Source organism: Massilia sp. 9I (assembly GCF_902506415.1).
Classification (GTDB): Bacteria; Pseudomonadota; Gammaproteobacteria; order Burkholderiales; family Burkholderiaceae_D; genus Telluria.
Genome location: NZ_LR733275.1, coordinates 452,954 through 682,485, shown reverse-complemented (window position 1 = coordinate 682,485; position 229,532 = coordinate 452,954). Strand labels below are relative to the sequence as shown.

At 65.8% G+C, this 229,532-nt stretch carries 204 protein-coding genes, 1 tRNA gene and 1 riboswitch (1 of these 206 cut by a window edge); of the genes, 134 read left to right on the top strand and 71 right to left on the bottom strand.

Annotated features, from left to right (window positions below; all coding sequences use genetic code 11):
- The 7 genes from rpsA to GV068_RS25385 all read left to right on the top strand — a co-directional run.
- Positions 1-1,563, top strand: the 3' portion of a protein-coding gene (gene rpsA / locus GV068_RS03075) for a 30S ribosomal protein S1 (protein ID WP_159695947.1). The gene continues 114 nt to the left of window position 1, outside the view; 1,563 of the gene's 1,677 nt are visible here — the last part of the coding sequence; the start codon falls outside the window, past its left edge; its stop codon occupies positions 1,561-1,563.
- Positions 1,564-1,581: 18 nt separating this feature from the next.
- Positions 1,582-1,887 carry an integration host factor subunit beta gene (locus GV068_RS03070; protein WP_027864826.1) on the top strand — a complete coding sequence of 102 codons (306 nt, stop codon included), beginning with the start codon at positions 1,582-1,584 and terminating at the stop codon, positions 1,885-1,887.
- 311 nt (positions 1,888-2,198) lie between these two features.
- Positions 2,199-2,516 carry a lipopolysaccharide assembly LapA domain-containing protein gene (locus tag GV068_RS03065; RefSeq protein ID WP_159695946.1) on the top strand — a complete coding sequence of 106 codons (318 nt, stop codon included), beginning with the start codon at positions 2,199-2,201 and terminating at the stop codon, positions 2,514-2,516.
- A 30-nt stretch (positions 2,517-2,546) separates the two neighbouring features.
- Positions 2,547-3,722 (top strand): lipopolysaccharide assembly protein LapB, encoded by a 1,176-nt coding sequence (gene lapB / locus GV068_RS03060; protein WP_159695945.1) that lies wholly within the window; start codon positions 2,547-2,549, stop codon positions 3,720-3,722.
- A gap of 9 nt (positions 3,723-3,731) precedes the next feature.
- Entirely contained in the window at positions 3,732-4,709 is a 978-nt protein-coding gene (gene rfaE1 / locus GV068_RS03055; RefSeq protein WP_159695944.1) for a D-glycero-beta-D-manno-heptose-7-phosphate kinase, read from the top strand.
- Between the two features lie 103 nt (positions 4,710-4,812).
- The gene (locus tag GV068_RS03050) at positions 4,813-5,181 is read left to right on the top strand and encodes a helix-hairpin-helix domain-containing protein (protein WP_159695943.1); all 369 of its coding nucleotides are present in this window, start codon (positions 4,813-4,815) and stop codon (positions 5,179-5,181) included.
- 210 nt (positions 5,182-5,391) lie between these two features.
- Positions 5,392-7,020, top strand: a complete 1,629-nt coding sequence (locus tag GV068_RS25385; RefSeq protein WP_159695942.1) for a methyl-accepting chemotaxis protein — start codon at positions 5,392-5,394, stop codon at positions 7,018-7,020.
- A 51-nt stretch (positions 7,021-7,071) separates the two neighbouring features.
- On the opposite strand, the gene GV068_RS03040 is transcribed toward GV068_RS25385, so the two are convergent.
- Entirely contained in the window at positions 7,072-8,442 is a 1,371-nt protein-coding gene (locus GV068_RS03040; RefSeq protein WP_159695941.1) for a serine hydrolase, read from the bottom strand.
- Positions 8,443-8,545: 103 nt separating this feature from the next.
- Complete coding sequence (locus tag GV068_RS03035; RefSeq protein WP_159695940.1) at positions 8,546-8,896, bottom strand: DUF2200 domain-containing protein; 351 nt, start codon at positions 8,894-8,896, stop codon at positions 8,546-8,548.
- A gap of 120 nt (positions 8,897-9,016) precedes the next feature.
- Between GV068_RS03035 and GV068_RS03030 the strand changes: the two genes are divergently transcribed.
- Together GV068_RS03030 and cysM are read left to right on the top strand one after the other, a co-directional pair.
- Entirely contained in the window at positions 9,017-10,399 is a 1,383-nt protein-coding gene (locus tag GV068_RS03030) for a M28 family peptidase (protein WP_159695939.1), read from the top strand.
- Positions 10,400-10,493: 94 nt separating this feature from the next.
- Positions 10,494-11,396 (top strand): cysteine synthase CysM, encoded by a 903-nt coding sequence (cysM, locus tag GV068_RS03025; RefSeq protein WP_159695938.1) that lies wholly within the window; start codon positions 10,494-10,496, stop codon positions 11,394-11,396.
- 150 nt (positions 11,397-11,546) lie between these two features.
- Here cysM and GV068_RS03020 read toward each other — a convergent pair whose 3' ends face one another.
- The 5 genes from GV068_RS03020 to GV068_RS03000 form a co-directional block, all read right to left on the bottom strand.
- Entirely contained in the window at positions 11,547-11,882 is a 336-nt protein-coding gene (locus GV068_RS03020) for a hypothetical protein (RefSeq protein ID WP_159695937.1), read from the bottom strand.
- A gap of 449 nt (positions 11,883-12,331) precedes the next feature.
- The gene (gene mltB, locus GV068_RS03015; RefSeq protein WP_159695936.1) at positions 12,332-13,513 is read right to left on the bottom strand and encodes a lytic murein transglycosylase B; all 1,182 of its coding nucleotides are present in this window, start codon (positions 13,511-13,513) and stop codon (positions 12,332-12,334) included.
- Entirely contained in the window at positions 13,510-15,516 is a 2,007-nt protein-coding gene (locus GV068_RS03010) for a DUF3488 and transglutaminase-like domain-containing protein (RefSeq protein ID WP_159695935.1), read from the bottom strand. The genes mltB and GV068_RS03010 overlap by 4 nt, the downstream gene beginning before the upstream one ends.
- Positions 15,513-16,499, bottom strand: coding sequence for a DUF58 domain-containing protein (locus GV068_RS03005; RefSeq protein ID WP_159695934.1), 987 nt, complete (start codon positions 16,497-16,499; stop codon positions 15,513-15,515). Before GV068_RS03005 ends, GV068_RS03010 begins: the two co-directional genes overlap by 4 nt.
- On the bottom strand, positions 16,500-17,420 hold the full coding sequence (locus GV068_RS03000; protein ID WP_159695933.1) for a MoxR family ATPase: 921 nt from the start codon (positions 17,418-17,420) through the stop codon (positions 16,500-16,502).
- A 167-nt stretch (positions 17,421-17,587) separates the two neighbouring features.
- Here GV068_RS03000 and GV068_RS02995 point away from each other — a divergent pair, with 167 nt between their 5' ends.
- The 5 genes from GV068_RS02995 to GV068_RS02975 all read left to right on the top strand — a co-directional run bounded on the left by GV068_RS02995 (position 17,588) and on the right by GV068_RS02975 (position 22,956).
- The gene (locus tag GV068_RS02995; RefSeq protein WP_159695932.1) at positions 17,588-18,517 is read left to right on the top strand and encodes a histone deacetylase family protein; all 930 of its coding nucleotides are present in this window, start codon (positions 17,588-17,590) and stop codon (positions 18,515-18,517) included.
- Between the two features lie 82 nt (positions 18,518-18,599).
- Positions 18,600-19,484 (top strand): hypothetical protein, encoded by an 885-nt coding sequence (locus GV068_RS02990; protein WP_229463633.1) that lies wholly within the window; start codon positions 18,600-18,602, stop codon positions 19,482-19,484.
- Between the two features lie 129 nt (positions 19,485-19,613).
- Complete coding sequence (locus tag GV068_RS02985; protein ID WP_373888400.1) at positions 19,614-20,489, top strand: hypothetical protein; 876 nt, start codon at positions 19,614-19,616, stop codon at positions 20,487-20,489.
- Entirely contained in the window at positions 20,479-21,702 is a 1,224-nt protein-coding gene (locus GV068_RS02980) for a hypothetical protein (protein ID WP_201303235.1), read from the top strand. Before GV068_RS02985 ends, GV068_RS02980 begins: the two co-directional genes overlap by 11 nt.
- Positions 21,703-21,723: 21 nt before the next feature.
- Positions 21,724-22,956, top strand: a complete 1,233-nt coding sequence (locus GV068_RS02975; protein WP_159695930.1) for a LanC-like protein — start codon at positions 21,724-21,726, stop codon at positions 22,954-22,956.
- Between the two features lie 18 nt (positions 22,957-22,974).
- On the opposite strand, the gene GV068_RS02970 is transcribed toward GV068_RS02975, so the two are convergent.
- A complete protein-coding gene (locus tag GV068_RS02970; RefSeq protein ID WP_159695929.1) occupies positions 22,975-25,071 on the bottom strand; it encodes an MASE4 domain-containing protein in 2,097 nt (698 codons plus the stop codon).
- A 389-nt stretch (positions 25,072-25,460) separates the two neighbouring features.
- Between GV068_RS02970 and ylqF the strand changes: the two genes are divergently transcribed.
- Positions 25,461-26,408 carry a ribosome biogenesis GTPase YlqF gene (gene ylqF / locus GV068_RS02965; RefSeq protein ID WP_159695928.1) on the top strand — a complete coding sequence of 316 codons (948 nt, stop codon included), beginning with the start codon at positions 25,461-25,463 and terminating at the stop codon, positions 26,406-26,408.
- Between the two features lie 56 nt (positions 26,409-26,464).
- On the opposite strand, the gene GV068_RS02960 is transcribed toward ylqF, so the two are convergent.
- From GV068_RS02960 to GV068_RS02950, 3 genes are read right to left on the bottom strand one after another with little or no spacing between them, the layout of a single operon-like run.
- On the bottom strand, positions 26,465-27,265 hold the full coding sequence (locus GV068_RS02960; RefSeq protein ID WP_159695927.1) for a class III extradiol ring-cleavage dioxygenase: 801 nt from the start codon (positions 27,263-27,265) through the stop codon (positions 26,465-26,467).
- Positions 27,266-27,315: 50 nt separating this feature from the next.
- On the bottom strand, positions 27,316-28,230 hold the full coding sequence (locus tag GV068_RS02955) for a hypothetical protein (protein ID WP_159695926.1): 915 nt from the start codon (positions 28,228-28,230) through the stop codon (positions 27,316-27,318).
- Complete coding sequence (locus GV068_RS02950) at positions 28,227-30,443, bottom strand: M1 family metallopeptidase (protein ID WP_159695925.1); 2,217 nt, start codon at positions 30,441-30,443, stop codon at positions 28,227-28,229. The genes GV068_RS02955 and GV068_RS02950 overlap by 4 nt, the downstream gene beginning before the upstream one ends.
- 124 nt (positions 30,444-30,567) lie before the next feature.
- Positions 30,568-30,899, top strand: a riboswitch (cobalamin riboswitch).
- A gap of 63 nt (positions 30,900-30,962) precedes the next feature.
- Here GV068_RS02950 and GV068_RS02945 point away from each other — a divergent pair.
- The 4 genes from GV068_RS02945 to GV068_RS02930 all read left to right on the top strand — a co-directional run bounded on the left by GV068_RS02945 (position 30,963) and on the right by GV068_RS02930 (position 34,982).
- Positions 30,963-32,945 (top strand): TonB-dependent receptor, encoded by a 1,983-nt coding sequence (locus tag GV068_RS02945; RefSeq protein ID WP_159695924.1) that lies wholly within the window; start codon positions 30,963-30,965, stop codon positions 32,943-32,945.
- Entirely contained in the window at positions 32,945-33,832 is an 888-nt protein-coding gene (locus GV068_RS02940; protein WP_159695923.1) for a cobalamin-binding protein, read from the top strand. The genes GV068_RS02945 and GV068_RS02940 overlap by 1 nt, the downstream gene beginning before the upstream one ends.
- Before the next feature lie 134 nt (positions 33,833-33,966).
- On the top strand, positions 33,967-34,629 hold the full coding sequence (locus GV068_RS02935) for a thiol:disulfide interchange protein DsbA/DsbL (RefSeq protein ID WP_159695922.1): 663 nt from the start codon (positions 33,967-33,969) through the stop codon (positions 34,627-34,629).
- On the top strand, positions 34,626-34,982 hold the full coding sequence (locus GV068_RS02930) for a hypothetical protein (protein WP_159695921.1): 357 nt from the start codon (positions 34,626-34,628) through the stop codon (positions 34,980-34,982). The genes GV068_RS02935 and GV068_RS02930 overlap by 4 nt, the downstream gene beginning before the upstream one ends.
- A 3-nt stretch (positions 34,983-34,985) precedes the next feature.
- On the opposite strand, the gene GV068_RS02925 is transcribed toward GV068_RS02930, so the two are convergent.
- From GV068_RS02925 to GV068_RS02910, 4 genes are read right to left on the bottom strand one after another with little or no spacing between them, the layout of a single operon-like run.
- Positions 34,986-35,570, bottom strand: coding sequence for a DUF6151 family protein (locus GV068_RS02925; protein WP_159695920.1), 585 nt, complete (start codon positions 35,568-35,570; stop codon positions 34,986-34,988).
- Positions 35,567-35,872: an antibiotic biosynthesis monooxygenase gene (locus tag GV068_RS02920; protein ID WP_159695919.1), complete on the bottom strand. Its 306-nt coding sequence runs from the start codon at positions 35,870-35,872 to the stop codon at positions 35,567-35,569. The genes GV068_RS02925 and GV068_RS02920 overlap by 4 nt, the downstream gene beginning before the upstream one ends.
- On the bottom strand, positions 35,869-36,438 hold the full coding sequence (locus GV068_RS02915) for an LptA/OstA family protein (protein ID WP_159695918.1): 570 nt from the start codon (positions 36,436-36,438) through the stop codon (positions 35,869-35,871). Before GV068_RS02915 ends, GV068_RS02920 begins: the two co-directional genes overlap by 4 nt.
- A gap of 19 nt (positions 36,439-36,457) precedes the next feature.
- The gene (locus GV068_RS02910; RefSeq protein ID WP_159695917.1) at positions 36,458-37,759 is read right to left on the bottom strand and encodes an ATP-binding protein; all 1,302 of its coding nucleotides are present in this window, start codon (positions 37,757-37,759) and stop codon (positions 36,458-36,460) included.
- Between the two features lie 313 nt (positions 37,760-38,072).
- Here GV068_RS02910 and GV068_RS02905 point away from each other — a divergent pair, with 313 nt between their 5' ends.
- The 3 genes from GV068_RS02905 to GV068_RS02895 all read left to right on the top strand — a co-directional run bounded on the left by GV068_RS02905 (position 38,073) and on the right by GV068_RS02895 (position 40,915).
- On the top strand, positions 38,073-39,293 hold the full coding sequence (locus GV068_RS02905; RefSeq protein ID WP_159695916.1) for a hypothetical protein: 1,221 nt from the start codon (positions 38,073-38,075) through the stop codon (positions 39,291-39,293).
- Between the two features lie 72 nt (positions 39,294-39,365).
- Positions 39,366-40,217 carry a MipA/OmpV family protein gene (locus GV068_RS02900; protein WP_159695915.1) on the top strand — a complete coding sequence of 284 codons (852 nt, stop codon included), beginning with the start codon at positions 39,366-39,368 and terminating at the stop codon, positions 40,215-40,217.
- Positions 40,217-40,915 (top strand): hypothetical protein, encoded by a 699-nt coding sequence (locus GV068_RS02895; protein WP_159695914.1) that lies wholly within the window; start codon positions 40,217-40,219, stop codon positions 40,913-40,915. The genes GV068_RS02900 and GV068_RS02895 overlap by 1 nt, the downstream gene beginning before the upstream one ends.
- A gap of 40 nt (positions 40,916-40,955) precedes the next feature.
- Here GV068_RS02895 and GV068_RS02890 read toward each other — a convergent pair whose 3' ends face one another.
- Positions 40,956-41,645, bottom strand: a complete 690-nt coding sequence (locus GV068_RS02890) for a response regulator transcription factor (protein ID WP_159695913.1) — start codon at positions 41,643-41,645, stop codon at positions 40,956-40,958.
- 296 nt (positions 41,646-41,941) lie between these two features.
- Here GV068_RS02890 and GV068_RS02885 point away from each other — a divergent pair, with 296 nt between their 5' ends.
- Positions 41,942-43,927 (top strand): S9 family peptidase, encoded by a 1,986-nt coding sequence (locus GV068_RS02885; protein WP_159695912.1) that lies wholly within the window; start codon positions 41,942-41,944, stop codon positions 43,925-43,927.
- Between the two features lie 33 nt (positions 43,928-43,960).
- Here GV068_RS02885 and GV068_RS02880 read toward each other — a convergent pair whose 3' ends face one another.
- Positions 43,961-45,031 (bottom strand): tartrate dehydrogenase, encoded by a 1,071-nt coding sequence (locus GV068_RS02880; RefSeq protein ID WP_159695911.1) that lies wholly within the window; start codon positions 45,029-45,031, stop codon positions 43,961-43,963.
- 98 nt (positions 45,032-45,129) lie between these two features.
- On the opposite strand from GV068_RS02880, the gene GV068_RS02875 reads away from it, so the two are divergent.
- Positions 45,130-46,026: a LysR substrate-binding domain-containing protein gene (locus GV068_RS02875; protein ID WP_159695910.1), complete on the top strand. Its 897-nt coding sequence runs from the start codon at positions 45,130-45,132 to the stop codon at positions 46,024-46,026.
- A gap of 23 nt (positions 46,027-46,049) precedes the next feature.
- On the opposite strand, the gene GV068_RS02870 is transcribed toward GV068_RS02875, so the two are convergent.
- From GV068_RS02870 to GV068_RS02860, 3 genes are all read right to left on the bottom strand, one after another.
- Positions 46,050-46,805, bottom strand: coding sequence for a GDSL-type esterase/lipase family protein (locus GV068_RS02870; protein WP_159695909.1), 756 nt, complete (start codon positions 46,803-46,805; stop codon positions 46,050-46,052).
- A gap of 25 nt (positions 46,806-46,830) precedes the next feature.
- The gene (locus GV068_RS02865; RefSeq protein ID WP_159695908.1) at positions 46,831-49,239 is read right to left on the bottom strand and encodes a TonB-dependent receptor; all 2,409 of its coding nucleotides are present in this window, start codon (positions 49,237-49,239) and stop codon (positions 46,831-46,833) included.
- A gap of 238 nt (positions 49,240-49,477) precedes the next feature.
- Positions 49,478-50,938 carry a PLP-dependent aminotransferase family protein gene (locus tag GV068_RS02860; protein ID WP_159695907.1) on the bottom strand — a complete coding sequence of 487 codons (1,461 nt, stop codon included), beginning with the start codon at positions 50,936-50,938 and terminating at the stop codon, positions 49,478-49,480.
- 84 nt (positions 50,939-51,022) lie between these two features.
- Between GV068_RS02860 and GV068_RS02855 the strand changes: the two genes are divergently transcribed.
- From GV068_RS02855 to GV068_RS02830, 6 genes are all read left to right on the top strand, one after another.
- On the top strand, positions 51,023-51,832 hold the full coding sequence (locus GV068_RS02855; protein ID WP_159695906.1) for an NIPSNAP family protein: 810 nt from the start codon (positions 51,023-51,025) through the stop codon (positions 51,830-51,832).
- 20 nt (positions 51,833-51,852) lie between these two features.
- Positions 51,853-52,647: an alpha/beta hydrolase gene (locus GV068_RS02850; RefSeq protein ID WP_229463631.1), complete on the top strand. Its 795-nt coding sequence runs from the start codon at positions 51,853-51,855 to the stop codon at positions 52,645-52,647.
- A 13-nt stretch (positions 52,648-52,660) separates the two neighbouring features.
- Positions 52,661-54,049 carry an amino acid permease gene (locus GV068_RS02845; protein ID WP_159695904.1) on the top strand — a complete coding sequence of 463 codons (1,389 nt, stop codon included), beginning with the start codon at positions 52,661-52,663 and terminating at the stop codon, positions 54,047-54,049.
- Positions 54,050-54,062: 13 nt separating this feature from the next.
- Positions 54,063-54,449: a VOC family protein gene (locus GV068_RS02840; protein WP_159695903.1), complete on the top strand. Its 387-nt coding sequence runs from the start codon at positions 54,063-54,065 to the stop codon at positions 54,447-54,449.
- Entirely contained in the window at positions 54,449-55,096 is a 648-nt protein-coding gene (locus GV068_RS02835) for a dihydrofolate reductase family protein (RefSeq protein WP_159695902.1), read from the top strand. Before GV068_RS02840 ends, GV068_RS02835 begins: the two co-directional genes overlap by 1 nt.
- 68 nt (positions 55,097-55,164) lie before the next feature.
- The gene (locus GV068_RS02830; protein ID WP_159695901.1) at positions 55,165-56,562 is read left to right on the top strand and encodes a S9 family peptidase; all 1,398 of its coding nucleotides are present in this window, start codon (positions 55,165-55,167) and stop codon (positions 56,560-56,562) included.
- Positions 56,563-56,716: 154 nt separating this feature from the next.
- On the opposite strand, the gene GV068_RS02825 is transcribed toward GV068_RS02830, so the two are convergent.
- Entirely contained in the window at positions 56,717-57,295 is a 579-nt protein-coding gene (locus tag GV068_RS02825; protein WP_159695900.1) for a superoxide dismutase, read from the bottom strand.
- Between the two features lie 88 nt (positions 57,296-57,383).
- Positions 57,384-58,745 (bottom strand): exodeoxyribonuclease VII large subunit, encoded by a 1,362-nt coding sequence (xseA, locus tag GV068_RS02820; protein WP_159695899.1) that lies wholly within the window; start codon positions 58,743-58,745, stop codon positions 57,384-57,386.
- A 1,252-nt stretch (positions 58,746-59,997) separates the two neighbouring features.
- Here xseA and GV068_RS02815 point away from each other — a divergent pair.
- From GV068_RS02815 to GV068_RS02785, 7 genes are all read left to right on the top strand, one after another.
- On the top strand, positions 59,998-60,606 hold the full coding sequence (locus GV068_RS02815; protein WP_159695898.1) for a MotA/TolQ/ExbB proton channel family protein: 609 nt from the start codon (positions 59,998-60,000) through the stop codon (positions 60,604-60,606).
- Positions 60,606-61,049, top strand: coding sequence for a biopolymer transporter ExbD (locus tag GV068_RS02810; protein WP_159704496.1), 444 nt, complete (start codon positions 60,606-60,608; stop codon positions 61,047-61,049). Before GV068_RS02815 ends, GV068_RS02810 begins: the two co-directional genes overlap by 1 nt.
- A gap of 31 nt (positions 61,050-61,080) precedes the next feature.
- Positions 61,081-62,103 carry a tetraacyldisaccharide 4'-kinase gene (gene lpxK, locus GV068_RS02805; RefSeq protein ID WP_159695897.1) on the top strand — a complete coding sequence of 341 codons (1,023 nt, stop codon included), beginning with the start codon at positions 61,081-61,083 and terminating at the stop codon, positions 62,101-62,103.
- A complete protein-coding gene (locus GV068_RS02800) occupies positions 62,084-62,254 on the top strand; it encodes a Trm112 family protein (protein WP_081897729.1) in 171 nt (56 codons plus the stop codon). Before lpxK ends, GV068_RS02800 begins: the two co-directional genes overlap by 20 nt.
- Before the next feature lie 4 nt (positions 62,255-62,258).
- Positions 62,259-63,011 (top strand): 3-deoxy-manno-octulosonate cytidylyltransferase, encoded by a 753-nt coding sequence (gene kdsB, locus GV068_RS02795; RefSeq protein ID WP_159695896.1) that lies wholly within the window; start codon positions 62,259-62,261, stop codon positions 63,009-63,011.
- Positions 63,012-63,193: 182 nt separating this feature from the next.
- Entirely contained in the window at positions 63,194-63,850 is a 657-nt protein-coding gene (gene adk / locus GV068_RS02790) for an adenylate kinase (protein WP_159695895.1), read from the top strand.
- Between the two features lie 129 nt (positions 63,851-63,979).
- Positions 63,980-64,942, top strand: a complete 963-nt coding sequence (locus GV068_RS02785; protein ID WP_159695894.1) for an IS1595 family transposase — start codon at positions 63,980-63,982, stop codon at positions 64,940-64,942.
- A 12-nt stretch (positions 64,943-64,954) separates the two neighbouring features.
- Here the strand turns inward: GV068_RS02785 and GV068_RS02780 are convergent, their stop codons facing one another.
- Positions 64,955-65,467, bottom strand: a complete 513-nt coding sequence (locus GV068_RS02780; RefSeq protein ID WP_159695893.1) for a thioredoxin domain-containing protein — start codon at positions 65,465-65,467, stop codon at positions 64,955-64,957.
- A gap of 161 nt (positions 65,468-65,628) precedes the next feature.
- Between GV068_RS02780 and GV068_RS02775 the strand changes: the two genes are divergently transcribed.
- The 12 genes from GV068_RS02775 to GV068_RS02720 all read left to right on the top strand — a co-directional run bounded on the left by GV068_RS02775 (position 65,629) and on the right by GV068_RS02720 (position 80,077).
- Positions 65,629-66,288 (top strand): hypothetical protein, encoded by a 660-nt coding sequence (locus GV068_RS02775; RefSeq protein ID WP_159695892.1) that lies wholly within the window; start codon positions 65,629-65,631, stop codon positions 66,286-66,288.
- Positions 66,289-66,397: 109 nt separating this feature from the next.
- A complete protein-coding gene (locus tag GV068_RS02770) occupies positions 66,398-67,156 on the top strand; it encodes a 3-hydroxyacyl-CoA dehydrogenase (RefSeq protein ID WP_159695891.1) in 759 nt (252 codons plus the stop codon).
- Positions 67,157-67,262: 106 nt separating this feature from the next.
- Positions 67,263-69,047 carry a gamma-glutamyltransferase gene (gene ggt / locus GV068_RS02765; RefSeq protein ID WP_159695890.1) on the top strand — a complete coding sequence of 595 codons (1,785 nt, stop codon included), beginning with the start codon at positions 67,263-67,265 and terminating at the stop codon, positions 69,045-69,047.
- 132 nt (positions 69,048-69,179) lie between these two features.
- The gene (locus GV068_RS24880) at positions 69,180-70,598 is read left to right on the top strand and encodes a hypothetical protein (RefSeq protein WP_201303234.1); all 1,419 of its coding nucleotides are present in this window, start codon (positions 69,180-69,182) and stop codon (positions 70,596-70,598) included.
- Positions 70,599-70,609: 11 nt separating this feature from the next.
- Entirely contained in the window at positions 70,610-70,978 is a 369-nt protein-coding gene (locus GV068_RS02755; protein ID WP_159695889.1) for a hypothetical protein, read from the top strand.
- Between the two features lie 53 nt (positions 70,979-71,031).
- Positions 71,032-71,490 carry a cytochrome c oxidase subunit 3 gene (locus tag GV068_RS02750; protein ID WP_159695888.1) on the top strand — a complete coding sequence of 153 codons (459 nt, stop codon included), beginning with the start codon at positions 71,032-71,034 and terminating at the stop codon, positions 71,488-71,490.
- A 73-nt stretch (positions 71,491-71,563) separates the two neighbouring features.
- Positions 71,564-72,709 carry a patatin-like phospholipase family protein gene (locus GV068_RS02745; protein WP_159704493.1) on the top strand — a complete coding sequence of 382 codons (1,146 nt, stop codon included), beginning with the start codon at positions 71,564-71,566 and terminating at the stop codon, positions 72,707-72,709.
- The gene (locus GV068_RS02740; protein WP_159695887.1) at positions 72,706-76,935 is read left to right on the top strand and encodes a two-component regulator propeller domain-containing protein; all 4,230 of its coding nucleotides are present in this window, start codon (positions 72,706-72,708) and stop codon (positions 76,933-76,935) included. The genes GV068_RS02745 and GV068_RS02740 overlap by 4 nt, the downstream gene beginning before the upstream one ends.
- A gap of 52 nt (positions 76,936-76,987) precedes the next feature.
- Positions 76,988-77,659 carry a response regulator gene (locus tag GV068_RS02735; protein ID WP_159695886.1) on the top strand — a complete coding sequence of 224 codons (672 nt, stop codon included), beginning with the start codon at positions 76,988-76,990 and terminating at the stop codon, positions 77,657-77,659.
- Positions 77,660-77,742: 83 nt separating this feature from the next.
- On the top strand, positions 77,743-79,374 hold the full coding sequence (locus GV068_RS02730) for an AMP-binding protein (RefSeq protein WP_159695885.1): 1,632 nt from the start codon (positions 77,743-77,745) through the stop codon (positions 79,372-79,374).
- 7 nt (positions 79,375-79,381) lie between these two features.
- On the top strand, positions 79,382-79,900 hold the full coding sequence (locus GV068_RS02725) for a MarR family winged helix-turn-helix transcriptional regulator (protein WP_159695884.1): 519 nt from the start codon (positions 79,382-79,384) through the stop codon (positions 79,898-79,900).
- Positions 79,901-80,002: 102 nt separating this feature from the next.
- Positions 80,003-80,077 (top strand) — tRNA-Arg (locus GV068_RS02720).
- A 31-nt stretch (positions 80,078-80,108) separates the two neighbouring features.
- On the opposite strand, the gene GV068_RS02715 is transcribed toward GV068_RS02720, so the two are convergent.
- Positions 80,109-80,720 (bottom strand): nucleotidyltransferase family protein, encoded by a 612-nt coding sequence (locus GV068_RS02715; protein ID WP_229463627.1) that lies wholly within the window; start codon positions 80,718-80,720, stop codon positions 80,109-80,111.
- A 61-nt stretch (positions 80,721-80,781) separates the two neighbouring features.
- Here GV068_RS02715 and GV068_RS02710 point away from each other — a divergent pair, with 61 nt between their 5' ends.
- Positions 80,782-81,267 (top strand): type II secretion system protein, encoded by a 486-nt coding sequence (locus tag GV068_RS02710; RefSeq protein ID WP_229463625.1) that lies wholly within the window; start codon positions 80,782-80,784, stop codon positions 81,265-81,267.
- Here GV068_RS02710 and GV068_RS02705 read toward each other — a convergent pair.
- Both GV068_RS02705 and GV068_RS02700 read right to left on the bottom strand, forming a co-directional pair.
- The gene (locus tag GV068_RS02705) at positions 81,264-81,782 is read right to left on the bottom strand and encodes a GNAT family N-acetyltransferase (RefSeq protein WP_159695882.1); all 519 of its coding nucleotides are present in this window, start codon (positions 81,780-81,782) and stop codon (positions 81,264-81,266) included. The genes GV068_RS02710 and GV068_RS02705 overlap by 4 nt on opposite strands.
- 17 nt (positions 81,783-81,799) lie before the next feature.
- Entirely contained in the window at positions 81,800-82,408 is a 609-nt protein-coding gene (locus GV068_RS02700) for a PH domain-containing protein (RefSeq protein ID WP_159695881.1), read from the bottom strand.
- A gap of 185 nt (positions 82,409-82,593) precedes the next feature.
- Here GV068_RS02700 and GV068_RS02695 point away from each other — a divergent pair, with 185 nt between their 5' ends.
- The 33 genes from GV068_RS02695 (at position 82,594) to GV068_RS02535 (ending at position 123,409) form a co-directional block, all read left to right on the top strand.
- Positions 82,594-84,555, top strand: a complete 1,962-nt coding sequence (locus GV068_RS02695; protein ID WP_159695880.1) for an ATP-binding cassette domain-containing protein — start codon at positions 82,594-82,596, stop codon at positions 84,553-84,555.
- Positions 84,556-84,596: 41 nt separating this feature from the next.
- A complete protein-coding gene (locus tag GV068_RS02690) occupies positions 84,597-85,325 on the top strand; it encodes a CAAX prenyl protease-related protein (RefSeq protein WP_159695879.1) in 729 nt (242 codons plus the stop codon).
- Positions 85,326-85,376: 51 nt separating this feature from the next.
- Positions 85,377-86,603, top strand: a complete 1,227-nt coding sequence (gene epsL, locus GV068_RS02685; protein WP_229463623.1) for an XrtB/PEP-CTERM-associated polysaccharide biosynthesis outer membrane protein EpsL — start codon at positions 85,377-85,379, stop codon at positions 86,601-86,603.
- Positions 86,604-86,625: 22 nt separating this feature from the next.
- Positions 86,626-88,008 carry an undecaprenyl-phosphate glucose phosphotransferase gene (locus GV068_RS02680; RefSeq protein WP_159695878.1) on the top strand — a complete coding sequence of 461 codons (1,383 nt, stop codon included), beginning with the start codon at positions 86,626-86,628 and terminating at the stop codon, positions 88,006-88,008.
- A 287-nt stretch (positions 88,009-88,295) separates the two neighbouring features.
- Positions 88,296-89,411 (top strand): GDP-mannose 4,6-dehydratase, encoded by a 1,116-nt coding sequence (gene gmd / locus GV068_RS02675; RefSeq protein ID WP_159695877.1) that lies wholly within the window; start codon positions 88,296-88,298, stop codon positions 89,409-89,411.
- Positions 89,412-89,416: 5 nt separating this feature from the next.
- Positions 89,417-90,454: a GDP-L-fucose synthase gene (locus GV068_RS02670; RefSeq protein WP_229463620.1), complete on the top strand. Its 1,038-nt coding sequence runs from the start codon at positions 89,417-89,419 to the stop codon at positions 90,452-90,454.
- A gap of 163 nt (positions 90,455-90,617) precedes the next feature.
- On the top strand, positions 90,618-91,685 hold the full coding sequence (locus GV068_RS02665; RefSeq protein WP_159695876.1) for an EpsD family peptidyl-prolyl cis-trans isomerase: 1,068 nt from the start codon (positions 90,618-90,620) through the stop codon (positions 91,683-91,685).
- Between the two features lie 44 nt (positions 91,686-91,729).
- Positions 91,730-92,518 (top strand): polysaccharide export protein EpsE, encoded by a 789-nt coding sequence (gene epsE / locus GV068_RS02660; protein WP_159695875.1) that lies wholly within the window; start codon positions 91,730-91,732, stop codon positions 92,516-92,518.
- Positions 92,519-92,738: 220 nt separating this feature from the next.
- A complete protein-coding gene (epsF, locus tag GV068_RS02655) occupies positions 92,739-94,145 on the top strand; it encodes a chain length determinant protein EpsF (protein WP_159695874.1) in 1,407 nt (468 codons plus the stop codon).
- Positions 94,146-94,196: 51 nt separating this feature from the next.
- Positions 94,197-95,066, top strand: coding sequence for a chain length determinant protein tyrosine kinase EpsG (gene epsG / locus GV068_RS02650; protein ID WP_159695873.1), 870 nt, complete (start codon positions 94,197-94,199; stop codon positions 95,064-95,066).
- Between the two features lies 1 nt (position 95,067).
- A complete protein-coding gene (gene xrtB, locus GV068_RS02645) occupies positions 95,068-96,024 on the top strand; it encodes an exosortase B (protein WP_373888399.1) in 957 nt (318 codons plus the stop codon).
- Positions 96,021-96,776: an exosortase-associated protein EpsI, B-type gene (gene epsI / locus GV068_RS02640; RefSeq protein ID WP_159695872.1), complete on the top strand. Its 756-nt coding sequence runs from the start codon at positions 96,021-96,023 to the stop codon at positions 96,774-96,776. Before xrtB ends, epsI begins: the two co-directional genes overlap by 4 nt.
- A gap of 26 nt (positions 96,777-96,802) precedes the next feature.
- Positions 96,803-98,269: an O-antigen ligase gene (locus GV068_RS02635; RefSeq protein WP_229463618.1), complete on the top strand. Its 1,467-nt coding sequence runs from the start codon at positions 96,803-96,805 to the stop codon at positions 98,267-98,269.
- Complete coding sequence (locus GV068_RS02630; protein WP_159695871.1) at positions 98,269-99,789, top strand: oligosaccharide flippase family protein; 1,521 nt, start codon at positions 98,269-98,271, stop codon at positions 99,787-99,789. Before GV068_RS02635 ends, GV068_RS02630 begins: the two co-directional genes overlap by 1 nt.
- 106 nt (positions 99,790-99,895) lie before the next feature.
- Positions 99,896-101,161, top strand: a complete 1,266-nt coding sequence (locus tag GV068_RS02625; RefSeq protein WP_159695870.1) for a glycosyltransferase family 4 protein — start codon at positions 99,896-99,898, stop codon at positions 101,159-101,161.
- Positions 101,097-101,894, top strand: a complete 798-nt coding sequence (locus GV068_RS02620; RefSeq protein WP_159695869.1) for a glycosyltransferase family 2 protein — start codon at positions 101,097-101,099, stop codon at positions 101,892-101,894. The genes GV068_RS02625 and GV068_RS02620 overlap by 65 nt, the downstream gene beginning before the upstream one ends.
- Before the next feature lie 293 nt (positions 101,895-102,187).
- Positions 102,188-104,422, top strand: coding sequence for a DUF4962 domain-containing protein (locus tag GV068_RS02615; protein WP_159695868.1), 2,235 nt, complete (start codon positions 102,188-102,190; stop codon positions 104,420-104,422).
- 96 nt (positions 104,423-104,518) lie between these two features.
- Positions 104,519-105,379 (top strand): beta-1,6-N-acetylglucosaminyltransferase, encoded by an 861-nt coding sequence (locus GV068_RS02610; RefSeq protein WP_159695867.1) that lies wholly within the window; start codon positions 104,519-104,521, stop codon positions 105,377-105,379.
- 3 nt (positions 105,380-105,382) lie between these two features.
- Entirely contained in the window at positions 105,383-106,321 is a 939-nt protein-coding gene (locus GV068_RS02605; RefSeq protein ID WP_159695866.1) for a cation diffusion facilitator family transporter, read from the top strand.
- A gap of 96 nt (positions 106,322-106,417) precedes the next feature.
- The gene (locus tag GV068_RS02600; RefSeq protein WP_159695865.1) at positions 106,418-106,816 is read left to right on the top strand and encodes a hypothetical protein; all 399 of its coding nucleotides are present in this window, start codon (positions 106,418-106,420) and stop codon (positions 106,814-106,816) included.
- Positions 106,817-106,819: 3 nt separating this feature from the next.
- The gene (locus GV068_RS02595) at positions 106,820-107,245 is read left to right on the top strand and encodes a hypothetical protein (protein ID WP_159695864.1); all 426 of its coding nucleotides are present in this window, start codon (positions 106,820-106,822) and stop codon (positions 107,243-107,245) included.
- Between the two features lie 112 nt (positions 107,246-107,357).
- A complete protein-coding gene (locus tag GV068_RS02590; RefSeq protein WP_159695863.1) occupies positions 107,358-108,575 on the top strand; it encodes a glycosyltransferase in 1,218 nt (405 codons plus the stop codon).
- Positions 108,576-108,701: 126 nt separating this feature from the next.
- Positions 108,702-109,832 (top strand): glycosyltransferase family 4 protein, encoded by a 1,131-nt coding sequence (locus tag GV068_RS02585; RefSeq protein ID WP_159695862.1) that lies wholly within the window; start codon positions 108,702-108,704, stop codon positions 109,830-109,832.
- A 26-nt stretch (positions 109,833-109,858) separates the two neighbouring features.
- Positions 109,859-111,793: an alginate lyase family protein gene (locus GV068_RS02580; RefSeq protein ID WP_229463615.1), complete on the top strand. Its 1,935-nt coding sequence runs from the start codon at positions 109,859-109,861 to the stop codon at positions 111,791-111,793.
- Positions 111,794-111,850: 57 nt separating this feature from the next.
- Positions 111,851-112,987 carry a non-hydrolyzing UDP-N-acetylglucosamine 2-epimerase gene (gene wecB / locus GV068_RS02575; protein WP_159695860.1) on the top strand — a complete coding sequence of 379 codons (1,137 nt, stop codon included), beginning with the start codon at positions 111,851-111,853 and terminating at the stop codon, positions 112,985-112,987.
- Between the two features lie 65 nt (positions 112,988-113,052).
- Positions 113,053-113,763, top strand: coding sequence for a WecB/TagA/CpsF family glycosyltransferase (locus GV068_RS02570; RefSeq protein ID WP_308636844.1), 711 nt, complete (start codon positions 113,053-113,055; stop codon positions 113,761-113,763).
- Between the two features lie 202 nt (positions 113,764-113,965).
- Entirely contained in the window at positions 113,966-114,964 is a 999-nt protein-coding gene (gene galE, locus GV068_RS02565) for a UDP-glucose 4-epimerase GalE (RefSeq protein WP_159695859.1), read from the top strand.
- Positions 114,965-114,985: 21 nt separating this feature from the next.
- The gene (locus GV068_RS02560) at positions 114,986-116,164 is read left to right on the top strand and encodes a sugar phosphate nucleotidyltransferase (RefSeq protein ID WP_159695858.1); all 1,179 of its coding nucleotides are present in this window, start codon (positions 114,986-114,988) and stop codon (positions 116,162-116,164) included.
- Entirely contained in the window at positions 116,161-117,579 is a 1,419-nt protein-coding gene (locus GV068_RS02555; RefSeq protein ID WP_159695857.1) for a mannose-1-phosphate guanylyltransferase/mannose-6-phosphate isomerase, read from the top strand. Before GV068_RS02560 ends, GV068_RS02555 begins: the two co-directional genes overlap by 4 nt.
- 119 nt (positions 117,580-117,698) lie before the next feature.
- On the top strand, positions 117,699-118,427 hold the full coding sequence (locus GV068_RS02550) for a PEP_CTERM-anchored TLD domain-containing protein (RefSeq protein ID WP_159695856.1): 729 nt from the start codon (positions 117,699-117,701) through the stop codon (positions 118,425-118,427).
- A 99-nt stretch (positions 118,428-118,526) separates the two neighbouring features.
- Positions 118,527-119,567, top strand: a complete 1,041-nt coding sequence (locus GV068_RS02545) for a TIGR03790 family protein (protein WP_159695855.1) — start codon at positions 118,527-118,529, stop codon at positions 119,565-119,567.
- Between the two features lie 200 nt (positions 119,568-119,767).
- On the top strand, positions 119,768-122,788 hold the full coding sequence (locus tag GV068_RS02540; RefSeq protein WP_159695854.1) for an ExeM/NucH family extracellular endonuclease: 3,021 nt from the start codon (positions 119,768-119,770) through the stop codon (positions 122,786-122,788).
- A gap of 12 nt (positions 122,789-122,800) precedes the next feature.
- Positions 122,801-123,409: an NF038129 family PEP-CTERM protein gene (locus GV068_RS02535; protein WP_159695853.1), complete on the top strand. Its 609-nt coding sequence runs from the start codon at positions 122,801-122,803 to the stop codon at positions 123,407-123,409.
- A 97-nt stretch (positions 123,410-123,506) separates the two neighbouring features.
- Here GV068_RS02535 and GV068_RS02530 read toward each other — a convergent pair whose 3' ends face one another.
- Entirely contained in the window at positions 123,507-123,827 is a 321-nt protein-coding gene (locus GV068_RS02530; protein WP_159695852.1) for a hypothetical protein, read from the bottom strand.
- Positions 123,828-124,137: 310 nt separating this feature from the next.
- Between GV068_RS02530 and GV068_RS02525 the strand changes: the two genes are divergently transcribed.
- The 12 genes from GV068_RS02525 to GV068_RS02470 all read left to right on the top strand — a co-directional run bounded on the left by GV068_RS02525 (position 124,138) and on the right by GV068_RS02470 (position 134,201).
- Positions 124,138-124,563 carry a hypothetical protein gene (locus GV068_RS02525; RefSeq protein WP_229463613.1) on the top strand — a complete coding sequence of 142 codons (426 nt, stop codon included), beginning with the start codon at positions 124,138-124,140 and terminating at the stop codon, positions 124,561-124,563.
- Positions 124,564-124,721: 158 nt separating this feature from the next.
- Positions 124,722-125,165 carry a type II secretion system major pseudopilin GspG gene (gene gspG, locus GV068_RS02520; protein ID WP_159695850.1) on the top strand — a complete coding sequence of 148 codons (444 nt, stop codon included), beginning with the start codon at positions 124,722-124,724 and terminating at the stop codon, positions 125,163-125,165.
- A 46-nt stretch (positions 125,166-125,211) separates the two neighbouring features.
- Positions 125,212-126,408, top strand: a complete 1,197-nt coding sequence (locus tag GV068_RS02515) for a type II secretion system F family protein (protein WP_159695849.1) — start codon at positions 125,212-125,214, stop codon at positions 126,406-126,408.
- The gene (locus tag GV068_RS02510; protein WP_159695848.1) at positions 126,405-128,102 is read left to right on the top strand and encodes a GspE/PulE family protein; all 1,698 of its coding nucleotides are present in this window, start codon (positions 126,405-126,407) and stop codon (positions 128,100-128,102) included. The genes GV068_RS02515 and GV068_RS02510 overlap by 4 nt, the downstream gene beginning before the upstream one ends.
- Complete coding sequence (locus GV068_RS02505; RefSeq protein WP_159695847.1) at positions 128,095-128,901, top strand: hypothetical protein; 807 nt, start codon at positions 128,095-128,097, stop codon at positions 128,899-128,901. Before GV068_RS02510 ends, GV068_RS02505 begins: the two co-directional genes overlap by 8 nt.
- Positions 128,898-129,446, top strand: coding sequence for a PilN domain-containing protein (locus GV068_RS02500; RefSeq protein WP_159695846.1), 549 nt, complete (start codon positions 128,898-128,900; stop codon positions 129,444-129,446). The genes GV068_RS02505 and GV068_RS02500 overlap by 4 nt, the downstream gene beginning before the upstream one ends.
- The gene (locus GV068_RS02495; RefSeq protein ID WP_229463611.1) at positions 129,443-130,018 is read left to right on the top strand and encodes a hypothetical protein; all 576 of its coding nucleotides are present in this window, start codon (positions 129,443-129,445) and stop codon (positions 130,016-130,018) included. The genes GV068_RS02500 and GV068_RS02495 overlap by 4 nt, the downstream gene beginning before the upstream one ends.
- Positions 130,015-130,566 (top strand): hypothetical protein, encoded by a 552-nt coding sequence (locus GV068_RS02490; RefSeq protein WP_159695845.1) that lies wholly within the window; start codon positions 130,015-130,017, stop codon positions 130,564-130,566. Before GV068_RS02495 ends, GV068_RS02490 begins: the two co-directional genes overlap by 4 nt.
- Positions 130,566-132,611: a secretin N-terminal domain-containing protein gene (locus tag GV068_RS02485; RefSeq protein ID WP_159695844.1), complete on the top strand. Its 2,046-nt coding sequence runs from the start codon at positions 130,566-130,568 to the stop codon at positions 132,609-132,611. Before GV068_RS02490 ends, GV068_RS02485 begins: the two co-directional genes overlap by 1 nt.
- Positions 132,611-133,081: a type II secretion system protein gene (locus GV068_RS02480; RefSeq protein WP_159695843.1), complete on the top strand. Its 471-nt coding sequence runs from the start codon at positions 132,611-132,613 to the stop codon at positions 133,079-133,081. The genes GV068_RS02485 and GV068_RS02480 overlap by 1 nt, the downstream gene beginning before the upstream one ends.
- A 5-nt stretch (positions 133,082-133,086) precedes the next feature.
- Positions 133,087-133,470, top strand: a complete 384-nt coding sequence (locus GV068_RS02475; RefSeq protein WP_159695842.1) for a type II secretion system protein — start codon at positions 133,087-133,089, stop codon at positions 133,468-133,470.
- A gap of 2 nt (positions 133,471-133,472) precedes the next feature.
- Complete coding sequence (locus tag GV068_RS02470) at positions 133,473-134,201, top strand: type II secretion system protein (RefSeq protein WP_159695841.1); 729 nt, start codon at positions 133,473-133,475, stop codon at positions 134,199-134,201.
- Positions 134,202-134,218: 17 nt separating this feature from the next.
- On the opposite strand, the gene murJ is transcribed toward GV068_RS02470, so the two are convergent.
- Entirely contained in the window at positions 134,219-135,769 is a 1,551-nt protein-coding gene (gene murJ, locus GV068_RS02465; protein ID WP_159695840.1) for a murein biosynthesis integral membrane protein MurJ, read from the bottom strand.
- 210 nt (positions 135,770-135,979) lie between these two features.
- Between murJ and rpsT the strand changes: the two genes are divergently transcribed.
- Together rpsT and GV068_RS02455 are read left to right on the top strand one after the other, a co-directional pair.
- Entirely contained in the window at positions 135,980-136,246 is a 267-nt protein-coding gene (gene rpsT / locus GV068_RS02460) for a 30S ribosomal protein S20 (protein ID WP_036216299.1), read from the top strand.
- A gap of 291 nt (positions 136,247-136,537) precedes the next feature.
- Positions 136,538-138,772: an NADP-dependent isocitrate dehydrogenase gene (locus tag GV068_RS02455; RefSeq protein ID WP_159695839.1), complete on the top strand. Its 2,235-nt coding sequence runs from the start codon at positions 136,538-136,540 to the stop codon at positions 138,770-138,772.
- Positions 138,773-138,982: 210 nt separating this feature from the next.
- Here the strand turns inward: GV068_RS02455 and GV068_RS02450 are convergent, their stop codons facing one another.
- Positions 138,983-139,540, bottom strand: a complete 558-nt coding sequence (locus GV068_RS02450) for a pseudouridine synthase (RefSeq protein WP_159695838.1) — start codon at positions 139,538-139,540, stop codon at positions 138,983-138,985.
- A 165-nt stretch (positions 139,541-139,705) separates the two neighbouring features.
- Here GV068_RS02450 and icd point away from each other — a divergent pair, with 165 nt between their 5' ends.
- Positions 139,706-140,959: an NADP-dependent isocitrate dehydrogenase gene (gene icd, locus GV068_RS02445; RefSeq protein ID WP_159695837.1), complete on the top strand. Its 1,254-nt coding sequence runs from the start codon at positions 139,706-139,708 to the stop codon at positions 140,957-140,959.
- Between the two features lie 87 nt (positions 140,960-141,046).
- Positions 141,047-141,337 carry a hypothetical protein gene (locus GV068_RS02440; protein WP_159695836.1) on the top strand — a complete coding sequence of 97 codons (291 nt, stop codon included), beginning with the start codon at positions 141,047-141,049 and terminating at the stop codon, positions 141,335-141,337.
- Positions 141,338-141,399: 62 nt separating this feature from the next.
- Here GV068_RS02440 and GV068_RS02435 read toward each other — a convergent pair whose 3' ends face one another.
- On the bottom strand, positions 141,400-141,603 hold the full coding sequence (locus GV068_RS02435) for a cold-shock protein (RefSeq protein ID WP_020653506.1): 204 nt from the start codon (positions 141,601-141,603) through the stop codon (positions 141,400-141,402).
- Positions 141,604-141,922: 319 nt separating this feature from the next.
- On the opposite strand from GV068_RS02435, the gene clpS reads away from it, so the two are divergent.
- The 3 genes from clpS (at position 141,923) to GV068_RS02420 (ending at position 148,047) form a co-directional block, all read left to right on the top strand.
- Complete coding sequence (clpS, locus tag GV068_RS02430) at positions 141,923-142,225, top strand: ATP-dependent Clp protease adapter ClpS (protein WP_027864722.1); 303 nt, start codon at positions 141,923-141,925, stop codon at positions 142,223-142,225.
- Complete coding sequence (clpA, locus tag GV068_RS02425) at positions 142,222-144,522, top strand: ATP-dependent Clp protease ATP-binding subunit ClpA (RefSeq protein WP_159695835.1); 2,301 nt, start codon at positions 142,222-142,224, stop codon at positions 144,520-144,522. Before clpS ends, clpA begins: the two co-directional genes overlap by 4 nt.
- Before the next feature lie 117 nt (positions 144,523-144,639).
- Positions 144,640-148,047 carry a S41 family peptidase gene (locus GV068_RS02420; protein WP_159695834.1) on the top strand — a complete coding sequence of 1,136 codons (3,408 nt, stop codon included), beginning with the start codon at positions 144,640-144,642 and terminating at the stop codon, positions 148,045-148,047.
- 84 nt (positions 148,048-148,131) lie between these two features.
- On the opposite strand, the gene GV068_RS02415 is transcribed toward GV068_RS02420, so the two are convergent.
- Positions 148,132-148,881 (bottom strand): type 1 glutamine amidotransferase domain-containing protein, encoded by a 750-nt coding sequence (locus GV068_RS02415; RefSeq protein ID WP_229463609.1) that lies wholly within the window; start codon positions 148,879-148,881, stop codon positions 148,132-148,134.
- A 197-nt stretch (positions 148,882-149,078) separates the two neighbouring features.
- Between GV068_RS02415 and GV068_RS02410 the strand changes: the two genes are divergently transcribed.
- The 3 genes from GV068_RS02410 to GV068_RS02400 are packed head-to-tail and all read left to right on the top strand — an operon-like array spanning position 149,079 to position 151,837.
- Positions 149,079-150,656 (top strand): methyl-accepting chemotaxis protein, encoded by a 1,578-nt coding sequence (locus GV068_RS02410; protein WP_159695833.1) that lies wholly within the window; start codon positions 149,079-149,081, stop codon positions 150,654-150,656.
- A 60-nt stretch (positions 150,657-150,716) separates the two neighbouring features.
- Positions 150,717-151,346 carry an SAM-dependent methyltransferase gene (locus GV068_RS02405; protein ID WP_159695832.1) on the top strand — a complete coding sequence of 210 codons (630 nt, stop codon included), beginning with the start codon at positions 150,717-150,719 and terminating at the stop codon, positions 151,344-151,346.
- A 32-nt stretch (positions 151,347-151,378) separates the two neighbouring features.
- Complete coding sequence (locus GV068_RS02400; RefSeq protein WP_159695831.1) at positions 151,379-151,837, top strand: DUF2127 domain-containing protein; 459 nt, start codon at positions 151,379-151,381, stop codon at positions 151,835-151,837.
- Positions 151,838-151,841: 4 nt separating this feature from the next.
- On the opposite strand, the gene GV068_RS25380 is transcribed toward GV068_RS02400, so the two are convergent.
- Positions 151,842-153,494 (bottom strand): methyl-accepting chemotaxis protein, encoded by a 1,653-nt coding sequence (locus GV068_RS25380; protein WP_159695830.1) that lies wholly within the window; start codon positions 153,492-153,494, stop codon positions 151,842-151,844.
- Positions 153,495-153,707: 213 nt separating this feature from the next.
- Between GV068_RS25380 and GV068_RS02390 the strand changes: the two genes are divergently transcribed.
- Positions 153,708-155,015 (top strand): family 1 glycosylhydrolase, encoded by a 1,308-nt coding sequence (locus GV068_RS02390; RefSeq protein ID WP_159695829.1) that lies wholly within the window; start codon positions 153,708-153,710, stop codon positions 155,013-155,015.
- 3 nt (positions 155,016-155,018) lie between these two features.
- On the top strand, positions 155,019-155,744 hold the full coding sequence (locus GV068_RS02385) for an SDR family NAD(P)-dependent oxidoreductase (protein ID WP_159695828.1): 726 nt from the start codon (positions 155,019-155,021) through the stop codon (positions 155,742-155,744).
- A 2-nt stretch (positions 155,745-155,746) separates the two neighbouring features.
- On the opposite strand, the gene GV068_RS02380 is transcribed toward GV068_RS02385, so the two are convergent.
- The 5 genes from GV068_RS02380 to prpR form a co-directional block, all read right to left on the bottom strand.
- Positions 155,747-156,220, bottom strand: a complete 474-nt coding sequence (locus GV068_RS02380) for a helix-turn-helix domain-containing protein (protein ID WP_159695827.1) — start codon at positions 156,218-156,220, stop codon at positions 155,747-155,749.
- 98 nt (positions 156,221-156,318) lie between these two features.
- The gene (locus GV068_RS02375; RefSeq protein WP_159695826.1) at positions 156,319-157,068 is read right to left on the bottom strand and encodes a DUF4184 family protein; all 750 of its coding nucleotides are present in this window, start codon (positions 157,066-157,068) and stop codon (positions 156,319-156,321) included.
- Between the two features lie 160 nt (positions 157,069-157,228).
- Positions 157,229-158,401 carry a PLP-dependent aspartate aminotransferase family protein gene (locus GV068_RS02370; protein WP_159695825.1) on the bottom strand — a complete coding sequence of 391 codons (1,173 nt, stop codon included), beginning with the start codon at positions 158,399-158,401 and terminating at the stop codon, positions 157,229-157,231.
- On the bottom strand, positions 158,398-159,777 hold the full coding sequence (locus tag GV068_RS02365) for a pyridoxal-phosphate dependent enzyme (RefSeq protein WP_159695824.1): 1,380 nt from the start codon (positions 159,775-159,777) through the stop codon (positions 158,398-158,400). Before GV068_RS02365 ends, GV068_RS02370 begins: the two co-directional genes overlap by 4 nt.
- A 135-nt stretch (positions 159,778-159,912) precedes the next feature.
- Entirely contained in the window at positions 159,913-161,541 is a 1,629-nt protein-coding gene (gene prpR / locus GV068_RS02360) for a propionate catabolism operon regulatory protein PrpR (protein WP_159695823.1), read from the bottom strand.
- A gap of 149 nt (positions 161,542-161,690) precedes the next feature.
- Between prpR and GV068_RS02355 the strand changes: the two genes are divergently transcribed.
- The 7 genes from GV068_RS02355 to GV068_RS02325 all read left to right on the top strand — a co-directional run bounded on the left by GV068_RS02355 (position 161,691) and on the right by GV068_RS02325 (position 172,654).
- Positions 161,691-162,017, top strand: coding sequence for a DUF485 domain-containing protein (locus GV068_RS02355; RefSeq protein WP_159695822.1), 327 nt, complete (start codon positions 161,691-161,693; stop codon positions 162,015-162,017).
- Entirely contained in the window at positions 162,014-163,669 is a 1,656-nt protein-coding gene (locus tag GV068_RS02350; protein ID WP_159695821.1) for a cation acetate symporter, read from the top strand. The genes GV068_RS02355 and GV068_RS02350 overlap by 4 nt, the downstream gene beginning before the upstream one ends.
- A 203-nt stretch (positions 163,670-163,872) precedes the next feature.
- Positions 163,873-164,763, top strand: coding sequence for a methylisocitrate lyase (gene prpB, locus GV068_RS02345; RefSeq protein ID WP_159695820.1), 891 nt, complete (start codon positions 163,873-163,875; stop codon positions 164,761-164,763).
- Between the two features lie 12 nt (positions 164,764-164,775).
- On the top strand, positions 164,776-165,936 hold the full coding sequence (gene prpC, locus GV068_RS02340; RefSeq protein WP_159695819.1) for a 2-methylcitrate synthase: 1,161 nt from the start codon (positions 164,776-164,778) through the stop codon (positions 165,934-165,936).
- Positions 165,937-166,091: 155 nt separating this feature from the next.
- A complete protein-coding gene (acnD, locus tag GV068_RS02335; protein WP_201303359.1) occupies positions 166,092-168,698 on the top strand; it encodes a Fe/S-dependent 2-methylisocitrate dehydratase AcnD in 2,607 nt (868 codons plus the stop codon).
- 50 nt (positions 168,699-168,748) lie between these two features.
- A complete protein-coding gene (gene prpF / locus GV068_RS02330) occupies positions 168,749-169,939 on the top strand; it encodes a 2-methylaconitate cis-trans isomerase PrpF (protein WP_159695817.1) in 1,191 nt (396 codons plus the stop codon).
- A 123-nt stretch (positions 169,940-170,062) separates the two neighbouring features.
- The gene (locus tag GV068_RS02325) at positions 170,063-172,654 is read left to right on the top strand and encodes an EAL domain-containing protein (RefSeq protein WP_159695816.1); all 2,592 of its coding nucleotides are present in this window, start codon (positions 170,063-170,065) and stop codon (positions 172,652-172,654) included.
- A gap of 30 nt (positions 172,655-172,684) precedes the next feature.
- On the opposite strand, the gene xth is transcribed toward GV068_RS02325, so the two are convergent.
- Positions 172,685-173,452, bottom strand: coding sequence for an exodeoxyribonuclease III (gene xth, locus GV068_RS02320; RefSeq protein WP_159695815.1), 768 nt, complete (start codon positions 173,450-173,452; stop codon positions 172,685-172,687).
- A 201-nt stretch (positions 173,453-173,653) separates the two neighbouring features.
- On the opposite strand from xth, the gene GV068_RS02315 reads away from it, so the two are divergent.
- From GV068_RS02315 to GV068_RS02300, 4 genes are all read left to right on the top strand, one after another.
- Positions 173,654-174,052, top strand: coding sequence for a hypothetical protein (locus tag GV068_RS02315; protein ID WP_159695814.1), 399 nt, complete (start codon positions 173,654-173,656; stop codon positions 174,050-174,052).
- Between the two features lie 440 nt (positions 174,053-174,492).
- Entirely contained in the window at positions 174,493-174,840 is a 348-nt protein-coding gene (locus tag GV068_RS02310) for a hypothetical protein (protein WP_159695813.1), read from the top strand.
- Positions 174,840-175,040, top strand: a complete 201-nt coding sequence (locus GV068_RS02305) for a DUF1653 domain-containing protein (protein WP_159695812.1) — start codon at positions 174,840-174,842, stop codon at positions 175,038-175,040. The genes GV068_RS02310 and GV068_RS02305 overlap by 1 nt, the downstream gene beginning before the upstream one ends.
- A 43-nt stretch (positions 175,041-175,083) precedes the next feature.
- Positions 175,084-175,530, top strand: coding sequence for a hypothetical protein (locus GV068_RS02300; protein WP_159695811.1), 447 nt, complete (start codon positions 175,084-175,086; stop codon positions 175,528-175,530).
- A gap of 100 nt (positions 175,531-175,630) precedes the next feature.
- Here GV068_RS02300 and GV068_RS02295 read toward each other — a convergent pair whose 3' ends face one another.
- Positions 175,631-177,133, bottom strand: coding sequence for a leucyl aminopeptidase (locus tag GV068_RS02295; protein WP_159695810.1), 1,503 nt, complete (start codon positions 177,131-177,133; stop codon positions 175,631-175,633).
- 79 nt (positions 177,134-177,212) lie between these two features.
- Here GV068_RS02295 and lptF point away from each other — a divergent pair, with 79 nt between their 5' ends.
- The 5 genes from lptF to GV068_RS02270 all read left to right on the top strand — a co-directional run bounded on the left by lptF (position 177,213) and on the right by GV068_RS02270 (position 184,741).
- The gene (lptF, locus tag GV068_RS02290) at positions 177,213-178,370 is read left to right on the top strand and encodes an LPS export ABC transporter permease LptF (RefSeq protein ID WP_159695809.1); all 1,158 of its coding nucleotides are present in this window, start codon (positions 177,213-177,215) and stop codon (positions 178,368-178,370) included.
- Positions 178,367-179,551: an LPS export ABC transporter permease LptG gene (gene lptG, locus GV068_RS02285; RefSeq protein WP_159695808.1), complete on the top strand. Its 1,185-nt coding sequence runs from the start codon at positions 178,367-178,369 to the stop codon at positions 179,549-179,551. Before lptF ends, lptG begins: the two co-directional genes overlap by 4 nt.
- The gene (locus GV068_RS02280; protein ID WP_159695807.1) at positions 179,551-179,919 is read left to right on the top strand and encodes a sirohydrochlorin chelatase; all 369 of its coding nucleotides are present in this window, start codon (positions 179,551-179,553) and stop codon (positions 179,917-179,919) included. Before lptG ends, GV068_RS02280 begins: the two co-directional genes overlap by 1 nt.
- Before the next feature lie 174 nt (positions 179,920-180,093).
- Complete coding sequence (locus GV068_RS02275) at positions 180,094-182,451, top strand: DUF4214 domain-containing protein (RefSeq protein ID WP_159695806.1); 2,358 nt, start codon at positions 180,094-180,096, stop codon at positions 182,449-182,451.
- A 184-nt stretch (positions 182,452-182,635) separates the two neighbouring features.
- Positions 182,636-184,741 (top strand): DUF4214 domain-containing protein, encoded by a 2,106-nt coding sequence (locus GV068_RS02270; protein ID WP_159695805.1) that lies wholly within the window; start codon positions 182,636-182,638, stop codon positions 184,739-184,741.
- Positions 184,742-184,763: 22 nt separating this feature from the next.
- Here the strand turns inward: GV068_RS02270 and cobA are convergent, their stop codons facing one another.
- The 6 genes from cobA to GV068_RS02240 are packed head-to-tail and all read right to left on the bottom strand — an operon-like array spanning position 184,764 to position 190,743.
- Positions 184,764-185,486, bottom strand: coding sequence for a uroporphyrinogen-III C-methyltransferase (gene cobA / locus GV068_RS02265; RefSeq protein WP_159695804.1), 723 nt, complete (start codon positions 185,484-185,486; stop codon positions 184,764-184,766).
- 13 nt (positions 185,487-185,499) lie between these two features.
- Complete coding sequence (locus tag GV068_RS02260; RefSeq protein WP_159695803.1) at positions 185,500-186,807, bottom strand: sulfate adenylyltransferase subunit 1; 1,308 nt, start codon at positions 186,805-186,807, stop codon at positions 185,500-185,502.
- Complete coding sequence (gene cysD / locus GV068_RS02255; protein ID WP_159695802.1) at positions 186,807-187,745, bottom strand: sulfate adenylyltransferase subunit CysD; 939 nt, start codon at positions 187,743-187,745, stop codon at positions 186,807-186,809. The genes GV068_RS02260 and cysD overlap by 1 nt, the downstream gene beginning before the upstream one ends.
- 26 nt (positions 187,746-187,771) lie before the next feature.
- The gene (locus tag GV068_RS02250; RefSeq protein ID WP_159695801.1) at positions 187,772-188,488 is read right to left on the bottom strand and encodes a phosphoadenylyl-sulfate reductase; all 717 of its coding nucleotides are present in this window, start codon (positions 188,486-188,488) and stop codon (positions 187,772-187,774) included.
- A gap of 10 nt (positions 188,489-188,498) precedes the next feature.
- On the bottom strand, positions 188,499-189,062 hold the full coding sequence (locus GV068_RS02245; protein WP_159695800.1) for a DUF934 domain-containing protein: 564 nt from the start codon (positions 189,060-189,062) through the stop codon (positions 188,499-188,501).
- A complete protein-coding gene (locus GV068_RS02240; protein ID WP_159695799.1) occupies positions 189,055-190,743 on the bottom strand; it encodes a nitrite/sulfite reductase in 1,689 nt (562 codons plus the stop codon). Before GV068_RS02240 ends, GV068_RS02245 begins: the two co-directional genes overlap by 8 nt.
- Positions 190,744-190,923: 180 nt before the next feature.
- Between GV068_RS02240 and GV068_RS02235 the strand changes: the two genes are divergently transcribed.
- The gene (locus GV068_RS02235) at positions 190,924-191,862 is read left to right on the top strand and encodes a CysB family HTH-type transcriptional regulator (RefSeq protein WP_159695798.1); all 939 of its coding nucleotides are present in this window, start codon (positions 190,924-190,926) and stop codon (positions 191,860-191,862) included.
- A gap of 17 nt (positions 191,863-191,879) precedes the next feature.
- Positions 191,880-192,539, top strand: a complete 660-nt coding sequence (locus GV068_RS02230) for a class I SAM-dependent methyltransferase (protein WP_159695797.1) — start codon at positions 191,880-191,882, stop codon at positions 192,537-192,539.
- 70 nt (positions 192,540-192,609) lie between these two features.
- On the opposite strand, the gene GV068_RS02225 is transcribed toward GV068_RS02230, so the two are convergent.
- Entirely contained in the window at positions 192,610-193,176 is a 567-nt protein-coding gene (locus GV068_RS02225; RefSeq protein WP_159695796.1) for a hypothetical protein, read from the bottom strand.
- A 196-nt stretch (positions 193,177-193,372) separates the two neighbouring features.
- Between GV068_RS02225 and GV068_RS02220 the strand changes: the two genes are divergently transcribed.
- Both GV068_RS02220 and GV068_RS02215 read left to right on the top strand, forming a co-directional pair.
- Positions 193,373-194,587, top strand: coding sequence for a hypothetical protein (locus GV068_RS02220; protein WP_159695795.1), 1,215 nt, complete (start codon positions 193,373-193,375; stop codon positions 194,585-194,587).
- A 21-nt stretch (positions 194,588-194,608) separates the two neighbouring features.
- The gene (locus GV068_RS02215; protein WP_159695794.1) at positions 194,609-195,094 is read left to right on the top strand and encodes a DUF2199 domain-containing protein; all 486 of its coding nucleotides are present in this window, start codon (positions 194,609-194,611) and stop codon (positions 195,092-195,094) included.
- On the opposite strand, the gene nhaA is transcribed toward GV068_RS02215, so the two are convergent.
- From nhaA to GV068_RS02200, 3 genes are all read right to left on the bottom strand, one after another.
- Positions 195,091-196,302, bottom strand: coding sequence for a Na+/H+ antiporter NhaA (gene nhaA / locus GV068_RS02210; RefSeq protein ID WP_159695793.1), 1,212 nt, complete (start codon positions 196,300-196,302; stop codon positions 195,091-195,093). The genes GV068_RS02215 and nhaA overlap by 4 nt on opposite strands.
- 118 nt (positions 196,303-196,420) lie before the next feature.
- Positions 196,421-197,905 carry a sodium:alanine symporter family protein gene (locus GV068_RS02205; protein ID WP_159695792.1) on the bottom strand — a complete coding sequence of 495 codons (1,485 nt, stop codon included), beginning with the start codon at positions 197,903-197,905 and terminating at the stop codon, positions 196,421-196,423.
- Positions 197,906-198,069: 164 nt separating this feature from the next.
- Positions 198,070-198,486 (bottom strand): DUF2141 domain-containing protein, encoded by a 417-nt coding sequence (locus GV068_RS02200; protein WP_159695791.1) that lies wholly within the window; start codon positions 198,484-198,486, stop codon positions 198,070-198,072.
- Positions 198,487-198,608: 122 nt separating this feature from the next.
- On the opposite strand from GV068_RS02200, the gene GV068_RS02195 reads away from it, so the two are divergent.
- Positions 198,609-199,142: a sterol desaturase family protein gene (locus tag GV068_RS02195; RefSeq protein ID WP_159695790.1), complete on the top strand. Its 534-nt coding sequence runs from the start codon at positions 198,609-198,611 to the stop codon at positions 199,140-199,142.
- Here GV068_RS02195 and crtB read toward each other — a convergent pair.
- From crtB to GV068_RS02170, 5 genes are read right to left on the bottom strand one after another with little or no spacing between them, the layout of a single operon-like run.
- Entirely contained in the window at positions 199,039-200,007 is a 969-nt protein-coding gene (crtB, locus tag GV068_RS02190; protein ID WP_159695789.1) for a 15-cis-phytoene synthase CrtB, read from the bottom strand. The genes GV068_RS02195 and crtB overlap by 104 nt on opposite strands.
- The gene (locus GV068_RS02185) at positions 200,004-201,500 is read right to left on the bottom strand and encodes a phytoene desaturase (RefSeq protein ID WP_159695788.1); all 1,497 of its coding nucleotides are present in this window, start codon (positions 201,498-201,500) and stop codon (positions 200,004-200,006) included. The genes crtB and GV068_RS02185 overlap by 4 nt, the downstream gene beginning before the upstream one ends.
- Complete coding sequence (gene crtY, locus GV068_RS02180; protein WP_159695787.1) at positions 201,497-202,678, bottom strand: lycopene beta-cyclase CrtY; 1,182 nt, start codon at positions 202,676-202,678, stop codon at positions 201,497-201,499. The genes GV068_RS02185 and crtY overlap by 4 nt, the downstream gene beginning before the upstream one ends.
- On the bottom strand, positions 202,671-203,972 hold the full coding sequence (locus GV068_RS02175) for a glycosyltransferase (protein WP_159695786.1): 1,302 nt from the start codon (positions 203,970-203,972) through the stop codon (positions 202,671-202,673). Before GV068_RS02175 ends, crtY begins: the two co-directional genes overlap by 8 nt.
- Before the next feature lie 13 nt (positions 203,973-203,985).
- Positions 203,986-204,969, bottom strand: a complete 984-nt coding sequence (locus GV068_RS02170; RefSeq protein ID WP_159695785.1) for a polyprenyl synthetase family protein — start codon at positions 204,967-204,969, stop codon at positions 203,986-203,988.
- Between the two features lie 364 nt (positions 204,970-205,333).
- Here GV068_RS02170 and GV068_RS02165 point away from each other — a divergent pair, with 364 nt between their 5' ends.
- Positions 205,334-206,374, top strand: coding sequence for a hypothetical protein (locus GV068_RS02165; protein ID WP_159695784.1), 1,041 nt, complete (start codon positions 205,334-205,336; stop codon positions 206,372-206,374).
- 72 nt (positions 206,375-206,446) lie between these two features.
- Here the strand turns inward: GV068_RS02165 and GV068_RS02160 are convergent, their stop codons facing one another.
- From GV068_RS02160 to GV068_RS02145, 4 genes are all read right to left on the bottom strand, one after another.
- On the bottom strand, positions 206,447-207,460 hold the full coding sequence (locus tag GV068_RS02160; protein ID WP_159695783.1) for a porin: 1,014 nt from the start codon (positions 207,458-207,460) through the stop codon (positions 206,447-206,449).
- Positions 207,461-207,585: 125 nt separating this feature from the next.
- The gene (locus GV068_RS02155; protein WP_308636831.1) at positions 207,586-208,734 is read right to left on the bottom strand and encodes a histidine kinase; all 1,149 of its coding nucleotides are present in this window, start codon (positions 208,732-208,734) and stop codon (positions 207,586-207,588) included.
- 166 nt (positions 208,735-208,900) lie between these two features.
- Positions 208,901-209,668, bottom strand: coding sequence for a LytTR family DNA-binding domain-containing protein (locus GV068_RS02150; protein WP_159695781.1), 768 nt, complete (start codon positions 209,666-209,668; stop codon positions 208,901-208,903).
- A gap of 76 nt (positions 209,669-209,744) precedes the next feature.
- Positions 209,745-211,013, bottom strand: a complete 1,269-nt coding sequence (locus GV068_RS02145; protein ID WP_159695780.1) for a sensor histidine kinase — start codon at positions 211,011-211,013, stop codon at positions 209,745-209,747.
- A 297-nt stretch (positions 211,014-211,310) separates the two neighbouring features.
- Between GV068_RS02145 and GV068_RS02140 the strand changes: the two genes are divergently transcribed.
- Positions 211,311-212,246 (top strand): exopolyphosphatase, encoded by a 936-nt coding sequence (locus tag GV068_RS02140; RefSeq protein WP_159695779.1) that lies wholly within the window; start codon positions 211,311-211,313, stop codon positions 212,244-212,246.
- Positions 212,247-212,267: 21 nt separating this feature from the next.
- On the opposite strand, the gene GV068_RS02135 is transcribed toward GV068_RS02140, so the two are convergent.
- The 3 genes from GV068_RS02135 to GV068_RS02125 form a co-directional block, all read right to left on the bottom strand.
- Positions 212,268-214,634, bottom strand: a complete 2,367-nt coding sequence (locus tag GV068_RS02135) for a bifunctional diguanylate cyclase/phosphodiesterase (RefSeq protein WP_159695778.1) — start codon at positions 214,632-214,634, stop codon at positions 212,268-212,270.
- A 128-nt stretch (positions 214,635-214,762) separates the two neighbouring features.
- Positions 214,763-216,031 carry a nitronate monooxygenase gene (locus GV068_RS02130; RefSeq protein WP_159695777.1) on the bottom strand — a complete coding sequence of 423 codons (1,269 nt, stop codon included), beginning with the start codon at positions 216,029-216,031 and terminating at the stop codon, positions 214,763-214,765.
- Positions 216,032-216,150: 119 nt separating this feature from the next.
- The gene (locus tag GV068_RS02125) at positions 216,151-216,636 is read right to left on the bottom strand and encodes a YajQ family cyclic di-GMP-binding protein (protein ID WP_159695776.1); all 486 of its coding nucleotides are present in this window, start codon (positions 216,634-216,636) and stop codon (positions 216,151-216,153) included.
- A gap of 146 nt (positions 216,637-216,782) precedes the next feature.
- Between GV068_RS02125 and murB the strand changes: the two genes are divergently transcribed.
- Positions 216,783-217,811 (top strand): UDP-N-acetylmuramate dehydrogenase, encoded by a 1,029-nt coding sequence (gene murB / locus GV068_RS02120; protein ID WP_159695775.1) that lies wholly within the window; start codon positions 216,783-216,785, stop codon positions 217,809-217,811.
- A gap of 11 nt (positions 217,812-217,822) precedes the next feature.
- Entirely contained in the window at positions 217,823-218,542 is a 720-nt protein-coding gene (locus GV068_RS02115; protein ID WP_159695774.1) for an SDR family oxidoreductase, read from the top strand.
- Here GV068_RS02115 and GV068_RS02110 read toward each other — a convergent pair.
- The 7 genes from GV068_RS02110 to GV068_RS02080 all read right to left on the bottom strand — a co-directional run bounded on the left by GV068_RS02110 (position 218,539) and on the right by GV068_RS02080 (position 224,297).
- Positions 218,539-218,829, bottom strand: a complete 291-nt coding sequence (locus tag GV068_RS02110; protein ID WP_159695773.1) for a GIY-YIG nuclease family protein — start codon at positions 218,827-218,829, stop codon at positions 218,539-218,541. The two genes, GV068_RS02115 and GV068_RS02110, sit on opposite strands and share 4 nt — an antisense overlap.
- 230 nt (positions 218,830-219,059) lie before the next feature.
- Positions 219,060-220,292 (bottom strand): argininosuccinate synthase, encoded by a 1,233-nt coding sequence (locus tag GV068_RS02105; protein ID WP_159695772.1) that lies wholly within the window; start codon positions 220,290-220,292, stop codon positions 219,060-219,062.
- A 127-nt stretch (positions 220,293-220,419) separates the two neighbouring features.
- Positions 220,420-220,818: a VOC family protein gene (locus GV068_RS02100; protein ID WP_159695771.1), complete on the bottom strand. Its 399-nt coding sequence runs from the start codon at positions 220,816-220,818 to the stop codon at positions 220,420-220,422.
- Positions 220,818-221,744, bottom strand: a complete 927-nt coding sequence (gene argF / locus GV068_RS02095) for an ornithine carbamoyltransferase (RefSeq protein WP_159695770.1) — start codon at positions 221,742-221,744, stop codon at positions 220,818-220,820. Before argF ends, GV068_RS02100 begins: the two co-directional genes overlap by 1 nt.
- Before the next feature lie 74 nt (positions 221,745-221,818).
- Entirely contained in the window at positions 221,819-222,709 is an 891-nt protein-coding gene (rsgA, locus tag GV068_RS02090) for a ribosome small subunit-dependent GTPase A (RefSeq protein ID WP_159695769.1), read from the bottom strand.
- A complete protein-coding gene (locus tag GV068_RS02085; protein WP_159695768.1) occupies positions 222,706-223,038 on the bottom strand; it encodes a 4a-hydroxytetrahydrobiopterin dehydratase in 333 nt (110 codons plus the stop codon). The genes rsgA and GV068_RS02085 overlap by 4 nt, the downstream gene beginning before the upstream one ends.
- On the bottom strand, positions 223,035-224,297 hold the full coding sequence (locus GV068_RS02080) for a M48 family metallopeptidase (RefSeq protein WP_159695767.1): 1,263 nt from the start codon (positions 224,295-224,297) through the stop codon (positions 223,035-223,037). The genes GV068_RS02085 and GV068_RS02080 overlap by 4 nt, the downstream gene beginning before the upstream one ends.
- A gap of 69 nt (positions 224,298-224,366) precedes the next feature.
- Between GV068_RS02080 and orn the strand changes: the two genes are divergently transcribed.
- Both orn and GV068_RS02070 read left to right on the top strand, forming a co-directional pair.
- A complete protein-coding gene (orn, locus tag GV068_RS02075; RefSeq protein WP_159695766.1) occupies positions 224,367-224,951 on the top strand; it encodes an oligoribonuclease in 585 nt (194 codons plus the stop codon).
- A 72-nt stretch (positions 224,952-225,023) separates the two neighbouring features.
- On the top strand, positions 225,024-227,504 hold the full coding sequence (locus tag GV068_RS02070) for an ATP-binding protein (RefSeq protein ID WP_229463606.1): 2,481 nt from the start codon (positions 225,024-225,026) through the stop codon (positions 227,502-227,504).
- On the opposite strand, the gene GV068_RS25070 is transcribed toward GV068_RS02070, so the two are convergent.
- From GV068_RS25070 to GV068_RS02055, 3 genes are all read right to left on the bottom strand, one after another.
- On the bottom strand, positions 227,501-227,869 hold the full coding sequence (locus GV068_RS25070) for an excalibur calcium-binding domain-containing protein (protein WP_159695765.1): 369 nt from the start codon (positions 227,867-227,869) through the stop codon (positions 227,501-227,503). The two genes, GV068_RS02070 and GV068_RS25070, sit on opposite strands and share 4 nt — an antisense overlap.
- Positions 227,870-228,040: 171 nt before the next feature.
- Positions 228,041-228,433: a VOC family protein gene (locus GV068_RS02060; RefSeq protein WP_159695764.1), complete on the bottom strand. Its 393-nt coding sequence runs from the start codon at positions 228,431-228,433 to the stop codon at positions 228,041-228,043.
- Positions 228,434-228,445: 12 nt separating this feature from the next.
- Positions 228,446-229,396 carry an MBL fold metallo-hydrolase gene (locus GV068_RS02055; RefSeq protein ID WP_159695763.1) on the bottom strand — a complete coding sequence of 317 codons (951 nt, stop codon included), beginning with the start codon at positions 229,394-229,396 and terminating at the stop codon, positions 228,446-228,448.
- Positions 229,397-229,532 lie beyond the last annotated feature (136 nt).

Genomic DNA, 229,532 nt, shown 5'->3' with positions numbered 1-229,532 from the left:
GCCGGCCTGAAGTCGGAAGCTTTCATTCCTGTCGAAGAATTCAAGAATGACCAGGGCGAACTGGAAGTCCAGATCGGTGACTTCGTTTCCGTGGCCATCGAATCGCTGGAAAACGGTTTCGGCGATACCATCCTGTCGCGCGACAAGGCCAAGCGCCTGGCATCGTGGCTGGCTCTGGAAAAAGCAATGGAGTCGGGCGAGATCGTCACCGGCACCGTGAACGGCAAAGTCAAGGGCGGCCTGACCGTCCTGACCAACGGCATCCGCGCATTCCTGCCGGGTTCGCTGGTCGACACCCGTCCGGTCAAGGACACCACCCCGTTCGAAGGCAAGACCCTGGAATTCAAGGTCATCAAGCTGGACCGCAAGCGTAACAACGTCGTCCTGTCGCGTCGCGCCGTCATCGAAGCATCGATGGGCGAAGAGCGCGCCAAGCTGATGGAAACCCTGAAAGAAGGCACCGTGGTTACCGGCGTCGTCAAGAACATCACCGACTACGGTGCGTTCGTTGACCTGGGCGGCATCGACGGCCTGCTGCACATCACCGACCTGGCATGGCGTCGTGTGCGTCACCCGTCGGAAGTCCTGTCGGTTGGCCAAGAGATCACCGCTAAGGTCCTCAAGTACGATCAGGAAAAGAACCGCGTCTCGCTGGGCGTCAAGCAGCTGGGCGACGATCCTTGGACCGGTCTGTCGCGTCGCTACCCGCAAGGCACCCGTCTGTTCGGCAAGGTCACCAACCTGACCGACTACGGCGCGTTCGTGGAAGTCGAGCAGGGCATCGAAGGCCTGGTCCACGTGTCGGAAATGGACTGGACCAACAAGAACGTGGCTCCGAACAAGGTTGTCCAGCTGGGCGACGAAGTCGAAGTCATGGTCCTGGAAATCGACGAAGAGCGTCGCCGTATCTCGCTGGGCATGAAGCAGTGCAAGGCGAACCCATGGGACGACTTCGGCATGACCCACAAGAAGGGCGACAAGGTCAAGGGTTCGATCAAGTCGATCACCGACTTCGGCGTGTTCATCGGCCTGCCGGGCAACATCGACGGCCTGGTGCACCTGTCGGACCTGTCCTGGACCGAAGCCGGCGAAGAAGCCGTGCGTCGCTTCAAGAAGGGCGACGAGCTGGAAGCCGTGGTTCTGGCAATCGACGTCGAGCGCGAGCGTGTCTCGCTGGGCGTCAAGCAGCTGGAAGGCGACCCGTTCAACAACTTCGCTTCGCTGAACGACAAGGGCACCCTGGTCACCGGCACCGTGAAGTCGGTTGAGCCGAAAGGCGCCGTCATCGCGCTGAACGAAGAAGTCGAAGGCTACCTGCGCGCTTCGGAAATCTCGCGTGACCGCGTGGAAGACGCCGGCACCCACCTGAAAGTGGGCGACAAGGTCGAAGCACTGGTCATCAACATCGATCGCAAGGCTCGCAGCATCCAGCTGTCGATCAAGGCGAAAGACAATGTCGACACTCAGGAAGCAATGAGCAAACTGGCTTCGGACAACAGCGCAGCTTCGGGCACCACCAGCCTGGGCGCACTGCTGAAAGCCAAGTTCGACAACAAGGGCTAAGACCTCTGAGGCGACCAGATGACCAAGTCCGAGCTGATCAACCGCCTGGCTGAGCGTTATTCCCAGCTGGTGGCGAAAGATGCCGAGTTCGCTGTCAAGACCATCCTGGATGCGATGACGAATGCCCTGGCAACGGGGCAACGCATCGAGATCCGCGGTTTCGGCAGCTTCGCGCTGAACAGCCGGCCACCTCGCATCGGCCGCAACCCGAAGTCCGGTGACAAGGTGATGGTGCCCGAAAAACGGGTGCCTCACTTCAAACCGGGCAAGCAGTTGCGCGAGCGGGTGGACGCCATGGTCGGGCAACCGATCATTGAAGACTGAAGTCGTCTGCCGCGAGCAGACAAAAACGGCGTCCTTCGGGATGCCGTTTTTTTTCGTGCATTCGTGGTGCGCATGCAAAATTAGGTTCCGGCCTTCGCCGGAACGACGTTGTTTGAGTTCACCTATAACTCGGAGACCGTCATACGCGCCACTGGCGCCCATGACTCCCGGCGAAGGCGGGAATAGTGCCACTGGCACTATTCCCTCCAATTCCCCAATGCAGCGTTAGCTCCACCTTGCACCGTCTTTTGAAATATCATGTTGGATATGCGACACTGCGCCTTTGTGCACTCAACCCCCGGGCACTGCTGATGAAATTTGTCTCGACCATCGTCGGAATCATCCTGTTCGTCCTGTTCTTCGGCTTCGCCCTGAAGAACACGCAGGAAGTCGACCTGCATTTCTTCCTTAACTACGAACTGCGCGGCCCCCTCGTGCTGATGCTGCTGGCCTTCTTCATCGCCGGCGCCGCACTCGGCATCCTGGCCTTGACGCCGACCGTGTTCCGCCAGCGGCGCCAGACCTCGCAGCACAAGAACACCATCCAGGCCCTGCAGAGCGCCGCCGGTACCGGCAACGCCCAGCCTGTGCCCGATGCCGTGAATCCGGCGCCGAAACTGGCCCAATAAGCTTACGTAAGCCTCAAACAACAAGAACACATGGAATTCGAAATCTGGATGCTGCTTGGCATCCCATTCTTCTTCGGCCTGGGCTGGATCGCCGCCCGTGTCGACATCAGTGAACTGGTCTCCGAATCGCGCAGCCTGCCGCGCGGCTATTTCAAGGGCCTGAACTACCTGCTCAACGACCAGCCGGACAAGGCGATCGACTCCTTCATCGAGATCGTCAAGCTTGACCCGGAATCGGCCGACATGCACTTCGCCCTTGGCAACCTGTTCCGCCGCCGCGGCGAGACCGAGCGCGCCATCCGCGTCCACCAGAACCTGCTGGCGCGCCCGGACCTGCCCAGCGAACAGAAGGCCCACGCCCAGTACGAACTCGGCATGGACTACCTGAAGGCCGGCCTGCTCGACCGCGCCGAAGAGACCTTCAACCTGCTGGTCGACACGCCTTTTGAGGTGCAGGCACGGCGCGCGCTGCTCGAGATCTACCAGCGCGAAAAGGAATGGCGCCGCGCGATCGACGTCGCCGTGGGCCTGCAGGAATCCGGCGCCGGCGCGCGCCAGAAGGAAATCGCGCAGTTCTACTGCGAGCTGGCGCAGGACGCCCTGGTGCACCTGCAGCCGAGCGACGCCATGCAGCTGCTGGACAAGGCCCTGCAGGCCGACCGCTCCAGCGTGCGCGCCACCATCCTGTCCGGCGACGCCCAGCTGGCCCAGGGCGATACCGAAGCGGCCATCATGACCTGGCGCCGCGTCGAGCACCAAAGCGTGCCGCACGTGGCCCTGGTGGCCCAGCGCCTGATGGACGGCTACCGCAAGGTCGGCCGCCCCCAGGAAGGCGTCAACCTGCTGCGCTCCTACCTGGCCGAAGCCTCCTCGATTGATCTGATCGAGGTGGTGTTCAAGGCCGTGATCGAACTCGACGGCGTGGAAGCGGCCAAACAGCTGGTGATCGAGGAACTGCGCCGTAACCCGACCCTGCTGGGCCTGGACAAATTGCTCGAAGCGCGCCTGATGGACGCCCCGGCCCACGTCTGGGAAGAGCTGTCGATGGTGAAGAACCTGGTGCAGCGCTACACCCAGAAGCTGGCGCGCTACCAGTGCAGCCATTGCGGCTTCAAGGCGCGCCAGTTCTACTGGCAGTGCCCGGGCTGCAGCCGCTGGGAGACCTACCCGCCGCGCCGTACCGAAGAACTGAACGTGATGAACTGACGCAGCGACATGACCATTCTTACCCCAAGCCGCCTGCTGGCGGCAGACAGCTTCCGCCGCGAGGCGGCCCCCGAACTTTCGCGCGTGCGCCTGCTCGTGGTGGGCGACGTCATGCTCGACCGCTACTGGTTCGGCGACGTCTCGCGCATCTCGCCGGAAGCCCCGGTGCCGGTGGTGCGCATCCAGCGCCGTGAAGAGCGCCTGGGCGGCGCCGCCAACGTGGCGCGCAATGCCGCCGCCCTGGGCGCACACACGGGCCTGCTGGGCGTGACGGGCAAGGACGAAGCCGGCGAGGAAGTCGAGAAGCTGCTGGTTGACGCGCGCATCCACAGCTACCTGAAACGCGACGACGCCATCTCGACCATCATCAAGCTGCGCGTCATCGGCCGCCAGCAGCAGATGGTGCGCATCGACTTCGAGGATGCGCCGACCGAGACTGTCTTGCGCGACAAGCTGGATCAGTTCCGGGCGCTGCTGCCGGATTACGACGTGGTGATCCTGTCCGACTACAACAAGGGCGCGCTGGTCAACGTGGCCGAGATGGTGAAGGAAGCGCGCGCGGCCGGCAAGATCGTGCTGGTCGACCCCAAGGGCGACGATTTCACCCCTTACCGCGGCGCCAGCATCCTGACCCCGAACCGCTCGGAACTGCAGCGCGTGGTGGGCGCCTGGAAGACCGAGGACCAGCTCACCGAGAAGGCGCAGCGCCTGCGCGCCGAACTGGGCCTCACGGCCCTGCTGGTGACGCGTTCGGAAGAGGGCATGAGCCTGTACAGCGAGAACGAGGTGCTGCACGTGCACGCCGACGCGCGCGAAGTGTTCGACGTCTCGGGCGCAGGCGATACCGTGATCGCCACCCTGGCCGCGATGCTGGGCGCGGGTGCGCCGCTGGACGAAGCCCTGGCCACCGCCAACCGCGCCGGTGGCATCGTGGTCGGCAAGCTGGGTACGGCGACCGTTACCCGGGAAGAATTGTTCCCGTCTTGATCTGGATCAAACCGAGCTCGTCAACGACAGCCGGGCTACTCCGTTAGGGCAGAGGTGGATGGCGCCGCCGTCCACCGTCCTATCATTACGGAGAACAAGCACAATGTTTAAGAAACTGAGCAAGAATCTGGTATTCGCCGTTGCCGCCCTGGTCGCTTCGACCGGTATCGCCTTTGCCCAGGTCGACGTCAACAAGGCCGACGCGGCCGCGCTGGACGGCGTCAAGGGTGTGGGCCCGAGCATGTCGAAGATGATCCTCGACGAACGCGCCAAGGGCGAGTTCAAGGACTGGGCCGACTTCCAGGGCCGCATCAAGGGCGTCAAGGGCAAGAAGGCGATGAAGCTGTCCGAGGCGGGGCTTACCGTCAACGGCAAGCCGATGGAAGGCGCGATGGCCAAGTCGGCCAAGGAAAAGACCGCCTCCAAAGCGGACAAGAAGGCCGCGCCGGCCGAGCAGAAGGCGGCGATGTAAGCTGTCAGAGAAACCCGCGGCAACGCGGGTTTTTTCATTCCGGATCGGTACGCGTGGAGTTACCGGGCATTGCCAAAATCGTCATTTACACAAATTTAATGACGGATTTGAGCAAAAAAGAAACGGCTGTGCTATAGTCTGTTTATTGCCATCAGGAAAAACATTTTGTTTCCTTGATATGGTTATTTACCGTTTTTTAGGCCACTGACTATGACAAAGAAGCCCCTCACCATCGGTACCCGCCTGGCCGCCGGCTACGGCGCCGTATTCTTCCTGATGATCGTGCTGACAGCCCTGGCGATCAGTCGCGTCGGCGATATCGATCGCGTCCTCAACCATATCAACGACGTCAACAACGTCAAGCAGCGCTACGCGATCAATTTCCGTGGCAGCGTCCACGACCGTGCGATCGCCCTGCGCGATGTCGTGCTGGCGTCCGATCCGAGCGGCGCGCAAGCACCGGTCAGCCTGATCCGGAAGCTGGACGAGAACTACGCGCGTTCGGCCGAACCCATGGACAAGCTGTTCCAGGAACTGAAAGACATTCCGCCGGCCGAACGCGAAGCGCTGGCCGCGATCAAGGAGCAGGAGCGCCGCGCCAAGCCGCTGATCGAGCGCGTGATCGCGCTGCAGGCGGCCGGACAGGCGCAGGAAGCTGCCGCGCTGCTCTCTACGCAGGCGGCGCCGGCCTTCGTCGGCTGGCTGGCGAGCATCAACGGCTTCATCGACCTGCAGGAGAAACAGAATAACGAACAGGCGGCCGGCGCGCGCAGCATGGCCTCGGGCTTCTTCGGCTGGATGACCTTGCTCTGCCTGGGCGCGATCGCCGTGGGCGCAGCCGGCGCCTGGTATATCGCACGCGGCCTGCTGCGCCAGCTCGGCGGCCAGCCGGAGTATGCGGCATCGATCGTCGGCGCCATTGCCGCGGGTGACCTCGGTGTCAGGATCGAGACCGCCCCGGGCGACCGCAGCAGCCTGCTGTTCGCCATGAAGGGAATGCGCGACAGCCTGGTCGCGATCGTCGAACAGGTGCGCAACGGCACCCTGAGCATCGCCAGCGTGTCGACCGAGATCGCCAGCGGCAACCGCGACCTGTCCGGCCGCACCGAGCGCCAGGCCGGCACGCTGGAAGCGACCGCGTCCTCGGTCGAGCAGCTCACCGCCACCGTGCGCCAGAATGCCGACAACGCCCACCAGGCCAATGCGCTGGCGGAATCGGCGTCGGAAGTCGCGCTGCGCGGTGGCGCGGTCGTGTCCCAGGTGGTGGAGACAATGGCCTCGATTAACGAATCGTCGAAGAAGATCGTCGACATCATCGGCGTGATCGACAGTATCGCCTTCCAGACCAATATCCTGGCATTGAACGCCGCAGTCGAGGCGGCGCGCGCGGGCGAGCAGGGCCGCGGCTTTGCGGTCGTGGCGACCGAAGTGCGTAGCCTGGCGCAGCGCTCCGCGGCGGCGGCCAAGGAGATCAAGGGCCTGATCGGCAGCTCGGTCGAGCGCGTCGATGCCGGCGCGCGCCTGGTGGACGAAGCGGGCTCGACGATGAAGGACATCGTGAGCTCGGTCGGCCGCGTCACCGACATCATGGCCGAGATCAGCCGCGCCAGCGCCGAGCAGAGCGCCGGCATCGGCCAGGTCAACCAGGCCATCGGCCAGATGGACGAGGCCACCCGCCAGAATGCGGCCCTGGTGCAGCAGGCGACCTCGGCGGCCGCGTCGCTGGAAGAGGAGGCGGAACGCCTGGCCGGCGTCGTCAGCGTATTCCGGCTCGGCGCCGCGAACGACGCCGCAGCGCCGGCGCGGCTGGGCGTCGCCCGTGTCGCAAGCATCCGCTAGAGCCTGAAACGAAAGACCCGCCAAGGCGGGTCTTTTCTCATTCGCAGGCACTCATTCGGGCCCGAGGTCGAACCTGCTGAAGTTGCCCTTGCCATCTAGCGCTACCGACACACGCAGGGTGTCGTTATCGTAGCTGAACCGGTAGCGCATCCGGGCACCGCCATCGCCTTCCTCGCGCGACAGCAGCGCGACCGAGCGCAGCTTGCCGGCCTCTCCCAGGGCGTTCTTCATGAAGGCGAGCATGCCCGGTTCGAACCTGGCCGCGAGTTCCGTGTTCAGCCCCTCCGGCTGCTTGCCTTCGGCCAGGCTGGCCATGGCAGCGCGCACCCGCTCTGTGGTGGCCGGATCTCGATCGGCAATCGGCTTGGGCGGCGCATCGAACAGCGCGGGCACGTAGTGGGCCGCCGCCAGGCTGGCAATCTTGAATGGATTTGCCGCATCGGAGTTGGCGAGCACGACTACGGTGAGCTTGTCGTCGACGTAGCGGCACAGCTGCGAGCGGAAGCCCTGCCATGCGCCGCCATGCTGGATGTGGCGCCGTCCCTTGGTCGTTTCGACGAACCAGCCGTAGCCGTAGCGCGCCTTGCTGCCGTCGTTCAGGGTGGCCTGGGTGAAGCTGGCCTCGCGCTGGCGTGCGTCCAGGATCTTGTCTCCATACAGGGCCTGGTCCCAGCGCAGCAGGTCGCGTGCCGTCAGGTAGAGGCTACCGTCGGCGGTCGTGTTGAGGCGTGGCGCCACCCAGGACTGGTTCTTCAGCACGCCGCCTTTCCATTCGTAACCCGCAGCCCGGTTCGGCACAATGTCGGCCTCGTTGATGATGCGCGTGCCCATGCCCAAGGGCTCGAAGATGCGTTCGCGCAGCTGCTCGCCATAGAATTTGCCGCCGACGCGGTTGGCAATGAAGCCGAGCAGGTGGTAGCCGGTATTGCTATAAGCCCATTTCTCCCCGGGCGCAAAGCGCTGTGTCACCTTGCTTTCCAGCGCAATCAATTCCTCGTCCGAATAGTCCTTGCGGAAGTCGATCATGTTGTAAGGATCACCCAGTCCCGAGGTATGGGTGAGCAGGTGCCGGATGGTGATCTTGTCCCAGGAAGAGGGAATGTTCGGCAGATGGCGCGAGATCGGATCGTCCAGGCTCAGCTTGCCGTCGCGCTCGAGCAGGAGGATCAACGCGGCCGTGAAACTCTTGCCGATCGAGCCGGACTGGAATACGGTCTCCGGCTTGACCGGCACCTTGTGCTCGAGGTTGGCGTAGCCATAGCCTTTTTCCCTGAGCACCTTGCCGTCTTTCATGACCAGCAAGCTCACGCCCGGTATGTGGCGGTGCTTCATCTCCTTGAGGATGGCGTCGTCGAGGCTGTCGGCATGGGCTGCGCCGGACAGCAGGGCGGTGGACAACAGGGCAAGGCAGGCAAAACGCATCGTGGCTCCAGGCAAGGGAATGACCGGCATCTTAGTTGATAGTCGTTTGCCAAGATACCCTTGGCTGACCGCGCAGCGCATTTCATGCGCCAGACATGGCGCCTCAGCTTCGGAGGATCTTGTCCATCGCTTTGCCCTTGGCCAGCTCGTCGATCAGCTTGTCCAGGTAGCGCAGTTTCTGCATCAATGGATCCTCGATATTCTCGACGCGGATGCCGCACACGACGCCCTTGATCAGCGCGGCATTCGGGTGGAAGGCCGGGGCCTGGTCGAAGAAGTCCCTGAAGGTGGTTTGCAGCTCCACCTGTCGCTGCAAACTGGCATCGTCGTAACCCGTCAGCCAGCAGATGATCCGGTCCAGCTCTTCCTTGGTCCGGCCCTTCGCTTCGGCCTTTTTGATGTACATCGGATAGACCTTGGCGAACGGCGTTCCGTAGATGCGGTGTTCGGACATGGATGCACTTTCATCAACAGGATGGGTGGCGCTACCTTACACCATGTATTGACTGACACCAAACAATCCGCGTGAGAAGATGTGCATGTCATTTCGCACATTACGACTAGAAAGGTACGCATGCCTCACGCCCGGATTTCTTCCTCCCTGCTGGCCGCGCTGCTGGCAAGCGCCATCGGTTCCGCCGCCGCAGCGCCGGCCACCCAGGCCGCGCCCGACCTGAAGCGCCAGCAAGCCCAGATCAGCAAGATCGTCGCCGAAGTCTCGCCCAAGCGCATCGAAGCTTATGTCGCCAAGCTGGTGAGCTTCGGCACCCGCCACACCATGTCGGAGACCGAATCCGAGACGCGCGGCATCGGCGCCGCCCGCCGCTGGATCAAGAGCGAACTGGAACGCTGCGGCGCGGGTACCCCGCTGCAAGTGGCCTTCGACAGCCACGTCGCCCCGGTATCAGCGCGCATCTCGCGTCCGACCGAGATCGTCAACGTGGTGGCGACCCTGCCGGGCACCCAGGACGCCTCGAAGGAGCGCCTGTACGTCGTCAGCGGCCACTACGATTCGCGCGTCAGCGACGTGATGAACTACACGGCCGACGCCCCGGGCGCCAATGACGACGCTTCCGGCACGGCCGCCGTGATGGAACTGGCCTGCGTGATGGCCAAGTACAAGTTCGACGCCACGCTCGTGTTCATGACCGTCGCCGCCGAAGAGCAGGGCCTGCTGGGCGCCCGCCACTGGGCCGAGCAGGCGCGCAAGAACAACCTGAACGTCGCCGGCATGTTCACCAACGACATCATCGGCAGCTCGCGCGCCGACAATGGCAAAGTGGACAACAAGCAGGTGCGGCTGTTCTCGCAGAGCATCCCGGCCACCAAGGAAATGAGCGAAGCCGTGCGCCAGCTGGTGGCGACCGGCGGCGACAGCGACTCGCTGTCGCGCCAGCTGGCCCGCCACACCAAGGAGCAGGGCGAGCGCTACGTGAAGGGCTTCAAGGTCTCGGTGATCCACCGCGCCGACCGCTACCTGCGCGGCGGCGACCACATGCCTTTCCTAGAGCAGGGCTACGCCGCGCTGCGCTTTACCGAGCCGGCCGAGGACTTCGCGCACCAGCACCAGGACCTGCGCACCGAAAATGGCAAGGTGTACGGCGACCTGGTGGATTTTAATGACTATGACTACATCGCCAAGGTGGCGCGCGTGAACGGCGCGGCGCTGGCCTCGCTGGCGCTGGCGCCCGCCGCGCCGCAAGGGGTCAAGCTGCGCACCGACAAGCTGACCAACGACTCGACCCTGGTGTGGCAGGCGAATCCGGAACCGGACGTGGCCGGCTACCGCATCGTCTGGCGCGAGACCACCGCGTCCGACTGGCAGGGCTCGAAGTGGGTCGGCAATGTCACCGAGGCGACGGTCGACCTGTCGAAGGACAATGTGTTCTTCGGTGTGCAGGCGGTCGACAAGGACGGCAACGTCGGTGTCGCCACCTACCCGATGCCGCAACGCTGATCCGGAGCATGGGGTAGTCGTTCTGGCTGCCCCAATACGCCACCTTGCTGTCCGGATTAAAATAGCGGTTTAGGAAATCGCGAGAGAGCAAGGAATGGCTTACAAGACCATCGAAGATACGATCGGCAACACCCCGCTGGTGCAGCTCGTGCGCCTTCCCGGCGCGGATGCGGCCGCGCGCAACAACATCATTCTCGGCAAGCTCGAAGGCAACAACCCGGCCGGTTCGGTGAAGGACCGCGCCGCCATGTCGATGCTGCGTGGCGCCGAGCAGCGCGGCCAGATCAAGCCGGGCGACACCCTGATCGAAGCTACCAGCGGCAACACCGGCATCGCGCTGGCGATGGCCGCCGCCATCCGCGGCTACAAGATGGTGCTCCTGATGCCCGACAACCTGTCGATCGAGCGCCGCCAGAGCATGGCCGCCTACGGCGCCCAGATCATCCTGACGCCGAAATCGGGCGGCATGGAATACGCGCGCGACATGGCCGAACAGATGCAGAAGAACGGCGAAGGCATCATCCTCGACCAGTTTGCCAACGGCGACAACCCGCGCGCCCACTACGAGACCACCGGTCCGGAAATCTGGCGCGACACCGAAGGCCGCGTTACCCACTTCGTCAGCGCCATGGGCACCACCGGCACCATCATGGGCGTGTCGCGCTACCTGAAGGAACAGAACGAGGCGATCCGCATCATCGGCGCCCAGCCCGAAGAAGGCTCCTCGATCCCGGGCATCCGCAAGTGGCCGGAAGCCTACCTGCCGAAGATCTACGAGAAGGCGCGCGTGGACCAGGTCGAGCCGGTCGGCCAGGCCGCGGCCGAGCAGATGGCGCGCCGCCTGGCGGCCGAAGAGGGCATCTTCTGCGGCATCTCGGCAGCCGGCGCCTGCGAAGTGGCGCTGCGCATCTCGCAGACCGTGGAGAACGCGACCATCGTGTTCGTCGTGTGCGACCGCGGCGACCGCTACCTGTCGACGGGCGTGTTCCCTGCTTGACCGGCTTCTGAACGCCCAGTAAAAAAAAGCCATCCTGACGGATGGCTTTTTACTTTCTGCAACGAACAAGACGCAGCCCGGAAGCGCGCCACGAAGGCGCGGGTCGAGGTGCCGTCCAGCGTCACGCAGGGGCGCGCGGCCCCGGCATGATTACGCCTCTTTGGAGGCGGCGCCTTCCTTCGGCTTGAACTGCTTGTCGCTGATGCGGAACTTGGCGCGGCGATCGCCCATGAGGTAGCGCAGGTCGCGGATCGACAGGTCGCTCACTTCGTGCATGCGGATCAGCAGCGATGCGCCGACCGGCAGGCGGTGGTGGCGGATCTTCGAGATCACCGGCGGTGCAACTTCCAGCGCGCGCGACAGGGCTGCGTCGTTCTTCAGGCGCAGGTTCTCGATCAGGGTGTCGAGCAGGCGATTCGGGTTGTACTGCAGGAGTTCATCGGACTCCGAATCGCTGTTCATATCAATGCCGACTTGGTTGGTCATGATTCAATATCCTATTTTGGGTTGGACGGAGCCCCATGCGGCGCTCGGCTCCAGGCTTCGGTATTTCGTAATTTTCTATTCAATTGTACAACTAATTTCTAATCTGATACTCAATAGCAATAAAAATCAGACTATCTTCATCAGTACTGTTGTCTCATCGCAACAATAGCCGCAATGCAATTCTCTCACAAACTCACTGAAATAATAATTGTTTTTTGATTAATCAGCAGTGTAAGGCCAAGCAGCTTTTGATGCCGCACGGTATGAAAAACGCTGACAGAGTTACAAGAAAAGCGGGGGTATGGCAGAAGGAACGATGTTTCTGCAGAGAATCTGCACGAAAGCGGAGGATACCCCCGGGGAGTATAGGGGTAGTGAAAGCGTTTAGAAGGAGTAGAACAGCGGGAAACTCGTTACAAATCGATACAAAGTTTCCCGCCCGGCAATGCTCAACCGCCGCGCGAAGCACGCACCGCGCGGCCCAGCTCGATCACCGACATGGCATAGAAATAACTGCGGTTGTACTTGGTGATGGCAAAGAAGTTATCGTTTGCGACCCAGTACTCGGTTGCCTCGGCGCCGTTCTGCAGGTCGACCAGCCCGTACAGGCGCTCGGCGGGCAGGGCATCGGCGCTGGTCACGCCCGCGGCGCGCAGCTCTTCCGGACGCAAGGTGGCCGCAAGACCACGCTCGAGCAGCGGTTCCCAGGCGCGGTTCGGCGAGACGTCGACCGGGGTCGCAGGGTTGCCGCGGTACTCCGGCTTCCAGCCGTGCTGGACCAGGAAGTTGGCGACGCTGCCGATCGCATCCTCGGGCGAGTTGCGCAGGTCGATCTGGCCGTCGTTATTGAAGTCCACGCCGTACTTCAGGATACTGCCCGGCATGAACTGCGGCATGCCGACGGCGCCGGCGAAGGAACCCAGCAGCGAGAACGGCTCCACCTTGTGCTCGCGCGCGAACAGCAGGGTGTTGGCCAGTTCGCTGCGGAAGAAGGCCATGCGGCTGTCGCGATTCGGCGTTTCCGGGTAGGCGAAAGCAAGCGTCGCCAGCGTGTCGAAGACGCGGAACTTGCCGGTGTCGCGGCCATAGATGGTCTCGACGCCGATGATGCCGACGATGATCTCGGCCGGCACGCCATAGGCCGCCTCGGCGCGCGCCAGGGCCTCGGCGTTCTCGTTCCAGAAGCGCACGCCGGCGGCGATGCGGATCGGTTCGATGAAGCGATCGCGGTAGGCCTGCCAGTTCTTTGGCTTGCCCGGCGGGGCCGGCTTGACCAGCTGCACCGCCGAATCGATGAAGCGGGTCTGGCCGAACAGCGACTCGAGGTAGGCGCGCTCGAAGCCGTGCTGGGTGGCCATCTCGTCGATGAAGCCGCGCACCGCCTGCCATTCGAGGAAGTTGTGGTGCTCGCCATCGTAGTCGATGACAGCGGCGCTCGGTGCGGCCTTGAGCACGCGGGTCGACTTGATCGAGACGCGCTTGCCGGATTTGGCGGCGGCCTTGGCCTTCTTGGCCTTGGCCTTGGCGCTGGCTGCGCTGCGGGCGTGCGGATCCTTCGCGCTAGCTGCGGCATGCCCGATCGGGGCGAGGGCCAGGGCCAGCGCGGCAAACAATGGAACGATAGCTTTCATCTAACTTGCGACAATAATCTCTTCAAGGTAGCGGCCAGCTGGCGGGCAGTAGATCCCGGCGCGGACTGGGGCGGCGCATAGCGCCAGGCGCTGTAGCGGCGCAAGAACTCGGCGGCGGCTTCACGTGATGGCGGCGCCAATTGCTGCGTGGCCGCGATCCGGGCCGCGTAGGCGGTGGGCCCTTCGTCCGCTGCACGTGCCAAGCCTAGTAGGGCGAGGCGCTTGCATAGGGAGGAGTATACCGCCTCGACTGGATCTATTGCCCTGCGGAGATACAAAATTCTAGCCAGTAGCAACACTCCGGCGCCAAGCATGATCAAGGCGGCAACGCGCCAGCCGGCCAGGCCCGATTGCAGGGTCTTCATGAAGCCGCGCTGGCGCTCCGGCGTGTAGTTCAGCACCCACTGGTTCCAGCCGTTGTTGACGGCGCCGATGGCATTGCGCAGGCGGCCCAGCAGCGAGTCGGCGTCGCTGGTGAACACGGACAGGCCGCGCAGCGCATCGATGCCGAAGGGCGCCGGCGCTTCGACCGCGGCCGCCAGGTTGCGGCGTACCCGTTCCGGCGCCACCGCGGCGGTCGGGTCGACCCGTACCCAGCCGCGTCCGCGCAACCAGACTTCGGCCCAGGCGTGGGCGTCGGACTGGCGCACCGTCACGTAGCCGTCGATCGGATTGAGTTCGCCGCCCTGGTAGCCGGCCACCACGCGCGCCGGAATCCCAGCCGCGCGCATCAGGAAGACAAAGGCGCCGGAGTAGTGCTCGCAGAAGCCGGCGCGGGTCCGGTACAGGAATTCGTCGATCGAGTGCCGGCCCAGCAGCGGCGGCTCCAGCGTGTAGCTGTAGGGCTGCTCGCGGAACTGGCGCAGCACCTGTTCGATGCGGCGCACGGGCGACGCTTCCTTGCGCAACGCCAGGCCGGCGGCCAGCGCCTTCGGGTTGTAGCCGTAGGGGAGCAGCAGCCACTGGCTGGGATCGTCGAGCGCCTCGCGTCCGTCCAGCGCGTAGTCCGGATAGGAGATCATCGTGTAGCGCACCCGCGCGGACATCGGCCGCTCGGTGCTCACTTCGAGCTGGTGCGAGGCGCGCGTGCGGTAGCCCGGCACATCCGGGATATGGCCCGGCATCTCGAGCGTGAACAGCCAGCGCTTGTCGGATGGTTCCAGCGTCACTTCGTAGCGCTGGGCCTGGCCGCGCACGCTCAGCGAAGTGCCGGATTTGGTGGCGATCGAGCCGCCGCGGGTCCAGGCGGTGCCGTCGAAAGCATCCAGCACCAGGCCGCGCCAGTAGAGCTGCTCCCTGGGCGGCACCGGGCCCTCGAAGCGCACCCGGAAGGCCGGCTCGTCGGACATGGCCAGGTTCGACATCTGGCCCGGCGCCATGCGCTCGGACAGGCCGGACTTGCCGCCGCTGTCGCCGCCGCCCGGCATGCCCCACAGCGGGCTGCCCAGGCGCGGGAACACGAAGAACAGCAGCACCGCGAGCGGCGTTGCGAACAGCAGGATCCGGGCCGCCATGCCGACGCGGGCGCTCAGCCTGGGAACCGCACCGGTGAACTGGAAGGACAGCTGGGTAGTGAGCAGGGCCAGGATCGCCACCACCATCAGGAGCGCGGTGCCGATGCCCTGGGCGTAGAAGAAGTTGGTCAGCACCAGGAAGAAGCACAGGAAGATCACGACATACAAGTCGCGCCGCGCGTGCATTTCCAGCATCTTGAAGGCGACCAGCAGCACCAGCATGGCCACGCCGGCGTCGCGCCCCAGCAGGGTCTGGTAGCTGAACTGGATGCCCGCCATCGCCGCGGCGGCAATCGGCAGCAGCACCAGGGTCGGGGGCATGCGCTTGCCGCGCAGCGTGATCGCGCCGCGCCAGACCAGGGTGGCGGCGCACAGCAGCGACACCCACAGCGGCAGGTGGGCCACGTGCGGCGCCAGCACCAGCAGCGCGCTGCCCAGCAGGAGCAGGGTGTCGGCTTTGTCGCGCGGCAGGGAACGGAGCAACTTCATGCCGCCGTCTCCATGCCGTACAGCGCCAGTGCGCGCAGGCAGGCCGCCTGGTGGGCGGCGCCATTGCCGGCTTCGTAGTGGACCGCGCCGAGGCGGAAGGCGTAGGGCAGGGCGCGCTGCTCCGCGTCCAGCACCCAGCGCGTCATGCGCGACAGGCGCAGCTCGAGGTCGAGCTGGGGCGCCAGCTGCGCGAAATCGAGCACCAGCTCGTCGCCCGCGCCGCCTTCGAAATGCTTGGTCACGAGCTGGCCGCCGAGCGCCGGATCGAGCCGCGCGATCTGGCGCCAGGCCAGCTGGCGCGGCGAATCGCCGGCCTGGTAGCTGCGCACGCCCGCGAAATCGTCGTTGCCGGTGGCGCGCCCGCTGCCCACCGCATTGCCGGACACCGGCAGCGGCGGCGCGCCTTCTTCCGGACGCGGATAGACCAGGGCGCGGGTGGCGGGACGCCAGTAGCTCCAGGCGCGGAACAGGCCGAGCGGGAAACGGGTGGACAGGATCACGCGCGCCGGCTGCAGCCAGCCGCGCGCCGTGGTCGGCACGCCCAGCAGCACGGCGGCGCTGCCGTGGGCGGCGATGTCGCTGACGTGGCGTGCGTCAGGGGTGTCGGAAAAATCGATCCACACGCCGTAGCGCGCCAGCCCCGTGCGGTTGGCGATGTGCAGCTCGAACTGCGCTTCCTGGCCGGCGAACACGCTTGGCACCCGGCCCTGCTGCAAGGCCAGGTGGGCCAGGTTACGGTAGGTGAAGACCATGTCGACCAGGGCGCAGGACAGGGCCAGGAAGGTCAGCGCGAAGCCCAGGCCCAGACCATAGTTGATGGCGCCGATGAGCAGCACCAGCAGCAGCACCGCGAAGCCGATGCCGGCGCGCGTGGGCAGGATGAACACGCGGCGCTGGCTCAGCACCACTTCGCCGGCATCCAGCGTGCCGCGGCGCGGCAGCCAGTTGCCGGTAGTACGTCTCAGCCAGCCGCGCAAGCCCATCTAGACGGGCACCGATTTCTGCAGTTGCAGCACGAGGTCGCGGCTCGCCAGTCCCATGCCGTGCGCCGATTTCAGGGGGCGCAGGCGGTGCGCGCAGACCGGCACCAGCACGGCCTGGATGTCCTCGGGGATCACGTGGTCGCGTCCTTCCAGCGCCGCCCAGGCGCGACCGGCCTGCAGCAGCGCGATCGCGGCGCGTGGCGACAGGCCTTCGGCGAACAGGCCGTTCTGGCGCGAAGCCTGGGCCAGCGCCTGCACGTAGGTGACCAGGGCCGGCGAGGCGTGGATCTCCTTGAGTGCGCGCTGGGCCTGGGCCAGCTGCTCCGGCTGCATCGCCGGCTGCAGATTGCGCAGCATCGCGCGCCGATCCTCGCCCATCAGCAGCGCGCGTTCGGCGGCGGCGTCCGGGTAGCCCAGCGACAGGCACATCAGGAAGCGGTCGAGCTGCGACTCGGGCAGCGGGAAGGTGCCGACCTGGTTGGCCGGGTTCTGGGTCGCGATCACGAAGAAGGGCTCGGGCAGGGCGCGGGTGACGCCGTCGGCGCTGACCTGGCGTTCTTCCATGGCTTCCAGCAGGCCCGACTGGGTCTTGGGCGTGGCGCGGTTGATCTCGTCGGCCAGCAGCACCTGGGTGAAGATCGGGCCCGGGTGGAACACGAAGTCGTTCTTCTCGCGTTCGTAGACCGAGATGCCGGCCACGTCGGCCGGCAGCAGGTCGCTGGTGAACTGCACGCGGTTGAACTTCAGGCCGAGCGAGATCGCCAGCGCGTGCGCCAGCGTGGTCTTGCCCACGCCGGGCAGGTCTTCCAGCAGCAGGTGGCCGCCCGCCAGCAGGCAGGTCAGGGCCAGGCGGACCTGCTGGTCCTTGCCGACCACGACCTGGCCGACCTGGCGTGCGGCAGCATGTAATTGATTGAACATCGTTGGGTTCCGGTGAACTGTTCGGAGCGGTGCATCAGGCTCCCATGGTAGATTAGCGCCATTGGCAACCTTCATACTCCGTCGGCAACAAGCCTTGGGGTCGATTCTATGCGAGAACGGCCGCCAGGGTGTGCCATGGATGAGCAGGCACGGAGAACCAGCAAAGAATGAGCACAGCAATCTACAGCCACCCGGACTGCCTGCGGCACGAGATGGGCGACTGGCATCCCGAGTCGCCCGAGCGGCTACGGGCAATCGACGACCAACTGATCCTGGCGCGCCTCGACGGCCTGATCGAGCAGCGCAGCGCGCCGCTGGCCGACCTGGCCGACGTCCTGCGCAACCACACCCCGGGCGCGGTGGCGCTGGTGCGCGACAACGTACCGGCCGCCGGCGACTACTACCCGCTCGATGGCGACACCATCCTGTGCCACCACAGCTACCAGGCGGCGCTGCGCGCGGCCGGCGCGGCGGTGGCGGCGACCGACGCCGTGATCGCGGGCGAGGTCGACAACGCCTTCTGCTCGGTGCGCCCGCCGGGTCACCACGCGACGCCGACCGAGCCGATGGGTTTTTGCTTTTTCAATAATGTCGCGATCGCGGCGCGCCACGCGCTCGACGTGCACGGGCTGGAACGGGTGGCCATCGTCGACTTCGACGTCCACCACGGGAACGGCACCGCCGACGCCTTCCGCGACGACCCGCGGGTGCTGATGGTGAGCCTGTTCCAGCATCCCTTCTATCCATACTCCGACCCGGAGCCGATCACCGCCACCAGCGTCAACATCCCGGTGCCGGCCCTGACCGACGGCGAGGCGGTGCGCAAGCTGGTGCAGGAATACTGGCTGCCGGCGCTGCACGCCCACCAGCCGCAGATGATCTTCGTTTCGGCCGGCTTCGACGGCCACCGCGAGGACGACATGGGCGGCATCGGCCTGGTGGAAGCCGACTACGCCTGGATCACGCGCCAGGTGATGGCCGTCGCGCGCCAGTATGCGCGCGGGCGCATCGTCAGCTGCCTCGAAGGCGGCTATGCGCTGTCGGCGCTGGGGCGCAGCGTGGTGGCGCACCTGAAGGTGTTGGCCGAGCTGGAATAAAAAAACCGGCAGCCTCGGCACGGAACGCGGCGCGGCCCCGCGCATCTAAAGTCTCATTACTCATCCTTGACAGGAGACGACCGTGAGACCGATCCGCACCTTCATTGCGCTGTGCCTGCTCCTTGCTTCCGGCATGGCGGCCGCCGCCAACTACACGCTCTGGATCCACGGCCGCGCCGGCAGCGGCCCCGAGGGCGCGCCCGGCAACTACAAGGACTTCAGCTACTGGGGGCCGTCCCAGGTGCTTGCCGGGGTCAACAAGAAGGCCGTCAACTGGGATGGCCGCAGCAGCATCGCCTCGCAGAGCGGCCGCGTGCGCGACGCGCTGGACTGCTTCTGCACCGGCGACAACTGGTGCTACGTCGTCACCTACAGCGCCGGCGACCCGCTGCTGGGCTATACCCTGGCCAACTACGGCGGCAGTATCCGCTACAAGAAAACCGCGAGTCCGAACACCTCCGGCGCCTGCGGCAACAGCGGCGCCGGCACCCAGGCCGGCTGGAACATCAAGTGGGTGCGCGCCGCGGCCGGTGCGGCCGGCGGCACCGAGCTGTCGGACATCGGCGCCTGGACCACGTCCGAGCCGCTGGTGCAGGATCTCAAAACCTCCACCATGCGCGCCATGTACAACCACAACGTCACCCGCAACATCTGGTTCTACATGTATGCGGGCGCCCGCGGCACGCTGTATTCCTTTGCGCTGCCGGGCCAGGACGACGAAGTGGTGGCCTACCACAGCTCCGGCGGGGTGGCCGGCAGTTCCGGACGCTCGCTGTGCAATCCGGGCGACTGGTTCTGCGACGACCTGCGGCTCCGCACCGAGGCCAACCAGGGCGGCAGCGTCAAATGGAGCTACCACTCGGTGGCCTTCCGCGACGACGGCGAGGACTACGATCACTACGCGCGCGGCAACTGGGCCGGCATCGTCAGTGTGGTCCGCAGCGCGGTAGTCAGCACCGCGCACTAGGCGTGAGTACAGGGCGGAGCATGCTCACCACACTCCTGCGTGTGCGGTTTGACACGCCTGAATGTCAGGCGTAGTGTCGAACTCAGCCGTACATACGTGCGGCGCACAATAACCATCAAGGAGATGACAGTGAGAAGAATCCGCATTCTGTGTGCGCTGTGCCTGCTGCTGGTGACGGGCTGGGCGTCCGCCGCGAACTACACCCTCTGGATCAACGGCCGGACCGGCGGCGGGGCGATCGGCAACTACAACGACTTTACTTACTGGGGGCCGTCGTCGACGGCTGCCGGCGTCAACAAGAAGGCCGTCAACTGGGACGGCCGCAGCAGCATCGCCTCGCAGAGCGGCAAGGTGCGCGATGCCCTCGACTGCTTCTGCACCGGCAGCAACTGGTGCTACGTCGTGACCCACAGCGCGGGCGACCTGATGATGGGCTACACGCTGGCCAACTACGGCGGCTCGGCGCGCGTCAAGAAGAACGCCAGCCCGAATACCTCCGGCGTGTGCGGCAACAGCGACGGCAGCTCGCAGACCGGCTGGAACATCAAGTGGGTGAGGGCGGCCTCAGGCGCGGGCGGCGGCTCGGAACTGTCGGATGCCGGTTCCTGGACCACCTCCGAACCGCTGGTGCAGGATTTGAAAACCTCCACCGCGCGCGCCATGTACAACCACAACACCACGCGCAACCTGTGGTTCTACATGTACGCGGCCGCCAAGGGCACCGCCTATTCCGGCATCCTGCCGGGCCAGGACGACGAGGCCGTGGCCTACCACAGCACCGGCGGCGTGGCCGGCAGTGCCGGTGGTTCCTACTGTAACCCGAGCGACTGGTTCTGCAACGACCTGACGCTCGGCACCGCGGCCAACGAGGGCGGCAGCGTCAAGTGGGGCTACCACTCGGTGGTCTTCCGTGACGACAGCGAAGCCTACAACCACTACGCCAACGGTAACTGGGGCGGGATCGTGGGCGTGGTGCGCAGCGCGGTGGTGGGCAGTGCCCTCTAGGGCGCACAAGGCGCTGCTGGGGGCAGGCGTGGCGCTGTGCGTCGCGCTCGGCCTCTGGCTCGGGCGCGGCGAGCGTGAAACCGCGAGCGCCGCTCCCACACCAACACCGACCTCCGGCCCGCAGTTCTTCGGCCAGGTTGCCGCCGGCGGCGGCCCGGCCGTGCCCAGCGAGCGCGCCGAACGGCGCCGCCAGCTGCTCGAGAACGTCCAGCTGACCGACCACACCTATTGCAGTTACCGCGAAGGCAGCAAGTACCCGATGGAGTCGCGTCCGGCGGCGCAGAACCCGGACCAGATGCAGCCGAACCAGACCGTGGCCGAGATGAACCCGATGCGGGTCGAAGGCGGCGGCACCAATACCAACGTATTCCTGCAGACCTCGCAGTCGCGCGTCTACCTGGCCGCGGGCGAAAACGTGGCCTTCTCGCTGCGCGCGGTAAGCAGCCAGGGCGAGACCGTGCCGCTGGTGATCACGCGCGCGGTCGCGCAGGGCATGACTTATGGCGGCAGCCGCCCGACCCCGCAGGTAGCGCTGCCCTTCGCCGACGACGGCGGCGGCGCCGATCCGGTGGCCGGTGACAACGCCTTCGCCGGCGTTCTGGCGCCGAACCAGACCGGCCTGGCGGGTTTTCACGGCACCATCCGGACCGAGGTGCACTACACCGCGGGCGGGCGCAACGGCTTCGTCCTGTTCGATGTGATCTACACCCCGGTGCTGCCGGCCAGCTGGACCGGCCAGGTGCGCGAAGGGCTGGAGAACGGCTCGCTTAACTTCTACCTCGGCCTCGACGTGCGCCAGCCGGGCCGCTACGTGATCACGGGCCGCGTCGACGACGCGCGCGGCAAGCCCTTCGCCATCGCTACCTTCAACGACGTGCTCGGCGTGGGTGCGCGCGACGTGAAGCTAACGGTGTTCGGCAAGCTGCTGACCGACGAGTCGCCCGCGCTGCCCCTGCGCCTGCGCGACGTCGACGGCTACCTGCTGCGCGAGAACGTCGACCCGGACCGGCTGCTGGTGCCGCGCCTGGAAGGAAGGGTGTTTACCAGCCGCACCCAGAACCTGAAGGGCGTGTCGGACGCCGAATGGGAGAGCGAAGAGCGCCAGCGCTACCTGGCCGAATACGCCAAGGACCGCGATGCTGCGCGCGAGCAGCTGGCCGCGTTCGACCCGGCTGAACCCCTGCCGCCGAGCGCTTGCGTCCCCGCGCGCTGAGAGTGTGCGACACTCGCGCACATGTCAGCCACCTTGTACGATCCCCAGCGCCACGAGGCCCTGCAGGCGCACCCCTGGAACGAAGCGCAGGCGCGCGCTGCGATCCGCGCCATCGTGGCGCAGGCGGAAAGCCACTGGCGCGGTGCGCGCTACTGGCCGGTCCATCCGCTCGACCGTGAGGGCGACGACCCGGACCCGGTCGAAACGCCGCTTTACCACGGCGCCGCCGGCGTGATTTGGGCGCTGCACTACCTGCAGGACTGCGGCGCTGCCACCCTGACGCGCGACTACCTGGGAGGATGGCGCGAACTGCTCGCCGCCAACCGGACCTGGCTCGCCGCGAATGCGCCGGGCGAGCAGAGCTCGTGGCTGATGGGCGACACGCCGATCCTGATGATGGCGCCGGAACGCAGTCCCGAGCTGGCGGACGCGCTGGAGCGGCTGATCGCCGGCAATCGTAATCATCCCGCGCGGGAACTGATGTGGGGCGCACCGGGCACCCTGCTTGCCGCGCTGTTCCTCCACCAGCAAACCGGCGAGGAGCGTTGGGCCGCGCTGTTCAGGACCAGTGCGCAGGCGCTGTGGCAGCAGCTTGAACGGTCGGAACTGCACGGCTGCGCCTACTGGACCCAGGACCTGTACGGCCGCAGCAGCACCTACCTCGATGCGGTCCACGGCTTCGTGGCGACGGCGGGGCCCTTGATCAAGGGCCGGCGCCTGCTCGATCCAGCGGCCTGGCGCGGGTGGCGGGACTGCATCGCCAACACAGTGCGCCGCACGGTCCAGCGCGTGGGAGAGCAGGTGAACTGGCACCCGCAGCTGGACGGAACGGAACGGGAAAACGCCAAGAAGCTGCTGCAGTTCTGTCATGGTGCGCCGGGTTTCGTCATCAGCCTGGCCGATTTCCCCGGTGACGAACTCGACGAGCTGCTGCGTGCGGCGGGAGAGACGACCTGGGCGGCAGGTCCCTTGAACAAGGGCTCGAACCTATGCCATGGCACCGCGGGTAACGGCTACGCCTTCCTGGTGCTGTACCGGCGCACGGGCGACGTGGTCTGGCTCGAACGCGCCCGCGCCTTTGCCATGCATGCGTTGGCGCAGTCCGATGACGCTGCCCGCGCGCATGGGCAGGGGCGCTATTCGCTGTGGACCGGCGACCTTGGGCTGGGGATCTACCTGTGGGATTGCATCCACGCCCAGGCGCGCTTTCCGACCCTGGATGTCTTCTTTTCTGGGGCGCCGCGGGCGCCTTGAGCATCCGGCCCGCGCGGCTCAGGCCTGGACCAGGCTGCCTGTCGGTGCTCCGCTCGCGGCGAGGACCGCGCGCACGGCATGGGCGAGTTCGTCGCGGCCATAAGGCTTGCTCAGCAGGCTGACGCCTTCGTCCAGCTTGCCGTCGTGGATGACTGCGTCTTCGCTGTAGCCCGAAGTGAACAGCACCCGGATCGCCGGGTGTGCGACGCGCGCCAGTCCGGCCAGCTGCGTGCTGCTGGTTGCGCCCGGCATGATCACGTCGGTGAACAGCAAGTCGATCCGCGCGTGCTGTCCGAGGACGGCACGCGCCTCGTCGGCGCTGGCGGCCTTCAGGATGCAGTAGCCGAGACCGGACAGCATCGCAGCGACGTTCTCGCGGATCTCGTGTTCGTCTTCCACCACGAGTACGGTTTCACTCCCGCCGCGCACCGCACCGTCGTGCGCCGGTTTCTTGTCGACGGCGGATTCGGGCGTGCGCGGCAACAGGATGACGATGGTCGCTCCCCGACCGGGTTCGCTCTCGATCTCGATCTGGCCGCCACTCTGCTTGACGAAGCCGTACACCATGCTCAGGCCGAGTCCCGTGCCCTTGCCGACCTCCTTGGTCGAGAAGAAGGGCTCGAAGGCGCGCTGCCTGACCTCGGGACTCATGCCGCAGCCGGTGTCGGCGAAGGCGAGGCGCACCGCCTCGCCCTCTGGCAGGGAATGGTTGCTGACCTCGATCGCAAGGCGGCCCGCGCCCGGCATGGCATCGCTGGCGTTGAGCGTCAGGTTGAGGATGGCGTTTTCCAGCTGTTGCGGGTCGACGATCACGTTCCAGGCGTCGGCGGCGATCCGCAGGTCGATCTCGATGCGCTCACCGACGGCGCGCTTGAGCAGCACGTCCATATTGGACAGCACCTGCGCCAGGCTGGTCGGCGCGGGCTGCAGCGGCAACTTGCGCGCGAAGGACAGCAGTTGCGAGGACAGACGGGCGCCGCGCCGCACGGCGTCCTGGGCCGATGCGCAGCGAGGCAGTATCTTGTCGTTCCCCGCCGCGACCAGTTTGATCAAGTCGAGGTTGCCGTTGATGATGTGCAGGACGTTGTTGAAGTCGTGCGCCACGCCGCCGGTGAGCTTGCCGATCGCTTCCAGCTTCTGGGCGTGCAGCAGTGCATCGCGCGCTTCTTCGAGCGAACGCGTGCGTTCGGCCACCACCGCTTCCAGGTGCAGCTGGTGGCGTTCGAGTTCGAGCTTGGCATTTGCCAGTTGGCCGGCGTTCAGGGCGGCGTTCAGGTAAACCCGGTTCACCTCCTTCATGTACAGCGCCAGCATCACCAGCGCCGCCACCAGGGCATTGATGCGGCCCACGTACCAGCCGACCGACAGGCGCGAGCCGCCCGCCATCGTAATCGCATTGTCGAAGGCGAGGGCGACCATGGCTACGCCGAGCCATGCGCTGATCGGCGTCGCGAAGCGGGTCGCACGCCACAGCAGGAAGAGGGCAAGCATGATGATCGCCTGGATCAGTGGCGCATAGCCGGTGCTTGTGATACGGCTGAAGTCGCCCGCGCTGTCCATCGGCGGCAGCGCGTCATGGAACAGGGTCACCGCGGCCAGCGTGATGCCCAGCGCGGCGCAGGTGAGCGCAGCGCAGCGCAGGAATCCGGCGCCGGCATCCGCCACTACCGCGCCCGGTGCGCGCAGCTCGGCGAGCGCGTACGCGAACAGCATCCCGGTGGCCCCGATGTGCCAGAAGAACCAGAGCCAGATCGTCGTCTGGGCGCCGCCGAGCAGGCGGGTATCGGCGACGAAGGCGTTGGGAAGCGACAGGAACTGGGCGCTCAGGACCCCGGCCGTGTAGATGCAGCCTCCCCACAACCACAGCATCGAGCGGATCCGGGTCTGCCTGAAATACCCGTAAATCAGGTAAGCGGCGACGAGGTAGGCGCCGATCAGGGCAGTCTGGTAGCTGGGCACGAAGGCCGGCACGTTCGGCCATTTGTCGGCCGCGAAAGGCATCAGGCAGGCCGTGAGGATCCCGATCACTGCAGCGGCGAAGATGGCCTGGCGCTGGAAAGGGGCGAGGGCGGGCTGTGCGTGGTTCGCCCGGAGACCGTCGAAACTGGTTTGCAAAGTGTGTCCCCGGGGCAGGTTTGAGCGATCCACGAGGATACCATGATTTTACAATATTTCATTAGCGCAACTATCGGACGCTGAACGGTTCGTGCAGTTCAGATCGGCAGCAGCGGGAAGCGGCCGACAAGGCAGGCGACAGCGATCAGCCCGCAGAGCGTGCCGACCGCGATCCAGCGTGGCAGCGAGGTCTTGGGAAGGTGGTGCATGAGGTTCTCCGAATGGCGGCTCGCGAGGGCGAAAACCTCATTGTTGTTCCCCTGCCGCATCGATGCGTTGCAGCGGGTCAATAGACTTGCTTGGGAAAGTGTTGTTTCCTCGCCCGTTTCTTGCCAAGCCAGGTGGCAGCGTAAAATAGCGCCCTGATCGAAGATTAAGAGAGCATAAGCATGTCCATTCAATGGTTCCCGGGGCACATGAACGCGGCCAAGAAGGAAGCCGCCGAGCAGATGGAGAACACCGACCTGGTGATCGAAGTCCTCGACGCCCGCCTGCCCGAGGCCAGCTGCAACCCGCTGGTGGAGGAGCTGCGCAAGTTCCGCCAGCGTCCCTGCCTGAAAATCCTGAACAAGATCGACTTGGCCGACCCGGTAGCCACCGCGGCCTGGAAGGCCTTCTACGATGCGCAGGAAGGCGTGACCGCCTACCCGATGACGACCAAGAAGCCGGCCGACGTGGCGCGCATCCCGGACATCTGCCAGTCGCTGGCGCCGCACCGCGGCGTGCCGACCAAGCCGCTGCGCATCATGATCATGGGGATTCCAAACGTCGGCAAATCGACCCTGATGAACGCGCTGCTGAAAAAACGCGTGGCCAAGGTGGGCGACGAGCCGGCCGTGACCAAGACCCAGCAGAAGCTCTACCTCGGCAAGCACATCGTGCTGGTCGACACCCCGGGCATGCTGTGGCCGAAGATCGCCATGGCGAGCGATGGCCTGATGCTGGCCGCCAGCCACGCGGTGGGTTCGAACGCGCTGATCGAAGAAGAAGTGGCGGAGTTCCTAGCGACTCTGCTGCTGGAGCGTTATCCGCAGCTGCTCACGGCGCGCTACGGCTTCAAGACCGAAGGCCTGGACGGCATCGCCGTGATCGAGAACGTGGCCCAGCGCCGCGGTTTCCGCGTGCGCGGCGGCGAATTCGACTACGAGAAGGCGGCGCACGTGCTGCTGCACGACTACCGCACCGGCGCGCTGGGACGTATCAGCCTCGAGACGCCGGAGACCCGCGCCGCGGCGCTGGCGCGTCACGCGGCCGAAGTGGCGGAGAAGGCGCGCATCGCCGAAGAGAAGGCGGCGCTGAAGGCGGAAGAAGCCATGCGCGGCAAGCGCGGGACCTAAACCCGGAACCTTGTCGCGGTTGTAGCGTGGGCGGATTTCCCGCCCACGCGTTCAAATTACGCAGCCCCAAATCGGAAGCTGGATACCGTCAGCGACCCGAAGAAATCGTCCTCGTGATACACGCACGCCGCCGGCTCCTGTTCGGCGGCGCCGTGCACCACCATCAGCGGCAGCAGGTGCTCTTCGCGCGGATGCGCCGCCCGCGCCGCCGGCGCCGTCTCCCAGCGTAGCAAGGCCGCCGTGCGCTCGCGCGACTCGAGCGCCATCGTCTCCTGCAGCCAGCCGTCGAAGGCCTTCGAGGCCGCAGCGCCGGCCGGGCCGAACTGGCGCAGGTTGTGGAAGGACAGCCCGCTGCCCAGGATCAGCACGCCCTCATCGCGCAGCGGCGCCAGCGCGCGCCCGGCCTCAATGTGGGCTAGCGGGTCGAGGTCGCGCCGCAGCGACAGCTGCACCACCGGCATGTTCGCCTCCGGATAGACCGGATACAGCATCGAAAACGTCCCGTGGTCGAAGCCGCGCGCCGGATCGAGTCCGGCCGGGTGGCCGCCGGCGCCAAGCAGGGCGGCGACGCGTTCGGCCAGCGCCGGGTTGCCCGGCGCCGGGTACTGGATCCGGTAGGTATGGGGCGGGAAGCCGCCGTAGTCGTAGATCATGCCAGGCGCGGTCCCGGACGAGACCATGAAGCCGGGCGTCTCCCAGTGGCTGCTCACGACCAGCACCGAACGTACCGCATCGCCGTGCGCCTGGCGGATGGCGGCCAGCGAGGCTTCGAGCTTGGCATAAGCAGAACCGACCTGGTCCTTCATCCACGGCCACGGACCGCCGCCGTGCGAAACGAAATAGGTGGGAAGGCGCATGGGTACTCCGTCGGTGCAGGTGAAGCACCCATGGTAGCCGATTGATGGAATCAGCGTGCGCGGGCGCCCCGCGCCACTTCCATCAGCGCGAACAGGCGTGCGCAGCGCATCCAGGCAAGCGCCAGCACCGCCAGCTGGGTCAGCAGCAGGCCGCCGAAGAAGCTGCCCGCGCCCAGCGCCGGGACGTTCAGGCGCGCCACCGCCAGCAGGGCCGCCAGCGCCAGTCCGGCCAGCGTGATGCCGAAATACACCCCGAAAGCCGCCAGCGGCCGGCGCGTCAGGACCCGCAGGCCGTCGGCCCAGGCCAGCACCGCCGACTTGCGGCGACGGTCGAGCGCCAGTACGGCGCGGCCGGCGTCGAGTGTGGCATGGGCCAGCAGCAGGAACAGACCGGCCACCAGGGTGGCGCCGAGGGCGGCATTGTCGGCCGAGGACGCGAGCGCCGTGGTGGCGGCATGGTTGTCTGCCGCCCCGGCGGCGAAACTGCCGACCAGGCCCGCCAGGCCGAGCGGCACGATGGCCCACAGCAGCATGCGCAGCAGACGCCCGTATTCGTGCGCGCCGCCGGCTGCCAGCGCTGCGAAGCCGAGCGGCGCCGGGGCGCGCGCCGCGCTGATGGCGGCGCCGGTCAGGAGCGGCGACAACAGCAGGGTCATCACCAGGGCCACCAGGCCGCCGCCGGCCAGCGCCGAGGCGTGCTGGCCATGCAGGCTGATGAGGTCGGCGATGGCCACCAGGTCGAGGCGCTGGGCCAGGCTTGGGGCCTGCACCGTGCGGTCGAATGCGGCGCCCAGCATGGTCCATACCGGCAGCGCGGCGACCAGGGTGGGCAGCAGCAGGGCCACCAGCCACAGCAGCATCAAGCGCCATTGCAGGGCAGGGCGCAGCGCAGGCAGGAGTCCCGGGCGGCTTGCGGGGCCGGAGGCGTGCACCGTTTGCGGTGCGAGGGTAGCAGTGGTCGTCATACGGTGGCGATGAAGGACAGGAGATATTGGATGAGGGCCGCGGCGTCGCTGCCCCAGCGGGTCGAAGCGCTGCGATTTGGTTCGATGGTGCGGCTGTCGTCGAGCTTGTTGAGGTCGAGGTAGTGCTTGCGCTGCGGGTCCAGCTCGGCCGATACGGCGCGCGCCGGCTTGACCCAGCTGAAGCTGCGCCATTTTTCGTCCGCCGAAGCGGCGTTCCACGCCACGGTCTCGCTGCTGCCGTCGGCGAAGCGCACCACCAGGGTCTGCGGCACCCTGGCGCCGTCGCGGCGCACGGTCACCTCGGTGCGCCAGGGGAAGGGGCCTGCGCCTTTCTTGGCGTTCGGGTTGGCCTTCTTCCAGTCCGCGCGCTGCTTGGCGATGCGCTCGTCGACCTCCGACTGGGTTGCTTCGATCCGCTCGCCTTTTACGTCGCGCGTGCCGGCCAGCGGCAGTTCTTCCTCGCTCGTCAGGCGGAACAGCTTGTCGTCGACCTTGGCCACGGCATACACCTGCTGGGCGAACACCTCCTCGACGGCGGCGCGTTCGCCGCTGCCGTCGGCCAGGGCCTCGCGCAGGTCGGCGATGCTCGGGTGGCGGAACTTCCAGCGGCGGTAGTATTCCTTGAAGCCGCGCTCCATGGCTTCGCTGCCGATGCGCTGTTCCAGGTCGCGCATCACGGTGGCGGTACGCACGTAGACCGGGCCGATGCCCTGCAGGCGCTGCCAGGCGTTCTGGCCGGGCGCATCGGCCGGGCGCTCGCGCGGCGCCGCCAGGCGGCTGAAGTCGAAGGCGTTGAATCCGGGGTCGATGCCGATCCGCTTCAGGAAGCCTGGCGCCGGATACACCGCTTGGGCGCGCCCCTGCATCATGCGGGCTTCCCAGAAGGCGGTCAGGCCTTCGTCGAGCATCGGCTCTTCGAACTCGTTGCTGGCCAGGATGCCGTAGAAGTAGCCATGCCCGAACTCGTGGATCGTCACTGCGTCGAGCTCGAATTCCGGCAGCGATTTCGGCGGCACCTCGGCATAGCCGGAGGCGGTGACGAAGGTCGGGTATTCCATGCCGCCCGCTTCCTGCGCGTTGTAGGGCGGGATCACCACCGTGAGCGTGCGGTAGGGGTAGGGGCCGAGATTGCGCGAGAAGTAGGCCAGCGAATCCTTGGCCGCCTTCATCGCGGGCCGCGCGCTCGCTTCGAACTCGGGCGGGTAGAGTACCTGCACTGTCACGTTCGGGCTGCCCGGACCGGTCCAGGTCTCGACCAGCGGCCGGGCGCTGCGCTTGTCGGCGGTCCAGGCGAAATCGTGCACGTCGTGCTGCACGTAGCGGTGCGTGAGCATGCCGTTCTTCTCGACCGGCTTGCCCTGCAGTTCGCCGGTGGCGCCGACGGTATAGGCCTTCGGCACCGTGAGGCTCACGTCATAGCTGCCGAAGTCGGCGTAGAACTCGGACTCCATGTGGAATTCGTGCGCGTTCCAGCGCGGCGCGGTCGCGCCACGTTCGCCCGGCAGTTCCAGCACTGCGATCTTCGGGAACCATTGGGCCACCAGGTGGAAGCTGTCGTAGTAGCCGGTGCGCGCGATCACGCGCGGCAGCTGGGCGGTGAAGGCCATGTCGAGCGTCGTGCTGGCTCCCGGCGCCACCGCTGCGGGCAGGTCGAGGCGCGCCACCGTGTGGTCGGTGGCCGGTCCCCCGTCGGGCTGGACGAAGCGCCACGGCACCGCGGCGCCACCCTGCTTGACGCTGCGCAGGGCGATGTGGCCCCATTCGCCGTCGCCGGTGCCGACCCCGCTCCGGAATCCCTCGCCGCGCCGGCGCTGCTCGGTGAAGAAGGTGCTGCCTTCGCCTTCGAAGGCGTTCATGTAGAGGTGCACGTAGACGCTGCGTACCGGGACCGCGCTGCGGTTGCGCCAGGTGAGCTGTTGCTGCCCGCTCAGCGCGTGCTTGACCGGATCGAGGGTGGCTTCGATGCGATAGCTCACCACGCGGTCGGACAGCGTCGGCTGGTCGCCGCCGCGGATGCCGCCCCATGCCTCGGCACTGCTGGGCAGCGTCACGGCGGCGGCGTCGGGCGCCGCCAGGGCGATGCCGTCCAGCGAAGGGGTGGCGGCGGGCGGCGGCGCATCCGCCTGGGCGAACCAGGCCGCGCCGGCGCCGGCCGCAAGCAATGCCGCAACGAGCAGCGCGCGCAGGCGCTGCCGGCTTCCGTGAATCCTCATGCAAGACTCCCTGTCGATGTTGTTCTGGTATGAACCCGACTATATCGAGAAGCTTTACAAATTTCCAAGCTTTTGGGATAGAAGCACGGATTTGGCGACTGAATCCCCAAAAAGCTTGTCAGGTTATAATCTCGCCCGTTCTGGTGCCCGCGCATGGCTTCTGCTCATGCGCAGTTAAACGGGAAACACGAGGCCAAGGCGCTACGCGCCCGCGCCAAGATGTGCTGCCCCCGCAACGGTCAACAAGCGCCGCCCGCGCCTGACAGGACCCCCATGGCTGCGTTGCATTCGTCTCGCCGTACTTACGTACTGTCTTCGACGATGCGCCTTGCCCTGGGGGTCCTGTCAGGCGCGGATGTGGCAGGCTGCTCCGATAACCACTGTGCGATCACGCGCAGGAAGGTGGGGCGGTCAGTCTTGCGAGCCCGGATACCGGCCAGACAGGTGGAAGCGCCCGCGCTTCCGTTGAACTCCGGCGTGCGGGGACGCAGGCCGGTGCCATTACCGAGAACATCCAACATGAAATCTGCTGTCGTTCCACGCAGCGCGCCGGCCATCAAGCCGCTCGCGCTGGCCTGCGCTCTGTCGCTGTCCGTCCTCGCCGCCAACGCTGTCGCGCAAGAATCCGTGCCGTCGATCGTCGTCACCGGCGCCCGCTTCCCAGCCCAGAGCGCTGCCGCACCGATCGGCGCCACCGTCATCACCGCCGAGGATATCCGCCGCTCCGGCGCCACCGACGTCAATGCGGCGATCCGCAAGGTCGGCGGCGTCTACGGACGCCAGAGCCTGGACGCCTCGCCCGACTTCGCACTCGACCTGCGCGGCTTCGGCTCGAACAGCGCCCAGAACCTGGTGATCCTGGTCGACGGCGTGCGCCTGAACGAGAATGAGCTGACCAATGCAGTCCTGTCGAGCATCCCGGTCGATACCGTCGAGCGCATCGAGATCCAGCGCGGCGCCAGCAGCGTTCTGTACGGCGAAGGCGCGACAGGCGGCGTGATCAACATCATCACGCGCCGCGGCGTCCAAGGCGGCACCCACGGTTCGCTGTTTGCCGAAGCCGGCCGCTTCGATGCGCACGACCTGCGCGCTTCGCTCAGCCACGGCGCCGGCCCGCTGTCGTTTGACCTTGCGCTGGCCGACCGCGGCACCGACAACTATCGCAAGAACAGCGAATTCAAGCAGAAGACCGCCAGCGGCGGCGTGCAATACAACTATGGCGCCGGCCGCGCCGGCCTGCGCTTCGAGCGCTCGGAACAGGACGCGCGCTTCCCCGGCTCGCTGAGCGAAGCCCAGTTCCGCGCAGACCCGCGCCAGACCCTGACCCCGGACGATTTCGGCACCCTCGATACCGACCGCGTCAGCGCCTACGTCGAGCACCGCATCGGCGGCCTCGAGCTGGCTGCCGAGCTGTCGCGCCGCGAGCGCGACGTGACGGCCAATTACTTCTACATGAGCGGCGCCACCAAGGTCGCTTCGCGCTCGGCCTATGCTGCCCGCCAGACCCAGTTCTCGCCACGCGTGCGCCACACCGCCAGCTTCGGCGACAAGCGCAACGAACTGGTCGCGGGCGTGGACTTCATGCGCTGGGAGCGCCAGACGACTTCCGATTTCTCGCTGGGCGACGCCGAGCAGGATTCGAAGGCCTTCTACCTGCGCAACGAGATCCTGTGGAACGCACCGCACAACGCGCGCCTGGCCATTGGCGGACGCCACGAGCGCTTCACCAAGGACTACTCGGACCCGCTGGCCTTCCCGCCGGTGCTGAATGAACACCGCAAGCAGTCGATCAATGCCTGGTCGCTGGAAGGCAGCATCGACGTGCTGCCGCAGGTGAGCGTCTTTGCCAAGGCCGGGCGCAGCTATCGCATCGCCAACGTCGACGAGAACAGCCTGCGCTCCGGTCCGGAAGTGCTGGCACCGCAAACCTCGCGCGACCTCGAACTGGGCGTCACCGCCGGCGGCATGGACCGCCAGATCACCGCGCGCCTGTTCCGCCACCGCCTGCAAAACGAAATCTTCTACGACCCGACCATCGGCTGGGGCGCCAACACCAACCTCGACCCGACCCGCCGCCAGGGCGTCGAGCTGGAAGGCAAATACGCCTTGACCCAGGACCTGCGCTTGACCGGCCAGTGGCAGCGCGTGGACGCCGAGTTCACCGCCGGTCCCAACGCCGGCCGCGAGATGGTGCTGGTGCCGAAGAACGTCGCTACCTTGCGCCTGGCCTGGACCCAGGGCAGCCACAATGCCGACATCGGCGCCCAGTGGGTCGACAGCCAGCGCTACGGCAGCGACTTCACCAACAGCTGCGGCGCCCGCATCCCGTCGTACACGACCCTGGACGCGCGCTACGCCTACCGGATGAATGGCTGGGAAGCGGCCATCACCGCACTCAACCTGGCCGACCGCCAGTACTACAGCAACGCCTTCGGCTGCCGTTCGGGCATCTACCCGAGCGACGGCCGCCAGCTGAAGCTGTCGCTGCGCTACGACTTCTGATGCGCGCCGCGGCAGCCTTGCTCTCGCTACTACTGGCCCTTGCGGCAGGAAGTAGCACGGCCGCGGTCAGCGTGGTGGACGATGCCGGCCGCCGCGTCACCGTGCAGCAGCCGGCGCGGCGCGTGATCTCCATGGCGCCGCATGCCACCGAGCTGCTGTTCGCGGCCGGCGGCGGCGAACGTGTGGTCGGCGTCATGAATTACAGCGACTACCCGGAAGCGGCCAGGAAGATCCCGCTGGTCGGCAGCAACAGCGTGATCGACATGGAGCGGGTGCTGGCCCTGAAGCCCGACCTGATCGTGGTCTGGCATACGGGGAACACGGCGCGCCAGATCGCCCAGATCGAGTCGCTCGGGGTGCCGGTCTTCCACAGCGAGCCGCGCCGGCTGGGGCAGGTGGCCGACGACATCGAGCGCCTCGGCCAGCTGCTGGGCGCGCAGCCGGTGGCCAGCCGCGCCGCCGGCGCGCTGCGCACCCGGCTGGCGGAGCTGGAAAGCCGCTACGCCAAACGCCCGCCGGTCACGGTGTTCTACCAGATCTGGGACCAGCCGCTGTACACGCTCAACGACGCCCAGATCGCCAGCGACGCGATCCGCGCCTGCGGCGGGCGCAACGTGTTCGGGGCGCTGAAGGTGGTGGCACCGGAGGTCAGCCTGGAAGCGGTACTGGCGGCCGATCCGGAAGCGATCATGGCCGGCAAGCGCCACGATCCGGCGAATCCTGGCCTGAAGCTGTGGGAGCCGTATCGGACCATGACGGCGGTAAAGCGGGGGAATCTGTTGACCGTGAATGGCGAGCTGCTCACGCGGCCGGGCCCACGCGCGATCGACGGGGCCGCGCAGTTGTGCGAGATGCTGGAAGGGGTGCGGCAGCGGCGCGGGCCGTAGCGATAAGGGCAACACTCCCGTATCGCCCACGTTAAACCCGTAAGCAAATGCAAAATTCCGGCTTTCCCCCGGAAGGAGACCCAAAAAAGTGGTAATCTCCCGGCGTTTGCTCAATCAATTGTGGAAGGAAACCTATGCGTTCTCTGCGTTTTTCCCTCATCGCCGCCACCATGGTCGCCAGCACCGCGTTCGCGTCGCCTGCCGACCCGAAGAACGGTGTCGATTTCCAGACCCTGAGCGCGCCGCAGCCGGTGCAGGCGACGAGCAAGAAGGTCGAGGTCATCGAATTCTTCGCTTACCACTGCCCGGCATGTAACGCGCTGGAACCGACCCTGAACGGGTGGGTCAAGAAGCAGGGCGACAATATCGTCATGCGCCGCATCCACCTGCCGTTCCAGGGCCCGGCCGATCCGGAAGCGCACCTGTTCCTGACGCTCGAAGCGATGGGCAAGCTGGAGGAATACCACGGCCGCGTGTTCCAGGCCGTGCACGTCCAGCGCCAGCGCCTGATGAAGGATGACGCGATCATCGAGTGGGCTGCGAAGAATGGCCTGGACCGCGCCAAGTTCATGGAAACCTGGAACTCGTTCGGCGTGACCACCAAGCTGCGCCGCCTGGGCCAGATCTCGAACAACTACAAGGTGACCGGCACCCCGACCATCATCATCGACGGCAAGTACGTGGTGTCGCCGAGCCAGGTGTCGGAAGCCAACAAGATCCAGGGCATGGAAGCCACGATGCAGGCGACCACCCAGGTCATGGACGCACTGGTCAAGAAAGCAGCCGCCACGAAATGAGCAAGGATGTCGAGCGCGAAGTCCTCAAGATGTACGATGGGTCCCGGCCCAACGAGGAGGACCTGTTTGAGACCAGCTACGTGAATCACATCGCGTGGTCGCTGGCGGTCTTCTTCGCGGGCCTGGCCATCTGGCTCGCGATCGCCCTCGTCAATGCCGAGAACCAGCGCTACGCCCTGATGACCAACAAGTGCCCCGACCCGCTCTTCGAGGGCGGCGTCGATAAGGCCTGCCTGGCCACCGTGCGCTCGCGCGATCACTGGTGGGAACACCTGTGGGTCGGGATCACGCACGTGCGCGGACAGTACGAGCACGTCTCGCGTTATCCCTCCCGGCGCCAGACCGAACGCTGACCTCTACCGGGTCAGCGCCTTGCGCTGTTCCAGCGACAGTACCTGCACCTCCTTCACCGGTTCGGCCGTTCCGGACCGGAAGAAGGGATTCTCCCGATAGCCGCCGCCCAGGCGCGCCTTCACCAGCATCCATCCGATCTTGCATACCGCCCGCACGGTATTCAGGCCGCTCGACTGCACGGGCGCCGTGGCGGACTGCGTCTCGACGCGGCAGCGCAGCGGGCCGAGCTCTTGATCGAGCTGCGCGTCAGAGGCGTCCAGGCAGGCCCGCACCAGTCCCACGTAAGAGGTACGCGGATCGCGCGGCGTGTTCCCGATCGGGGTGCGGCAGCAGCCGGCATACCAGCGATACAGGCCCTTGGGGCCCAGCGACATGCAGGCCAGGTGCTCCAGGCCGGCCTCGAAACGCACGGCGGCGGGCAGGGTGGCCGCCACCTCGGTGCCGCCGGCGGGGTCGAGCACGCCCGTGCCGAGGAAGTGGCCATAGGCCTGGCAATCCTTGCAGTAGCAGACCGCGCGCGCCGCCACGCGCCGGCTGTCGACCTGGCCGCGCAGCTGGCCGCAGCGGCAACGTAGCGCAATGCTCATATCGGGCCTCCATCGAGGATCATCGTGTAATGCTCGACCGTCGGGAACGGATCGTAGAAATGGTGCAGCAGCGCCTTCCACTCCTGGTAGCCGGACGAACCGCGAAAGCCCACCGTGTGGTCTTCCAGCGTCTGCCAGTTCACCAATAGCACGTAGCGGCTGCTGCGTTCCAGGCAGCGCTGCAGCTGGTGCGACACGTAGCCGGGCACGCCGGCAATGATGCTTGACGCCTGGCGGAAGGCGGCTTCGAAAGCTTCTTCCTGGCCGGGGCGGACGTCGAGGGTGGCGACTTCGAGGATCATGGGGTCTCCGTGGTGGCGATGGCCGGCGCCGGCGGCGGGCGGCGCTTCGATTGCAGGACGATGGTGCCGCGCCCGCCCCCCGGGCGGTCTTCGCAGCTGCTGGTATTGCGGACGGTGAACTGCTCCAGGCGGCTGTCGTAGATGATGCATTCGCCATCCGCCACCTCGGTCTGCTGGCCGTCGAGTGTGCGCCGCACCTTCGCCTGCGTCGACAGTTTCACCAGGGCCGAGCGGTCGTCGTACTCGACGCGGTCGGCTTCGCCTTCGATCCAGCGTTCGCCCGGCCCGTCGGCCTTCTGGCGGAAGCGCACCTTGTTGCCGGGCTCCGCCTGCAGCACCAGACGCTGGAAGCCGTCCTTCGATTCTTCGACGTGGCCGCTGTCGGCATCGATCCTGAGCGTGCCGCGGGTGACTTCCACGCCGCCGGCGACCTTGTAGGCGCCGGTCAGGCTATTGGCGTCGCAGGCCCGGCACTTGATACTGGTCGGCTTGTAGGCATCGGCCTTTTCGGCCGCCGCCGGCAGGGCAAGGAGGAACAGCAGGGCAGGGATGGTGAATCGCTTCATGGCTGGCTCGTGGTAGGAATCAAGCGGGAAGATGGATGACGAAGCGCGCCCCGCCCAGCGGCGAGCCTTCTACGCGCAGGCTGCCGCCATGCAGCGCCACCGCCTTGCGCGCAATCGACAGGCCGAGGCCGAAGCCGCCGGTGGCGCGGTCGCGGCTGCGGTCGAGGCGGTAGAAGGGGTCGAAGATCTTTTCGCGTTCGTCCTCGGGAATGCCGGGGCCGTCGTCGTCGACCGTGATCTCGACGCCCTTGTGGTCGCGCGTGGCGGCCAGCAGGATGCGGCTGCCCGCATATTTCTGCGCATTGCGCAGCAGGTTGCAGACGGCCCGCGCCAGCAGGCGCCGGTCCAGTTCCAGCTCGCCCAGCTCATCGTCCAGCGCGCAATCGAGCGCGAGCTGAGACGGCGGCAGCATCTCGGTGCACTCGCGCAGCACCTCGCCCAGCACCACCGGCTCGGCTTGCAGGTTGCGGGCGCTGTCGAGTTTGCTCATGTCGAGCAGTTCATTGACCAGGGCGTTCAGCTCGCGCAGGTCGCCTTCCATGGCGGCGATGCGCTTGCTCAGGTCCGGATCCTTGGCGCGCGCATCGAGCAGTTCGAGGCCGAATTCCAGCCGCGCGATCGGCGTGCGCAGCTCGTGCGACACCGAATGCAGCAGGCTTTTCTGCGCTTCCAGCAGGTCTTCGATGCGGTCGGCCATGTGGTTGATGCGTTCGGCCAGCGGATAGATATTGGCCGAGGGCTTCATCTGCGAACGCGCGGTCAGCTTGCCGCTGCCGAATTCGTCGGCCAGGCGCGATAGCGACTGCAGCCCCTGCCAGTGCGAACGCGACCACAGGGCGATCGGCACCAGCAAGGCAATCGCGACGATCACGTAGCGCAGCGCTTCCATCTTGAGGGCCTGGTTGATGTCGATCGGCAGGTTCTGGGCGTGCAGCACTTCCTCGTGGCTGCCGATGTAGCGGTTGCCTTCCAGGTCGACCCGGCGATAGAAACTGCGGCTGGCGGGATCCAGCACGATCTCGCCGCGGTCCAGCTGGGCGCGGCGGGCGGCGGGCAGGGCATTACGCGCATCCGCCAGCGGGATCAGGTCGTAGCGCACTTTGGAGACTACGCGCACGTTGTTGAGGCGGGTGAGCCAGTCGTCGGGCGGCGCTTCGTCGACGTATTGCTCCAGCAGGAAAATCTGCGCGGCTGCCTGGCGGCGTGCGATGTCCTCGAGCGGATCCCCGAACAGCCGGCTGAAGGCAAAGTAAATCACGAAGGTGGCCGCCGTGATCGACAACATGACCAGCACGAAGAAGCGGAAGAATATCCGGTTCACGTACCCATCCTGTATAACTGGCGGTTAAGGATTGCTGCGCAATACATAGTTTCTCCCTGACCGCATTGTATAGGAGCAATGACAAATGATATACCTCTTCGATACCAATTCATGCCTTACAAATTAGTGACAATTCCTCGACAGATCGAGGGGGAATGAAACGCGGGGAATTCTTACTATGCTCATACATCAGGTTTAGGTTTATCTGGTTTTCCGTTTGCCCGCCTGATATGCGAGTGTCGGCGGGTTTTTTTATTCCAAAGGAAACGATCGGTGGCTACCCAAGGCGCCGGCTAGTGTGGAGAAGAATAAGATGAGTATGGTTGGACGCACTCTTGTCACCGCCGCAGTTGTCGGCGTGACCCTGGCAGCCTGCGGCGGTGGCAGCGACGGCAGCACCGTCATGAAGAACCAGCAGGCAGGGCAAGGTATCGCCGTCGGCGAGCCGAATGGTGGCGTTCCGGTCGTTTCCGAGTTCATCAAGATGGCGCAGGAGGCTTCTTGCGCATCGACCCGCAACAATCTGTTTGTCGTCGACGGCAAGTACGTCGTATCCGACCGCGCCGACTATGGCTGCTACGACGCTGCCTACAGCGTGAGCCTGATGGGGCCGACGCCGCAGGCCGTGCTGTGCTCATCGAACCAGACCATCGCCGGTCCGCAGACCAGCTGCACCGACGCGAGCCTGCGTCCGCTGTTCGACACGATCCTGAAGAACCTCGACAAGGCCAATCTCGGCCTGGGCGCCGGCCACAAGGTCGAGCCGGTCAGTTTCCTGCCGAAGTCGGGCACGCCGGTGGCCTTCAAGACCGTGGTGAGCGACACCTTCTCGAACATCGAGACGCCGCGCGAAGTCGTGATCAAGGATGCGGCCGCCTGGAGCGCCCTGTGGGCGGAACACAGCAAGACCCGTGTCGCGGCCCCGGAATTCGATTTCACCAACAACATGCTGGTGGCCGTGTTTGCCGGTAGCGGCAATGCCGGCTGCGGCAATTTCGACGTCGTGTACGTCGGCGCCAAGGACGGCAAGCTGCTGGTCGAATATGAATACCGCGACATGTCGCCAGTAGCGACCTGCCTGGCAGTCGTGACCCAGCCGATGCGCGTGGTGGCGGTGCCGAAGGTCGATGCCCCGGTCGAGTTCCGCAAGATCGTGTCGCCGTACTTTAACTTCACGACCATCGGCGCGGAAGTGCGCACCAACATCCATACGCAGCGCAATGTCGTGATCCGCGACGAATCCGCCTGGGCTACCCTGTGGGCCGAGCATGCCGGCCCGGGCGTCCCAGTGCCCAAGGTCGATTTCAGCAAGCAGATGGTGATCGGCGCGTTCCGCGGCGGGATGCCGAGCACCTGCCACAACAGCGGCATCCGCGACGTGTCCTTCCGTGACGGCAAGCTCAAGGTCGGCATCGTCGATACCGGGCCCGCGCCGGACGTCGCCTGCGGCATGATGATCGTCTACCCGGCACACCTGGTCGTGGTCAACCGCACCGAGGCGCCAGTCGAATTCGTGACGGAAAAACGTACCTAGTGGTAACAATGCGTGAGAGTTTGGCTTGCCCGACGTAAAATATCAGGTCGCCGAACTCTCTCGATCGAAGACATGAAAAAGCTTTTCGCCCTGGTCCTGGCTGTCTCGGGCAGCGCCGCAAGCGCACAGACGCCGACCACCAACCCGATGCCCGACGGCAGCCGCGATATGTATGCGGGGCTGGGCGTCGCGTCGGCGCCACGCTACGAAGGGGCGGACAGCAGGAAAACCAGGGTGCTGCCGGTGCTCCAGGTCCAGTGGAGCAACGGCGTGTTCATTTCGGGCATGAGCGCCGGGATGCACCTGTCATCCAGCCCGACGGTCGAATACGGCCCGCTGCTGTCAATCCACCCGCGCCGCACCGAATCGGGCCTGGGCGGACGCGTCGGCGGCGTCGAGGCCGGCACCAGCAGCCTGCTGCCCACCTCGGTACGCGAGATGGCGGCCCGCGACAATCCGCTGGCCGGCATGGAAGAGATCAAGCTGCGCCCGGAAGCCGGCGCCTTCCTCAATATTTACCTGGCCCCCGAGTGGCGCCTGACCGGCAGCGTGCTGGCCGGCGCCGGCAACGACCGCGACGGCATCCGTGGCGAAATCGGCATCCAGCGCCTGGCGCTGCAGCTGGCCCCGCACCACACGGTGGCGGTGACGGCGGCCGTCAGCTTCGCCAACCGCGACTACAACCAGAGTTACTTCGGCGTCGACGCCGCCCAGGCTTTCAGGAGCGGCAACCGCGAATACCACCCGGACGGCGGCGTGAAGGACCTGCGCATCGGCGCACGCTGGAACTGGGCGCTGTCGCCTTCCTGGATGCTGACTTCGAGCCTGCAGGCGACCCGCCTGGCGGGCGATGCACGCCGCAGCCCGCTCGTCGAGCGGCCCAATAACGTGACGGTTTCGACCGCCTTCGCCTACCGGTTCTGATGATGCGACTCGCACACGCCACCGCATGCGCACTGCTCCTGTCCACGGCCAGCCTGGCCGTGGCGCAGGCGCTCGCGCCCGCGTCGGAGTGGGCGAGTTACCGCGACGCCTACCGCGCCATGGTCGTGTTCGAGAAGTACGGCGGCGCCAAGAACCTGCTGCAGAACGGCTTGCAGCTGGTGCCGCGGGAGAAGGGCGCGCTGGGAGAAGGGGTGCAGCTGGTCCTGACGGGAAAGACCGTGCAGACCAGCCTCGCGCTGGACGCACTGGGCCGGGGCGTGCTGCCGCTGGTGAAGGCGGCCTACGATGAAAATGCGGTGCTGGCGCCGAGCCGCCGCATCGGCCCGTTCAGCCTGCGCGCCCGGGTGACGATCGCGCCCCAGGCCGACAATACCTACGACACGGCCGACCTGCGCGCCGGCTGCGAACAGGCGCTGACCTATGCCCGCTTCACGGACGCCGGCGCGCGTTCGCGCCAGTGCGTCGGGGTGCGCATGGTGTTCCCGCGCAAGGGCGTCGAAACCTCGGTCAAGCTGCGCCGGGCGGAAGGGGAGCAAACCCTGCCGGTCAGCACGGGCCCGGCTTTTGCCGGCGACGTCGACGCCGACCTGCCATCGGTAAGCTACCGCTTCGGCGCCGAGCAGGCGCAGGTGATCACCTACAGCGCGCCGCTGGCGATCGTGCCGCTGTTCGAATAAAGCCTGGCGCCCGGGGCCGGCCGCGCCACCCCGGTGAATCTCAATTCCATGCCGACGGCGAGAACAGGTAGCCTTCGCCCCACACCGTCTTGATCTTTTCCGAGTCCGCATCTTCGAACTTGCGGCGCAGCTTCGAGATGCAGTTGTCGATGCTGCGGTCCAGGCCGTCGAACTCGATGCCGCGCATCTTCTTGAGCAGGGCGTCGCGCGACAGCACGCGGCCGGCGGCTTCCGCCAACACCAGCAGCAGCTTGTATTCCGTATTCGACAGCACGCAGGGCTCGCCGCGCCACACGACGCTGCGGTCGGTGGTCACGATGCGCAGCGCGCCGAACTGCAGCACGCGTGCGTCGGCGCCGCCCTTGGTCTGGGCGGTGCGGCGCATCAGGGCGCGCAGGCGCGCCAGCAGCACGCGCGGCTGGACCGGCTTGTTGACGAAATCGTCGGCGCCCTGTTCCAGGCCCGAGACTTCGTCGTAGGAATCCTCGCGCGCGGTCAGGATCAGGATCGGCACCTCGGACATCTCGCGGATCTGGCGGCACACCACCATGCCGTCCAGGCCCGGCAGCATCAGGTCGAGCACGACCACGTCGGGCGACAGCGTCTTGAATCGTTCCAGCGCCTGGTCGCCGCGGGTGACGAGGTCCACCGCGAACTCGTAGCCAGACAGGTATTCGGTGACGAGCTCCGCCAAACGCGCGTCGTCTTCCACCAACATCACTCGGTACATGCTTGTTTCTCCTTGGTCCGAGATTGTAAAGGACTGGTTGCTCTAAAGCACAGCCCCTACAAAGGGGGGACATTCGCATACAGTTCGATGACAATGATGCGGAACGGGTAGCGACGGTCGACTATCTTACGCGTCTACAGCCCTGGCTGCTGAGGCCGGGCAAAATTATGAGCGCTGGGTGAGACGCAAGGCAGACCCGGCCGGCCGGATGGTCACGGCATGCACGACATCGTGTAAAGTTGAAGCGCAGTATTTCCGTAGCGACGCCAACCACTGAATCTATCGGAGACCACCGGATGAGACCTGTACGCCGCCCGCTCGGGCTGACCCTGATCGCCTCGTTCTTCATCGCCGCCGGCGCGGCCACGGCCCAGGAGGCCACCGTCGCGCCACCCAGCGCGATGGTGCTGGAAAACGTGCCGCCGGTGAGCGCCAGCCTGGCCAAGCGCGTGGAGAAGTACAATGAATTCAAGCCCACTTCCTACGCCGCCTGGCACCCGACAAAACTCGAGATGATCGTCTCGCGCCGCCACAACAACACGCCCCAGCTGTTCCGCGTGGCCAAGCCGGGCGCGCCGCTGGAACTCCTGACCGACTACGCCGAACCGGTGCGCAGCGCGCAGTACGAACCGCGCCACGGCAAGTTCTACGTGTTCGGCCGCGACAGCGGCGGCAACGAGGTGTTCCGGGCCTACCGGCGCGACGTCGGCGCCAAGGCCGCCAGCGCGGACGCGGTGCCGGTCACGCCCGATAACCGCCGGGTGCAGGACACCGCCTGGGCCAAGAAGAGCGGCAAGCTGCTGTACGTGACGGTGCCGGTCGGGCGCCAGGGTTCGAACGACCAGATCAGCTCGACCATCAGCATCGTCGACCCAATGCAGCCGGAGCAGGCGCGCGTGCTGGCCGAGCTGCCGGGCGGCGGCTGGGGCTCGTTCGCGTTCTCGCACGACGACAAGCAGCTGGTCTACCTCGAGTACGTGTCGGCCAACGAAACCTACCTGTGGCTGATGGACGCCGCCACCGGCAAGAGCCGCCGCCTGACGGAGAAGGGCAGCGACAAGGTAGCCTACGGCGACCCGGTCTTCGCGCGCGACGGCAAGGGCATCTACACGACCAGCGACCGCGGCTCGGAATTCCGGCGCCTGGTCTACATCGACCTGGCGAGCAGCAAGGAGACCGTGCTCACGCCGCAGATCGAATGGGACATCGACGAGATCGACCTGTCGGATGATGGCAAGCTGCTGGCCTTCGTCGCCAACGAGGACGGCAGCAGCGTGCTGCGCATGATGCGGACGGGCGACCGCAAGCTGGTCGCCCAGCCCAAGCTGCCGCTGGGCGTGATCGGCAGCGTCGAGTGGCACAACAACAGCCGCAACCTGGCGCTGTCGCTGTCCTCGGCGCGCAGCCCGTCGGAGGTGTACAGCGTGGACGCCAAGACCGGCGCCGTCACGCGCTGGACCCAGCACGAGAAGATGGAAGTCGACATGAACCGCTTCGTCGAGCCTTCGCTGGTGCGCTGGAAGTCCTTCGACGGCCGCAGCATCTCGGGCTTCGTTTACCGTCCGGATGCAAGTAAATTCCCGGGCAAGCGCCCGGTGGTGATCAACATCCACGGCGGGCCGGAAGGGCAATCGACGCCGGGCTTCCTGGGCCGCGGCAACTATTACACGGACGAGATGGGCCTCATCGTCATCTATCCGAACGTGCGCGGCTCGACCGGCTACGGCAAGAGCTTCCTGAAGCTGGACAATGGCAAGCTGCGCGAAGATTCGGTCAAGGACATCGGCGCGCTGATGGACTGGATCGCGACCCAGCCGGACATGGATGCCTCACGCGTGGCCGTGTTCGGTGGCTCCTACGGCGGCTACATGACCCTGGCCGTATCGACCATGTACCCGGAGCGCATCGCGGCGGCGGTCGACATCGTCGGCATCTCGAACTTCGTCACCTTCCTCGAGCGCACCGAAAGCTACCGGCGCGACCTGCGCCGCGTGGAGTACGGCGATGAGCGTGATCCGGACATGCGCAAGTGGATGGAGGCGACGGCGCCGGCCAACAATGCGGCCAAGATCAAGAAGCCGCTGTTCGTCGTGCAGGGCAAGAACGATCCGCGCGTGCCCTGGCAGGAGGCGGACCAGATGGTGGCGACGGTGAAGAAGAACGGCACGCCGGTGTGGTACATGACGGCCAACGACGAAGGGCACGGTTTCGGCAAGAAGGCAAATGCCGATTACCTGTTCTATTCGACGATCGACTTCTTCAACACTTATCTGCTCAAATAAGCTGTAGGGTGGGCGGGTTTCCCGCCCACGCCGTCAGGCGGTTGCGAGGTACTCGGCGATCGCTTTGCCCACCTCAGTCGTATTCGCCGTCCCGCCCATATCCGGCGTACGCGGCCCGTTCACCAGGCAGTGCTCCATTGCCCGCACGACCGCGTCGTGCGCTTCCTTGTACCCCAGGAAGTCCAGCATCATCGCGCCCGACCAGATCATGGCGATCGGGTTGGCGATGTTCTTGCCGTAGATGTCGGGCGCCGAGCCGTGCACCGGTTCGAACAGCGAGGGGAAGCTCCGTTCCGGATTCAGGTTGGCCGAGGGCGCGATGCCGATGGTGCCGGTGCAGGCCGGGCCCAGGTCGGACAGGATGTCGCCGAACAGGTTCGAGGCCACCACCACGTCGAAGCGCTCCGGCGACAGCACGAAGCGCGCGGCCAGGATATCGACGTGGTACTTGTCCCAGCGGACCTCCGGATAGGCCTTGCCCATCTCGGCCACGCGCTCGTCCCAGTAGGGCATCGAGATCGCGATGCCGTTCGACTTGGTGGCGGCGGTCAGGTGCTGCTTGGGGCGGCGCTGGGCCAGGTCGAAGGCGTACTTGAGGATGCGGTCGGTGCCCTTGCGGGTAAAGATCGCTTCCTGCAGCACCAGCTCGCGCTCGGTGCCCTCGAACATGCGGCCGCCCACCGCCGAGTATTCGCCTTCGGTGTTCTCGCGCACCACGTAGAAGTCGATGTCGCCCGGCTTCTTGTTGGCGAGCGGGCAGGGCACGCCCGGCATCAGGCGCACCGGGCGCAGGTTGACGTACTGGTCGAACTCGCGGCGGAACTTCAGCAGCGAGCCCCACAGCGAGATGTGGTCGGGCACCGTGTCGGGCCAGCCGACCGCGCCGAAGAAGATCGCATCGCTACCCTCGAGCTGCTGCTTCCAGTCGTCCGGCATCATCTTGCCGTGCTGGAGGTAGTAGTCGCAGCTGGCCCATTCAAAATGGGCGAATTCCAGGTCGATGCCGAAGCGCTCGGCTGCGGCTTCCAGCGCGCGCAAGCCCTCGGGCATGACTTCCTTGCCGATGCAGTCCCCGGCGATGACGGCGATCCTGTGCTTCTTCATGGCTGACTCCTGAGTGCTGTTTGCATGTCGGTGTTTAAGATAGCAAGAAAACGCACTGTATATAATCCCTTGTGTTGTGGCCTGATAGAACACGAATCGTGAATAATCAAATCGAGAACGGCGACTTGCGGGTGTTTGTCGAGGTGGTCCGCAAGGGCAGCTTCAGCGGCGCGGCCGAGGCGCTGGGCATGTCGGCGGCCTTCGTCAGCAAGCGGATCGGCATCCTGGAAGCCCTGCTCGGGGTGCGCCTGTTCGAGCGCTCGACGCGTCGGGTGGTGATCACCGATGAGGGCGAGCAGGTCTACGGCCGTGCGCAGCAGATCCTGGAGCAGCTCGACGACATGCTGGACGACGTCTCCGAACGCCGCCAGGAGCCGGCCGGGCGCCTGCGCATCTGCAGCAGCTTCGGCTTCGGGCGCAACGTGGTGGCGCCGGTGGTCGCGAAGCTGGCGGCACATCATCCCAAGCTGCAGATTCGCTTCGAGGTGTTCGACCGCCTGGTCGATACGGTGGCGGAAGGCTTCGACCTGGACGTGCGCATCGGCGACGACATCCCGCCCCAGCTGGTGGCGCGCAAGCTGATGGACAACCACCGCATCCTGTGCGCATCGCCCGCCTATCTCGCGCAGCACGGCATGCCCAAGGCCTTGAAGGAACTCGCCACTCACCAATGCCTGGCGATCAAGGAGCGCGACCATCCGCTCGGCACCTGGCGCCTGCGCGGCCGGCACGGCGAGGAAACCGTGCGCGTGTCCGGCGCGCTGTCGACCAACCACGGCGAGATCGCGCTGCGCTGGGCGGTGGAAGGGGCGGGGATCGTGCTGCGCTCGCTGTGGGATGCGCGCAGCTACCTCGACGATGGCCGGCTGGTGCAGGTGCTGCCCGAGTACACGCAGCCGGCCAGCGTCTGGGCCGTGTACCCGCAGCGCCTGGCAGGGTCGGGCAGGGTGCGCGTCTGCGTCGATTACCTGCGCCAGCACCTGGCGCAGGCTTGAACGCTAGCGCAGGGCCGCGTTACTTACTTCATCATCTCGTCGAGCGTCGGCTGCATGGCATCCGCCCACACCTGGTAGCCGGCGGCGCCCGGATGCAGCTGGTCGGGCATGATCGAGAACGGGATCTTGCCGTCCTGGCCCAGGAAGGCCTTGGAGATGTCCAGGTAGCGCACGGTCTTGCCGTCGTCCATCTTCGCCAGCTCGGCGTTCAGCGCATTGATCGTGGCCATCCGCTTGGCCGCTTCCTCCACCAGGGCAGGCGTGACCGGGCCGCCGAAACGGTCGCGCGGACCGCGCGGGAAGACGCCGAGCACCAGCACCTTGGTCTGTGGCAGCCGCGTGCGGATCATGCCGACGATCTTGCGGTTCGCCGCCGCGATTTCGGCCGCACTGTTGTGCAGGCTGTTGTTCGTGCCAAGCATCAGGACCGTGACTTTCGGCGCGATCCCCTCCAGCTCGCCGTGTTCGATGCGCCAGATGACATGCTGGGTGCGGTCGCCGCCGATGCCGAAGTTGGCAGCCTGGTACTTGGCGTAGTACGCGTCCCAGATGTGCGGCGCCTTGCGCCAGTTATCGGTGATCGAGTCGCCGATGAACAGCAGCCCGACCGGCCCGCTCTTGGCGCGCGCCAGGTTGACCCCGTGCTTCTTGAGGAACTTGCCGTCGTCCTGCTTGGCGTAGGGCTGCGACGGGTTCTCGTCGGGATAGCCCTGGGCGAATGCCTGGCAGCTCGCCAGGCACAGGACCAGGGCAAGTCGGCGCAATGTGGTGAAAGTCATCTTGTGGGTTCCTTGTTCAAACGGTTCAGAAATTCACGTCCAGGCGGGCAGTGTAGTAGCGGAACGCGTCGCGCGCCGGCTGCCAGCCGAACGAGCGGATGTCCGGTCCCGAGGTCTGCTTGAAGTTCAGGAAGGAGCCGACGTTGCCGACCGCGTAATGATGGTCGAACAGGTTCTTGACGCCGACCGAGAACTTGTATTTTCCCCGGCTGTCGCCGACCGAGGCGCCGAGGTCAACGATGCCATGGCCGGGCCGCTGCAGGCTCGGGTCCTGGCTGATCGCGCCCTGGACCTTGGTCTGGGCGCGCACGTTCGCGTTGATCGCCACCTTGTACGGCATCGCCAGCGGCAGGGTGTATTCGCCGCCCAGGTTCATCTTCCATTTCGGCGAGTTCGGCATCATGCCGCCGCTGGCGTCGCGCAGGAAGGCGCCCGGCACCAGCTCGTTCGGCACGGTGCAGTCGGTGGCGCCGCTATAGCAGGGACCCTGCTTCCAGTCCTCCACCGTGGCGCGGGTGTAGGCCAGGTTCGCCGTTAGCAGGAAGGAGCGTGCCAGCAGCGCCGTGGCATCGGCCTCGATACCCTGGGTCTGCACCTTGGGGATGCTGTACAGGACGCTGGCCTGGCTGCCGTCCGAGAAGCGCTCGGTGGCCGAGGTCTGGTAGTCGCGGAATTCAGTCTTGAACACCGCCACGTTCAGCGTCGCGCGGTTGTTCCAGAGGTTGGCCTTGAACCCGGCCTCGACGCTGGTCGCTTCCTCGGGCGCCAGCGGCAGGCGCTTGAACACGTTCACGTTGTTGGCGCCGCTCGTCATGTCGTAGGCGACGCCCTTGGTGCCGGTCGACGCGGTGCCGTACACCATCGTGTCCGCGGTGAGCTTGTAGCCATAACCGAGCTTGCCGGTGACGTAGTTCTCGTGATGGCGCGGGGCGGTGTAGACGTTCGAGCCGGTATGGACGTTGTTAGGCGCGCTCGAGGACAGGCTGTCGATCGTGTGGAACATGTAATCGTTCGACTCGCGCGTGAAGCGCAGGCCAGCCGTGAGCGTGTGGCGCGGCGCGAAGTCCCAACTGCCGTTGGCGTAGATGGCGCGGTTCAGGCTGGCCGACGTGGTGGCGTAGTTGGTCCAGTTGGTCTCTTTGACGAAGGGATTGCCGCGCAGGTAGTAGCGGTCGATGCTGGTGCGCGCCAGCCACAGGCCGACCAGGTAGCGCAGCGCGCCGCTGTCGGGCGAGGTCAGGCGCAATTCCTGGGTCGAGGTCTTGGTGTCGAGCGTCCCGTTGATCATCGGCGGCTCGGCGATGCCGGACGGCTTGCCCGAGTGGTTCACCTGATAGAAGGTGGAGATCAGGTCGATGTTGTCGTTGTCGCGGAAGTCGTTCGAGCGGTTCTTGTCGACCGAGGTGATCGAGGTAAGCGCATGGCCGGCCAGCGGCGAGGCCTCCGGGAACAGGTAGTTGATGCGCACGCCCACGCCGCGGTCGGAAGCATCGAGGCCGGTCGGGGAGTCGTTGCGGATGGTCGTGTTATAAGGGGTGACGGCGATCCCGCGCAGCACCTGGGTGTTCGACAGCGCGGTGTAGTTCTTATTGTACAGGTAGCCGACGCCTGGCCCGATCGAGGTGATCGCCGCCGTGTTGCCGGTCCTGAGCGAATGGTCATAGCGCGGCGAGATCTGCACGTCCAGGTCGGGGGTGAGCTGCCATTGCAGCTTGGCGAAGAAGGTCTTGCCGCCCGAGCCGTTCTGCATGCGGTCGGTGGTCAGGTTGTGCAGGAGGCCGGGGAAGTTGGACTTGCTGGCAAACACCCGCAGCCCGACCTTGTCCGACACGCGCCCGCTGACGGAGGTAGCGACCCGGTACTCGTCGTCGCTGCTCTTGAACAGCGAGAGCTTGCCTTTCATCGGCCCGGCCCCAATCGGCTTGGTGGTGATGACCACGGCCCCGGCGATCGCGCTCTTGCCGAACATCGTGCTTTGCGGGCCCTTCAGGATCTCCACGCGCGCCACGTCGGCCTGGTCGCGAAACGCCTGCTGCGCCTGGGCATACGGCATGTCGTCGACGATGATCGCAACGTCGCCTTCGATGCCGATGTTGTTCGAGGTGGTGCCGATGCCGCGCATGTTGATGCTGTTGGTGCCCACCTGGGTGCCGTGCGAGATCGTCAGGGCTGGCGACAGGTTCACGATGTCGTCGAACTCGCGCACGTTGTTGCGCGTGAGCGCTTCTTCCGTCAGTACCGAAATCGACTGCGGCACGTCTTCGAGCTTCTCGATACGGCGGTTGGCCGACACCACCACCGTTTCGAGTTGCGGCGCGTCGGTGGCCGCGGGCGCCTGCTGGGCCTGTACGGGCGTGGCGAACTGCAGGATCGCCAGGGCGGCTGCGATTGGTGTGAGGGACGGTAAGTGCTGAGAGCGCTGCTTGACTGCCATGGTTGTCTCCATTGTTTGGTTTTGTTGCCGACAGCAGGTTGCTAGAAATTTATGAAACGGTTTACTGTAACGATTTAGTAAATAGGGAAAATTTTTTGCGGACGAAGATAGTGCGAAAAAAACCGTCGCTGGCCAGTCCACTAAAACGATTTACTGCAACGTTTTAGCGAGGATCGTACGAACTGCTTTTCTTGTCAACAAGTTTCGGCATGCCTGCATCGGGTCAGGCGCGATTCAATCAAACCGGAGTATTGCGGGCGATGCCGGCCAGCCGCTCTACCGCAGCGTCGATGTCCAGCGCCGGCACCTGGCTGTAGCCGAGCAGGAGGCCCGTCCACGCGGTCTTGCGCAGGCCGGTTTCATGCCGGGTCATGCAGTGCACGGCAATGCCTTCGGCGCGGGCGGCGTCGCTGATCCGGTCGTCGCGCCAGGCCGCGTCGGTGAAGCCGAGCGACAGGTGCATGCCGGTGCCGGCGCCGTGCACGGCTGCGCTCGCGCCGAAATGCCGGTCCAGGGCATCGAGCAGGGTGTCGCGCCGCTCGCGGTACAGGCGGCGCATCCGGCGCAGGTGCTGCAGGAACTGGCCGCTGGCGAGGAAGGCAGCCAGGGCGCGCTGTTCCGGCACCCGGCCATGCATCGGCAGGCGCGCCAGCGCGGGACGCGCGGCTTCGGCCAGGCCGGCCGGCAGCACCATGAAGCCGGTGCGCATGGCCGGGAACATGGTCTTGCTGAAGGTGCCGAGATAGATCACCGGCGCGGCGGGCGCGAGCCCCTGCATGGCCGGCAGCGGCGGCCCGTCGTGCCGGAACTCGCTGTCGTAATCGTCTTCGATGATCAAGGCGCCCGCTTGCTCGGCCTGGTCCAGCAGCGCCAGCCGGCGCGGCATGCCCAGCACGCCGCCGGTCGGATACTGGTGCGAGGGGCTCGTATAGATGAGGCGCGGCGCTGTCTTGCGCCAGTCGTCCGCGCTGGGGGCGATACCCTCGTGGTCGACCGCGATGCCGACGGTGCGCAGCTGGCCGCCGCGAAAGGCCGACAAGGCCCCCAGATAGCCGGGGTTCTCGATCCAGGCCGTGTCGCCGGCATCGGTGAACAGGTGCACGCACAGTTCCAGGCTGGCTTGGGTGCCGTTGGTGACCACGACCTGTGCCGGGTCGCAGCGCAGGCCGCGCGCCGCCTGCAGGTAGTCGGCAATCGCCTTGCGCAGCACCGGCAGGCCGGCCGGGTCGCAGTAATCGAACTCGAAGGGGCCGGTCTCGCGCCAGGCGCGGTCGAGCGCGCGCCGCCAGGCCGCCATGGGAAAGGCGTCGAGCGCCGGTACGCCGAGCGCGAAGGCGCTGCTCAGCATCCCGGGCATGGCGATGCCGGTCAAGGCCTGGGCGCGGCGCGACAGCGCCGACGCCGGCCGCTCCATCGTCTCTCCGGCGGGCGCGGGAAGCGCGACCTGCGCCACCAGGGTGCCGCGCCGGGAGGTGAGCAGGAGTCCTTCCGCCATCAGCTGCTCGTAGGCGTACAGGACGGTGTTACGCGCGATGCCCAGTTCGTGCGCCAGGGCCCTGGTCGACAGCAGCTGGTGGCCGGCCGCCAGGCGGCCGCCGAGGATGGCGGCGCGCAGGCAGGCGTGGACGGTGCGCTGGCGCGGCCAGCCGCTGAGATCGTGGCGGCGTTCGAAATCGGCGAGCAGCAGGCTGTAATCCATGTGGTCCCATCGAATTGACGTTGAGTGGCCCTTTTCTGGTGCCACTCTCCTGATTATAGTCTGGCAACACCTTATGGAGCATGCATGAAGATTCCTTTCGATACGCGCGCACTGACCGCCGCCGCCCTCGCGCTACCGGCCACGCTTGCCGTGGCCGCGCCGGTCAATACCGACTGCTGCGCGGTGCTGGAACTGCGCCAGTACGTCACCTATCCGGGCACACGGGACACCCTGATCGATCTGTTCGAAGAGCGCTTCATCGAGTCGCAGGAAGCGGTCGGCATCAAGGTCCTTGGCCAGTTCCGCGACCTGAACGATCCCGACCACTTTACTTGGCTGCGCGGGTTCTCCAGCATGGAGGCGCGCAAGAAGGCGCTGGGCGACTTCTACTATGGCGCGCTGTGGAAAGCCAACAGCAAGGCGGCCAACGCCACCCTGTACGACAACGACGACGTCCTGCTGCTGCGCCCGGCCACGCCAGGCACCGGCTTCGCCCACGACCCAGGCCTGCGCCAGGCCTTCGGCGCGAAAGCGCCGGGCAGCCTGATGGTCGCCCACATCTATTATTTCGCGCACGAAGTCACGCCGGGATTCACCGGCTTCTTCGAGCGCACGCTGATGCCCCTGTTCGAGCGCCATGGCGCGCGCGTGCTGGCGCGGCTGGTGTCGGAAAAAAGCGCGAACACTTTCGAGCGCCTGCCGGTGCGCGAGAACGTCAACGCCTTTGTCTGGTTCGCCGGTTTTCCCAATCGCGCCGCCTACGACGCCTATCTCGCCAGCCTGGGACAGGACCATGCCTGGCGCGGCGAATGGTTCGGGCAGCTGCGCAAGTCGCTCGCACGGCCGCCGGACGTGCTAATGCTCACGCCGACGGCCAGATCGGTGGTGCACTGATGGCGATCCTGCGTTTTCTGATGGCGCTCTGCGCCGCCTGTCTCGTCTCTAATGTCTCGGCCGCGCCCGCATCGGCACCCGCAGCGCTGTCGATCGGCGAAACATGGACCATCGATTCCGCGGCGCTGGGTGAAAAGCGCCGCATCAACGTCTACCTGCCGGCCGGGATCCCCGCGGGCACCGCGCTTCCGGTGATGTACATGCCGGACGGCGGCATGCTGGAAGACTTCCTGCACGTCGCGGGCCTGCTGCAGGTGGGCGCGAGCAATGGCACGACCCGGCCCTTTCTGCTGGTCGGCATCGAGAACACCCAGCGCCGGCGCGACCTGACCGGACCGACGGAGAATGCCAAAGACCGCAGCATCGCGCCGCAGGTGGGCGGTTCGCAGGCCTACCGGAACTTCATCCGCACCGAGCTGATGCCCGAGATCGCAAAGCGCTACCGCATCACCGCCGACACTGCGATCGTAGGCGAGTCACTGGCCGGCCTGTTCGTGGTCGAGACCCTGGCCCTGGAGCCGGATTTGTTCAACACCTATATCGCCATCGACCCCAGCCTGTGGTGGAACGACGGCCGGCTGGCGAAGACGCTGATCGCGAATCCGCCGCCAGGCGCGGCCAAGAAGTCCCTGTTCATCGCGATGAGCCGGGACGGTGCGCCGGCGGTCAACCAGAAGGCGCTCGCCGCCAGCCTGGGCAAGCTCCCCGGCATGGTGTTCCTGTATGAGGACTGGCCCGGCGAAACCCACGCGACGATCTACCACCCTGCGGCCTTGCGGGCATTCCGCGAGCTGCTCAAGCCTCCCGCCCCTTGATTCGCGAGCGACCATGAGCCTATTCAGAACAAAGAACCTGGACCAGATGATCGCCGCGCGCCACCGGCCCGGCGGCCTGAAGAAGGTCCTGGGCCCCTTCGACCTGATCCTGATGGGGATCGGCGCGGTGATCGGGACCGGCATCTTCGTGCTGACCGGGACCGGCGCCGTCACCGCCGGTCCCTCGCTGACGCTCTCCTTTATCATTGCCGGCGTCTGTTGCGGACTGGCGGCCCTGTGCTACGCGGAATTCGCCTCCACCGTCCCCGTGGCCGGCTCGATCTACACCTACAGCTATGTCACGCTGGGCGAACTGGTCGCCTGGATCATCGGCTGGGACCTGCTGCTCGAATACGGCCTGGCGACGTCCGCGGTGGCCGTGGGCTGGTCCGGCTATTTCCAGTCCCTGATGGCGGGCTTCGGCCTGTCCCTGCCCGAAGCGCTGCGCGGTGCGCCGGGCGCGACGCCCGGGCTGGACACCTGGTTCAACCTGCCGGCCTTCTGCATCATGATGGTGCTGACCGCCATGCTGTCGCTCGGCGTGCGCGAATCCGCACGGGTGAACAACGTCATGGTGATCATCAAGCTGGGCGTGGTCCTGCTCTTCATCGTCGTCGGCGCGCGCCATGTGCAGCCCGCCAACTGGCATCCCTTCATGCCGAACGGCGCCGCCGGGACGCTGAACGCCGCCGCCCTCATGTTCTTCGCCTTCATCGGCTTCGATTCCGTCACTTCCGCCTCGGAAGAGGTGAAGCGCCCGGAGCGCGACCTGCCCATCGGCCTGATCGGCACGCTGGCGATCTGCACGATCATGTACATCATCGTGACCGCCATCATGACCGGCATCGTCCCGTATGCGCGCTTCCTCGGCATCGACCACCCGGTGTCGCTGGCGCTCCAGTATGCGCGCGAGACCTGGTTCGCAGCGTTTGTCGACGTTGGCGCCATCCTCGGCATGACGACCGTGATCCTGGTGATGGCTTACGGCCAGACGCGCATCCTGTTCGCCATGTCGCGCGACGGCCTGCTGCCGCACAAGCTGTCCGAGGTCCACCCGCGCTACGGCACGCCCTTCTTCGCCACCTGGATGGTCGGGATCATCTTCGGCCTGCTGAGCGCCGTGGTGCCGCTCGACGTGCTGGGCGAACTGGTCAACATGGGCACGCTCGCCGCCTTCTGCCTGGTCTCGGTCGCCGTCATCGTGCTGCGCAAAAAACGTCCCGACCTGCACCGCGCCTTCCGCTGCCCCGGCGTGCCCTGGGTGCCGCTGCTCGCCATCGTATTCTGCTGCGTGCTGATGGCCTTCCTGAGCCGGACCACCTGGATCGCCTTTCTGGTTTGGCTGGCGCTCGGCCTGGTCGTCTACTTTGCCTACGCACGGCAGCGTTCACTGCTGAATTGAAGCGGATTACCCCATGAAAGTCACCGTCTCCATCGATGTCCCCTCCATTGAAGAAGGCCTGGCCTTCTTCGGCGCCGCCTTCGGTTTTGCCGAGGTGGCGCGGCCCCATCCCGGTTATGCGCTGCTGGCCTGCGGCGAGTCGACCATCGGCCTGCTGGCCAAGCCGGCCGGGACCCATCCGGCCAAGGGCAGCAGCGACGTGCGCAGGTACGAACGCCACTGGACGCCGGTGCACGTCGACTTCCGCGTCGCCGATTTCGAGGCGACGCTCGAGAAGGCCCTGGACGCCGGCGCCAGGGCCGAGCAAATCCATCGCGTGCCGGGCTATCCGCCGGTCGCATTCTGCAGTGATCCGTTCGGACACGGGTTTTGTATCGTTGGTCTTGTGAAGGAAAGTTGATGTCTGAACTGAAGGTAAGCTGCTTCACCATCTCGCTGGACGGCTTCGGCGCCGGTCCGAACCAGAGCCTGGACAATCCGATGGGGGAGGGCGCAGGCGCACTGCATACGTGGTTCCGCGGCACCCGGACCTTCCAGCGCATACTGGGAGACGAATCCAAAGGCGCGGACGGTCCGGACGAGGATTTCGCCGCACGCGGCTTCGAAAACGTGGGCGCCTGGATCCTGGGACGCAACATGTTCGGTCCGGTCCGTGGACCCTGGCCGGACGACAGCTGGAAGGGCTGGTGGGGCGATGAACCACCCTACCACGTGCCGGTCTTCGTGCTGACCCATCACCCCCGTCCGCCGCTGGAGATGAAAGGCGGCACCACCTTCCATTTCGTCACCGACGGCATCGAGTCCGCCTACGCCCAGGCGCGGCGCGCCGCCAAGGGCAAGGATATGCGGCTTGGCGGCGGCGTGGCCACGGTCCGCGAGTTTCTCCAGGCTGGGCTGGTGGACGAGATGCACCTGGCCATCTCCCCGGTGGTGCTGGGATCGGGCGAATCCCTGTTCGCGGGGCTGGACCTGGCTGCCCTGGGATTTCGCTGCACCGAGCACGTGCCGACCCAGTCCGCGACCCATATCGTGCTGCGCAAGGACTGAACGGACGCTCGTTCAGCCCTTCCGACCAGTTACAGTGGAGGTCCCGAATCCGATGAAAGACCTCGCGCATGAAATCGACCCTGCTCGGCATCCTGGCCGCACTCGCCCTGGCCACCCATCCCGCCCATGCGATCGACGCCACCGGGCACTGGAAAGGCAGCATCGCGGGCTCCCTGCATCTGTTCCTCGAGTTCGGCAAGGCGGCCGATGGCAAGTGGGAAGGCACGCTGAAGGTGCCGCAGCAGGGTTTGAGCACGAAAGTCGATCAGTTGGAAGTCGGCGAAGAGCAGCTCGGCTTCAAGCTGCTGGCCCTGAACGCCGGCTTCACGGCGCGCTGGAGCGAGCAGGAAAAGGCCTGGATGGGCAGCTGGAGCCAGAACGGCCAGAGCATCCCCTTGCGCCTCGAACGCAGCGATGCCGCAGCAGGGCAGCCGAAACGCCCGCAATCGGAAGCGATCGCCGCGCGCCAGGCGGCTTATGCCAGTAGCGAGGTCCGTTTCACCAACCCGGCCGGCGGTCACAGTCTCGCCGGCACCTTCACCGTCCCGCAGGGCAGGGGCCCGTTCCCGGCGGTGGTGCTGGTGCATGGCTCCGGTCCGAATGACCGGGACCAGACGATCCTCGACCACAAACTGTTCCTGGTGCTGGCCGACCACCTGAGCAGCCGCGGTATCGCGGTCCTGCGTTACGACAAGCGCGGTGTCAAGCAGTCGGGCGGGGTGTACAAGGACGCCACGACGCAGGATTTCGCCAGCGATGCCGAGGCGGCAGTGGCCTTCCTGCGTGGCCGCGCCGACGTCGATCCGGCACGGATCGGCGTCATCGGCCACTCCGAAGGCGGCTTGATTGCGCCGATGGTCGCGGCGCGCGATCCGAAGCTGGGCTTTGTGGTGATGCTGGCCGGCCCCGGCGTGCGCGGCGAACTGCTGATGGTCGAACAGATCGCCCTCGCCGCGAAAGCGCGCGGCGTGCCGGACGCGCTGGTGGACCAGGAGCGCGAACTGAACCGGGCGGTGTTCGCGGCCATCGTGGCCGAGCCGCAGGCAGAAGCGGCCGAGGCCAGGGCGCGCCAGTTGATGGAGGAGGGGGAGCGCAAGGGCATCCTGCCGCCCGGGACCGCGGCGGCGCGCGCCAGGGCCTTCTCCACGCCCTGGTTCCAGGCCTTCCTGCGCCATGAACCCGGCCCCGGCCTGCGCGCCATACGCCAGCCGATCCTGGTCCTGAACGGCGAGCGTGACCTGCAGGTCCCGGCCGCGATGGACCTGGCGCCGATCCGCACTGCGCTCAAGGACAATCCGCGCGCCGTGGTCAAGGAATTGCCGGCGCTGAACCACCTGTTCCAGACCGCGCGTACCGGCGCCGGATCCGAATACGCCGAGATCGAGGAGAGCTTCGCGCCGCTCGCGCTGAACACCATCAGCGACTGGATCCTGGCAACGGTCAAGCGGCCCCGCAGCGCAAAATAGCCGAATGGAAAAAAGGCCTACCTGCGGCCCGCGATGACGGCGATCTCGATCTTCGCGTCACGCGGCAGGCGTGCCACCTCTCAATTTCTCCGGGCCACAAAAACAACACGGCCCGCCGAAGCGGGCCGTGCAGCGAATCGGGGAAACAGACGGCTTACGCCAGGTTCTGGTTCGCGAATTCCCAGTTAGCGACGTTCCAGAACGCTTCCAGGAACTTGGCGCGGGCGTTGCGGTAGTCGATGTAGTAAGCGTGCTCCCAGACGTCGGCGGTCAGCAGCGGCTTGTCCGAGGTGGTCAGCGGGGTGCCGGCGTTCGAGGTGTTGACGATGTCGACGCTGCCGTCGGTCTTCTGCACCAGCCAGGTCCAGCCCGAGCCGAAGTTGCCCAGTGCCGACTTGTTGAACTCTTCCTTGAACTTGTCGAACGAGCCCCACTTGGCGTTGATGGCGTCAGCCACCTTGCCGGTCGGTGCGCCGCCGCCGTTCGGCGACATGCAGTTCCAGAAGAAGGTGTGGTTCCACACCTGGGCCGAGTTGTTAAACACGCCGCCGGTCGACTTCTTGATGATCTCTTCCAGGGACAGGTTTTCGTACTCCGTGCCCTTGATCATGTTGTTCAGGTTGGTGACATAGGTCTGGTGATGCTTGCCGTGGTGGTATTCCAGGGTCTCGGCCGAGATATGCGGCTGCAGGGCATCCTTAGCGTATGGCAGTGCTGGCAGGAGATGTTCCATGTTTTCTTCCTTGTGATTGGTTGGACAGGTTTTGTTCCAGAGCGGCGCTATTCTAAACCGGATAGCGCCGTGTTGCATGGATGGCTAGCTATTCGAGCACCGTCTGCACATTCGACACGCCGATCTCGGCGGTGCCACCGGCCAGGCGCACGCTCAGCTTGTTGCGCGCCTTGATCTGGGCCGGATCGCGCAGCACCTCGCCTTTGGCGTTGCGCACGATCGCATAGCCGCGCTCGAGCGTACGTTGCGGGTTCAGCAGTTCGAGCTGGGCCGACAGCGCGTTCAATGCATCGCGCCGCTGTTTGACAGCGTTGCACAGGCTGGTGTTCAGGTGGCGTCCGTCGGCCAGCAGCTGCGCGCGCAGCGCCCGCATGTCGGGGCGGTGGCGCATCCAGCGCTGCTGCAGTTGGGCCAGCACCAGGTTCTGGCGGTTCACGGGCGTGCGCACCGCGTGGGTCAGCGCGGCCGCCATCGCCAGCAGCTTGACGCGCTGGTGGCGGATCTGGGCAGACGGGCTGAGCAGGCGGCGGCTGTAGTTGTCCAGGCCCTGGCTGGCGTCGGACAGGGTGCGGCGCATGGCGCGGCGCAGGTCCATCGCGTCGCTTGATAAGGAGGCGAGCCAGTCGGCGCGCGGCGTGGCCGCCAGTTCCGCCGCGGCGGTCGGGGTGGCGGCGCGCACGTCGGCGGCGAAGTCGGCGATGGTGACGTCGGTCTCGTGGCCGACGCCCGAGATCACCGGGATCTGGCAGGCGTCGATGGCGCGCGCCACGCACTCTTCATTGAAACTCCACAGGTCTTCGATCGAGCCGCCGCCGCGGCAGACCAGCAGCACGTCGGCTTCCTGGCGGCGCGAGGCCGTCATGATGGCTTCGGCGATCTTGTCGGCCGCGAACTGGCCCTGGACCGGGGCGGGGTAGAGGATCACCCGGACGTGCGGCGCCCGCCGGCGCAGGGCAGTGAGGATGTCGCGCAGGGCCGCGGCCTGGGGGCTGGTGACGATACCGATGGTGCGCGGGAACAGCGGCAGGGGGCGCTTGCGCTCCTCGTCGAACAGGCCTTGGGCCGAGAGCTTCTCCTTCAACTTCAGGAAGGCTTCGTAGAGCTGGCCGACGCCGGCGCGGCGGATGGTCTCGACATTGATCTGGTAGTCGCCGCGGGCGCCGTACAGGGTCACCAGGGCGCGCACCTCGACCTTGTCGCCTTCGCGCGGGACGAAGCCGGCGTACTGGGCGCGGCTGCGGAACATGACGCCGCGCACCTGGGCGGCATCGTCCTTCAGCGTGAAATACCAGTGGCCCGAGCTGGCGCGCGTGAAGTTGGAAATCTCGCCGCCGATCCACACCAGTGGAAAACTCCGCTCGAGCAGGCGCGCGACCTGCTGGTTCAGGGTCGTCACGCTCAGGACGGGCGGGGCGGTGTAGGCGGTGTCGGCGTCGCTTGGGAATTCCATGGCTGCTTCGTGTTCGGCAAAGCTGATGCTTATGTCATATCTTGGCGCAATCGACAAGGGGCGCGTCGCAAGAGTGCGCGCTTGCGGGCGTCAAAGCATTGTTGCCGTTTTTCAATGCATTCTATTGAAAAGCCTTTGCGATCAAGGACTTGGAAAGGGCCGTTCAGCTCCTGAGGCGGGCTTATCCACAAAAACTGTGGGCAACTCATCCATAAGACCCAAGACTGCATTAGAAACGCGCGTTGCGCTTCCATGCCTTTCGCATCAAGGACTTAGCATGCATATGCCTGCTTTGGGCACATTGTTGTCCACAAAATATGTGGGTAGAGAGCGCAGCGGACACGGAACGTAAAGGCACTACCGCTGCCTAAAAATGACGCTAGGAAATTTTATTCTTGCAGATCAAGGACTTAGCTTGTGGTCGAGACCCTTGCACACAATTTTGTCCACAAAATGTGTGCACAAGGATGCAGTGACAAGCGAGTCGGCGCTGCGCCAGGCCCGTGAAAGCGCGATACAGGTGTTAAATGGCTGTATCCGCCCTTGGAATAGCCTCTTTTGGCGCAGATGCATGTTTTGGAAGCAGCAGGCACCATTCTATTTAAAATCAATGGCTTAAGCGAAGGCGTACAAGCTTCATCACATCTTTATCCACAAAAAATGTGCAGATGTGAATTATCTTTGCCGACTTATCCTGAACGCAGAATAAGTCATGCATGGAAGAGCAGAGATGCACACAAAACCTTGTTATATGGCTGAGTGATGAAATTTTGTGCAGTAACTATTTTTTGTTTCGGATCAAACACTTAGCATGCAAAATGGGGCCTTGCTCACATTTTTGTCCACAAAAAATGTGAGGAACCGCACAGACGCCTAAGGCTGAGGTCAACCGGCAACACTGCCTATTTTTTGCGCCCTATATCTTTCTTCAAGTAAATCAATGACTTAAGCCTGGCTTAAGGCTATTGCACACAATTTTGTCCACAGAATTTGTTCGTAACTGCGAACCGTTGAGCTGGATCAAAACGTTCTCCGAAAGCCGAGACCGCTGATGAGTTAGCTCATCTGACATGTGCCATTTTCTTGCGCAGTGACAAAATTCCCTTTCAAATCAAGCCTCTTTGGCCATGAGAGGGGTCTTGCGCACATTTTTATCCACAGAACTTGTGCAGAACCTTCTCGCGGCGCACTTGCCGCACTGCTGGCAACTTGTTACATTGCTGAATTGATTTCTTTACCTCAGGAGTTTCTCTTGCTCGCCATTTTCCAAGCTGCAGGCTGGCCAATCTGGCTCTTGCTGATCGCCTCGATCGTCGCTGTCGCCCTGATCGTGGAACGCCTGCTCTACCTGCGGCGCGAGAAGATCCTCCCGAAGCAACTGCTGGACGAAGTGACCCGCGTCTACCGCTCCGGCAAGGTGACGCCTGAGGTGGTCGACAAGCTCGAGCACAACTCGCCGCTCGGCACCGTGCTGGCAGCAGCGCTGCGCAACGTCGACGCCCCGCGCGACGTGATGAAGGAATCCATCGAGGAAGCCGGCCGCGGCGTCGCCCACGGCCTGGAACGCTTCCTGACCACCCTCGGCACCATCGCCTCGCTGGCGCCGCTGATGGGCCTGTTCGGCACGGTGGTCGGCATGATCGAGATCTTCGGCGCCCAGAACCCGACTGGCGGCAACAACCCGGCCCAGCTGGCGCACGGCATCTCGGTGGCCCTGTATAACACCGGCTTCGGCCTGGCGATCGCGATGCCGGCCCTGGTGTTCTACCGCCACTTCCGCGCCCTGGTCGACAGCTTCATCGTCGAGATGGAACTGCAGGCCGTGAAATTCGTCGACGTCGTGCACGGGACCCGCAAATGATGAACTTCCGCCGCGGCCGCCAGCGCGAGGAACCGGAGATCAACCTGATCCCCTTCATCGACGTGCTGCTGGTCGTCCTCATCTTCCTGATGGTCTCGACCACCTACAGCAAGTTCACCGAGCTGCAGATCACCCTGCCCACGGCCGATGCCGAGAAGGTGCAGGAGCGCCCGTTCGAGATCAACGTCACGATCGACGCCAAGGGCAATTACACGGTGAACAACGTGCCGGTCTCCTTCCACAGCGTCGCCGGCCTGGCCGAAGACCTGAAGAACGCCGCCAGTACCGGTGGTCCGAACGGCCAGCCGGCCAAGGACCCGGTCGTGATCGTCAACGCCGACCAGTTCGCGATGCACCAGATGGTCATCAACGTGCTGGAAGCATCGCGCGTGGCGGGCTACGACAAGCTGACCTTCGCCGCCCAGACCGGTACCAAGAAATAACACACGCGGACGCTTCGGCGTCCGCCTCCGCATGAGCCTCGAATCGACCCTCACCCGCGCCTGGCTGCGCCGCGGCACGCTGGCGCTGGCGCTGCTGCCGCTCGCCTTGCTGTTCCGGCTGCTGGCCGCGATCCGCACGCTCCTGTTCCGCCTCGGGATCAAGAAGAGCGAGCGGCTGCCGGTCCCGGTGATCGTGGTCGGCAATATCTTTATTGGCGGGACCGGCAAGACGCCGCTGACGATCTGGCTGGCGGACAGCCTGCGCGGCGCCGGCCTGCGTCCCGGCGTCATTTCGCGCGGCCATGGCGGCGCCGAATCGGCGCCGCGCGAAGTCACGCCGCAGTCCGATGCGCGCGAGGTCGGCGACGAGCCGCTCCTGATCGCGGCGCGTGCCGGCTGCCCGGTCGTCGTGGGCCGCAAGCGCGCGGAGGCGGGCAGGGCGCTCTTGGGGGCGCATCCCGAGGTCGACGTATTGATTACCGACGACGGCCTGCAGCACTACGCCCTCGAGCGCGACATCGAAATCGTCCTGTTCGACGGCCGCGGCGTCGGCAATGGCTGGCTGCTGCCGGCCGGACCGCTGCGCGAGCCGCCTTCGCGCCGCCGCGATTTCACGGTGGTGAACGCGCCCGAGATCACGCCCCAACTGGCGCGCGCGGTCGGTGGCAAGCCTTTCCAGATGCAACTGGCGGGCGATTTCGCCGAGCCCCTGGGTCGCCCGGAAGCCTGCGTCCCGCTGGCGCGCCTGAAGGGCCGGCGCATCGTGGCCGCGGCCGGCATCGGCAATCCGGGCCGCTTCTTTGCCATGCTGCGCGGCGCCGGCCTGAGCTTCCAGGAGCTGCCGCTGCCCGACCACCACGACTTCCTCGACCGTCCCTTCGACGCGGTCGACGCCGATGTCATCCTGATCACGGAGAAGGATGCAGTAAAATGTCGGCAACTTGATAACCTGAAGGATGACCCGCGCTTGTGGGTCGTGCCTGTGACGGCGCGGATCGATCCCGCGCTGGCCGAACAAATCGTGGAGAAATGTCGTGGACGCTCGACTGCTTGATATCCTGGTCTGCCCGCTGTGCAAGGGCCCACTCCAGTACGACAAGAAGGCGCAGGAACTGACCTGCAGCCCGGACCGCCTTGCATACCCGATCCGCGACGGTATTCCGATCATGTGGGCTGACCAGGCGCGCAAGATCGAGCCGGTGTAAGTCGATGGGCTTTACCGTCATCATTCCGGCGCGGCTGGCCTCGACCCGCCTGCCGAACAAGCCGCTGGCCGACCTCGGCGGCAAGCCGATGGTAGTGCGCGTCGCCGAACGCGCGCGCGAATCCGGCGCGTCCCGCATCATCGTCGCCACCGATGCGCCCAGCATCCTGGCCGCCTGCGAAGCGCACGGCATCGAAGCCTGCATGACCCGCGCCGACCACCCGTCGGGCACCGACCGCATCGCCGAAGTCGCGCAAAAGTTGGGCCTGGCGCCAGGCGAGGTCGTGGTCAACCTGCAGGGCGACGAACCGCTGATCGACCCCAGCCTGCTGGCGGCCTGTGCCGCGCGCATTCGCGACGGCGTGCCGATGGCCACCGTGGCCCATCCGATCCACGACGTGGCCGACGTGTTCAACCCGAACGTGGTCAAGGTGGTGCTCGACAAGGCGGGCAGGGCGCTGTACTTCTCGCGCGCCACCATTCCGTGGCATCGCGATGCGTTTGCTGCCTCGAAGGAATCGCTGCCGGCTGGCTACGCGCCGCTGCGCCACGTCGGTCTTTATGCCTACAGCAACGCTTTCCTCCAGGCCTATCCGGCGCTGGAGAGTTCGCCCCTCGAAACCATCGAGGCGCTCGAACAGCTGCGCGTACTGTGGCATGGCTACCCGATCGCCGTGCACATCACGGACAGTGCGCCGCCGGCCGGTGTCGACACCCCGGACGACCTGGAGCGCGTGCGCCGTCACTACGCTGCCTGAAGCTGATCGCGACTACTTTATTGTTGTCTGCGCTACATCAAAACCGACTGGCGGAGGGCCCCGGAATTGGCGTAAAAGCTGACTTTTGTGGTAACTTTCGTGTCAAGTAGCCAGATATGCATCAAGCGCGATTCTTCGCCTACATAAAAATTATCAACATCCTCTAAGAATCTAGGAAACTCATGCGTCTCATTCTGTTAGGAGCACCCGGCGCCGGTAAGGGCACCCAGGCCAACTTCATCAAGGAAAAGTTCAACATTCCCCAGATTTCCACCGGCGACATGCTGCGTGCCGCAATCAAGGCTGGAACCGAACTGGGCCTGGCTGCGAAGAAGGTGATGGATGCGGGGCAGCTGGTGTCCGACGACATCATCATCGGCCTGGTGAAAGAGCGCCTGAAGGAGACCGATTGCGCCAACGGCTACCTGTTCGACGGCTTCCCGCGCACCATCGCGCAGGCCGACGCCATGAAGGACAGCGGCGTGACCATCGATTACGTGCTGGAAATCGACGTGCCGGACGAACTGATCGTCGAGCGCATGTCGGGCCGCCGCACCCACGCTGCTTCCGGCCGCGTGTACCACACCAAGTTCAATCCGCCGAAGCTTGAGGGCATCGACGACGTGACCGGCGAGCCGCTGGTGCAGCGCGACGACGACAAGGAAGAAACCGTGCAGAAGCGCCTGGCCGTGTACCACAACCAGACCGAAGTGCTGCTCGGCTACTACAACAAGTGGGCCCAGTCGGGCCTGCCGGGCGCGCCGAAGTACCGCAAGATCTCGGGCGTCGGCCCGGTCGAGCAGGTGCGCGACGCAGCCTTCGCGGCGCTGTCCGAGTAAACACTCAGCAAGATGATCGAACGGCCCCGCGGGGCCGTTTTTCATTTAGGCGCTGTCACCACTACGTGTAGAAATTGAACTGTTGAGCTGAGTGGATGTCCAACCTGGGTCAAACGACCAGGAGGGACGATGAAGTCCGAAGGCTTTCGCCGCTTGCTGCGCCAGGTCGCTTCGCTCACCAGGCAACAGCGTTCGCAACTGGCCGACGCCCTGCGCCCAGCCGTTAGCCTCGACCAGGTATGCGAGGCGATCGACAGTACGCGCCCGGCTCCCCTGTGCTGTCCCGCTTGCGGCAACAGCCGTCATTATCGTCACGGTATCGTCCGAGGTCTGCAGCGCTACCGCTGCCGCGCCTGCTCTCGCACCTTCAGCGCCCTGAGCGGTACGCCCTTGGCCCGGCTGCGGCATCGTTCCAAGTGGCTGGACTACGGCAAGGAAATGCTCGGCTCGCGCAGCGTATGGGCAGCGGCGAAACTGATCGGCGTGCATCGCAACACCAGCTTTCGCTGGCGCCACCGCTTCCTCGACGGTGTGCGTCATGATCAGCCCGAGCGCCTCGCCGGCATTGCCGAGGCGGATGAGATGTTCCTGCTCGAATCGCAGAAGGGATCGCGCCAACTGGAGCGGCCGGCACGCAAGCGCGGCGGCGTGGCGCAACACCGGGGCATCAGCCACCAGCACGACTGCATTCTGGTTGCCCGCGACCGCAGCGGCCTCACTTGCTCCTTCGTCACGGGACGGGCGGCGGTCACCGCCAGACAGTTGCACCGCCACCTGCTGCCCGTCCTTGATCCGGACGTTTTGCTGGTGACTGACGGACACCACGCCTACCGGACGTTTGCTCGCGAGGCGCGCATCGCGCACGCCTTCGTCAATCTGCATGAGGGCGAACGCGTGCGGGGTGCGGTCCACATCCAGAACGTGAACGCCTATCACCAGCGCTTACGCAGCTGGCTGTCGCGTTTCAATGGCGTGGCGTCACGCTATTTGCCGAACTATCTCGGGTGGCGCTGGGCGCTGGATGGCGAGCGCATCGCTTCGCCAGAAGGGCTGCTTCAGAGGTCAATCGGCATTTTCCACACCCAGCGATGACAGCGCCTTCATTTACAGGTAGCGCTCTACCGCGGCCGTGAGCGACTCGCGGTCCGAATCCCCGTGATAGCGCTCGCCCTTGATGAAGAAACTCGGCGTGCCGCTTGCTCCCAGCGACTTGCCTTCTTCGGCCTGCGCCTGGATGCGCTCGCGGTGCCGGCGCGTGGCCAGGTCTTCATTGAAACGTTCGCCCTCGATGCCCAGTTGCTGGGCCAACAGCGGCAACTGCGCCGGCGACACCTGCGCCTGGTGCTCGAACAGCGCGTCATGCATTTCCCAGAATTTGCCCTGGGCGCCCGCCGCTTCCGCCGCCTCGGCGGCGCCTTCCGCGAACGGGTGCATGCCGAGCGGCAGGTGGCGGTAGACCAGGGCGATGCGCTCGCCGTAGCGCTGCTGCAGCTCGACCAGCGTCGGATAGGCCCGTGCGCAATACGGACACTGGAAATCGCCGTACTCGACGATGACGATCTCGGCGTCCGCGCTGCCGCGAACGTGGTCGTTTTCGGTGATCTGCAACTGGCTCATTCCTGCTCCTGTCGATGTGGATGCTTGAATCTTCGCATGCAGCGCAGGGGCCGTGCCGCCCGTTACCGTTCATCAATCATGTGCAGTGTGTGTCGTGTGCGCCGAAGCCGCCTGCACAGGCAGATAATGGTTTGTCCACAATTCCAAGCATGAGGTGCACCATGAGTCCCATCAAGTCCATGATTGCCCTGCTGTTCGCGCTGGGCTCGAACGGCGCGCTGGCCCAGAACCAGGCGACGCCGCAGCCGCCGACCGGCAAGCCGGTGTCCGACAGCGCCAGCTACGGCCCGGTGCTCAATCCGCAATCGACGCAGGAGCCGGCCCAGTCTGGCGCGCAGGCGGCAGGCGAGGCCCGTCCCCAGGCGCAGGAAGAGCGTGCCGGCAAGCCGCCGGTCACCAGCAAGCAGACCGAGGTCGACCCGTCGGCCCGCCCGGCGCCCGAGAGCCAGCCGCCGCAGGGACAATCGCAAGCGCCCACCCGGCAGCAGAACCAGCAGCCCATGACCGAACAGGAAAAGCGCGGCCAGCCCGAACGCAAGCAGCAGAACAAGAAGCAGGCCCAGCGCCGTTCGGGCGCGGTGCAGCAGATCACGAGTACGCCGCGCATCGTCGCTCCCGCGCCGACCTTGACGCCGCGCGCGGCCACGCCCGCCGTACCGGCCCCGGTGGGCCCGCAGACCAGCCAGGTGATCGGCTGTGCCGGCAGCGGCTGCAGCGACGTCAACGGCGCCACCTACAACGCCGGCGGCCCGGGCAATACCACGGTCAGCAGCAGCGGCCGGCTGTGCACCCGCAACGGCGCCAACATGCAGTGCATTTGACGGGAATGCGGTCCCGCAGGTGGTTTTTCTTGCCAAAAGTTCGCTACAATGCCGCTGTTTGACGTTTACGTTAACGTAAAAGCGACGAGAACTTTTAAAAGGGAAAACCATGCAGATTCAGAATAGTGTGTTCATCGTGACCGGTGGCGCGTCTGGCCTTGGAGCAGCCACCGCGCGCATGATCACCGAAGCGGGCGGCAAGGTCGTCATCGCCGACGTGCAGGCCGAAGCCGGCGCGGCCCTGGCAAGCGAGCTGGGTGGCCAGTTCGTCAAGTGCGACGTCACCTCGGAGGCCGATGGCCTGGCGGTGGTTGAAGCAGCGACGAAGCTCGGTACCTTGCGCGGCCTGGTCAACTGCGCCGGCGTGGCGCCGGCCGTCAAGACCGTCGGCAAGGACGGTCCGCACCCGCTGGATGCCTTCCAGCGCGCGGTGAACATCAACCTGGTCGGTACCTTCAACATGTGCCGCCTGGCGGCCGACGCCATGGGCAAGACCGAAGCTGCGGAATACGGCGAGCGCGGCATCATCATCAATACCGCCTCGGTCGCGGCCTTCGACGGCCAGATCGGCCAGGCCGCCTACGGTTCCTCGAAAGCGGCGGTCGCCGGCATGACCCTGCCGATGGCGCGCGACCTGGCGCGCAGCGGCATCCGCGTGATGACCATCGCCCCGGGCATCTTCGAGACCCCGATGCTGATGGGTATGCCGCAGGAAGTGCGCGATTCGCTGGGCAAGATGGTTCCGTTCCCGCCGCGCCTCGGCATGCCGAAGGAGTACGCGCACCTGGCCAAGGCCATCATCGAAAACGTGATGCTCAACGGCGAAACGATCCGCCTCGACGGCGCGATCCGCATGCAGCCGAAATAAGCAAATGCATATCGCTTCCTGAAGCGCGCTGCCAATTGTTGTACGATTGGCAGATGTCGGGCGCGTGGCGCAAGCCGCGCGCCCGTTTGCTTTCTGGAGAAACGATTTGAAGAACACGAAGTTGCGCGCTACCTTCCTGGCCCTGGCACTGGCCTTCACCGCCCAGCCCTTGCTGGCCCAGGACGTGCGCCAGGCCGCTCCCGAAGCCGCCACCGGCTATCAGGACAAGGCCGGCTGGCCGGCGAAAAAATACATGGTGGCCGCGGCCAATCCGCTGGCGGTGCAAGCGGGCTACCAGATCCTGCAACAAGGCGGCAGCGCGATCGACGCGGCGATTGCCACCCAGCTGGTCCTGACCCTGGTCGAGCCGCAGTCCTCAGGCATCGGCGGCGGCGCCTTCCTGGTGCACTACGACGGCCGCAAGACCCAGGCCTTCGACGGCCGCGAGACCGCGCCGAGCAAGGCCGACGAGCACCTGTTCCAGCGCCCCGACGGCACGCCGCTGTCGCGCACCGAAGGCATCGTCGGCGGGCGCTCGACCGGCGCGCCGGGCGTGCTGCGCATGCTCGAACTGGCCCACCGCGAGCACGGCAAGCTGCCTTGGAAAGCACTGTTCGCGCCGGCCATCAAGCTGTCCGAAGAAGGCTTCGCCGTCAGCCCGCGCCTGAATGCGCTGCTGACCGGCGACGTCCACCTGCGCAAGGATCCGGAGGCGGCGCGCTACTTCTATGGCAACGGCGGCAAGCCCTGGCCGGTCGGCCACATCCTGAAGAATCCCGCGCTGGCCAAGACCCTGCGCGAGATCGCCGAAGGCGGCGCCGATGCCTTTTACAAGGGCCACATCGCGCGCGACATCGCGGCCAAGGTGCAGGGTCACCCGACCAACCCGGGCCTCCTGAGCGCTGCCGACATCGCGGCCTACCAGCCGAAGGTGCGCACGCCGGTGTGCAGCGATTATCGTGCCTACACCGTGTGCGGCATGCCGCCGCCTTCTTCCGGAGGCATCGCCGTGGCCCAGATGCTGGGCATGTTCGAGACCATGGACATGAAGGCGCTGGCCCCTGGGAACGGCGTGCCGGGACCGGATGCGCTGCACGTGTTCAGCGAAGTGGGGCGCCTGGCCTACGCCGACCGCAACCGCTACGCCGCCGACACCGACTTCGTGCCGCTGCCGGGCCGTGGCCTGCCCAGCCTGATCGACAAGACTTATCTGGCGCAACGCGCCAAGCTGGTGGGCGCGCGCTCGATGGGCGAAGCGCCGGCCGGCAAGCCGCCGGGCATGGACATGGCCTGGCACTGGGGCAAGGACAACGCCATCGAAACCCCGTCCACCTCGCACGTGGCAGTGGTTGACGGCTACGGCGCCGGCCTGGCCATGACCACCACCATCGAAGACGCCTTCGGCTCGCGCCAGATGGTCGACGGCTTCATCCTGAACAACCAGCTGACCGACTTCTCCTTCGCCTCGCGTGACGCCGACGGGCCGATCGCCAACCGGGTCGAAGCCGGCAAGCGTCCGCGCAGCGCGATGTCGCCCACCGTGGTGTTCGACCGCAAGACCGGCAAGCTGGTGCTGACCGTCGGCTCGCCCGGTGGCCCGGCCATCATCAACTACGTCGCCAAGGTGCTGGTCGGGACGCTCGATTGGGGTTTGAACGTGCAGGAAGCGATCTCGCTGCCCAACTTCGGCAGCCGCAACGGTCCGACCGAACTGGAAGTGGGGCGCTTCCCTTCGACGACTATCGAAGCCTTGAACGCGCGCGGCCACAAGGTGCGACTTGGCGAGCAGACCTCGGGCCTGCACGGCATCCAGCGCATCGAAGTGCATGGCGTGCCGCTCTGGTACGGCGGCGCCGACCCGCGCCGCGAAGGCGTCGCGAAAGGCGATTGAGCGCCTGGTTACAAAGCGGTGAAAAAGACGGACAGTTAATGACCAAATAGCGATACCTGGTCGACAAACTTCCGACAGAAGGATGACGGCGCATGTCTAGGATGTGGGAATTGCTCTCACATCGTCAATACCATGCGCCCGACCACTGCCCGTTCCACCCTTCTCGCCGCCAGCCTGCTGGCCCTGCTCAGCGCCTGCGGAGGTGGAGGAGGGGATGGCGGCGCCGGCGGCGGCAGCGGCGGCGGCGACAACCGTCCACCGCCGCCGGTCCAAACCACGGTCGAGCACCGCGTCGCAGGCGAAGCGATCGTCAAGGTGCGCGGCGCCGGCAGCGGCTGGGTGGCGCTGGCCGAAACGCTGGAACCCTCCTTCGTCTCCCTGCTGCGCCCGGTGCGCCGGCTGGTGATCGCCGAAGGCGCCGCCGCCACCAGCGCCTACAATCCACCCGCGGGCTGGTCGCTGCTCGATTTCGCGGTTCACCCGAGCCGCGAGATCAGCGTCGTCATCGCCACCGACAGCGAGGTGCGCCTGCTGCGCCTCGACCGGCGCGGCGTGCTGCTGTCGCAGCTGGATTTCCAGGACGCCGCGATCCCCAACGATCCCTTCTACAGCGATCCGCTGTCGATCCCCAACCACAAGGCCTTGCTGCCGAAGGCGACCCGCGACGGCGTGCGCCTGGCGCCGGTCGGCGAGGACCTGGCCATGGCCCTGCACACCGGCCGCAATTCGATCCTGGCCTATCGCTACAGCTACGGCGCCGGCGGCTTCGCGCGCAACTGGCGCACCCTGGTCGAGCCGGGCGTCTTCATCGGCGGCCGCTCGGTCATCAGCGGCACCTTCGATCCCTACGGCGGCCTATATGAACAGTGGCAGGTGCTGCTGGACGCCGACGCCAGCGGGCGCATCGCCGTCGGCGTCAACCTGAACCCGACCGAATACGCCGCAGCCCATGCCGAGCATTTCAAGGAGAGCCTGCCGGCCGAGCTGTATTCCGGCGCCCTGGTCACCGAGCTGGCGGCCGACGGGCGCCGCGTCGGCACCAGCTACCTGGAGCCGCGCACCCCCTTCGAACTGAAGGCGGTGAAGTGGCACGGCAACGCCATCGTCGCGGTCGGCCGCGTGCTGCCGGTGCGCCTGCCCGACGGCTTTGGCTGGGATGGCATGCTGAGCGTGATCCCGGCCGGCAGCAAGGGCAAGGCCGGCTACCGCACGCTCGACATCGACCGCGGCGACGTGCTGCTGGACGCCACCTCGCTGCCGGACGGCCGCCTGCTGGTGGCCGGCAGCAGCGGCTACTTCCAGAACCCGAACGGCGCCAGCATCTCCGAAGACGTGAAGCCGCTGCTGGCGGTGCTGGAGCCTGACGGCAGGCTGCGCGAGCAGCTGCCGGCGGTCAAAGGGCCGCGCCACAACCAGGTGCGTTCGGTGGCGCCGTGGAACGGCAGCTGGCTGGCGGGCAGCATGGAGAACGGGCCGGGCACGCACTCGGCGGATGCCGACGCGGCGCTGCTGCGCGCCGACGGCCATGTGCGCAGCGTCCGGGTTCCTTGACAGGAGAGACCATGAACGGCATCCCTTCCACCAGGGCCGGCGCCATCGACGCCGGCAAGCCGCCGCACGCGCTGCTGCTCGGCGTGCTGGCCTTCGCCGTGTGCGCCCTAAGCCTCCTGTTCTTCCCCGGCCAGCTGGGTGCGGCGGTGCTGCTCGGGATGGCGATCGCCGTGCTGGCGGGGCAGGCGAGGGCGCCGGCCGACGACTTCTTCGCCGGGATGGCGCTGGCCCTGACTGGCTGGGTCGCCGTCGGCCTGGTGCTGGGCAGTTCGGAGCAACGCTTCAGCACCCTGATCCTCTTGCCCGAAGTCTTCCTGCTCACCTTCATCCTCGGCAGCCTGTGCTTTTTCCTGGGCGTGTGCCTCCGGCGCCGCGCCTGAGTGTGGAAATGTGAAAGTTTGTGGGGCCTGCCGACACGTTACACTCGGGCGCTATGGATGACGCTATCGCACCGCCCCTGTTTTCGCGTACCGAACGCCTGCTTTTCATCGCCAGCTTCGTAGCCTACGCGGCCTGCCTGCTGGCGCCTGCTTTCGTTGCGAACGACGCTCCCTGGCCGGGCTGGGGCGTGCTGCTCATGGGCCCGATCGGGGTGCCGCTCGGTTACGTCGCCTGGCTGGCCAATCCGCTGCTCTGGTACGCCTGGTTCGCCACGGCGCGCGGCCGGCACGCCAGGGCGGTCGTGAGCGCGATCTTCGCCATCCTGCTGGCATTCAGCTTCCTGCTGCACCAGAAAATACCGGTCGGCAGCTCGGGCGACTACCCCTTCAGCATTCGCTACGGGTTCGGCCTCTGGCTGTTCAGCATGGCGCTGGCCGAGCATGCCGCCTACCTGGCCTACTGCCGGGTGCTGCGCCTGCCCCTCGGCCTAACGTCGGCGAAAACCAACTAAACGGGCATTTATTTCCCAAGAGATAGACGATTTTTGCTACCCTTGACAGGTGGACAGCAACGGAAAAACAGGCCTGGTCCTCACAGGCGGTGGAGCGCGCGCCGCCTATCAGGCCGGCGTGATGCATGCGATCGCCCGCATTCTCGCCGACGCGGGCCGTCCGGCCCTGCGCTCTCCCTTCGACATCATCTGCGGCACCTCGGCCGGGGCGCTGAACGCCACCGCGCTGGCCTGCCGCGCCGACGACTTCACCAGCGCCGTGCGCGGCCTGCTCGGCGTGTGGGAAGGCGTCAGTGCGCACCAGGTCTACCGCGCCGATTCGCTGGCCGTGCTGGGTTCTAGCGCGCGCTGGCTGTCGCTGCTCTCGTTCGGCTGGCTGCTGCGCAAGTGGCGTGCGGCGCCGCCCCAGTCCCTGCTCGACAACACCCCGTTGGCCGGCCTGCTGCACCGCGTGCTGGACCTGCCGCGCCTGGACGCCGCGCTGGCCGACGGCGTGCTGCATGCGCTGGCGATCACCGCGTCCTCGTACAGCAGCGGCCACCACATCACCTTCTACCAGGCGGCGCGCGAGATCGTGCCCTGGCAGCGCCACCAGCGCCTGGCGCTGTCGACCCAGATCGGGGTCGAGCACCTGCTGGCGTCGAGCGCCATTCCCTTCATCTTCCCAGCGGTGCCGCTGTACCTGGGCGGACGCCGCGAATACTGCGGCGACGGCTCGATGCGCCAGCTGGCCCCGATCGCGCCGGCGATCCACCTGGGCGCGACCCGGGTGCTGGTGGTAGGGGCGGGGCGCATGTCGGAACCGGCGGTCGACCCCTTGCCCAATGGCGGCTACCCGAGCCTGGCGCAAATCGCCGGCCACGCGCTGTCCTCGATCTTCCTCGACAGCCTGGCGGCCGACATCGAGCGCCTGCAGCGGGTCAACCAGACGCTCGAACGGGTGCCGCCTGACGCGCGCGCGGCGCTGCCGCTGCGGCGCATGGACCTCCTGGTAATCGCGCCGTCCGAGCGCCTGGACGACATCGCGCTGCGCCACGTGCACAACCTGCCGGCCCCGGTGCGCACCCTGCTGGGCGGGATCGGCGCCCTGGAAACGCGCGGCGCCGCGCTGGCGTCCTACCTGCTGTTCGAAGGCAGCTACACGCGCGAGCTGATCCGCCTCGGCGAACACGACACCCTGGCCCGGCGCGACGACGTGCTTGCCTTCTTCCCCGCATGAAGGCGCTGCTCCGGATCCTTGCCGGCCTGTGGCTGGCGGCGCTGTGCCATGGCGCGCTGGCCGGCCCGCCGCGGCCGACGCTGCGCTTCGAGCACCTGTCGGTGGCCGAGGGACTGGCGCAGGAAACCGTGCTGGCCGTGGCCCAGGACCGCGACGGCTTCATGTGGTTCGGCACCCAGAACGGCCTGTCGCGCTTCGACGGCTACCGCGTCATCAACTACCGCAGCGTGCCGGGCAAGGCGAACTCGCTGTCGAACAGCTGGGTGCGCGTGCTGCACCTGGACCGCCACGGCCGCCTGTGGCTCGGCACCGACGGGGGCCTCAACCTGTACGACCCGGTGACCCAGAGCTTCACCCTGTTCGTGCCCGAGGAAACCTCAAGGCGCGGCAACGGCAACCGCCACATCAACGCCATCGTCGGCGACGGCCGCGATGGCCTCTGGATCGGCACCAACGACGGCCTGCAGCACTTCGACACGGCGCTGCGCCGCTTCACCACCTGGCACCACGAGCGCGGCAACGACGCCAGCCTGAGCGACGACAACGTCAATGCGCTGGCGCTGGACGGGAGCGGGCGCCTGTGGATCGGCACCGGCGGTGGCCTCGACAGCCTGGGGCCCGGCCGCGAGCGCATCCGGCACCACGCCGCGCACCTGGGACCGCGCGGCAATCCGGTGCACGCCCTGATGGTCGACGGCGAACAGCGCCTGTGGGTCGGCCGCCTGGGCGGGCTGGAACGGCATGTCCTGAGCGGGATCGAAGCCGGCGCGGTCAAGCGCTTCGGGCCCCAGGACGGCATCGGCCCGTGGTGGATCACGGCCCTGTACCGCGACGCCGGCAACGAGATCTGGATCGGCACCCATGACGATGGCCTGCTGCGCTGGCGCGGCCGCGAGGACAAGTTCGAGAACCACCGCCACGCCGTTACCGACCGCCACAGCTTGGCCGACAACCAGGTCTCGGCGCTGTACCGGGACCGCCTCGGCACCTTCTGGGTCGGCACCTGGTATGCCGGTGTGTCGCGCGTGGACATGGGCAGCGGCGGCTTTGCCCGCATCGTGCGGCGCGACGAAGTGCCCGACACCCTAGCCGACAACAAGGCGCGCGCGCTGCTCGTGGACCAGGGCGGCGGCAGCGAGCGCCTGTGGGTCGGCACCAGCACGGCGCTCAACCACGTCGATCCGGCCACCGGCGCCGCCACCGTGTACCGCCCGCAGCCGGGCGACCCGGACAGCCTGGCCGACCTCCCGGCTTCCGCGCTGGCGCGCGACCGCGAAGGCAAGCTGTGGATCGGCAGCCGCACCGGCATCACCACCTTCGACCCGGCCACGCGCCGCTTCGTGCGGCGCGCGCTGCCGGGCGACGCCGATGCCAACAATGTGCGCTCGCTGACCACCACGCCGGACGACAGTATCTGGATCGCCACCCGCGGCGGCCTGCACCGGCTGGCGCCCGGCACCCGCGCGGTGGAAAGCTGGCGCCATGACCCGGCGCGCGCCGGCAGCCTGGCCGACGACATCGTGCGCCCGATGCTGCAGGACCGGCGCGGCCGCATGTGGATCGGCACCTTCGACGGCCTCGACCTGATGGACGTCGGCAGCGGGCGCTTCCGCCACTTCCGCCACGACCGTTTCGATGCGGCCAGCCTGAGCCACGACGAGGTGCACGCCCTGTTCGAGGACAGCCGCGGCGACGTCTGGGTGGGCACCGCGGTGGGCCTGAACCGCATGGTGACGGCCGCCGATGGGTCGGTGAGCTTCGTGCGCTACACCACGCGCGACGGCCTCGGCGACGATGCGGTGGCCGCGATCCTGGAAGACGACGACGGCCGCCTGTGGATCAGCACCACCAGCGGCATTTCCTGCTTCGATCCGGTAAATAACCGGTGGCGCAACTACACGGCTTCGGACGGCCTGACCGAAGGCGCCTTCTTCGATACCTCGGCCGTGCGCGGCCGCGACGGCATCCTGTACTTCGGCGGCTTCAACGGCATCACCGCCTTCGACCCGCGCGCGATCCGCGACAACCGGGTGGCGCCGCGCCCGGTGATCACCGGCTTCACCATCTTCAACCGGCCGATCGAAGAAGTGCTGCCGGGCGTGCTCAAGGGCCCGGTCGAGCATGCCGAAACCGTGACCCTGCCGGCCGGCGCCTCGGTGTTCTCGCTCGAGTTCTCGGCGCTGCACTTCGCCGCGCCCGAGCGCAACCGCTTCGCCTACCGCCTCGACGGCTTCGACCGCGACTGGGTGCAGGGCGACGCCGGCAAGCGCTTCGCCACCTACACCAACCTCGATCCGGGTACCTATGTGTTCCGCCTGCGCGCGGCCAACAAGGACGGGGTCTGGAGCGAGCAGGTGACGGCGCTGGCGATCACGATCGAGCCGCCGCCCTGGGGCACGCCCTGGTTCCGCGCGATCGCGCTGTTCCTGGTGCTGGCGCTGATGTACGCCGCGATCCGGATGCGCATGTCCGGCCTGCGCCGCCAGAAGGAGCAGCTGGCCAGCCAGGTCAGCCTGCGCACCGAGCAGGTCGAGCAGCAGAACCGCATCCTCGAGCGCCAGACCGAAGAGCTGCGCGACCAGGAGCAGCGCGTGCGCCAGCAGTCCAACGAGCTGGCGCGCGCCTACCGCGCACTGCAGGAGAACGAGGAATTCCTGCGCCAGGCCAAGCAGCGCGCCGAGGACGCGACGCGCCAGAAATCCGAATTCCTGGCCAACATGAGCCACGAGATGCGCACGCCGCTGGCCGGCGTGATCGGCATGCTCGGCTTCGCGCTGCGCGATCCGAGCCTGGGCGAGACCACGCGCGAGCAGATCCAGCGCGGGCAGGGCAATGCACAGTCCCTGCTGGCGATCATCAACGACCTGCTCGACTTCTCCAAGATCGAGGCGGGCAAGCTGAGCATCGAGAACATCGACTTCGATCTGCACGCGATGATCCAAAGCGTAGCCAGCCTGTTCGAAGAGCAGGCGGTGGGCAAGAGCGTCGGCTTCGACGTGGCCTTCGACCCGAGCCTGCCGCGCTTCGTGCTGGGCGACCCGACCCGCTTGCGCCAGGTGCTGGTCAACCTGGTGGGGAACGCTTTCAAGTTCACGCGCTCCGGCTCGATCACGCTCGGCGCCGAGCTGCGCCTGGAGGACCAGGTGCGCGGCGAAGGCTGGAACATGGTGCGCTTCACGGTGCGCGACACCGGTATCGGCATCCCGGCCGACGCGCTGCCGCGCCTGTTCCAGAAGTTCGAGCAGGCCGACACCACCACCACGCGCCGCTACGGCGGCACCGGCCTGGGCCTGGCGATCTGCCGCCAGCTGGTGGCGCTGATGGGTGGTTCCATCGGCGTCAACAGCCTCGAGGGCAAGGGCAGCACCTTCAGCGTGCTGCTGCCGCTGGCCGACGGCGCCGAGCCGCCGCACGTGGAGCACGCGCAGCGCGCGCCGCACACGCACCGTCTGCGTATCCTGTGCGCCGAGGACTTCCCGACCAACCAGATCATCGCCCGCACCATGGTCGAAGAGATGGGGCACCAGATCGACATCGCCGACAATGGCGTCCAGGCGGTCGCGGCCTGCGCCCGCGCGCGCTACGACCTGGTGCTGATGGACGGACGCATGCCCGAGATGGACGGCGCCAGCGCCACCCGCATCATCCGCGCCGGCGGCACGCCGGACGAGCGCGTGCTCGACCCGCACCTGATGATCGTCGCCCTGACCGCCAATGCCAGCGGCGAGGACCGGGCGCGCTACCTGGCCTGCGGCATGGACGCCTTCCTCACCAAGCCGATCGACGAGGACGCGCTGCACCAGCAGATCTCGCGCGCGATCGAGCGCCAGCTGGCGCGCGGCATCGCGCTGCCGCCGATGCCGGCGCCGAGCGTCGCTACGCTGGATGCGCTGTTCGGTGTCGGCGCCGCGAATTCCGAGGCAAGCAAGGCGCCGCCGGCTGCGCCGCCTGCCGCCGACGCCCTCGCGCAGCGCCTGCGGGCCGCCTTCGCCGCCGACCTGCCGCGCCGCCGCGCCGAGCTGGATGCCGCAATCGCCGACGGCGACCTGGATGCGGCGGGCAGGGTGCTGCACGGCCTGCGCGGCAGCGCCGCCTACCTGGGCGAGAGCGCGCTCGGGCTACTTTGCGCCGAGCTGGAAGCGGCGGCGGATGCCGGCCACCTTCCGCGCCTGCTGGCCGGTATCGGCCGGCTCGAAGCGGAGCTGGGCGTTTTCGAGCAGTCCTGAACCCGCCTGTGCCTATAATGTCGATAACACATAAAAATAAGGCGCAGGCTGGATGAAGGTGCTGGTGGTGGATGACGACGTGGTGGCGCGCATGATGCTGATGCATCTGGTCGACCATTGCGGGCAGTTCGAGATCGTGGAGGCCGAGGACGGCGAGGATGCCTGGCGCAAGCTGGCGGCCGGCCTGCGTCCCGCCATCCTGTTCTGCGACCTGCGCATGCCGAACCTGGACGGCATGGGCCTGCTCGCGCGGGTACGCGCCGACGCTGGTCTCGCCACGCTGCCGGTGGTGCTGGTGTCGGCCGCATCCGACGCCGAGACCCTGTCCGAAGCCGGACGCCTGGGCGCGGACGGCTACATCGTCAAGCCTTTCGCCGCCGGCCAGGTGCGGGCCCAGCTCGCGCGCCTGGTGCAGCCCGACGAAGACCCGGTCGAGGTCGCGCAGCGGCTCGGCATCACCCTGGAGCGCGTGCTGCTGTACTTCGGCGGCCTGCAGCGCCAGCTGGAAGAGGCGGGGCCCGCGCTGGCGGCGCTGCCGATGCCGGAGCGTAGCGCGCGCCTGGAGCGCCTGGCCGAAGGTTGCGCCACGTTCGGGCTGGCGGATGGCGCGGCGCGTCTGCGCGCGGCCGCTACCATTGACGATCCCCACGCCGTCCAGGCTGCGCTCGCGCAAGCGCTGGGGGCGGTGCTGCGCCAGCAGGCGCGTACGCAAGGCCTCGCCTGATTTCGCTTGCTGGCAAATTACTTTAGATTTAAAGTAAGTCGCGATTGCTGCTCCACTGCCGGAATTTCACACAGGGACCCGACATGACCGACGCCTCCGCAGCACTTGCGCCGTCCGGCTACGCCGACGGCTTTGCCCGCGCCAAGCTGCCACCCCTGGACGAGTGGCCTGAATTGCGCTTCGACCTGCCCGAACTGCAGTACCCGCCGCGCCTGAACTGCGTGGCCGAACTGCTGGACAGCGCCACGGCGCGCGGCTGGGACGAACGCAGCGCGCTGGTCGGCGCGCGCGAGCGCCTCAGCTATGCCCAGCTGCGCGCGCGGGTCGACCGCATCGCCCATGTGCTGCGCCAGGACCTGAAGCTCGCGACCGGCAGCCGGGTGCTGCTGCGCGGCGCCAACTGCCCGATGATGGCGGCCTGCATCCTGGCCGTGATCAAGGCCGGCTGCATCGCGGTGCCCACCATGCCGCTGCTGCGCGCGCGCGAACTGGGCACCATCGCGGAGCGCGCCCGCGTCGACGCCGTCCTGTGCGCAGCCGCGCTGCGCGCTGAGATCGATGCGATGGCGCCGGGCGGGCTTCCCATGTTGCTGTTCGACGCGCCCGACGCACCCGATTCCCTGGAGCGGCGCATGGCCGCATTCGATGCGCCTTTCGCGGCGCCCGATACGGCCGCCGACGACGTCTGCCTGATCAGCTTCACCTCCGGCACCACCGGCGTGCCGAAGGGGACCATGCACTTCCACCGCGACCTGCTGGCCATCTGCGACTGCTTCCCGCGCCATACCCTGCGCGCGCACATCGACGACGTCTTCATCGGCACGCCGCCGCTGGCCTTCACCTTCGGGCTGGGCGGGCTGCTGCTGTTCCCGCTGCGCGTCGGCGCCAGTGCGGTATTGATCGAGAAGCTCACGCCGGAAACCCTGCTGGGAGCGATCCAGGAACGGCGCGCCACCGTGTGCTTCACCGCGCCCACTTTCTACCGCCAGATGGCCCAGCTGGCGCCGCGCTTCGATCTCACGAGCCTGACCCGCAGTGTGTCGGCCGGCGAAGCGCTGCCGGTGGCCACGCGCGAAGCCTGGAAGTTTGCTACCGGCCTGGAGATGATCGACGGGATCGGCGCCACCGAGATGCTGCACATCTTCATCTCCGCCGCCGGCGACGAGGTGCGTCCGGGCGCCACCGGCAAGCCGGTGCCGGGCTATGTCGCCTGCATCCTCGACGAGGACGGCCGGCCGGTCGGGCCCGGCGTGATCGGGCGCCTGGCGGTCAAGGGCCCGACCGGCTGCCGCTACCTGGATGATCCGCGCCAGCGCAACTACGTGCACGATGGCTGGAACATCACCGGCGACGCCTACGAAATGGATGCCGACGGCTACTTCTACTACCGCTCGCGGCTGGACGACATGATCATCTCGGCCGGCTACAACATCGCCGGCGCCGAGGTCGAAGAGGTGCTGCTGCACCATCCGGCGGTGGCCGAGTGCGGGGTGGTCGGGCGGGTAGACGAGGAGCGCGGGCAGGTGGTCGAGGCGCATGTGGTGCTCAAGCCGGGCGTCGCGCCGAGCGGCGAGACCGCGCTGGCGCTGCAGGAATTCGTTAAGGCGCAGATTGCGCCTTACAAGTACCCGCGGGTGGTGCGCTTCCGCGAACAGCTGCCGCGCACCGAAACCGGTAAACTGCAACGGTTCAAATTACGCATGGATGCGGTCTGAGGAAAACATGTCCGATCTCGAGGACCAGGGGCAGGGCAAGGATGACGGGCAGGAGCTCGACCTGGCGAGCCGCCTGCGGCAGGAACACCACCAGTCGCTCAAGCTGTGGCTACGCATGCTGTCGTGTACCGTGCGCATCGAGAACGAGATCCGGGTCCGGCTGCGCGCCGGCTTCGGCATCACCTTGCCGCGCTTCGACCTCATGGCCCAGCTCGAGCGCCATCCGCAAGGTTTACGCATGGGCGAACTGTCCAAGCGCATGATGGTCACTGGCGGCAACATCACCGGCATCACCGACCAGTTGGAACGCGAGAAACTGGTGGAGCGCCTGCCCGACCCGCAGGACCGCCGCGCCTGGGCCGTGCGCCTGACGCCTGCCGGCCGCAGCGCGTTTGCCGAGATGGCGACCGTGCACGAGCGCTGGATCGAAGAGATGCTGGCCGATATCCCGGCCGAGGACAAGGCCAGCCTGATCACGCTGCTGACCTCGATGAAGGGTCGGCTCAGGGTGGATGAGCCGAAGTAAGTCCCGGCGGCCAATGCCGTGGCTTGCCTGTTCTGATTTGGCAAGACGGCTGGTACAATAGGGGGCTGCGTCATGCGTAGGTGATGTGTCGCAGACGCGCAAGTCGCCATAGTACAATGGATAGTACAAGGTCCTCCTAAGACTTAGATGCAGGTTCGATTCCTGCTGGCGACACCACTTTCCGCCCGTCCGGGCATTCGCTTTTCCCTTAAGACAAGGTTTCAATCCTCAGCCGCGGCCAGATGGTGTGCCAGTTTTTGGAGCGAGCACGATCGGCATAGAGGGCATGTTTCTCCGTCGCGAAACGCTCGGTTGGCCTGACGATCAGTTCGAACAAGTCGGTCAGTCCGTAAGGCGCCGCAATTTCGACCACGTTTTCATCGCTCAGCCGTATCCCAACGGCAGTCGCCGTCTCAGGCCAATATCGCATGGCGTCGGTCGCAGATAAATAGGGTGCGTCCGCGTTGCGCTGGTGCATGCGGGCCTGGTTCTTGACCGACCAGTTCAGGGTCTCGTCCTGCTTGCGCAAGGCAAGCTCCAGCGCGGTGTCACGTTCGGCTGCCGCCTGCTGTGGGTCGTACCAGATGACATCGATGTCTTGCGGCAGCGGCGACGCCGTGTACGCATGCAGGTGATCCCATACGCAGTTGCGGACAAAGCCGGCGGCGACCCAACAGTCTGGCAAGGCGAGATCTTTCACGGTTTCCAGTACGCGCATGCGTCGGTGATCGCTTGCGATGAGTATCTGAAGTTGGCTAATGCGATCCATGCGCGCTTCTTCGTTATTCAACTGGAAGTTGACGGCGCGGGCACTTTGCAAGCGAGCGCCACCTGCTGGGATTTCGGATTAGGATGAGCTTTTTAAAAGTTGTCATTTTAATATGAAATCGAATGTCGGACGATGCTCTCGCCAGGGTGGCTTCACCCTGGTTGAAACAACCGCCGTGATCGCCATCGTCGGCGCGCTGGCTGCCACTGCGCTGCCCAGGGTGACCGGCATGACCGGCGAGGCGCGCTACGCATCCTTGGGCAGTGCACGGGCAGCGCTTTCCACCGTCGCCACGATGTCGAACGCAAAATTCCTGATCAACGGCCAGACGACGCAGACGCTTCAGGACAGCACGGTCACCCTGGTACACGGTTATCCCGCAGCGACCTTAGCGACCGCGGATGCCGCCGGCCTGACCCGGGATTACGTGGTCTACACCGAGGCGTCCGGCCCGGGCGCGATAGTCCTTGTTCCCAAGGGCATCGCCGGCACCGCCAAGGCGGTGAACTGCTTCCTCGTCTACGAAGAGGCATCGGCCGCGCGTCCGGTACCGAAGATCAGCCTGGGCGCGAATACCACCGCCGAGGCATGCACCTAGCGATACCGTCTCAAGCGCTCATATTTGTTGACGTCACTGCCCTTGTAAGACCCTCCGTCGTAATGCGTGAATCCTAACTTCTCCGCAAGTTTGATGGAGGAGGTGTTGTGAGGACTGATCATGCACACGCTTCGTGATGACAAAGCCTGTTCATCGAACCATTCCAGCGCTGCCGTCATCGCTTCCAGTGCAAAGCCCTTCCCGTGCGAGCTTCCGGTGAACACCCACGCTGCTTCAGGTACGCCATCGAAGTCTTTGCCGAGACCTCGCTGGAAGTCCGCCAGACCCACTTCGCCGATAAATTCATTCGTGGTCCGTTCGAATACCGCGAACATGCCGAAGCCGAGCAGACTCCAATGACCTGCATACCGACACAGGCGATGCCAGGCGTCTTCACGCGATGGAGGGGCGCCGCGGATAGACTGCAGCACCGCCGGATCGGTAGCAAGCTGAAAAACCGCGTCCGCATCTTGCAGCGTGTGCTTACGTAAAATGAGGCGCTCAGTATTGATCATGAAGCTCCAGCGTCAAATCAGTTGTGAATGTACTTGGTGAACACGTCGCTGAAATCGCGCTTGGTATGCGTATCCAGCATGGCCGTGTTCAGGGCCGCCAGCAGCTGCCCGTACTGGCTCACCAGTCCACCATCACCCGGCGCCAGATTCAGCTTGTGCACCGACGCGGTCGCCTCGAGCGTACGCAGCGCATTGTCGCGGCACACGGCATCGCGGCGCTGCTGTTTGCCGATCGTGATCAAGGCCTTGTAGATGTCCTTCAGCTGTTCGATATAGGTCTTCTTGATGTCGATCGAGAAGTGCTCAGCGTCGAGGTCGAATTTGAGTTCGACGTCCATATCCAGGGTGCCCGCGGTCTCGATGCTGACCTTGGTGATCTGGTGCGAGGAATAGTCGTAGCGCTTGATCGAGCGCTTCGAGGACACCGCCGAATCGCCGTCCACATGGATCAGCGCCAGGTTGGTGAAGCAGTACTCGTCCTTCTTGCTCTTGATGAGGAAGAAGATCTGTTCGCCGTCTTCGCTGAACAGGTAGTCGTCGGCATCGACCTTGTTGTAGTCCGCAGGCCCGACGATGACGCCGATATCGCTGATGCCCAGTGCTTCCGCCGCCAGTCTCTTGAACATGATCGTCCTCGTGTGGTGAAAGCATTCACATTAGCATTTTTTGTTCATTAGAAAAAATTTCCTGAGCATGAATTGGGCTGGATACCGCTTCCGTCACGCTTCAGGCGCGCCAGTCGGTACAATGCACGCTTCTTTCAACATTTTGCGCCTGCCGCCCCCATCGGTCGCGGGCGGGTTCACGGATCATGGCTGTCATTTCCCTCACTTCCGCGCAACTGGCCTTCGGCCACGTCGCGCTGCTCGACCACGCTGACTTTTCCCTCGAAACCGGCGAACGCGTCGGCCTGATCGGCCGCAACGGCACCGGCAAGTCCTCGCTGCTAAAAATCATTTCGGGCCGCTCGAAACTCGACGATGGCCTCTTGGTCATGCAGCAAGGCGTGACGATCGCCTACGTCGAACAGGAACCGGTGTTCGACCCCGAGTCGACCGTGTTCGATGCGGTCGCACGGGGCATGGGCGAGCAGCAGGCGATGCTGTCCGAATACGAAGCGCTGACCGGCCAGTTCGGTGGCGACAACGACGAGGCGCTGATGGAGCGCATGCACGAGCTGCAGCTCAAGCTCGACGCCATCGACGGCTGGAACCTGGCGCGCAAGGTCGATACCACGCTGGATCGCCTCGGCCTGAACCGTGACGCGAAGATGGGCACCTTGTCTGGCGGTATGCAAAAGCGCGTGGCGCTGGCCGTGGCCCTGGTCTCCAGCCCCGACGTCCTGCTGCTGGACGAACCGACCAACCACCTCGACTTCACCTCGATCAAGTGGCTGGAAGGCCTGCTGCGCGAGTTCCGCGGCTCGGTGCTGTTCATCACCCACGACCGCAGCTTCCTCGACAACGTCGCCACCCGCATCCTCGAGCTGGATCGCGGCCGCCTGCTTTCCTTCCCGGGCAACTTCTCGACCTACCAGGAGCGCAAGCGCGAGCTGCTGGCCAACGAGGAAGTCGAGAACGCCAAGTTCGACAAATTCCTGGCACAGGAAGAAGTCTGGATCCGCAAGGGCGTGCAGGCGCGCCGCACGCGCGACGAGGGCAGGGTGCGCCGCCTGGAAGCGCTGCGCCTGCAGCGCGCCGCGCGCCGCGAGCAGCAGGGCACGGTCCGCCTCGATGTCGGTACCGGCGAGCGCTCGGGCAAGATCGTCGCCGAACTGGAAAACATTTCCAAGTCCTACGGCGAGAAAGTCATCGTCAGCAACTTCACCGGCACCATCCTGCGCGGCGACAAGGTCGGCCTGATCGGCCCGAATGGCGCCGGCAAGACCACGCTGCTGAAAATCATCCTGGGCGACGAGACCCCCGACAGCGGCTCGGCCAAGCTGGGCACCAAGCTGAACGTGGCTTACTTCGACCAGATGCGCGCCCAGCTGAACGAAGAGGCGAGCCTTGCCGACACCATTTCGCCAGGCAGCGACTGGGTCGAGATCAACGGCCAGAAGAAGCACGTGATGACTTACCTCAACGACTTCCTGTTCGCACCGGAACGCGCGCGTTCGCCGGTGAAGTCGCTCTCCGGCGGCGAGCGCAATCGCCTGCTGCTGGCGCGCCTGTTCGCCAAGCCGGCCAACTGCCTGGTGCTGGACGAACCGACCAACGACCTCGACATCGAGACCCTCGAATTGCTCGAGGAATTGCTTGAGGAATATACGGGCACGGTCTTCCTCGTCAGCCACGACCGCACCTTCCTCGACAACGTCGTGACACAGGTAATCGTGGCTGAAGGAAACGGTCTGTGGCGCGAATACGTCGGCGGCTACACCGACTGGGAACGCGCGCGTGCGAGCGAGGCCGCGCGGCCTGCTCCCGTGGTACAAAAGGCCATGGCGAGTTCGGCAGCGAGTGCGTCGGCCAGCCCCGGCCAGCCCGCGTCCAAAGCTGGTGAAATGTCATCTACCGCACAGAGCGGGTCTGGTAAAAAGGTAAAGTTGAGCTACAAGGAACAGCGGGAGCTGGAGGAACTTCCTCAGCTGATCGCTACTCTTGAAGATGAGCAGTCCGCGATTGCAGCCATGCTGAACTCGCCCGACTTCTACAAGCAGAATCCCGGCGACGCGCGCCGTATCACCGAGCGCCATGCCGAGATCGACGACCTGCTGCTCGACGCCCTCGAACGCTGGGAGCGCATCGAAGCCCGCGCCAGGGGCGAGTAGCCTAACGAACCAGGCAGGCCAGGCGCCTGCACAACAAGGACATGACCGAGCATAACGATCCCCGTACCGCTCCATCAGCAAGCCCTGCGTTCTCGGTCGACGCACCTCTCTTCAGCCGCGCCGCCTGGGCGCGGATCCTGCCGTTCGGCGCCTACATCTTCTTCATCATCCTCGGCGACATGCTGGAGCGCACGGGCATCGCCCGTGCCGACCTGCGCTGGCTGTACCCGGTGCAGATCGGCGCCGTCGCGCTGCTGCTGGCCTATAACTGGCGCGGCTACCACGAGCTGCGCGGCCCGCTGCCGAGCGTCAGGCAAATGCTGGTTTCGCTCGCCGTCGGCGTCCTCGTGCTGGTGCTCTGGATCAATCTCGACGCGCCCTGGATGACGGTCGGCTCGAGCCCCGGCTACGACCCCCGCCGCAACGGCGAGCTGGACTGGGTCCTGATCGTCATCCGCATCGCCGGCGCCGCGCTGGTGGTGCCCGTCATGGAAGAATTGTTCTGGCGCTCCTTCGTCATGCGCTGGGTCGATTCCGCCGACTTCGAAGCGCTCGAACCGGCGCGGGTCGGCATCAAGGGTTTCCTGGTCTCAGTCGTCCTGTTCGGCTTCGAGCACAACCTGTGGCTGGCCGGCATTGTTGCCGGCGTCGCCTACAGCCTCCTGTACATGCGTCACCGCAATCTCTGGTCTGCGGTGCTCGCCCACGCTGTCACCAATGGACTGCTCGGTGTCTGGGTGGTCGCGACCGGCAGTTGGGCATTCTGGTAAAGCACAGACAGTAAGCATTCCCGCGCAATGACTCTTGATAAGACGAACAACATGATGCATTCACGCTCCCTTACCCTGCGCCCGCTGGCAGCCCTGCTCGGCGCACTGTTCCTCCTCCCGGTCCAGCAGGCCGCCGCGCAGAACACCGCGCAGCAGGAAGAAGGCCTCAAGCTCTACGGCGGCATCGGCTGGGGTTACGACGACAACCTGCTGCGGGTGCCGGACAACCGTCCGGCCTTCCGCGGCAAGCGCAGCGACCGCTGGCGCCAGGCCGAGGCCGGCGTCGTCTACAACAAGCGCATCAGCCGCCAGCGCGTCGCGGTGGTGGCCAAGGTGTCGAAAACCAGTTTCGATTTCTTCAAACAGCTCGACTACGACGGCCGCGACCTGCAGGCCACCTGGTTCTGGGAGCTGGGCAACAAGTTCGAAGGCCAGGCCGGCACCCTGTACGAGCGCACCCTGGCCCCGTACACCGACTTCTTCAGCGACCAGCGCAACGTGCGCGAACGCCGCCGCGAGTGGTTCGACGCCGGCTGGAAGCTGCATCCGAGCTGGAAAGTCCGCACCGGCTACACGCGTGACCGCTACGAATACGAGCTCCTGACCCAGCGCTGGAACAACCGCACCGAGAAGGCCGTCGAGGCGGAACTCGTGTACCGGCCGCGCAGCGGCAACTCGGTGGGCCTGGTGGCGCGCCGTGTGAAGGGCGAGTACCCGTTCCGGCGTCCGTCCACCGCCAGCGGCCTGACCGACGACTTCACCCAGGATGAACTGAAGCTGCGCGTCAATTACTATCTCGGCGGCTCGACCACGCTGCAGGCCCTGGGCGGCTACGTGCGGCGCGAACAGCCCTCGTTCGGGGAGGGCAAGACCAGCGGCTTCAACGGCCGCCTGAACGCGTATTTCCAGCCGCGCGGCAAGGTCAGCTACAACGCCTCGGTGTGGCGCGAATTCGCTCCGATCGAGAGCACCATCGTCAGCTACACGCTGAACCGCGGCGCCAGCGTCGGCGCCACCTGGCAGGCCACCGGCAAGATCAAGGTCGACGCCACCGCGGCCTACGAGCAGCGCGCCTACGAGGCGCGGCGCGCCTTCAGCGGTTCCGGCTCGCTGGAAGACTCGCTCAAGACCGCCAGCCTGCGCGCGACTTGGCAGGCCACGCGCAAGATCGCGGTGTCGGCAGGGTGGCAGCACCAGGCGCGCAGCGGCTCGCAGGCGCTGAACCTGGGTAAATTCGACGCCAACACCGTGATGGTGAACGCGAACGTGTTGTTCTGACGCAGGTGTGAAGACGTAGCCCATGACGGTCAACGACATCCCGATCATCTCGTTTTTCCAGCGCGTGCTCGATCCCCTGATCATCATGGGGACCTTGTATCTGGCGACGCTGTACTACGGCGAGCCGTTTTCCGGATACTCGCTGGTGCTGATGATCCTGGCCTTCTTCATCTCGACCTCGGTCTACCAGCACGTCGATCCTTACCGCACCTGGCGCAGCGGCCGCATGCTGGCCTATGCACGCGACACCGTGTTCGGCTGGTGCCTGACCATCGCCGTCCTGTATTTCCTCGGTTCGGCCAGCGGCCTGAAATATTTCTACGACGAGCGCGTGCTGCTGGCCTGGTTCATCGCCACGCCGCTGACCATCCTGGTCAGCCACCTGGCGGTGCGCAAGGCCACCGGCAGCCGCGACCGCTCGCGCGAGGTGCGCTCGATCGTGGTGGTGGGTATCAATGATGTCGGCATCAAGTTCGCCAAGGTGTGCGAGCGCCATCCGAATTTGTTCATGGAAGTGTGCGGCTTTTTTGAAGACCGCAACGACGAGCGCCGTCCGAGCGAGATCGCCCATCCGGTGCTGGGCGGCATGGCCGACGTCTGCCACTACGTGCGCAAGCACAACATCAAGATGATCTTCATCAGCCAGCCGATCTCGGCCCAGCCGCGCATCCGCAAGCTGATCGACGAGCTGAAGGACACCACAGCCTCGGTCTATTTCCTGCCGGACGTCTACGTCTTCGACCTGATGCAGGCGCGCTTCGACACCGTGGGCGGCATGCCGGTGATCGCGATCAGCGAGACGCCCTTCATGGGCTTCAACAGCGTGATCAAGCGCGGCAGCGACATCCTGATCGGCAGCATCATCCTGCTGCTGCTCGCGCCCCTGATGCTGGTGATCGCCATCGCGGTGAAGCTGACATCCCAGGGACCGATCATCTTCCGCCAGCGCCGCTATGGCCTGTACGGCGAAGAAATCTATGTCTACAAATTCCGCTCGATGACGGTGACCGAGGACGGCGCCAACGTGGTACAGGCGCAAAAGAACGACCAGCGCGTCACCCCCATCGGCGGCTTCCTGCGCCGCACCTCGCTGGACGAGCTGCCGCAATTCATCAACGTGCTGCAGGGACGCATGAGCCTGGTGGGCCCGCGCCCGCACGCCGTGGCCCACAACGAGCAGTACCGCAAGCTGATCAAGGGTTACATGCTGCGTCACAAGGTTCGGCCCGGCATTACCGGCTGGGCCCAGGTCAACGGCCTGCGCGGCGAAACGGCCACCCTCGACAAGATGGAAGCGCGCATCCAGTACGACCTCGATTACCTGCGCAACTGGTCGTTGTGGCTCGACCTCTGGATCATCGTGAAGACCGTCAAGGTTGTACTGACACGTGAAAACGCGCACTGAGCGCGCATTGAACCCATGCTTGCTATACGTATCGAACAGCAGGAAGATGACGATGTTCGACCTGCATCAAAAGTTATTAAAACTCGACAATATGTCGTTATTTACTAGCGAAAACACTTTAAGTTCGAGTTGGAAACAATTCGCTTAAGGTCCACTTAAAACTGATGCGCACGATTGCTATCTTGCTTGCGTGACCATGCCAGCTGCGTAGAATCGTTGATGAGTTTGCAACTGCCGGGACCGGTGTTGGCTGTTGGTTCTGGGCGGAAAAACGCAGGGAAAAGAATATGAAGAAAGCACTGATTACCGGCGTGACCGGCCAGGATGGTTCCTATCTGGCGGAGCTGCTCCTCGCGAAGGGCTACGAGGTCCACGGCATCAAGCGCCGCGCCTCGCTGTTCAATACCGGGCGCATCGATCACATCTACCAGGATCCGCACGCCGACAATCCGCGCTTCTTCCTGCACTACGGCGACCTCAGCGACACCTCGAACCTGACCCGCATCCTGCAGCAGGTGCAGCCGGACGAGGTCTACAACCTGGGCGCGATGAGCCACGTGGCCGTGTCCTTCGAATCCCCCGAATACACCGCCGACGTCGACGGCATCGGCACCCTGCGTTTGCTGGAAGCGATCCGCTTCCTGGGCCTGGAAAAGAAGACGCGCTTCTACCAGGCCTCCACCTCCGAACTCTACGGCCTGGTGCAGGAAAGCCCGCAGCGCGAAACGACGCCTTTCTATCCGCGCAGCCCGTATGCGGTCGCCAAGCTGTACGCCTACTGGATCACCGTGAACTACCGCGAGGCCTACGGCATGTATGCCTGCAACGGCATCCTGTTCAACCACGAATCCCCGCGCCGCGGCGAGACCTTCGTCACCCGCAAGATCACGCGCGCGCTCAGCAACATCGCCCAGGGGCTGGAGCCCCAGCTTTTCCTGGGCAACCTCGATGCGCTGCGCGACTGGGGCCATGCACGCGACTACGTCCACATGCAATGGCTGATGCTGCAGCAGGACAAGCCCGAAGACTTCGTGATCGCGACCGGGCGCCAGTATTCGGTGCGCGCGTTCGTCGAAGTGGCGGCACGCGAGCTCGGCATCGAGATCGCCTGGCAAGGGCAGGGCGTCGAGGAACGCGGCCTGGTCGCATCCGTTACCGGCGACAAGGCGCCGGGCGTCGCGGTCGGCCAGCCGATCGTGGCGGTGGATCCGCAATATTTTCGTCCGACCGAGGTCGAGACCCTGCTTGGCGACCCGAGCCGTGCGCGCGAGCGCCTCGGCTGGGAACCTTCGACAAGTTTCGAAGCGATGGTGCAGGAGATGGTGGCGCACGACCTCGACACGGCGCGCCGCCACAAGCTGCTCGCATCGCATGGCTACAACGTTGCACTTTCACTGGAGTAAGCGTTTTGAATAATCAGCCTCGTATTTATGTCGCCGGCCATCGTGGCCTGGTCGGCTCGGCCATCGTGCGTGTCCTGCGCGCCCAGGGCCACACCAACATCGTCACCCGCACCCACCATGAACTGGAACTCACCGACCAGGCCCAGGTGCGCGAGTTCTTCCGTACCGAACAAATCGACCAGGTCTACCTCGCCGCGGCCAAGGTGGGCGGCATCCACGCCAACAACACCTATCCGGCCGAGTTCATCTACGACAACATGATGGTGCAAGCCAACGTCGTGCACGAAGCCTGGCGTGCCGGCGTCAACAAGCTGCTGTTCCTCGGGTCTTCCTGCATCTATCCGCGCCTGGCGGCCCAGCCGATCCGCGAGGAATACCTGATGAACGGCATCCTCGAGCCGACCAACGAACCCTACGCCATGGCCAAGATTGCCGGCATCAAGCTGTGCGAGAGCTACAACCGTCAGTACGGCACCGACTACCGCAGCGTGATGCCGACCAACCTCTACGGTCCGGGCGACAACTACCACCCGGAAAACAGCCACGTGATCCCGGCCCTGCTGCGCCGCTTCCACGAAGCGCGCGTCAACGATGCGCCGGAAGTGGTGATCTGGGGCAGCGGCAAACCGATGCGCGAGTTCCTGTTCGTCGACGACATGGCGGCCGCCAGCGTCTACGTGATGAACCTGCCGATGGACGTGTATGCGGCGAACACCGACCCGATGCATTCGCACATCAACGTCGGCACCGGCCAGGACGTCACCATCGCGGAACTGGCGCGCCTGGTGGGCGAGACCGTCGGCTACCGCGGCAACATCGTGTTCGATGCCTCCAAGCCGGACGGCACGCCGCGCAAGCTGCTCGACGTGTCCAAGCTGGCCGCGCTCGGCTGGCGCGCCAGCACGCCGCTGCAGGAAGGCCTGCGGCGCGCCTACGAAGCCTTCGTCGCGCAGCAGGACGAGGAAGCGGAAGCGAGTCCGCACGATGTGCCGGCGGAGTTGCTGGGACGTACTCCCGGCGCCTCGGCGCGGGCGGCGGCGTGATTGTGTCGGCCGGTAGCAGTTTGTTAATTGACGAACAGAGAACGAATCGTGCGGAACCCAGAATGGTTGAGTCCTGATCCAGTCCTGGGTCTCGAATGAAAAAAGCGGAATAACAAGAGGAACAAGGCGGGTTTTCCCGCTAACCAACGTCGAGGAAACTATCTTGAAAACCTTCCATTTGGCAGCCAACCAAACTTCCTTCCCCAGCTCCCGGCGCCTGCTGTCCGCAGCGGCGCTGGTGCTGTGCGCGGCAACCCTGGCCGGTTGCAACAAGGACGAAGCCCCCAAGGAATCGAAGCCGGGCCAGGCCCTGGCCAGCGTCAACGGTGAAGAGATCACCGTGCTGCAGCTCAACGAAGAACTGCAGCGCCTGGGCGTGCCGGCCCCGCAGCAGCAGACGGCCGGCAAGCAGGTCGTGCAAGCGCTGATCGACCGCGAACTTCTGGAAAGCGAGGCTGCCAAGGAAAAGCTCGACCGTGACCCGAAGGTGATGCAGGCCATCGAACGCGCCCGCTCCCTGATCATCGCCCAGGCCTACATGCAGAAGCGCCTCGGTGAGCCGGTGCGTCCGGCACCGGCCGAGATCGAGGATTACTTCAACAAGAACCCGCAGTTCTTCGCCAACCGCAAGCAGTTCGCCATGAACGAACTGATCCTGGCCGCGAACGACCTGACCCCGGAAGTGCGCGCCGCCGCCGACAAGGCCAAGTCGCTGGAAGAAGTCGCCGTCCTGCTCGACGCGCGCAACATCAAGTACGGCCGCGCCCAGGTCACGCGCAGCACCGCCGACCTCAATCCCCAGCTGTCAGCCAAGCTGCTGTCGATGGAGAAGGGCCAGCTGTTCGCCGTCAAAGAAGGCGACCGCGCGATGCTGATCTCGATCGCCGAAGTGCGCGACGCCCCCGTCACGCTCGCCATCGCCGGCCCGCAGATCGGCCAGTACCTGATGAACAAGAAGCAGAAGGAAGCGGCCGCCGCCGAGATCCAGCGCCTGCGCGGCACCGCCAAGATTGCCTACCTGAACAAGGATTACGCACCGAGCCCGAATGCGCCGGCCAATGCCGCGCCGGCAGGCGCTCCGCCGGGCGCGGCGGATCCGGCCGCCACCGCGGTCGCCGGGGCCGAGCCTGCCATGGCGCCGGCCGGACAGGGTTCGGTCGCCCCGGCAGCCGACAACGGCGCGCCGGCCGACAAAGCCGCGCTCGACCGTGGCGTGGCTGGCCTGAAGTAATCGACTCACAGACCAATTCGAACAACAGGAGTGAAGGAGCGATCATGAAACGATTCGTCAAGTGGATGATGGCCGCTGCGCTGGTGCTGAGCATGGGCGTTGCAGGCGCTGCCGAAGTGCTGCTGGGACCGGGCGACGTGGTCAAGCTGTCGGTCTACGGCAGCCCGGACCTGTCGCTGGAAACGCGCGTCAGCGAGAGCGGCAACATCACCTTCCCGCTGCTGGGCCAGGTGGCGGTCGGCGGCCTGTCGGTGGCCGCTGCGGAAAAGAAGATCGGTGACATGCTGGAGAAGGGCGGCTACCTCAAGAAGGCCCAGGTCAACATGCTGGTGACCACGCTGGCGAGCCAGCAGGTCTCGGTGCTGGGCTATGTGAACCGCCCGGGGCGCTACGCGGTGGAAGGGCGCCGCAAGGTGCTCGACCTGCTGGCGATGGCCGGCGGCATCCACGGCGACGGCGGCGACATCATCAGCCTGGTGCGCACCCGCAACGGCGCTACCTCCCGCGAAACCATCGACGTAGTCGACATGGTCCGCAAGGGCGAGCTGAACAAGGACTACGAAGTGGCCGGCGGCGACATCATCTACGTCGAGCGCGCCCCGCGTGCCTATGTCACTGGTGAAGTCCAGCGTCCGGGTCCGTTCCGCCTCGAGCGCGGCATGACCGTCCAGCAGGCCGTCTCGGCCGGCGGCGGCCTCTCAATGCGTGGCAGCAATAACGGCATGAAGATCACCCGCAAGGATGCCAGCGGCAACCCGGTGACGATCAATGTCAAAGCCAGTGACCCCGTTCAAGTCGACGATGTCATTGTTGTACGTGAGAGCTGGTTCTGATTGATGCCGATAAACCTACTGCGCGTCGCGCTGACGCCCTGCGATGCTCGCTGTACATCACGTACAGCTGCGCTTCTCGAGCGCCAGCGCTTCCGCTCGCTACGGTTTCTCGGCACCAATCGGCTAACACTGTTCACCCGTTGTAAAAAGCTTTAAAGACTTATTGAATCGCCCGTTTTGTCCACCCCGCTGTCAAGGCATCTGATGCAAAGGTAAGGCCATGAACGTTCATCAATTCCTGCTGATTCTTCTTGCCAGGAAGAAGATCATCCTGTCGACCCTGCTGGTCACGGTCCTGCTCGCGCTGGGCTGGAGCCTGATGCAGCAGAAGACCTACAAGGCAACCGCATCCGTGCTCTTGAACTACAAGGGCGTGGACCCGGTGAGCGGACTCACCATGCCGGGCAACCTGATGCCGGGCTATATGGCGACCCAGATCGACATCATCAGCAGCAAGAACGTGGCCCTGCGCGTGGTCGACTCGCTGCGCCTCGCCTCGAGCCCGGCCGTGCAGGCCCAGTGGCGCGAAGCCAACGAAGGCAAGGGCACGGCGCGCGACTGGCTGGCCGACCTGCTGCTGAAGAAACTCGAGATCATGCCCTCGCGCGAATCGAGCGTGGTCGAGATCAGCTTCAAGGGCGCCGACCCGGCCTTTGCCGCGGCGGTCGCCAATGCCTTCGCCGACGAATACCAGAAGATCAGCGTCCAGCTCAAGACCGAGCCGGCCAAGAAGGCCTCGTCCTACTTCAACGAACAGACCAAGCAGCTGCGCGACAACCTGGAAGCCGCGCAGGCGCGCCTGTCGAAGTACCAGCAGGAGAAGGGCATCGTCAGCCTCGACAACAACCGCGTTGATGTCGAGCTCTCCCGCCTGAACGACCTGTCGGCCCAGCTGGTCGCGGCCCAGACCCAGGCCATGGAAGCGACTTCGCGCGCCAGCATGGCCAACGGCGTCGGCTCGCCCGACGTCGCCAACAACGCCTTGGTCCAGAGCCTGCGCGTGAGCCTGGCCAGCGGCGAAGCCAAGCTGGCCGAAGCCGCCTCGCGCTACGGCCGCAACCACCCGGCCTACCAGTCCGCCAGCGCCGAAGTGGGCAAGATGCGCGCCGAACTGAACGCCGCCCTGGGCAGCGTGTCCAAGAGCGTCGGCTCCAATGCCCAGATCTATCGCCAGCGCGAATCCGAACTGCGCGCCGAACTGGCCGCCCAGAAGACCCGCGTGCTCGAGCTGAACCGCACCCGCGACGAACTCGGCGTGATGCTGAAGGACCTCGACAGCGCCCAGCGCGCCTTCGATTCGGCCAGCCAGCGCTTCTCGCAGACCCGCATCGAGGCCCAGTCCGAACAGTCCGACATCTCGGTGCTGAACCCGGCGGTGCCGCCGACCGCCCCGAGCGGCCCGCGCGTGCTGCTCAACACCCTGGTGTCGATCCTGCTGGGCACCATCCTCGGCGTCGGCCTGGCGCTGCTGCTGGAACTGCTGAACCGTCCGGTGCGCTCCACCGGCGACGTCAAGGACATGCTGGGCATCCCGGTGCTCGGCACCATCGAGTGGCGCATGAAGCGCCCGCGCACCGGCGGCATCCGCGCGCTGATGACCCCGCGCCGCCTGCTGCGGCTGAACTGAGAGCCATGCGCCCACGAGGCGCGCGCTCTCATACAAGAATAGGACCAGACCATGAATTCATCCGTGCTATCCGCGTTGCCTACCGGCCAACATGCTGATTCGAGCATGGGCGCGCTCCTGCTCGATTCCGGCAAACTCACCCCTGAGAGCGCCGAGCGCGTCCTGCGCATGCAGAAAGACCTCGGGATCCGCTTCGGCGAAGCCGCCGTGCGCCTGGGGCTGGTGAGCGAGGACGATATCCAGCAGGTGCTGGCGCGCCAGTTCTCCTATCCCTATCTGCAAAAAGGCCAGGCCAACCTGTCGCCCAAGCTGGTCGCCGCCTACGATCCGTTCTCGCCCCAGGTCGAGGCGCTGCGCGCGATCCGCAGCCAGCTGATGCTGCGCTGGTTCGCACGCGGCCGGCGCGCCCTGGCGATCGCCGGCGTGACCCCGGAAGACGGTTCCAGCCTGTTCGCGGCCAACCTGGCGGTGGTGTTCTCCCAGCTGGGCGAGCAGACCCTGCTGGTGGACGCCAACCTGCGCAGCCCGCGCCAGCAGGAGATGTTCGGCGTCAAGCCGCGCCAGGGCCTGTCCGACCTGCTGGCCGGCCGCGCCGACCTCGACGTCATCCAGCGCGTGCCGGCTTTCGTCGACCTGTCCCTGATGCCGGCCGGGACCCTGCCGCCGAACCCGCAGGAACTGCTGGCGCGCGAAGGCTTCCGCAACCTGAATACCCAGCTCGAGTCGCGCTACGACGTGGTGCTGTACGACCTGCCGCCGTTTGCAAGCGGCGCCGACGCGCTGGCCGTGGCCGGGCGCGCCGGCGGCGTGCTGCTGGTGGCCTGCAAGCACCGTACCCGGATCGCCCACGTCAGCCGCATGGCCGAACAGATGGCCGAATCCGGAGCCGAAGTGGTCGGCTCGGTGGTGGTGGAGTTCTGAGATGGCGACGGCGGCACGCAAGGAGAGCGCGGCAGGCATGCCGCAAGACTGGACGGGCGCATTGCGCGGCGCGCTGCCTGAATGGTGGCCCGTCATCGCCGGCCTGGCGATCCTGTTCGGACCGACCTTCTACGACCTGTTCACCGGCGCCTGGATCGGCGAAGAGCAGGGACACGGCCCGATCATCTTCTTCCTGGCAATCTGGCTGATCTGGCGCAAGTGGCCGGAAATGATGGCGGCGGTAGGCAGCACGCCCGTCGGCAGCTGGACCGGCTGGCCGGTGCTGGCCGTGGGCCTGATGTTCCACCTGCTGGGCCGCTCGCAGAAAATCCTCATGTTCGAGGTCGCCTCGATCCTGGTGGTGGCGGCGGCCGTGGTGCTGCTCAAGTTCGGCGGCCGCGCCCTGCGCGTGCTGTGGTTCCCCTTCTTCTTCATGCTGTTCATGGTGCCGCTGCCCAGCGAACTGGTGGCGGCGGTGACGATGCCGATGAAGATGGCGGTGTCCTGGGCCGTCGAGCACATCCTGTTCGCGCTGGGCTACCCGATCTCGCGTTCCGGCGTGGTGCTGCAGATCGGCCAGTACCAGCTGCTGGTGGCCGATGCCTGCGCCGGCCTGCAGACCCTCCTGACGCTGGAAGCGCTCGGCCTGTTCTACCTGAACCTGATGCGCCACCCCTCGGCCTTCCGCAACATCACGCTGGCGATCCTGATCGTCCCGATCTCGTTCTCGGCCAACGTCATCCGCGTGATCACCCTGACCCTGATCACCTATTACTACGGCGACGCGGCCGGGCAGGGCTTCCTGCACGGCTTTGCCGGCATGGTCCTGTTCATCACCGCGCTGGTGCTGATCCTGGCGGTCGACAACGGCCTGCAATGGTGGATCAAGCGGCGCGAAGGCGGCAATGACGGCGGCCCGCGCGGCGGGCGCCCGACAGTCCTAAAGGAGGCCACATGAACCGCCGTTTCGCAATCAGCCTGGTGCTGGGCGTGGCCATGGCCGCCACCTCGGCGCTGACCGGCGCGCTCACGCCCAAGGCGCGGGTGCCGCAGGCCCACGAGCAGTTCAGCCTGGAGCAGATGATCCCGCAGCGCTTCGGCGACTGGCGCATCGACCCCTCGGTGGTGCCGCTCACGCCCGATCCCGAGCAGCAGAGCGTGCTGGAAAAGATCTATGACCAGACCCTGTCGCGCACCTACGTCAACAGCGAAGGGCAGCGCGTGATGCTGTCGATCGCCTATGGCGGCGACCAGAGCAAGGCGCTGCAGCTGCACCTGCCCGAAGTCTGCTACGTGGCCCAGGGCTTCCAGATGGTGAAGGAAGACGAGGGCGCGCTGCCGACCCGCTTCGGCGAGCTGCCGGTCAAGCGCCTGGTGGCGAAACTGCACGAGCGCAACGAGCCGATCACCTACTGGATCACGATCGGCGAGCACGCCGCCCGCGCCGGCATCCAGCAGAAGCTGCGCCGCCTGGCCTATGGCCTGTCGGGCGAGATCCCGGACGGCATGCTGGTGCGGGTCTCGACCATCCAGGCCAACGACGCCCAGGCCTACCAGGTGCAGGACCGCTTCGTGGGCGAGATGCTGGGCACGATGGCGCCGCGCGACCGCAGCCGCCTGCTTGGCGCCGGCCTGGCTCCGGCGCCCGATGCGGCAGCCGGGGCGGCACAGGCGCACGCGCCCGCGGCAGTGCCGCACAAGGCAGGCTAGGGCAGAGATAAGGCAATTACCAAGCAATGAACATCAACGCGATCATCCCGTACGTCTATTACTCGCTGCCCTGGGCCTTCGTCATCGGCCTGTCGGTGGCCGCCGTCGCGGGGATCGGCATCGGCATCGTCTGGCCACGCTTCCTGGTCTATCCCTACCTGGCGGTGTACTTCTGCATGAACTCCACCAGCTACGGCAACATGGCGATCTTCGCCAGCCGCAGCATCTACAGCCGCGGCTCTGGCGTGCTGCTGTTCGGCCTGGTGTTGTGGTACGTGCTGGGCGCCTGGGCCTGCGCCCGGGTCGCCGCTACTTTCCAGCGCTACCCGACTCCGGCCTGCAACCTGCGGCCCTGGTTCTGGGCCTGGCTGGTGCTGCTGGCCGCCCACGTCGGCGTCGGCCTGATGAACGGCGTCTCCGTAAAGGAGTCGCTGACCCCGCAGGGCTTCTCGAACATCATCTGGATGGCGCCGCTGATCTCGCTGATGCTGCTGTCATTCCGTACCCGTGAGCACCTGCAGGAGCTGACCCACTTCATCCTGATCGTCGGCCTGTGCCGCTCGCTGTTCGGGCTGGTGCGCTGGGCCGCCTTCGGGGGGGACCCGAACAACGTCTACGCCAACCTGAACGCGATCAAGATCCGCCTGACCTTCTTCGACATCAACGACAGCCTGGTCTGCACCATCGCCTTCGCCATCGCGGCCGTGCACCTGTTCCAGACGGTCAAGACCGACCGCCCGAAGTTCTGGCGCACCATCGAATGGATGACCCTGGTGTCGACCGCGATGTGCATCCTGCTCTCTTACCGCCGCAGCGCCTGGATCGGCTTCATGCTGGCCTTCCTGATCATCATGATGCGGTTCCCGATCAAGCGCCGCATGCAAGTGATGACGGCCGGCCTGCCGGTGGTCGGCGCGGCGCTGGCCTATGTCGCGGTGCAGCGCCTGTCGCAGACCAAGGGCGCCGGAGGAGGGCTGTCGAGCCTGGTGTACGACATGCAATCGAAGCGCTTCGGTCCCGAGAGCGAGCGGGTGATGGAACTGAAGTTCGCGCTGGCCGACTTCCTGTCGAATCCGCTCACCGGCATCGGCACCTGGGGCCGCTACACGGGCTACCAGTACATCAGCTGGCAGAACAACCCGGACGGCGGCCTGTTCCTGCATAGCGGGGCGCTGCACATCGCGCTCAAGAGCGGCCTGGTCGGCACCTTCCTGCTGTTCGGCACCATCATCACCTTCGTGCTGTTCGCGCGCCGCGCGCTCAAGCAATTGCCGCCTGAACTGCTGGGCGTGGCCACGGCCGGGGTGGCAGGGATCGCCTTCATGATTCCCGACTTCCTGATCGGCACCCCGTTCCCGCAGGTGCGCACCACGCAGATGCTGGCCATCTGCCTGGCCTTGCCTTACCTGGCGGTGGCGGTGTCCAAGGCGGCGCCGGCAGTGAAGCCTGCGCTCAAGCCCTATATGCCGCGTCCCCACCTGGTGCCCGCCTGATGAACCTGCGTCTCGTCCGCAACGCCTGGTCGAACCTGCTCGGCGCGGCCATCCCGGCGCTGGTGATGCTCGGCACCGTGCCCCTGGTGGTCAAGGGCCTGGGCGACGCCAGCTACGGCGTGTACTCGCTGGTCACGGCCATCGTCGGCTATTTTGCCGTCATCGACATCAACGTCACCGCCGGTTCGGTCAAGTACATCGCCGAGCACAATGCGCGCAAGGACGACCAGCGCATCTTCGAAACCATTTCTTTCGGCCTGGCGACCTACGCCGGCATCGGCCTGCTGGGCGCGCTGGGCCTGTTCCTGGGCGCTGCCTGGCTGGTGGGCGGCGTGTTCGCCGTGCCGCAGGGGCTGGTGCCGGAAGCCACCGCTACCTTGCGCCTGGCGGCGCTCGGTTTCCTGGCCGGCCAGCTGCAGAGCTATTTGAACAGCGTGCCGCAGTCGCTGATGCGCTACGACATCTCGGCGCGCCTGGAGATGGTGTTCGGCACCCTGGTGCCGCTCGCCACGGTCGGCGTGCTGCTGCTCGGCTTCGGCCTGTTCGAGGTGATCCTTCTGCGCGTCGTTGCCAGCAGCATCCACTGCGTGATCCTGTGGGGCGCGATCCGGCGCCTGCTGCCCGGCATGCGCTGGCGCTGGCCCGGCAGCAGTTTCCGCAACGCGCTGCTCGGCTTTTCGGCCTACTCCTTCCTGTCGCGCTTTGCCACGCTGTCCTATGCCCACGCCGACAAGCTGATCATCGGCGCCCTGGTCGGGGTCACCGGACTGGCCTATTTCACGGTGGCGGCCACGCTCGCCAATCGCGTGCTGAGCCTGACATTCCGCCTGTCCGGCGTGTTCTTCCCTGCCGCCAGCGCGCTGGCGGCAAGCGGCGAGCTGGCGCGCCTGGACCGGGCCTACCTGAAGGCCACGCGCTACGTGGTGTTCCTGAACGCCGCGATCCTGGTGCTGGTGGCGGTGTTCGCGCACCAGATCCTCGGCTACTGGATGAACGAGGAATTTGCGCGCAACGGCGCCACCGTGCTGGCCGTGATGGCGCTGTCGCAGTTCATCGATTCGCTCACCAGCCTGCCTTCCCTGGTGAACGACGGCATGGGCCACCCGCGCGTGTCCGGCCTGTTCGCCGTCACCCGCGCCCTTGCCGGCCTGGGCATCGTCTGGGTCGGCGTGGCCGGCTGGGGCATCGATGGCGCCGCCTGGGGACACCTGATCGGCTCGCTGTTCTTCACCTGCGTCTTCCTGGGCTACGTGCATGGACGGACGGTGCCGACCACGCTCGCCCGCCTGTTCAGCCAGGGCTATGCGCCCGGCCTGGCCGGGGTGGCGCTGGTGGCGATGGCGGCCACCGCCGCCGAGCAGCTGTTCGACCGCGGCGCCTGGGACTTCCTGTTCATCCTTACGGTGACCACGCTGCTGCTGGGCGTGCACGGTGCGCTGTTCGTGATAGAGCGCGAAGACCGCTTGATGGCCTGGGAGCGCCTGAAGGCGGGCTGGGCGCGCTGGCAAGTGACCGGCTAGGGCTGCCGGCTGAGGCCTGGCCGGCCACGATGCTTCGATAAACATGGAACTGATGTGAAAGGAATCTGCCGAAGGTGAAAGGAACAACGAGCTTGCGGAGAATGTCATGCGCATCCTGATGGTGTCGGAAGATCTACCGGGCGACAAGGTCGGCGGCCTCGGCAAGCACGTGGTCACGCTTGCCAACCGCCTGCTGGCCGAAGGCCACGACGTCGAGATCCTCGGCCGAAACGACCGTGGCCTGGAGCGCTGCGCCGAGCAGATCGGCTTTCGCGGCCATTTCCGTCCCGGCTTCGACTACGCCCGGCCGGGATGGAAGGAGCTGCAGCTGGGCGTGTTCAACCCGCTCAAGCGTCCTTACTTTGCGCGCAAGATCGCGAGCGCGATCAACCAGCACGCGCCCGGTTTCGACGTGGTGCACTACCACGGCCACGTTCCCATGGTCGGCCTGCACGTGGAGGAGGGCATCAATTATGTGCAGACGCGCCACGACCAGGGCAGCGAATGCCTGACCCATTTGCGCTTCCGCGACGACGCCGTGTGCGACAACCTGGTGCCGGGCGACTGTTCCGCCTGCATTACCAGGCAGGCGGGCGGCATGCGCAAGACCGTGACCGCGATCGCCGTCAACGGCTACCGCAGCCAGACCGCGCGCGCCTTTGCCCGCCACAAGACGGTGTTCGTCTCCGGCTTCCTGCGCCGCCAGTTCCTGCGCGCGGTGCCGGATGCCGACTTGTCGCGCTGCCGCGTGATCCACAACTTCGTCGACTATCCGCGCCTTCTGGGCGCGGCGCAGCGCGCGCCGGCGCCGACGCCGGGCGAAGTGGTGCTGGTCGGCCGCGTCGATGCGGGTAAGGGCTTCGGCGAATTCCTGGCTGCCAGCGAAGGACGGCTCCCGCCGCACGCGCGCCTGACGATTGCCGGCGACGGCCCGCTGCTGGCCACCCTGCAGGCGCGCCATGCAAGCCCGCAGGTGGAGTTCCTCGGCTGGCAGGACTACGACGCAGCCCTCGCCCTGAGCGCGCGCGCCCACCTGTGCGTGGTGCCCTCGCTGTGCGAGGAAGCCTGCAGCACCACGGTGCTGGAAGCGCTGGCGCTGGGCCGCCAGTGCGTGGCGCTGGCGCGCGGCGGCACGCCCGAGCTGGCCGCTTATCAACAATACGACGGCCAGCTGCAACTGGCCGACACCATGGACGAGCTGGTCGAGCGCGTGCGCGCCCAGCTCGCCGAGCCACCGCGCCAGGTCGCGCCGGCGCCGAGCTTCGGCGCCGATGCCGGGCGCCTTCTCCCTCGCTTACTGGAGTTGTATGCAGAGCAAACCAACCTTTTCGATCGTTACGTGCACCTGGAACAGCGCCGCCACGCTGGCTGACACGCTGGCCTCGGTGCAGTCGCAGACCTGCCAGGACTTCGAACACATCTTCGTGGACGGCGGCTCCACCGACGGCACCCTCGACATGATTGCCGCTTACCTGGCGGACCAGCCGGGCAAGAAGCGGGTGCTGCGCGACGTCGGCGGCGGCATCAGCCGCGCCATGAACCAGGGCATCGAGGCCGCCCAGGGCGAATACATCGCCCACCTCCATTCGGACGACTACTACAACGGTCCCGACGTACTGGCCACCGTCAAGCGCGTGTTCGAGCAGGCCGCCGCGGCCGGCAGGCCGGTCGATTGGGCCTATGGCAATATCCAGGTCCTGAAGGACGGCAAGATGGTGCCGCCGTATGCGATGCCGGCCTTTTCCTACCGTTCCTTTGTTGCCGGACGCAGCTCGATCCCGCACCCGGCGGTGTTCGTGCGCAAGGCCGCCTTCGAGCGGGTCGGCAACTTCGACGAAAAGCTCAAGTACGCCATGGACATCGACCTGTGGCTGCGCCTGGGCGCGGTGGCGCATCCGGCCATGATCGACCAGCCGCTCACCGTGTTCCGCGACCATGAAGGCAGCGTGTCCTCGGCCAACCGGGTCAAGGCGCGCCAGGAAGAATTCAATGTGCGCCGGCGTCACATGGACAAGGCGCCACTGGCTTTCGGCATTTATTGCCTGCGCTATCTGAAACGGATGCGCGCACTGCAGGCCGAGTCGCGCGCCGTCGCGGCCACCTGAGCAATTTCGATAGCAAATTGTCAGCTTTGCCCTTTTGTCTTTTCAGGCGGTTTACAACCGTTAAAACCCTGAAAATATTGTTCGGCAAAAGTTGATTTTTTGTCGTGGGATTTCTGCCAAGCAAGCTAAAAATCTTTGATTTCTTTGGAGAATTTGCCTGCGTTCAACTTACTTTGGGGTAGCATAAACCCCGTGAAGTAAGCGCACTCATGCGCAGCAAACGTTCCTCTCAAGCCCTGTCGGATTCCCGGCGTGGCGCATGGATTTCAAGATTTCTTTCTCGGAGTACCCACATGGAATTTCATCGTAAGGGCCTGGTCTTGGCCGCCGCATTCGCCTCGCTGTTCGCGAGCGTCAACGCGCGTGCCGACTGGGTCCAGTCGACCGACCCGCTGGTCATCCAGGCCAAGCCCGAAATGAACCAGGTGCAGGCGCAGAATCCGCCGGGCTTCACCTGGGCCCGTCACGCGACCGGTCCGGCCGCCTACGAACTCGAAATCACGCCGGTGGGCGGCACCCCGACCAAGGTCGTGGTCGACCGCAACTGGTACCTGCCGAGCAAGGCCCTGGCCCTCGGCAACTACACCTGGCGCGTGCGCCCGGTGGGTAGCAACGAATGGTCGAGCGCGCGCACCTTCTCGATCACCAGCCGCTCGAACGTGTTCGAAGTGCCGGACAACGCCACCGTGCGCGCCCGCATCCTGGCCAAGCCGCGTCCGCGTTCGGTCCCGGCCTCGTTTACCCCGTCCACGACCTGGAACTACGAGAAGCGCACCGCGCTCGAATCCTACCTGAGCCGCCTGGCCAACGAAGTCAAGGCCCAGACCACGGCCGTGCCCTCGCTGTCGGACGCGCGCTGGTCGATCGTGATCACTTCGCCGCTGACCGCCGCCATGGCCAGCCAGCAGACCGACGTGCGCCAGCGCATCAACGAAGCCACCCGCCAGATGGAAGCGGCGGCCGTTGCCTTCCGCCTGCGCGGCGACGCCGCCTTCCTGACCGAGGCCCTGCGCCGCGGCGACGAACTGGCTGCGCTCAATCCGACCGGCCCGACCAGCTACGAGAACCAGGACCAGGCCACGCGCCAGATCGCCTGGGGGCTGGCCAAGACCGTCGACCTGCTCGGCAGCTCGCTGGACGCGACCCGCAAGGCGCGCTGGCTCGGCTCGATCAAGGCCCGCACCACCGTCATCTATAACAACCTGGCCGGCGACAACGGCCGCCTCGACCAGTATCCGTTCGACTCGCACGGCAACACCAGCATGGTGTTCCTGGTGCTGATCTCGACCCTGACCCTGGGCGACATCCCGGAAGCCCAGACCTGGTTCGACTTCTCCTTCCGCGCCTACGCACTGAGCCCGAACCCCTGGGGCGGCCCGGAAGGCGGCTATGCCAACGGCACCGCCTACGCCGAATACGCGGCCGGCTACCTGCTGGCGCTGTGGGATCCGCTCACCCATGCCACCGGCGTGAACTTCTTCGGCAAGCCCTGGACCCTCGGCTTCCTCGACTTCGCGATGGAATTCACCCCGCCGGGCGCGCGCGTGCACGCCTTCGGCGACGCCTCGGAAACCAAGCCCGACTCGCGTGTGTTCCGCGCCTTTGCTTCGCGCATGTGGTCGCCGCGCGCCGCCTGGTACGTGAAGAACACCACCGGCATGGAAGACGCGATGTCGCTGCTGCAGGCCCAGTACCCGCTGCCGGTGGCCGACACCAAGGTCTACCAGGCGCCGTCGGATTCGGCGTACTACCCGACCGTCGGCTGGGTCGCGATGCACAGCAACCTCGCTTCGAGCGCGCGCATTTCGACCTTCTTCAAGTCCAGCCCCTACGGCTCGTTCAACCACAGCCATGGCGACCAGAACGGCCTGCTGCTGTCGATCGCCGGCCAGCCGCTACTGGTCAAGGCCGGCTGGTATGACTGGTACGGTTCGCCGTACTGGACCGACTGGTACCACCAGACCCGTTCGCAGAACGCGATCACCTTCGACGGCGGCAAGGGCCAGATGGTGAACGGCTACCGCGAGCAGCTGCAGCGCAACGGCAAGATCACCGCCTTTACCGCCCAGCCGAGCTACGACTATGCGGAAGGCGATGCGACCCCGTCGTATGGCGGCCAGCTGAACATGGCCAAGCGCCAGGTCTGGCACCTGCGTAACGCCGGCAATGCGATCCTGGTGCGCGACCGCCTGTCCAGCACCGTGGCCCGCACCTACGAGTGGAACATGCACACCCCGGCCATCATGTCGGTCGAGAACGGCCAGAACGTGAAGGTGGAGGCGGGCGGGCAGTCGCTGTGCGTGCGTTCGATTAACACCAACGCGAACTTCGCCAAGTGGATCGGCCCGGGCGCCAAGACCAACGTGATCGAAGACCACGGCGCCTTCTACCTGAAGGCCGACGCCAACGCGACTGCGGAATACCTGGTGCTGCTCGACGTCGGCTGCAAGAAGCCGACCGTGAGCGTCGGGACCTCGGGCTCGGTGCGTACCGTGACCGTGGGCGGCCAGACGGTGAGCCTGAACTAAGTCCGCTGAGCGGGGCGACGTTCCCGCTGCACGCCATGCTATAAAGAAGTCCTCCGTGGCGCACGCTGCGGGGGACTTTTTCGTTTTGGGAAGCGGATGAAGCAGGTATTCCTGATCTGTGCGCACAAGGACATCGAGCAGCTGAACGCGCTGGTCGCGGCGCTGTGCGACCCCGATTTCGACGTCTACGTCCACCTCGACCGCAAGAGCGCGCTTGATCCGGCCGCGCTGCACCCGTCGGCCCACCTGGTGTCGCCGCGCATCGACGTGCGCTGGGGCGGCTATTCGCAGGTCGAAGCGACCTTGGTGTCGCTGCGCCAGATCCTGCGCGAGCAGCCGGACTTCGACAAGCTCACCTTCCTGTCAGCCCAGGATTTTCCGCTGCTGCCGAATGCGCTGCTCAAGCGCGAACTCCAGCGCCTGCGCGACCATGAACTGCTGGAGACCGCGCCGATCCGGCCCGGCGGCTGGAACGTGGGCTTTCGCTACCAGTTCTTCCACCGCGAGGGCGGTGGGAGCCTCGAGCGCCTGGCCTGCGCGCTGGCCAACCGCGTGCTGCGCCTGAGCGGCCGGCGGCGGCGCATGCCGGACGGCTTCGTGCCGCACGGCGGCGCTTCCTGGTGGGCCCTGTCGCGCGACTGCCTGTCTGAAGTGCTGCGGCTGATCGATGCCCACCCGCGCCTGCTGCGCTTCTTCCGCACCGTCCAGTGCCCGGACGAGATGCTGTTCCAGACCCTGGTCATGCATTCGCGCTTCGCGCAGCGCGTGCTGTCCGACAACTACCGCTACGTGCAGTGGCCGGAGCAGGGCGCGCGCAATCCGAAGGTACTGGACGCTGCCGATTTCGAGCGCATCCGCGCCTCGAACGCCCATTTCTGCCGCAAGCTCGACAGCCAGGCCAGCGCCGAGCTGCTGCCGCGCCTGGTCCAGTGGAAGGACAGCCGCGCCGCGGCCTGATCCATGAGCGAAGACGACGCGCCACGCCAGGGTTCCCAGAAAGTCATCTACGCCGCGATCGTGGCCAACCTCGGCATCGCGGTCGCCAAGTTCATCGTCGCCGGCATCACCGGCAGCGCCGCCATGGTGGCGGAGGGCATCCACTCGGCGGTCGACACCGGCAACGAATTCCTCCTGCTGCTGGGCGAGCGCCGCAGCAGCCGTCCGGCCGACCGCAAGCATCCCTTCGGCTATGGCAAGTCGCTCTACTTCTGGGCGCTAATCGTGGCGCTGTCCGTGTTCTCGCTGGGCGGCGGGCTGTCGATCTACCACGGGATCGACGCGCTGGAGAACCCGCCGCCGCTGGAAGATCCGATGTGGAACTACGTCGTGCTGGGCGTGGCCTTCCTGTTCGAAGGCTATAGCTGGAACGTGTCGCGCAAGGCCCTGAACGCCGTGCGCAAGCCCGGCACGACGCTGTGGCAGGCCGTGCGCGCGAGCAAGGATGCTTCGGTGTTCACGGTCTTCATCGAGGATTCGGCCGCGCTGCTGGGCCTGGTCATCGCGGCGCTCGGCATCGCCATCGGACATTACTTCGGCAACCCGTATGCCGACCCGATTGCTTCGATCCTGATCGGCCTGCTGCTGATCGGCGCCGCTTTCATGCTGGCGCGCGAGACCGGCGGCCTGCTGGTGGGGGAGAGTATCGACCGCGACCAGCTGGCGGCACTGTATGAACTGTTCCGGCGCGAGCCGGCGCTCGATAGCGTGGCCAGCCTGCGCACCATGCAGCTGGGGCCGGAGGAAGTGCTGCTGGCAGCCTCGGTCCAGTTCCGCCGCGGCATGCGCATCGACGAGGTCGAGCATGCGATTGCCCGCATCGAGGCGGCGGTGGCGGCGGAGCATCCGGTAATCAAGCAGATATACTTCGAGGCATCGGCGCTGCGCACTTCGATGCGCTGACCGGGGAGGGGGCGAGTCCCCCTGCTTGCCGTAAAGCCTGGCTTCCCGATACACTGGACAGCCGCCTGTGGCGACCTGTTCCATGAAGGGCTTCCCGTGAAACGCTTCCTGACACCCCAAGAGAAGAAGATGCTGGGCTACGAAAAGGACCGCCGCAACGGTTACGGCGAGTCACGTGCTCGAAGCCGGAAGGCGATTGCGACACGTAAGGCCCTGTCCAGCCGTTCGCTACGGCATGCCGAGAATATTGCAACCGCCAAGGCGACGCGAAGTCTGGAGGAAGCGGATCCAGTGGTGCGCAAGACGGGTAAGAATTCCTGGCGAAAGTTTCCGGACGCACCGCTGGCAGAGCATGTCGGCAGGACCTTGCGTTTCCGTGCACTGAAAGCTGGCATCCCGGCTCCACGCGCCTCCGTCCTGCTGCGCAGAGCGCGCCGCAGGTTGCCGCAGATCCCGAGACAGTTCAAGGGGCCGCTGCAACACGCCATCGATTGAGCCATGAACCATTCTTCGACCTGTCGCTTTTTTGTCCTCGCTACACTGACTTGCCTGATGGGCGCAGCACAGGCGCAAGAGCCCGATTCGCGCTGGCAGCTGCGCGTGTTCGACCTGCGACATCTGGTGAAAGTGGAAGCCACCATCCGCTTCACGAACGAGCCTGCCGACTCTTGCATGGGTGGGGCTTGGAAGCGCGTGCTTGTCGAGTCGCGCGATGTGAGGGCAGACGAGTTCCTGCCTTTAAACGAACCCCTGGCCTATTTGATAGAGGGGAACAAGCTGACCTTGGGCAGGACGCGCATATGCGACGGCTACCTGTTCCTGAGCGGCACGGCCGGGCAGTCCATGATCACCGGCTCCTACGATGCGGTCGGCTGGGGACGCAAACCGCTGGGCAGTTTCGTGCTGGGAAAAGTCCAGGACTAGCGCTGTTTTTGCGCCCGGATGTGTTGCAGCGCACATTAGCGGCATCGTCCTTAAGCGTGCGTGAAAAATGCTGGGCTAGAATCGGTTGGCCTGACCGATCCAACCGAACCGTATGCGCAAGCCCCTGTCTATTGCCTTCATCGTCCGTGATCCGCTGCCGCCCCTGCGCGCCGACGTGCTGACCCTGTTCGGCGCCGAGATGCCGCGTTATGGCGTGAACACGGAACTGGTCGGGCAATCCGGCGGCGAGGCTGACGCTCCATGGCCGGCCGGCGGCATGCACACCGTGGGCAGCCTGAAATCGCGCTTCGCCGCCATCCTGTCGCCCCTATGGGACCTGCGCGGCCTGCTGCGCGCGCGCCGCCGCGGGCGTCCCGACTGCATCCAGGTGCGCGACAAGATCGCCTCCGGCCTGCTGGGCCGGCTGGCCGCCGCCGTGCTGCGCGTGCCCTTCGTCTATTGGATGTCCTTCCCGATCGTGGAAGGTTTCGAGGTCCGGCGCGACGAGATCGGCAGCTGCGGCAAGGGCCTGAAGTGGTTCGCCCACGTCCTGCGCGCCGCCGCGTCGCGCTTCGTCATCTATCAGCTTGTGCTGCCGGGCGCGCGGCACATCTTCGTGCAGAGCGAGGCCATGGCCGACTGGCTGGCGGGGAAGGGTTTCGACCGCACCCGCATGACGGCGGTGCCGATGGGCGTCGACGCCACCCTGTTCGATCGCAGCAAGGTGGAGCCGGTCCACGATCCGCGCCTGGACGGGCGCCGCGTGATCCTTTACCTGGGCCGCATCGCCCAGGCGCGCCGCTCCGACTTCCTGCTGGACGTGGCCGAGATCCTCAAGCGCGACGTGCCCGACCTGTTATTGGTGATCGCTGGCGACGCCGCCTCGAACGACGAGATGGACTGGATGCGCGCCGAGATCGCCCGCCGCGGCATCGGGCAGCACGTGTTGCTGACCGGCTGGCTGCCCCAGAAGACGGCGCTCGGCTATGCGGTGCGGGCCGAGGTCGGCCTGTCGCCGATCCCGCGCGGCACCCTGTTCGACGTGTCCTCGCCCACCAAGCTGGTGGAATACCTGGCGCTGGGCATTCCCAGCGTGGCCAACGACATCCCGGACCAGCAGCTGGTCATCGACGAGAGCCGTGCGGGGCTATGCGCGCCGATGGAGGCGGGCCCGTTTGCGGCCGCCGTCAAGCGCCTGCTGGACGACCCGGCATTGTCCGCCGAGCTGGCGCAAGGTGGCCCAGCGTACGTCAGGAGCCACCGCACCTATGCTATTCTGGGTCGAATAGTTGCAGAAACATACACAAAAATTCTGTCGCGACCGAGTTAAAAAAGCAACACTGAAGTCCGTCAGGCATCGTATCGTGCGCGTATCGGAGAAAACACTGTTGTACCATCCAAAAGAATTTCTATTTTGCAAACGTGATTGCAGGCACCTGAAGGAAAGGCATATGGCATGAACCGGGCATCGGCACCAGCAGCGCCAGCGGCGACGCATGCCTCGCCACGGGTGCTCATGCTGGGGACCGAGCCTGGCGGACGCGGCGGTGTCGCCACCGTCGTTTCGCTGCTGCGCCAGAACGGCCTGTTCGAACGCGAGGGCGTCTGCTACGTGCCGACCCATGCCGAAGGCACCCGCGTGGCCATTGCCGGCGCCTTCTTCAAGGGTTTGCTGCGCACCCTGGCGGCGCTGGCGCGCCGTCCGGAAGTGGTGCATGCCCATGCGGCCTCGAACGGCAGCTTCGTGCGCAAGTCGGTACTGCTGGCGCTGGCCCGCGCGAGCGGCGCGAAGACGGTGTTCCACCTGCACGGCGCCTGCTTCGACAGCTTCATCGAGCGCTCCAGTCCGCTAATGCGGCGCTGGATCCGGCATACGCTGGAACAGAGTTCCGTCGTGATTGCGCTGTCGACGCGCTGGGCGGATTTCCTGACCGGCTTTGCCCCGCATGCGCGGGTGGTCGTGATCCCGAACTCGGTGCCGGTGCCACCGCTCGCGGCGGACCGGTCTGAGCCGGGCCGCATCCTCTTCCTCGGCCAGGTCGAGCCGCGCAAGGGCATCTATGAACTGGTGGATGCGCTGGGGCTGCTGAAGGACCGTTTTCCCCACGTGAAGCTGGCAATCGGCGGGCAGGGCGAGCTGGAGGCGGTCAAGCGGCGCGCCAGGGAAGCCGGCGTGCTCGAGCGCATCGAGGAACTGGGTTGGGTGACGGCCCAGCGCAAGGCGGACGAACTGGCGCGCGCGTCGATCTTCTGCCTGCCTTCGCATGCCGAAGGCCTGCCGATGGCGCTGCTGGAAGCCATGGCTGCCGGCAACGCCGTGGTCAGCACGGGCGTCGGCGGCATCCCGGATGCGCTGCGCGACGGCGACAACGGCCTGATGATCGAACCCGGGAAGGTGGAACAGCTGGCGCAAGCCCTCGGCACATTACTGGGCGACGACGAAGAACGTCGGCGCCTCGGCGCGCGTGCGCGCGCCACGATCGAGCAAGAATTCGAGTCCGGCGTCGTGATCGGACAAATTTCAGCGGTGTATCGGCAATTGCGCGACAGCATCGCGGCAACTTCGCAAAGCGGGGGGAAGAGATGAACGCAACGGTAAGGTTAGGCTGGCTGGTGAATCGGCTCAGATGCATGTCGGTGGCGGAAGTGGGCTACCGGGTGCGCCAGGCGGCAGCCACGAAAATGGGACGCCGCATGGCCGGCCGCACGGCGCCCGCGCCCTTGCCGCGCGCCCGCACGCTGGCGGTGCAGGGCGCGCCCCAGCTCGACCCGCTTGAAATCGAGGCCCTGCTACTGGACGCCGACCGCATCTGCGCCGGCCACGTGGTGCTGTTCGCCGAACGCCGCTTCGACGTCGGCGTGCCCACCGCCTGGAACCGCGATCCCGAGACCGGCGTCACCGGTCCGTCCATCTACGCCGGCGACATCGCCATCACCAAGCGCGAGCAGGTCGGCGACATCAAGCACGTGTGGGAGCTGAACCGCCACCTGCACCTGGTGCGCCTGGCCCAGGCCTGGACCCTGAGCGGCGAAGTGCGCTGGCTGCACGCGCTGGAGCAGCAACTGCGCAGCTGGATGGATCAATGCCCGCCGCTCACCGGTCCCAACTGGACCAGCTCGCTCGAACTGGGCATCCGCCTGATCAACTGGAGCCTGGTGTGGCAGCTGGTGGGCGGCGAGAGCAGCGCCCTGTTCGCCGGCGAATCCGGCCAGAAGCTGCGCGCCGACTGGCTCGCCAGCATCCACGCCCACTGCAGCACCATCGCGCGCCACCTGTCGCGCCATTCCTCGGCCAACAACCACCTGATCGGCGAACTGGCCGGCCTGTACGTGGGCGCCAGCACCTGGCCGTGCTGGAAGGAGTCCGCCGACTGGCTGGAGCAGGCGCGCCGGGAACTCGAACATGAAGCGGTGGCGCAGTACTCGCGTGACGGCGTCAACCGCGAGCAGGCCTTTGCCTATCACATCTTCTCGAGCGAATTCCTGTTCGTCGCCGGCCTGATGGGCCAGGCCTGCGGCCAGCCTTTCCCGCGCCATTACTGGGCATCGCTGCAGCGCGCGCTGCGCTTCCTGCGCTCGGTGCGTGACGTCGGCGGCAACGTGCCGGCGGTGGGCGACGCCGACGACGGCAGCGTGTTCCGGCTCGATGCCCAAGGCAGCGACCGCGCATCGCAACTGCTGGCGCTGGGCGACACCGTGTTCGGCGCCGCCAACGATACCCACCCCGGCGTGCGCTGGCTGCTGCACGCGCTGCCCGGCACCCGTCCGGACTGCGACCCGCACGAGGTCGACACCGGCTGGGCCTTCCCGGACGGCGGCTACCTCCTGTTCGGCAACCATTTCGGCGAGCACAGCGAGATCAAGGGCATGCTCGATTGCGGCCAGCTCGGCTACCTCGGCATCGCCGCCCACGGCCATGCGGACGCGCTGGCATTGAACCTGTCGGTGGCGGGCGAGGAGTGCCTGATCGACCCGGGCACCTATTCCTATTGGCAAGACCAGAAATGGCGCGACTACTTCCGCGGCACCTCGGCCCATAACACCGTGCGCATCGACGGCCTCGACCAGTCGACCAGCGGCGGGCGCTTCATGTGGCTGCGCAAGGCCGAGGCCCGCATCGAGCGCATGCCGAGCAGCCCCAACGACTTCGACTTCCGCGGCTCGCACGACGGCTACACCCGCCTGTCGGACCCGGTGCGCCACATGCGCAGCGTGCGCTTCGACGGCGCCAGCAATACCCTGACCGTGCGCGACGAAGTCTCGGCGCGCAAGCAGCACAAGGTCGAGCTGTTCTGGCATTTCGCGCCCGAGCTCGACGTGCGCCTGACCAGCCACGGCCTGTCGGTGCGCGGCAAGCGCTTCGTGCTGCAAATGCAGGCCAGCGGGGCCGACCTGCAGCTGGAACTGGTGCGCGGCGCCGAGAATCCGCCGCTGGGCTGGTGCTCGCGTACCTACGAGTCGAAGCGTCCTTGCGAAGTGCTGCGGATCACGACCGTATCGTCCGCCGTTCCAGTCGAATGCAGGTTTACAATAACGTTCCTGCATTAGCAAAAAATTTATCAAATTCAACAACCATAAAAAATTATTAATAGGAATATGTCCAAAATGCTGATTTACCTCGTTGCCGGTGCCCGTCCGAACTTCATGAAGATCGCGCCCATCGTGCGCGCCCTTCAGGCCCAGGATGCCTTGAGCTTCAAGATCATCCACACCGGACAGCACTACGACCGCGAGATGAACGACGTGTTCTTCGAGGAACTCGGCATTCCCCAGCCGGACGTGTTCATGGCCGCCGGCGGCGGCAGCCACGCCCAGCAGACCGCCAAGATCATGGTGGCCTTCGAAGAGCTGTGCATGGCCGAGCGTCCCGCCGCGGTGCTGGTGGTGGGCGACGTCAACTCGACCCTGGCCTGCTCGATCGTGGCCAAGAAGCTCGTCATCCCGGTCGCCCACGTCGAAGCCGGCCTGCGCAGCGGCGACATGGCAATGCCGGAAGAAATCAACCGCCTCGTCACCGACAGCATCTCGGACTGGTTCTTCGCCACCGAGCCGGCCGCTGTCGAGCACCTGCGCCGCGAAGGCAAACCGGATTCCGCCGTGCACTACGTCGGCCACGTGATGGTGGACAACGTGCTGTACCAGGCCGACAAGCTGTCGCGCGCCGATACCTCCGCTTTCGAGACCAGCGGCTTCAAGACGCAGAGCCAGGCCAATGGCGGCCGCTACGGCGTCGTGACCCTGCACCGTCCGAGCAACGTCGACGAGCCGGCCACTTTCGCCCGCATCGCCGGCGCGCTCAAGGAAATTTCCCAGGAACTGCCGCTGATCTTCCCGGTGCACCCGCGCACCCGCGCCAACATCGAGAAATTCGGCATCGACCTCGGTCCCAACGTCACCTTGGCGGGCCCGCAGGCCTACATGGCTTTCCTCAACCTGTGGAAGGACGCGGCCGTAATGCTGACCGATAGCGGCGGCCTGCAGGAAGAAACGACGGCGCTGGGCGTGCCTTGCGTCACTATCCGCGAAAACACCGAACGTCCGGTGACGGTCGAAGAGGGCTCCAATGTCCTGGCCGGCACCGATCCCGAAGCCATCGTGCGCGAAGCCAGGAAGGTCTTGCGCGGCGAAGGCAAGCAGGGCCGCCGCCCGCAGCTGTGGGACGGCAAGGCGGCCGAACGCATCGTCGCGATCCTCGCGAAGGAGATCGCGGCCGTGGCGAAGCCGGAAGGACTCGCCGCCTAACGTTTTAAAGGAATCTCATGGATGACCGAATCACGTTGATGGGCTGTCAGGTGGATAACCTGACCATGGAAGAAACACTGGGCAAGGTCGAAGGATTCATCCAGTCCGGCCTGCCCCATCAGCACGTGGTGGTCAACGTGGATAAGCTGGTGAAAGCCAGCCGTGACGCTGAACTGCGCCAGATCATCAACGACTGCGCGCTGGTCAACGTGGACGGCATGCCGGTGGTGTGGGCTTCGCGCCTGCTCGGCAAGCCGCTCAAGGAACGGGTCGCCGGGGTCGACCTGTTCGAGGCCCTGATGCGGCGCGCCGGCGAGAAGGGCTGGCGCGTGTTCCTGCTGGGGGCGCGCGAGGAAGTCGTCAGCAAGGTGGCCGAGACCTACACCCGCAAGTACCCGGCCCTTAGGCTGGCGGGCTACCGCAACGGCTACTGGAAGGGCGAGGAAGAAGAACAGGCGGTGGCCGAGCAGATCCGGGCCAGTAATGCCGACCTCTTGTTCGTGGCGATCAGTTCGCCAAAGAAGGAGCAGTTCCTCGGCAAGTACCAGGCCCACATGCGGATTCCTTTCGCAATGGGCGTCGGCGGCACTTTCGATGTCGCCATCGGCAAGGTGAAACGGGCCCCGCTGTGGATGCAGAAGTCCGGGCTCGAATGGTTCTACCGCTTCCTGCAGGAGCCGCGTCGCATGTTCCGGCGCTACTTCATCGAGGACATGGCTTTTATTGGCCTGTTGCTCAAAGAGGCTCTCAAAGGCAGGCAGGTGAAACAGGGATAGGGCGGCCACAGAAGCCGCTACGCAAAAACACGCAAAAGAATACGAGACGCCACCACCGATGGCCCCTGCGGGCCCCGCACCTGTCGCATTCACTGCGGCAGGTCCCAGGACCCCGCATGCTCGCCGTCGGCATTGGTGATATGCGGCGCGACTGAATAATGCACTATTAATACATTTTATATATTACAGAGAGCGAAACGACATGAAGATCCTGGTTACCGGCGGCATGGGCTATATCGGCTCGCATACCGTCGTCGAACTGCAGAACGCCGGCCATGAGGTGGTCGTGGTGGACAACCTGTCCAACGCGGTCACCTCGGTGCAGGAGCGGGTGCAGCGCATCACCGACAAGACCTTCGTCTTCGAAGAAGCCGACATCCGCGACCGCGCGGCCATGGAACGCATCTTCGGCGCGCACAAGGTCGACGCCGTGATCCACTTCGCTGGCCTGAAGGCGGTCGGCGAATCGGTGGCGCAGCCGCTGCGCTACTACGACAACAACGTCAACGGCAGCGTCATCCTGTTCGAGACGATGGCCAAGTTCGGCGTGAAGACCATCGTGTTCTCGTCTTCCGCCACCGTGTACGGCGACCCGGCTTCGGTGCCGATTCGCGAAGACTTCCCGCTGTCGGCCACCAATCCCTACGGCCGCAGCAAGCTGATGATCGAAGACATCCTGCGCGACCTGGCCAAGGCCGAGCCGGAATGGCGCATCGCGCTGCTGCGCTACTTCAACCCGGTCGGCGCCCATGAAAGCGGCCTGATCGGCGAAGAGCCGAACGGCATCCCGAACAACCTGGTTCCCTACATCGCCCAGGTCGCCAACGGCCAGCGCGACAAGCTGTCCGTGTTCGGCGGCGACTATCCGACCCCGGACGGCACCGGCCTGCGCGACTACATCCACGTGGTCGACCTCGCGATCGGCCACGTGAAAACCCTCGACCGCCTGGCCAAGGGGCCGGGCATCGTCACCTACAACCTCGGCACCGGCCGCGGCAACAGCGTGCTCGAGATGGTGCGCGCTTTCGAGGCCGCCTGCGGCCGCAAGATCGCCTACCAGATCGTCGACCGCCGCCCCGGCGACGTGGCCAAGTGCTACGCCGATCCGGCCAAAGCCCGCGAAGAACTGGGCTGGACTGCCGAGCGTGACGTCGCTCAAATGTGCGCCGACGTCTGGCGCTACCAAACCACTGCCAAATAATCTAATGTAAAGGACGGTCCGATGAAAGCCATGATCCTAGCTGCAGGCAAGGGCACCCGTGTACGCCCGCTGACCTATGACCTGCCTAAACCCATGATCCCCCTGTTGGGCAAACCCGTGATGGCCTACCTGGTCGAACACCTCAAGAAGCACGGCGTGACCGAAATCATGGTCAACGTCAGCTGGCTCCACGAGAAGATCGAGGAGTACTTCGGCGAGGGCGAACAGTTCGGCGTCCAGATCGGCTACTCCTTCGAGGGTTATATCAAGGACGACGGCGAGGTCGTCCCTGAACCGATCGGCTCGGCCGGCGGCATGAAGAAGATCCAGGAATTCGGCGGCTTCTTCGACGACACCACCATCGTCCTGTGCGGCGACGCCCTGATCGACCTCGACCTCAAGGCTGCGCTGCTCGAGCACCGCCGCAAAGGCGCGATGGCCACCGTCATCACCAAGGAAGTCCCATGGGACAAGGTCTCGTCCTATGGCGTGGTGGTCACCGACGCCGAAGGCCGCATCACCGAGTTCCAGGAAAAGCCGAGCGAACAGGAAGCCAAGTCCAACTTCATCTCCACCGGCATCTACATCTTCGAGCCGGAAGTCATCGACCTGATCCCGTCGGGCGTGCCGTTCGATATCGGTTCCGAGCTGTTCCCTCTTCTGGCAGAGCGCGGCCTGCCGTTCTACGCCCAGGGCCGTCCGTTCAACTGGCTCGACATCGGCACCATGAGCGACTACTGGGAAGTGCTGCAGACCGTCCTCACCGGCGAAGTCAACCATATGGACGTGCCGGGCATCCAGATCGAACCGGGCGTCTGGACGGGCCTGAACACCAGCATCGACTGGGAAGGCACGATCATCGAAGGTCCGGTCTACATCGGCTCCAACGTCAAGATCGAAGCGGGCGCCCGCATCGTTGGCCCGACCTGGATCGGCCATGGCAGCCACATCTGCGAAGGCGCCGAGGTCGTGCGTAGCGTGTTGTTCGAATACACACGGGTGTTGCATGATGTAACATTGCATGAAATGATAGTTTTCAAGGATTACAGTGTCGACCGCAAGGGCGAGATGAAGCACGCGTCGGAGTACTCGTCGCAAGAATGGCTGAATGCGCGTGACCGCCGCCGTTCGGTTCGCAAGGACATCGAGGGTACGGCTCAGAACGCCATACAGAAAATTAAAGAGAAAGCAAGCGCATGAAAATTTATCCAGTCATCCTCTCCGGCGGCGCCGGTACCCGCCTGTGGCCGCTGTCGCGCGCCGTGCTGCCCAAGCAGCTGCTGCCGCTGGTAGCGGACAGGACCATGCTGCAGGAAACTGCGCTACGGGTGGCCGGCTGGCCGGGAGTGATGGCGCCGCTGGTCGTGTGCGGCAATGACCACCGTTTCATGGTGGCCGAACAGCTGCGCGAAGCCGGCATCACGCCGCTCGGCATCCTGCTCGAGCCGGTCGGCCGCAATACCGCGCCGGCGGTGGCGGCGGCGGCCCACTACCTGAAGGCGATCGATCCGGAAGCCATCATGCTGGTGCTGCCGGCCGACCACGTCATCGAGAACGGCGCCGCCTTCCGCGACGCGGTCGAGCGCGCCGTGACCCTGGTGGGGCAGGGCGCCCTGGCCACCTTCGGTATCGTGCCGAAGACCCCGGAAACCGGCTACGGCTACATCCGCCGCGGCGAAGCGGTGGCCAATTGCGGCGACTGCTACAAGGTGGCGCGCTTCGTCGAGAAGCCGGACGCCGCCACCGCCCAGGGCTTCCTGGATGAAGGCGGCTACTACTGGAACAGCGGCATGTTCATGTTCCACGCCGAGCGCTTCCTCAAGGAACTCGAGGAGCATGCACCGGCGATCGCCGCGGCCGCCGACAAGGCGGTCAGCACCGGCTACCGCGACCTCGACTTCTGCCGCCTGGAAGAAAAAGCCTTCTCGGACAGCCCGTCCGACTCGATCGACTACGCGGTGATGGAAAAGACGCAGGACGCCGCCGTGGTGCCGGCCGATATCGGCTGGAACGACGTCGGTTCCTGGTCGGCCCTGTGGGAAGTGCAGCCCAAGGATGCCAACGGCAATGCCCAGCGCGGCGACGTCTACCTGGACGGCGTCACGAACTCGCTGGTGCGCGCCGAATCGCGCATCGTGGCCGTGGTCGGCGTGGACAACCTGGTCGTGGTCGAGACCCAGGACGCGGTGCTGGTCACCCATAAAGACCAGGTGCAGCGCGTCAAGCAGGTGGTCGACCACCTCAAGAGCAAGGCGCGCACCGAGCACCTGCACCACACGCGCGTGTATCGCCCGTGGGGCCACTACGAAGGCATCGATGCGGGCGACCGTTTCCAGGTCAAGCGCATCACGGTCAAGCCGGGCGAAAAGCTGTCGCTGCAGATGCACCACCACCGCGCCGAGCACTGGGTCGTGGTGTCGGGCACCGCGCGCGTGACCTGCGGCGAAAAGGTCTGCCTGCTGTCGGAAAACGAGTCGACCTACATCCCGATCGGCGTCACCCACCGCCTGGAAAACCCGGGCAGGCTGCCGCTGCACCTCATCGAAGTCCAGTCCGGCAGCTACCTCGGCGAGGACGACATCGTCCGCTTCGAGGACATCTACCAGCGTGCTTGAGCTAGCTGGACAGTAAGCCCTTATCGCACGGATGACGCTGCTTGCGCAGCGGAACCGTGCGAACCCCTCGCGGAACGCGGGCATACAATGCCCGCAACTGAACGGAGCGAGGGGGCATCATGAAATCGATCGTTGCGGCGTCCACCCTGGGTGTCCTGCTGAGCGTGGCGGCAGCACCAAGCGCGCAAGCCCAGAACGGCCCACCCCTGCTGGACCTGACCCTCTACGGCCAGCTCGAACGCTGGCTTGGCGCCGGCCCGCTGGACCTGCGCAACATCTACACCCGCCAGACCGGCCACAACTCGCGCGATTTCCACGACGCCGCCGATGGCGCCGGCATGACGTTCACGCTGCTCCAGGTGAGCAACGATTTCGGCCAGAGCTGGCTCGTGGGCGGCTACAACCCGCAAAGCTGGTCCTCGACCGACGGCTACCACATCACGCCCAACGACTGGCAGCGGACCGCCTTCATCTTCAACTTCACCGATGCCCAGCTGTGGCGCCAGGTGCTGTCCGATAACATCCTGCCCAACCGCGGCGCGCGCCAGACCTACAACGAGCCGAACCATGGCCCGACCTTCGGCGCCGGCCCCGACCTCTTGGTCAATGACCGTCTCAATGCCGCGCTGTCCTGGCAGGTGAGCTATGGCGACGGCCTGAGCGAAGGCACCAGCATCATCGACGGCAGCACCGGCGGCCAGCTGTTCCGGGTCGACGCGCTCGAGGTGTATTCGATCTCGCTGGTGCCGGAACCGGCCACCACTGCCATGTACCTCGGCGGCATCGGCCTGCTGGGCTGGACGGCATGGCGCCGCCGCCCCAGGGCGGCGCTGCGGCGAACGCACTGAAGGGCAGGGCGCAACAGCGGTGAGCTGACAAAACAGCAAGCTGTGGCATGATGGCGGCGGAGCCCTGGCTCCGCCCTCCGTTCATCCTGCGACCGATCCATGCGACCGAATTTGCGAGCGCGCCTGCGCGCCTTTCTGCTGTCCTGTCTGTCTTGCCTGGCCGCCGCCGGCGCCTTCCATCCTTCCGCTCACGCATCTCCCCTCAAACCGGCTGAACTGGCGATCGTCATCAACGACGAGGACCCGTCCAGCGTCGCCGTCGGCGACTACTACCGCAAGCGCCGTTCAATCCCGGCCGCCAACGTGGTACACGTGCGCATCCCCGGCAAGCCGCGCTCGATCAGCCCGGCCCAGTTCCGCCTACTCAAGGAAGAGATCGACAGCCAGCTTGGCCCCAAGGTGCAGGCGGTCCTGATGGTCTGGACCGCGCCCTATGCGGTCGACTGCAATTCGATCACCGGCGCCTACACCCTGGGCTTCGACGGCGGCCAGTGCGCCAAGACCTGCGCCGCCGGCGAGCCCAGCGCCTACTTCAACAGCCGCTCGGCCCATCCGTTCACCGACCACCAGATGCGGATCTCGATGCTGCTGCCGACCGAGTCGGTCGAGAAGGCGAAAGCGCTGGTCGACCGCGGCGTGTCCGCGGGCTTTCGCACCGTGCCCGCCACCGCCTACTACCTGGCGACCTCGGAAAAGGCGCGCAATACCCGCGCCGGTTTCTTTCCGCGCACCGGGCGCATTCCCGCCCGCAAGCTCACCACCAAGGTGCTGCAGGCCGACGCGCTGGAGAATGTGAAGGACATTCTGGTGTACCAGACCGGCATGGCCCAGGTCGCCAAACTGGACACGCTCGGCTTCGTGCCCGGCGCCCTGGCCGACCATTTGACCTCGCTGGGCGGCGACCTGCTCGGCAGCAGCCAGATGAGCAGCCTACGCTGGCTGGATGCCGGCGCCACCGCCAGCTATGGCACCGTCAGCGAACCCTGCAACCACTGGCAGAAGTTTCCCAATCCCTCCGTCCTGCTGCGCCACTACCTGAGCGGCAACAGCGCCATCGAAGCCTACTGGAAGAGTGTTGCGTGGCCGTCACAAGGCCTCTTCATCGGCGAACCGCTGGCCGCGCCTTACCGCGAGCGTTAATTCCCAGCTCTTCCCTATGGGAGACGCAGTGCCGAAGCGCTACGCGCCACGCATGAGTTTCTTTGTGGAAATGATAATGAGAGTTCTTGTCACACGGATGTAAATGAATCCATTTACTATGCTTTTTGCTAATGGTAAATTGCATTCTGCTAACGTTTTTTCCCAATAACATTCGTTTGGCTCATCCACCCAGGAACTTCATGAACAAGCTTGCCGCTTCCTTCCACGCACCCGGGCGCCTGACCGTGCTCGCCGCCTTGCTCGCCGGCCTGTCCGCGCCGGCCTTGGCCGCCTCTCCCAATATCGTCATCAGCCAAGTGTACGGGGCTGGCGGCAACGGCAGTGGCGCCACCGGCGCGACCTACAAACACGATTTCATCGAGCTGTTCAACCGCAGCGGCGCCAGGGTCGACATCAGCGGCTGGAGCGTGCAGTACGCGTCCACCAGCGGCACTTCCTGGCAGAAGACCGTCATCCCGGCCAATACCTTCTTGGAGGCCGGACAATATTTCCTGGTGCGTGAAGCGGCCGGGACCGGGGGTGCAACCAATGTGGTGACGGTGGCGGGCGACGTCGAAGGCAGCATCGCGATGGCTGCCGGCGCCGGCAAGGTCGCGCTGGCGAGCAACGACACGACCCTCACCGGCAGCGCCCCGACCGGCGGCGCGGTCGTCGACTTCGTCGGCTACGGCAGCGGCACCAATGCCTTCGAGGGCGCGGGCCCGACCGGCACCATCAGCAACACCAAATCGGCCCAGCGTCTCGAAGGCGGCTGCACCGACGATGACAAGAATTCGGTCGACTTCGAGGTCAAGGACGTGGCCCCGCGTACCACCGGCACCACGCGCAAGGTGTGCGGCGCGATCGGCCCGACGGATGAGCCGATCGTCGCTAGCTGCCCGGCAAGCCTGGTGCGCCCGCACGGCGAACTGGTCTCGGCCATCCTGAACGCCCGCGACAAGGACAACCGCGTCACCGGCGCCACCATCACCTCGACCGCGGTCGGCGGCATCCGCCTGGAAGAATTCACCGCGTCGAGCGCGGTGGACAGCCCGGCCGGCGTGCGCCTGGTGGTCGATGCCGCCGCTGCGCCGGGCAATTATTCGGTCGTGGTGCGCTTCGATAACGACGCCGGCAAGACCGAGACCTGCGCCGTCACGGTGCGCTCGGCCGGCAATCAGGCGATCCCCGCGATCCAGGGTCCGGGCGCGGCCAGCCCGTTCAAGGGCACGGCCCAGACCACGGAAGGCGTCATCACCGCCAAGGTCGGCAGCGGCTATTTCGTCCAGGATCCGGATGGCGACAACGACGCCGCGACCTCGGACGCGATCTTCGTGTTCGGCGCCACCGCCGGCAACGTGGGCGAACGCGTGCGCGTCACCGGCCTGGTCACCGAGTATGTGCCGTCGGGCAGCGTCAGCTATACCGAGCTGACCGAGACCGTCTCGACCGTGCTGGGCGCCGGCCAGACCGTCAGCCCGACCAACATCAGCTTCCCGGCCGGCGACCTCGAGCGCTATGAAGGCATGCTGGTGCGCATCACCAATCCGCTGACCGTCAACCAGAACAAATACCTCGGCACCCGCGGCGAGCTGACCCTGTCGAGCGGCCGCCTGGAAGTGCCGACCAACCGCTACCGCGCCGGCACCCCGGAAGCGATCGCGCTGGCGGCGTTCAATGCGGCCAACGTGATCACCCTCGACGACGGCATCTTCACCGCGCCGCCGGTGATCCCCTACATCGGCGTGGACGGCACCGTGCGCGCCGGCGACACCGTCACCGGTCTCGAAGGTGTGCTCGATTTCGGCGCACTGGGCGCCGGCGGCGCCGGCTTCAAGCTGCAGCCGACCGTGGCCCCCGAGTTCTCGCGCACCAACCCGCGCCTGGGCGTGCCGAGCCTGCCGGCCGGCGTCAAGGTCGCCAGCGCCAACGTGCTGAACTTCTTCACCACCTTCACCAACAAGATGGACGTGAAAGGCGTGCTGACCGAGGGCTGCACTATCGGCTCGAGCGCACCGAGTGCCGGCAACTGCCGCGGCGCCGACAACATGGAAGAGTTCGTGCGCCAGCGCGACAAGATCGTCAAGTCGCTGGTCGCCCTGAATGCCGACGTGGTGGGCCTGATGGAGATCCAGAACAACGGCGACGTCGCCGTCCAGTACCTGGTCGACAGCATCAACGCCGCGCTTGGCGCAAACGTCTACGCGGTGGTGCCGGCGCCGGAGTCCACCGGCACCGACGCGATCCGCGTCGCCATGATCTACAAGCCGGGCGCGCTGAGCCTGGTCGGCGGCGCGCTGTCGGATGGCGACCGCGTCAACAACCGCCCGCCGATGGCCCAGACCTTCAAGGCCGCCAACGGCGCCAAGTTCTCGGTGATCGTCAACCACCTGAAGGCCAAGGCCAGCTGCCCGTCGGGTAGCGGGCTCGATACCGACCGCGGCGATGGCCAGGGCTGCTGGAACGCGACCCGCGTGACCCAGGCCAAGCGCCTCGCGGAATACTTCATCCCGCTGGTCAAATCGGCCGCCGGCGACGACGACGTCTTGGTGATCGGCGACATGAACGCGCACGGCTTCGAAGACCCGATCGTGGCCTTCACCAGCGCCGGCATGGTCAACGAACTGGAACGCTTCGTGCGTCCGCAAGGCCTGGTGTATTCCTATGTGTTCGACGGCGAGAGCGGTTACCTCGACCACGCCCTGACCACGCCTTCGCTGAGCGCGCAGGTGGCGGGCGCGGCCGAGTGGCACAACAACGCGGACGAGCCGGAAACCATCGACTACAACTTCGACACCGGCAACGGCAGCACGCCGAAGAGCCAGGACCTGTACGTCAACGACGCCTTCCGCGCCTCGGACCACGACCCGGTGCTGGTCAGCCTGAACCTGACCCCGACCTGGATCGATGCCACCGGCAGCTTCACGGTGGTCCGTTCGGGCCTGGTGATGAACCGCGCCACCGGCCAGTACAGCGGCAGCTTCCAGCTCACCAACAAGACCGGCGCCGCCATCACGGGTCCGTTCCACGTCAAGATCGCCGGACTGCCGGCCGACGTCACCCTGGCCAACGCCAGCGGCACCCACAACGGCGTGCCCTACATCACGGCCGGTGCCGGCGCGATCGCACCGGGTGCGACCGTGACCGTCACCACCGTGTTCAATAACCCGAAACGCGTCGCCATCAACTACAGCGCCGCCATCATCGCTGGTACTTTCTAAGGAATAAGAACTATGTTTAACGCGAAGACTTTCCTGCGCCACGCAGTGCTGGCCCTGGCCCTGGCGGGCAGCTCGCTGGCGGCAATGGCCGCCCCGATCAGCTACCACGTTAATGTGGACACCAGCGGCCGCTCGGGCGCCGGCGCCCTCGACCTGATGTTCCAGACCTTCTCGAGCACGCCGGTGAGCGCGACCCTGAGCAACTTCAGCGGCGCCTTCGGCGCCGTGAGCCTGGCCGAGCAGGTCGGCTTCAACCCGGACGGCAGCATCGTCCTGGCCAACCTGCCGGACTTCGGCAGCTACCTGAAGTTCGACCTGAACCTGGGGGCTGCCTTCGGCTTCGACATCCTGTTCAGCGATGACCAAAGCCTGGACGCGGGCAGCGACGGCAGCACCCTGTCGATCGGCCTGTACGACGCCAACGGCGCGCTGGGCGACCCGTTCGGCATCGTCCGCTTCGACCTGACGCCGGGGCAAGGCATCGGCACGCCGTACCAGGATGCCGACTTCGCCCAGGTGAGCGAACTCGCGGCGGCAGTGCCGGAACCGTCGGACTGGCTGTTGATGGCCACCGGCCTGGCCCTGCTGGGCGCCAGCCTGCGCCGCCGCGCGCCGCGCTGAGCGCTTCAGGCGAAAAAAAAGACACACCTGGCCGTGCGGCCGGTGTGTCTTTTTTTATTGGGAGAGAAAACGGAGGAGGGCGCTCGCGCCCGGTGAATCAGGACTGGTCGGCGCTGGCGCGGCGCATGGCGTCCACGCGGAAGGCTTCGGCGTTGCCGTCGATGATGCGCAGGCTGGAGCAGCCTTCCGGTGCGCAATCCGGGGCCGGATTGTTCGGGCCGGTGGCAGCGGCGACGGCCGGGCCGGTCGATGCGGCAGCCGGGGCTACGGTGCTGGTGGCCACGGCGGCGACGTTGAGGTCGCTCTGCACTGCCGAGCCGAGGCTCATCGCGACCTGGCTGTCCTGCTGGCCTGCGCCGCAGGCGGTCAGGAGGGTGGTGAGGGCGATGGCGGCGATGGTGCGGAAGGAGATGTTCATGATCGTTCTAGTGAAGCAAGCTCGTCGGTAACGAAGACTATTGTAGTGAGTAAATTTTTCCGATGCTCAATTATTTTCGTTAGCGAACAGCAAATATTAAGATTTAGTAAGAAAGTTGGGCGACGTTGCCGGGTTTTCTCGACAGTTAGCGCAACTGTTTTCTAGGAAATAAAAAATTCTTTTGAGAAATTGATGTGCTGCGGCAACAGCCTGACGTTGCTGTACAACGACGCCGCGGCCCTTTCGACAAGGCATGGATGCATACCGTGATTCGCTTGACCACACCCGGGCAAGCAGGGAAGATGAACACATGCGAAATCTCATCCTTATCCTCCTGCTGGGCTGTGCTGCCTGCACGACCCAGGCCCAGGATCCGGGGCGCAAGGGAGCCCCGACGGCGCAGGCCCCGGCAACGGGCGACACCCTGGCGCGCATCCGCGCGACCATCGGCGACGCCAGCTGCACCCATTCGGGCCAGTGCCGAACGCTGCCGATCGGCGCCATGGCTTGCGGCGGCCCGGAAAGTTACCTGCCGTATTCCGAGTCGCGTACCGACGAGAAGACCCTGCGTGCCCTCGGCGAACAGTACAAGGCCGAGCGCCAGGCCCAGAACAAGGCCAGCGGCCTGATGTCGACCTGCCGCTACATGACCGATCCGGGCGCCGTCTGCACCAGCGGCAGCTGCGTGCTGGGCGCTTCCTCGCCTGCGGCGCCGTCGTCCCCGGTCGCGCGCTAAACCCGTCACACTGTGTTCGCCTGGCGTCATTCGCGCTCTGCGGGAGCGCAAAGGCGCCGGCGGTGCATGGCAAAAAATAAAGAGTTGTTGTCTTGGTGTTGAGCGGCGTGGTAGCCTTCAACGCTGAGCTTTTCGTACGTGCAATTAGGAGTCGGTCGATGTATTCAGTACTGAAACAGCGCGCCCCGTCGCGTGTTGCCGCATCAGGATTCACCCTGCTCGAACTGCTGGTCGTGATCGTCATCATCGGCCTGCTGGCAGCCTACGTCGGCCCCAAGTATTTCTCCCAGCTGGGCAAGTCCGAAGTGACGGTCGCCAAGGCGCAGATCGAAGCCTTCGACAAGTCGCTCGACACCTACCGCCTCGACGTCGGCCGCTATCCGAGCGCCGAAGAAGGCCTGAACGCCCTGATGGCCGCGCCGCCCAGCGCCGGCGCCAAGTGGAACGGTCCCTACCTGAAGAAAGGCGTGCCGCAGGATCCGTGGGGCCGTCCTTACCAGTACCGTTCGCCGGGCACCAAGGGTGAGTACGAAATCCTCTCGCTCGGCAAGGATGGCCAGCCGGGCGGTACCGGCGACAACGCCGACATTTCGTCGAACTGAACGCCGTCGCCTCAGTACGCAATCATTTACCGCCGGGCCCGCCTTCATGCAGTTTGCCGTTCGCACCCTTGCGCCCGACATGTCGATCTCGAACCTGGTCGTCGATGCCGCCGACGCGCTCGACGCGCGCCGCCAGGTCGAGGCGCGTGGGCTGTTCGTCAGCGCCGTCGAGCCGGCGCGCGCCAATCCCTTCGCCGGTCTCGGCCGCCGCGGCGGCGCCAAGCTCTCGCTGGTCCTGTTCAGCCAGGAGCTGCTGGCCCTGCTCAACGCGGGCCTGGGCATCGTCGAAGGCCTGGAAGCCCTGCTCGAAAAGGAAGCCAATCCCGGCGCGCGCGGCGTGCTCGAGCGCCTCTTGGGCGGCCTGCGCGAAGGCAAGCGTTTTTCCAGCGTGCTGGCCAGCCAACCCGATTTGTTCCCGCCGCTGTACGTCGGCATCGTGCGCGCCGCCGAAGGCACCAGCGACCTGCCGCGCGCCCTGTCGCGCTACATCGATTACCAGCAGCGCATCGACACCGTGCGTTCCAAGATCGTCAGCGCCTCGATCTATCCCGTCATCCTGCTGCTGGTGGGCGGCGGCGTGAGCGGCTTCCTGATCGGCTACGTGGTGCCGAAGTTCGCCGAGGTCTATCAGGGGGCAGGGCGCACGCTGCCCTGGATGTCGCAGCTGCTGCTCGACTGGGGCCAGTTCGCGGGCGCCCACGGCAGCGCCATCGCCGTCAGCGCCTTGCTGCTCATCGTCGGCGCCGTGCTGGGCGTGCGCCACTTGCTGCGCAGCGGCGGCATCAACCGCCTGCTGGTGCGCCTGCCCGGCATCGGCGAGCGCGCCCGCATCTACGAACTGTCGCGCCTTTATCTCACGCTCGGCATGCTGACCGAGGGCGGCATCACCATCGTCGGCGCCATCGAGACCGTGCAGCCGATGGTCTCCGGTAACGTGCGCAAGGGCCTGGCGCAGGCGCGCGCCGCCATCGAATCGGGACAGCCGCTGTCGAATGCCTTCGAGGCCCACGGCCTGACCACGCCGATCTCGCTGCGCATGCTGCGCGTGGGCGAGCGCACCGGCGACATGGGCCCGATGCTGACCCAGTCGGCCGCCTTTTACGACGGCGAGATCACGCGCTGGATCGACCGCTTCACCCGTACCTTCGAGCCTCTCCTGATGGCGGCGATCGGCCTGGTGGTGGGTGCGATCGTGGTGCTGCTCTACATGCCGATCTTCGACCTTGCCGGAGACATGTCATGAGCGAGGCCGCCAACACGAACCTGCTCGACCCAGGCCTGCTGGCGCGCGCGCGCGCCCTGGCCCAGCAATCGCGCCGCGGCCTGGTGGCCGAACTCGAAGGCTTGACCGGCCAGGAGCCGCGCCAGATCGTGCGCGAACTGGCCGCACCCTTCGCCCTGCCGGTGATGGAAACCGCCGCCATGCTGGCCCAGTCTCCCGCGTTCGACCTGCTGCCGCTGGCCGGCGCCATGTCGCGCCACTGCGTGCTGCTGCGCGATGCGTCAGGCCACCTGACCGGGGTGCTGTCCGATCCTTTTGATCTCGACCTGCAGACCTGGCTTGGGGCGCAGGCGCGCGCCACCGCCAGCCGTCCGCTCGACCTGTGCCTGGCGCTGCAGTCCGACATCCAGGCCTACCTCTCCAAGCAGGAAGAATCCGCGCGCGCCGTGGACAGCCTGGTGGGCGGCGACGGCGAAGCCCGGCGCGACGGCAAGACGGCACAAGTGCTGTCCTTCGCCTCGGTCTCGGAAGGCGGCAGCCCGGCGGTCAAGCTGGTCAACTCCACGCTGTACGATGCGCTGAAGGCGGGCGCTTCCGACATCCACCTGGAAAGCACGGCCGGCGGCCTGGCGGTCAAGTACCGCGTCGACGGGGTGCTCGACCATGCGGCCACGGTGGGCGGCATCGAGCTGGCCGAACACATCATCTCGCGCCTCAAGGTGCTGGCCGAACTCGACATCGCCGAACGGCGCATTCCCCAGGACGGCAGCTTCCGGGTCGAATCGGGCGGGCGCGACATCGACCTGCGCGTCTCGATCATGCCCAGCATCCACGGGGAAGATGCGGTGATCCGTATCCTGGACAAGCGCGCCATGATCGAATCCTATGGCGCGCTCACGTTAGAGGCGCTCGGCTTCGACGCGCCTTCGCTCGCGACCCTGCGCACGCTGGCCCAGGAAGCCTACGGCATGCTGCTGGTGACGGGGCCGACCGGTTCCGGCAAGACCACCACCTTGTACGCGGCGCTCACCGAGATCCACAACGGGCGCGAGAAGATCATCACCATCGAGGACCCGGTCGAGTACCAGCTGCCGGGCATCCTGCAGATCCCGGTGAACGAGAAGAAGGGCCTGACGTTCGCGAAGGGCCTGCGCTCGATCCTGCGCCACGACCCGGACAAGATCATGGTCGGCGAGATCCGCGACCGCGAGACCGCCGAGATCGCGGTGCAGTCGGCGCTGACCGGCCACCTGGTGCTCACGACGGTCCACGCCAACAACGTGTTCGACGTGTTCGGGCGTTTTACCCACATGGGCATCGACCCCTACGCCTTCGTGTCGGCCCTGAACGGCATCTGGGCCCAGCGCCTGATCCGCATGAACTGCCCGCACTGCGCCGTACGCTACGAGCCGGATGCGGCGGAGCTGGCCACGGTGCACCTGGAGCGCGAGGAGGCCCGTGACTACGTCTTCATGCGCGGCAAGGGCTGCGGCGACTGCCGCGGCACCGGCTACCGCGGGCGCCGCTCGATCGCCGAGATTCTGACCCTTAACGACGAGATCCGCGAACTGATCGTCGACAAGCAGCCGATCCGCCGCATCAAGGCCGCGGCCCACGCCAACGGCACCCGCAGCCTGCGCCTGGCCGCGCTCGACCTGGTCAAGCGCGGCGCCACCACCATCGAGGAGATCAAGCGGGTGACCCTCCATGCGTAGGAAATTTGGACAGTCCCTGCGCCTCGGCGTCGCCGCCGACGGCCTCGCGCTGCTGCGCGTGAGCGGCTGGCCGCGTGCGGGCGCCGAGGTGCTGGCGCTGCAGCCGGTCGAAGCCGGGGCGCCCGACGCCCTGGCGAATGGCCTGCGCGCGCTGTGGGCCGAGGTCAACCCGCGCGGTTGGCCCCTGAGCGTGGTGCTGGCCGACGACCTGGTGCGCCTGTGGCAGGTGCCGCCGCCGCAGGGCGCGACGCGCCTGGCCGACCTGCACGCGGCCGCCGCACTGCGCCACCAGAGCCTGTTCGGCGCGCCCCCGCTCGAATGGCGCATCAGCGCCGACTGGAACGCCACGCGTCCTTTCCTGGCCGCCGCCGCGCCCGAAGGCTTGCTGGCGCTGCTGGAAAGCCTGGCGCGCGAACAGCGCTTCCACCTGGTCGAGGTGGCGCCGCAGTTCGTCGCCGCCATGAACGCCTGGCGCCGCGAACGCCGGCCAGGCGCCTGGTTCGGCCTGGTGCACGGCGGCGTGCTGTCGGTCGCCGCCTATGAAGGCGCGGCGCTGGCCGCAGTGCGCACCGCCGTGATCCCGGCTGGCGCCGACCGCGACTGGCTGGAAGCCCACGTGGCGCGCGAGGCGCTGCGCGTGGGCGTGGGACGGCCCGAACGCCTGCAGTTGTGCGGCGCGGCCCCGAGCGGCTGGGCCAGTTCCGCGGGCCGCCTGAAGTTCGCCTGCACCTTGCTGGAAGACGACAGCGCCGACTGGCCGCTGCACGTGCGCCTGGCCCGCACGGGAATGGAGCCATGAAGCGCACCCACATCGATTTCGCCCCGCGCACGTTGCGCCGTACGCTGTTCCGAGTGCCGCCGCGCGCCTTCGGCTTCCTGTTCGCGATCGCCGGCTTGTGCTTCGTGCTGGCTTCCCAGGTCATCAGCTACCGCGAAGAGCGGGAGCAGCTGGAAGCACTGCAGGCTGCGATCGCGGCGCGCTCGAATGCCGTGCGCCCGCTGCCGGTGGCGGCCACGCCGAAGACCACCATCCCCGACGCCCAGGCCCAGGCCGTGAACGACGCCGTCATGCAGCTCAACCTGCCGTGGCGCGACCTGGTCGAGGCGGTGCGCGCCGCGACGCCGTCGAATGTGGCCCTGCTGGCGCTGGAACCGGACGCCAAGCGCCGCAACCTGCGCATCACGGCGGAAACGAAAAACAGCGACGACATGCTGGCCTACGTGGCGCAGATGCAGGAGCAGGGCTGGTTCGCCAGCGTCAACCTGGTGCGCCACGAGATCGCGGAGCAGGAGCCGAACAAGCCGCTGCGTTTTCAAATCAGCGCACAGTGGGGCGGCCAATGAAGGCTATGCACCTGTCCTCCCTGTGGCTGCGCCTGGTCCTCGCGCTGCGCCGGACGAACCCGGTCATCGCCGGCGCCACCGCGCTGGCGTTGGCGGTGGTGGTGGCGATGGGCTTCATGTTCCATGCGCTGGTCGATCTCGATGCCGACTATGCCGCGGCGCGCCGGCAAGCTGCCTTGCCGCCGCCGGCCCTGGGTGCGGTGGCCGCCCCGCCGCCGAGCGCGGACCAGAACCTGGCGCAGTTCTACGGCGCGCTGGGTGAACGCGCGACCGTGGACCGCCAGCTCAAGACCCTGTTTGCGCTGGCCGAGAAGAATGGCCTCGCCCTGCGCCAGGGCGAATACCGCGCCGCGCAAGACCGCGCCGGACGCTTCCATACTTATCAAATTACGCTGCCGGTGACGGGGCGCTACGCCGCCATCTGGCAGTTCGGCTTCGATGCGCTGCGCGCACTGCCGCATGCTTCGCTCGACGACGTGGGTTTTCGCCGCGACGCGATCGGCAGCGAGACCGTGGAGGCGCGCCTGCGCCTGACGCTCTACCTATCGGCCACCCCGGGAGTGCCGCAATGAAGCCGCGCCATATCGCGATGGGCGCGGCGCTGGTGGTGGCCGCGGCGCTGGTGGTCTTCGGCGACAACACGCCCGAGGACGTGGTGGCCGAGCCGGTGGAGCGCGCCGCAGCGCCGGTGGCCGTCGCGCCGGCGCGGACCGACAGCGCGTCTGCCGCCAAGGAAAAGGACAAGGCCGTCGCCATCCTGCGCCTGGTGCCGCGCGAGGTGCTGATCGGCGACAGCGACGACCGTTTCAACCAGGGCGGGAATGGCGTGTTCGCGCGCCAGGACTGGACCCCGCCGCCACCGCCGCCGCCGCCGGCCCAGCCGGCGCCGCCGCCACCGCCGCCGAGCGCGCCGCCGCTGCCGTTTACCTTCATCGGCAAGTCGCTGCAGGACGGCGCCTGGGAGATCTACCTGGCGCGTGGCGAGCGCACCTATCTCGTCCGCGACGACACGGTCATCGACGGCACCTACCGCGTCGACGCGATCAAGCCGCCCGTGCTGACCCTGACCTACCTGCCGCTGAACCAAGTTCAGCAGCTCAATATTGGAGTATTCGACTGATGGTTCGTATCCGCAAACTCGTGCTGGCTGCCGGCTTCGGGGCGGTGCTGCTTGCCGGCTGCGCCGGGCAGCGCGCCTACCGGGAAGGCAATGCGCTAGTCGCGCAGGACCAGGTCGCGGCCGGGCTGGTGAAATACCAGGAGGCCGTCACCGCCGACCCGGCCAACCCCGAATACCGCGCCGCCTACCTGCGCGCACGCGATAGCGCGGCCGAGCGCCTGGTGAAGCAGGCCGAGGCCTCACTGGCGGAAGGGCAGACCGAGCTGGCGCTGCAGGACTACCGCCGCGTGCTGGCCTTCGACCCCGCCAACGAGCGCGCGCGCGCCGGCCTGCGCCAGGTGGAAAGCGACCGCCGCCATGCCGGCATGCTGGAGGCGGCCCGCGCCGCCTTCGACAAGGGCGACCTCGATGGCGCGCGCCAGAAGCTGTCCGCGATCCTGACCGAGCGGCCGGGCCACGAGCCGGCGCGCCTCCTGATGCTGGAAGTCGACGAGAAAAGCAACGCAGCGCCCACCGGCGAAGCAGCGCTGGCCGCGGCTTTCCGCAAGCCGATCAGCCTGGAATTCCGCGATGCCCCGATCAAGCAGATTTTCGAGATCATCTCGCGCCACTCGGGCCTGAACTTTGTGTTCGACAAGGACGTCAAGGCCGACCAGCGCAGCTCGATCTTCCTGAAAAACAGCACTGTCGAAGCCGCGGTCTACTACCTCCTGATGACCAACCAGCTCGAGCGCCAGGTCATGGACAGCAACACCATCCTGATCTACCCGAACGTGGCGGCCAAGCTGAAGGAATACCAGGAGATGACGGTCAAGACCTTCTTCCTGGCCAACGCCGAAGCCAAGAACATCGCCAACACCCTCAAGACCATCCTCAAGTCGCGCGACGTGGTGGTAGACGAGAAGCTGAACCTCGTGATCATGCGCGACAGCCCGGAGGCGGTGCGCGTGGCGAGCCAGCTGGTGGCGCTGCAGGACGTGCCGGAGCCGGAAGTCATGCTGGAAGTCGAGGTGCTCGAGATCAAGCGCAGCCGCGTCACCGACCTCGGCATCCGCTGGCCGGGCGCGATCTCGTTCTCGCCGCTGGCCAGCCTGGATGGCGACCCGATTACGATCAGCCAGCTGCGCGGCCTGAACAGCCGCAACGTCGCCACCGTCAGCGAGCTGTCGGCCACCGTTAATGCCAACAAGACCGACGGCGATTCGAATACCCTGGCCAATCCGCGCATCCGCGTGCGCAACAAGGAAAAAGCGAAGGTCGTCATCGGCGACAAGATCCCGAACATCTCGACCACGATCTCCTCGGGCGTGGGCGGCTTCGCTTCCGAGTCGGTCAACTACGTGGACGTGGGCCTGACCCTGAACGTGGAGCCGACCATCTACCTGAACAACGAAGTCGGCATCCGCATCTCGCTCGAGGTCAGCACCCTGGGCGAATCCGTGACCACCCGTTCCGGCACCGTGGCCTACCGCATCGGCACCCGCTCGGCCACCACCTTCCTGCAGCTGAAGGATGGCGAGAACCAGGTGCTGGCTGGCCTGATCAGCAACGAAGACCGCTCCGGCGCCAGCAAGCTGCCGGGCATCGGCGACTTGCCGATCGTCGGCCGCCTGTTCGGCAGCGTGCGCGATTCGAACGACCGCACCGAGATCGTGCTGTCGATTACGCCGCGCCTGATCCGCACCGTGCAGCGTCCGCCGGCGGCCGCCTCCGAGTTCGGCGCCGGCACCGACGCCAGCTTCCGTCGCCGCCCCGACAGTGTGGCGCGCGCACCGGTGACGCAAGTTGCCGCACCGGCGGCCCGTCCGGCCGTCGCTGCGCCGGCGCCGGTCAACGGCGCCGCTCCGGCCGTGCCGGAGCCAAGCCCGGTCGGCACCCCGGCGTCGCCCGTCTCGGTGCCGCCGTCGCAGCTGCCGGTGACGCCGCAGAGCGGTTCGCCGCAATCCGGTCCGCCGCCGGCCGTACCAGCGCCGAACATCCAGGTGATTCCGGTCGCGCCGCCGCCTCCCGCGACGCCTCCCGCGTCGTCCACCAACCAGCAGTAATGGCCAAGCGCGGCTTCACCCTCATCGAGCTGCTGGTCACGCTCGCGATCCTGGCCTTGCTGGGAACGCTGGTGGTGCCGGTGGCCCAGGTCACGGCCCAGCGCCGCGACGAGGTGGAGCTGCGCCGCGCATTGCGCGAGATCCGGGCCGGCATCGACGCCTATAAAAAGGCGAGCGACGAAGGCCGCGTGGCCAAGGCCGCAGGCGCCACCGGCTATCCGCCGCGCCTCGAGATGCTGGTGGAAGGCGTGCGCGACCTGCGCAGCCCGAAGCAGGCCCAGATCTACTTCATGCGCCGCCTGCCGCGTGACCCGTTCAGCCCGGACCCGGCCGCGACCGACGCCGAGACCTGGGGCAAGCGCAGCTACGCCAGCGAGCCGGACGAGCCGAAGGAGGGCGAGGACGTCTACGACGTGTACTCGCGCTCCGAAAAGCCGGGCCTGAACGGCATCCCCTACAACAAGTGGTGAACACCATGAGCTTCCCGCGGCGCCTGCGCGCCTTCACCCTGATCGAACTGCTGGTGGTGCTGGGCATCGTGGCCCTGCTGCTGACGCTGGCCGTGCCGCGCTTCTTCCCCAGCATCGACTCGACCAAGGAGACGATCCTGGCCGAGAACCTGCGCAATGCACGCGCGATCATCGACCAGTACAAGGCCGACACCGGGCGTTATCCGGATTCGCTGGACCAGCTGGTCGAGAAAAAATACCTGCGCGAGCTGCCGATGGATCCGATCCTGGAGTCGCGCGAAGGCTGGGTGGTCGAGCCGCCGCCGGAAGGCGAGCAGGGCGAAGTCGGCAACATCCGCAGCGGCGCGCCGGGCAACGACCGCAAGGGCAAGCCGTACGCGGAGTGGTAGTCGTGAACCCGCGCCTGCGGCCGCGCCAGGCCGGCTTCACTTACCTCGGCCTGATCATCTTCGTGTTCATCGTCGGCCTGGTCGGCGCCGCGACGCTCAAGATCGGCGCGCTGCTGCAGCGCGCCCATACGGAAGAAGAGCTGCTGGAGATCGGCTACCAGTTCAGCGCCGCCCTGAAGAGTTATGCCGATGCCACGCCGCGCGGCCAGCCGCAACAGCCCTTGAGCCTGCAGGAACTGCTGCGCGACCCGCGCTTTCCGAACCCGCGCCGGCATCTGCGCAAGATCTTCGTCGACCCGGTGAGCGGCAAGGCCGAATGGGGGCTGGTGCGTGCGGGAGAGGGCGGGCGCATCCTGGGCGTGCACAGCCTGTCGCAACTGGCGCCGCTGAAGGTGGGGAATTTCGACAAGCGCTTCCCCGGCTTCGACAAGCGGGAGCACATCGCGGACTGGAAGTTCATGGCGGAGCTGTCGGGCGCCGGCGCGCCGCAGGCGCCGGGGACGCTGCCGCCGAGGATTCCGGTGCCGATGCCCGGCAGCGCGCCGCAGCCTGGCACGCCCGCGCCGCCACCGGCCCAGCCGCCGCCGCAGCCGCCGCAAGCGGAACCGGAGCCGCCGAAAGAGGAGCCGCCGGCGGAAGAACCACCGGCCGAGGACAAACCCGCCGAGCCACCGGAAGAACCGAAGCCGCCGGCGGAACCGACGACCCAGTCGCAGGAGTCCGGCCGTTAATGCGGGGCCGCTAACGCTTACTTGGCGCGGCGCTTGAAGTCGCGCGGGCGGAAGCCGAGCAGCAGCAGGATGGCGAAGTAGGCCAGCGCCGCGGCGCAGATGATCGCCGCCAGCGCACCGGCGCGCAGCAGCGGCGTCGCGCGCAGCGCCACCCAGTCGAACTGGGCCTGGCCGAACCAGGAAACCAGCCCCATCACCGTGACCGCCACCAGCACCCTGAGGAAGAACTTGCCCCAACCCGGCTGCGGCACGTAGATCTGGCGGCGGCGCAGGCCGGTGTACAGGAAGGACGCGTTGATGCAGGCGCCCAGGCCGATCGACAGGGCCAGGCCAGCCACGCCCAGCAGTGGCACGAACACGAGGTTCAGCAACTGGGTGACGACCAGCACACCCACCGCGATCTTGACCGGCGTGCGCACTTCCTGGCGCGCGTAGAAGGCCGGCGCCAGGGTCTTGACCAGGATGAAACCGAGCAGGCCGGCGCTGTAGGCCATCAGCGGCAGCGAAGATGCGCGCACGTCGGCGGCATCGAACACGCCGTAGTGGAACAGGGTGGCGATCATCGGCACCGCCAGCGTCGCCATGCCGACCGAGGAGGGCAGGGCCAGCAGGAAAGTCAGGCGCAGGCCCCAGTCCAGCAGCGAAGAGTATTCCTGGGTGTCGCCTTCGGTATTCGCCTTGGCCAGGCTCGGCAGCAGGATGGTGCCCAGCGCCACGCCCAGCAGGGCGGTGGGGAATTCCATCAGGCGGTCGGCATACTGCAGGGCGGTCACCGCGCCGGCGGCCAGGCTGGCCGCGATGGTGGTGTTGATCAGGAGGCTGATCTGGGCAGCCGACACCGCGAACACGGCCGGGCCCATCTTGCCGAGCATGCGCCGCACGCCCGAGTCGCGCAGGCCGGTGAGGGGATTGAGCGAGATGCGCGGCAGCATGCCGAGCTTGACCAGCGAAGGAATCTGCACCGCCACCTGGGCGATGCCGCCGACGCAGACGCCCACGGCCATCGCGTAGATCGGCTGCTCGAACCAATCGGCCAGCACCAGGGCCGAGACGATGAAGGAGATGTTCAGCAGCACCGGGGTGAAGGCTGGAATCTTGAACTGGCGCCAGGTATTCAGCACGCCGCTGGCCAGGGCCACGAAGGCCATGCAGGCGATGTAGGGGAACATCATGCGGGTCATGACCACCGCCGCGTCGAAGGCGGCCGGTTCGCGCTGCAGGCCGCCGCCGATCAGGTAGATCAGCACCGGCGCGGCGACGATGCCCGCAATACTGGTCAGCACCGTGGACCAGACCAGCACCGTGGCGACGTGGTCGACCAGGGTCTTGGTCGCATCTTGACCGTGCTTGGTCTTGTACTCGGTGAGGATCGGCACGAAGGCCTGCGAGAAGGCGCCTTCGGCGAACAGCCGGCGCAGCAGGTTGGGCAGGCGGAAGGCGATGTTGAAGGCGTCAGTGAAATTCGAGGCGCCGAAGGTGGCGGCAAACAGGCTGTCGCGCAGCAGACCGGTAACACGGGACACCATGGTCATGCTGGAAATTGCGGCGAGGGTACGGAGCAGGTTCATGGCGGGGGATTATACTTGGGCAATAGTCCCCGCACGTGCCCTGGCGAGACAATTATGCATTTATGAATTGCCCTGATCCGTTTGTTTCGCTATAATCGTGGGCTGTACTGAATTCTGTTAGCAGACACTAATCGTTGGGCAGGCACAAGAAGAGCCGGTTTCACTCGCTAATGTTTGCAAACGCAACTTGACCCCGATTTAGGAAATTTCATGGCAAATACCGCACAAGCGCGCAAACGCGCTCGTCAAGCAGTTAAGCAAAACGCGCACAACTCGGCACAGCGTTCGACCCTGCGCACCGCAATCAAGGCAGTTCGCAAGGCCATCCAGGCTGGCGACAAGGCCGCTGCAACCACCATCTTCCAGCAGTCCGTGTCGACCATCGACAGCATCGCTGACAAGAAGATCATCCACAAGAACAAAGCAGCCCGCCACAAGAGCCGTCTGGCTGCTGCCCTGAAGGCACTGTCCGCTTAATAGCGAGGTGCGTGCGGCTTCGGCCGCGCAGGCAGTTCTGTGCAGAGCAAGACCCGCCCGACGTCAAGTCCGGCGGGTTTTGTCGTTTGTTGCGTCCGGCGTTTGCGAGGCGTGCTGCGCGGCTCCGGATATCTTAAAACCGTGGCGCACAGTAAAATACTGGTGCATAATGTGAAACGCCGTCTTATGTCTTATAGAAGACTTCGCCAACAGGCGAAGTCGCGACGAGACTGAGCGTTACCACCGTTTTTAGACATCGTGCGACCCGCGCGATCATCGAGGAAAAAGCGTATGAGCAGTGATCCGACCATCATCTACACCCTGACCGACGAGGCCCCGCTGCTGGCGACCCACGCCTTCCTGCCTGTCGTCAGCACCTTTACCAAGCCGGCCGGCATCCAGGTCGAGCAGGCCGACATTTCTGTCGCCGCCCGTATCCTGGCGCAGTTCCCGGAAAACCTGACTCCGGAACAGCGCGTTCCGGATGTGCTGAGCGAACTGGGCAAGAAAACGCTCGAGCCGGACGCGAACATCATCAAGCTGCCGAACATCTCGGCCTCGGTGGGCCAGCTGGTCGCCGCCATCAAGGAACTGCAGGGCAAGGGCTACAATCTGCCGGACTACCCGGCCGACCCGAAGACCGACGAAGAGAAGGCGATCAAGGCCAAGTACGGCAAGTGCATCGGCTCGTCGGTGAACCCGGTCCTGCGCGAAGGTAACTCCGACCGCCGCGCTCCGAAGGCCGTCAAGGAATACGCACGCAAGAACCCGCACTCGATGGCACCATGGTCGCAGGCATCGCGCACCCACGTGTCGCACATGACCCACGGCGACTTCTACCACGGCGAAAAGTCGATGACCCTCGACGGCGCGCGCGACGTCAAGATGGAACTGGTCACCAAGTCGGGCCAGACCATCGTGCTGAAACCGAAGGTCGCACTGCAGGCCGGCGAGATCATCGATTCGATGTTCATGAGCCGCAAGGCCCTGCTGGCCTTCTACGAGCAGCAGATCAACGACGCCAAGGAAGCCGGCGTGCTGTTCTCGCTGCACGTGAAAGCAACCATGATGAAGGTCTCGCACCCGATCGTGTTCGGCCACTGCGTGCGCATGTTCTACAAGGAAGCCTTCGCGAAGCACGGCGCCCTGTTCGACAGCCTCGGCATCAACGTCAACAACGGCATGGCCGACCTGTACAGCAAGATCGCCACGCTGCCGGCATCGCAGCGCGAAGAAGTCGAGCGCGACCTGCACGCCTGCCAGGAACACCGTCCGGCCCTGGCCATGGTCGACTCGACCAAGGGCATCACCAACTTCCATTCGCCGAACGACGTGATCGTCGACGCGTCGATGCCGGCCATGATCCGCGCCGGCGGCAAGATGTACGACGCCACCGGCGCGCTGAAGGATGTCAAGGCAGTCATCCCGGAATCGACCTTCGCCCGTATCTACCAGGAGATCATCAACTTCTGCAAATGGCACGGCGCCTTCGATCCGAAGACCATGGGCACCGTCCCGAACGTGGGCCTGATGGCGCAGCAGGCCGAGGAATACGGCTCGCACGACAAGACCTTCGAGATCCCGGAAGACGGCGTGGCCAACATCACCGACCTCGCCACCGGCGAAGTATTGATGAGCCAGAACGTCGAGCAGGGCGACATCTGGCGCATGTGCCAGACCAAAGACGCCCCGATCCGCGACTGGGTCAAGCTGGCGGTCACCCGCGCACGCAACTCGGGCATGCCGGCCGTGTTCTGGCTCGACCCGTACCGTCCGCACGAGAATGAACTGATCAAGAAGGTCAAGACCTACCTGAAGGATCACGACACCAGCGGCCTGGATATCCAGATCATGTCGCAGGTGCGTGCGATGCGTTACACCCTGGAGCGCGTCAAGCGTGGCCTGGACACCATCTCGGTGACCGGCAACATCCTGCGCGACTACCTGACCGACCTGTTCCCGATCCTGGAACTGGGCACCTCGGCCAAGATGCTGTCGATCGTCCCGCTGATGGCCGGCGGCGGCATGTACGAAACCGGTGCCGGCGGTTCAGCGCCGAAGCACGTGCAGCAGCTGACCGAAGAAAACCACCTGCGCTGGGATTCGCTGGGCGAGTTCCTGGCGCTGGCCGTGTCGCTGGAAGACCTGGGCATCAAGACCGGCAACAACAAAGCCAAGGTGCTGGCCAAGACCCTGGACGCCGCCACCGGCAAGCTGCTGGACAACCGCAAGTCGCCGTCGCCGAAGACCGGTGAACTCGACAACCGCGGCAGCCAGTTCTACCTGTCGATGTACTGGGCGCAGGAACTGGCCGCGCAGAGCGAGGACGCCGAACTGGCAGCCAAGTTCGCACCGCTGGCCAAGCAACTGGCGGAGAATGAACAGAAGATCGTTCAGGAACTCTTGGCGGTGCAGGGCAAGCCGGCCGATATCGGTGGCTACTACAAGGCCGATGACGCCAAGGTGAAGGCGGTGATGCGTCCGAGCGCGACGTTCAATGGCGCGCTGGAGTCGTTCGCGGCTTAATCAGCATTTGCAGCAAATAAGAACGCCGGCTTTTACGCCGGCGTTTTTTTATTCACCTAGCCTTTAGACCGTCGTTCCGGCGTAGGCCGGAACCCAAGTTCGTTGCATCACGTTGGCGGGTGCACGCAAGCGTCTGAGAAACGCACAGGAATTGGATCCCGGCCTTCGCCGGGATGACGGAGCATGGGGAGTGGTGCTAATGCTTCTCGCTTAACGCAACGAAGAAGCGGGCACTTCGATGAACTCTCCGGGCATGAGCGGATGCGTCGCCAACGAAAACGGCCCAATACTCGAGCGCACCAGCCGCAGCGTCGGCAATCCCACCGCCGCCGTCATCCTGCGCACCTGCCGGTTCTTGCCTTCTTCCAGCGTGATCGCAATCCAGCTGGTCGGCTTGTCCTGGCGCGCCCGGATCGGCGGGTTGCGCGGCCACAGCCATTCGGGTTCGGCGATGCGCACCGCCTTGCACGGCTTGGTCACGAAATCGCCCAGGTCGAGCGGCGCCTGCAGCCGCGCCAGCGCTTCTGAATCGGCCACACCATCCACCTGAACTAAATACGTCTTGGCTTCCTTGTGGTCCGGGTGCGCGATCTTGTGCTGCAGCTTGCCGTCGTCGGTCAGCAGCAGCAGGCCCTCGCTGTCGGCGTCCAGCCGGCCGGCAGGGTAGATGTTGGGGATGTCCAGGTAGTTGGCCAGGGTCTCGCGGCCGTCCTGCACTGAAAACTGGCACAGGACCTGGAAGGGTTTATTGAAGAGGATCAGAGGCATGAATCAGGAATGGGGCGATAAAAGGTGATGCGTGGCGCCTTGGAAAATACTGGTGCATAATGCAAGACACGTCTTATACAAGACTTGCAAGCGTAGTCCACATTGTAGTTCATACGGCAGACAGGCTCGGGACCGCGGCCTGCCTGCGACGAATGGGAGAGCACGATGTTCCAACATATCAAGGTGCCGGCCGACGGCCAGAAAATCACCGTCAACGCCGACTTTACGCTGAGCGTGCCGGACAATCCCGTCATTCCCTACATCGAGGGCGATGGCACCGGCGTGGACATCACCCCGGTCATGATCAAAGTGGTCGATGCGGCTGTGGAAAAAGCCTATAACGGCAGCCGCAAGATCAGCTGGATGGAAATCTATGCTGGCGAGAAGTCGACCAATGTATATGGCCCCGACGTCTGGCTGCCCTCGGAAACCCTGGACGTGCTGAAGGACTACGTGGTCTCGATCAAGGGTCCGCTGACGACCCCGGTCGGCGGCGGCATCCGTTCGCTCAACGTGGCGCTGCGCCAGGAGCTCGACCTCTACGTCTGCCTGCGCCCGGTGCGCTACTTCGCCGGCGTGCCGTCGCCGCTGAAGCAGCCGGAAAAGACCGACATGGTGATCTTCCGCGAGAACTCGGAAGACATCTACGCCGGCATCGAATGGGCCGAAGGCTCGGAAGGCGTCAAAAAAGTGATCAAATTCTTGACCGAAGAGATGGGCGTCAAGAAGATCCGCTTCCCGGAGACCTCGGGCCTGGGCGTCAAGCCGGTCTCGCGCGAAGGCACCGAGCGCCTGGTGCGCAAGGCGATCCAGTATGCGATCGACAACGACAAGCCCTCGGTGACCCTAGTCCACAAGGGCAATATCATGAAGTACACCGAAGGCGGCTTCCGCGACTGGGGCTACGCGCTGGCGCAGAAGGAATTCGGCGCCGAGCTGATCGACGGCGGCCCGTGGTGCAAGTTCAAGAATCCGAAGAGCGGCCGCGAGATCACCATCAAGGATTCGATCGCCGACGCTTTCCTGCAGCAGATCCTGCTGCGCCCGGCCGAGTACAGCGTGATCGCCACCCTGAACCTGAACGGCGACTATATTTCGGACGCGCTGGCGGCCCAGGTGGGCGGCATCGGCATCGCGCCGGGCGCCAATATGTCGGATTCGGTCGCCATGTTCGAGGCCACCCACGGCACCGCGCCGAAATATGCCGGCAAGGATTACGTGAATCCGGGTTCGCTGATCCTGTCGGCCGAAATGATGCTGCGCCACATGGGCTGGATCGAAGCTGCCGACCTGATCATTCGCTCGATGGAAAAGGCGATCACCTCGAAAAAGGTCACCTACGACTTCGCGCGCCTCATGGAAGGGGCGACCCAGGTATCCTGCTCGGGTTTCGGCGAGGTGATGATCGAGAATATGTGAGGCGAATCGCCTGTCCGCCCCGACTCGGCTAATATGAAAGCCCTGTGCTCGACCAGAGCCGGGGCTTTTCTATTAAGGGGGTAGGGGATGGCGTACCACGCAGACTTCGACCGCATCGGCCGTTTTATCTACGGCTTTCACCGCATTGCCTCGCCCGACGAATTGCGCACCCTGTCGAGCGGGGCTTTACCATCCGGTCTGGCCGGCCGCGGCGCGGCGCTGGTGCAGCGCTTCGACGCCGTGCTGGCCGACTGGCAGGAGGATTCCCGCCTGGAGCGGGGCGACTCGGTCAGCGACGAGCGCATCGCCGCACTGTTGCAGGATACCCGCGACTTTGCGGCGGAACTGGCTTATGCTCGTACCCAAGGCGGCGTTTGACAACTGCAGGACGAAAAAAAACCCCGCCAGGGCGGGGTTCCTTGCTTCCGGGAGGGGAACTATTACATGCCCTGGATATTGGAAGCTTGCTTGCCTTTCGGGCCTTGCGTGACTTCGAATTGGACTTTTTGACCTTCTTTGAGGGTCTTAAAACCGTTCATATTGATTGCGGAGAAGTGCGCGAACAGATCCTCGCCGCCGTCATCAGGAGTGATGAAGCCAAAGCCTTTGGAATCATTGAACCACTTAACAGTACCAGTTGCCATAAAAGAACTTTCAAATTTTAACTAATCACACGAGCCATAAAAGCAAGAAGCTTCTTGCCCCCTCCTCAGCCTGCTCACTTCTTATCAACAAGTACATAAGTACAATGTCAATGACTGCATTGTTGGTGGAATAATCACTGAAGTCAAGCGGTTTTGGGGCGCTGTTGCCAAATTTTCCACAGCAGAGCTAACGCGGCTCTTGATTTCGTCAATTGGATCGCCATCTGCGGAATCAACGGGAATCGCGTAACATGGAAGCACATGAGAACGAGCTGATGTTTACGCTTGGCACAGACTTTGAAAGCATTAGAATAAGCCCATGGCTACGAAGCATGACACCGAACAGCTGCTGGAGCGGCAGACCGTAAAACCGCCACCCTTGTATCAGGTGGCGCTGCTGAACGACGACTACACGCCAATGGAATTCGTGGTTGCGATCATCCAGGAGTATTTCAACAAGGATCGCGAAACGGCGACCCAGATCATGCTTTCCGTGCACCGTCACGGCAAGGGCGTCTGTGGGGTGTTTTCCAAAGATATAGCGTGTACCAAAGTGGAGTTTGTCTTAACGCATGCGCGTAAGGCAGGGCACCCCCTGCAATGCGTGATGGAGGAAGTATGATTGCGCAGGAACTTGAAGTATCCCTACACATGGCCTTTGTCGAAGCCCGCCAGGCCCGCCACGAGTTCATTACCGTGGAACACCTGCTGCTGGCCTTGCTCGACAACCCATCAGCCGCCGAAGTCCTGCGTGCGTGCGCGGTCAATATTGAAGACCTGCGCAAGACCTTGACTAATTTTATCGGTGATAACACCCCGACCGTGCCTGGCACGGGCGAGGTCGACACCCAGCCGACGCTCGGATTCCAGCGTGTGATCCAGCGCGCGATCATGCACGTCCAGTCGGCCTCGAACGGCAAGAAGGAAGTCACCGGCGCGAACGTGCTGGTGGCGATCTTCGGCGAGAAAGACTCGCACGCCGTTTACTACCTGCACCAGCAGGGCGTGACCCGTCTCGACGTGGTCAACTTCATCTCGCACGGCGTGCGCAAGGACCAGCAGCTCGACACCAGCAAGGCGTCGGAAGGCGTGGAAGAAGCGCAGGTCGAAGGCCAGGCCAAGGAAAGCCCGCTCGACCAGTTCACCCAGAACCTGAACAAGTCGGCTGCCGACGGCAAGATCGATCCGCTGATCGGGCGCGAGGAAGAAGTCGACCGCGTGATCCAGATCCTGTGCCGCCGCCGCAAGAACAATCCGCTGCTGGTCGGTGAGGCCGGTGTCGGCAAGACCGCCATCGCGGAAGGCCTGGCATGGCGCATCGTCCAGGAAGACGTGCCCGAGATCCTGCAGAACGCCGTCGTGTATTCGCTCGACATGGGCGCGCTGCTGGCCGGCACCAAGTACCGCGGCGATTTCGAGCAGCGCCTGAAGGCAGTCCTCAAGCAATTGAAGGACACCCCGAACGGCATCCTGTTCATCGACGAGATCCACACGATCATCGGCGCCGGTTCGGCCTCGGGCGGTACGCTCGACGCATCGAACCTGCTGAAACCGGCCCTGGCAAACGGCCAGCTCAAGTGCATCGGCGCGACCACGTTCACGGAATTCCGCGGCGTGTTCGAGAAAGACCATGCCCTGAGCCGCCGCTTCCAGAAGGTGGACGTGAACGAACCGTCGGTCGAGCAGACCGTGGCGATCCTGCGCGGCCTGAAGTCGCGCTTCGAAGAGCACCATGGCGTCAAGTATTCGGCGTCGGCGCTGTCGACCGCGGCCGAGCTGGCGGCGCGTTTCATCAATGACCGCCACCTGCCGGACAAGGCCATCGACGTGATCGACGAAGCGGGCGCGGCACAGCGCATCCTGCCGAAGTCGAAGCAGAAGAAGACCATCGGCAAGACCGAGATCGAGGACATCATCGCGAAGATCGCGCGGATCCCTCCGCAGACCGTCAACCAGGACGACCGCAGCAAGCTGCAGACCATCGACCGCGACCTGCGCAACGTGGTGTTCGGCCAGGATCCTGCGATCGAGGCGCTGTCGGCCGCGATCAAGATGGCGCGCGCCGGCCTGGGCAAGCAGGACAAGCCGATCGGCTCCTTCCTGTTCTCGGGTCCGACCGGCGTCGGCAAGACGGAAGTCGCCAAGCAGCTGGCCTTCATCCTGGGCATCGACCTGGTGCGCTTCGACATGTCCGAGTACATGGAGCGCCACGCGGTGTCGCGCCTGATCGGTGCGCCGCCGGGCTACGTCGGCTTCGACCAGGGCGGCCTGCTGACCGAGGCCATCACCAAGAAGCCGCACACCGTGCTGCTGCTGGATGAAATTGAAAAGGCCCACCCGGACATCTTCAACATCCTGCTGCAGGTGATGGACCACGGCACGCTGACCGACAACAACGGCCGCAAGGCGGACTTCCGCAACGTGATCATCATCATGACCACCAATGCGGGCGCCGAGAGCCTGACCAAGCGTTCGGTGGGCTTCGTGGATTCGAAGGCGGCAGGCGACGAGATGGGCGACATCAAGCGCATGTTCACGCCGGAGTTCCGCAACCGCCTGGACGCCATCATCAGCTTCCGCGCGCTGGACGAGGACATCATCCTGCGCGTCGTGGACAAGTTCCTGATGCAGCTGGAAGAGCAGCTGCACGAGAAGAAGGTGGAAGCCGTCTTTACCGAGAAATTGAAGAAATTCCTCGGCAAGAAGGGCTTCGATCCGCTGATGGGCGCCCGTCCGATGTCGCGCCTGATCCAGGACATGATCCGCAAGGCCCTGGCCGACGAGCTGCTGTTCGGCCGCCTGGTCAACGGTGGCCGCGTGACGGTGGACCTGAACGAGAAGGACGACGTCGTCCTCGAGTTCCCGGAAGGCGACGCACTGCCGCCGCCGGCTCCGGCCGAGACGGTCGAGATCGAGTAATCGATCACCGTTCTACAGAAACCGCGCTCAGGCGCGGTTTTTTTTGCTTGTATGCACACCGCGCGGCAGACCACGTATGGCAAACTCATCCTTTTTAGAAACCTTGCCATCCTTCCCATGAACGTGTCCCGCACCATCCTCGCGCTGTCGCTCGCGCTCATCGGCAGCCAGGCCGCCGCCGACCCATACTTCCGTTTCCCCGCGATCCGCGGCGACAACATCGTCTTCACCGCCGAGGGTGACCTGTGGCGCACCACGCTTGCAGGTGGCAAAGCGACCCGCCTGACCACGCACCCGTCCAGCGAAACCCAGGCTGCGATCTCGCACGACGGCAAGCTGGTCGCGTTCGCCGCCTCGTATGAAGGCGCACAGGAAGCCTACGTGATGCCGCTCGAGGGCGGCCTGCCCAAGCGCATCACGTTTGAAAACGGCGGCGTGACGGTACTGGGCTGGACCGCGCAGGGCGAGGTCCTGGTAAGCACCGAAAATTCGGTGGGACCATCGAAACACCGTATCGTCGCCGCCCTCGACCCGGTCAAGATGACGCGCCGCGTGCTGCCGCTGGCCGACGCCAACGACGCCGTGCTGAGCGACGACGGCCGCAGCGTGTTCTTCACGCGCATGGGCCTGTCGATGACCAACGATAACGTCAAGACCTACCGCGGCGGCGCGCATGCCCAGCTGTGGCGCTACGAACTGGGTTCGAAGAACGAAGCCGTGCGCCTGTTCAAGGAAGACGGCGCCAACAATCGCCGCGCCATGTGGTGGCAGGGCCGCATCTACTTCATCAGCGATGCCGGCGGCGCCGACAACATCTGGTCCGCGCTGCCGGACGGCAGCGACCGCAAGGTCCACACCCAGCACCGCGAATGGGACGTGCGCACCGCCTCGCTCGGTGACGGCCGCATCGCCTACCAGCTCGGCGCCGACCTGCGCGTGTTCGACATCGCCAGCGGCGATGACACCCTGATCAAAGCCAGCCTGGTCTCGGACTTCGACCAGCAGCGCACCCGCCGCGTGCGCTCGCCGCTCGACGCTTTGACAAACATCGAATTGGCCAGCAAGGCCGAGCGCATCGTGCTGACCGCGCGCGGCAAGGTGACGATTGCCGGCACCGGGACTTACCGTCGCGTCGAGATCGCCGTGCCGGAAGGCGCGCGAGCACGCAGCGCCGTGTTCAGCCACGACGACAAATGGGTCTACGCTTTTGTCGACACCACTGGCGAGAACGAGATCTGGCGCTACGCCGCCGACGGCTCGGGCAAAGGCGAACGCCTGACCATCGACGGCGCCAGCCACCGCTCCGGCATCTATCCATCCCCGGACGGCCGATATCTGGCCCACACCGACAAGAAGGGCCGCACCTGGCTGCTCGACCTGCAGGCGAAAACCAACGTCATCATCGACGACGCCAAGCAGGTGGGCGCCGACCGTCCCGACCAGGTGGTGTGGTCGCCGGACAGCCGCAACCTGGCGTTCGTGCGCGTCGGCTCGAGCGAGCAGCGCAACCAGATCGGCATGTACAACCTGGCCAGCAAGACCATGGCCTTTGTGACCACCGACCGCTACACGGCCGACTCGCCGGTGTTCTCGCCGGACGGGAAGTGGCTGTACTTCCTCTCGGCGCGCAACTTCAACGTCGGTAACGCCGGCCCCTGGGGCGACCGCAACATGGGCCCGGTGTTCGACCGCCGCGTCGGCATCTACGCCCTGGCCCTGCAGCCGGGCGTACGCTTCCCGTTCAAGCCCGAGGACGAGCTGACCAAGCCGGAAGCGGCCTCGCCGGAAGCGGCCGCGCGCGCCGCGGTCCAGACCCCGGGCAAGGAAGAAGCCGACAAGACCGCCGCCGTCGCCGCAGCCGCCGCTGCGACCGCGGCCGCGAGCGCCGCCGATCCAAAGGCCAAGACCGCGCCGACGCCGGCCATCGACTACGCCGGCCTGCGCGAGCGCCTGTTCGAGGTGCCGATCGCACCGGGCAACTACCGCGCGCTCGCAATCGACGAGAAGCGCCTGTACATCCTCGAATCCGACAACGGCCGCAGCGGGGCGCTCAAGACCCTCGAGATCTCGCGCAGCAGCCCGACCCCGGAAGTCTTCGTCAACAACGTGCGCGAATTTGGCCTGAGCCAGGATCGCAAGCACATCTTCTACCGTACTTTCAGCCTCACCGGCCCTGGCGAGATGCTGATCGTGGCCGCCGGCGCCAAGGCCCCGGCCGACGTCACCAAGGCCAAGGTCAAGATCGACGACTGGGCCATCAGCACCAATCCGCGCCTGGAATGGAAGCAGATGTTCAACGACGCCTGGCGCATGCACCGCGACTTCCTGTACGACGCCAATATGCGCGGCATCGACTGGAACGCCGCGCGCGCGCGCTACGCGCCGCTGGTCGAGCGCGTCACCGACCGCGCCGAGCTGGACGACGTGCTGGGCATGATGGTGGGCGAAGTCGGCGCGCTGCACTCGCAGATCCGCCCGGGCGACGTGCGCCGCGCGACGGGCGAGGGCGTGCCTTCGAGCCTGGGCGCGGTGCTGACCCGCGTGGCCGACGGCTTCCGCGTCGACCGCGTGTATCGCAGCGAACCGGAGCTGCCGTCCGAGCGCGGCCCGCTGGCCCAGCCCGACGTCGGGGTGAAGGAAGGCGACATCATCACTGCCGTCAACGGCAAGGCGCTGGTGGAGACCCGTGACATCGCCGATCTGCTGCTGGACCAGGCCGACAAGCAGGTGCTGCTGCACGTGAAGAGCGCCAAGGGCGACGGCAAGCCGCGTCCAGTGATCGTCACCCCGGTGAACATGGTGCGCCACGCCAGCCTGCGCTATTCCGACTGGGAGCAGAGCAGGGCGCAACAGGCCGATCAGGCCTCGAAGGGCAAGATCGGCTACCTGCACCTGCGCGCAATGACGGCGCGCGACATCAACGCGTTTGCCCGCGACTTCTACGCCAATATCAACAAGGATGGCCTGATCATCGACGTGCGCCGCAATAACGGCGGCAACATCGACAGCTGGATCATCGAGAAGCTGCTGCGCCGCTCGTGGGCCTTCTGGAGCTCGAACGGTAACCTGCCGCAGTCGAACATGCAGAACACCTTCCGCGGCCACCTGGTGGTGCTGATGGACGAGCTGACCTACTCGGACGGCGAGACCTTCGCGGCCGGCGTCAAGGCCTTGAAACTCGGCCCGCTGGTGGGCAAGCGCACCGCCGGCGCCGGCGTCTGGCTCAGCGACGGCAACGGCCTGGCCGACAATGGCATGGCGCGCGTGGCGGAGTTCGGCCAGTTCGCGGCCGATGGCGGCGACTGGCTGATCGAAGGCGTGGGCGTGACCCCGGACGTCGAGGTCGACAACCTGCCGCACGAGACCTTCGAGGGCCGCGACCGCCAGCTGGAAGTGGCGATCGAACTGCTGGAGAAGAAGATGAAGGAGCAGCCGGTCAAGCAGTGGAAGCCGGCGGCGATTCCGTCGATCAAACGCCAGTGGGAGGCGGGCGAGGCATCGGGCAAGACGCCGACGAACAAGTAAGCGGCTACGTGGGCGCACGCGCGTCTGGTTTGCGCCCACGCTTGCTCGACAGCGGCAGCACGGCGCTGCCGCCCAGGCGCCGCCTCAGCGCGATGCCGCCCCTTGCCGCCCGGCCGCGGCGCCGGCCCGGCTGGCCGCGATCAAGCCTCCGCCGATCAGCGCGATACCGAGCACGGTGCCCACCGACGCGTAGGGCATCAGACGCATGGCGGTGGTGGCCCAGGCCGCCGGGCGCTCGCGCTGCGGATCCGAATCGCGACGCTTCAACGCGCGGCTGCTGGCCGGACCGCCGGCATACAGCTGGATCATCTCGCGCACGAAGGGCACCATGTCCTGCGGACCGCGGCTGGTCAGCCAGTTACCGTCACGCACCACTTCCTGGTCGAGCCATGTGGCCCCCGCGTTGACCATGTCGTCGCGCACGCCGGGCCATGAGGTGAGCGCGCGCCCGTCCGCCAGCCCGGTCGATGCCAGCAGCCATGGACCGTGGCACAGCGTCGCAATGGGTTTGCGCTGCTGGTCGAATTCGCGCACGAAGTTGCGCGCCTTGGCGGACTGGCGCAGCAAATCGGGGTTGATGAAGCCACCGGGAATCAGGAGCCCGTCGTATTCGCTCGCCCTTGCCTCGTCGATCGTCCTATCGACGTCGACCCGTTTGGCCGGCTTGTTCAGGTTGACGCCGCGAATGCTGCCGCGGTGCAGCGACACGATGTCCACCTGCGCTCCTGCCGCCTCGAGCGCGGTGACCGGCACACTCAGTTCGACCTGCTCGAAGCCGTCGGTCGCCAGCACGGCAATGCGCTGCCCAACCAGTTTCTTGCGTCCATTCATCATGTCCTCCAGGGTGAGTTAAGCGATCAAGCTTGGCAGATCGCAGCGAGGACATACAGTACCTTGATTGCACGGGTCCCGACGTTCGGTAACAGCGAGCATTACCAGGCTAAGTTCGGCGCTGGCGGCCATCGCCGGGTTCATTACCTTGTAACATAACCTTTCTACACTGCAACTATTCCACTCTACGGATACTTGCAATGCCACTCGCAACGCCCCAGACCGGTACGAAACTTCTCGGCGCCTTCGGTATCGTCTCCCTGCTGATCCTGATCCTGTCCGCCGTGGCGCTGTGGCGCATGCAGTCGACTGACCGGCTCACGCACGACCTCGTCTATGACAAGCTGGCCAAGCAGCAGCTGAGCGCCGACCTGCTGGGTATCGAGCGCCTGAATGGCTCGCGCGCCATCGCCATCGCGCGTAGCGACAGCCTGGAGCTGGCGGACTATTTCGGCGCCCAGCTGGCCCAGGGCAAGAAGGCTGCCGCCGGACTGGAAGCGAAGCTGGCCAGGATGCCGCTGTCCGCACGCGAGGCAGCGCTGGTTGCCGAAGCGGACAGGCGCAAGCAGACTTTGGACAAGGTCCAGGCCGCGCTGTTCCAGGCCAAGGAGCTGGGCCAGACCCAGGTCGTCGAGCAGCTCGTGGGCGGCGACTGGGAGAAGGGCTACCAGGCGTATATCGGCGCGCTGGCAACCCTGCTGACCCACGAGACGGAAGAAGCGCGTCGTCTCGCAGAGGAATCGGCGGCCGCTTCATCGGCGGGCAAGTCGCTGGTGCTGACACTGGGCGTCGGCGCGCTGGCGATCGGCGCCGCCATGGCCTGGATCCTGACCCGGAATATCGTCGGCCCCCTGCGGCAGGCCGCCGCGCTGGCCGAGCAGGTGGCCCACGGCGACCTGCGTCCCGTGATCCGCCACGGTCGCCACGACGAGATCGGCCGTCTGTTCGACGCCTTGAATGGCATGACGGGCGGCGTGTCCGTCACCGTGTCCCAGGTCATGCAGGGCGCGCACGCGATCGACACGGCATCGAGCGACATCGCCGACGGCAACCAGGATCTGGCGCAGCGCACCGAACGCCAGGCCGCGGCGATCCGCCAGACCGTCGGTGCGATGGACGACCTGGGCGAAGCCATCGCCCGCAATAATGCGAGTGCGCGCGCGGCCCATGCGATGGCCCGCTCGGCGTCGAGCGTGGCGGTGCGCAGCGCCGAAGCGGTCGAGCAGGTGGTGGCGCGCATGGGAGCCATCAAGGAGTCGAGCGAGCGGATCGTCGACATCACGGCCATGATCGACAGCATCGCCTTCCAGACCAATATCCTGGCTCTGAACGCGGCGGTGGAAGCGGCGCGCGCCGGCGCCGAAGGACGCGGCTTCGCGGTGGTGGCGGCCGAGGTCCGCAACCTGGCCCAGCACTCGGCCACGGCGGCGAAGGAGATCAAGAAACTGATCGGCGAGTCGACCCAGGAGATCGCCGCCGGCACCGACATCGCCGGCGCCGCAGGCGAGACCATGCGCGCGGTGCTGGCCCATGTGCATGACGTGGCCGGGCTGCTCGACACCATCCACACCGCAAGCAGCGAGCAGGCCGGCGGCGTGGCCCAGGTCAGCCAGGCGATCGCCGAGATGGACGAATCGACCCGGCAGAATGCCGCCATGGTCGAGCAGGCCGCTGCCGCCGCGGCATCGATGCGCCGGCAGGCGGCCGAGCTGTCGCAACTGGTGGCGACCTTCAAGCTGCGCCCGGACGCGCAGGCGCAACGGGTACTGGCGAGGTGAAGGAAGCGGCGAGGAGAGCGGCTTGCTGTATCATGCCGTCCTCGAAAACGAAAGCCGCGCATGCTCATCATTACCATCAAACAGGGCAAGGAACAGGCCCTGCTGTCCGGCGACCCTTGGATCTACCTGTCCGCGATCGACAAGGTCGAGGGCAAGCCCATGGAACGCAACAAGCCGGGCGCCACCGCGGTCGTGCAGTCCTCGTCGCGCCGCTTCCTGGCGCGCGCGGCCTACAACGCCAAATCGCAGATCGCGGCCCGGGTCTGGACCCTCCGCGAGGACGAGCCGGTCGACCACGCGTTGATCAAGCGCCGGGTGCAGGCCGCCGTGGAACGCCGTCTGGCTGCCGATGCCGATCCGCAGGCCCTGGTCCAGCTGGTCGACGGCGAACAGGGTGGCCTGCCCGGGCTGCTGGTGCACGCCTATGGCGGCGCTTCCGGCTACCTGGTGTGCCAGTTCAATGCCGCCGGGGTCGACCTGTGGAAGGTCGCCGTGGTGCAGGCGCTGTTGAAAGCGACCGGCTGCCCCAATGTCTACGAACGCAGCGACGAACTGCTGCGCAAGGCCGAAGGCCTGCCGATCACGCGGCGCGTGCTGGCCGGCGAGGAGCCGCCGCAGCGCCTGACCGTGCGCGAGGGTGGGCGCCTGGTCCCGATGGACATTCGCACCGGCTTCATCTACCCACGCTAGAATCGTCCCGGGCCTGTCGCTCGGGAGAAAAGATGAAGCTGTCGCAGGGAATGCGCGCCGTCGCCGCGCTCGAAGCCGTGAAAGGCCTGGTGGTGGTGCTGGCCGGCTGCGGCCTGTTCGCCCTGCTGCACCACGACCTGCAGCGCGTCGCCGAGGAGCTGGTCCGGCACACGCACCTGAATCCGGCCGCGCGCCTGCCGCGCGTGTTCCTCGCCTATGCCGGCCACCTCGACAACACCCACCTGATGCAGCTGGCGCTGGGCGCCTTTGCCTATGCGGCGGTGCGCTTGGTCGAGGCCTACGGCCTGTGGCACGAGCGCGCCTGGGGCGAATTGTTGGCAGCAAGCAGCGGCGCGGTGTATGTGCCCTTCGAATTGGCGGAGCTGGTGCGCCGTCCTGGTCCATTGAGCGTCGTCCTGCTCTGCCTGAACCTCGCCATCGTCGCGTTCATGCTCTATGGAATGCGGCGGCGCCGCGCACGGGCTGCCTAGGACGCTAGGCCGGCACGCCTGCCAGCATTGCAGGCGCGCGCACGGCGACGCGCTTCGCCGAGCGTGCCGGGGCGGTGGCGCCGGCATCCGCGCCGGCGCCGGCCAGCCGGAACACGCTGACCACCTTGGCCAGGCGCGCCGCTTCTTCCTGCATCGATTCCGAGGCCGCCGCTGCTTCTTCGACCAGGGCCGCGTTCTGCTGCGTCACCTGGTCCATCTGGGCCACCGCCATATTGATCTGCTCGATGCCACTGGTCTGCTCCTGGGTGGCGCTCGAAATCTCGCGCATGATCTCGCTGACGTGGCGCACGCTGTCGACGATGTCGTCCATGGTCTTGCCGGCGCGGGCGACCAGCTGGCTGCCGCTGTCGACCTTCTCGACCGAGGTGCCGATGAGCGCCTTGATTTCCTTGGCCGCCGCAGCCGAACGCTGGGCCAGTGTGCGTACTTCGGAGGCGACGACGGCGAAACCGCGGCCCTGTTCGCCGGCGCGGGCCGCTTCCACCGCAGCATTCAGGGCCAGGATGTTGGTCTGGAAGGCGATGCCGTCGATGACGGAGATGATGTCGACGACCTTGCCGGAGGATTCGTTGATCTCGTCCATCACGCTCACCACTTCGCGGATCACGTCGCCGCCCTGGATCGCGACTTCAGATGCCCTGGCCGCCAGCGCGTTCGCCTGCTGGGCATTGTCGGCATTGCCTTTCACGGTCGAGGTCAGCTCTTCCATCGAAGACGCGGTTTCCTCGAGCGAGCTGGCCTGCTGCTCGGTGCGCGAGGACAGGTCCTGGCTGCCGGCTGCCACCTGCGCCGAGGCGGTGGCGATGGTATCGGTGCCGGCCCTGACCCGGCCGACGATGCCGGCCAGGCTGTCGCGCATGCGCTGCAGCGCCACCATCATGCTCGAGGTATCGCCGGTCCTGGTCGGAATCGGCACGCCCAGATCGCCGGCTGCGATCGCTGCCGCGATGGTGGCGGCGTCACGCGGTTCGCCGCCGAGCTGGCGGGTGAGGTCGCGCGTGATCAGGACGCCGATGGCGACGCCGGCGAGGGCGCTGCACAAGGTCAGGACGATCATGAAGTCGCGGCTGGATGCGTACATGCGGCCGGTTTCGGCCGCCGCTTCCTTCGCCCGGTTCTCCTTCGAGTGCGACAGCTTCGTCAGCAGATCGTCGAGCGTATTGGCATGCGCACGCGTCTGCGTCAGCGCGCTGCTGAGCTCGGCGCTGCGCGTCGCCAGGTCCTCTTTCGCCGCCAGTGTGAAAACACCAGCCAGTTCGCGCTCGTAGTCGACCGAGGTGCGGGCGTATTCGGCGAACAGGCGCTTGGCTTCATCGGTGACGAACAGGGGCTGTGCCTTGCCGAGGTAATCCTTGATAGCGGCCATGTACTTGCCGATATTGTCGAGATTGGTCTGGCGTTCCTGCGCAGTCGTCGACAGCAGGTAATTGCCGCGGGCGCGGCCCACGTAGATCAGGTTGATATTTGCTTCTTTGATATACGAAAGGCCGAGCAGTTCCTGTTCATACATGCGTTCTGCCAGCGTGTTCATCTTGGCGAGATTGAAGAGACCCACCGCCGCCACCGTCGCGCCGAGCACGGTCAGGAACAGGAATCCGGAAATGATTTTTGTACCAACTTTGAATCGTGCAAACATGTTATTCCTGCTTATTGCGTTGATCGTTCATCCGTGCCGGATGCGTTTTGGAACAGCAGTGCCATCCTGATTTTTTGGCCCCAAAAAAGATTTGATTTGGATCAAATTTCCCTTAGTCACCAATAGTTGTTCATGGAAAACAACGGAGGAGTGCGCTGCGATCCGGGCTGCGGGTTTATATTGCCTGCTCGGGTAGGGCAGACAGGGGAAGAGATGGTGTCGAATCAGCCAGGATTTCTTTTTGCCACCGGCATCGAGAACAGCATCCCGACCATCGACGGCGGCAGGAAGCGCATGGACGAGATGGAAAAGTGCGGTCACTACCGCCACTGGCGGCGCGACTTCGACCTGGTGCAGGAAATCGGCATCCGCTTCCTGCGCTACGGCCCGCCGCTGCACACCACCCTGGTCGGTCCCAGGCGCTACGACTGGTCCTTCGCCGACGAGACCTTTCCCGAGCTGCGGCGGCGCGGCCTGGTCGCCATCGTCGACCTGTGCCACTTCGGCCTGCCCGATTTCCTCGGTAACTTCCAGAATCCGGATTTCCCCGCCATCTTCGCCGACTACGCGCGCGCCTTTGCCTTGCGCTACCCGTGGATCCAGCTGTACACGCCGGTCAACGAGATGTCGATCAGCGCGCTGTTCTCCGCCCTGTACGGCTGGTGGAACGAGCAGATGCGCAGCGATCGCGCCTTCGTGACGGCCCTCAAGCACCTGGTGAAGGCGAATCTGCTCGCCATGCGGGCGATCCTGGAAGTGCGGCCGGACGCGCTGTTCGTGCAGAGCGAATCGACCGAATACTTCCACGCCAAGTCGCCCGCCGCGATCGGGCCGGCGGAAACCATGAACGCGCGCCGCTTCCTGTCGCTCGACCTGAACTATGGCCGGCGCGTCGACTCCACCATGTACGAGTACCTGCTCGACAACGGCATGACGCGCGAGGAATACCACTACTTCCTCAACAACAACCTGAAGCACCACTGCATCATGGGGAACGACTACTACCAGACCAACGAGCATCTGGTCACGGACGATGGATCCAGCACGGCGTCCGGCGAGATCTTCGGCTATGCGGTCATCACCCACCAGTACTACAACCGCTACCGCCTGCCGGTGATGCACACCGAGACCAACCTGTGCGAAGGCCCTTGCGGCGACGAGGCGGTGCGCTGGCTGCGCAAGGAATGGGCCAACGTGCTCCGCGTGCGCAACAACGGCGTGCCGCTGGTCGGCTTCACCTGGTATTCGCTGACCGACCAGGTGGACTGGGACACCAGCCTGCGCGAGGACAACGGCCACGTCAACGCGCTGGGGCTGGCCGATCTCGACCGCAATTTGCGGCCGGTGGGCCTTGCCTACCGCGACCTGATCCGCGACTGGACCGAAGTGCTGCCGACCCAGAGCGTGTGCCTGCAGGTGCCGCTGGAGCTCGACGAGGATTACCCGGAACGCGGCGGTTCGCGGCCGCGCCGCATGCCGGACCCGGTCGCGGCCACCGGCGCGCCCAGGAACACGGAGTAGGGCATGCGCTTCGCCGGCCAAGTCGCGATCGTCACCGGCGCCGCCGGCGGCATCGGCCTGGCCACGGCGCAGCGTTTCGCCGCCGAGGGCGCGACGGTGGCGCTGGTCGACCATGATTCGGATGCGCTGGCGGCAACCGCCGCGCAGATCCAGGGCGATACCATGCAAGTGGTGTGCGACGTGGGCGACGAAGGGCAGGTGGCGGCAGCCGTGGAACAGGTCTTGAGGCGTTTCGGCCGGCTCGACGTCGTCGTCAACAACGCCGGGCTCATGATGTTCCGGCCGATCGAGGCGCTGAGCGGCGCGGACTGGAACCAGGTGCTGCGGGTCGACCTGCTCGGCGCCTTCTACTTCATCAAGCAGGGCTTCCTGCACATGCCGCCCGGCAGCGCCATCGTCAACGTCGCCAGCGTGCATGCGCTGAAAACCGAGCCGAACGTCGCGCCCTATGCCGCCGCCAAGGCGGCGCTGCTGTCCCTGACCCGCTCGGCGGCGATCGAGGGTATCCCCAAGGGCATCCGGGTGAACGCGATCCTGCCCGGCGCCGTCGACACGCCGATGTTATGGAATAACCCGCAGGTGAAATCCGGCACCGAGCACCTCGATGCGGCCGAGGTGGGCAAGCCGGCAGAGGTCGCAGCCGCAATCGCTTTTCTTGCGTCGAGCGAGGCGTCCTTCATCCAGGGCGCCTCGCTGCTGGTCGACGGCGGCCGCCTGTGCCAGCTCTAAGGCTAGAGAGGGCGGCCGAGCAGTTTCTCGACCTGGTCCAGTTCCCAAGGACCGCCGAAGAAGCGTTCGAAGACGAACACCGTCAGGGCGTGCACCAGCACGGCGAGGCCCCAGAACAGCGCCAGGCCGACGAACCAGAGGACACCCGGCGACGTGAAGAAATCGATGAGGGCGCATCCCGCCGTCACGATCAGATACAGCATCAGATGCATATAAAAGCCGCGGATGCGCCGCACCCGCATGAATGCCATTCGCTCGCGGATCGCGTCCGTACCGTTCTGTTTGTCCACCATGATCGCCTCGCTGGAAAGAGTTGAGAAATCGACTTCGAACACCGCAGCGATGGATTTGATCGATTCGATACTGCCCGGATGGCCGGCCTCGATCCTCTGGACGGTACGGACATTCAGGCCGCTGGCGTCGGCTAGCTGCTGTTGCGACCAGCCTCGTTTGAGACGCATTTTTTGAATCGACATAAGACTCTCCTTGTGCGGAGTCCCAAGTATGGGTAGCTCGCGTTTTTAAAGCGACGACAGGGACACGACAGGAACACGACAGCGATACGACACGCCGCTTAGTCGGCTCGTTGGGCGATCTTGCGTCCCGCACTAAGCACGAGGATGACGGCCGCCAGCGCGGCCATCGCGCTGACCACCGTGTTGAACATGGCATGCTCGACGCTGCGTGCGGGCCGCATCCAGAAGCCATGCGCAGCGCCGGACACCGCAGCCGCAGTGAGCACGGCGAACACGATCAGCCGATGTCCCGATCCCGGACGTCCCCGCGGCAGCGCGCCCGGCTCACGGCGGGCAAACCAGGAGGCAATAATTAGCGCGCCGGCCAAGGTACTCAGGTGCTGCAGCAGCTTGAACACGGGGATCGTCATGCCGCCCAGCGCAAGCGGCGTGCGCAGCAGCTCGAATTGGCGCACCACTAGCGTGTTGGCATGGGTGAAGGCATCCCAGGAGACGTGAGTGGCGGCGCCGATGGCCAGCGAGGCGAGCACGATGAGGGCGCCGCGCAGGTCGCGCGGCTGCCAATCTAGGTGGGGCGCCATGCGGACGGCGATGGCGGATGGAGCCCAGGCCAGCAGCGCATCGCGCAGCAGCAGATGGTAGATCAGCCAGACCAGCAGCCCGGCCGGCACGCAGTAGAACAGGACGCCGGCCGCGCTGTGGGTGAAGCCGCCGCCAACGCCGAGCGACAGGAAATAGACGAAATCCGGCGCCATGCTGCCGACGGCCAGCGCCGACAGGGAGGTCAGCCGCGGCGCCGCCGCATGCAGCGGCAGCACCGCGGCCGGGTGGCACAGGGTGAAGGGCACTAGGAACCTATCCCAGCAGGGGATGAGTCGTTGCTGGCGCGCCTGACAAGCGTGTGCTGCGTTGCTCGTCGTTGCATGGCTCGCCATGCGGCCTCCTCGCGCCTTGCCCACACTTGCCATGCATCGCCATCAACTTCCTCCTCCCCTGCCGGAATAGGTTCTATATCGCCGCCAGCGCGCGGCGCAGGTCTTCGCGCTGGTCGTCCAGGTGCTCGATGCCGGCCGACAGGCGGATCAGGCCATCGCCGATGCCCAGCTGGGCGCGCTGTTCGGCCGGAATGCTGGCATGGGTCATCAGGGCCGGGTGCTCGATCAGGCTCTCGACGCCGCCCAGGCTTTCGGCCAGGGTGAACACCTCGCAAGCTTCCAGGAAGCGGCGTGCGCCAGCGAGATCGGTGGCGAGGTCGATCGAGACGATGCCGCCGAACCCGTTCATCTGGCGCCGTGCCAGCGCATGCTGGGGGTGCGACTCGAGGCCCGGGTAGAACACCTTGCGCACCTTCGGCTCGCGTTCCAGCCACTGGGCCAGCGCCAGCGCATTGGCGCTGCTGCGCTCCACGCGCAGGGCCAGGGTCTTGATCCCGCGCAGCACCAGGAAGCTGTCGAAGGGGCCCTGGATCGCGCCCACGGCGTTCTGGATGAAGCCCAGCTGTTCGCCCAGGGCCGCGTGGCGCTCTTCCTTGCCGACCACCGCCACGCCGCCGATCACGTCGGAGTGGCCGTTCATGTACTTGGTGGTCGAGTGCACCACGATGTCGAAGCCCAGTTCCAGCGGGCGTTGCACGATCGGGCTGGCGAAGGTGTTGTCGCACACGGTGATCACGCCGCGCGCGCGGCACAGCGACGCAATCGCCGCCAGGTCAGCCAGTTTCAGCATCGGGTTGGTCGGGGTCTCGACCCAGACCAGCTTCGTTTCCGGCGTCAAGGCCTTGGCCAATGCGTCCGGGTCGGTCAGGTCGGCGTAGCTGAAGCTGTGGCCCGCGCTCTTCCTGCGCACGCGCTCGAACAGGCGGAAGGTGCCGCCATACATGTCGTCGCCCGCCACGATGTGCGAGTTCGCCGGCAGCAGTTCCAGCACCGCCGCGATCGCGGCCAGGCCGGAAGCGAATGCGAAGGCGGCGCTGCCGCTTTCGATGTCGGCCACGCAGCGCTCCAGCGCCCAGCGCGTCGGGTTGTGCGAGCGGCCGTAGTCCAGGCCCTTGTGCACGCCCGGGCTCTCCTGGCGGAAGGTCGAGGTGGCGAAGATCGGCGGCATCACGGCGCCAGTGCTGGGCTCCGGCGCCTGGCCGCCGTGGATGACGCGGGTGGCAATGTGTTTTTTCTGGTCGGTCATGAAAGGGTCCTACGAAGATGGTTGAGCAGGTCGTAGCGGGTGATCAGGCCATAGAAGCGCTCGCCGTCGTGGATCACGGCGGTCAGCCCGCGGTCGAGGATCTCGCGCAGGTGGCCCATGCTGGCGCTGGGCTGCAGGGTCTGGAGCGAGGAAGTCATGGTGCTGGAAACGGGCGCACTGAAGTCGGCCTGCTTGCCGGTGACGTGCAGCAGCAGGTCGGATTCGTCGATCAGGCCGGCCAGCTTGCCCTTGTCGTCGATCACCGGCAGCTGCTGCAGGTCGGCGTTGCGCATGCGGTTGAAGGCGGTGAGCAGGGTGTCGGTGGGCGACAGCGTCACCACTTCGCCCTCGTCGTAGCGGCGGCCGATCAGGTCGCGCAGGTCGCCGGTCTTGGGACGCGTAATGATGCCCTGGTCGACCATCCAGCCGTCGCTGTACACCTTGCTCAGGTAGCGGGTGCCGGTATCGCACACGAAGGTGACCACGCGCTTGGGGCGGGTCTGTTCGCGGCAGTAGCGCAGGGCCGCGGCCAGCAGGGTGCCGGTCGACGACCCGCCAAGGATGCCTTCCTGCTGCAGCAGCAGGCGCGCAGTGCCGAAGCTTTCCTCGTCGTCGATGGTATAGGCCTTCTTCACGCGCGACAGGTCGGCGATGCCGGGGATGAAGTCCTCGCCGATGCCCTCGACGGCCCAGGAACCGGCGTCCGTGCGCAGCACCCCGGTGTTGATGTAGTCGGCCAGGATCGAGCCTTTCGGGTCGGCCAGCACGAATTCGAGGTTGGGCTGGGTTTTCTTGAAATAGCGCGACAGGCCGGTGAGGGTGCCCGACGAGCCGACGCCGACCACGATGGCGTCCAGCTTGTGGTTGACCTGGTCCCAGATCTCGGGGCCGGTGGTGGTTTCGTGGGCGCGCGGGTTGGCCGGGTTGTTGAACTGGTCGGCGAACCAGGCGCCGGGGATTTCCTTGGCCAGGCGCGCGGCGACATCCTGGTAATACTCGGGATGACCCTTGCCGACGTCGGAGCGCGTCAGGTGGATCTCGGCGCCGAGCGCCTTCAGGTGCAGGATCTTCTCGGCCGCCATCTTGTCGGGCACGACCAGCACCACGCGATAGCCCTTGATGCGGGCCACCAGGGCCAGTCCCAGGCCGGTGTTGCCGGCGGTGGCTTCGACCACGGTGCCGCCGGGCGCCAGGTGCCCATCGTGCTCGGCCTGCTCGATCATGGCGCGGCCGATGCGGTCCTTGATGGAGCCGCCGGGGTTTTGCGATTCGAGTTTCAGGAACAGCTGGCAGGGACCGGTGTCGATCCGCGTCACTTCAATCAGGGGGGTGTCACCGATCAGCGAAAACAGTGCAGCTTGCGAAGCATGTTGCATAGTGCCTCCGAAAGGCCGGGCAGGGCCCGGGCGGTGCGCCGCCTTGTGGGCGGCGCTAGTCGAGGAGCTGGCATTCAATGGGTGCCAGGCCATGTAAAAAAGACATGATACGGCGATTATTGAAGGGAGTGTTGATCAGGAATGGTTTTCCGACTTTAAACGGCGCCACAAGGTGGTGCGGCTGATGCCCAGATGCCGGGCGGCGGCGTCGCGCTGGCCGCCGTAGCGGGCCAGTACCGCGGCGATGCTTTCCGTGGCTGCCGATGCGGGAGCGGGCAGGGCGCTGAGCGCCGTCGTCAGGTTCGCTAGCTCCGGGGCAATCGACACCAGGAAACCCGGTGTCAGCGCCTGCAAGGGTTCGGCAGCCAGGAACAGGGCCAGCCGCTCCATCAGGTTGCGCAGCTCGCGCACATTGCCGGGCCAGGCGTAGGCCTCGAGCAGGGCGGAACACGCCTTCATTTCGGCATGCAGGTTCGGGTGCGGCTTGGCGCCGAGCGCCGCCAGCGCATGCTTGAGCGACCATTCGGCCAGCGGGACGATGTCCGCGACCCGCTCGCGCAGCGAGGGCAAGGCCAGGCGCAGCACCGCCAGGCGATAGAACAGGTCGGCGCGGAAGCGCCCTTCGCGCACCCGCGCTTCCAGATCGCAGTGGGTGGCGCTGATCACGCGCACCTCGATCGGCACCGGCCGCGTGCCGCCCACGCGCATCACCTCGCGTTCTTCCAGCACGCGCAACAGGCGCGTCTGCAGGGCCAGCGGCATTTCGCCGATCTCGTCGAGGAACAGGGTGCCGCCATTGGCCGCCTCGAACAGGCCCGCATGGCCGCCGCGGCGCGCGCCGGTGAAGGCGCCTTCTTCATGCCCGAACAGTTCGGATTCCAGCAGCGACTCGGCGATCGCACCGCAGTTCACCGCAATAAAGGGGCGGTTGGCGGCCAGGCGCGCGCCTTCGCGGTGGATGGCCTGCGCCACCAGTTCCTTGCCGCTGCCGGTCTCGCCCTGGATCAGCACCGTGGCCGGCGAGCGCGCGTACAGCACCACGGTCTGGCGCAGACGCTCCATTGCGGCCGATTCGCCGCGCAGGTCGTGCAGGCCGCGGCGTGCGCGGCGGGTGTCGGATGCGGCGCCGCGCCGTCCGCGGCCGGCTTCCAGATGGGTCAGGCGCGCCATTTCGAGCGCGTCGTCGAAGGCCTGGCGGATCGAGGCGGCGGAGTACAGGAATACGCCGGTCAGGCCCGCTTCCTCGGCCAGGTCGGTAATCAAACCGGCGCCGACGATGACGTCGATGCCGGCCGCTTTCAGCTCATTGATGCCGGCGCGCGCGTCTTCCTCGGTCACGTAGGTGCGCTGCGCGATGTCGATGCCGAAGGTAGCGGCGAAGTCGGACAGTTCAGGGAGCAGCTTCTGGTAGGTGATCACGCCGATGCGGTTCGAGACGCGGCGCGCGCGCGCCAGCGCCTGCATCACGTCGTAGCCGCTGGCCTTGGCCACCACCACCGGCACCGAGATCCGGCCCTTGAGGTAGGCCGCGTTGGAACCGGCCGCGATCACCACGTCGCAGCGCTCCGTGGCGAGGCGTTCGCGCAGGGTGCGCGCGGCTTCGTCGAAGCCGAGGTGCAGCGGCTCGATCGTCGCGAGGTGGTCGTACTCGAGGGTGATGTCGCGGAACAGGTCGGACAGGCGCGAAACCGAAACGGTCCAGATGACCGGCTTGTCGGCGTCTTCAGATTGCGTGCGTGCGGGGTTGCGTGATCCGTAACTCATGTTTCAAGTGTAGCCGATTCCACGCGCCGGTTCCCGCTGCCGCTGTCAGTTCCACGTAAGCGAGCGTAAGAATGAGGTAAGGGCGGGCCCGTAGGATGGGCTCAGCCCTGAATACCAGGCATCACCAGAATAGATAACAGGAGACACAAGTGGAACAAGACGTTGTACAACGGGTCAAGTCCGACCCCAACTATCGCAAGCTGGTCGCGAAGCGCTCGCGCTTCGGCTGGATTCTTACCTGGAGCATGATGGTCGTGTACTACGGCTTCACGCTCTTGTGCGCCTTCGACAAGGAACTCATGGGCGCGCGCATCGGCGCGGGCGTCATGACCTGGGCCATCCCGGCAGGGATCTTCGTGATCCTGTTCACGATTGCCGTCACCGCCATCTACGTACGCCGCGCCAACAGCGAGTACGACGAGCTGACCGAGGCCATCAAGGCCCGTGCAACGACCGCACGCAAGGAGGCCGCATGAAACTCCGAAGCATGAGTGCATGTGCGCTGCTGGCCCTGAGCGGCGCCGCCATGGCCGCGCCGGACCTGGGCCAGGCCACCAAGCAGGCCACCAACTGGACCGCGATCAGCATGTTCGCGATTTTCGTCGTGCTGACCCTGTTCATCACCAAGTGGGCCGCGGCCAAGACCCGCTCGGCCTCCGACTTCTATACCGCGGGCGGCGGCATCACCGGCTTCCAGAACGGCCTCGCAATCGCCGGCGACTTCATGTCGGCCGCATCCTTCCTGGGTATTTCCGCCGCCGTGTTCCTGGACGGTTTCGACGGCCTGATCTACGCCATCGGCTTCCTGGTCGGCTGGCCCGTCATCACCTTCCTGATGGCCGAGCGCCTGCGCAACCTGGGCCGCTTCACCTTCGCCGACGTCGCCGCCTACCGCTTCCACCAGAAGCCGATCCGCGTGTTCGCGGCCTCCGGCACCCTGGTGGTGGTGGCCTTCTACCTGATCGCGCAGATGGTTGGCGCCGGCCAGCTGATCAAGCTGCTGTTCGGCCTCGAGTACTGGATTGCCGTCGTCATCGTCGGTATCCTGATGATGGTGTACGTGCTGTTCGGCGGCATGACCGCCACCACCTGGGTGCAGATCATCAAGGCCGTCATGCTGCTGGCGGGCGCCTCCTTCATGGCCTTCTCGGTGCTGGCGCAGTACGACTTCAGCCCCGAAAAACTGTTCGCCACCGCGACCGAGGTGCACGCCAAGGGCGATTCGATCATGGGGCCGGGTACCTTCCTGAAGGACCCGATCTCGGCGATCTCCTTCGGCATGGCGCTGATGTTCGGCACCGCCGGCCTGCCGCACATCCTGATGCGTTTCTTCACCGTCCCAAGCGCGAAGGAAGCACGCAAGTCGGTGCTGTGGGCGACCACCTGGATCGGCTATTTCTACCTACTGATCTTCATCATCGGCTTTGGCGCGATCGTGCTGGTCGGTACCAACCCCGACTTCAAGGACGCTGCGGGCAAGCTCCTGGGTGGTAACAACATGGCGGCGGTGCACCTGGCCAAGGCCGTGGGCGGTGACATCTTCCTGGGCTTCATCTCGGCAGTGGCCTTCGCCACCATCCTGGCGGTGGTGGCCGGCCTGACCCTGTCGGGCGCCTCGGCCGTGTCGCACGACCTGTACGCCACCGTGTTCAAGAAAGGCAAGGCCAACAGCGCGGACGAACTGAAAGTCTCGAAGATCACCACCATCGCGCTCGGCGTCATCGCGGTGCTGCTCGGGATCGCGTTCGAGAAGCAGAACGTCGCCTTCATGGTGTCGCTGGCCTTCGCGATCGCCGCCTCGGCCAACTTCCCGGTGCTGTTCATGTCGGTCTTGTGGAGCAAGTGCACCACCCGCGGCGCCACCGTGGGCGGCTTCCTGGGCCTGGCTACCGCCGTACTCCTGACCCTGGTGTCGAAGTCGGTGTGGGTCGACGTGCTCGGCAACGCTGCGCCGATCTTCCCCTACACCTCGCCGGCGATCTTCTCGATGGCGGTGGGCTTCATCGGTATCTGGTTCTTCTCGGTGACCGACAAGAGCCCGCGCGCCGCGATCGACAAGGCCGGCTTCGAAGCGCAGGAAGTGCGTTCGGAAACCGGCATCGGCGCCGCCGCGGCATCGGCACACTGAGTCTTCGCACTCTGCCTGGAACCCCGCTGCGGCGGGGTTTTTTTATTGCTACAATGTTTCATTTGCGTTTCATGTTTCAGCAGTGTGAAACACATGAGTTCGCAAGGGCGAGCTAAGTCCTTGATATTTCAGTCAATCTGCTCTGGCACGCCGCTTGCATTAGACATGCGTATTCGATCAACGCATCATTCGAAAGGTTCAGCATGAGTCACTACTCCGCCGGTGCGGCATTCCGCAAGGCCGTCCAGGAAGAATCCCCGTTGCAGGTCATCGGCGCGATCAACGCCAACCACGCGCTGTTGGCCAAGCGCGCCGGTTACCGCGCCATCTACCTGTCGGGCGGCGGCGTCGCCGCCGGTTCGCTGGGCCTGCCGGACCTGGGCATTTCAAGCCTGGAAGACGTCCTGATCGACGTGCGCCGCATTACCGACGTGTGCGATCTGCCGCTGCTGGTCGACATCGACACCGGCTTCGGCGCCTCGGCCTTCAACGTCGCGCGCACCGTGCGCTCCCTTGAAAAGGCCGGCGCCGCCGCCTGCCATATCGAAGACCAGGTCGGCGCCAAGCGCTGCGGCCACCGTCCGGGCAAGGAAATCGTCAGCAAGGACGAGATGGTCGACCGCGTGAAAGCCGCCGCCGACGCCCGCCTTGACGCGAACTTCGTGATCATGGCGCGCACCGACGCGCTGGCCGTGGAAGGTCTGGACGCTGCCATCGAGCGCGCCGTGGCCTGCGTGGAAGCTGGCGCCGACATGATCTTCCCCGAAGCGATGACCAGCCTGGAGATGTATAAACAGTTCGCCGACGCCGTCAAGGTGCCGGTGCTGGCCAACATCACCGAGTTTGGCGCGACCCCGCTGTTCACCCTGGACGAACTGCGCAGCGCCAACGTGAGCATCGCCCTGTATCCGCTGTCGGCCTTCCGCGCCATGAACAAGGCGGCCGAGAACGTGTACAACGCGATCCGCCGCGACGGCACCCAGAAGAACGTGCTGGATACGATGCAGACCCGCGCCGAACTCTACGACCGCATCGACTACCACAGCTACGAACAGAAGCTCGACGCGCTGTTCGCCCAGAAGAAAACCAATTAAGGAGCCCGCTACATGAGCACCCAGAACAACGAGACCCCAACGTTCAAGCCAAAGAAATCGGTGGCCCTGTCCGGCGTCGCCGCCGGCAATACCGCACTGTGCTCGGTGGGCAAGTCGGGCAACGATCTGCACTACCGCGGCTACGACATCCTGGACGTCGCGACCTCCTGCGAATTCGAAGAGATCGCCTACCTGCTGGTGCATGGCAAGCTGCCCACCGTCGCTGAATTGAAGGGCTACAAGGCCAAACTGAAATCGCTGCGCGGCCTGCCGCAGGCAGTAAAAAGCGCACTGGAAGCGCTGCCGGCCGGCGCGCATCCGATGGACGTAATGCGCACCGGCGTGTCGGTGCTGGGCTGCGTGCTGCCGGAGAAGGACGACCACAACCTGGCCGGCGCGCGCGACATCGCCGACCGCCTGATGGCTTCGTTCGGTTCGATGCTGCTGTACTGGTACCACTTCAGCCACAACGGCAAGCGCATCGAAGTGGAAACCGACGACGACTCGATCGGCGGCCACTTCCTGCACCTGCTGCACGGCGAAAAGCCGCGCGACTCCTGGGTGCGCGCGATGCATACCTCGCTGATCCTGTACGCGGAACACGAGTTCAACGCCTCGACCTTCACCAGCCGCGTGATCGCCGGCACCGGCTCCGACATCCACTCGGCCGTCACCGGCGCGATCGGCGCGCTGCGTGGACCGAAGCACGGCGGCGCCAACGAGGTGGCGCTGGACATCCAGAAGCGCTACGAGAACGCCGACGAAGCCGAAGCGGACATCCGCAACCGCGTGGCCAACAAAGAAGTCGTGATCGGCTTCGGCCATCCGGTGTATACCATCAGCGACCCGCGCAACGTGGTGATCAAGGAAGTGGCGCGTTCGCTGTCGCAGGAAGCCGGCTCGATGAAGATGTTCGACATCGCCGAGCGCCTGGAGTCGGTGATGTGGGAAGTCAAGAAGATGTTCCCGAACCTGGACTGGTTCTCGGCCGTCTCGTACCACATGATGGGCGTGCCGACCGCCATGTTCACGCCGCTGTTCGTGATCTCGCGCACCTCCGGCTGGGCCGCGCACGTCATCGAGCAGCGCATCGACAACAAGATCATCCGTCCGAGTGCGAATTATGTGGGTCCGGAGGATCTGCAGTTTGTGCCGATTGCGGATCGGAATTAAGAGACAGTACTGCTAGCCTAAAGACCGTCGTACCGGCGAAGGCCGGTACCCAAGTTTTGCTTGAATAGCCTGCACACAAAATTGGATCCCGGCCTGCGCCGGGATGACGGCTCGGCGGGTGGCTAAACACACAGGCGCTATCGAGCTTCATCATGATGAACACCAATCACCGCAAACCCCTCCCAGGCACCTCCCTGGACTACTTCGACACGCGCTCCGCGATCGACGCCATCCAGCCCGGCGCCTATGACACGCTGCCCTACACCTCGCGCGTGCTGGCCGAGAACCTGGTCCGCCGCTGCGACCCCGCCAGCATGACCGACTCGCTGAAGCAGATCATCGAGCGCAAGCGTGACCTCGACTTCCCCTGGTTCCCGGCGCGCGTGGTCTGCCACGACATCCTGGGCCAGACCGCGCTGGTCGACCTGGCCGGCCTGCGCGACGCCATCGCGGAGCAGGGCGGCGACCCCGCCATGGTCAACCCGGTCGTCCCCACCCAGCTGGTGGTGGACCACTCGCTGGCCGTCGAGTGCGGCGGCTTCGACCCGGATGCTTTCGCCAAGAACCGCGCCATCGAGGATCGCCGCAACGAAGACCGCTTCCACTTCATCGAGTGGACCAAGAAGGCCTTCCAGAACGTCGACGTGATCCCGCCGGGGAACGGCATCCTGCACCAGATTAACCTCGAGCGCATGTCGCCCGTGATCCAGTCCGAGAAGGGCGTGGCCTACCCGGACACGCTGGTCGGCACCGACTCGCACACCCCGATGGTCGACGCCCTGGGCGTGATCGCGATCGGCGTGGGCGGCCTGGAAGCGGAAAGCGTCATGCTGGGCCGCGCCTCCTACATGCGCCTCCCGGACATCGTCGGCGTCGAACTGACGGGCAAGGCCCAGCCGGGCATCACCGCCACCGACATCGTGCTGGCGCTGACCGAGTTCCTGCGCAAGTCGAAGGTGGTGTCCGCATACCTCGAGTTCTACGGCGAAGGCGCGTCGAGCCTGACCCTGGGGGACCGCGCCACGATCTCGAACATGGCCCCGGAGTTCGGCGCCACCGCCGCGATGTTCTACATCGACGAGCAGACCATCAAGTACCTGCGCCTGACCGGCCGCGAGGAAGAGACCGTGCAACTGGTCGAAGCCTACGCCAAGGAAGCCGGCCTGTGGGCCGACGCCCTCACCACCGCGCAGTACGAGCGCGTGCTGTCGTTCGACCTCTCGACCGTGGTGCGCAACATCGCCGGTCCGTCGAACCCGCACAAGCGGGTGCCGACCTCCGAACTGGCAGAGCGCGGCATCGCCGGCAAGGTGGAAAATGAAGCCGGCCTGATGCCGGACGGCGCGGTGATCATCGCGGCCATCACCAGCTGCACCAACACCAACAACCCGCGCAACATGATCGCGGCGGGCCTGATCGCGCGTAACGCCAACCGCGCTGGCCTGGCCCGCAAGTCCTGGGTCAAGAGCTCGCTCGCGCCGGGTTCCAAGGCCGTGGCCCTGTACCTGGAAGAAGCCGGCCTGATGCCCGAGCTGGAGAAGCTGGGCTTCGGCGTGGTCGCTTTCGCCTGCACCACCTGCAACGGCATGAGCGGCGCGCTCGACCCGACCATCCAGCAGGAGATCATCGAACGCGACCTGTACGCGACCGCCGTCCTGTCGGGCAACCGCAACTTCGACGGCCGTATCCACCCCTATGCAAAGCAGGCCTTCCTGGCTTCGCCGGCACTGGTGGTGGCCTACGCGATCGCCGGCACCATCCGCTTCGACATCGAGAAGGACGTGCTGGGCGTGGACGCCTCCGGGAAGGAAATCCGCCTGGCCGACCTGTGGCCGTCCGACGAAGAGATCGATGCCGTGGTGGCCAGCAGCGTCAAGCCGGAGCAGTTCCGCAAGGTCTACACGCCGATGTTTGCGCGCGTGGCGGACGACGGCCCCAGCGTGAGCCCGCTGTACGACTGGCGCCCGCAGAGCACCTACATCCGCCGTCCGCCGTACTGGGAAGGCGCGCTGGCGGGCGAGCGTACGCTGGCCGGCATGCGCCCGCTGGCGGTCCTGGGCGACAACATCACCACCGACCACCTGTCGCCGTCGAACGCGATCCTGCTCGATTCGGCCGCCGGCGAATACCTGGCGAAGATGGGCCTGCCGGAGGAAGACTTCAACTCCTACGCGACCCACCGCGGCGACCACCTGACGGCGCAGCGCGCGACGTTTGCGAATCCGACCCTCAAGAACGAGATGGTGCGTGACGCGATGGGCAATGTGAAGGCCGGCTCGCTGGCGCGCGTCGAGCCGGAAGGTACCGTGACGCGCATGTGGGAAGCGATCGAGACCTACATGGAGCGCAAGCAGCCGCTGATCGTGATTGCCGGCGCCGACTACGGCCAGGGCTCGTCGCGCGACTGGGCGGCCAAGGGCGTGCGCCTGGCGGGAGTGGAGGCCATCGTGGCCGAAGGCTTCGAACGCATCCACCGCACCAACCTGGTCGGCATGGGCGTGCTGCCGCTCGAGTTCAAGCCGGGCGTGAACCGCCTCACGCTGGGTATCGACGGCACCGAGACCTTCGACGTGATCGGCGAGCGTACGCCGCGCACCGACCTGACGCTCGTGATCCATCGTCGCAATGGCGAGCGCGTCGAGGTGCCGGTGACCTGCCGTCTCGATACCGCCGAGGAAGTGGCGATCTACGAAGCCGGCGGCGTTCTGCAGCGCTTCGCGCAGGACTTCCTGGAATCGTCGGCGCCGAAAGCCGCTGCGTAACCCGTAGGGTGGGCGGGAGACCCGCCCACCCTACAAAACCGGACAATGTAATGGCCTTCAAACCCCAAATCAAGATCCCCGCCACCTACATGCGTGGCGGCACCAGCAAGGGCGTCTTCTTCCGCCTGCAAGACCTGCCCGAAGCCGCACGCGTGCCCGGCCCGGCGCGCGATGCGCTCCTGCTGCGCGTGATCGGCAGCCCCGACCCCTACGCCAAGCAGATCGACGGCATGGGCGGCGCCACCTCGAGCACCAGCAAGACCGTGATCGTCGACCGCAGCAAGCGTCCGGATCACGACGTCGACTACCTGTTCGGCCAGGTCTCGATCGACAAGCCTTTCGTCGACTGGAGCGGCAATTGCGGCAACCTGTCCTCGGCGGTCGGTTCCTTCGCCATCGCCAGCGGCCTGGTCGATCCGGCGCGCATTTCGCAAAACGGCATGGCCACCGTGCGCATCTGGCAGGCCAACATCGGCAAGACCATCATCGCCCACGTCCCGGTCACGAACGGCGAAGTGCAGGAAACCGGCGACTTCGAACTCGACGGCGTGACCTTCCCGGCAGCCGAGGTGCAGCTGGAGTTCCTCGACCCGGCGGCGGAAGAGGAGGGCGCAGGCGGGTCGATGTTCCCGACCGGGAACTTGGTCGACGAGCTGGACGTCCCCGGTGTCGGCCGTCTGCAGGCCACCATGATCAATGCCGGCATCCCGACCATCTTCGTGAATGCGGAAGCGATCGGCTACAACGGCACCGAACTGCAGGAGGCCATCAATGGCGACCCGCGTGCGCTGGCGATGTTCGAAACCATCCGCGCCCACGGCGCCCTGCGCATGGGCCTGATCGCGAGCATCGAGGAAGCGGCCAAGCGCCAGCACACCCCGAAGGTGGCATTCGTGGCGAAGGCGGCGAACTACGTCTCCTCGAGCGGCAAGCAGGTCAATGCCGGCGACGTCGACCTCCTGGTGCGCGCGCTCTCGATGGGCAAGCTGCACCACGCGATGATGGGCACCGCCGCGGTGGCGATCGGCACCGCCGCCGCGATTCCCGGCACCCTGGTGAACCTGGCGGCCGGCGGCGGCGAACGCACGGCGGTGCGCTTCGGCCACCCGTCCGGCACCTTGCGCGTGGGCGCCGAAGCGGTGCAGGCGAACGGCGAATGGAGCGTGGCCAAGGCGATCATGAGCCGTAGCGCGCGGGTCCTGATGGAAGGCTGGGTGCGCGTGCCGGGGGACTGCTTTTAAGTTAAGCGGTTGATGGGCCGCAACAACACGGCCCTTTTTTGTTGCCTCTTAGTTTTGGAACATCAAGCATTTGTGGTTTATGATTGCTAAATGGCAACCTAGCCTTTAGCAGAATAATCATAAATGGACCGACTACCCAGCAAGCAGGCGCTCGTGGCCGAGTTCGCGCCCCAGGTCGAGGGCGCGGACCTCGAGCAGGAATTGCTGCATGTCGCATTGCGCGAGCAGCACGCCATCCTGGAAAACGCGCCGGTCGGCATCGCTTTCACGCTGCCGGGCCAGTTCAAGTCCTGCAATCCGCGCATCTGCGAGATGCTCGGCTACTCCTACGCCGAACTGTGCCGGCTGCGCCCCGTCGACATCTTCGCCACGCCCGAAGGCTACCAGACGCTGGTCGAGGAGGCGTATCCCGTGCTGGCCGCGGGCGGCCTGTATGAAAAGGGCGAGCAGCCATTCCGGCGCCGCGATGGCAGCATCATGTGGGCGCGCCTGCGCGGCCGCGCGGTGGACCCGAACGCGCGCGAAGCCGGCACCATCTGGATCGCCGAGGACGTGACCGAGGCGCGCCAGGCGCTGTTCGAAGTCCAGGCCATCATGAACAACGCGACGGTCGGCATCATGTACACCCGTAACCGGGTGATCCACCGCTACAACCCGGCCTTCGGCCGCATGTTCGGCTACCGCGACGGCGAGGCGCTCGGGCGCTCGACCCGCATCGTCTATCCGGACGACCAGGCCTTCCACGATTTCGGCATTACCGCCTATCCGCTGCTGGCGCGTGGCCTGCCCTACCGCGCCGAGACCGAACTGGTACGCAAGGACGGTACCCGCATCTGGGGCCAGCTCAACGGCTACCTGTTCAATCCGGACGACCCGGAGCTCGGCACGATCTGGATGTTCGAGGACCGCACGCGCGAGCGCCATGACGAGATCCAGCTGCGCAACGCGCTGATGGAGAACCGCGCCATCCTCGACAACGCGGTGCTCGGCATCGCGGTGGTCGAGAACGGCGTGACTCTGCATTGCAACAGCAAGATGGAAGAGCTGTTCGGGTCAAGCGCCGGCGGCATGGACGGCACGCCGGTGCGCGCGCTGTACCCGGACGAGCAGACCTGGCGCATGGCGCGCGCCGACACCTTGCGCAGCTTCGGGGCAGGGCAGGTGCACAGCGCCGAATACCGCATGGCGCGCCGTGACGGCACCCTGTTCTGGGCGCGCCTGTCGGGGCGCCTGTTCGACGTCGCCGACACCACCGGGCGCAGTGTCTGGCTGATCGACGACGTCACCGCGCAGCGCGAAGCCGCCGACGCGATCCGGCGCGCACGCGACGAGCTGGAAATCCGGGTGGCCGCGCGCACCGCCGAACTGGCGGGCGCGAACGCGCTGCTGCAGGACGAGATCGCCGAGCGGCGCCAGGCCGAGGCGCGCGTGCACCACATGGCCTACTACGACAGCCTGACGCGGCTGCCGAATCGCGTGCTGCTGGCCGACCGCCTCGACTGCGCACTGCGCGCCGCGCACCGCAACGGACGCAAGCTGGCGGTCATGTTCCTCGACCTGGACCGCTTCAAGACCATCAACGATTCGCTCGGCCACGCCATCGGCGACCAGCTGCTGCGTGAAGTAGGGCGGCGCCTGTGCGAAGCGGTGCGCGACAGCGACACGGTGGCGCGGCTTGGCGGCGACGAGTTCGTGGTCCTGCTACCCGAAGTCGGCGGGCACGACGAATGCGCGCTGGTGGGTGACAAGATCATCGAGGCATTGGCTTCGCCCTTCCCATTGGAGGGGCACAGCCTGCACATCTCACCCTCGATCGGCATCTGCCTGTGCCCGGACGACGGCAACGACGTCGAGACCCTGATGCGCCACGCCGACGCCGCCATGTACCACGCCAAGGCGGCGGGCCGCAACAACTACCAGTTCTTCGACCAGCGCATGAACCAGGCCGCGGCGCGCCGTTTCGAGCTGGAGTCGAAGCTGCGCGGGGCCCTGGCGCGCGCCGAGTTCGAGCTGCACTACCAGCCGATCATCGACACCGCCACCCGCCGCCTGCACGCGCTGGAAGTGCTGCTGCGCTGGCGCCGGGATGGCGACATGCTGGTGGGACCGGACGAGTTCATCCCCATCCTGGAAGAGAACGGGATGATCGTGCAGGTGGGCGAATGGGTGATCCGCAGCGCCTGCGAGCAGAGCATGGCCTGGCAGGCGCAGGGACTGGCCGCGGTGCCGCTGGCGATCAACCTGTCGGCGCGCCAGTTCATGCACGACGGTTTGGTGGAATCGATCCGACGCATCGTCGGCGAGACCGGCATTGATCCCGCGCTGGTGGAATTCGAGATCACCGAGACCGCGCTGATGCAGCACGGCGGCGCGACGCTCGATACCCTGCGCCAGATTAACGACATGGGCATGCGCCTGTCGATCGACGACTTCGGCACCGGCTATTCGAGCCTGGCTTACCTGAAGCGCTTCCCGGTCCGCAAGATCAAGATCGACCGCGCCTTCGTGCGCGAACTGGAAGCGAGTTCGGAAGACCGCGCCATCGCGGCGGCCGTGATGGCGCTGGCGAACAGCCTGCAGCTGCTGGTGGTGGCGGAGGGCGTGGAGACGGAAGGGCAGTATGCGCTGCTGAGCGGCTACGGCTGCCAGTTCGCGCAGGGCTATCTGTTTGCGCGGCCGTTGCCGGCTATTGAAGTAGCCCGGCTGCTGACCTAGGGTGCTCGGCTCTGCCGAGCACCCTACCAATCATTCAGCCAGCGTCGCCACCACCGGCGCATGATCCGACGGCTGCTCCCACTTGCGCGTCTCCCGGTCGATATGGCACGCGGTGCAGCGCTTGGCCAGTGCCTCCGTCAGCAGGATGTGGTCGATGCGCAGCCCGCGGTTGCGGCGGAAGGCCATCTGGCGGTAGTCCCACCAGCTGTACTGCTTTTCCGGCTGTTCGAACAGGCGGAAGGCATCAATCAGGCCGAGGTCCATCAGCTGCTGCAGCGCCGCGCGCTCGGGCGGGGTGAAGTGGATGTGGTTTTCCCACTCGGCCGGGTCGTGTACGTCGCGCGCCTCCGGCGCGATGTTGTAGTCGCCCAGCACCGCCAATTGCGGATGCGCGCGCATTTCCTCGGCCACCCAGGTGCGCAGGCCGTCCAGCCAGGCCATCTTGTAGGCGAACTTGTCGCTGCCGATTTCCTGTCCGTTCACCACGTAGGCGCACATGATGCGCATGCCCTTGATGGTCGCGGCGATCAGGCGCTGCTGCTCGTCCTCGAAGTGCGGGTTGCCTTTCTGGACGTCCTCGATCGGATGCTTCGACAGGATCGCCACCCCGTTATAGGTTTTCTGGCCGGTAAAGGCGACCTGGTAACCGACGGCATTCAGCTCTGCCAGCGGAAATTTATCGTCGGTGAGCTTGGTCTCCTGGATGCACAGGACGTCCACCGGGTTGGCCTCTAGCCACGTGAGCAGGTGCGGCAGGCGGACTTTCAGCGAGTTGACGTTCCAGGTGGCGATTTTCATGGGTGAACCGGGTGAGTTTCTTGGCCGGCAAGTATACCGCCTCTGTCCCATTTCAGACTAAACGCGGATTAATCGTCGGACTGCTCCTACGCTACCTATGGCGAACCTCTTATGTTGACTTTCCGATCATGCTCGTATGATCACTGCGCCCTGCAGATGCAAGGGCACTCGTGTGGTTTGACTCTGCGTTGGATAGGTATCTTGGAAAAAAATAAGCGTTTAATGGACGAGGTCGCGTCAATTGCCAGCCCTCGCGCGTCCGATTCGCAGTCCGTTCAGTTATTGGACATCACCCTTGCTGGCGTCAACTTCGTCAGCCCAAGCAGGCTGCCCTTCCATTCACCCGATACCTTGAGTCTGCGTTTCAGCCTGCCAGGCAAACCGCGGCTGCATTTCGCGGCGGTCCACCTGATGGCGCCGCCGATCCATGACGATTCGGGTTTTCGCTACACCGCCAAATTCGTGACGGTCGATCCTCATACCGTCGAGCACATCGTGCAGCTCTCGCGCCCCTATGGCATCGTTGCGGACGACGCGCGCATCCCCGACGCGCATGCGCTGCCAGGGCAGGGACAAACGGACCAGGCTTCCCGCAACTAGGGAAAATCGGGAAATATTCCCCGATCTGCATGCAAACTATGCCGCCTGAATAATTTGCATCGATGTGACACTTGTATGTATTCCGGATTTGCAGCAATTGTTGTTAAACCGCCTATAACGTTGCGTGCTGTGCAAGTGGCTATGCTAGAATAACTTAATAGAATACCAAACAAGCTTGCACTTTTATGCAGAACGGGCTGTAAAAGCGTTCGTAAAAGCATTAAACTAGCGCTGAAGCATTTAACACTGTTTCTGAGGATGAATATAGTATTGCGCTAGTGCAACTAACCTTGTACTATTTGCAGACTGAGAAACAGGTTCGGTTGTCATGTGTTCGACACGCGTGTGCGGACATATTGGCATGGTGCAAAGTGGTACTATTCGAAATCTTGTTTTTTCGATAGCAAATGAACCCGAACGCCGATTTACAAAGGACTGAAATGCGCACTGCATTCGAAGCTTGGGCCGCACGCGAAGGCCACATCACCCGCCGCCGCGAAGACAAGCCCGAGGAATACCTCGTCTATGAAACCCAGCGCCGCTGGGTGATCTGGCAGGCCGCCCTGACGCACGGCGCCAAGGCCGCCGCCGAGGCGCCATCGAAGTTCGCCAAGGAAGAGCAGAAGCCTGCCATCACGCAGGACGAAGCAGCCATGCGCAACCGCGTGCTCAACGAAGTGCTGGACGCGTTCAGCGAACTGGACGAAGCCGCCGGCATCGAGGGCGTGCTGAAAGTCATCCAGGGCCTCAAGAAGAAGCAGAAGGACCTGGCCGACACCAAGGCCTGATGTCCACACAGCGCTACCGCCACTACAAGGGCGGTATCTACGAGCTGGTCTGCGAAGCCGTCATGGAAGCAGACCACACGCCCGTGATGGTGTACCGTGGCGGGGATGGGGCCATCTGGGTCCGTCCGCGCGCCGCGTTCTTCGAGACCGTCGAGATCGGCGGCGCCGCCGTGCCGCGCTTCGCGGCGCTCCCTGAATAAATCTACCCTTCAGCAATCGCTGGGCGCTGCCGTTAATGGCAGCATGAAGCATTTTTCCTGTTTACTGCTGGCCGCGCCCTTGCTCCTGGGCGGCTGCGCCACCGTCTCCGATTCTCCCCAGCAGCAGCTCGAACTGCACGCGGTGCTCGATTACCGCGAAGTGGGCGGCGTCGGCTGCATCCTGAGCAACGACATGGGCCGCTGGTTCGTGGTCGCGCCGGGACGGGTGACCGTCACGCGCAGCACCAAGCCGTTGAATGTCAGCTGCAAGAAGGACGGCGCCGGCATGGCCCAGGAGAGCGTAGGCTCGCGCGCCGACATGGCGAACCTGATGGGCAACGTGGTGATCAGCGCCGGTGTCGGCCACCTGGTCGACCGCTATACGGGCGCGGGTTTTTCCTATCCGGCCAACCTGACGGTGCTGATGGAACCGATCCTGTCGCGCGAAGACCTGGCCGCGACGCAGAGGGTGCCAAGTCCGGTGTTCTGAACAAAAAAAAGCCCCGTCAAGGGGCTTTTTTGTTGATGAAATAATATTTCACCACAGGGCCCGAAATGAAAGAATATTTCATCCGGGCGCCTTTGCGAGATTACACGCGGTTCAGCAGGAAGGTGGTCAGCAGCGGCACCGGACGGCCGGTCGCGCCCTTGGCCGCGCCCGATTTCCAGGCGGTGCCGGCGATGTCCAGGTGGGCCCAGGTGTACTGGCGGGTGAAGTTCTCCAGGAAGCAGGCCGCGGTAATCGAGGCTGCGCCGGGGGTGCCGATGTTGGCCAGGTCGGCAAAGTTCGACTTCAGCTGCTCGTTGTAGTTTTCGCCAAGCGGGAAGCGCCATGCCACGTCGCCGGCCTGCTTGCCGGCGTCCAGCAGTTCCTGCGCCAGCGCGTCGTGCGCGTCGTCGTGGCGGGTGAACAGGCCGCTGGTGTGGTGGCCCAGGGCCACGATGCAGGCGCCGGTGAGCGTCGCGATGTCGACCACGGCGGCGGGCTTGAAGCGCTCGGCGTAGGTGAGGGCGTCGCACAGGATCAGGCGGCCTTCGGCGTCGGTGTTCAGGATCTCGATGGTGAGGCCGTTCATCGAGGTCACGATGTCGCCCGGCTTCGAGGCGCGGCCCGACGGCATGTTCTCGCAGGCGGCCACGATGCCGATCACGTTCAGCTTCAGGCCCATCTCGCCGATGGCGCGGAAGGTGCCCAGCACCGAGCCGGCGCCGCACATGTCGTACTTCATCTCGTCCATGCCGGGACCCGGCTTGATCGAGATGCCGCCGGTATCGAAGGTGATGCCCTTGCCGACCAGGACCACCGGCGCATCCTTCTTGTTGCCGCCCATGTGCTTGAGCACGATGAACTTCGGCGCTTCGTCGCTGCCCTTGGCCACCGACAGGAAGCTGCCCATCTTCAGGGCTTCCAGCTGCTTGCGCTCCAGCACTTCGATGTCGAAGCCGTACTCGTCGGCCAGCTGGCGCGCGGTGTTGGCCAGGTAGGTCGGGGTGCAGACGTTCGGCGACAGGTTGCCCAGTTCCTTGGTCAGCTGCATGCCGTTCGAGATCGCGACGGCCTGCGCCAGCGTGCCCTTGAGGGCGGTGGCGGCATTCGCGGCGTCGGCGGCGATGACGATCTTGCGCACGCCGGCAGGCGCCGGGTCTTTCTTGCTCTTCTGTGTATCAGTACGGTGCTCGGTCTCATTGGCGGCGATCACAATGCTGCGCACTGCCCAGTTGACGTCGCGGTCTTTCACATCCACCAGCGGGAATGCGATAATGGCATCCTGGCTGCCCAGGGTGCCGAAGACTTTCAGGGCTGCGCCGAGGGCGCTGCCGTAGCTTTTCTCGGTAATGGTTTCGTCGCTGCCCATGCCCACCAGCAGCACGCGTGCGGCGGCGACGCCGTTCACGCCGCGCAGCAGCAGGGTCGAACCGGCCTTGCCGCTGATGTCACCGGACTTGAGCGCGGCGGTGAGCTCGCCGCTGGCGTCGAGCGCCCTGGCAGCCTGCGACAGCTTTTTGTTCTCGAACACGGCCACTGCCAGTACGCCGGTTTTCGCGGCGGCCAGGGTGTTCTTGGTGTCGAATGCTTTTATGCTAAAGTCCATTTTTTTGGTTCTCCGTTTCGTGATTTTTGCGGCACTGACGCGGCGCACTGCCTAACCTGCAATTATAGCTACTTATTGAATGATCTTTCGACGCGCCCTGCAACGTGAACTGGTCAGCTCCGCCGGCGCCACCTTTACGGTGCTGTTCACGATCCTGGTCACCTGGACCCTGATCCGGGTCCTCGGCAAGGCCGCCGGCGGCAAGGTCGATTCGGCCGACGTGCTGGCCCTGATCGCGTTCGCGGTCCTGGATAACCTTCCGACCATTCTTACCCTCACCACCTTTATTTCGGTGCTGGCCGCGGTCACCCGCAGCTACCGCGATTCCGAGATGGTGGTGTGGTTCGCCTCCGGCATGTCGCTGCGGCGCTGGATTCTCCCGGTCCTCACTTTCGGCCTGCCGATCGCGGTGGTGGTCGGGGTGCTGTCGCTGGTGGTCACGCCCTGGGCCCAGGCCAAGCGCCTCGAGTTCGTCCAGCGCTTCGAGAGCCGCGAAGACCTCAAGCGCGTCGCGCCCGGCCAGTTCCGCGAATCGTCCTCGGCCGACCGCGTGTTCTTTGTCGAACGCTCGAGCGGCGACGCCACCGTGGTGCAGAACGTGTTCGTCAATTCGCAGGACAAGAACGGCACCTCGATCGTGGTCGCCAAGGAAGGCGTGATCGAGACCGATGCCAAGGGCGGCCAGTACCTGGTGCTGAGTAATGGCCGGCGCTACCAGGGTAAACCAGGCCAGGCCGACTTCCAGTCGATGGAATTCGAGCGCTACAAGATGCGCGTCGCTACCCGCGCGCCGGTGCTCGGCACCGACACGCCCAGCAACGCGCTGCCGACCGCGGTGCTGCTGCAGGTGGAAAACCAGTACACCCGCGCCGAGCTGCTCGACCGCATCTCGGCCCCGATCATCTGCCTGGTGCTGATGCTGCTGGCGATCCCGCTCGGCTTCGTCAACCCGCGCGCCGGCAGCTCGGCCAACATGATCCTGGCGCTGCTGATCTTCTTTACCTACCTGAACCTGAACAAGCTGATGGAAAACAGCGTCAAGCGCGCCAAGCTCGATTTCGACGTGGCCTGGTGGCCGCTGCACCTGGCGGCGGCGCTGACGGTGGCGGGCCTGTTCGCCTGGCGCCTGAACGTCAATCACCGCTGGCATCCGCTGGCGCTGCTGGGCGCCTGGAAGCGCCGCCGCGCGCCGCAACTGGCAGCGGCGACGCCGCTGGTGAAAGCGGAGGCCGAATGAGCATCCTGCAACGCTATTTCGCGGTCAACATCGCGCAGGCGACCGCCTTCGTGCTGGTCGCCTTCCTGGCCCTGATCTCCTTCATGGACCTCACCAGCGAACTGCCGGCGGTGGGGCGGGGCGGCTACGAGTTCCAGCACGCGATCATGTACGTGCTGCTGCTGGTCCCGGGGAACATCTACCAGGTGATGCCGGTCGCGGCTCTGCTCGGCACGATCTACACGATGGCGCAGTTCGCCTCGAGTTCGGAATTCACCATCATGCGCGCCTCGTCGATGTCGACGCGCATGGCGGGCTGGATGCTGTTCAAGATCGGCATCGTGCTGGTCCTGATCACCTTCGTGTTCGGCGAGCTGATCACGCCGCGCACGGCCCCGCTGGCCGAACGCGTGCGCCTGGCGGCCAAGGGCTCGGCGCTCTCGGCCGACTTCCGCTCGGGTATGTGGACTAAGGACAGTGTCCACAGCGAAGGAGTAAAGGGCCCGGTTGTCGGCACCCGCTTCTTCAACGTGCGCCAGATCCGTCCCGACGGCCAGCTGGACGACGTGCGCCTGTACGAGTTCGACGCCAACATGCGCATGCGCGCCCTGATCACCGCCAAGAGCGGCCGCTACAGCGGTAACAATACCTGGCGCCTGAACGACGTGATCGAGACCGTGTTCAGCAACAGCCGCACGCTGCCGGCGCCCGGCACGCCGGTGCCGCAGGGACAGTCGATCGCGGCCAGCTTCGGCCAGGAGACCGCGGCGGTGGCCACGCGCAAGCTCGACACGCTCGACCTGGCCTCGGAGATCACGCCCAAGATCCTGTCGGTGTCGCGTTCGGAACCCGAGCGCATGTCGGCCAACGAACTGGCGGCCTACACCCGCCACCTGGCCGAGAACCGCCAGGAGACCGAGCGCTTCAAGGTGGCCTTCTGGAAGAAGATCATCGATCCGCTGTCGATCCTGGTGCTGATGGCGCTGGCCTTGCCCTTCGCCTACCTGCACACCCGCAGCGGCGGCGTCAGCCTGAAGATTTTTGTCGGCATCATGATCGGCGTGGCCTTCCTGCTGCTCAATGCGCTGTTCTCGAGCCTGGGCGTGCTGACCGCGCTGCCGGCCTTCTTCACCGCGGCCGCGCCGAGTTTCCTGTTCCTGTTGCTGGCGATCGGCGCGCTGCGCTGGGTGGAGCGGCACTGATGAAGCGCGCACTCGTCCTGTTCGCGCACGGCGCCCGCGCCCAGAGCTGGGCCGCGCCCTTCGAGCGCCTGCGCGACCAATCGCAGGCGCGCCTGCCGGAGGTACGCGTCACGCTGGCCTTCCTGGAGCTGATGGAGCCGCGCCTGCCGGAGGCCGTGGCCGCGCTGGTGCAGGAGGGCGTCGATGACATTACCATCGTGCCGGTATTCCTGGGGCAGGGCGGGCACCTGCTGCGCGACCTGCCGCAGCTGGCCGACGGCATCCGCACCGCCCATCCCGGCCTGCGCCTGCAGGTCGCCGGCGCCATCGGCGAAGACCCCGGCGTGCAAGCGGCCATGACGGATTACTGCATCCGTTCGCTCGGCTAGCATAACAAAACGCTATTGCGGTTTTTGCAGTTTGCTGAGCAAGGAGACAACTCGCTTGCCCATTCTGCCAATATTCCGTTGTCTTTTTGTGTATTGATCGCTGGAAATTTAATTCCAGTCTTTAAATAGAAAATTCCGTGCGGCATCATGTTCCAACTCTCCAGGAACGATGCCATGAGCACAGAAATCACTGACTTCGCGCCGGTCGGCATCGTCGACGACCGCGACATCCTCTTCACCACCCTGCGCAGCGGCCAGCTGGCCGCCACCCTGAGCGCCATCGACACCGGCCCGCTCACCGGCGGGCGCTGGTTCATCGACAGCCAGTCGCGTCCGGGCCTGTTCAGCATTGCCTACAATCCGGCCGTCGACACCGCCGCACGCCTGCTGGTCAACGACGCCAGCCTGCTGCCCGAGGCCGGCGTGGGCGTCTCGGTCACCGTCCATTATTACGACCGCTACCAGCTCGACGGCAGCGGCAATCCGCTCGCGGGGCGCGGCATTGCCGAAACCCTAGTGTACACGGTGGAAGCGGGGACCTCCCATGAGCTGGACGGCTTGGGCGCCGACTTCACGCTGGGCGGCGCCGGCGCCGGCAGCCCGGCCCTGGCCAGCCTGGCGGGCGGCGGCTTCGCGGCCGTGTGGCAGGGCCCGGGCGGCGCGCTCTGGGCCCAGGTGCGCGATGCCGCTGGCGCCGCAAACGGCGCCGCCTTTACCCTTGCGGCGCAGGGCGCCGCGCCCGCGGTGGCTGCGCTGGGTGACGGCCGCTTCGCCGTCGCCTATGCCACCGACGCCGGCATCGCCTGGCGCATCGCCGGCGCCGACGGCAGTCTCGGTCCAGAGCACCTCGCCGTAAGCAGGGGCAGCGACACCGCGATGCCCGATCTGGTCGCCCTGGGCGACGGTTCGCTCGCCATCGCCTGGCGCGCCGGCGGCCAGGTGCACGTGCAGCAGGTGGACGCGGGCGGCAGTACTATCGGCGCTGAGAAAGTATTCGGCACCCTCGGCAGCGCCTTCAGTCCGAGCCTGACGGCGCTCGGATCCGGCTATGCCGTCAGCTGGGGCGAGATCGGCGACGGCAACGTGTACGCCGCGCTGCCGGGCGGCGCGACCGTGCAGGTGAGCAGCGACGGCCTGGCCGCAAGTGTCAGCACCGCCGCGCCGCTGCCCGAGATCGTGGCGCTGGCCGACGGCAGCTTCGTGGTGGCCTGGGACAGCTATACCAACTCGCCCTTCGGCTTCGCGATCAGCGACATCTTCTTCCAGCGCTTCGACGCCGCCGGCGCGCCGCTCGGCGCCGTCACCCAGGCCAACGTCGACAGCGGCGGCGGGCGCTTCGCAGCCCGGCTCTCCGCTTTCGACGACGGTAGCTTCATGCTGGCATGGCAGGCAGAGGCTGGGGACTTCGACGCCAACGGCGTGTTCGGGCGCCGCTTCGACGCGGGCGGCAACGCGCTCGACCTGCGCGAATTCGGCATCAACGAAGCACGCGCCGGCGACCAGGCCAGTCCGGCCTTGACGGCGCTCGCGCATGGCGGCTTCGCGGCCGCCTGGATCGATACCCAGGATGGTGGAGCGGCCCAGGTCGAAGCGCGAGTGCTGGCCGGGACGCCGCCTGCGTCCGGCGGCGCGGGCAGCGGCGCCCAGACCGGCACGCCGCCCGGCGGTGGCGTGGGCCTGCCGCCGCCCGCAGTACCTGATCCGGTGGTGCCTGATCCTGTCGTGCCGCCGCCCGTCGTGCTGGATCCGATCGTGCCGGCGCCGACGCCGGAACCTGTCGTGCCGACGCCGGCGCCCGCACCCGTGATCCCGGCTCCCGTCCCGGCCGCACCGGCGCCAGCCCCGGCTCCGGCGCCGAGCGTCCCACCGGTCGTCGCCATGCCGCCCCCGCCGGTGCTGACTCCGGTGCCGAAGGTCGAAGTCAGCGGCCACGTCGGCGCAGACCTGATCCGCGCCGGCAGTGGCGCCGGCAACCAGCGCATCGACGCACTCGATGGTCTCGACACTGTCAGCTATGCCGGCGCCAAGGCCGGATTCACGCTGCAGCGGGGAGTCGACGGCGTCAACGTGGCCGACAAGGCCGGGGCCAGCGACCTGCTGGTGAACGTCGAACGCATCGCTTTCACCGACGTCGCGGTGGCCCTCGATATCGACGGCGCCGCCGGCCAGGCCTATCGCCTGTACGCCGCCGCGTTTGACCGCGCACCCGATAAGGCTGGCATCGGCTACTGGATCGGCATGATGGACGCGGGCGCCGGCCTGCGCCAGGTGGCGGCGGCGTTTGCAGCCAGCAGCGAGTTCGCGCACCTGTACGGGACCGCGACCAGCGACAGCCGGTTCGTCGAGCTCCTGTACGACAACGTGCTGCACCGCGCGGCAGAAGGCGCCGGCCGCGACTTCTGGGTCGCGTCGCTCTCGGTGCACGGCGTCTCGCGCGCCGAGGTCCTGGCCCAGTTCAGCGAAAGCGCGGAGAACCAGGCGCAGGTGATCGCCGCGATCCGGGACGGTATCGACTACCTGCCGTGGGCATGAGGACAACTCAGTTGGCAGGCATGTTATCCAGTCTGCCAACTGTCTTGGGAAGGCAGCAATCTTGTGTTGGGTTTGCGCTTCATTGCCGTAAGGAATTTGATTTCCCACTGTAAAAAAATGTTGGCGTAGGGCATCATTAATTCATCCAGCGCTTCCTGCGCCGCACCTACCGAGCCAACATTCCATGAGCACCGACACCGATTACGCCCCAGTAGGCATCATCGACGACCGCGATACGCTGTTGACGAGCCTGCGCACCGGCGACACCGCCGCCATCCTGACCCCGATCGACTTCGGCGTGCTGACCAGCGGCCGCTGGGTGATCGACGCACAGTCGATCCCGGGCCTGTTCACGATCTCGTACAACCCGGCCACCGACACTTCCGCGCGCCTGGTGGTCGCCAACGCTGCACTGATGCCGGCGGCCGGCACGCCGGTCACCGTCACCGCCCACTACTACGACCGCTACCAGATCGACGGCTACGGCAACCCGATCCCGGGCCGCGGTTTTGCCGAGACCCTGGTGTACACGGTGGAAGCGGGCAGCACGCGCGAACTGAACGGCTTCGGCAGCGACATCGCGCAAGGCAGTAGCAGCAGCGCCGCCAACCCGGCGCTGGCCACGCTGCAGGACGGCGGCTTCGCCGCGGTCTGGCAGGGCGCCGACAATGCGATCTGGGCGCGCGTCTCGGACGCCGCCGGCAACGCCCGTACCGCGGCGTTTGCGCTAACCCCGTCGTGGGACGGCGTGGCCGAGGGCCAGCCCGCGGTGGCCGCGCTGAGCGGCGGCCGCTTCGTGACCGCATACACGACCTCAAGCGGCGGCCAGCCGCGCATCGCCTTCAAGATCGCCGACGTGGGCGGCAACCAGGCCGGCGAAGTGCTGGTCGGTGGCGCCGCAGCGGATGCCGCCATGCCCGACGTCGTGACCCTGCGCGACGGTTCCTTCGCCGTCGCCTGGCGCGCCGGCGGCCAGGTTCATGTGCGCGTGATGGACGCGAACGGCAACGCACTGGGCGCGGAAGCCGTCTACGGTACCCTCGGCACCGCCTTCAGCCCGAGCATCGCCGCCACCGGCGCGGGCTACACCGTAAGCTGGGGCGAGATCGGCGACGGCAACGTCTACGTGGCGGCGCAGGGCGGGGCGGCGGCCATCGTCAGCGGCGACGGCCTGGCGGCCAGCCTCAGCACCGCGGCGCCGCTGCCGAGCATCGCCACGCTGGCGGACGGCGGCTACGTGATCGCCTGGGACAGCTACGCCAACGAGCCGATCGGCTTCTCGATGAGCGACATCTTCTTCCAGCGCTACGACGCCGCGGGCAACAAGGTCGGCGCGCTCACCCAGGCCAACCTGGATAGTGGCGGTGGGCGTTACGAGGCGACCGTTACCGCCTTGTCCGACGGCGGCTTCGTGGTGGCCTGGCAATCGGGCAGCGGCGACTTCGACGCCAACGGCGTCTTCGGCCGCCGCTTCGACGCCGGCGGCTACCCCATCGACCAGCGTGAGTTCGCCATCAACGAAGCGCGTGCCGGCGACCAGGCCAGCCCGGAACTGACGGCCCTGGCAAACGGCGGTTTCGCCGCCGCCTGGGTCGACACCGCAGCCAGCGGCACCACGCAGGTCGAAGTGCGCGTGCTCACCGGCGGCATGGACATCGGCGGCGGCAGCGCCGCGATGAGCGACAGCGGCAAGCACCTGGTCGCCGGTGTCGGCAGCGAGCGCCTGGACGGCATGGGCGGCGTGGACACCGTCAGCTATGCGGGTCTGCGCAGCGGCTTCACCGTGCTGCGCGATCCGGGTGCGAGCGGCACCGCCACCGTGATCGATAACGTCGGCCAGAGCGGCGTCGACACCCTCGTCAGCGTCGAGCGCATCGCCTTCAGCGACGTCTCGGTCGCGCTGGACATCGATGGCATCGCCGGCAAGGCCTACCGCCTGTACCAGGCCGCCTTCAACCGCACGCCGGACAAGGAGGGCGTGGGCTACTGGATCAAGCAGATGGATGCGGGCCAGTCGCTGGAGCAGGTCGCGGCCGGCTTCGCGGGCAGCGCCGAGTTCAAGCAGCTGTACGGCGCCAACGCCAGCGACGCCCAGTTCGTCGAACTCCTGTACAACAACGTGCTGCACCGTTCGGCGGAGGGCGCGGGACGCGACTACTGGATGATGGCGCTGGGCGAGCAGCACGTGCCGCGCGCGCAGGTGCTGTCCTACTTCAGCGAAAGCGGCGAGAACCAGGCGCAGGTGATCGGGGCGATCCAGAACGGGATCGAGTTTACGCCGTGGGCGTGAGAGAGCCTTAGAGCGCGCGCTATTAATCGGGTGGCTGGTGCTCGCGCATCGCGAGCGCCTCACCGAGCATCACCAACACCGGACCATGGCCCGGCTCCAGTCCGCGTGCCAGGTCCGTCAGCGTCATGCGCACGATCCGCTCGTCGGCCCGGCTGCAGTTTTCCACGATGACCACCGGCAGGTCCGAGCGCCGTCCTTCCGCCAGCAGGCGCTCGGCGGTGGCGGCAGCTTCGCGGCCGCCCATGTACTGGACCAGGGTGTCGGTTTCCGGCAGGGCAGGATGATCGGGTTCGTCCGGCGCGGTGCTGGACGTGAAGAAGGCGACGCTGCGCGCCACGCCGCGCTTGGTCAGCGGCTGTTTGGTCGCAGCGGCGGCGGCCACCGCGGTGGTGATGCCGGGCACGACTTCCACTTCGATGCCGGCAGCTTCCAGCGCGCGCAGTTCCTCGTCGGCGCGCCCGAACAGCATCGGGTCGCCGCCCTTCAGGCGCACGATGTGCCTGAACTTGCGCGCACAGTCGACCAGCTGCTGGTTGATCAGGGTTTGCGCGGTGGAGCGTTGGCCAGAGCGCTTGCCGACCGAGATCAGCTCGGCCTGGCGGCACAAGTCCAGCATCTCGGGCGTCACCAGGGCGTCGTAGAGCACGACGTCGGCCTGCGCCAGCAGGCGCGCGCCACGCACGGTGATGAGATCCGCCGCGCCGGGGCCGGCCCCGACCAGATAGACTTTTCCCAGCACCGCCATACAAGTCCTTCGCTTATTGATCCAGTCGGATCATACCCGCTGCGACGGTCTGGTGGGTGACTTCGTCGATCAGGATGAAGGCGCCGGTAGCGCGGTTGTCGGCGTAGGCGTCGGCCGCCAGCGGCTGCTGGACGGTCAGCTGCACGGTGGCGATGTCGTTCAGTTTCAGGCCATCAGCTGCGTGACGCTGCTGGGTGTTGACGTCCAGGATGCTGTCGACCTGCTTGATCTTGGCGCCGGTCTGGCGGGTGCCGTGCTTGATCCAGTACTTGCGGCGCGCATCCAGCGGCTCGTCCGACATCCAGCACACGTCGGCCACGACCTGCTTGAGCTGGGCCGCCGGCTGCTCGGCGCTTGCCAGCAGGTCGCCGCGCGAGATGTCCAGGTATTCGTTCAGCAGCAGCGTGATCGACTGGCCGGCCGTGGCGGTCTGCAGCGAGCCGTCGAAGGTCACGATCTCCTTCACGGTCGCTTGTTGCCCCGATGGCTGCACGACGAGTTTATCCCCAACCGAGACCTTGCCCGATTCGATGCGGCCCATATAGCCGCGGAAGTCGTTCGCTTCGTGGCCGTTGTGGCGCGCCACCAGCTGCACCGGGAAGCGGAAGGGCGCGTCGTGCGATTCGTCGTAGACGGACAAGGCTTCCAGCAGCTCGATCAGGGTCGGGCCCTGGTACCATGCCATGTTGTCCGAGTTCGTCACCACGTTGTCGCCGCTGAGTGCCGACAGTGGAATCGCGGTGACGTCCTTCAGGCCCAGCGAATCGGCGAACTCGCGGTAGGCCGCGACGATGCGCTCGTACACGGTCTGGTCGTAGTTCACCAGGTCCATCTTGTTGACGGCCACGATCACGTGCTCGATCTGCAGCAGCTTGGCAATCGTCGAGTGGCGCTTGGTCTGGGTCAGCAGCGCGACGCTGCCGTCGTCGCCGAGCTTCACCTTTGAGACGTCCACCAGGATGATCACGGCGTCGGCGGTCGAGGCGCCGGTCACCATGTTGCGGGTGTACTGCTCGTGGCCCGGGGTGTCGGCGATGATGAACTTGCGCTTCGGGGTCGCGAAGTAGCGGTAGGCCACGTCGATGGTGATGCCCTGTTCGCGTTCGGCTTCCAGGCCGTCGGTCAGAAGCGACAGGTCGATGGTGTCGCCCACGGTGCGCTTGTGCTTCGAGCGCGAGACGGCGGCCAGCTGGTCGGCGAAGATGCCCTTGCTGTCGTACAGCAGGCGGCCGATCAGGGTGCTCTTGCCGTCGTCGACGGAACCCGCGGTGATGAAGCGCAGCAGGCCTCTTTGGTTGAGATTGTCGGTCATGGCGTTCATCAGAAATATCCTTGCTTCTTGCGTTTTTCCATCGAGGCTTCGGAGGTCTGGTCGTCCATCCGGGTCGCGCCGCGCTCGGTCACTTCGGTGACGGCGGTTTCGGCGATGATGTTGTCCACGGTGCTGGCGGTCGAGGCGACCGGGCAGGTGCAGGAGATGTCGCCCACGGTACGGAAGCGCACGGTGCGGGTCTCGACCTGCTCGCCATCGCGCGCCGGGGTCAGGGGTGTAAGCGGCACCAGCAGGCCGTTACGCGGGATCACCTGGCGCTCGTGCGCGAAGTAGATCGAGGGCAGGGCCAGCTTCTCGCGGGCGATGTACTGCCACACATCGAGTTCGGTCCAGTTCGAGATCGGGAACACGCGCATGTTCTCGCCCGGGTGGACGCGGGTGTTATACAGGTCCCACAGTTCCGGACGCTGGGCCTTCGGGTCCCACTGGCCGAATTCGTCGCGGAAGGAGAAGATGCGCTCCTTGGCGCGCGCCTTCTCTTCGTCGCGGCGGGCGCCGCCGATGCAGGCATCGAAACCGTGTTCGGCGATGGTTTCCAGCAGGGTAACGGCCTGGGCCGCGTTGCGCGAGTCGGTTGCCTGGTTGCGCAGGCGTACGGTGCCGCGCTTGATCGAATCCTCGACCGAGCCGACGATCAGGCGCTCGCCCAACTCAAGCACACGGGCGTCGCGGAAGGCGATGACCTCGTCGAAGTTGTGGCCGGTATCGATGTGCACCAGCGGGAAGGGGAATTTACCCGGGCGGAAAGCCTTCTCGGCCAGGCGCAGCAGGACAACCGAATCCTTGCCGCCCGAGAAGAGCAGGGCGGGGTTGCTGCATTCGGCTGCCACTTCGCGCAGGATGTGGATGGCCTCGGATTCCAGGGCGTCGAGGTGGCGTGCGTTCACGTCGGTGAGCACGGCGGGATTGTCGAGAAGGGTCGTCATGGTTGTTCTATCTGTTGGTGGAAGCTTCAGGCCGCCACGGATTTGATGCGAATGAGTTTGCCGTCGACCACGTGCAGGCCGCATTCCTTCGATTCGGGGTTTTCCCACCACCAGCGGCCGGCGCGCACGTCCTCGCCCGGCTGGATCGCGCGGGTGCAGGGCTCGCAGCCGATCGACGGATAGCCGCGGTCGTGGAGGGCGTTGTAGGGCACCTTGTTGGCGCGCAGGTACTCCCACACGTTTTCCTCCGACCAGTCGGCCAGCGGATTGAACTTCTGCAGGCCGTGCGCTGCGTCGTCTTCCTGCACGGCCAGTTCGGCGCGGGTGGTCGACTGCGCGCGGCGCTGGCCGGTGATCCAGGCCTTGTTGCCGGCCAGGGCGCGGCCAAGAGGCTCGACCTTGCGCACGCGGCAGCATTCCTTGCGCATCTCGACGCTGTCGTAGAAGGCGTTCAGGCCGTTCTGCGCCACGTAGGCTTCGATCGCTTCAGGCTGAGGCTTGAACAGGGCGATCTCATAACCGTAGGTGTCGCGCACACGGTTCAGCATGTCGAGGGTTTCGGCATGCAGGCGCCCGGTCTCGAGCGAGAAGATCCCGATCGGCAGTTGCGCTTTCAGGATCAGGTCGGTCAGGACCATGTCCTCGGCCGCCAGGCTCGATGCGAACACGGCGGGCGAGAAATCGCGGGCGATGCGCGCCAGGATGGCTTGGGTTTCCTCGACGCGGTGGTGCAGGTCGCTCATGATGCTTTCCTCAGATGCCCGCGCCGATATCGGTCAGCTCAGGCGGCGTGCCACGTGGCGCGCGGCGGAACAGCGGCAGCGGCTGGTCGACCGAAGCCTGGTAGGTTTCCGAGAACACGGTCAGGCCCTTGAGCGCATCGTGGATGCTGCGGTCCTGGCGGGTGGCGAAAGCATCGAAGCCGACGCGCGACAGGGGCCACAGCTGGTCGCGCAGCACGTCGCCGATGGCGCGCAGTTCGCCGGTATAGGCGAGGCGCTTGCGCAGGTTGAAGGCGGTCGAGTAGCCGCGGCCGTCCGAGAACTTCGGGAAGTCGACGGCGATCACGCCGAAGCGGCCCAGGTCTTCCTTGATGGCGGCTGCCTGTTCGTCCGGGGCCAGCCAGACGCCGATGGCGGCGCGGCCGCTCAGCGCGGCGCGCTGCGCCTGCCACACGGTCAAGGGCACGATGAACTTGCCTTCCGGGACTTCGACGGCTTCCGGCGTTTCGCCCTCGGCCAGGCGCAGCACGGTCCAGTCGTCGTCGACCACTTCGCGGTGTTTGATGATCTGCTTGTGCAGGACAAAATTAGGCATAGTGGTCTTCCCCAACCAGTTCGCCCGCCGCGATCGGCGTGGCATACACATATTCTTTGAACGGCGCGATGCCGAGACGCTGCACGGTATCGACGAAGCGTTCGCCTTCGAAGCGCTCGCGCACATACACTTCCAGCAGGCGGCCGACCACTTCCGGCATCTGCTGCGCCGAGAAGGACGGGCCGATGATCTTGCCGATCGCCGAGTTGTTGCCCTGCGAGCCGCCGATCGACACCTGGTACCACTCGCTGCCGTCCTTGTCGACGCCGAGGATGCCGATGGCGCCCACGTGGTGGTGGCCGCAGGCGTTGATGCAGCCCGAGATGTTCAGTTCGATGTCGCCGATATCGTGCTGGAAGTCGAGGTTGTCGAAGCGTTCCGCGATGGCGGCCGCGATCGGGATCGACTTGGCATTCGCCAGCGAGCAGAAGTCGCCGCCCGGGCAGGAGATGATGTCGGTCAGCAGGCCGATGTTCGGCGTCGCCAGGCCCTTGGCCTTGGCCAGCTGCCACAGCTCGAATAGTTTCGACTGCTCGACGTCGGCCAGCACCAGGTTCTGCTCGTGGGTCACGCGCAGTTCGCCGAAGCTGTACTTGTCGGCGAGATCCGCCACGAAGTCCATCTGCTCGGAGGTCGCGTCGCCCGGCGGCACGCCGGTTTTCTTCAGCGACAGCACCACGGCGGCATAGCCCGGCACCTTGTGCGGCTTGACGTTGCGGTTGAGCCAGTTGGCGAAAGCGCGGTTGTCCGGATGCGCCGCGGTCGGGTCGGTGTCTTCCAGCGTGGCATAGCCGTGCGGCTGGAACCATTGCGCGACGCGGTCGAATTCTTCCTGGGTCAGGGTTTCCGGACCATCCTTCAGGTCAACCCATTCAGCTTCGACCTGGCGGGTGAATTCTTCCACGCCCAGGGCTTTCAGCAGGATCTTGATGCGGGCCTTGTACTTGTTGTCGCGGCGGCCGTGCTGGTTATACACGCGCATCACGGCTTCGGTATAGGTCAGCAGGTGCTGCCACGGCAGGAAGTCGCGGATGACCGAACCCAGGATCGGGGTACGGCCCATGCCGCCGCCGGCCATGAACTTGAAGCCGACTTCGCCCGCCTCGTTACGCACCAGGGTCAGGCCGATGTCGTGGACGGCGATCGCGGCGCGGTCTTCCACGGCGCCGTTGATCGCCACCTTGAACTTGCGCGGCAGGGCGATGAACTCGGGGTGGAAGGTGCTCCACTGGCGCAGGATTTCGGCGAAGGGACGCGGATCGATGATCTCGTCGGCGGCGACGCCGGCGAATTCGTCGGTGGTGATGTTGCGGATGCAGTTGCCGGAGGTCTGGATGGCGTGCATTTCCACCGAGGCCAGGTCTTCCAGGATGCTTGGCGTTTGTTCCAGGTCAATCCAGTTGTACTGGATGTTCTGGCGGGTGGTGAAATGGCCATAGCCGCGGTCGTACTTGCGGGCAATATGAGCGAACATGCGCATCTGCTTCGATGCCAGCAGGCCGTAGGGCACGGCGACGCGCAGCATGTAGGCGTGGCGCTGCATGTAGAGGCCGTTCTGCAGGCGCAGCGGCAGGAATTCTTCTTCGGTCAGCTCACCGTTCAGGCGGCGCTCCACCTGGCTGCTGTACTGCGCGATGCGTTCGCGCACGATGAGATGGTCGTAGTGGTCGTAGCGGTACATGGTCTCGTCCAGTGTGGGTAGACCAATTGCTACACTGTCCACCCGATAAATGATTAGCCAAGTGTACGGACCACTCTATATATTCCAAACTACGGAGATTTCATTTGCTTATATGCGTAACTTGAATAAGCATCTTAAAATGTCGTCTGCTGACACAAACACAAGACCCAAAAACACTTCATGAATCTTCACCAGCTGCGCTTTGTGCGCGAAGCCGTCCGCCAGAACTACAACCTGACCGATGCGGCCAAGGCGCTGTTCACCTCCCAGCCCGGGGTCTCGAAAGCCATCATCGAGCTCGAGGAAGAGCTGGGCGTTGACATTTTTACACGCCACGGCAAGCGCATCCGCGGGCTGACCGAGCCGGGCCGCCTGGTGCTGCAGTCGGTCGAACTGATCATGCAGGAGATCGACAGCCTCAAGCGCATCGGCAAGGAGTACGCCGCCCACGACAGCGGCAGCTTCACCATCGCCACCACCCATACCCAGGCGCGTTACATGCTGCCCAAGGTGGTGCAGGCGTTCATGCAGAAATTCCCCAAGGTGCGCTTGTCTTTATTGCAAGGTAATCCCAAGCAGATCGCCGACATGGTCAAGAACGACCAGGCGGACCTCGCCATCGCCACCGAGTCAATCGCCGCCATCGAGGGCCTGATCACGCTGCCGTGCTACCAGTGGGAACACGTACTGGTGGTGCCGCCGGAGCACGCGCTGACGCGCTCTAAGGCGGTGTCGCTGGAAGAGATCGCCAGCTACCCGGTGATCACCTACGACGCGGCCTTTGCCGGGCGCAGCAAGATCGATCATGCCTTCGGCCTGCGCAACCTGAAGCCGGACGTGCTGCTGGAAGCCATCGACGCCGACGTCATCAAGACCTATGTCGAGCTGGGCATGGGCGTCGGCATCATCGCCGGCATGGCCTTCGACCCCGAGCGCGACCGCAACCTGCGCGCCATTCCCGTCGGCCAGCTGTTTGGCATGAACATCTCGAGGGTGGCGGTGAAGCAGGGCGCCTACCTGCGCAGCTATATCTATACTTTCATCGAACTGCTGGCGCCGACCCTGAACCGCAAGATGGTCGAGTCCGCCATGCGCGGCGGCGAAAACTACGAACTGTAAGAATCAAGGAAATACCAATGAGCAATAACCCTGTCGCAGACTTCTACACCGCCATCGCGGAACACTACGACGCCCAGTTTCACGACGAAAGCGACGAAGACCGCCAGGACGACCTCGACGACGTGGCCGAGCAGGTTGCCGAACTGATGCGCGATCACACCGTGCTCGAGTTGGGCTGCGGCACCGGCTTCTTCACCGACGTAATCGCCGAGACGGCGAAATCGGTGCTGGCCACCGACATCAGCGAAGCGATGCTGGACGTCGCGCGCGAGCACGGCGAAGGCCTGGAGAATGTGGAATACCGCGTGGTCGACGCGCTGAACCTGCCGACCGACATCGGTAAATTCAGCGCGGTGTTCGCCGGTTTCCTGTGGTCGCATTTCACGAAAGACCAGCAGGACGCCTTCCTGGCCGGCCTGCGCGCGCGCATCGGCAAGGACACGTTGCTGGTGCTGATCGACGACGAATACGTCGAAGGCGCCAGCCCGACCACCGCACGCACCGACGCCCAGGGCAATACCTTCGCCCAATTCGTCGATGCGGACGGCAAACGCCACGAGCTGCCCAAGAATTACCCGACCGACAGCGCCCTGCGCAAGCGCCTCGGCACGGCGGTCCGCGAGATCAAGATCGGCCGCTGGGACAGCTGCTGGGCGCTGACCTGCCGCCTGAAGTAAGAGCTACCGTTAGCAGATCGTCGCACCGGCGGAGGCCGGTGCCCAAGTCCGTCGTGCCGCCAGGGCAGGCCTAGAAACCGCGGCCCATCCCCATCCCGATACTGCCGCCGCCGGAGGGACTTGCACCGCCGGGTCCGTTGCGGCCACCACGTCCCCCACGTTCACCTCCTTCCGGCTTGCTGCCCCGTTCCGGGCGGCCTTCGCCCGGTCCCGGCGGCTGGCGCTCGAGCATGCTCCTGAAGCGCACCAGCACCAGCGCGCGCTGGCGGTCGTCGAGGGCGTCGTTCATGGTGAACCAGATCTCGCGCAATTCCTTGTCTTCGTCGTGGACCGAGGCGGCATCGTCGGCGAGCGCCGCGGCGAGCGTCCTGATTTCCACTCCCGGTTCGGCCGCCAGCTTGCGCGACGCGGCATCCAGTTCGTCGCGCCGCTCCTTGCGCAGCCGAAGGATGGCGCGCGTCTTGCGCAGGCTTTGTTCCCACAGCAGGTTCTGGTTGTCGGTCAGGCCGAGTTCTTTCTTGATCTCCGGCGCCTGCATGAGGAGCTCGTCGGCGCGCCAGTCGGTAACGGGGACGGCGTAGGCGAGGGACTGGGTGCAGAGGAAGGCGGCGGCGAGGGCGAAGGTGGCGAGTTTCATGGTGTCGGTCGAAAAGCGGGGAGTTCATTCTCTGTTGCCTGACCGTTAAGCGCGGTTGCTCATCTGTAAGGAAATGTTGCAGGCACCGTAGCGGGTCTACCCGCCCGACATAAAGTGGCGCCCGCGATCATCGCAGCCGTCAATACTGCGATTGCCGCCGATATACTGGCCTGGTCGACCATTCGTTGGAGGGACCATGCCTAGCCGCCTTTCCCCATCTGTGCTCTTGCTTGCGCTTGCGATGTGCACCGCCTCGGTCCAGGCGGCAGACCCTCCCGTCGTGCGAACCAAAGCCCAGCTCGAGGCCGTACTGGCATCAGGCCAGCCGACACCGCTCGATGCCTTGACGCCCCATGGCAAGCGTAGCCTGCTGCGGTCGATGCAATGGAATGAAGCTGGCGAGTCCCGCGGGTTCAGTTTCCTGTCCATCGTGCGCGAACTGGATCAGCGGCAGTTGGCGGCCTTGCTTGCATTCCTGGACAGTTCGGAACAGATGGACCTGTTCCAGCGCCAGTTAGTCGGGACACCCTTGCGCTTGCCCGACCCGTCTCCCGAGCTCGCGCAGCGACAACTGGAATTCAACCGGATCGCGGACGGCGAAGCCGAGCGACGTCATGCAGCATCGAAGACTGGCGCCACTGTTCGCTCTCCCGTCGTCCAGCTGCAGCACTACACGCGGCTGTTCGGCGAACGGATGGGCGCCGCTGCGCTGCGCCGCCAGCCGCTCGGTGACCTGCTGCCCTTGTTCGAAGCAGCCTGGAGAATGGAGTTCGACCATCCCGGCACCGCACTGCCAGATATGTTGCGCGTTCATCATGAGCTGGCGACGCGCGGCGTCGATACCCGACGCATGCTGGACGGCCAGGTGCTGCAAGCAATGATGACGACACGCCAGTTTGCCCAGGCCCGGACCTTCGCCGCCACCAGGCCGGATTTGGCCCAGCGCGCGATCCCGATAGTGAAGGATCCGCTCGGCAGCGGCTTCGCCGGGCGCAGCCTCTTCCGGTACGACCGGGCTACGCATACGCTGACGCGCGAAGCGGCACCGGCGCCCAAGGGAACGCAGGTGATCATGGTGGTCGACGCCGGATGCCATTTTTCGGAAAACGCCCTGGCCGCGCTGCACAAGGATGCCGACCTGCAGGCGCGCCTGCATAAGGCAAACCTGTTGATCCTCACGCCGCCCACGTCCGGGGTTCCCTTCCATTTCATCAGTGAGTGGAATGCGGCCAATCCGGCAATGCCGATGGGCGTTCCCGCCGACCTGGCAGCATGGCGCGCTGTCGACGGGTCGGGCGTGCCCCGGTTCTTCGTCCTCAAGGACGGGAAGGTAGTGGGCCACACGGACGGCTGGCCGGAAGAAGGCAACAAGGCAGCGGTCCTGGCCATGCTGGATGCCGCACGCGACTGATCCCACATTAGGATGCCTGAGATGATTTGTTCGAAATGCGGCGAAGAGCACCCGCTGGAAGAGATGGAGCTGACCTTCCGCCGTCCGGACGCGGCTGCGAAAATGACGGAGGACGAACGGGCACGCTTGGTTCGGGAAAACAGCGACCTCTGCGTCATCGAAGGCAAGCGCTTTTTCATCCGGGCCGTCCTCCCCTTGCCGGTCGAAGGCCGCGACATCCCGTACTGCATCGGCTTGTGGGTGGAAGTCAGCCAGGCCGCGTTCGATCGCATCTACGACCTGTGGGAGTCCGACGAGCAACGTCACGAGCCGCCCATGCCGGCGCACCTCGCCAACGAGGTCCCGACGGCGCCCGGCTCGCTGGGCCTGGAGGCGCAGCTGCGCTTGAGTGGACCGACCGTCCGGCCCGAGGTGTTCCTCAAGCCGGGCACACACCAGCTATATCTCGAACAGTCGCAAGGCGTCGATGTGCACCGCATTGCTGAGTACACCGCACTTTTTGCCTAGCGGTCCACTGTTGCCCGATCGGGATCGGACGCGTGTGGCGCACCCAGCAGCTTGAGCCAGGTGAATCCCGCGATGCCGGCCACCAGCGAGGCAAGCAGGATCGCCATCTTGGACGCATTGATCGCATCCGGCGCGCCACTGAACGCCAGGTTGGTGATGAAAATGGACATCGTGAAGCCGATCCCGCCCAGCAGGCCGGCGCCCATGATATGGCGCCAGGCTAGGTCCAGCGGCAGGCGGCACAGCCCGAGCGAGACCGCTGCAAAGCTGAACAGGAAGATACCGACGGGCTTGCCTATCACCAGGCCGAGGATGATGCCGAGGCTGTTTGCGCTGAGGAGTTCCGCGGCCCAGCCCGCGCCGATCACGATGCCCGTGTTGGCCAGAGCGAATACCGGCAGGATCAGGAAAGTCACCGGCTTGTGCAGGATGTGCTCGAGCCGGTGCGAGGGCGATTCCACATCGTCTTCCTTGGCGGAATAAGGAATCGCAAAGGCCAGCAGCACGCCGGCGATGGTCGCGTGCACACCGGACTTCAGCATCAGGAACCACATCAGTGCGCCGCCGATCAGGTAGGGCAGTAGCGCCATCACGTGCAGCAAGCGGTTCATCGCCACCAGGGCCGCGAATACGGCCAGTGCGCCGAGCAGGTAGAGGAAGGCGAGGTCATTGGTGTAGAACAGGGCAATGACGACGATCGCGCCGAGGTCGTCCATCACCGCGAGCGCGGTCAGGAAGATCTTCAGCGAGGCCGGCACCCGGCTGCCCAGCAGGGCCAGTACGCCGAGGGCAAAGGCGATGTCGGTCGCCATCGGGATGCCGACACCGGCCTGGGTGGCGCTGCCGCCATTGAATGCGAAGTGGATCAGCGCCGGCACCGCGATGCCGCCAGCGGCCGCCAGCATCGGCAACATGGCATTGCGCAGGTCGGACAGTTCGCCGTTGTACAGCTCGCGTTCGAGCTCCAGGCCAATCAGCAGGAAGAAGACCGCCATGAGGGCGTCGTTGATCCAATGCTCGATGGAGAGGCCAGCGACGTACTGGTGCCAGAAACCGAGGTAGCTTGGGCCGAGCGCTGAATTGGCAAGCGCCAGCGAGACGAGCGTGCAGGCGATCAGGACGATGCCGCCGGCCTTGCTCGAAGCGGTGAATTCCTTGAAGCTGCGGGAGAGGGAAAAACGGGCGGGAGCGGGAGGGATGCTGTGCATGATGGTCGCGAATAAGCCGCGTGGCGGCCCGACCATCGCGCATCCTGTCGTGCCGGGACGGCACGATCACCCGCTTCGATGATACCACGCCCGGCGTACGCCGGGCGTTATGCAGGACTCAGGCGATCTCAGTCGGGACTGGGTCGCCTGCCTTCGGCTGCGCTTTCGCCTGCGCCACGCGCTGCTCCCAGAAATGCGCGCCCGTGATGCCCAGCGCCACCGGATCGAACTCCGGATCCTTGCCCAGCTTCTTCTGCGCTTCGTAGTCGCGCAGGCACTTGAACGCGGTGTCGCGCATCAGCAGGATGGCGATCAGGTTCAGCCAGGCCATCAGGCCGACGCCCAGGTCGCCCAGCGCCCAGGCCGCGTCCGCCGTCTTGACGGCGCCGTAGAAGGTCGAGGCGATCAGGCACAGCTTCAGCACCAGGGTGAGCCAGGGACGATGGATCTTGCGGTTCAGGTAGGTGATATTGGTTTCGGCGATGTAGTAATAGGCGACGATGGTGGTGCCGGCGAAGAACAGCAGGGCGATGGCGACGAACAGGGAGCCAAAGCCCGGCATGATGTTTTCCAGCGCGGTCTGCACATAGCCCGGGCCCGAGGCCACGCCCTGCACGCCGACGAACATCGGGCTGCCGTCCGGCGCCTGTACGTTGTACTGGCCGGTGATCAGGAGCATGAAGGCGGTGGCCGAACACACGAACAGGGTGTCGACGTAGACCGAGAAGCCCTGCACCAGGCCCTGCTTGGCCGGATGGCTCACTTCGGCGGCCGAGGAGGCGTGCGGGCCGGTGCCCTGGCCGGCTTCGTTCGAGTAGACGCCGCGCTTGACGCCCCACTGGATCGCCATGCCGATGATGGCGCCGAAGGCGGCGTCCGTACCGAAGGCCGAGGTGAAGATCAGTTTCATCACGCCCGGCAGCTGCTCGATGTTCATCGCGACGATGGCGCAGGCCACCAGGATGTAGCCGAGTGCCATGAAGGGCACCACGTATTCGGCGAAGGTTGCGATGCGCTTGACGCCGCCGAAGATGATGAAGCCGAGCACCGCGGCGAGCGCGAGGCCGGTGTAGGTGGTGTCGACGCCGGCGGCGGTCTTCAGGCTTTCGGCGATCGAGTTCGCCTGCACGCCCGGCAGCAGCAGGCCGGTGGCAATGATGGTCACGATGGCGAACAACACGGCATACCACTTCACGCCCAGGCCTTTCTCGATATAGAAGGCGGGGCCGCCACGGAATTCACGGTTGATCGATTCCTTGTAGACCTGGCCCAGTGTCGATTCGACGAAGGCCGAGCTGGCGCCAAGGAAGGCCACCATCCACATCCAGAACACGGCCCCAGGGCCGCCGAAGGTGATGGCGGTGGCGACCCCGGCGATGTTGCCGGTGCCGACGCGGCCGGCGAGGGTCATGGCCAGGGCCTGGAAGGACGACACGCCCTGGTCCGAGCTTTTCCCCTCCATCATCAGGCGCAGCATTTCGCCGATGTGGCGCACCTGCAGGAAGCGCGAGCGGATCGAAAAATACAGGCCGGCGCCCAGGCACAGGCCGATCAGGGCCAGGCTCCAGACATACTCGTTGATTGCGTTGACCAAATCGTGCATTTCAGTAGTTCCCCTGGCAAACTCGTTCAAATGGATCGTGGCCGGGAACGCTGCCCGGCTTTTCTGGATAGCAAAGATACCCGAAGAGTTTGCTGATTCCTACCCTTATTTTTTCTGCACTGCGGTATGCCCGCCACCGGTGCGGCGCGGCACGATTTCGGTGCCTAGTGCAGGCGAATCGGCGCTACCGTAGTGCCTTCGCGGACCTCGATGGCGGCGTCCTCGAAATCCGGCGGGCCGAAGCGGCCGACGGCGTCGCGGCTGAAGCCGTAGTTTTCCTTGGGGATGCCGATGAAGTTGCGGTCCAGTATGCTGTTTTCGTTTTCGTCCTGGTAGGCCAGCACCGCCCAGGTGCCGGGCGGAATGTCGTTCAGCTTGACCACCGTTTCGCCGGCTTGGGGCGGCACCGAGGCGCTGTAGGCGCACTGCTTGAGAAAGCGCGCGCGGTCGCACACGGCGACGTTGACCTTGCCCTTGCCGCCGGCAACGTTCGAGATCCGCACTTCGACCGTCGCGGCCGGCGCGGGAAGAGCCGTGAGCAGCACGGCACAGGAGAGCAGGGCAGTTACGACATGACGCATAAAAAACCTTTCATTGATCGAGATCCTTGTACCGTCGCTGAACCGCGCGCTGCTGCGCAGGCCAGCCGTGCGTGCGGTGCCTGTGGTAGGCTCGCGGTATTCCTTTCAACCCACTTCGCGCCATGCTGCTCAACACCCTCATCGTCGTGCTCACCGTCGTGCTGATGGAAGTGTTTTCCATCGTCGCGCACAAGTACGTCATGCACGGGTTCGGCTGGGGCTGGCACCGCTCGCACCACGAGCCGCGCACTGGCTGGTTCGAGAAGAACGACCTGTATGCCGTGGTGTTCGCGGGCGTGGCGATCGCCCTGATCTGGTACGGCACGCGCGGTGTTTGGCCGCTGCAGTGGATCGGCGCCGGCATGACGGCCTATGGCTTGCTGTATTTCGTCGCCCACGACGGCCTGGTGCACCGGCGCTGGCCCTTCCGCTACACGCCGCGCAGCGGCTACCTCAAGCGCCTGTACCAGGCGCACCGCATGCACCACGCCGTCGAGGGCCGCGAAGGCGCCGTGTCCTTCGGCTTCCTGTACGCGCCGCCGGTCGCCACCCTCAAGCAACAGCTGCATGCGCTCCATGGGGGACGCCTTCAGCGCCACCCGGACGCTGCCACAGCGCCGCAGGACGCGCAGGCTGCGTCGCCAGGCGCGAACTGAGAGCGCTCCCCGCGCCCTTCGCCAGCAGCCACAGCTTCATCGCCTTGCTCGTACCCGCCCGCCTGTCCCAGGCGCGTGGGCCGCGGCGTTTCACTTCGATCCCGATCTGGCGATACACGTTGCGCGCGCTCGCGATGGCCCATGCCGAGCGCAGGGGCAGGGCGGCAATGCCGGCGCGCGCCGAGTCGTAATAGGGTTCCGCATAGTCGACCAGGCGCGCCGCGACCTTGGCCAGCTGGGCGCGGTGGCGCGGGTCGGCCAGTTCCTCCGGCGGGATGCCCGCTTCGCGCAGCCACTGGGCCGGCAGGTAGCAGCGCTGGACCTTCGCATCCTCGACGATGTCGCGTGCAATGTTGGTGAGCTGGAAGGCCAGCCCCAGGTCGCAGGCGCGATCCAGCACACGCGGATCGTGCGCGCCCATGATCGAGGCCATCATCAGGCCGACCACGCCGGCCACGTGATAGCAGTAACGCAGGGTGTCCTCGATGGTCTCGTAGCGCGCCCCTTCGACGTCCATGGCGAAGCCGGCCAGGTGATCGAAGGCGAAGCGCGGGTCGATGCGGTGGCGCAGCGCCACTTCCTGGAAGGCGGCAAAGGCCGGATCCTGCATCGCTTCGCCGGCGTAAGCGCGGCGGGTCTGCGCTTCCAGCTGCGCCAGCGCGGCGGGTGCGTCGTGCGGCGCCGCTTCCCGGACGTTGAAACCGAGTTCCTGGCCGTCCACCACGTCATCGCAGTGGCGGCACCAGGCGTAGAGCATCAGTACGCTGCGCCGCGTGCCTGGCGCGAACAGGCGCGCGGCGGCGGCGAAGCTTTTCGACCCGACCTCGATGGTGCGGGTGGCGTGATCCATCAGGGCTTCGCTCATGCCCGCAGCTCCTCGCCGATCATCAGGCCGGCCGTTGCCTTGGCCGAGCCGATCACGCCCGGCACGCCGGCGCCGGGGTGGGTGCCGGCGCCGACCAGGTACAGGTTCGACAGGGTGCTGTCGCGGTTGTGCGGACGGAACCAGGCGCTTTGGGTCAGGATCGGCTCGAGCGAGAAGGCCGAGCCCAGGTGGGCGTTGAGCTGGTCGCGGAAGTCGACCGGGGTGAAGAAGCGGCTGGTGACGAGCTGGCTGCGCAGGCCCGGCATGTAGCGCTGCTCGAGGTAGTCGAAGATGCGGTCGCGGTAGCGCGGGCCTTCCACCGACCAGTCGATCGGCGCATTGCCCAGGTGCGGCACCGGCGCCAGCACGTAGTGGCTGCCGCAGCCGGGCGGCGCCAGCGACGGGTCGGTGACGCAGGGGGCGTGCAGGTAGAGCGAGAAATCGTCGGCCAGCTGCTGGCCCTGGAAGATGTCCTTGATCAGTTCGCGGTAGCGCGGACCGAAGCAGACCGTGTGGTGCTGCAGCTGCTCGTGATGCTTGTCGAGCCCGAAGTAGAGCACGAACAGCGAATTGCTGAAACGCTTGCGGCGCAGGGATTCGCCCTCGGCCGCGCCGCGCGGGTGCTCGCCCAGCAGCTTGGCGTAGGTGTGCACCACGTCCGCGTTCGAGGCCACGGCGTCGGCCGGGAACAGGCGGCCATCCTCCAGGCGCACGCCGCTGACGCGGCTGCCCGCCGTCTCGATGCGCGCCACCGGGGCGTTGACTTCGATGCGTCCGCCGATGTCCTGGAACAGGCGCACCATGGCGCGCACCAGGGCGCCGGTGCCGCCGCGCGGGAACCACACGCCCCACTGGCGCTCCAATGCGTGGATCAGGGTATAGATCGAGCTGGTGGCAAACGGATTGCCGCCCACCAGCAGCGAGTGGAAGGAGAAAGCCTGGCGCAGGTGCTCGTCCTGGATGAAGCGGGCGACCAGGCCGTAGACGCTGCGCCAGGCCTGCAGGCGCGCCAGTTGCGGGCCGGCCGAGATCATGTCGCGGAAGGACAGGAAGGGCACGGCGCCCAGCTTCAGGTAGCCTTCCTCGAACACGGCCTTCGAATAGGCCAGGAAGCGGCGGTAGCCTTCCACGTCGGCTGGATTACGCGCATGGATCTGGCGGTCCAGCGCTTCCTGGTCATTGGCATAGTCGAAGTGGCTGCCGTCCTCCCAGCACAGGCGGTAGAAGGGCGTCACCGGCAGCAGCTCGACATAATCGGCCATGCGCTTGCCGGCCACGGTGAACAGCTCCTCGATGCAGGACGGATCGGTGATCACGGTGGGGCCGGCGTCGAAGGTAAAGCCTTCGTCCTCATACACGTAGGCGCGGCCGCCCGGCTTGTCGCGCTTTTCCAGTAGCGTCACCTGCATGCCGCTGGCCTGCAGGCGGATGGCGAGCGCCAGGCCGCCGAATCCCGCGCCGATCACCACGGCCTTCTTCTTGTTGTCGTTCATGCTGTTTTCCTGATCTGGTCGGGGTGGATCTTGCATGCCGCCACCAGGGCTTGCGCCACCGGCACCGGCGGTTTGCCGCTCAAGAGGCGCGCCTTGTCGCGCAGCCACGGATGGCCCGCATAGAAGCGGGCAATCAGCGGCGCCGGCAGGCGGTAGAAACGCTGCATCACGCGCCAGCGCTGTTCCGGGCGCCCCGCCAGGAACAGCATGCGGTTGAGCAGGCGGAAGAAGCGCTGGCCCTGCCATTCGCGGCGCGCTTCCTCGCGCAGCGCCGCGAACAGGCTTGGCGCGCTCAGGTCGTGCAGGTTGGCGACGTGGTCGGCCAGGCGCACCGCGTGCGGCAGCGAATAACCGGTGGTCGGGTGGAACAGGCCGGCGCGCAGGCCGCTGCTGGGCTGGCCCTGCAAGTCGGCCCAGAAGCCGTCGAAGTCGCCTGCCAGTACGATCGGCAGCGAGCCCTGTTCCTCGCGCAGCACCGCGTCGACCTGCCAGCCGCGCGCCGCGGCGTAGCCCGCGATGTTGGCGCGCAGGCGTTCCGGCTGCCAGCTGGCGCTGTCGACGTAGTGGGTGTCCTCGACCAGCACCCGGTCCGGCCCGAAGGGCAGCAGGTAGACGAAGCGGTAGCCGCCCTGCTGTTCGACGGTGGCGTCCATGATGACCGGCGCGGCAAGGCCGTGCGGCGCGCGCAGGCGCAGTTCCTGGCCCAGGAAGGTCTGGTAGCCGAGCGAGAGCCGGGAGCTGGGCCGCATGCCGCGGCCGTCGATCACGGCGCCTGCATGAATGGTGGCGCCGTCGGCCAGGCGCACCGTGGTCGGCGTCAGGCTCTCGATGCGCGCGCGGGTGAGCAGGGCGGGGCCGAGCGCCGCCTCGATCACGCGTGCGAAGTCGCTCGAGGCGATGCTGGCATAACCCCCGTCGAGGCTGCGCGCCAGGTCGGGGAAGGCGACCTCGTAGCGCGGCCAGCGGCTGGCGACCAGCGGCGCGATCCAGTCGCGTTGTTTTGGCGTCAGGTCGCTGTCGTGGAAGGACCAGGTATGGTTGCCGCCGATGTGCTCTTCGCTTTCCAGCAGCAGGATGCGCAGTCCGCGCCGCAGGCTGCGCAGGCGCCAGGCCAGCAGGCCATTGGCCAAGCCTCCGCCGGCCAGCACCAGGTCGTAGTCGGGCGCCGGCTTATCCAAGGTTCGCCACGCTCTCAAGGTGGCGCCTGGGCTGCAGCGCCGCTTCGATGATGTCGGCCGCGCGCAGCGTGCCGCCGGCCTGGGCGACGCCGCCCGCCAGCGCGTCCAGGCGGGTGGCGAAGCGCTCCTCGCTCAGGAGGCGGCGCAGGAGACCGGCGATCTGGCCGCTGCCGGCGAAGCGCGCCGACGCCTTCAGGCCGATGCCCGCATGGGTCACGCGCGCCGCGGTGCCCGGCTGGTCGAAGGCGATCGGCAGCGCCAGGATCGGGGTGCGCGCCGCGATCGCGTCCATGATCGTGTTCGAGCCCGCATGCGAGACCACGGCGTCGGCGCGTTCGAGGGCTGCCTGCTGGTCGGCGAAGCCGCAGACCCAGGTGGCGCCGGCCTGCGCCAGCTCGCGCTCCTGGCGCGCGTCCAGGCCGTCGCAATGCGCGACCAGCAGCTGCGCGTCAAGTGCGCGGCAGGCACGGGCGATGCGCTTGAACAGGCCGAGCCGTCCGCCCTGCATGGTGCCCAGCGAGGCAAACACGAAGGGACGGCCGGCGGCGACCTCGGGCATGAACTGCCCTTTCGCGGCGCCGGCCTGCAGCCCGGTCGGGCGCAGCGGCCCCACATGGTGGAAATGCGCCGGCAAGGCGCGGCGCGGGAAGTCGAAGCCGGCCACGGTCTGGCTGACCTGGGCCAGCGGCGACAGGCACTCATGCAGGCCGTCCCGCGCGGACAGGCCGAGGAGGCGCGCATTGGCCGCGATGCTGCGCCGGTGCGGCCCCATCATCCAGTCGTAGACGCGGGTGCTGCCCTCGTACATGTGGCGCGCGCGTTCGTCTTCGGCGTATTCGAAAGGCATTACCGCCAGGGGGATGCCGGGCTCGCGGTTCACCGGCAAGGCGCAGGCCACCGAGACGAAGGGCAGGCCGAGGCCTTCCGCTACCAGGCCGCCGGCGGCTTCCATCTGGTCGGCGATGATGGCGTCGATCCCGAGGGTGTCGATGGCGCGCGGCAGTTCGCGGCACAGCATGTCGGTGCTGGCCGCCATGTCGAGGATCACGCAGCGCAGCCCGAACGGACCGCCCGGATTGGCGGCGCGGCGCAGGTCGGCCGCGAGCGAGCCCGTAGGATGGGTGGACGCGCCGACGGCATGAAAGCCGACCCGTGCATCGCGCACGTAGGCGCGCGCGTCCGGCCGGTGCAGGAAGGTGACGCGGTGCCCGCGCGCCACCAGTTCGCCGGCGAGCGCGCCCAGGGCGCCGAAGTGGCTGTAGAACGCGGGTGCGACCACCCCGAAGTGGGCCATGCGAAGCCTGCCGTCAGTTGACCAGCGCTTCGCGGCGCGCGGCGTCAAGCGGCACGCGCAGGCGCGCACGGCCCTTGGCGAACAGGCCGCCCACGAACAGGTGGGTGCCGCCCTGAGGGCCGAGCGCATCCTCCAGGTGCTGCTGCGCGTCGTCCAGGTACCTGGCCAGGCGGCGCTGCGCTTCTTCGAAGCCGAGCGAGGCGAGCAGGGTGGACTTGCCCTGGTCCTTGCCGGTGTCCTTGCCGCTTTCCGTGCCCGGCAGGTCGAGGAAGTCGTCGCGGATCTGGAAGGCATGGCCGGCCGCCAGTGCAAAGGCGCGCAGCGAGGTCGCTACGCGCTCGTCGGCCTGGGCGATGATGGCGGCCATGTCGACGGCGACGCCGAGCAGCACGCCGGTCTTGAGTTCATTCGTGGTGGCGATCGCGTCGAGCGTGCGCGCGCCGCCGTGCAGGTCCTGGTACTGGCCGCGCGCCAGCCCCTGGGTGCCGACCGTTTCGGACAGGCGCGCCACGAGGCGCGCGCGCGTCACCGGCGGGATGTCGCCGGCCGTGGCCAGCACGCCGAAGGCGCGGCTCAGCAGCGCCACCGAGGCCAGGATCGCCACATCTTCACCGTACTGCACGTGGATTGCGGGCCGGCCGCGGCGCAGCCGGGCATTGTCCATGCAGGGCATGTCGTCCAGGATCAGCGAAGCCGCATGCACCATCTCGACCGCGCAGGCGACGTCGACCAGGGCAGGCGAGGTGCAGCCGAGGTCGCGCGCCACCAGCATCACCAGCAGCGGGCGCATGCGCTTGCCGGCGCTCAGGGCGCCCGCGCGCATGGCGGCGGCCAGCAGGTCGGCCTGGTCGCCGGACTCGAGCAGCAACTGGGTCATGCGCTGTTCGACGGCCTCGCGCAGTGACTCCAGGTCGCATGGCTCGCCGGCATGCGTCAGGTCGAATCCCTTGATGGACGCGCCGATGGCGCCATCGAACTGCCGTGCCCTTGTGGTCATGCGCTACCCCTTATCGTCAATCGCTCACAACAAGAATTGTCAAATTCGCCGACGATCATACCGTAAGCAATGTTGAGCAATCGTCAATTATTTCAATCGTGCGCAGCCTGTTTGAGCTATCGCGTAAGGACGCCCGTGATGGGGGCATAGCTACCCGCTGTCGCACGTGGAGTATTAAACTTGAAAAACTGGCCACGCTCCCTTGTACACGGAAGAGAAGCGGGTCAAGCGTGGGACGAAACGGGGTATTTCTGCGGGGCAATCGGGTCAGTTGCAGGTCGGCGCCAGTGCGAAGGTGAGAAAGCATGAATTTTGCCGCGTAGAAACTTGATATGCTGGGCCAGTCTTCCTTCTGGAGAAATCCATGCCCTGCTCGCGCCGCGCCCTCCGCCTGTTTCACCTAAAAACGTCCGCTGCCTTTGCCGCCTTCGCCACGGCTGCTTCGGCCTTTGCCGTGCCCCCGGCCCAGCCTGCGCGTCCGGCGACGGTGCCCTTCGCTTTCGGGCCGCCGCGCGGCGGCCCCTGCGCCTTCTCCGACGCCCAGCTTCCGCCGGACACGATCGTGGTGGCGGCAGGCAGCTACACGGGACGCCGCCTGCCTTTCCAGATCGACGCCAGCGGCCACGAGGCGACCCAGTTCGACGTTGCGGTACACGCCGACAAGCCGGTGGCGCTGCTGCTCTCCGCTTACGAGCCGACGATCTGGTCGATCGGCTGGAGCGAAGGCACGCGCATCGTCGCCGTGTTCGCGACCGGCTACCACCGCCAGGTCGTGGCCGGCCTGCCGAAGGGCACTCCCGTCATCACCAGCAGCTACGAGCCCCGGGGCGCCTGCGGCTACCGTTACATCAGCGACGAGGCAGGCATCGGCTGGATCAACGACGCGGCGCGCCGCAGTTTCGGACGCGCCGCCATCCGTGTCTACACCAAGGCCCCGGACGCGCGCTTCGAGATCCTCGAGTCGGCGCGGCCGCTCCAGGCTTACGTGACCTCGCCCGACACCCCGCCCGAATCCTTCCGCGACCGCGGCGCGCCGCTGGCCGGCGACGCCGGCTTGGCGCAGGCGGTGGCCCAGGGCATCTTGCGCCCGATGACGCCTGCCGACCTGGAGCTCGTACGCCAGCATTACCGCGCACTGGCGCGCCAGGCGAACGGCGGCGTGATCGACGTGCCGCCGGTGGCCGGCGCCGCAGCGGGCGCGGAGCCGCCGGTGCGCATCCCCGATTTCTACCGCGGCTATGTGGTGCTCAAGCCTTTCGTGTATCCGGCGGGCCTGTATGGCGCCCATTCGGCCAGCTTCCTGGTGGCCAAGGGGGTAGCGCGGCCCACCGGCAATCCGGGCCATAGCCTGGTGGTGGACCTGAACGCGCAGACACCGTGCGTCGGGCCACGCTGTCGGCCCTAAGCACCAAACGCAAGATGCCGGCGGCGCCGGCATCGGAGTGCACGCGCGGCGGGCGCCGCGCGAGGGGTGTGCTTAGAACGAGTGGCGCACGCCGACGGTGAACACCGACGGATCCGCACCCAGCGCGGTTGCCGGCGGGGTGACGGCGGTCGACGAGGAGCTGATGCCGAACACGCCGCGGCCGTTGTTGCGCAGCTGGGCGTAGGTCGTGTAGATGTTGGTGCGCTTCGACAGGTTGTAGGTGTAGGCCAGGGACACGGTGTTGCCCTTGGCGCCGCTTTCGATCTTCTGCTGCTGGAAGTTGATGAAGAACTTGTTCGCGCCGGTGGTGTAAGCGACGCCGAGGTTCGAGTTCTTGTACGCGTTGTTGGCGCCGGTCAGGTCGGCTTCCAGGTAGTTGCCCTTGATCTCGAAGGCGCCCATGGTGTAGGCCGCGCCGAAGGCGAGTTCCTTGTCGTCGCCGGTCGCCAGGCGTTCGAAGACGTGGTAGCCGGCGCCCAGGTACAGGCCGCCGTTCTTGTATTCCAGTGCCACGCCCATCAGGTCGGACGACGGATCTGCGGTACGTTCGCCGGCCGAGTAGGCGGCCAGGACCGTGAAGCCGCTCAGGGAGTCGCTCTTGTAGTTGACCGAGTTGGCCAGGCGGCGGGTCAGGCGGTTGGTGCCGAAGGCCGACAGGTTGCTGCCGAACATGCCCTGGCCCAGGATATCCGAGGCGGCGGCGACCGAGGCGATCGGGCTGTATTCGCGGCCCACGGTCAGGGTGCCGAAGCTGCCTTGCAGGCCGACCACGGCGCGGCGGCCGAACAGCGAGGAGTCGGCAGCGCCGGTGTCGAGGGCGACGCCGGCTTCGATGTTGAACAGCGCCTTCAGGCCGTTGCCCAGATCTTCGGTGCCGCGGAAACCGATGCGGCTGCTCGACTGGTTACCCGAGTTGATCACGGTACGGCGGTCTTCACCCGGTGCGTCGGTGTCTTCCACAGCGACCGCTGCGTCCATCACGCCGTAGATCGTGACGTTGGTCTGGGCGTGGGCGAACAGCGGGAGGGACGACAGCAGCGCGGCTGCCAGGTACTTGGACTTCATGCAGAGCTCCTTTGGTTTGGACAGGATGTCGAGTTCTCAATAAACTCAGATCGACGCGGATCTTACCTAGCGAATATGTCGGGTTAATGACATGTTGCTATGTGACATCCTGATATGCCCCAAACCTAACTGGTGGACTCTTCTCCGATGATGCGTCCCGCCAGCGGCAGCACGATGTCGATGCGCGTGCCGGGCGCCTCGTCGTCGCCGCTGATGGTGATCTCGCCGTCCATTGCCCAGACCCGCTCGCGCATGCCGACCAGGCCGAGCGATTCCTTCTTTTCCATGTCCTCGCTGCGGATGCCGCGCCCGTCGTCGCGGATGGTGAGCAGCAGCTCGTGGTTGACGCGGTCGAGATTGAGCACCACGCGGGTGGCGCCGGCATGGCGCGCGATGTTGGTCAGCGCCTCTTGCACGATGCGGAAGATGGCGGTGCTGGCGGAATCGTCGAGGCGCAGTTCGGCTTCCTCGGCCAGCAGGGTGACGGCGATGCCGTGGCGCTCGACGAAATCCTCGCGCAGGCCTTGCAGGGCGAAATACAGGCCGCCCTCGTCGAGCGCGCGCGGGCGCAGGTTGGTGGCAATGCGGCGCAGCGAGGTGATCGCCGTCATGAGGTTGGATTCCATGCCTTCGATCAGGCGCTGGCTCGGCTCCGGCAGCTGGTTATTGCCCTGCAGGAGAGTGAGGTCCATGCGCAGCGAGGCCAGCAGCTGGCCGAGGTCGTCGTGCAGTTCGCGCGCGATGTGGGTGCGCTCTTCTTCGCGGATGGTCTGCAGCGCCGAGGACAGCTGGCGCAGCTGGTCGTGCGAGCGCGACAGTTTCTGCTGCACCAGGTGGCGCTCGGAGACGTCGCGCAGGATCACGGTGCAGACCTCGTGCCCGTCGTGCTCGACGGTGGAGATCGAGCCTTCGATCGGGAACAGCTGGCCGTTGGCGCGGATGCCGGTAACGGCGTAGTCGGTGGCGCGCCGTCCCGCGCGTCCGCCGCCGGAGGGGAAATAATCGCAGGGTGCGGCGGCGTCGCGCACCGGCGCCTGGATGAAGCGCGCCAGCGAGCTGCCCTGCATGGCGGCGACGCTGCTGGCGAACATCTGGGCCGCGGCCGGGTTGGCGAACAGGATGACGGCGTGTTCGTCGATCGACAGAATGGCGTCGCTGGCGCTGTGCACGATGCGGCGGCCGTCGAAGGCGCGCGCGGTCCGGTGCACGCTGCGCGCACGGCGCAGCGCGGCGGCGGCCTGGCCGGCGCAGTAGCCACCGAGGAAGGAAAGCACGATAAGCGCCTTGCCAGGAGCGTGCCGGCGGTAGCGTCGCTGTGGAGTCATGCGCGCAATGCGAGTAAAGGCCCGCAAGGGCCGGAAACTCTACATTACGGCGTGGGGGAGGGGGAGGCGTTGATGCGAGACAAAAGGCGCTGAGCCCGTGTGCCTCGCATACCGGTCACATCTGCTTGAACAGGTGCAGGAAGCTGCGGCTGACTTCGAGCTTTTCCGGGCGGCCCTTGACCAGCACCAGGTGACGTCCGCGGATGTCGCGCGTCACGCCTTCGATGGCGTTGACGTTGACCAGGGTGGCGCGGTGGATCTGCCAGAACAGCGACGGATCCAGCTCCTCTGCCAGGTCGCGCACGGGTTTGCGGATCAGGGCTTCGAAGCTGGCGGTCTGCACGCAGGTGTACTTTTCGTCGGAGCGGAAGAACAGGATGTCTTCCACCGGAATCATGCGCAGGTCCTGGCCGATGCTGGCCTGGATCCACTGCAGGTGCTTGGGCTTGGGCGCGGCGATCTTCTCCGCCAGCTGCGACAGCATGGCCTGCACGCTGTCGTTGACGCTGGCTTTCTCGCTCGGGCGTTCCAGGCGTTGCTTGAGGCGGTCCACCGTGAGCTTCAGGCGATCCGGCTCGGTGGGTTTCAGTACGTAGTCGATCGCGCCGCGCTCGAAGGCCTCTACCGCGTACTGGTCGTAGGCGGTGACGAACACGATCTGGCTGCGGTCGCCGATGTCGCGCGCCGCTTCCATGCCGGTCTTGCCGGGCATGCGGATATCCAGGAAGGTGAGGTCGGGGTTCAGCTGGTCGACCAGTTCCACCGCTTCCTCGCCGTTCTTGGCCTCGCCGATGATGTCCAGTTCCGGCCAGGCCTCGGACAGGCGCAGGCGCAGCTGGTCGCGCATCAGTCTTTCGTCGTCGGCAATGATTGCTGTAGGCATGGTCGTCTCTGTCGCTTTAGGGATTTGATGATTATTCAACGAAACAGCCGGACGATCAAGTTGCCCGGCATAGCGCTTACTTGGAAAGCTGGTACGGCACCTCGATCATGGCGATCACGCCGCTTGGGCTGTTCGCCGCGATGTGCAGCTGGCCGGCGTCGCCGTGCAGCAGCTTGAGGCGGTCGCGGATGGTCTGCAGCCCGAGGCCGGTGCCGTCGCTCGGCACTACGCCAAAGCCGACCCCGTCGTCGGTGACGGTGACGCGCAGCTTGTTGTCGGCCACGTCGGCCTGGATCTTGAGGGTGCCGCCTTCCGGCTTGCATTCGAGGCCGTGCTTGATCGCGTTTTCCACCATCGACTGCAGCATCATCGGCGGGAAGGCGGCGCTGCGCAGGCCGTCTGGCACTTGCATCACGACGGTCAGGCGTTCTTCCATGCGCATCTTGAGCAGGTTCAGGTAGGCCGTGACCATGTCGACTTCGCGGCCCAGGCCGGTAACCACGGCGTTGTCGCGCATCTGCGGCAGCACGGCGCGCAGGTACTGGATCAGGCTGCGCTGCATGGCCGAGGCGCGCGGCGGGTCGACCTGGATCAGGTGCTCGACCGAGGCCAGGGTGTTGAACAGGAAGTGCGGCTCCACCTGGGCCTGCATCATCTGCATCTTGGTTTCGGACAGCTGGCGCTGCATGGCCTCGCGCTCGGCGGCCTGGTTGGCCACGTGCGATTCCGCTTCGGCGCGCTTCTTGCCGCCCACCAGGGCCTTGGTGCCGAACAGGGCCAGCACGAACAAGATCACGAAGTTCATGAACCAGGTCGAGGCCTGCTTGTGGTAGCGCGACACCTTCTGCTCGGCGGCGTCTTCCACCGCCGCTTCGATCGCATTGGACAGTTCTTCGCCGATCTGCGGCGGCAGCTCGATGTGCACCGATTCGCCGTTGGCGCCGACGGCCGGCGGGTTCGGCGTGGTGGCCGGAGCAGGGGTGGCGGGCGCTTCCGGCGCTTCCGGCGGAACCGGCGGCGCCGACGGCTCGGTCGGCGCGGTGGCGCTGCCGCTGCCGTTCTTCGGGCGGTTGCGCGGGTGGAAGCGGATGCCGCTTTCGTCGATCAGGATGGCGGCGTCGCTGCGGCGACCGGCTTCGCGCTCGGCGCGGGTCACGTCTTCTTCGGCCGGACCGGAGAACAGTTCTTCCTGCAGGATCGCGCCCGCCATCAGGGTCAGGATCGCAAACAGGAAAAACTTCCACCACGACAGCTGGGTAACCCAGGTCGCCACGGCGTCGAAGGCGCGGTAGAGCCACGACAGGACGCTCGAAAAATAGTGGGGAGAGGTATTCCTTGCTTGCATGTCTGTTCGTTCATTCTCGGTGCAAGCGGCGAGTGTACCTTGCCGCCGCCTGCGCGTACCGGAAATACAACATTTCCGGCAAAACCAACTGTTGGGATGATGCAACTTTACCCCGTGCGCATCCCTGCCGCCAGTGGCGTGCGACAGCCTGCACGATCCGGGGCATGGATTGCGCTCAGCCCGCCCAGAATGCGCCACCGCAAAGGCTGACAATCAGAAACATTGCAAGGTATGATCTTTCGGACCGAACCCGCGCCGTGTCCCGTCCCGCATTCCGACTCTTGAAAGGAAGTGCCGATGTCAGCCCCTCAGAAATTCCGACTCGTAACCCGTAGCGACTTCGACGGCCTGGTGTGCGCGGTGCTGCTCAAGCACCTCGACCTGATCGACGACATCCTGTTCGTGCACCCGAAGGATATGCAGGACGGCAAGATCGCGATCAGTGCGCGCGACATCACGACCAACCTGCCCTACGTCGCGGCGGCCCACCTGGCTTTCGACCACCACTTGTCGGAAACCATCCGCAATACCGGCGTGCGCGAGAACCACATCATCCATCCCGAAGCGCCCTCGGCGGCGCGCGTCGTGTACGACCACTACGGCGGCGCCAGGACCTTCCCGGCGGCCTGGAACGAAATGATGGCGGCGGTGGACAAGGGCGATTCGGCCCGCTTCTCGCGCGACGAAGTGCTGTTCCCGCAGGGCTGGAATCTGCTGAACTTCCTGATGGACGCGCGTACCGGCCTGGGCCGTTTCCATGAGTTCCGCATCTCGAACTACCAGCTGATGATGGCCCTGATCGACTACTGCGCCCAGCATTCGATCGAGCAGATCATGGAACTGCCCGACGTGCGCGAGCGCACCAGCCTGTACTTCGAGCACAGCGAACGTTGCAAGGAACAGATCCGGCGCTGCGCCCAGGTCCACAAGAACCTGGTGGTGCTCGACCTGCGCGGCGAGGAAGTCATCTTTGCCGGCAACCGCTTCATCATCTACGCGCTGTTCCCGGACACGAACATCTCGATCCACGTGCTGTGGGGCGTGAAGCAGCAGAACACCGTATTCGCCACCGGCAAGTCGATCCTGAACCGGAGCTCGAAGACCAACATCGGGGCCCTGATGCTCGAATACGGCGGCGGCGGGCACGAGAATGCGGGCACCTGCCAGGTGGACAACGAGATGGCGGAAGACGTGCTCGGCGCCCTGATCAACCGCATCAACAAGGACGGGTAGGGTGGGCGGGTCCCGCCCAGGCTACGCGTGGTAGCGCTGGTCGAGCATCTGGCGCACCGCGTCCAGCGCAAGCGGCTCGCTGAACCATTGTCCCTGTAGCTGGTCGCAGCCGTGCGAGCGCAGGAACTCCACTTGCGCTTCGGTCTCGACCGCTTCGCCCACCACGGCCAGCTCGAGGTTGTGGCCGATGTCGATCAGGGTCTTGGCTAGCCGGCTGCCGTTGCCTTCCTGGGCGATGTCGTGCACCGCCGCTTTCGACAGCTTGACCTGGCGCACCGAGAGCTGGCGCAGGAAGGAAAGGTCGGAGATGCCCTTGCCGAACTCGTCGAGCGACAGCGCGACGCCGACCTCGCGCAGCTGCGCCGACAGGTCGCGTCCCAGTCCCGGATTGCGGATCAGGTCGGCCTCGGGGATCTCGATTTCCAGGCTGCCGGGCGGCAGCCCGAATTGCGCCATGCGGCTTGCCAGGCCGGGGATGAAGCCGTGCTGGCTGTACTCGCGGTGCGAGACGTTGACCGACACCGGCAAGCCGGTGTAGCCGAGCTGGCGCATCTCCTGCAGGAAGGCGCAGGCCTGGTCCAGCACCCAGTTGCCGATCTCGATCATCTTGCCGGATTCCTCGGCCTCGGCCAGGAAAGAAGCCGGCAGCATCACGCCGTGTTTCGGATGGCGCCAGCGCAGCAGGGCCTCGAAGCCGCGTACCTTGCCGCTGCGCGCATCCATGCGCGGCTGGAACAGCAGGAACAGTTCGTCGTGCTCGAGGGCGCTGCGAATGCTGTCGGCCAGCGCGGCGCGCTTCTCGCTGGCCGAGCGCATCTCGGGTGAGAAGAAATGCACGCCGCCGCCATTGCCCTTGGCGTGGTACATCGCCATGTCGGCCGCGCGCACCAGCTCGGCCGGCGTGTTGCCGTCGTGCGGGAAGGTCGCCACGCCCAGGCTGGCGCCGATCGGGATCTCGTTGCCCCCGAAAGCCACCGGCATGACCAGGGCGCGGCGCAGGCGCTCGGCCATGCGCAGGGTGAAACGCAGCGAGGGCTGGTCGACCAGCACCAGCACGAACTCGTCGCCCGACATGCGGGCCACCGTGTCGCTCTCGCGCACCGCCGCCAGCAGGCGCCGCGCCACGACCTTGAGCACCACGTCGCCGGCCTCATGGCCGAAGGTGTCGTTGATGGCCTTGAAGTTGTCCAGGTCGATCAGCACGCTCGCCACCATCGCGCCGTGGCGATGCGCCAGGTGCACGGCGTGCTCGAGCCGGTCCCACAGCAGGTTGCGGTTGGCAATGCCGGTGAGGGCGTCGTGGTTGATCTCGTGCTCGAGCTGGTCGGCGCGCTGCTTGAGGGCGGTGACGTCCTGCAGGATGCCGATGAAGTGCTTGACTTCGCCATACTCGTCGCGCACCGGGGTGATGCTCAGGTCGTTCCAGAAGATCTCGCCGTTCTTGCGCATGTTGCGGAACACCACGTTGACGGCGCGCCGCTCGGCCAGGGCCAGGCGCACCTGGCTGCGCTCGTGCGCATCGAAGCCGGGCGCGGCCATGAAGCGCGGGTCGCGTCCGATGGCTTCCTCGGCCGGGTAGCCGGCGATGCGCTCGAAGGCGGGGTTGACGTACTCGATGAGGTTGTCGCGCCCGCTGCAGCGGGTGATGACGATGCCGTTGCTGGCGGCATGCAGCGCCCGTTCGCTCAGGCGCAGCTGGCGCTCCTTTTCGCGCCGCTTGGCGATGCTGATGCCCATGCCGAACAGGTACTGGTTGTTGTCGCAGCCGACGCGGGCACCGCCGACGATGATCGGCGTCTCGCGTCCGCTGCGCGACACGTAGTTCATTTCCATCGACACTTCGGCGCCTTCGTCGAAGACGCGGCGGAAATTCCGCGCCGCCAGCGCCCGCTCGCGTGGATCGAACATGTCCATCACGTTGGCGGCGGCGAGCTCGTCGGGCATGAGTTCGGTCACCCGCTCCAGGTTGTGGTTCCAGAGCACGAAGCGCCCGGCGCGATTGATCGCGTAGAAGGTGCCGGGCAGCAGGTCCACCACCTGCGACAGGGGGGTGTTGCCGACGCGCTCGGTTTCGGACAGCGAGTCCGAAGGAGAAACGACGATGCAGGCGCTCCAGCCGGCGGGTTCGCCGCGCGCGTCGTACTGGCGCAGCAGCGACATGCTGGCGGGGCCTTCGCCTGCGCTGAAGCGCATGCAGACCCGGCCACCGCCGGCCGCGGCCAGTGCGGGCCAGGCGGTATCGCCGACCAGCAGCTCGCTCAGGGCCCGACCCGGCGCCGCGTCGGCCGTCCAGCCGAACAAGGCGCTGCAGGCGGGATTCCAGGTCACGACCCGGCCCTCGTCATCCGTCAGGAAGACGACTTGCGCGGACGGATCGATGGAGGACATGCCGGCACCCTTCGCGAAAAGCGCTCGTAGGGCTTGAGCTTACACGCCTTCGCAACAGGAGGGCGCTACACAACAAAGCCACGGCGAACCGTGGCTTCGTGGATACGGAACAGCTATGCGCCGGTCTGTCAGGCGGCAACCGTCTCCTGCTTCGGCGGCAGCGCAACCTGGTTGTCGACGCTGAACTGGTAGTCCTCGAACACGTGCTGGGCCGACAGGACCTGGTAGCTGCCGTCCGCCAGGCGGTGGGTGGTGTCCTTCAGGCGGTAGGTAGTGTGGCCGCAGGTCCAGCAGTTGAAGTTGCGCATGTGCGTGCACAGGCAGGTCTTGTCGAACACCGAGATGTTCTTGCCGTCCGGGCTGGCCTGCACTTCGCGGTTGTACGAGTTGATGTATGCACAGTTGCCGGTGGCATCCAGCAGGTAGCCGTAGGATTCGCAGCCCGGGCGGATGCCGGAACCGATCGCCGGCGTGCTTTTCAGCATACGCATCGGGTAGCCGGTCGGCGAGACGCCGTTGACGATGATGTCTTCTTCGCTGGCGCGGAAGTATTCCTGCTTGACGTGGTCCGGCATGCCGCACTCGTGGGTGACGGTGAAGCGGGTCGCCACCTGCACGCCGCCGGCGCCTTTTTCCAGGAAGCCCACCGCGTCCGAGCCGGTGAAGATGCCGCCCGCGGCGATCACCGGGATGTCCAGCTGCTGCTCGCGCATGAAGACATGGATCTCGTCCATGATGGTGTGCAGGTCGTACTGCTTCCAGTCATCGATGCCGAAGCCCAGGTGGCCGCCGGCCAGCGGGCCTTCGACGATGATGTAGTCGGGCAGGCGGTTCAGGCGCGAGACTTTTTTCAGGAACAGCTGCAGCGCGCGCACCGACGAGACGATGATGCCGAGCTTGGTGTCGCGGAAGCGCGGGTGGTCCTTGATCAGCTCGAAGGAGCCCAGATGCAGGCCGGCCGACATGGTGATGCCGTCGATGCCGGCGTCCATCGCGGCCGACAGGCGGGTGCGCAGGGTTTCCTTGGGCGCGTTCATGGTCAGCTTTTCCATGCAGTTCACGAAGATCAGGCCATCGCCCTTCTTCGCTTCCATGGTCGAGCCCACGTGCAGGCGGGTCGCTTCGGCCAGGCGGTCGAGGTCGAACTGGACCACCGCCTTGTTCATGTTGTTGATGTTGAACTTGTAGAGCTTGGTCTTGTCCTTGACGAAGGTGGTGTCGAACTTGCGGTCCGACACGTCCTGCACCATGGCGTCCGAAATATGGCCGATGCCGCCCAGGCGCGCTGCTTCCAGGGCCAGTTCGGAGGTCGAGATGTCTACGCCCATCCCGCCGATCATGATAGGCACATATTCCTTGTTGCCCAGCTTCAGGCGGAAATCATCAACACGTTTCATTGCAATCCTTAAACTGCCGTAGTTCCCTACGCGTACTTATGCATTGACACACCGCAGTGCACGGTCGTCATTCTACTCTCAGGCGTGGCCATTGCCACGCCGCGTTGCGCTTTAGAACCTTAGTCGCGGAAGTTATTGAAAGCGAGAGGAAGGTCCTGGATGTCCTTGCGCAGCAGGGCCATGGCGGCCTGCAGGTCATCGCGCTTGGCGCCGGTGACGCGCACCGACTCGCCCTGGATGCTGGCCTGCACCTTCATCTTGCTTTCCTTGATGGCCTTGGTGATCTTCTTGGCGTCTTCGGTCTCGATGCCGTTGCGCACCTTGATCACCTGCTTGACCTTGTCGCCGCCGATTTTCTCGACCTTGCCTTCGTCGAGGAAGCGGACGTCGACCTTGCGCTTGGACATCTTGTTGATGAGCACGTCCTTGACCTGGCCGAGCTGGAAGTCGGAATCGGCGAACAGGGTCAGTTCCTTGTCCTTTTGCTCGACATTGGCCGAGCTGCCCTTGAAGTCGAAGCGGGTGGTGATTTCCTTGTTCGATTGTTCGACGGCATTCTTCACTTCGACCATGTCTGCTTCGCAGACGACATCAAACGATGGCATGGCGGTTTCCTTTTTTTTCGATACAGCTAACTAGATGAATTCCTCTATTTTAACGGACAACCCCTCTCGGAAGCCACCGGATTTGCCTGCACGGCAAGGCTTCGACCCGGGCTTGCCTCTATAATGACCAAAAACACTGTCACGCCATGCAAGCCAATCTCCCCATCTCCGACGATTTTTCGCTCGCCTCCCTGAACACCTTCCGCATCCCGGCCAAGGCCCGGCATTACCTGCGGGTGAACGGGGCGGCGGAGCTTGACGCCGTCCGGCGCGACCCGAACCTGACCGGCCTGCCGCGCCTGGTGCTGGGCGGCGGCAGCAACATGCTGTTCACCCGCGACTTCGACGGCCTCGTCCTGCACATGACGGGCTTGGGCAAGGAAGTGCTGGGCGAGGAGGGCGGGAAGATCCTGGTCCGGGCCCAGGCCGGCGAGAACTGGCACGCCTTCGTGCAGTGGACGCTGGCCCAGGGCCTGGGCGGGCTGGAAAACCTGTCCCTGATTCCCGGCACGGTGGGAGCGGCGCCGATCCAGAACGTGGGGGCCTACGGCACCGAAACCAAGGATGTGTTCCACTCCCTGACAGCCTACGACATGGCCAGCGGCGAGGTCCGGGTGCTGGACGCCGCCGCCTGCCGCTTCGCCTACCGCGACAGCCTGTTCAAGCATCCGGAAGGGCGCGAGCTCGTGGTGCTGGACGTCAGCTTCGCCCTGCCGGCCGACTGGACCCCGAACCTGCGCTATGCCGAGCTGGCCCGGGCGGTCGAGGAAGCCGGACTGGCGGCGCCGACGCCTGCGGATATCGGGCGCACCGTAGAGGCGCTCCGGCGCCGCAAGCTGCCGGATCCTGCCGAGATCGGCAACGCCGGCAGCTTCTTCAAGAACCCTGTCGTGAGCGCTGACCATTGCGCCCGGCTGCTGGCGCAGTATCCTGAACTGGTGCACCACGCGCAGCCGGACGGCAGCGAGAAGCTGGCGGCCGGCTGGCTGATCGACCAGTGCGGCTGGAAGGGCCGGTCGCTGGGCGCGGCGGGCGTGTATCCGAAGCAGGCCCTGGTGCTGGTGAACCTGGGCGGCGCGCAGGGCGAGGACGTGGTGCGCCTGGCGCGCGCGATCCAGGCGGACGTGGCGGCCAGATACGGGGTGGAACTGGAACCGGAGCCAGTATTCATTTAACGGAGGCGGGCATGATCAAGGCAGTCGTGACGGGCCACTCGCGTGGCCTGGGCGCCGCAATCGCGGCGGAACTGGTAACGCGCGGCATCCCCGTGCTGGGGCTGGCGCGCGGGCATGCGGAGATCGGCGAGGGCATGGAGCAGGCGGTCGTCGACCTGGGCAATGCCGCGGCGCTGCAGGCATTCCTGTCCGGCCACACGCTGCGCAGCTTCCTGGCGGGCTGCGACACCGCGCTGCTGGTCAACAATGCCGGCGTGGTGTCGCCGGTGGGGCCACTGGCCGAGCAGGATCCGGTGGCGGCGCTGTGCGCAGCCACGCTGAACGTCGGCGCACCGCTGGCGCTGTCTTCGGCGTTCGTGCAGGCCGCGCCCCAGGCCGAACGGCGCATCCTGCACGTGTCGAGCGGGGCGGGCCGTAGCGCGTATCCTGGCTGGAGCGTGTACTGCGCGACCAAGGCGGCGCTCGACCAGCACGCGCGCGCGGTGGCCCTGGATGGTGATCCAAGGGTGAAGTGCGTCAGCCTGGCGCCGGGCGTGATCGATACCGACATGCAGGCCGAGATCCGGGCGACGCCGGATGACAAGTTCCCGCTCAAGCAGCGTTTCGTCGATATGAAAGAGGGCGGCGTGCTGGTGGCGCCGGGCGATTGCGCAGCGGCGCTGGTGGATTGCTTGCTGGCGAAGGGCTTCGGGCGGGAGCCGGTGGATGATTTGAGGAATACCGGGCGCTAGGTGATTTCTTCGTAGAGGTCGCGCCAGGCGGGGTTGACGGACTGGATAAGATTGATTTTCCAGTCGCGGGGCCATTCCTTGATCTGTTTTTCTCGCGTGATCGCGGAAATGATCTCGGAGTGGACTTCGTACCAGACCAGGTGCTTTATCTTGTATTTCTTCGTGAAGCCTTCGACGAAGCCGCCTTTATGCTGCCAGACGCGGCGGATGAGGTCGGAGGTGACGCCGATGTACAGCGTGCCATAGGGACGGCTCGCCAGGATGTAAACGTAGGACGACTTTTCCATCGGGGTATCGTCGGGCCAGTAGCCGAACTTCGAGCTGACGGCACGCAAATAAACTTGGGTTCCGGCCTTCGCCGGAACGACGGTTTTAAGTGCGACACTTAAGATACCGCACCGAAATTTGTACCACTAGCTCGTCGTCCGGCGTAGGCCGGAACCCAAGTTCAGAAGCGTTCCAGCGCCGCACAATAAAAAAAGCCGCCCTAAGGCGGCTTCGGCTGAAGCTGAAAAGCTTACTGGCCGCGTTTTGCGCGTGCTTTCGCGGCGATGCGCATGCGCAGGGCGTTCAGCTTGATGAAGCCGCCCGCGTCGGCCTGGTTGTAGGCGCCGCCGTCTTCGTCGAAAGTGGCGATGTTCATGTCGAACAGCGAGTCGGTCTTCGAGTCGCGCGACACCACGATCACGTTGCCCTTGTAGAGCTTCACGCGCACCCAGCCGTTGACGGTCTTCTGGGTGTGGTCGATCAGGGTCTGCAGCGCGACGCGTTCCGGCGCCCACCAGTAGCCGTTATAGATCAGCGAAGCGTAGCGTGGCATCAGGTCGTCCTTCAGGTGCGCCACTTCGCGGTCCAGGGTGATCGATTCGATCGCACGGTGGGCCTTGAGCATGATGGTGCCGCCCGGGGTTTCGTAGCAGCCGCGCGACTTCATGCCGACGTAGCGGTTTTCCACCAGGTCGAGACGGCCGATGCCGTGCTTGCCGCCCAGGCGATTCAGCTCGGTCAGCACCTCGGCCGCGCTCATGCGCTTGCCGTTCAGGGCGACGATGTCACCGCGCTCGTATTCGATGTCGAGGTACTCGGCTTCGTTCGGCGCTTCTTCCGGCGACACGGTCCAGCGCCACATCGATTCCTCGGCTTCCGCGCTCGGGTTTTCCAGGTGGCGGCCTTCGAAGGAGATGTGCAGCAGGTTGGCGTCCATCGAGTAGGGCGCGCCACCGTTCTTGTGCTTCATGTCGATGTCGATGCCGGCGTCTTCCGCGTACTTCAGCAGCTTCTCGCGCGACAGCAGGTCCCATTCACGCCACGGGGCGATGATCTTGACGTCGGGCTTGAGTGCGTAAGCGCCCAGCTCGAAGCGGACCTGGTCATTGCCCTTGCCGGTCGCGCCGTGCGACACGGCGTCGGCGCCGGTCTCGTTGGCGATCTCGATCAGGCGCTTGGCGATCAGCGGACGCGCGATCGAGGTGCCCAGCAGGTATTCGCCTTCGTACACGGTGTTCGCGCGGAACATCGGGAACACGAAGTCGCGCACGAATTCTTCGCGCACATCGTCGATGTAGATGTTTTCCGGCTTGATGCCGAACTTGATCGCCTTGGCGCGCGCAGGCTCCAGTTCTTCGCCCTGGCCGAGGTCGGCGGTAAAGGTGACGATTTCGCAGTTGTAGTGATCCTGCAGCCATTTCAGGATGACCGAGGTGTCGAGGCCGCCGGAGTAGGCGAGAACTACTTTTTTAATGTCGCTCATGGAAGATTCCAGTGTGGGGAGGGAGGTGGGGTGGGGATGGTCAGCCGGCCCGCTTTTTGCAACAACGGGACCGACGATCAAACATATGGTTGTGGGTGGTTCAGGTTAAAAACAGCAAAAAAAATCCTCAGGCGGCTTCGTGGCAGACGGCTTCGATATTGTGGCCGTCGGGATCCAGCACGAAGGCGCCGTAGTAGTTCGCGTGATAATGCGGACGCGGTCCCGGCTTGCCGTTGTCGCGCCCGCCCGCCGCCAGCGCGGCCTGGTAAAAGGCATCGACCAGTGCGCGGCTGCCGACCCGGAAGGCCACATGCAGCGGTGGGTGATTCACCGGCCGTTCCGTGGTCGCGCCCGAGATCCAGAAATCCGGCTTGGGCGGCTCGCCGAAACCGGCGACGTCGGTGCTGCCGGTGACAGCCGCCGGGATCTCGGCCAGCAGCGCATAGCCGATCGGCGCCAGCGCCGCCGCGTAAAAAGCGCGGCTGCGGGCGAAGTCCGAGACGATGACGCCGGTGTGATCGATCATTACTTGTCCTCGATGCGGCCGAGCAGCAGGTATTCGATCAGGGCCTTCTGCACGTGCAGGCGGTTCTCGGCCTCGTCCCAGACGACCGACTGCGGTCCGTCGATGACTTCCGCCGCGACTTCCTCGCCGCGGTGCGCGGGCAGGCAGTGCATGAACAGGGCGTCCGGGTTGGCGCGCGCCATCTTGGCGGCGTCCACGATGAAGCCGTCGAAGGCCTTCAGGCGCTCGGCGTTTTCCTTTTCGTAGCCCATGCTGGTCCACACGTCGGTGCTGACCAGGTGCGCGCCTTCGCAGGCGTCCGAGGGGTTGTCGAACAGGGTATAGCGCTCGGTCGAGACCAGCTTCGGATCGATCTCGTAGCCCTTCGGCGTCGAGACGTTCAGGTGGAAGCCGAAGACCTCGGCCGCCTGCAGCCAGGAGTACAGCATGTTGTTGGCGTCGCCAATCCAGGCCACCGTCTTGCCGGCGATCGGGCCGCGGTGCTCGTAGTACGTGAAGATGTCGGCCAGCACCTGGCAGGGGTGGTGTTCGTTGGTCAGGCCGTTGATCACCGGGACCCGCGAATGCGCGGCGAAGCGCTCGATGATTTCCTGGCCGAAGGTGCGCACCATGATGATGTCGCACATGCGGGACATGACCTGGCCCGCGTCTTCCACCGGTTCGCCGCGGCCCAGCTGGCTGTCGCGCGTGTTCAGGTAGATCGCGGCGCCGCCCAGCTGGTGCATGCCGGCTTCGAAACTCAGGCGGGTGCGGGTCGAGCTCTTCTCGAACACCATCACCAGGGTACGGTCGACCAGCGGGTGGTAGACCTCATAGGCCTTGAACTTGCGCTTGATGACCTTCGCACGTTCGATGACGTACTCGAATTCGTCGAACGAGAAGTCGGAGAACTGCAGGAAATGCTTGATGGGCTTTGCGACTGGCATATCGTCTTTGCTTTACTGTTATCCCTTGAATTATAAGGGTTTTTATTTGACGTTAGGGAAAGCGGGTGAATTGATCAGTACAGGGTCTGCGAGGACTCGTGCAGCAGCTGCCCATACAGCTCGTGCCGCATCTTCGCGATCTTGCCTTCGCCGACCGCGCCCAGCACGGCGCACTGCGGTTCGGCCAGGTGGCGGCAGTTGTAGTACTTGCAGCCGCCGAGGTAGGGCTTGAACTCGACAAAGGCCCGTTCCAGCATGCCCTCGGTCAGGTGGTACAGCCCGAATTCCTGGAAGCCGGGCGAGTCGATGATCGAAGCGCCGCCGGGCAGCCAGTACAGGCGGGTGAAGGTGGTGGTGTGCTTGCCAGTGTCGAGCGCTTCCGAGATCTCGCGCACGGCGATATCGGCATCCGGCACCAAGAGGTTGATGAGCGAGGACTTGCCCATGCCCGACTGGCCGATGAAGATCGAGGACTGGCCCGCCAGCAGCGGCATCAGGGTCTCGACCGCATGCTCGGGCCGGGCGCGTGCCGACAACTCGTGCACCGGGTAGCCGAGCGAGGCGTACAGGCCGACGCGTTCGCGGGCGCGCGCCAGGGGCTCCTCGACGTCGACCTTGTTCAGGATGATGTGGGCCTCGATGCCGGCCGCTTCCGCCGCCACCAGCGAGCGCGAGACCAGGTCGTCGGCGAAGCTCGGCTCGGTGGCGACGACGATGAACAGGCGCGAGATGTTCGCCGCCAGCAGCTTCGATTTGTACTGGTCCGAGCGGTAGAGCAGGGTGGTCCGGTCCGCAATCTTCTCGATCACGGCCTGGTCGTTCGAGGTCCGTTTCAGGTGTACGACGTCGCCGACGGCCACGTTGGTCTTCTTGCCGCGCGTGACGCACTGCAGCTTTTCGCCGTTTGCATCGGCCAGGTAATGGCGGCCGTGGGCCGCGATGATGGTGCCAGTGAGATCGCTCATGCGCCACCCTGCTGCACGTAGAGTGCATCGGCTTTCGCCGCGCAGATAAAATCGTTCTCGCTCAGGGCGCCGCCCGCCGAATGGGTGGTGTAGGCCACGGTGCAGTGACGGTAGCGCACTGTCATGTCCGGATGGTGGTTCTCCGCTTCGGCCATGGTCGCCACCGCGTTCACGAAGGCGATGGTGGCGCGGTAGTCGGGGAAGGCATAGTCGCGCGCGATGGTGCCGTCGACTGCCTGCCAGGCCGGGACTTCGGCCAGTCGGGTAAGGATGGTGGCCGGGTCCAGCGCGGGCGCGCCGTGGATGCAGTGTGCGTCGAGGAGACTCATGCCGCCGCCATCGTCAGGTGTTTCACGCGCACCGAGGCCGGCGGGTGCGAATCGTAGAAGGCCGAATGCAGCGGGTCCGGGGTCAGGGTCGAGGCGTTGTCCTCGTACATCTTGACCAGGGCCGAGACCAGGTGGCTGCTATCGGTGTGCTTGGCGGCGAAGGCGTCGGCCTCGAACTCGTGCTTGCGCGAGGTGATCGAGCTCAGTGGCGACAGCACGAAGGTGAACACCGGCAGCACCAGCGCGAACAGGATCAGGGCCATGCCGTCGTTCGAGGCTTCCATCATCGGCAGCACGCCCAGGCCGGTGTAGAACCAGGCCTGGCCCTTCAGGTAGCCGAGCAGGGCGAGGAAGCCAAGCGAGAGCGCGAAGATCACGGCGATGCGCTTGATGATGTGGCGCAGCTTGAAGTGACCCAGTTCGTGCGCCAGCACGGCTTCGATCTCGTGCGGGTCGAGGCGCGAGAGCAGGGTATCGAAGAACACGATGCGCTTGTTGGCGCCGAATCCCGAGAAATAGGCGTTGCCGTGGGCGCTGCGCTTGCTGCCGTCCATCACGAACAGGCCCTTCGAGGCGAAGCCGACGCGCGCCATCAGGCCTTCGATGCGCTCCTTGAGGCTGACGTCCTGCAGCGGCGTGAATTTGTTGAACAGCGGCGCGATCACGGTCGGGTAGAGCACCATCATGAGGAGCTGGAAGCCGCTCCACACGCACCAGGCCCACAGCCACCACAGGTCGCCGCTTTTCTGCATCAGGGCCAGGATCACCCACAGCAGCGGCAGGCCGATCACGGCGCCCACCAGCGCGCCCTTGATCATGTCGGCAAACCACAGGCCAGGGGTCATCTTGTTGAAGCCGAAGCGCTCCTCGAGCACGAACTGGCGATACCAGTCGAAGGGCAGGTCGAGCAGGCTGGAGACCACCGCAAAGGCCACCACCAGGGCCATCTGGTGCGCCATGCCGGGGCCGGTAAGGCCCAGCAGCAGGGTGGACAGCGCCTGCAGCCCGCCCAGCAGGGTAAACCCGATCAGCACCACGCCGCCCCACAGCATCGTGACGATGCCGAGGCGGGTCTTGGCGATGGTGTAGTCGGCCGCTTTCTGGTGCGCCGCGAGCGGCACCTTTGGCGCAAACTCGGCGGGCACGCTGGCGCGGTGGCGCAGCACGTGGCGGATATGGCGGTTGGCCAGCCAGAAGCGCACGCCCAGCGTCAGCGCGAAGAAAACGACGAACAATACCGAAAAGCCGAGTGAAGACATTCTGTGCCTGTGAGAAAATGCAGGATTACGTGAAAAACTGATGCAGCATCCAAAATTAAAGAGAGAATTATGTCACAAGCTACACAAACCGAAGGCGCAGGCGCGGCCGTGCGTCCCAATGAATTCAACCTGGTCTGGGTCGACATGGAGATGACCGGGCTGGACCCGGACAACGACCGCATCATCGAGGTGGCGGTGATTGTCACCGACCCCGACCTGAACGTCATCGCCGAAGGCCCGGTCTTCGCCATCCACCAGTCCGACGAGACCCTGGACAAGATGGACAATTGGAACAAGGGCACCCACGGCAAGTCGGGCCTGATCGACCGCGTCAAGGCCTCGACCGTCACCGAAGCCCAGGCCGAGCTGGAACTGATCGCCTTCCTGAAACAGTACGTCCCGTCCAACAAGTCGCCGATGTGCGGCAACTCGATCTGCCAGGACCGCCGCTTCATGGCGCGCGGCATGCCGAAGCTGGAAGCCTTCTTCCATTACCGTAACCTGGACGTGTCGACCCTGAAGGAACTGTGCCGCCGCTGGAAGCCGGAACTGGCCTCCGGTTTCAAGAAGCACCAGAAGCACACCGCGCTGGCCGACATCGTCGAGTCGATCGAAGAGCTGCGCTATTACCGCGAGCACTTCATCAAGCTGTAAATGTAATATGCACGCTCCGCCTGTTTTGCAAAATGCACCACAGGCAACAAAAAGGTGTGCGACAATCGGGCCATGGCCCCTTCATCGCACACCGGCTCCGATCTCGACGACGGCATGCGCATGCGCATCCGCCGCCACGACTGGACCCAGACCCCGCTCGGTCCAGCCGAAAACTGGCCGCCGGCGCTGCGCACCGCGGTCGACATGATGCTGCACTCGGCCTTCCCCATGTTCCTGGCATGGGGGCCGGACCTGACCTTCCTTTACAACGACGCCTATGTGCCGCTGCTCGGGCAGAAGCACGGCCGCGCCTTGGGCGAACGCTTTTCCAGCCTGTGGGCCGAGGTGTGGAACGAAATGGTGCCCCTGATCGACCGGGCCCTGTCCGGCAAGCCGGTGTACTTCGAGGACATGCCGATGACGGTGAACCGGCGCGGCTACCCCGAGCTGGCCACCTTCACCTTCTCGCACGCCCCCCTGATCGGCGACGACGGCCAGGTAGGCGGCCTGTTCTGCACCGTGATGGAAACCACGCGCCGCGTCGCCGCCGAGCGCCGCGCCGCCTTCGAGCTGACCGTGTCGGACGCGCTGCGTCCGCTGGCGTCGAGCGAGGAAGTGATCGCCACCGCCAGCGCGCTGCTGGGCGGCGAGTTGCACGCGGGGCGGGTGGTGTACGCCGAGATGGACCAGGCCACCGGCCGCTTCTCGGTGCCGCGCTGGTGGTCGCGCGACGGCCGCGCCATGTCCCAGCCCAGCTTCAGCCTCGATGAATTCGGCCCCGCCGTGGGCGCCGCCCTGCGCGGGGGCCACGTGGTGCGCATCCACGACACGGCGCGCGATGTGCGCACCATGGGCTACCGCAGCGCCTACATCGCCGACCAGATCGGCTCCTTGCTGGTCGTGCCGCTGGTGAAGTCGAACCGCCTGACCGCCTGCCTCGGGATCGACTGCCCGCAACCGCGCCACTGGAACGACGAAGACGTGCAGCTGGCGCGCGACGTGGCCGAGCGCACCTGGGCCGCGACCGAGACCGCACGCGCCCAGGCCGAACTGCGCGCCGAGCGTGACCGCAGCCGCCACATCTTCGACACCATCGCCGAAGGCTTCGCCGTGTTCGACGCCGACTGGACCATCCTGGAGATGAACGCCGAAGGCCTTCGCCTGTGCCGCATGACGGCGGAGGAGGTCGTCGGCCGCAACCATTGGGAGGTGTTCCCGCACACGGTCGACATGGATTCCGGCCGCATGTACCGCGAGGTGATGCGCACCCGGGTCGCCTCCGCCGCCGTCTATTCGCACACCTATCCGGACGGCCAGCGCATCTGGACCGAGGTGCGCGCCTACCCGATGCAGGACGGCAGCATCGCGTCCTTCTTCCGCGACATCACGGACCGCAAGCTGGCCGAGGAAAAGCTGGTCGAGGCCGATCACCGCAAGGACGAATTCCTGGCCATGCTGGCGCACGAGCTGCGCAACCCGCTGGCGCCGATCAGCGCCGCCGCCGAGCTGCTGCGCATCGGCGCGCTCGACGAAGCGCGGGTGCGGAGAAGCAGCAACATCATCGGGCGCCAGGTGCGCCACATGACGCGCCTGGTGGATGACCTGCTTGACGTCTCGCGCGTCACGCGCGGCCTGATTACGCTGGAACGCGCCCGCGTCGGCATGCGTGGCGCGGTGCAGGAAGCGGTGGAGCAGGTGCGTCCTTCGATCGACGCGCGCGGCCAGAAGCTGTCGGTGCACCTGCCGCCCTCATGGGCACTGGTGGAAGGCGACAAGGCGCGCCTGGTGCAGGTGGTGGCCAACGTGCTCGGCAACGCCACCAAGTACACGCCGGAGGGCCGCGCCATCGACCTGCGCGCCGAGGTGCGCGCAACGGGTGAGAACAGCGCGCTGGTGATCAGCGTGCGCGACGAAGGCATCGGCATGGACCGCGAGCTGACGGGCCGGGTGTTCGACCTGTTCACCCAGGCCGAGCGTTCGCCCGACCGCTCGCAGGGCGGCCTGGGTCTCGGCCTGGCGCTGGTGCGCAACCTGGTCGAACTGCAGGGCGGGACGGTCGGCTGCTCCAGTCCGGGCCTGGGCAAGGGCAGCACCTTCGTGGTCACGCTGCCGCTGTTGCCGGAAAGCGAGCCCGAAACGCTTCCGGCCGCTGCGGCGCCGCCGGCGAATCCGGCTGCGTTGAAGGTGCTGGTGGTGGACGACAACGTGGATGCGGCCGAGACGCTGGGCCTGCTGCTGGCCGCGCACGGCCACGAGGTGGTGATCGAACACGAGCCGCTGCGCGCGATCGAGCGGGCGCGCGGCGTGGCGCCCGACGTCTGCCTGCTCGACATCGGCCTGCCCGGGATCGACGGCCGCGAACTGGCGCGGCGCCTGCGCGCGCTGCCGGAAACCGCATCGAGCGTGCTGGTGGCGGTAACGGGATACGGCCAGCAGCAGGACCGCGAGCTGGCCTTCGAGGCCGGCTTCCAGCATCACCTGGTCAAGCCCGTCGACTTCGATACGCTGGCGCGGCTGCTGGAGACCGTGCGCGCGGTGCCGCAGGACGCCTAGCGCCGTCCGCGGTAGGGTTCACACCCGATGCCGTCGCCGTCGCGATCGAGGTGCGGCCCGTAGCCTGGCTCGCCGATCTTGACCGGAGCAGCGCCGGCGGCGCGCGCTGCGGCGCAGTTGGCGAATACACCGGCGCTGCGCGCGCTTCCCGAAGCGTCCGGCTTCGTCGTGGCGAGGTTCTGGGCCGGCGCGTACGAAGCGACGGCCGCCGTCGCCTTCGCGGGGCTGCGATGGCAGTGATAATCCCCGGTCTTGCGGTTGTTGTGACAGCCGTCCGCGGTCAAGCCGCCGCCGTGTGCGCTGGCTTGAAGCGAGAGTGAGCAGAGCGCCAGCGTGGCCAGGGCGCGAAACGCAGGTTTTTTCATGATCATCCCCTCGACTTTTCAGGTTCTATTGATTGTTGTAATTGCAGCAATCAGAGTAAGGAAAAAGATGAGGTGATGCAATAACCATGAGGATAAACCGCATCGCATGCATGCGATTGCCGTGAAGTGCGTGCAATCGCCGCATGGCGGGAAGCGGTTTGTTTGAAACGCTTACTTAACGCGATACGCCGCGCACAGCTTGTTGCCGTCCGGGTCGCGCACGTAAGCAAGGTGCAGCGGGCCCAGGCTGCCTTCGCGCAGGCCTGGCGGATCTTCGATCGAGGTGCCGCCATTGGCCACCGCGACGTCGTGGAACTCCTTGACCTGCTCGGGCGACTTGCACTTGAAGCCGATGGTGCCGCCGTTGGCCGGCGTTGCCTGCTCGCCGTTGATCGGTTCGCTGATGCCGAAGCTGCTGCCGTCGTGGCGGTAGAACAGGCGCTTGTGGCCGGTGTCCGCCACGTTGCGGAAGCCTTCGCCCGCGCCGAGCACGCCGAGGACGGCGTCATAGAAACGTTTGGAGCGCTCGATGTCGTTCGAGCCGATCATCACGTGATTCAGCATGTCGGTCCTCGCTCAGCGCATCTGGGTGTAGTTGACCGGGATGAAGCGGTAGCCCTTGCCCTCGTTGCGCAAGTAGCCCATGCCCGGGAACTGCAGGTGGGCGCCGCCGATCATGTAGCCGCCCTTGGCCGCGGCGTCGAACACCTTCTTGCGCGGAGCCGCAGCGGCCTTCTGGTCGTTGTCGAACTGGATCGTGATGTCCGGGTTCTCCATCTGCACCGCGGCGACGTGGATCAGGTCACCGATGACGTGCAGCTTCTGGCCGCCGCTCTCCACCATGTAGGTGGTGTGGCCGGGCGTGTGGCCGCTTGCCAGCTGCGAGCGGATGCCCGGGACCAGTTCGATGTCGCCTTCGAAGGCCTTGAAGCGGCCCGCCTTGACGTAGGGGCCGAGCGCAGCCTGGGCGCCCTTGAAGCTGTCCTTGTCCTTGGACTTCTCCATGTTCGCCTGGCTCAGCCAGTAATCCGATTCGAGCTTGTTGGCGCGCACCACCGCTTTCGGGAACACCGCGGCCGAGTTGCTGACCAGGCCGCCGATGTGGTCGCCGTGGAAGTGGGTGATGTAGATTTCGTCGACCTGGTCCGGCTGGTAGCCGGCGGCCTTCATGCTGGCCACCAGCTTGCCCAGGGTCGGGCCGAAGAAGGTGCCGGCGCCGCTGTCGATCAGGACCAGCTTGGTGCCGGTGTTGACCAGGTAGGCGTTGTCCGAGGTTTCGACCGGGGTCTTCAGGTGGGCAGCGGCCAGGGTGGCGCTGGTCTTCTTGACGTCCTGGGCCAGCAGGTCCTGCACCGGCAGGTCCACCGTGCCGTCCGACAGCGGGGTGATCTCGAATTTGCCGAGCATGATGCGGCTGTAGCCCGGGGCCGGGTTCTTCACCATCGGCGCGGCGGCCTGGGCGGCGCCGGCGACGCACAGGGCGGCGGCAACGAGTGCGGTGAGGGTGCGTTGTTGGAGTGTTTTCATCGCGGTTCCTTGTTGTTAGGTCAATGCCTTGCACATCCTACATGATTGCTTGTCGGAATGCTTACTGGCAGCTTAGCGGAGTACAGGCATGCGCAAGCTGTGGTGTAATGGCAGGTTCCATTGTTGTAGTTAATTT

Excerpts from the sequence above, each read along its gene's own strand:
- GV068_RS03070 (WP_027864826.1), top strand. The coding sequence starts at position 1,582 with ATGACCAAGTCCGAGCTGATCAACCGCCTGGCTGAGCGTTATTCCCAG.
- GV068_RS03065 (WP_159695946.1), top strand. The coding sequence starts at position 2,199 with ATGAAATTTGTCTCGACCATCGTCGGAATCATCCTGTTCGTCCTGTTC.
- lapB (WP_159695945.1), top strand. The coding sequence starts at position 2,547 with ATGGAATTCGAAATCTGGATGCTGCTTGGCATCCCATTCTTCTTCGGC.
- rfaE1 (WP_159695944.1), top strand. The coding sequence starts at position 3,732 with ATGACCATTCTTACCCCAAGCCGCCTGCTGGCGGCAGACAGCTTCCGC.
- GV068_RS03050 (WP_159695943.1), top strand. The coding sequence starts at position 4,813 with ATGTTTAAGAAACTGAGCAAGAATCTGGTATTCGCCGTTGCCGCCCTG.
- GV068_RS25385 (WP_159695942.1), top strand. The coding sequence starts at position 5,392 with ATGACAAAGAAGCCCCTCACCATCGGTACCCGCCTGGCCGCCGGCTAC.
- GV068_RS03040 (WP_159695941.1), bottom strand. The coding sequence starts at position 8,442 with ATGCGTTTTGCCTGCCTTGCCCTGTTGTCCACCGCCCTGCTGTCCGGC.
- GV068_RS03035 (WP_159695940.1), bottom strand. The coding sequence starts at position 8,896 with ATGTCCGAACACCGCATCTACGGAACGCCGTTCGCCAAGGTCTATCCG.
- GV068_RS03030 (WP_159695939.1), top strand. The coding sequence starts at position 9,017 with ATGCCTCACGCCCGGATTTCTTCCTCCCTGCTGGCCGCGCTGCTGGCA.
- cysM (WP_159695938.1), top strand. The coding sequence starts at position 10,494 with ATGGCTTACAAGACCATCGAAGATACGATCGGCAACACCCCGCTGGTG.
- GV068_RS03020 (WP_159695937.1), bottom strand. The coding sequence starts at position 11,882 with ATGACCAACCAAGTCGGCATTGATATGAACAGCGATTCGGAGTCCGAT.
- mltB (WP_159695936.1), bottom strand. The coding sequence starts at position 13,513 with ATGAAAGCTATCGTTCCATTGTTTGCCGCGCTGGCCCTGGCCCTCGCC.
- GV068_RS03010 (WP_159695935.1), bottom strand. The coding sequence starts at position 15,516 with ATGAAGTTGCTCCGTTCCCTGCCGCGCGACAAAGCCGACACCCTGCTC.
- GV068_RS03005 (WP_159695934.1), bottom strand. The coding sequence starts at position 16,499 with ATGGGCTTGCGCGGCTGGCTGAGACGTACTACCGGCAACTGGCTGCCG.
- GV068_RS03000 (WP_159695933.1), bottom strand. The coding sequence starts at position 17,420 with ATGTTCAATCAATTACATGCTGCCGCACGCCAGGTCGGCCAGGTCGTG.
- GV068_RS02995 (WP_159695932.1), top strand. The coding sequence starts at position 17,588 with ATGAGCACAGCAATCTACAGCCACCCGGACTGCCTGCGGCACGAGATG.
- GV068_RS02975 (WP_159695930.1), top strand. The coding sequence starts at position 21,724 with ATGTCAGCCACCTTGTACGATCCCCAGCGCCACGAGGCCCTGCAGGCG.
- ylqF (WP_159695928.1), top strand. The coding sequence starts at position 25,461 with ATGTCCATTCAATGGTTCCCGGGGCACATGAACGCGGCCAAGAAGGAA.
- GV068_RS02960 (WP_159695927.1), bottom strand. The coding sequence starts at position 27,265 with ATGCGCCTTCCCACCTATTTCGTTTCGCACGGCGGCGGTCCGTGGCCG.
- GV068_RS02955 (WP_159695926.1), bottom strand. The coding sequence starts at position 28,230 with ATGACGACCACTGCTACCCTCGCACCGCAAACGGTGCACGCCTCCGGC.
- GV068_RS02950 (WP_159695925.1), bottom strand. The coding sequence starts at position 30,443 with ATGAGGATTCACGGAAGCCGGCAGCGCCTGCGCGCGCTGCTCGTTGCG.
- GV068_RS02945 (WP_159695924.1), top strand. The coding sequence starts at position 30,963 with ATGAAATCTGCTGTCGTTCCACGCAGCGCGCCGGCCATCAAGCCGCTC.
- GV068_RS02940 (WP_159695923.1), top strand. The coding sequence starts at position 32,945 with ATGCGCGCCGCGGCAGCCTTGCTCTCGCTACTACTGGCCCTTGCGGCA.
- GV068_RS02935 (WP_159695922.1), top strand. The coding sequence starts at position 33,967 with ATGCGTTCTCTGCGTTTTTCCCTCATCGCCGCCACCATGGTCGCCAGC.
- GV068_RS02930 (WP_159695921.1), top strand. The coding sequence starts at position 34,626 with ATGAGCAAGGATGTCGAGCGCGAAGTCCTCAAGATGTACGATGGGTCC.
- GV068_RS02925 (WP_159695920.1), bottom strand. The coding sequence starts at position 35,570 with ATGAGCATTGCGCTACGTTGCCGCTGCGGCCAGCTGCGCGGCCAGGTC.
- GV068_RS02920 (WP_159695919.1), bottom strand. The coding sequence starts at position 35,872 with ATGATCCTCGAAGTCGCCACCCTCGACGTCCGCCCCGGCCAGGAAGAA.
- GV068_RS02915 (WP_159695918.1), bottom strand. The coding sequence starts at position 36,438 with ATGAAGCGATTCACCATCCCTGCCCTGCTGTTCCTCCTTGCCCTGCCG.
- GV068_RS02905 (WP_159695916.1), top strand. The coding sequence starts at position 38,073 with ATGAGTATGGTTGGACGCACTCTTGTCACCGCCGCAGTTGTCGGCGTG.
- GV068_RS02900 (WP_159695915.1), top strand. The coding sequence starts at position 39,366 with ATGAAAAAGCTTTTCGCCCTGGTCCTGGCTGTCTCGGGCAGCGCCGCA.
- GV068_RS02895 (WP_159695914.1), top strand. The coding sequence starts at position 40,217 with ATGATGCGACTCGCACACGCCACCGCATGCGCACTGCTCCTGTCCACG.
- GV068_RS02890 (WP_159695913.1), bottom strand. The coding sequence starts at position 41,645 with ATGTACCGAGTGATGTTGGTGGAAGACGACGCGCGTTTGGCGGAGCTC.
- GV068_RS02885 (WP_159695912.1), top strand. The coding sequence starts at position 41,942 with ATGAGACCTGTACGCCGCCCGCTCGGGCTGACCCTGATCGCCTCGTTC.
- GV068_RS02880 (WP_159695911.1), bottom strand. The coding sequence starts at position 45,031 with ATGAAGAAGCACAGGATCGCCGTCATCGCCGGGGACTGCATCGGCAAG.
- GV068_RS02870 (WP_159695909.1), bottom strand. The coding sequence starts at position 46,805 with ATGACTTTCACCACATTGCGCCGACTTGCCCTGGTCCTGTGCCTGGCG.
- GV068_RS02865 (WP_159695908.1), bottom strand. The coding sequence starts at position 49,239 with ATGGCAGTCAAGCAGCGCTCTCAGCACTTACCGTCCCTCACACCAATC.
- GV068_RS02860 (WP_159695907.1), bottom strand. The coding sequence starts at position 50,938 with ATGGATTACAGCCTGCTGCTCGCCGATTTCGAACGCCGCCACGATCTC.
- GV068_RS02855 (WP_159695906.1), top strand. The coding sequence starts at position 51,023 with ATGAAGATTCCTTTCGATACGCGCGCACTGACCGCCGCCGCCCTCGCG.
- GV068_RS02850 (WP_229463631.1), top strand. The coding sequence starts at position 51,853 with ATGGCGCTCTGCGCCGCCTGTCTCGTCTCTAATGTCTCGGCCGCGCCC.
- GV068_RS02845 (WP_159695904.1), top strand. The coding sequence starts at position 52,661 with ATGAGCCTATTCAGAACAAAGAACCTGGACCAGATGATCGCCGCGCGC.
- GV068_RS02840 (WP_159695903.1), top strand. The coding sequence starts at position 54,063 with ATGAAAGTCACCGTCTCCATCGATGTCCCCTCCATTGAAGAAGGCCTG.
- GV068_RS02835 (WP_159695902.1), top strand. The coding sequence starts at position 54,449 with ATGTCTGAACTGAAGGTAAGCTGCTTCACCATCTCGCTGGACGGCTTC.
- GV068_RS02830 (WP_159695901.1), top strand. The coding sequence starts at position 55,165 with ATGAAATCGACCCTGCTCGGCATCCTGGCCGCACTCGCCCTGGCCACC.
- GV068_RS02825 (WP_159695900.1), bottom strand. The coding sequence starts at position 57,295 with ATGGAACATCTCCTGCCAGCACTGCCATACGCTAAGGATGCCCTGCAG.
- xseA (WP_159695899.1), bottom strand. The coding sequence starts at position 58,745 with ATGGAATTCCCAAGCGACGCCGACACCGCCTACACCGCCCCGCCCGTC.
- GV068_RS02810 (WP_159704496.1), top strand. The coding sequence starts at position 60,606 with ATGAACTTCCGCCGCGGCCGCCAGCGCGAGGAACCGGAGATCAACCTG.
- lpxK (WP_159695897.1), top strand. The coding sequence starts at position 61,081 with ATGAGCCTCGAATCGACCCTCACCCGCGCCTGGCTGCGCCGCGGCACG.
- kdsB (WP_159695896.1), top strand. The coding sequence starts at position 62,259 with ATGGGCTTTACCGTCATCATTCCGGCGCGGCTGGCCTCGACCCGCCTG.
- adk (WP_159695895.1), top strand. The coding sequence starts at position 63,194 with ATGCGTCTCATTCTGTTAGGAGCACCCGGCGCCGGTAAGGGCACCCAG.
- GV068_RS02785 (WP_159695894.1), top strand. The coding sequence starts at position 63,980 with ATGAAGTCCGAAGGCTTTCGCCGCTTGCTGCGCCAGGTCGCTTCGCTC.
- GV068_RS02780 (WP_159695893.1), bottom strand. The coding sequence starts at position 65,467 with ATGAGCCAGTTGCAGATCACCGAAAACGACCACGTTCGCGGCAGCGCG.
- GV068_RS02775 (WP_159695892.1), top strand. The coding sequence starts at position 65,629 with ATGAGTCCCATCAAGTCCATGATTGCCCTGCTGTTCGCGCTGGGCTCG.
- GV068_RS02770 (WP_159695891.1), top strand. The coding sequence starts at position 66,398 with ATGCAGATTCAGAATAGTGTGTTCATCGTGACCGGTGGCGCGTCTGGC.
- GV068_RS24880 (WP_201303234.1), top strand. The coding sequence starts at position 69,180 with ATGCGCCCGACCACTGCCCGTTCCACCCTTCTCGCCGCCAGCCTGCTG.
- GV068_RS02755 (WP_159695889.1), top strand. The coding sequence starts at position 70,610 with ATGAACGGCATCCCTTCCACCAGGGCCGGCGCCATCGACGCCGGCAAG.
- GV068_RS02750 (WP_159695888.1), top strand. The coding sequence starts at position 71,032 with ATGGATGACGCTATCGCACCGCCCCTGTTTTCGCGTACCGAACGCCTG.
- GV068_RS02740 (WP_159695887.1), top strand. The coding sequence starts at position 72,706 with ATGAAGGCGCTGCTCCGGATCCTTGCCGGCCTGTGGCTGGCGGCGCTG.
- GV068_RS02735 (WP_159695886.1), top strand. The coding sequence starts at position 76,988 with ATGAAGGTGCTGGTGGTGGATGACGACGTGGTGGCGCGCATGATGCTG.
- GV068_RS02730 (WP_159695885.1), top strand. The coding sequence starts at position 77,743 with ATGACCGACGCCTCCGCAGCACTTGCGCCGTCCGGCTACGCCGACGGC.
- GV068_RS02725 (WP_159695884.1), top strand. The coding sequence starts at position 79,382 with ATGTCCGATCTCGAGGACCAGGGGCAGGGCAAGGATGACGGGCAGGAG.
- GV068_RS02710 (WP_229463625.1), top strand. The coding sequence starts at position 80,782 with ATGAAATCGAATGTCGGACGATGCTCTCGCCAGGGTGGCTTCACCCTG.
- GV068_RS02705 (WP_159695882.1), bottom strand. The coding sequence starts at position 81,782 with ATGATCAATACTGAGCGCCTCATTTTACGTAAGCACACGCTGCAAGAT.
- GV068_RS02700 (WP_159695881.1), bottom strand. The coding sequence starts at position 82,408 with ATGTTCAAGAGACTGGCGGCGGAAGCACTGGGCATCAGCGATATCGGC.
- GV068_RS02695 (WP_159695880.1), top strand. The coding sequence starts at position 82,594 with ATGGCTGTCATTTCCCTCACTTCCGCGCAACTGGCCTTCGGCCACGTC.
- GV068_RS02690 (WP_159695879.1), top strand. The coding sequence starts at position 84,597 with ATGACCGAGCATAACGATCCCCGTACCGCTCCATCAGCAAGCCCTGCG.
- epsL (WP_229463623.1), top strand. The coding sequence starts at position 85,377 with ATGATGCATTCACGCTCCCTTACCCTGCGCCCGCTGGCAGCCCTGCTC.
- GV068_RS02680 (WP_159695878.1), top strand. The coding sequence starts at position 86,626 with ATGACGGTCAACGACATCCCGATCATCTCGTTTTTCCAGCGCGTGCTC.
- gmd (WP_159695877.1), top strand. The coding sequence starts at position 88,296 with ATGAAGAAAGCACTGATTACCGGCGTGACCGGCCAGGATGGTTCCTAT.
- epsE (WP_159695875.1), top strand. The coding sequence starts at position 91,730 with ATGAAACGATTCGTCAAGTGGATGATGGCCGCTGCGCTGGTGCTGAGC.
- epsF (WP_159695874.1), top strand. The coding sequence starts at position 92,739 with ATGAACGTTCATCAATTCCTGCTGATTCTTCTTGCCAGGAAGAAGATC.
- epsG (WP_159695873.1), top strand. The coding sequence starts at position 94,197 with ATGAATTCATCCGTGCTATCCGCGTTGCCTACCGGCCAACATGCTGAT.
- xrtB (WP_373888399.1), top strand. The coding sequence starts at position 95,068 with ATGGCGACGGCGGCACGCAAGGAGAGCGCGGCAGGCATGCCGCAAGAC.
- epsI (WP_159695872.1), top strand. The coding sequence starts at position 96,021 with ATGAACCGCCGTTTCGCAATCAGCCTGGTGCTGGGCGTGGCCATGGCC.
- GV068_RS02635 (WP_229463618.1), top strand. The coding sequence starts at position 96,803 with ATGAACATCAACGCGATCATCCCGTACGTCTATTACTCGCTGCCCTGG.
- GV068_RS02630 (WP_159695871.1), top strand. The coding sequence starts at position 98,269 with ATGAACCTGCGTCTCGTCCGCAACGCCTGGTCGAACCTGCTCGGCGCG.
- GV068_RS02625 (WP_159695870.1), top strand. The coding sequence starts at position 99,896 with ATGCGCATCCTGATGGTGTCGGAAGATCTACCGGGCGACAAGGTCGGC.
- GV068_RS02620 (WP_159695869.1), top strand. The coding sequence starts at position 101,097 with ATGCAGAGCAAACCAACCTTTTCGATCGTTACGTGCACCTGGAACAGC.
- GV068_RS02615 (WP_159695868.1), top strand. The coding sequence starts at position 102,188 with ATGGAATTTCATCGTAAGGGCCTGGTCTTGGCCGCCGCATTCGCCTCG.
- GV068_RS02610 (WP_159695867.1), top strand. The coding sequence starts at position 104,519 with ATGAAGCAGGTATTCCTGATCTGTGCGCACAAGGACATCGAGCAGCTG.
- GV068_RS02605 (WP_159695866.1), top strand. The coding sequence starts at position 105,383 with ATGAGCGAAGACGACGCGCCACGCCAGGGTTCCCAGAAAGTCATCTAC.
- GV068_RS02595 (WP_159695864.1), top strand. The coding sequence starts at position 106,820 with ATGAACCATTCTTCGACCTGTCGCTTTTTTGTCCTCGCTACACTGACT.
- GV068_RS02590 (WP_159695863.1), top strand. The coding sequence starts at position 107,358 with ATGCGCAAGCCCCTGTCTATTGCCTTCATCGTCCGTGATCCGCTGCCG.
- GV068_RS02585 (WP_159695862.1), top strand. The coding sequence starts at position 108,702 with ATGAACCGGGCATCGGCACCAGCAGCGCCAGCGGCGACGCATGCCTCG.
- wecB (WP_159695860.1), top strand. The coding sequence starts at position 111,851 with ATGCTGATTTACCTCGTTGCCGGTGCCCGTCCGAACTTCATGAAGATC.
- GV068_RS02570 (WP_308636844.1), top strand. The coding sequence starts at position 113,053 with ATGGAAGAAACACTGGGCAAGGTCGAAGGATTCATCCAGTCCGGCCTG.
- galE (WP_159695859.1), top strand. The coding sequence starts at position 113,966 with ATGAAGATCCTGGTTACCGGCGGCATGGGCTATATCGGCTCGCATACC.
- GV068_RS02560 (WP_159695858.1), top strand. The coding sequence starts at position 114,986 with ATGAAAGCCATGATCCTAGCTGCAGGCAAGGGCACCCGTGTACGCCCG.
- GV068_RS02555 (WP_159695857.1), top strand. The coding sequence starts at position 116,161 with ATGAAAATTTATCCAGTCATCCTCTCCGGCGGCGCCGGTACCCGCCTG.
- GV068_RS02550 (WP_159695856.1), top strand. The coding sequence starts at position 117,699 with ATGAAATCGATCGTTGCGGCGTCCACCCTGGGTGTCCTGCTGAGCGTG.
- GV068_RS02545 (WP_159695855.1), top strand. The coding sequence starts at position 118,527 with ATGCGACCGAATTTGCGAGCGCGCCTGCGCGCCTTTCTGCTGTCCTGT.
- GV068_RS02540 (WP_159695854.1), top strand. The coding sequence starts at position 119,768 with ATGAACAAGCTTGCCGCTTCCTTCCACGCACCCGGGCGCCTGACCGTG.
- GV068_RS02535 (WP_159695853.1), top strand. The coding sequence starts at position 122,801 with ATGTTTAACGCGAAGACTTTCCTGCGCCACGCAGTGCTGGCCCTGGCC.
- GV068_RS02530 (WP_159695852.1), bottom strand. The coding sequence starts at position 123,827 with ATGAACATCTCCTTCCGCACCATCGCCGCCATCGCCCTCACCACCCTC.
- GV068_RS02525 (WP_229463613.1), top strand. The coding sequence starts at position 124,138 with ATGCGAAATCTCATCCTTATCCTCCTGCTGGGCTGTGCTGCCTGCACG.
- gspG (WP_159695850.1), top strand. The coding sequence starts at position 124,722 with ATGTATTCAGTACTGAAACAGCGCGCCCCGTCGCGTGTTGCCGCATCA.
- GV068_RS02515 (WP_159695849.1), top strand. The coding sequence starts at position 125,212 with ATGCAGTTTGCCGTTCGCACCCTTGCGCCCGACATGTCGATCTCGAAC.
- GV068_RS02510 (WP_159695848.1), top strand. The coding sequence starts at position 126,405 with ATGAGCGAGGCCGCCAACACGAACCTGCTCGACCCAGGCCTGCTGGCG.
- GV068_RS02505 (WP_159695847.1), top strand. The coding sequence starts at position 128,095 with ATGCGTAGGAAATTTGGACAGTCCCTGCGCCTCGGCGTCGCCGCCGAC.
- GV068_RS02500 (WP_159695846.1), top strand. The coding sequence starts at position 128,898 with ATGAAGCGCACCCACATCGATTTCGCCCCGCGCACGTTGCGCCGTACG.
- GV068_RS02495 (WP_229463611.1), top strand. The coding sequence starts at position 129,443 with ATGAAGGCTATGCACCTGTCCTCCCTGTGGCTGCGCCTGGTCCTCGCG.
- GV068_RS02490 (WP_159695845.1), top strand. The coding sequence starts at position 130,015 with ATGAAGCCGCGCCATATCGCGATGGGCGCGGCGCTGGTGGTGGCCGCG.
- GV068_RS02485 (WP_159695844.1), top strand. The coding sequence starts at position 130,566 with ATGGTTCGTATCCGCAAACTCGTGCTGGCTGCCGGCTTCGGGGCGGTG.
- GV068_RS02480 (WP_159695843.1), top strand. The coding sequence starts at position 132,611 with ATGGCCAAGCGCGGCTTCACCCTCATCGAGCTGCTGGTCACGCTCGCG.
- GV068_RS02475 (WP_159695842.1), top strand. The coding sequence starts at position 133,087 with ATGAGCTTCCCGCGGCGCCTGCGCGCCTTCACCCTGATCGAACTGCTG.
- murJ (WP_159695840.1), bottom strand. The coding sequence starts at position 135,769 with ATGAACCTGCTCCGTACCCTCGCCGCAATTTCCAGCATGACCATGGTG.
- rpsT (WP_036216299.1), top strand. The coding sequence starts at position 135,980 with ATGGCAAATACCGCACAAGCGCGCAAACGCGCTCGTCAAGCAGTTAAG.
- GV068_RS02455 (WP_159695839.1), top strand. The coding sequence starts at position 136,538 with ATGAGCAGTGATCCGACCATCATCTACACCCTGACCGACGAGGCCCCG.
- GV068_RS02450 (WP_159695838.1), bottom strand. The coding sequence starts at position 139,540 with ATGCCTCTGATCCTCTTCAATAAACCCTTCCAGGTCCTGTGCCAGTTT.
- icd (WP_159695837.1), top strand. The coding sequence starts at position 139,706 with ATGTTCCAACATATCAAGGTGCCGGCCGACGGCCAGAAAATCACCGTC.
- GV068_RS02440 (WP_159695836.1), top strand. The coding sequence starts at position 141,047 with ATGGCGTACCACGCAGACTTCGACCGCATCGGCCGTTTTATCTACGGC.
- GV068_RS02435 (WP_020653506.1), bottom strand. The coding sequence starts at position 141,603 with ATGGCAACTGGTACTGTTAAGTGGTTCAATGATTCCAAAGGCTTTGGC.
- clpS (WP_027864722.1), top strand. The coding sequence starts at position 141,923 with ATGGCTACGAAGCATGACACCGAACAGCTGCTGGAGCGGCAGACCGTA.
- clpA (WP_159695835.1), top strand. The coding sequence starts at position 142,222 with ATGATTGCGCAGGAACTTGAAGTATCCCTACACATGGCCTTTGTCGAA.
- GV068_RS02420 (WP_159695834.1), top strand. The coding sequence starts at position 144,640 with ATGAACGTGTCCCGCACCATCCTCGCGCTGTCGCTCGCGCTCATCGGC.
- GV068_RS02415 (WP_229463609.1), bottom strand. The coding sequence starts at position 148,881 with ATGATGAATGGACGCAAGAAACTGGTTGGGCAGCGCATTGCCGTGCTG.
- GV068_RS02410 (WP_159695833.1), top strand. The coding sequence starts at position 149,079 with ATGCCACTCGCAACGCCCCAGACCGGTACGAAACTTCTCGGCGCCTTC.
- GV068_RS02405 (WP_159695832.1), top strand. The coding sequence starts at position 150,717 with ATGCTCATCATTACCATCAAACAGGGCAAGGAACAGGCCCTGCTGTCC.
- GV068_RS02400 (WP_159695831.1), top strand. The coding sequence starts at position 151,379 with ATGAAGCTGTCGCAGGGAATGCGCGCCGTCGCCGCGCTCGAAGCCGTG.
- GV068_RS25380 (WP_159695830.1), bottom strand. The coding sequence starts at position 153,494 with ATGTTTGCACGATTCAAAGTTGGTACAAAAATCATTTCCGGATTCCTG.
- GV068_RS02390 (WP_159695829.1), top strand. The coding sequence starts at position 153,708 with ATGGTGTCGAATCAGCCAGGATTTCTTTTTGCCACCGGCATCGAGAAC.
- GV068_RS02385 (WP_159695828.1), top strand. The coding sequence starts at position 155,019 with ATGCGCTTCGCCGGCCAAGTCGCGATCGTCACCGGCGCCGCCGGCGGC.
- GV068_RS02380 (WP_159695827.1), bottom strand. The coding sequence starts at position 156,220 with ATGTCGATTCAAAAAATGCGTCTCAAACGAGGCTGGTCGCAACAGCAG.
- GV068_RS02370 (WP_159695825.1), bottom strand. The coding sequence starts at position 158,401 with ATGACCGACCAGAAAAAACACATTGCCACCCGCGTCATCCACGGCGGC.
- GV068_RS02365 (WP_159695824.1), bottom strand. The coding sequence starts at position 159,777 with ATGCAACATGCTTCGCAAGCTGCACTGTTTTCGCTGATCGGTGACACC.
- prpR (WP_159695823.1), bottom strand. The coding sequence starts at position 161,541 with ATGAGTTACGGATCACGCAACCCCGCACGCACGCAATCTGAAGACGCC.
- GV068_RS02350 (WP_159695821.1), top strand. The coding sequence starts at position 162,014 with ATGAAACTCCGAAGCATGAGTGCATGTGCGCTGCTGGCCCTGAGCGGC.
- prpB (WP_159695820.1), top strand. The coding sequence starts at position 163,873 with ATGAGTCACTACTCCGCCGGTGCGGCATTCCGCAAGGCCGTCCAGGAA.
- prpC (WP_159695819.1), top strand. The coding sequence starts at position 164,776 with ATGAGCACCCAGAACAACGAGACCCCAACGTTCAAGCCAAAGAAATCG.
- acnD (WP_201303359.1), top strand. The coding sequence starts at position 166,092 with ATGAACACCAATCACCGCAAACCCCTCCCAGGCACCTCCCTGGACTAC.
- prpF (WP_159695817.1), top strand. The coding sequence starts at position 168,749 with ATGGCCTTCAAACCCCAAATCAAGATCCCCGCCACCTACATGCGTGGC.
- GV068_RS02325 (WP_159695816.1), top strand. The coding sequence starts at position 170,063 with ATGGACCGACTACCCAGCAAGCAGGCGCTCGTGGCCGAGTTCGCGCCC.
- xth (WP_159695815.1), bottom strand. The coding sequence starts at position 173,452 with ATGAAAATCGCCACCTGGAACGTCAACTCGCTGAAAGTCCGCCTGCCG.
- GV068_RS02310 (WP_159695813.1), top strand. The coding sequence starts at position 174,493 with ATGCGCACTGCATTCGAAGCTTGGGCCGCACGCGAAGGCCACATCACC.
- GV068_RS02305 (WP_159695812.1), top strand. The coding sequence starts at position 174,840 with ATGTCCACACAGCGCTACCGCCACTACAAGGGCGGTATCTACGAGCTG.
- GV068_RS02300 (WP_159695811.1), top strand. The coding sequence starts at position 175,084 with ATGAAGCATTTTTCCTGTTTACTGCTGGCCGCGCCCTTGCTCCTGGGC.
- GV068_RS02295 (WP_159695810.1), bottom strand. The coding sequence starts at position 177,133 with ATGGACTTTAGCATAAAAGCATTCGACACCAAGAACACCCTGGCCGCC.
- lptF (WP_159695809.1), top strand. The coding sequence starts at position 177,213 with ATGATCTTTCGACGCGCCCTGCAACGTGAACTGGTCAGCTCCGCCGGC.
- lptG (WP_159695808.1), top strand. The coding sequence starts at position 178,367 with ATGAGCATCCTGCAACGCTATTTCGCGGTCAACATCGCGCAGGCGACC.
- GV068_RS02280 (WP_159695807.1), top strand. The coding sequence starts at position 179,551 with ATGAAGCGCGCACTCGTCCTGTTCGCGCACGGCGCCCGCGCCCAGAGC.
- GV068_RS02275 (WP_159695806.1), top strand. The coding sequence starts at position 180,094 with ATGAGCACAGAAATCACTGACTTCGCGCCGGTCGGCATCGTCGACGAC.
- GV068_RS02270 (WP_159695805.1), top strand. The coding sequence starts at position 182,636 with ATGAGCACCGACACCGATTACGCCCCAGTAGGCATCATCGACGACCGC.
- cobA (WP_159695804.1), bottom strand. The coding sequence starts at position 185,486 with ATGGCGGTGCTGGGAAAAGTCTATCTGGTCGGGGCCGGCCCCGGCGCG.
- GV068_RS02260 (WP_159695803.1), bottom strand. The coding sequence starts at position 186,807 with ATGAACGCCATGACCGACAATCTCAACCAAAGAGGCCTGCTGCGCTTC.
- cysD (WP_159695802.1), bottom strand. The coding sequence starts at position 187,745 with ATGACGACCCTTCTCGACAATCCCGCCGTGCTCACCGACGTGAACGCA.
- GV068_RS02250 (WP_159695801.1), bottom strand. The coding sequence starts at position 188,488 with ATGAGCGACCTGCACCACCGCGTCGAGGAAACCCAAGCCATCCTGGCG.
- GV068_RS02245 (WP_159695800.1), bottom strand. The coding sequence starts at position 189,062 with ATGCCTAATTTTGTCCTGCACAAGCAGATCATCAAACACCGCGAAGTG.
- GV068_RS02240 (WP_159695799.1), bottom strand. The coding sequence starts at position 190,743 with ATGTACCGCTACGACCACTACGACCATCTCATCGTGCGCGAACGCATC.
- GV068_RS02235 (WP_159695798.1), top strand. The coding sequence starts at position 190,924 with ATGAATCTTCACCAGCTGCGCTTTGTGCGCGAAGCCGTCCGCCAGAAC.
- GV068_RS02230 (WP_159695797.1), top strand. The coding sequence starts at position 191,880 with ATGAGCAATAACCCTGTCGCAGACTTCTACACCGCCATCGCGGAACAC.
- GV068_RS02225 (WP_159695796.1), bottom strand. The coding sequence starts at position 193,176 with ATGAAACTCGCCACCTTCGCCCTCGCCGCCGCCTTCCTCTGCACCCAG.
- GV068_RS02220 (WP_159695795.1), top strand. The coding sequence starts at position 193,373 with ATGCCTAGCCGCCTTTCCCCATCTGTGCTCTTGCTTGCGCTTGCGATG.
- GV068_RS02215 (WP_159695794.1), top strand. The coding sequence starts at position 194,609 with ATGATTTGTTCGAAATGCGGCGAAGAGCACCCGCTGGAAGAGATGGAG.
- nhaA (WP_159695793.1), bottom strand. The coding sequence starts at position 196,302 with ATGCACAGCATCCCTCCCGCTCCCGCCCGTTTTTCCCTCTCCCGCAGC.
- GV068_RS02205 (WP_159695792.1), bottom strand. The coding sequence starts at position 197,905 with ATGCACGATTTGGTCAACGCAATCAACGAGTATGTCTGGAGCCTGGCC.
- GV068_RS02200 (WP_159695791.1), bottom strand. The coding sequence starts at position 198,486 with ATGCGTCATGTCGTAACTGCCCTGCTCTCCTGTGCCGTGCTGCTCACG.
- GV068_RS02195 (WP_159695790.1), top strand. The coding sequence starts at position 198,609 with ATGCTGCTCAACACCCTCATCGTCGTGCTCACCGTCGTGCTGATGGAA.
- crtB (WP_159695789.1), bottom strand. The coding sequence starts at position 200,007 with ATGAGCGAAGCCCTGATGGATCACGCCACCCGCACCATCGAGGTCGGG.
- GV068_RS02185 (WP_159695788.1), bottom strand. The coding sequence starts at position 201,500 with ATGAACGACAACAAGAAGAAGGCCGTGGTGATCGGCGCGGGATTCGGC.
- GV068_RS02175 (WP_159695786.1), bottom strand. The coding sequence starts at position 203,972 with ATGGCCCACTTCGGGGTGGTCGCACCCGCGTTCTACAGCCACTTCGGC.
- GV068_RS02170 (WP_159695785.1), bottom strand. The coding sequence starts at position 204,969 with ATGACCACAAGGGCACGGCAGTTCGATGGCGCCATCGGCGCGTCCATC.
- GV068_RS02165 (WP_159695784.1), top strand. The coding sequence starts at position 205,334 with ATGCCCTGCTCGCGCCGCGCCCTCCGCCTGTTTCACCTAAAAACGTCC.
- GV068_RS02160 (WP_159695783.1), bottom strand. The coding sequence starts at position 207,460 with ATGAAGTCCAAGTACCTGGCAGCCGCGCTGCTGTCGTCCCTCCCGCTG.
- GV068_RS02150 (WP_159695781.1), bottom strand. The coding sequence starts at position 209,668 with ATGCCTACAGCAATCATTGCCGACGACGAAAGACTGATGCGCGACCAG.
- GV068_RS02145 (WP_159695780.1), bottom strand. The coding sequence starts at position 211,013 with ATGCAAGCAAGGAATACCTCTCCCCACTATTTTTCGAGCGTCCTGTCG.
- GV068_RS02140 (WP_159695779.1), top strand. The coding sequence starts at position 211,311 with ATGTCAGCCCCTCAGAAATTCCGACTCGTAACCCGTAGCGACTTCGAC.
- GV068_RS02135 (WP_159695778.1), bottom strand. The coding sequence starts at position 214,634 with ATGTCCTCCATCGATCCGTCCGCGCAAGTCGTCTTCCTGACGGATGAC.
- GV068_RS02130 (WP_159695777.1), bottom strand. The coding sequence starts at position 216,031 with ATGAAACGTGTTGATGATTTCCGCCTGAAGCTGGGCAACAAGGAATAT.
- GV068_RS02125 (WP_159695776.1), bottom strand. The coding sequence starts at position 216,636 with ATGCCATCGTTTGATGTCGTCTGCGAAGCAGACATGGTCGAAGTGAAG.
- murB (WP_159695775.1), top strand. The coding sequence starts at position 216,783 with ATGCAAGCCAATCTCCCCATCTCCGACGATTTTTCGCTCGCCTCCCTG.
- GV068_RS02115 (WP_159695774.1), top strand. The coding sequence starts at position 217,823 with ATGATCAAGGCAGTCGTGACGGGCCACTCGCGTGGCCTGGGCGCCGCA.
- GV068_RS02110 (WP_159695773.1), bottom strand. The coding sequence starts at position 218,829 with ATGGAAAAGTCGTCCTACGTTTACATCCTGGCGAGCCGTCCCTATGGC.
- GV068_RS02105 (WP_159695772.1), bottom strand. The coding sequence starts at position 220,292 with ATGAGCGACATTAAAAAAGTAGTTCTCGCCTACTCCGGCGGCCTCGAC.
- GV068_RS02100 (WP_159695771.1), bottom strand. The coding sequence starts at position 220,818 with ATGATCGATCACACCGGCGTCATCGTCTCGGACTTCGCCCGCAGCCGC.
- argF (WP_159695770.1), bottom strand. The coding sequence starts at position 221,744 with ATGCCAGTCGCAAAGCCCATCAAGCATTTCCTGCAGTTCTCCGACTTC.
- rsgA (WP_159695769.1), bottom strand. The coding sequence starts at position 222,709 with ATGAGCGATCTCACTGGCACCATCATCGCGGCCCACGGCCGCCATTAC.
- GV068_RS02085 (WP_159695768.1), bottom strand. The coding sequence starts at position 223,038 with ATGAGTCTCCTCGACGCACACTGCATCCACGGCGCGCCCGCGCTGGAC.
- GV068_RS02080 (WP_159695767.1), bottom strand. The coding sequence starts at position 224,297 with ATGTCTTCACTCGGCTTTTCGGTATTGTTCGTCGTTTTCTTCGCGCTG.
- orn (WP_159695766.1), top strand. The coding sequence starts at position 224,367 with ATGTCACAAGCTACACAAACCGAAGGCGCAGGCGCGGCCGTGCGTCCC.
- GV068_RS02070 (WP_229463606.1), top strand. The coding sequence starts at position 225,024 with ATGGCCCCTTCATCGCACACCGGCTCCGATCTCGACGACGGCATGCGC.
- GV068_RS25070 (WP_159695765.1), bottom strand. The coding sequence starts at position 227,869 with ATGAAAAAACCTGCGTTTCGCGCCCTGGCCACGCTGGCGCTCTGCTCA.
- GV068_RS02060 (WP_159695764.1), bottom strand. The coding sequence starts at position 228,433 with ATGCTGAATCACGTGATGATCGGCTCGAACGACATCGAGCGCTCCAAA.
- GV068_RS02055 (WP_159695763.1), bottom strand. The coding sequence starts at position 229,396 with ATGAAAACACTCCAACAACGCACCCTCACCGCACTCGTTGCCGCCGCC.